The organism is Laceyella sacchari (assembly GCF_004343255.1).
In the GTDB taxonomy this organism is placed as follows: Bacteria; Bacillota; Bacilli; order Thermoactinomycetales; family Thermoactinomycetaceae; genus Laceyella; species Laceyella sacchari.
Map to the genome: position 1 here is coordinate 1,062,627 of NZ_SMDD01000001.1, position 230,686 is coordinate 1,293,312.

At 45.9% G+C, this 230,686-nt stretch carries 217 protein-coding genes, 6 pseudogenes, 1 CRISPR repeat array, 1 riboswitch and 1 other annotated feature (2 of these 226 only partly in view); of the genes and pseudogenes, 124 read left to right on the top strand and 99 right to left on the bottom strand.

Annotation, left to right across the window (positions count from 1 at the left end; all coding sequences use genetic code 11):
- From cobI to EDC32_RS05190, 7 genes are all read left to right on the top strand, one after another.
- Window positions 1-211 carry the end of a precorrin-2 C(20)-methyltransferase gene (gene cobI, locus EDC32_RS05160; RefSeq protein WP_132220244.1) on the top strand. It extends 509 nt beyond the left edge of the window, so the window shows 211 of its 720 coding nt (coding positions 510-720); its start codon lies off the left edge, out of view; it ends in the stop codon at window positions 209-211.
- The gene (gene cobM, locus EDC32_RS05165; protein WP_132220245.1) at window positions 208-1,005 is read left to right on the top strand and encodes a precorrin-4 C(11)-methyltransferase; all 798 of its coding nucleotides are present in this window, start codon (window positions 208-210) and stop codon (window positions 1,003-1,005) included. The genes cobI and cobM overlap by 4 nt, the downstream gene beginning before the upstream one ends.
- Window positions 1,002-2,114 (top strand): cobalt-precorrin 5A hydrolase, encoded by a 1,113-nt coding sequence (locus EDC32_RS05170; RefSeq protein WP_132220246.1) that lies wholly within the window; start codon window positions 1,002-1,004, stop codon window positions 2,112-2,114. Before cobM ends, EDC32_RS05170 begins: the two co-directional genes overlap by 4 nt.
- The gene (locus EDC32_RS05175; RefSeq protein WP_132220247.1) at window positions 2,111-3,517 is read left to right on the top strand and encodes a cobyrinic acid a,c-diamide synthase CobB; all 1,407 of its coding nucleotides are present in this window, start codon (window positions 2,111-2,113) and stop codon (window positions 3,515-3,517) included. Before EDC32_RS05170 ends, EDC32_RS05175 begins: the two co-directional genes overlap by 4 nt.
- Window positions 3,510-4,064, top strand: a complete 555-nt coding sequence (gene cobO / locus EDC32_RS05180) for a cob(I)yrinic acid a,c-diamide adenosyltransferase (RefSeq protein WP_132220248.1) — start codon at window positions 3,510-3,512, stop codon at window positions 4,062-4,064. Before EDC32_RS05175 ends, cobO begins: the two co-directional genes overlap by 8 nt.
- A 163-nt stretch (window positions 4,065-4,227) precedes the next feature.
- Window positions 4,228-5,025, top strand: a complete 798-nt coding sequence (locus EDC32_RS05185; protein ID WP_132220249.1) for a HoxN/HupN/NixA family nickel/cobalt transporter — start codon at window positions 4,228-4,230, stop codon at window positions 5,023-5,025.
- 232 nt (window positions 5,026-5,257) lie between these two features.
- Entirely contained in the window at window positions 5,258-6,109 is an 852-nt protein-coding gene (locus tag EDC32_RS05190; RefSeq protein ID WP_132220250.1) for a DUF2935 domain-containing protein, read from the top strand.
- On the opposite strand, the gene EDC32_RS05195 is transcribed toward EDC32_RS05190, so the two are convergent.
- Genes EDC32_RS05195 through EDC32_RS05205 form a run of 3 tightly spaced genes read right to left on the bottom strand, consistent with a single transcriptional unit; the run spans window position 6,099 to window position 9,828 of the window.
- Entirely contained in the window at window positions 6,099-7,217 is a 1,119-nt protein-coding gene (locus EDC32_RS05195; protein WP_158283238.1) for a Ger(x)C family spore germination protein, read from the bottom strand. The genes EDC32_RS05190 and EDC32_RS05195 overlap by 11 nt on opposite strands.
- Entirely contained in the window at window positions 7,214-8,311 is a 1,098-nt protein-coding gene (locus tag EDC32_RS05200; RefSeq protein WP_132220252.1) for a GerAB/ArcD/ProY family transporter, read from the bottom strand. Before EDC32_RS05200 ends, EDC32_RS05195 begins: the two co-directional genes overlap by 4 nt.
- Complete coding sequence (locus EDC32_RS05205; protein WP_132220253.1) at window positions 8,311-9,828, bottom strand: spore germination protein; 1,518 nt, start codon at window positions 9,826-9,828, stop codon at window positions 8,311-8,313. Before EDC32_RS05205 ends, EDC32_RS05200 begins: the two co-directional genes overlap by 1 nt.
- A 33-nt stretch (window positions 9,829-9,861) precedes the next feature.
- Between EDC32_RS05205 and EDC32_RS05210 the strand changes: the two genes are divergently transcribed.
- A complete protein-coding gene (locus EDC32_RS05210) occupies window positions 9,862-10,254 on the top strand; it encodes a hypothetical protein (protein WP_132220254.1) in 393 nt (130 codons plus the stop codon).
- A gap of 397 nt (window positions 10,255-10,651) precedes the next feature.
- Window positions 10,652-11,539, top strand: a complete 888-nt coding sequence (locus EDC32_RS05215) for an alpha/beta hydrolase (RefSeq protein ID WP_246026848.1) — start codon at window positions 10,652-10,654, stop codon at window positions 11,537-11,539.
- A 62-nt stretch (window positions 11,540-11,601) separates the two neighbouring features.
- Here EDC32_RS05215 and EDC32_RS05220 read toward each other — a convergent pair whose 3' ends face one another.
- On the bottom strand, window positions 11,602-12,972 hold the full coding sequence (locus tag EDC32_RS05220) for an amino acid permease (protein ID WP_132220256.1): 1,371 nt from the start codon (window positions 12,970-12,972) through the stop codon (window positions 11,602-11,604).
- 200 nt (window positions 12,973-13,172) lie between these two features.
- Window positions 13,173-13,423: a binding site (T-box leader), on the bottom strand.
- Window positions 13,424-14,020: 597 nt separating this feature from the next.
- Here EDC32_RS05220 and EDC32_RS05225 point away from each other — a divergent pair.
- Window positions 14,021-15,178 carry a C39 family peptidase gene (locus tag EDC32_RS05225; protein WP_132220257.1) on the top strand — a complete coding sequence of 386 codons (1,158 nt, stop codon included), beginning with the start codon at window positions 14,021-14,023 and terminating at the stop codon, window positions 15,176-15,178.
- 495 nt (window positions 15,179-15,673) lie between these two features.
- Window positions 15,674-16,912: a glycosyl hydrolase family 18 protein gene (locus EDC32_RS05230; RefSeq protein WP_246026849.1), complete on the top strand. Its 1,239-nt coding sequence runs from the start codon at window positions 15,674-15,676 to the stop codon at window positions 16,910-16,912.
- A 75-nt stretch (window positions 16,913-16,987) separates the two neighbouring features.
- Here EDC32_RS05230 and EDC32_RS16275 read toward each other — a convergent pair whose 3' ends face one another.
- Entirely contained in the window at window positions 16,988-17,149 is a 162-nt protein-coding gene (locus EDC32_RS16275) for a hypothetical protein (protein WP_158283240.1), read from the bottom strand.
- 62 nt (window positions 17,150-17,211) lie between these two features.
- The gene (locus EDC32_RS16700; RefSeq protein ID WP_022738097.1) at window positions 17,212-17,340 is read right to left on the bottom strand and encodes a hypothetical protein; all 129 of its coding nucleotides are present in this window, start codon (window positions 17,338-17,340) and stop codon (window positions 17,212-17,214) included.
- 211 nt (window positions 17,341-17,551) lie between these two features.
- Here EDC32_RS16700 and EDC32_RS05235 point away from each other — a divergent pair, with 211 nt between their 5' ends.
- The 3 genes from EDC32_RS05235 to EDC32_RS05245 all read left to right on the top strand — a co-directional run bounded on the left by EDC32_RS05235 (window position 17,552) and on the right by EDC32_RS05245 (window position 21,924).
- Window positions 17,552-18,604, top strand: a complete 1,053-nt coding sequence (locus EDC32_RS05235) for a coiled-coil domain-containing protein (protein ID WP_132220258.1) — start codon at window positions 17,552-17,554, stop codon at window positions 18,602-18,604.
- Window positions 18,605-19,124: 520 nt separating this feature from the next.
- A complete protein-coding gene (locus EDC32_RS05240; protein ID WP_132220259.1) occupies window positions 19,125-21,104 on the top strand; it encodes an acetate--CoA ligase in 1,980 nt (659 codons plus the stop codon).
- 238 nt (window positions 21,105-21,342) lie between these two features.
- Entirely contained in the window at window positions 21,343-21,924 is a 582-nt protein-coding gene (locus EDC32_RS05245; protein WP_158283241.1) for a thermonuclease family protein, read from the top strand.
- A gap of 76 nt (window positions 21,925-22,000) precedes the next feature.
- Here the strand turns inward: EDC32_RS05245 and EDC32_RS05250 are convergent, their stop codons facing one another.
- The 3 genes from EDC32_RS05250 to EDC32_RS05260 form a co-directional block, all read right to left on the bottom strand.
- Window positions 22,001-24,673 carry a phosphoenolpyruvate synthase gene (locus tag EDC32_RS05250; RefSeq protein WP_132220261.1) on the bottom strand — a complete coding sequence of 891 codons (2,673 nt, stop codon included), beginning with the start codon at window positions 24,671-24,673 and terminating at the stop codon, window positions 22,001-22,003.
- A gap of 495 nt (window positions 24,674-25,168) precedes the next feature.
- Window positions 25,169-26,422 carry a GNAT family N-acetyltransferase gene (locus EDC32_RS05255; RefSeq protein WP_158283242.1) on the bottom strand — a complete coding sequence of 418 codons (1,254 nt, stop codon included), beginning with the start codon at window positions 26,420-26,422 and terminating at the stop codon, window positions 25,169-25,171.
- Between the two features lie 524 nt (window positions 26,423-26,946).
- On the bottom strand, window positions 26,947-27,357 hold the full coding sequence (locus tag EDC32_RS05260) for a hypothetical protein (protein WP_132220263.1): 411 nt from the start codon (window positions 27,355-27,357) through the stop codon (window positions 26,947-26,949).
- 350 nt (window positions 27,358-27,707) lie between these two features.
- Here EDC32_RS05260 and EDC32_RS05265 point away from each other — a divergent pair, with 350 nt between their 5' ends.
- Together EDC32_RS05265 and EDC32_RS05270 are read left to right on the top strand one after the other, a co-directional pair.
- Window positions 27,708-28,115 (top strand): VOC family protein, encoded by a 408-nt coding sequence (locus tag EDC32_RS05265; RefSeq protein WP_132220970.1) that lies wholly within the window; start codon window positions 27,708-27,710, stop codon window positions 28,113-28,115.
- Window positions 28,116-28,284: 169 nt separating this feature from the next.
- The gene (locus EDC32_RS05270) at window positions 28,285-28,830 is read left to right on the top strand and encodes a DUF6022 family protein (protein WP_132220264.1); all 546 of its coding nucleotides are present in this window, start codon (window positions 28,285-28,287) and stop codon (window positions 28,828-28,830) included.
- Window positions 28,831-28,949: 119 nt separating this feature from the next.
- Here EDC32_RS05270 and EDC32_RS05275 read toward each other — a convergent pair whose 3' ends face one another.
- Complete coding sequence (locus tag EDC32_RS05275; protein WP_132220265.1) at window positions 28,950-29,372, bottom strand: VOC family protein; 423 nt, start codon at window positions 29,370-29,372, stop codon at window positions 28,950-28,952.
- 141 nt (window positions 29,373-29,513) lie between these two features.
- Between EDC32_RS05275 and EDC32_RS05280 the strand changes: the two genes are divergently transcribed.
- From EDC32_RS05280 to EDC32_RS05305, 6 genes are all read left to right on the top strand, one after another.
- On the top strand, window positions 29,514-30,521 hold the full coding sequence (locus EDC32_RS05280; protein ID WP_132220266.1) for a helix-turn-helix transcriptional regulator: 1,008 nt from the start codon (window positions 29,514-29,516) through the stop codon (window positions 30,519-30,521).
- Window positions 30,502-31,470, top strand: a complete 969-nt coding sequence (locus EDC32_RS05285; RefSeq protein WP_132220267.1) for a phosphotransferase — start codon at window positions 30,502-30,504, stop codon at window positions 31,468-31,470. The genes EDC32_RS05280 and EDC32_RS05285 overlap by 20 nt, the downstream gene beginning before the upstream one ends.
- A gap of 261 nt (window positions 31,471-31,731) precedes the next feature.
- Window positions 31,732-32,745, top strand: a complete 1,014-nt coding sequence (locus EDC32_RS05290; RefSeq protein WP_132220268.1) for a S66 family peptidase — start codon at window positions 31,732-31,734, stop codon at window positions 32,743-32,745.
- A gap of 441 nt (window positions 32,746-33,186) precedes the next feature.
- Window positions 33,187-34,089 (top strand): macrolide 2'-phosphotransferase, encoded by a 903-nt coding sequence (locus EDC32_RS05295; RefSeq protein ID WP_132220269.1) that lies wholly within the window; start codon window positions 33,187-33,189, stop codon window positions 34,087-34,089.
- A 135-nt stretch (window positions 34,090-34,224) separates the two neighbouring features.
- Window positions 34,225-34,407, top strand: coding sequence for a YggL 50S ribosome-binding family protein (locus EDC32_RS05300; protein WP_022738072.1), 183 nt, complete (start codon window positions 34,225-34,227; stop codon window positions 34,405-34,407).
- 483 nt (window positions 34,408-34,890) lie between these two features.
- Window positions 34,891-36,183, top strand: coding sequence for an erythromycin esterase family protein (locus EDC32_RS05305; protein WP_132220270.1), 1,293 nt, complete (start codon window positions 34,891-34,893; stop codon window positions 36,181-36,183).
- Between the two features lie 84 nt (window positions 36,184-36,267).
- Here EDC32_RS05305 and EDC32_RS05310 read toward each other — a convergent pair whose 3' ends face one another.
- The gene (locus tag EDC32_RS05310) at window positions 36,268-37,197 is read right to left on the bottom strand and encodes a sporulation protein (RefSeq protein WP_132220271.1); all 930 of its coding nucleotides are present in this window, start codon (window positions 37,195-37,197) and stop codon (window positions 36,268-36,270) included.
- A gap of 383 nt (window positions 37,198-37,580) precedes the next feature.
- On the opposite strand from EDC32_RS05310, the gene EDC32_RS05315 reads away from it, so the two are divergent.
- Complete coding sequence (locus EDC32_RS05315) at window positions 37,581-38,900, top strand: hemolysin family protein (RefSeq protein ID WP_246026850.1); 1,320 nt, start codon at window positions 37,581-37,583, stop codon at window positions 38,898-38,900.
- Between the two features lie 219 nt (window positions 38,901-39,119).
- On the opposite strand, the gene EDC32_RS05320 is transcribed toward EDC32_RS05315, so the two are convergent.
- Window positions 39,120-39,809, bottom strand: a complete 690-nt coding sequence (locus tag EDC32_RS05320; RefSeq protein WP_022738067.1) for an aspartate/glutamate racemase family protein — start codon at window positions 39,807-39,809, stop codon at window positions 39,120-39,122.
- 181 nt (window positions 39,810-39,990) lie between these two features.
- Between EDC32_RS05320 and EDC32_RS05325 the strand changes: the two genes are divergently transcribed.
- The 9 genes from EDC32_RS05325 (at window position 39,991) to ahpF (ending at window position 51,952) form a co-directional block, all read left to right on the top strand.
- Window positions 39,991-40,437 (top strand): MarR family winged helix-turn-helix transcriptional regulator, encoded by a 447-nt coding sequence (locus tag EDC32_RS05325; protein ID WP_022738065.1) that lies wholly within the window; start codon window positions 39,991-39,993, stop codon window positions 40,435-40,437.
- A gap of 86 nt (window positions 40,438-40,523) precedes the next feature.
- On the top strand, window positions 40,524-41,774 hold the full coding sequence (locus tag EDC32_RS05330; RefSeq protein ID WP_132220273.1) for a multidrug effflux MFS transporter: 1,251 nt from the start codon (window positions 40,524-40,526) through the stop codon (window positions 41,772-41,774).
- 744 nt (window positions 41,775-42,518) lie between these two features.
- Window positions 42,519-43,250, top strand: coding sequence for a GntR family transcriptional regulator (locus EDC32_RS05335; protein ID WP_022738062.1), 732 nt, complete (start codon window positions 42,519-42,521; stop codon window positions 43,248-43,250).
- Window positions 43,243-44,784 carry a gluconokinase gene (gntK, locus tag EDC32_RS05340; RefSeq protein ID WP_132220274.1) on the top strand — a complete coding sequence of 514 codons (1,542 nt, stop codon included), beginning with the start codon at window positions 43,243-43,245 and terminating at the stop codon, window positions 44,782-44,784. The genes EDC32_RS05335 and gntK overlap by 8 nt, the downstream gene beginning before the upstream one ends.
- A 13-nt stretch (window positions 44,785-44,797) precedes the next feature.
- Window positions 44,798-46,144, top strand: coding sequence for a GntP family permease (locus tag EDC32_RS05345; RefSeq protein WP_132220275.1), 1,347 nt, complete (start codon window positions 44,798-44,800; stop codon window positions 46,142-46,144).
- A gap of 71 nt (window positions 46,145-46,215) precedes the next feature.
- Complete coding sequence (gene gnd / locus EDC32_RS05350; RefSeq protein ID WP_132220276.1) at window positions 46,216-47,622, top strand: decarboxylating NADP(+)-dependent phosphogluconate dehydrogenase; 1,407 nt, start codon at window positions 46,216-46,218, stop codon at window positions 47,620-47,622.
- A gap of 295 nt (window positions 47,623-47,917) precedes the next feature.
- Window positions 47,918-49,606, top strand: a complete 1,689-nt coding sequence (locus tag EDC32_RS05355) for a glycoside hydrolase family 13 protein (protein ID WP_132220277.1) — start codon at window positions 47,918-47,920, stop codon at window positions 49,604-49,606.
- Between the two features lie 234 nt (window positions 49,607-49,840).
- On the top strand, window positions 49,841-50,410 hold the full coding sequence (gene ahpC, locus EDC32_RS05360; RefSeq protein ID WP_132220278.1) for an alkyl hydroperoxide reductase subunit C: 570 nt from the start codon (window positions 49,841-49,843) through the stop codon (window positions 50,408-50,410).
- A 12-nt stretch (window positions 50,411-50,422) separates the two neighbouring features.
- The gene (ahpF, locus tag EDC32_RS05365; protein ID WP_132220280.1) at window positions 50,423-51,952 is read left to right on the top strand and encodes an alkyl hydroperoxide reductase subunit F; all 1,530 of its coding nucleotides are present in this window, start codon (window positions 50,423-50,425) and stop codon (window positions 51,950-51,952) included.
- An 86-nt stretch (window positions 51,953-52,038) separates the two neighbouring features.
- Here ahpF and EDC32_RS05370 read toward each other — a convergent pair whose 3' ends face one another.
- Entirely contained in the window at window positions 52,039-52,413 is a 375-nt protein-coding gene (locus EDC32_RS05370) for a winged helix-turn-helix transcriptional regulator (RefSeq protein WP_132220282.1), read from the bottom strand.
- 201 nt (window positions 52,414-52,614) lie between these two features.
- On the opposite strand from EDC32_RS05370, the gene EDC32_RS05375 reads away from it, so the two are divergent.
- The 3 genes and pseudogenes from EDC32_RS05375 (at window position 52,615) to EDC32_RS05385 (ending at window position 55,710) form a co-directional block, all read left to right on the top strand.
- Window positions 52,615-53,826: an MFS transporter gene (locus EDC32_RS05375; RefSeq protein WP_132220284.1), complete on the top strand. Its 1,212-nt coding sequence runs from the start codon at window positions 52,615-52,617 to the stop codon at window positions 53,824-53,826.
- Between the two features lie 104 nt (window positions 53,827-53,930).
- Window positions 53,931-54,776 (top strand): aldo/keto reductase, encoded by an 846-nt coding sequence (locus EDC32_RS05380; protein WP_132220286.1) that lies wholly within the window; start codon window positions 53,931-53,933, stop codon window positions 54,774-54,776.
- A gap of 141 nt (window positions 54,777-54,917) precedes the next feature.
- Window positions 54,918-55,710: pseudogene (locus EDC32_RS05385) on the top strand (SDR family NAD(P)-dependent oxidoreductase).
- Between the two features lie 158 nt (window positions 55,711-55,868).
- Here the strand turns inward: EDC32_RS05385 and EDC32_RS05390 are convergent.
- Window positions 55,869-56,417: an NUDIX hydrolase gene (locus EDC32_RS05390; RefSeq protein ID WP_132220288.1), complete on the bottom strand. Its 549-nt coding sequence runs from the start codon at window positions 56,415-56,417 to the stop codon at window positions 55,869-55,871.
- Window positions 56,418-56,420: 3 nt separating this feature from the next.
- A complete protein-coding gene (locus EDC32_RS05395) occupies window positions 56,421-57,263 on the bottom strand; it encodes a helix-turn-helix domain-containing protein (protein ID WP_022738931.1) in 843 nt (280 codons plus the stop codon).
- Window positions 57,264-57,436: 173 nt separating this feature from the next.
- On the opposite strand from EDC32_RS05395, the gene EDC32_RS05400 reads away from it, so the two are divergent.
- The 5 genes from EDC32_RS05400 to cdiI all read left to right on the top strand — a co-directional run bounded on the left by EDC32_RS05400 (window position 57,437) and on the right by cdiI (window position 62,347).
- Window positions 57,437-57,742, top strand: coding sequence for a hypothetical protein (locus tag EDC32_RS05400; protein WP_022738932.1), 306 nt, complete (start codon window positions 57,437-57,439; stop codon window positions 57,740-57,742).
- A gap of 1,051 nt (window positions 57,743-58,793) precedes the next feature.
- A complete protein-coding gene (locus tag EDC32_RS05405) occupies window positions 58,794-59,021 on the top strand; it encodes a DeoR family transcriptional regulator (RefSeq protein WP_132220290.1) in 228 nt (75 codons plus the stop codon).
- Between the two features lie 106 nt (window positions 59,022-59,127).
- The gene (gene cas6, locus EDC32_RS05410) at window positions 59,128-59,838 is read left to right on the top strand and encodes a CRISPR system precrRNA processing endoribonuclease RAMP protein Cas6 (protein ID WP_158283243.1); all 711 of its coding nucleotides are present in this window, start codon (window positions 59,128-59,130) and stop codon (window positions 59,836-59,838) included.
- Between the two features lie 932 nt (window positions 59,839-60,770).
- Window positions 60,771-61,874 (top strand): CdiA family toxin C-terminal domain-containing protein, encoded by a 1,104-nt coding sequence (locus EDC32_RS05415; RefSeq protein WP_132220294.1) that lies wholly within the window; start codon window positions 60,771-60,773, stop codon window positions 61,872-61,874.
- A gap of 71 nt (window positions 61,875-61,945) precedes the next feature.
- Window positions 61,946-62,347 carry a ribonuclease toxin immunity protein CdiI gene (gene cdiI / locus EDC32_RS05420; protein WP_054096193.1) on the top strand — a complete coding sequence of 134 codons (402 nt, stop codon included), beginning with the start codon at window positions 61,946-61,948 and terminating at the stop codon, window positions 62,345-62,347.
- Between the two features lie 613 nt (window positions 62,348-62,960).
- Here cdiI and EDC32_RS05425 read toward each other — a convergent pair.
- Window positions 62,961-63,815, bottom strand: coding sequence for a hypothetical protein (locus EDC32_RS05425; RefSeq protein WP_132220296.1), 855 nt, complete (start codon window positions 63,813-63,815; stop codon window positions 62,961-62,963).
- A gap of 1,105 nt (window positions 63,816-64,920) precedes the next feature.
- Here EDC32_RS05425 and EDC32_RS05430 point away from each other — a divergent pair.
- The 4 genes from EDC32_RS05430 to EDC32_RS05445 are packed head-to-tail and all read left to right on the top strand — an operon-like array spanning window position 64,921 to window position 70,123.
- A complete protein-coding gene (locus EDC32_RS05430; RefSeq protein ID WP_132220298.1) occupies window positions 64,921-66,357 on the top strand; it encodes a PTS mannitol transporter subunit IIBC in 1,437 nt (478 codons plus the stop codon).
- Between the two features lie 55 nt (window positions 66,358-66,412).
- On the top strand, window positions 66,413-68,509 hold the full coding sequence (locus tag EDC32_RS05435; protein WP_022739004.1) for a BglG family transcription antiterminator: 2,097 nt from the start codon (window positions 66,413-66,415) through the stop codon (window positions 68,507-68,509).
- Window positions 68,510-68,514: 5 nt separating this feature from the next.
- Window positions 68,515-68,946, top strand: a complete 432-nt coding sequence (locus EDC32_RS05440) for a PTS mannitol transporter subunit IIA (protein ID WP_022739006.1) — start codon at window positions 68,515-68,517, stop codon at window positions 68,944-68,946.
- Between the two features lies 1 nt (window position 68,947).
- Window positions 68,948-70,123 carry a mannitol-1-phosphate 5-dehydrogenase gene (locus EDC32_RS05445; protein WP_132220300.1) on the top strand — a complete coding sequence of 392 codons (1,176 nt, stop codon included), beginning with the start codon at window positions 68,948-68,950 and terminating at the stop codon, window positions 70,121-70,123.
- Window positions 70,124-70,195: 72 nt separating this feature from the next.
- On the opposite strand, the gene EDC32_RS05450 is transcribed toward EDC32_RS05445, so the two are convergent.
- Complete coding sequence (locus EDC32_RS05450; protein WP_132220302.1) at window positions 70,196-71,533, bottom strand: aminotransferase-like domain-containing protein; 1,338 nt, start codon at window positions 71,531-71,533, stop codon at window positions 70,196-70,198.
- Window positions 71,534-71,717: 184 nt separating this feature from the next.
- On the opposite strand from EDC32_RS05450, the gene EDC32_RS05455 reads away from it, so the two are divergent.
- The gene (locus EDC32_RS05455) at window positions 71,718-72,635 is read left to right on the top strand and encodes a DMT family transporter (RefSeq protein WP_132220304.1); all 918 of its coding nucleotides are present in this window, start codon (window positions 71,718-71,720) and stop codon (window positions 72,633-72,635) included.
- A gap of 183 nt (window positions 72,636-72,818) precedes the next feature.
- Here the strand turns inward: EDC32_RS05455 and htpG are convergent, their stop codons facing one another.
- Window positions 72,819-74,693, bottom strand: a complete 1,875-nt coding sequence (gene htpG, locus EDC32_RS05460) for a molecular chaperone HtpG (RefSeq protein WP_132220306.1) — start codon at window positions 74,691-74,693, stop codon at window positions 72,819-72,821.
- 285 nt (window positions 74,694-74,978) lie between these two features.
- Here htpG and EDC32_RS05465 point away from each other — a divergent pair, with 285 nt between their 5' ends.
- From EDC32_RS05465 to EDC32_RS05475, 3 genes are all read left to right on the top strand, one after another.
- Window positions 74,979-75,503, top strand: coding sequence for an endonuclease domain-containing protein (locus tag EDC32_RS05465; RefSeq protein ID WP_211341887.1), 525 nt, complete (start codon window positions 74,979-74,981; stop codon window positions 75,501-75,503).
- Between the two features lie 137 nt (window positions 75,504-75,640).
- Complete coding sequence (locus EDC32_RS05470) at window positions 75,641-76,153, top strand: DUF6843 domain-containing protein (RefSeq protein WP_132220308.1); 513 nt, start codon at window positions 75,641-75,643, stop codon at window positions 76,151-76,153.
- Between the two features lie 38 nt (window positions 76,154-76,191).
- A complete protein-coding gene (locus tag EDC32_RS05475) occupies window positions 76,192-76,845 on the top strand; it encodes a DUF4272 domain-containing protein (RefSeq protein WP_158283244.1) in 654 nt (217 codons plus the stop codon).
- Between the two features lie 396 nt (window positions 76,846-77,241).
- Window positions 77,242-77,650: direct repeats of the CRISPR family, unit length 38 nt; unit sequence CGTATCAATGAAATACATCTCAGTTAGAGAATTGAAAC.
- 128 nt (window positions 77,651-77,778) lie between these two features.
- Here EDC32_RS05475 and EDC32_RS05480 read toward each other — a convergent pair.
- Window positions 77,779-79,257, bottom strand: coding sequence for a M1 family metallopeptidase (locus tag EDC32_RS05480; RefSeq protein ID WP_132220312.1), 1,479 nt, complete (start codon window positions 79,255-79,257; stop codon window positions 77,779-77,781).
- Between the two features lie 215 nt (window positions 79,258-79,472).
- Between EDC32_RS05480 and EDC32_RS05485 the strand changes: the two genes are divergently transcribed.
- Complete coding sequence (locus EDC32_RS05485) at window positions 79,473-80,963, top strand: cobyric acid synthase (protein ID WP_246026852.1); 1,491 nt, start codon at window positions 79,473-79,475, stop codon at window positions 80,961-80,963.
- A gap of 106 nt (window positions 80,964-81,069) precedes the next feature.
- Here the strand turns inward: EDC32_RS05485 and EDC32_RS05490 are convergent, their stop codons facing one another.
- The 5 genes from EDC32_RS05490 to EDC32_RS05510 all read right to left on the bottom strand — a co-directional run bounded on the left by EDC32_RS05490 (window position 81,070) and on the right by EDC32_RS05510 (window position 85,303).
- On the bottom strand, window positions 81,070-81,558 hold the full coding sequence (locus EDC32_RS05490; protein ID WP_132220314.1) for a hypothetical protein: 489 nt from the start codon (window positions 81,556-81,558) through the stop codon (window positions 81,070-81,072).
- 54 nt (window positions 81,559-81,612) lie between these two features.
- Window positions 81,613-82,149, bottom strand: a complete 537-nt coding sequence (locus EDC32_RS05495; protein ID WP_170176047.1) for an NAD(P)H-dependent oxidoreductase — start codon at window positions 82,147-82,149, stop codon at window positions 81,613-81,615.
- A gap of 65 nt (window positions 82,150-82,214) precedes the next feature.
- The gene (locus EDC32_RS05500; protein WP_132220316.1) at window positions 82,215-82,646 is read right to left on the bottom strand and encodes a MarR family winged helix-turn-helix transcriptional regulator; all 432 of its coding nucleotides are present in this window, start codon (window positions 82,644-82,646) and stop codon (window positions 82,215-82,217) included.
- 399 nt (window positions 82,647-83,045) lie between these two features.
- The gene (locus EDC32_RS05505; protein ID WP_132220318.1) at window positions 83,046-84,404 is read right to left on the bottom strand and encodes an amino acid permease; all 1,359 of its coding nucleotides are present in this window, start codon (window positions 84,402-84,404) and stop codon (window positions 83,046-83,048) included.
- Window positions 84,405-84,559: 155 nt separating this feature from the next.
- Window positions 84,560-85,303: a pseudouridine synthase gene (locus tag EDC32_RS05510; protein WP_170176048.1), complete on the bottom strand. Its 744-nt coding sequence runs from the start codon at window positions 85,301-85,303 to the stop codon at window positions 84,560-84,562.
- A gap of 197 nt (window positions 85,304-85,500) precedes the next feature.
- Here EDC32_RS05510 and EDC32_RS05515 point away from each other — a divergent pair, with 197 nt between their 5' ends.
- Together EDC32_RS05515 and trxB are read left to right on the top strand one after the other, a co-directional pair.
- On the top strand, window positions 85,501-86,136 hold the full coding sequence (locus EDC32_RS05515; RefSeq protein ID WP_132220322.1) for a DsbA family oxidoreductase: 636 nt from the start codon (window positions 85,501-85,503) through the stop codon (window positions 86,134-86,136).
- A gap of 225 nt (window positions 86,137-86,361) precedes the next feature.
- Window positions 86,362-87,306: a thioredoxin-disulfide reductase gene (gene trxB / locus EDC32_RS05520; RefSeq protein WP_022739031.1), complete on the top strand. Its 945-nt coding sequence runs from the start codon at window positions 86,362-86,364 to the stop codon at window positions 87,304-87,306.
- Between the two features lie 227 nt (window positions 87,307-87,533).
- Here the strand turns inward: trxB and EDC32_RS05525 are convergent, their stop codons facing one another.
- The gene (locus EDC32_RS05525; RefSeq protein ID WP_132220324.1) at window positions 87,534-87,863 is read right to left on the bottom strand and encodes a DMT family transporter; all 330 of its coding nucleotides are present in this window, start codon (window positions 87,861-87,863) and stop codon (window positions 87,534-87,536) included.
- 139 nt (window positions 87,864-88,002) lie between these two features.
- Complete coding sequence (locus EDC32_RS05530) at window positions 88,003-89,328, bottom strand: VWA domain-containing protein (protein ID WP_132220326.1); 1,326 nt, start codon at window positions 89,326-89,328, stop codon at window positions 88,003-88,005.
- Window positions 89,329-89,639: 311 nt separating this feature from the next.
- On the opposite strand from EDC32_RS05530, the gene EDC32_RS05535 reads away from it, so the two are divergent.
- Window positions 89,640-91,850 carry a ribonucleoside-diphosphate reductase subunit alpha gene (locus EDC32_RS05535; RefSeq protein WP_132220328.1) on the top strand — a complete coding sequence of 737 codons (2,211 nt, stop codon included), beginning with the start codon at window positions 89,640-89,642 and terminating at the stop codon, window positions 91,848-91,850.
- Between the two features lie 26 nt (window positions 91,851-91,876).
- A complete protein-coding gene (locus EDC32_RS05540) occupies window positions 91,877-92,908 on the top strand; it encodes a ribonucleotide-diphosphate reductase subunit beta (protein WP_132220330.1) in 1,032 nt (343 codons plus the stop codon).
- A 33-nt stretch (window positions 92,909-92,941) separates the two neighbouring features.
- On the opposite strand, the gene EDC32_RS16280 is transcribed toward EDC32_RS05540, so the two are convergent.
- Complete coding sequence (locus EDC32_RS16280) at window positions 92,942-93,106, bottom strand: hypothetical protein (protein ID WP_157053463.1); 165 nt, start codon at window positions 93,104-93,106, stop codon at window positions 92,942-92,944.
- Window positions 93,107-93,176: 70 nt separating this feature from the next.
- On the opposite strand from EDC32_RS16280, the gene EDC32_RS05545 reads away from it, so the two are divergent.
- From EDC32_RS05545 to EDC32_RS05595, 11 genes are all read left to right on the top strand, one after another.
- Window positions 93,177-93,587, top strand: coding sequence for a pyrophosphohydrolase domain-containing protein (locus EDC32_RS05545; protein ID WP_246026853.1), 411 nt, complete (start codon window positions 93,177-93,179; stop codon window positions 93,585-93,587).
- Between the two features lie 370 nt (window positions 93,588-93,957).
- Window positions 93,958-95,145 (top strand): N-acetylglucosamine-6-phosphate deacetylase, encoded by a 1,188-nt coding sequence (gene nagA / locus EDC32_RS05550; RefSeq protein ID WP_132220332.1) that lies wholly within the window; start codon window positions 93,958-93,960, stop codon window positions 95,143-95,145.
- Window positions 95,146-95,150: 5 nt separating this feature from the next.
- Entirely contained in the window at window positions 95,151-95,873 is a 723-nt protein-coding gene (gene nagB, locus EDC32_RS05555; protein WP_132220334.1) for a glucosamine-6-phosphate deaminase, read from the top strand.
- A 15-nt stretch (window positions 95,874-95,888) separates the two neighbouring features.
- Window positions 95,889-96,623, top strand: coding sequence for an SIS domain-containing protein (locus EDC32_RS05560; protein ID WP_132220336.1), 735 nt, complete (start codon window positions 95,889-95,891; stop codon window positions 96,621-96,623).
- Window positions 96,624-96,833: 210 nt separating this feature from the next.
- The gene (locus EDC32_RS05565; protein WP_132220338.1) at window positions 96,834-98,102 is read left to right on the top strand and encodes an ABC transporter substrate-binding protein; all 1,269 of its coding nucleotides are present in this window, start codon (window positions 96,834-96,836) and stop codon (window positions 98,100-98,102) included.
- Window positions 98,103-98,173: 71 nt separating this feature from the next.
- A complete protein-coding gene (locus EDC32_RS05570; protein ID WP_132220340.1) occupies window positions 98,174-99,040 on the top strand; it encodes a carbohydrate ABC transporter permease in 867 nt (288 codons plus the stop codon).
- An 18-nt stretch (window positions 99,041-99,058) separates the two neighbouring features.
- Window positions 99,059-99,934 (top strand): carbohydrate ABC transporter permease, encoded by an 876-nt coding sequence (locus EDC32_RS05575; protein WP_246026854.1) that lies wholly within the window; start codon window positions 99,059-99,061, stop codon window positions 99,932-99,934.
- A 12-nt stretch (window positions 99,935-99,946) separates the two neighbouring features.
- On the top strand, window positions 99,947-101,527 hold the full coding sequence (locus EDC32_RS05580) for a glycoside hydrolase family 3 protein (protein WP_132220342.1): 1,581 nt from the start codon (window positions 99,947-99,949) through the stop codon (window positions 101,525-101,527).
- The gene (locus tag EDC32_RS05585) at window positions 101,488-102,297 is read left to right on the top strand and encodes a GntR family transcriptional regulator (RefSeq protein ID WP_211341889.1); all 810 of its coding nucleotides are present in this window, start codon (window positions 101,488-101,490) and stop codon (window positions 102,295-102,297) included. Before EDC32_RS05580 ends, EDC32_RS05585 begins: the two co-directional genes overlap by 40 nt.
- Before the next feature lie 186 nt (window positions 102,298-102,483).
- Window positions 102,484-103,713, top strand: coding sequence for an MFS transporter (locus EDC32_RS05590; RefSeq protein ID WP_132220343.1), 1,230 nt, complete (start codon window positions 102,484-102,486; stop codon window positions 103,711-103,713).
- A 68-nt stretch (window positions 103,714-103,781) separates the two neighbouring features.
- Window positions 103,782-104,264: a glutathione peroxidase gene (locus EDC32_RS05595; protein WP_132220345.1), complete on the top strand. Its 483-nt coding sequence runs from the start codon at window positions 103,782-103,784 to the stop codon at window positions 104,262-104,264.
- A 163-nt stretch (window positions 104,265-104,427) separates the two neighbouring features.
- On the opposite strand, the gene EDC32_RS16840 is transcribed toward EDC32_RS05595, so the two are convergent.
- The 4 genes and pseudogenes from EDC32_RS16840 to EDC32_RS05615 all read right to left on the bottom strand — a co-directional run bounded on the left by EDC32_RS16840 (window position 104,428) and on the right by EDC32_RS05615 (window position 107,584).
- The gene (locus EDC32_RS16840) at window positions 104,428-104,637 is read right to left on the bottom strand and encodes a CAP domain-containing protein (protein WP_425460156.1); all 210 of its coding nucleotides are present in this window, start codon (window positions 104,635-104,637) and stop codon (window positions 104,428-104,430) included.
- A gap of 1 nt (window position 104,638) precedes the next feature.
- Entirely contained in the window at window positions 104,639-105,745 is a 1,107-nt protein-coding gene (locus EDC32_RS05605; protein ID WP_425460157.1) for a M12 family metallo-peptidase, read from the bottom strand.
- 338 nt (window positions 105,746-106,083) lie between these two features.
- Window positions 106,084-106,722 (bottom strand): annotated as a pseudogene (locus EDC32_RS05610) (O-methyltransferase).
- Between the two features lie 109 nt (window positions 106,723-106,831).
- On the bottom strand, window positions 106,832-107,584 hold the full coding sequence (locus tag EDC32_RS05615) for a TrmB family transcriptional regulator (protein ID WP_132220347.1): 753 nt from the start codon (window positions 107,582-107,584) through the stop codon (window positions 106,832-106,834).
- A gap of 201 nt (window positions 107,585-107,785) precedes the next feature.
- Here EDC32_RS05615 and EDC32_RS05620 point away from each other — a divergent pair, with 201 nt between their 5' ends.
- From EDC32_RS05620 to EDC32_RS05645, 6 genes are all read left to right on the top strand, one after another.
- The gene (locus EDC32_RS05620) at window positions 107,786-108,742 is read left to right on the top strand and encodes an ATP-dependent DNA ligase (RefSeq protein ID WP_132220991.1); all 957 of its coding nucleotides are present in this window, start codon (window positions 107,786-107,788) and stop codon (window positions 108,740-108,742) included.
- Window positions 108,743-108,784: 42 nt separating this feature from the next.
- Entirely contained in the window at window positions 108,785-109,675 is an 891-nt protein-coding gene (ligD, locus tag EDC32_RS05625; RefSeq protein WP_132220349.1) for a non-homologous end-joining DNA ligase, read from the top strand.
- A 54-nt stretch (window positions 109,676-109,729) separates the two neighbouring features.
- The gene (locus EDC32_RS05630; RefSeq protein ID WP_132220351.1) at window positions 109,730-111,037 is read left to right on the top strand and encodes an amidohydrolase; all 1,308 of its coding nucleotides are present in this window, start codon (window positions 109,730-109,732) and stop codon (window positions 111,035-111,037) included.
- Window positions 111,038-111,569: 532 nt separating this feature from the next.
- The gene (locus EDC32_RS05635) at window positions 111,570-112,214 is read left to right on the top strand and encodes a hypothetical protein (RefSeq protein WP_132220353.1); all 645 of its coding nucleotides are present in this window, start codon (window positions 111,570-111,572) and stop codon (window positions 112,212-112,214) included.
- 118 nt (window positions 112,215-112,332) lie between these two features.
- Entirely contained in the window at window positions 112,333-112,854 is a 522-nt protein-coding gene (locus tag EDC32_RS05640) for a hypothetical protein (protein ID WP_132220355.1), read from the top strand.
- A 21-nt stretch (window positions 112,855-112,875) separates the two neighbouring features.
- A complete protein-coding gene (locus EDC32_RS05645) occupies window positions 112,876-114,369 on the top strand; it encodes an AAA family ATPase (protein WP_132220357.1) in 1,494 nt (497 codons plus the stop codon).
- A 17-nt stretch (window positions 114,370-114,386) separates the two neighbouring features.
- On the opposite strand, the gene EDC32_RS05650 is transcribed toward EDC32_RS05645, so the two are convergent.
- Window positions 114,387-115,046 (bottom strand): queuosine precursor transporter, encoded by a 660-nt coding sequence (locus EDC32_RS05650; RefSeq protein WP_132220359.1) that lies wholly within the window; start codon window positions 115,044-115,046, stop codon window positions 114,387-114,389.
- Between the two features lie 380 nt (window positions 115,047-115,426).
- Here EDC32_RS05650 and EDC32_RS05655 point away from each other — a divergent pair.
- The 3 genes and pseudogenes from EDC32_RS05655 to EDC32_RS05665 all read left to right on the top strand — a co-directional run.
- Window positions 115,427-116,320: pseudogene (locus tag EDC32_RS05655) on the top strand (3-hydroxyacyl-CoA dehydrogenase family protein); the annotation flags it as partial.
- Entirely contained in the window at window positions 116,317-117,510 is a 1,194-nt protein-coding gene (locus tag EDC32_RS05660) for an acetate/propionate family kinase (protein ID WP_132220361.1), read from the top strand. The pseudogene EDC32_RS05655 and the gene EDC32_RS05660, both read left to right, overlap by 4 nt.
- Before the next feature lie 63 nt (window positions 117,511-117,573).
- Window positions 117,574-118,758, top strand: a complete 1,185-nt coding sequence (locus EDC32_RS05665) for a pyridoxal phosphate-dependent aminotransferase (protein WP_022739070.1) — start codon at window positions 117,574-117,576, stop codon at window positions 118,756-118,758.
- Window positions 118,759-118,813: 55 nt separating this feature from the next.
- On the opposite strand, the gene lexA is transcribed toward EDC32_RS05665, so the two are convergent.
- Together lexA and EDC32_RS05675 are read right to left on the bottom strand one after the other, a co-directional pair.
- Entirely contained in the window at window positions 118,814-119,437 is a 624-nt protein-coding gene (lexA, locus tag EDC32_RS05670; protein WP_102992415.1) for a transcriptional repressor LexA, read from the bottom strand.
- Window positions 119,438-119,575: 138 nt separating this feature from the next.
- Complete coding sequence (locus EDC32_RS05675; RefSeq protein ID WP_022739073.1) at window positions 119,576-120,652, bottom strand: tyrosine-type recombinase/integrase; 1,077 nt, start codon at window positions 120,650-120,652, stop codon at window positions 119,576-119,578.
- A gap of 211 nt (window positions 120,653-120,863) precedes the next feature.
- On the opposite strand from EDC32_RS05675, the gene EDC32_RS05680 reads away from it, so the two are divergent.
- Window positions 120,864-121,643: a hypothetical protein gene (locus EDC32_RS05680; protein WP_132220363.1), complete on the top strand. Its 780-nt coding sequence runs from the start codon at window positions 120,864-120,866 to the stop codon at window positions 121,641-121,643.
- 66 nt (window positions 121,644-121,709) lie between these two features.
- Here EDC32_RS05680 and EDC32_RS05685 read toward each other — a convergent pair whose 3' ends face one another.
- A complete protein-coding gene (locus EDC32_RS05685) occupies window positions 121,710-122,213 on the bottom strand; it encodes a GNAT family N-acetyltransferase (RefSeq protein ID WP_158283245.1) in 504 nt (167 codons plus the stop codon).
- Between the two features lie 250 nt (window positions 122,214-122,463).
- On the opposite strand from EDC32_RS05685, the gene EDC32_RS05690 reads away from it, so the two are divergent.
- Window positions 122,464-124,203: an AAA family ATPase gene (locus EDC32_RS05690; protein WP_132220367.1), complete on the top strand. Its 1,740-nt coding sequence runs from the start codon at window positions 122,464-122,466 to the stop codon at window positions 124,201-124,203.
- Window positions 124,200-125,393 carry an McrC family protein gene (locus EDC32_RS05695; protein WP_132220369.1) on the top strand — a complete coding sequence of 398 codons (1,194 nt, stop codon included), beginning with the start codon at window positions 124,200-124,202 and terminating at the stop codon, window positions 125,391-125,393. Before EDC32_RS05690 ends, EDC32_RS05695 begins: the two co-directional genes overlap by 4 nt.
- Window positions 125,394-125,451: 58 nt before the next feature.
- Here the strand turns inward: EDC32_RS05695 and trhO are convergent, their stop codons facing one another.
- Window positions 125,452-126,354, bottom strand: coding sequence for an oxygen-dependent tRNA uridine(34) hydroxylase TrhO (gene trhO / locus EDC32_RS05700; RefSeq protein WP_132220371.1), 903 nt, complete (start codon window positions 126,352-126,354; stop codon window positions 125,452-125,454).
- Between the two features lie 217 nt (window positions 126,355-126,571).
- On the opposite strand from trhO, the gene EDC32_RS05705 reads away from it, so the two are divergent.
- The 3 genes and pseudogenes from EDC32_RS05705 (at window position 126,572) to EDC32_RS05715 (ending at window position 128,579) form a co-directional block, all read left to right on the top strand.
- On the top strand, window positions 126,572-126,880 hold the full coding sequence (locus tag EDC32_RS05705; protein ID WP_132220373.1) for a hypothetical protein: 309 nt from the start codon (window positions 126,572-126,574) through the stop codon (window positions 126,878-126,880).
- A gap of 141 nt (window positions 126,881-127,021) precedes the next feature.
- Window positions 127,022-128,167, top strand: a complete 1,146-nt coding sequence (locus EDC32_RS05710; RefSeq protein ID WP_132220375.1) for a serine hydrolase — start codon at window positions 127,022-127,024, stop codon at window positions 128,165-128,167.
- A gap of 82 nt (window positions 128,168-128,249) precedes the next feature.
- Window positions 128,250-128,579: pseudogene (locus EDC32_RS05715) on the top strand (antibiotic biosynthesis monooxygenase family protein).
- 89 nt (window positions 128,580-128,668) lie between these two features.
- Here EDC32_RS05715 and EDC32_RS05720 read toward each other — a convergent pair.
- Window positions 128,669-129,595, bottom strand: coding sequence for a DMT family transporter (locus EDC32_RS05720; RefSeq protein WP_211341890.1), 927 nt, complete (start codon window positions 129,593-129,595; stop codon window positions 128,669-128,671).
- A gap of 197 nt (window positions 129,596-129,792) precedes the next feature.
- Between EDC32_RS05720 and EDC32_RS05725 the strand changes: the two genes are divergently transcribed.
- Window positions 129,793-130,563: a 4'-phosphopantetheinyl transferase family protein gene (locus EDC32_RS05725; RefSeq protein ID WP_132220379.1), complete on the top strand. Its 771-nt coding sequence runs from the start codon at window positions 129,793-129,795 to the stop codon at window positions 130,561-130,563.
- Window positions 130,564-130,627: 64 nt separating this feature from the next.
- On the opposite strand, the gene EDC32_RS05730 is transcribed toward EDC32_RS05725, so the two are convergent.
- Window positions 130,628-131,182, bottom strand: a complete 555-nt coding sequence (locus EDC32_RS05730; protein ID WP_132220381.1) for a thioredoxin family protein — start codon at window positions 131,180-131,182, stop codon at window positions 130,628-130,630.
- Window positions 131,183-131,259: 77 nt separating this feature from the next.
- A complete protein-coding gene (locus EDC32_RS05735; protein WP_157053458.1) occupies window positions 131,260-131,667 on the bottom strand; it encodes a helix-turn-helix domain-containing protein in 408 nt (135 codons plus the stop codon).
- A gap of 193 nt (window positions 131,668-131,860) precedes the next feature.
- Here EDC32_RS05735 and EDC32_RS05740 point away from each other — a divergent pair, with 193 nt between their 5' ends.
- The 6 genes and pseudogenes from EDC32_RS05740 to EDC32_RS05760 form a co-directional block, all read left to right on the top strand.
- On the top strand, window positions 131,861-132,358 hold the full coding sequence (locus tag EDC32_RS05740; RefSeq protein WP_246026855.1) for an NUDIX hydrolase: 498 nt from the start codon (window positions 131,861-131,863) through the stop codon (window positions 132,356-132,358).
- A gap of 100 nt (window positions 132,359-132,458) precedes the next feature.
- Window positions 132,459-133,286, top strand: coding sequence for a putative beta-lysine N-acetyltransferase (gene ablB / locus EDC32_RS05745; RefSeq protein WP_246026883.1), 828 nt, complete (start codon window positions 132,459-132,461; stop codon window positions 133,284-133,286).
- A 177-nt stretch (window positions 133,287-133,463) separates the two neighbouring features.
- Window positions 133,464-134,372, top strand: a complete 909-nt coding sequence (locus EDC32_RS05750) for a GNAT family N-acetyltransferase (protein WP_132220385.1) — start codon at window positions 133,464-133,466, stop codon at window positions 134,370-134,372.
- 479 nt (window positions 134,373-134,851) lie between these two features.
- On the top strand, window positions 134,852-136,642 hold the full coding sequence (locus EDC32_RS05755; protein ID WP_132220387.1) for a M3 family oligoendopeptidase: 1,791 nt from the start codon (window positions 134,852-134,854) through the stop codon (window positions 136,640-136,642).
- Window positions 136,643-136,920: 278 nt separating this feature from the next.
- Entirely contained in the window at window positions 136,921-137,085 is a 165-nt protein-coding gene (locus tag EDC32_RS16285) for a hypothetical protein (RefSeq protein ID WP_158283246.1), read from the top strand.
- 287 nt (window positions 137,086-137,372) lie between these two features.
- A pseudogene (locus EDC32_RS05760) lies at window positions 137,373-138,734 on the top strand (alpha-amylase family glycosyl hydrolase); the annotation flags it as partial.
- Between the two features lie 77 nt (window positions 138,735-138,811).
- Here the strand turns inward: EDC32_RS05760 and EDC32_RS05765 are convergent.
- Both EDC32_RS05765 and EDC32_RS05770 read right to left on the bottom strand, forming a co-directional pair.
- Entirely contained in the window at window positions 138,812-139,513 is a 702-nt protein-coding gene (locus tag EDC32_RS05765) for a hypothetical protein (RefSeq protein WP_132220389.1), read from the bottom strand.
- A 13-nt stretch (window positions 139,514-139,526) separates the two neighbouring features.
- Complete coding sequence (locus EDC32_RS05770; RefSeq protein ID WP_132220391.1) at window positions 139,527-140,036, bottom strand: matrixin family metalloprotease; 510 nt, start codon at window positions 140,034-140,036, stop codon at window positions 139,527-139,529.
- 295 nt (window positions 140,037-140,331) lie between these two features.
- Here EDC32_RS05770 and EDC32_RS05775 point away from each other — a divergent pair, with 295 nt between their 5' ends.
- Complete coding sequence (locus tag EDC32_RS05775; protein ID WP_158283247.1) at window positions 140,332-140,820, top strand: NUDIX hydrolase; 489 nt, start codon at window positions 140,332-140,334, stop codon at window positions 140,818-140,820.
- Window positions 140,821-141,006: 186 nt separating this feature from the next.
- Here the strand turns inward: EDC32_RS05775 and EDC32_RS05780 are convergent, their stop codons facing one another.
- Both EDC32_RS05780 and EDC32_RS05785 read right to left on the bottom strand, forming a co-directional pair.
- Window positions 141,007-142,296: a nucleobase:cation symporter-2 family protein gene (locus EDC32_RS05780; protein ID WP_132220395.1), complete on the bottom strand. Its 1,290-nt coding sequence runs from the start codon at window positions 142,294-142,296 to the stop codon at window positions 141,007-141,009.
- Window positions 142,297-142,522: 226 nt separating this feature from the next.
- On the bottom strand, window positions 142,523-143,377 hold the full coding sequence (locus EDC32_RS05785) for a type II CAAX endopeptidase family protein (protein ID WP_132220397.1): 855 nt from the start codon (window positions 143,375-143,377) through the stop codon (window positions 142,523-142,525).
- A gap of 417 nt (window positions 143,378-143,794) precedes the next feature.
- On the opposite strand from EDC32_RS05785, the gene EDC32_RS05790 reads away from it, so the two are divergent.
- The 3 genes from EDC32_RS05790 to EDC32_RS05800 all read left to right on the top strand — a co-directional run bounded on the left by EDC32_RS05790 (window position 143,795) and on the right by EDC32_RS05800 (window position 147,566).
- Window positions 143,795-144,313 carry a hypothetical protein gene (locus EDC32_RS05790; protein ID WP_132220398.1) on the top strand — a complete coding sequence of 173 codons (519 nt, stop codon included), beginning with the start codon at window positions 143,795-143,797 and terminating at the stop codon, window positions 144,311-144,313.
- Between the two features lie 37 nt (window positions 144,314-144,350).
- On the top strand, window positions 144,351-145,670 hold the full coding sequence (locus EDC32_RS05795; RefSeq protein WP_132220400.1) for a VWA domain-containing protein: 1,320 nt from the start codon (window positions 144,351-144,353) through the stop codon (window positions 145,668-145,670).
- Between the two features lie 627 nt (window positions 145,671-146,297).
- Window positions 146,298-147,566 (top strand): MFS transporter, encoded by a 1,269-nt coding sequence (locus tag EDC32_RS05800; protein ID WP_132220402.1) that lies wholly within the window; start codon window positions 146,298-146,300, stop codon window positions 147,564-147,566.
- Window positions 147,567-147,617: 51 nt separating this feature from the next.
- Here EDC32_RS05800 and EDC32_RS05805 read toward each other — a convergent pair whose 3' ends face one another.
- Together EDC32_RS05805 and EDC32_RS05810 are read right to left on the bottom strand one after the other, a co-directional pair.
- Window positions 147,618-147,881, bottom strand: coding sequence for a YciI family protein (locus EDC32_RS05805; protein WP_132220404.1), 264 nt, complete (start codon window positions 147,879-147,881; stop codon window positions 147,618-147,620).
- Window positions 147,882-147,968: 87 nt separating this feature from the next.
- Window positions 147,969-148,394 (bottom strand): SRPBCC family protein, encoded by a 426-nt coding sequence (locus EDC32_RS05810; RefSeq protein WP_132220406.1) that lies wholly within the window; start codon window positions 148,392-148,394, stop codon window positions 147,969-147,971.
- Window positions 148,395-148,577: 183 nt separating this feature from the next.
- Here EDC32_RS05810 and EDC32_RS05815 point away from each other — a divergent pair, with 183 nt between their 5' ends.
- On the top strand, window positions 148,578-149,597 hold the full coding sequence (locus tag EDC32_RS05815) for a DUF2332 domain-containing protein (protein WP_132220408.1): 1,020 nt from the start codon (window positions 148,578-148,580) through the stop codon (window positions 149,595-149,597).
- Window positions 149,598-149,601: 4 nt separating this feature from the next.
- Here EDC32_RS05815 and EDC32_RS05820 read toward each other — a convergent pair whose 3' ends face one another.
- A complete protein-coding gene (locus tag EDC32_RS05820; protein ID WP_132220410.1) occupies window positions 149,602-150,534 on the bottom strand; it encodes a phosphotransferase family protein in 933 nt (310 codons plus the stop codon).
- A gap of 177 nt (window positions 150,535-150,711) precedes the next feature.
- On the opposite strand from EDC32_RS05820, the gene EDC32_RS05825 reads away from it, so the two are divergent.
- From EDC32_RS05825 to EDC32_RS05845, 5 genes are all read left to right on the top strand, one after another.
- Window positions 150,712-151,119, top strand: coding sequence for a VOC family protein (locus tag EDC32_RS05825; RefSeq protein WP_132220412.1), 408 nt, complete (start codon window positions 150,712-150,714; stop codon window positions 151,117-151,119).
- A gap of 170 nt (window positions 151,120-151,289) precedes the next feature.
- The gene (locus EDC32_RS05830; protein ID WP_132220414.1) at window positions 151,290-152,621 is read left to right on the top strand and encodes an MFS transporter; all 1,332 of its coding nucleotides are present in this window, start codon (window positions 151,290-151,292) and stop codon (window positions 152,619-152,621) included.
- A 161-nt stretch (window positions 152,622-152,782) separates the two neighbouring features.
- Window positions 152,783-153,379 (top strand): TetR/AcrR family transcriptional regulator, encoded by a 597-nt coding sequence (locus EDC32_RS05835; protein ID WP_132220416.1) that lies wholly within the window; start codon window positions 152,783-152,785, stop codon window positions 153,377-153,379.
- Between the two features lie 806 nt (window positions 153,380-154,185).
- Entirely contained in the window at window positions 154,186-155,181 is a 996-nt protein-coding gene (locus EDC32_RS05840; protein ID WP_132220418.1) for a phosphotransferase enzyme family protein, read from the top strand.
- A gap of 92 nt (window positions 155,182-155,273) precedes the next feature.
- On the top strand, window positions 155,274-155,876 hold the full coding sequence (locus EDC32_RS05845) for a hypothetical protein (protein WP_132220420.1): 603 nt from the start codon (window positions 155,274-155,276) through the stop codon (window positions 155,874-155,876).
- Between the two features lie 155 nt (window positions 155,877-156,031).
- Here the strand turns inward: EDC32_RS05845 and EDC32_RS05850 are convergent, their stop codons facing one another.
- From EDC32_RS05850 to EDC32_RS05860, 3 genes are all read right to left on the bottom strand, one after another.
- Window positions 156,032-156,724, bottom strand: coding sequence for an endonuclease V (locus EDC32_RS05850; RefSeq protein ID WP_132220422.1), 693 nt, complete (start codon window positions 156,722-156,724; stop codon window positions 156,032-156,034).
- 37 nt (window positions 156,725-156,761) lie between these two features.
- Window positions 156,762-157,112 carry a helix-turn-helix domain-containing protein gene (locus EDC32_RS16540; protein WP_158283248.1) on the bottom strand — a complete coding sequence of 117 codons (351 nt, stop codon included), beginning with the start codon at window positions 157,110-157,112 and terminating at the stop codon, window positions 156,762-156,764.
- A gap of 261 nt (window positions 157,113-157,373) precedes the next feature.
- Complete coding sequence (locus tag EDC32_RS05860; protein WP_132220426.1) at window positions 157,374-158,621, bottom strand: MFS transporter; 1,248 nt, start codon at window positions 158,619-158,621, stop codon at window positions 157,374-157,376.
- Between the two features lie 367 nt (window positions 158,622-158,988).
- Here EDC32_RS05860 and EDC32_RS16610 point away from each other — a divergent pair, with 367 nt between their 5' ends.
- The gene (locus EDC32_RS16610) at window positions 158,989-159,861 is read left to right on the top strand and encodes an aKG-HExxH-type peptide beta-hydroxylase (protein ID WP_246026856.1); all 873 of its coding nucleotides are present in this window, start codon (window positions 158,989-158,991) and stop codon (window positions 159,859-159,861) included.
- Window positions 159,862-159,926: 65 nt separating this feature from the next.
- Here EDC32_RS16610 and EDC32_RS05870 read toward each other — a convergent pair whose 3' ends face one another.
- The 3 genes from EDC32_RS05870 to EDC32_RS05885 form a co-directional block, all read right to left on the bottom strand.
- Window positions 159,927-160,673 (bottom strand): tyrosine-type recombinase/integrase, encoded by a 747-nt coding sequence (locus EDC32_RS05870; protein ID WP_246026857.1) that lies wholly within the window; start codon window positions 160,671-160,673, stop codon window positions 159,927-159,929.
- Window positions 160,645-163,602, bottom strand: coding sequence for a Tn3 family transposase (locus tag EDC32_RS05875; RefSeq protein WP_132220428.1), 2,958 nt, complete (start codon window positions 163,600-163,602; stop codon window positions 160,645-160,647). Before EDC32_RS05875 ends, EDC32_RS05870 begins: the two co-directional genes overlap by 29 nt.
- A gap of 1,433 nt (window positions 163,603-165,035) precedes the next feature.
- Window positions 165,036-165,365, bottom strand: coding sequence for a hypothetical protein (locus tag EDC32_RS05885; protein ID WP_132220432.1), 330 nt, complete (start codon window positions 165,363-165,365; stop codon window positions 165,036-165,038).
- Between the two features lie 289 nt (window positions 165,366-165,654).
- Between EDC32_RS05885 and EDC32_RS05890 the strand changes: the two genes are divergently transcribed.
- Complete coding sequence (locus EDC32_RS05890) at window positions 165,655-165,861, top strand: hypothetical protein (protein ID WP_132220434.1); 207 nt, start codon at window positions 165,655-165,657, stop codon at window positions 165,859-165,861.
- A gap of 647 nt (window positions 165,862-166,508) precedes the next feature.
- Here EDC32_RS05890 and EDC32_RS05895 read toward each other — a convergent pair.
- The 16 genes from EDC32_RS05895 to EDC32_RS05965 form a co-directional block, all read right to left on the bottom strand.
- On the bottom strand, window positions 166,509-167,297 hold the full coding sequence (locus EDC32_RS05895; protein WP_132220436.1) for a replication-relaxation family protein: 789 nt from the start codon (window positions 167,295-167,297) through the stop codon (window positions 166,509-166,511).
- Between the two features lie 12 nt (window positions 167,298-167,309).
- Window positions 167,310-169,928, bottom strand: coding sequence for an ATP-binding protein (locus tag EDC32_RS05900; RefSeq protein ID WP_132220438.1), 2,619 nt, complete (start codon window positions 169,926-169,928; stop codon window positions 167,310-167,312).
- 12 nt (window positions 169,929-169,940) lie between these two features.
- Window positions 169,941-171,011 (bottom strand): peptidoglycan DD-metalloendopeptidase family protein, encoded by a 1,071-nt coding sequence (locus EDC32_RS05905; RefSeq protein WP_132220440.1) that lies wholly within the window; start codon window positions 171,009-171,011, stop codon window positions 169,941-169,943.
- Window positions 170,995-171,525 (bottom strand): hypothetical protein, encoded by a 531-nt coding sequence (locus EDC32_RS05910; protein ID WP_132220442.1) that lies wholly within the window; start codon window positions 171,523-171,525, stop codon window positions 170,995-170,997. Before EDC32_RS05910 ends, EDC32_RS05905 begins: the two co-directional genes overlap by 17 nt.
- A complete protein-coding gene (locus EDC32_RS05915; RefSeq protein ID WP_132220444.1) occupies window positions 171,518-173,407 on the bottom strand; it encodes a CD3337/EF1877 family mobilome membrane protein in 1,890 nt (629 codons plus the stop codon). Before EDC32_RS05915 ends, EDC32_RS05910 begins: the two co-directional genes overlap by 8 nt.
- Window positions 173,404-173,886 carry a hypothetical protein gene (locus EDC32_RS05920; RefSeq protein WP_132220446.1) on the bottom strand — a complete coding sequence of 161 codons (483 nt, stop codon included), beginning with the start codon at window positions 173,884-173,886 and terminating at the stop codon, window positions 173,404-173,406. The genes EDC32_RS05915 and EDC32_RS05920 overlap by 4 nt, the downstream gene beginning before the upstream one ends.
- Window positions 173,883-176,381 carry an ATP-binding protein gene (locus EDC32_RS05925; protein ID WP_132220448.1) on the bottom strand — a complete coding sequence of 833 codons (2,499 nt, stop codon included), beginning with the start codon at window positions 176,379-176,381 and terminating at the stop codon, window positions 173,883-173,885. The genes EDC32_RS05920 and EDC32_RS05925 overlap by 4 nt, the downstream gene beginning before the upstream one ends.
- On the bottom strand, window positions 176,381-176,785 hold the full coding sequence (locus EDC32_RS05930) for a TcpE family conjugal transfer membrane protein (RefSeq protein ID WP_132220450.1): 405 nt from the start codon (window positions 176,783-176,785) through the stop codon (window positions 176,381-176,383). The genes EDC32_RS05925 and EDC32_RS05930 overlap by 1 nt, the downstream gene beginning before the upstream one ends.
- Window positions 176,769-177,029 carry a hypothetical protein gene (locus EDC32_RS05935; RefSeq protein WP_132220452.1) on the bottom strand — a complete coding sequence of 87 codons (261 nt, stop codon included), beginning with the start codon at window positions 177,027-177,029 and terminating at the stop codon, window positions 176,769-176,771. The genes EDC32_RS05930 and EDC32_RS05935 overlap by 17 nt, the downstream gene beginning before the upstream one ends.
- Before the next feature lie 14 nt (window positions 177,030-177,043).
- Entirely contained in the window at window positions 177,044-177,946 is a 903-nt protein-coding gene (locus EDC32_RS05940) for a conjugal transfer protein (RefSeq protein WP_132220454.1), read from the bottom strand.
- Between the two features lie 118 nt (window positions 177,947-178,064).
- Window positions 178,065-178,508: a hypothetical protein gene (locus tag EDC32_RS05945; protein WP_132220456.1), complete on the bottom strand. Its 444-nt coding sequence runs from the start codon at window positions 178,506-178,508 to the stop codon at window positions 178,065-178,067.
- 170 nt (window positions 178,509-178,678) lie between these two features.
- Window positions 178,679-178,816 carry a hypothetical protein gene (locus EDC32_RS16295; RefSeq protein WP_158283249.1) on the bottom strand — a complete coding sequence of 46 codons (138 nt, stop codon included), beginning with the start codon at window positions 178,814-178,816 and terminating at the stop codon, window positions 178,679-178,681.
- A gap of 95 nt (window positions 178,817-178,911) precedes the next feature.
- Window positions 178,912-180,366 (bottom strand): hypothetical protein, encoded by a 1,455-nt coding sequence (locus tag EDC32_RS05950; RefSeq protein WP_132220458.1) that lies wholly within the window; start codon window positions 180,364-180,366, stop codon window positions 178,912-178,914.
- A 162-nt stretch (window positions 180,367-180,528) separates the two neighbouring features.
- Window positions 180,529-180,750, bottom strand: a complete 222-nt coding sequence (locus tag EDC32_RS16615; RefSeq protein ID WP_132220997.1) for a helix-turn-helix domain-containing protein — start codon at window positions 180,748-180,750, stop codon at window positions 180,529-180,531.
- Window positions 180,751-180,920: 170 nt separating this feature from the next.
- Window positions 180,921-181,541: a hypothetical protein gene (locus tag EDC32_RS05960; RefSeq protein ID WP_132220460.1), complete on the bottom strand. Its 621-nt coding sequence runs from the start codon at window positions 181,539-181,541 to the stop codon at window positions 180,921-180,923.
- Window positions 181,519-182,298 carry a ParA family protein gene (locus tag EDC32_RS05965; protein WP_132220462.1) on the bottom strand — a complete coding sequence of 260 codons (780 nt, stop codon included), beginning with the start codon at window positions 182,296-182,298 and terminating at the stop codon, window positions 181,519-181,521. Before EDC32_RS05965 ends, EDC32_RS05960 begins: the two co-directional genes overlap by 23 nt.
- Window positions 182,299-182,601: 303 nt before the next feature.
- Here EDC32_RS05965 and EDC32_RS05970 point away from each other — a divergent pair, with 303 nt between their 5' ends.
- Entirely contained in the window at window positions 182,602-183,189 is a 588-nt protein-coding gene (locus EDC32_RS05970; RefSeq protein WP_132220464.1) for a competence protein CoiA family protein, read from the top strand.
- Window positions 183,190-183,290: 101 nt separating this feature from the next.
- Here the strand turns inward: EDC32_RS05970 and dnaB are convergent, their stop codons facing one another.
- From dnaB to EDC32_RS05990, 3 genes are all read right to left on the bottom strand, one after another.
- Entirely contained in the window at window positions 183,291-184,619 is a 1,329-nt protein-coding gene (dnaB, locus tag EDC32_RS05975; protein ID WP_132220466.1) for a replicative DNA helicase, read from the bottom strand.
- A 16-nt stretch (window positions 184,620-184,635) separates the two neighbouring features.
- Window positions 184,636-185,484 (bottom strand): proline-rich domain-containing protein, encoded by an 849-nt coding sequence (locus tag EDC32_RS16300; RefSeq protein ID WP_158283250.1) that lies wholly within the window; start codon window positions 185,482-185,484, stop codon window positions 184,636-184,638.
- A gap of 586 nt (window positions 185,485-186,070) precedes the next feature.
- Window positions 186,071-186,277, bottom strand: a complete 207-nt coding sequence (locus tag EDC32_RS05990; protein ID WP_132220470.1) for a helix-turn-helix transcriptional regulator — start codon at window positions 186,275-186,277, stop codon at window positions 186,071-186,073.
- A 223-nt stretch (window positions 186,278-186,500) separates the two neighbouring features.
- Here EDC32_RS05990 and EDC32_RS05995 point away from each other — a divergent pair, with 223 nt between their 5' ends.
- The 9 genes from EDC32_RS05995 (at window position 186,501) to EDC32_RS06030 (ending at window position 191,824) form a co-directional block, all read left to right on the top strand.
- On the top strand, window positions 186,501-186,803 hold the full coding sequence (locus EDC32_RS05995; protein ID WP_132220472.1) for a hypothetical protein: 303 nt from the start codon (window positions 186,501-186,503) through the stop codon (window positions 186,801-186,803).
- A gap of 160 nt (window positions 186,804-186,963) precedes the next feature.
- Window positions 186,964-187,110: a hypothetical protein gene (locus EDC32_RS16305; RefSeq protein WP_158283251.1), complete on the top strand. Its 147-nt coding sequence runs from the start codon at window positions 186,964-186,966 to the stop codon at window positions 187,108-187,110.
- Window positions 187,111-187,168: 58 nt separating this feature from the next.
- Window positions 187,169-187,672, top strand: coding sequence for an NUMOD4 domain-containing protein (locus EDC32_RS06000; RefSeq protein WP_132220474.1), 504 nt, complete (start codon window positions 187,169-187,171; stop codon window positions 187,670-187,672).
- 12 nt (window positions 187,673-187,684) lie between these two features.
- Window positions 187,685-188,302 carry a hypothetical protein gene (locus tag EDC32_RS06005; RefSeq protein ID WP_132220476.1) on the top strand — a complete coding sequence of 206 codons (618 nt, stop codon included), beginning with the start codon at window positions 187,685-187,687 and terminating at the stop codon, window positions 188,300-188,302.
- Window positions 188,303-188,325: 23 nt separating this feature from the next.
- Window positions 188,326-188,724: a hypothetical protein gene (locus tag EDC32_RS06010; protein WP_132220478.1), complete on the top strand. Its 399-nt coding sequence runs from the start codon at window positions 188,326-188,328 to the stop codon at window positions 188,722-188,724.
- A gap of 265 nt (window positions 188,725-188,989) precedes the next feature.
- Window positions 188,990-189,316, top strand: a complete 327-nt coding sequence (locus EDC32_RS06015) for a hypothetical protein (RefSeq protein ID WP_132220480.1) — start codon at window positions 188,990-188,992, stop codon at window positions 189,314-189,316.
- 228 nt (window positions 189,317-189,544) lie between these two features.
- Window positions 189,545-190,420, top strand: a complete 876-nt coding sequence (locus EDC32_RS06020; RefSeq protein ID WP_132220482.1) for a hypothetical protein — start codon at window positions 189,545-189,547, stop codon at window positions 190,418-190,420.
- Window positions 190,407-190,958 (top strand): HIRAN domain-containing protein, encoded by a 552-nt coding sequence (locus EDC32_RS06025; protein ID WP_158283252.1) that lies wholly within the window; start codon window positions 190,407-190,409, stop codon window positions 190,956-190,958. The genes EDC32_RS06020 and EDC32_RS06025 overlap by 14 nt, the downstream gene beginning before the upstream one ends.
- Window positions 190,959-191,050: 92 nt before the next feature.
- Window positions 191,051-191,824, top strand: a complete 774-nt coding sequence (locus tag EDC32_RS06030) for a hypothetical protein (RefSeq protein WP_132220486.1) — start codon at window positions 191,051-191,053, stop codon at window positions 191,822-191,824.
- A 142-nt stretch (window positions 191,825-191,966) separates the two neighbouring features.
- Here the strand turns inward: EDC32_RS06030 and EDC32_RS06035 are convergent, their stop codons facing one another.
- The 4 genes from EDC32_RS06035 to EDC32_RS06050 form a co-directional block, all read right to left on the bottom strand.
- Window positions 191,967-192,185: a hypothetical protein gene (locus EDC32_RS06035; protein ID WP_132220488.1), complete on the bottom strand. Its 219-nt coding sequence runs from the start codon at window positions 192,183-192,185 to the stop codon at window positions 191,967-191,969.
- A gap of 416 nt (window positions 192,186-192,601) precedes the next feature.
- Window positions 192,602-193,102 carry a GIY-YIG nuclease family protein gene (locus EDC32_RS06040; protein WP_132220490.1) on the bottom strand — a complete coding sequence of 167 codons (501 nt, stop codon included), beginning with the start codon at window positions 193,100-193,102 and terminating at the stop codon, window positions 192,602-192,604.
- Between the two features lie 7 nt (window positions 193,103-193,109).
- Window positions 193,110-193,325: a hypothetical protein gene (locus EDC32_RS06045; protein ID WP_132220492.1), complete on the bottom strand. Its 216-nt coding sequence runs from the start codon at window positions 193,323-193,325 to the stop codon at window positions 193,110-193,112.
- 312 nt (window positions 193,326-193,637) lie between these two features.
- Window positions 193,638-194,228 (bottom strand): recombinase family protein, encoded by a 591-nt coding sequence (locus EDC32_RS06050; RefSeq protein WP_132220494.1) that lies wholly within the window; start codon window positions 194,226-194,228, stop codon window positions 193,638-193,640.
- Between the two features lie 155 nt (window positions 194,229-194,383).
- Here EDC32_RS06050 and EDC32_RS06055 point away from each other — a divergent pair, with 155 nt between their 5' ends.
- Window positions 194,384-194,488 carry a type II toxin-antitoxin system RelE/ParE family toxin gene (locus EDC32_RS06055; protein WP_132220999.1) on the top strand — a complete coding sequence of 35 codons (105 nt, stop codon included), beginning with the start codon at window positions 194,384-194,386 and terminating at the stop codon, window positions 194,486-194,488.
- 402 nt (window positions 194,489-194,890) lie between these two features.
- Here the strand turns inward: EDC32_RS06055 and EDC32_RS06060 are convergent, their stop codons facing one another.
- Window positions 194,891-195,301 (bottom strand): PBECR3 domain-containing polyvalent protein, encoded by a 411-nt coding sequence (locus tag EDC32_RS06060; RefSeq protein WP_132220496.1) that lies wholly within the window; start codon window positions 195,299-195,301, stop codon window positions 194,891-194,893.
- A 278-nt stretch (window positions 195,302-195,579) separates the two neighbouring features.
- Window positions 195,580-196,137, bottom strand: a complete 558-nt coding sequence (locus tag EDC32_RS06065) for a GNAT family N-acetyltransferase (RefSeq protein ID WP_132220498.1) — start codon at window positions 196,135-196,137, stop codon at window positions 195,580-195,582.
- Window positions 196,138-196,468: 331 nt separating this feature from the next.
- Here EDC32_RS06065 and EDC32_RS06070 point away from each other — a divergent pair, with 331 nt between their 5' ends.
- On the top strand, window positions 196,469-198,742 hold the full coding sequence (locus tag EDC32_RS06070) for an ATP-binding cassette domain-containing protein (protein ID WP_132220500.1): 2,274 nt from the start codon (window positions 196,469-196,471) through the stop codon (window positions 198,740-198,742).
- Window positions 198,743-198,800: 58 nt separating this feature from the next.
- On the opposite strand, the gene EDC32_RS06075 is transcribed toward EDC32_RS06070, so the two are convergent.
- On the bottom strand, window positions 198,801-199,010 hold the full coding sequence (locus EDC32_RS06075; RefSeq protein ID WP_425460161.1) for a luciferase domain-containing protein: 210 nt from the start codon (window positions 199,008-199,010) through the stop codon (window positions 198,801-198,803).
- A 259-nt stretch (window positions 199,011-199,269) separates the two neighbouring features.
- The gene (gene lysA, locus EDC32_RS06080) at window positions 199,270-200,592 is read right to left on the bottom strand and encodes a diaminopimelate decarboxylase (protein WP_132220502.1); all 1,323 of its coding nucleotides are present in this window, start codon (window positions 200,590-200,592) and stop codon (window positions 199,270-199,272) included.
- A 112-nt stretch (window positions 200,593-200,704) separates the two neighbouring features.
- Window positions 200,705-200,894: riboswitch (Lysine riboswitch) on the bottom strand.
- Window positions 200,895-201,112: 218 nt separating this feature from the next.
- On the opposite strand from lysA, the gene EDC32_RS06085 reads away from it, so the two are divergent.
- Window positions 201,113-202,201, top strand: a complete 1,089-nt coding sequence (locus EDC32_RS06085) for an NAD(P)H-dependent flavin oxidoreductase (RefSeq protein WP_132220504.1) — start codon at window positions 201,113-201,115, stop codon at window positions 202,199-202,201.
- Window positions 202,202-202,301: 100 nt separating this feature from the next.
- Here the strand turns inward: EDC32_RS06085 and EDC32_RS06090 are convergent, their stop codons facing one another.
- The 3 genes from EDC32_RS06090 to EDC32_RS16625 form a co-directional block, all read right to left on the bottom strand.
- Window positions 202,302-203,345: a tyrosine-type recombinase/integrase gene (locus EDC32_RS06090; RefSeq protein WP_132220506.1), complete on the bottom strand. Its 1,044-nt coding sequence runs from the start codon at window positions 203,343-203,345 to the stop codon at window positions 202,302-202,304.
- 561 nt (window positions 203,346-203,906) lie between these two features.
- Window positions 203,907-204,143 carry a GNAT family N-acetyltransferase gene (locus EDC32_RS16620; protein ID WP_246026858.1) on the bottom strand — a complete coding sequence of 79 codons (237 nt, stop codon included), beginning with the start codon at window positions 204,141-204,143 and terminating at the stop codon, window positions 203,907-203,909.
- 58 nt (window positions 204,144-204,201) lie between these two features.
- On the bottom strand, window positions 204,202-204,411 hold the full coding sequence (locus EDC32_RS16625; protein WP_246026859.1) for a hypothetical protein: 210 nt from the start codon (window positions 204,409-204,411) through the stop codon (window positions 204,202-204,204).
- Between the two features lie 100 nt (window positions 204,412-204,511).
- On the opposite strand from EDC32_RS16625, the gene EDC32_RS06100 reads away from it, so the two are divergent.
- The 4 genes from EDC32_RS06100 (at window position 204,512) to EDC32_RS06115 (ending at window position 207,101) form a co-directional block, all read left to right on the top strand.
- Window positions 204,512-205,126, top strand: a complete 615-nt coding sequence (locus EDC32_RS06100; protein ID WP_132220508.1) for a hypothetical protein — start codon at window positions 204,512-204,514, stop codon at window positions 205,124-205,126.
- A 231-nt stretch (window positions 205,127-205,357) separates the two neighbouring features.
- A complete protein-coding gene (locus EDC32_RS06105) occupies window positions 205,358-205,903 on the top strand; it encodes a S1 RNA-binding domain-containing protein (protein ID WP_022738270.1) in 546 nt (181 codons plus the stop codon).
- Between the two features lie 52 nt (window positions 205,904-205,955).
- Window positions 205,956-206,144 carry a hypothetical protein gene (locus EDC32_RS06110; RefSeq protein WP_022738269.1) on the top strand — a complete coding sequence of 63 codons (189 nt, stop codon included), beginning with the start codon at window positions 205,956-205,958 and terminating at the stop codon, window positions 206,142-206,144.
- A gap of 96 nt (window positions 206,145-206,240) precedes the next feature.
- Window positions 206,241-207,101 carry an AraC family transcriptional regulator gene (locus tag EDC32_RS06115; protein ID WP_132220510.1) on the top strand — a complete coding sequence of 287 codons (861 nt, stop codon included), beginning with the start codon at window positions 206,241-206,243 and terminating at the stop codon, window positions 207,099-207,101.
- Between the two features lie 67 nt (window positions 207,102-207,168).
- On the opposite strand, the gene EDC32_RS16705 is transcribed toward EDC32_RS06115, so the two are convergent.
- Both EDC32_RS16705 and EDC32_RS06125 read right to left on the bottom strand, forming a co-directional pair.
- Entirely contained in the window at window positions 207,169-208,536 is a 1,368-nt protein-coding gene (locus EDC32_RS16705; protein WP_132220512.1) for a M28 family peptidase, read from the bottom strand.
- Between the two features lie 146 nt (window positions 208,537-208,682).
- Window positions 208,683-208,982, bottom strand: coding sequence for a hypothetical protein (locus tag EDC32_RS06125; RefSeq protein ID WP_022738264.1), 300 nt, complete (start codon window positions 208,980-208,982; stop codon window positions 208,683-208,685).
- A gap of 156 nt (window positions 208,983-209,138) precedes the next feature.
- Between EDC32_RS06125 and EDC32_RS06130 the strand changes: the two genes are divergently transcribed.
- From EDC32_RS06130 to EDC32_RS06135, 3 genes and pseudogenes are all read left to right on the top strand, one after another.
- Window positions 209,139-210,998, top strand: a complete 1,860-nt coding sequence (locus tag EDC32_RS06130; protein WP_132220514.1) for a Xaa-Pro dipeptidyl-peptidase — start codon at window positions 209,139-209,141, stop codon at window positions 210,996-210,998.
- A 70-nt stretch (window positions 210,999-211,068) separates the two neighbouring features.
- Window positions 211,069-211,224 carry a hypothetical protein gene (locus EDC32_RS16515; RefSeq protein ID WP_170176049.1) on the top strand — a complete coding sequence of 52 codons (156 nt, stop codon included), beginning with the start codon at window positions 211,069-211,071 and terminating at the stop codon, window positions 211,222-211,224.
- 112 nt (window positions 211,225-211,336) lie between these two features.
- A pseudogene (locus EDC32_RS06135) lies at window positions 211,337-211,600 on the top strand (DUF2087 domain-containing protein); the annotation flags it as partial.
- Between the two features lie 59 nt (window positions 211,601-211,659).
- Here the strand turns inward: EDC32_RS06135 and EDC32_RS16310 are convergent.
- The 4 genes from EDC32_RS16310 to gltC form a co-directional block, all read right to left on the bottom strand.
- Window positions 211,660-211,836, bottom strand: a complete 177-nt coding sequence (locus EDC32_RS16310; protein WP_022738237.1) for a hypothetical protein — start codon at window positions 211,834-211,836, stop codon at window positions 211,660-211,662.
- A gap of 103 nt (window positions 211,837-211,939) precedes the next feature.
- Window positions 211,940-212,476 (bottom strand): DinB family protein, encoded by a 537-nt coding sequence (locus EDC32_RS06140; RefSeq protein WP_132220518.1) that lies wholly within the window; start codon window positions 212,474-212,476, stop codon window positions 211,940-211,942.
- A gap of 107 nt (window positions 212,477-212,583) precedes the next feature.
- Window positions 212,584-213,729 (bottom strand): nucleotide disphospho-sugar-binding domain-containing protein, encoded by a 1,146-nt coding sequence (locus tag EDC32_RS06145; RefSeq protein ID WP_132220520.1) that lies wholly within the window; start codon window positions 213,727-213,729, stop codon window positions 212,584-212,586.
- A 174-nt stretch (window positions 213,730-213,903) separates the two neighbouring features.
- Window positions 213,904-214,809 carry a glutamate biosynthesis transcriptional regulator GltC gene (gltC, locus tag EDC32_RS06150; RefSeq protein ID WP_132220522.1) on the bottom strand — a complete coding sequence of 302 codons (906 nt, stop codon included), beginning with the start codon at window positions 214,807-214,809 and terminating at the stop codon, window positions 213,904-213,906.
- Between the two features lie 162 nt (window positions 214,810-214,971).
- Here gltC and gltB point away from each other — a divergent pair, with 162 nt between their 5' ends.
- Window positions 214,972-219,564 (top strand): glutamate synthase large subunit, encoded by a 4,593-nt coding sequence (gene gltB / locus EDC32_RS06155; protein ID WP_132220524.1) that lies wholly within the window; start codon window positions 214,972-214,974, stop codon window positions 219,562-219,564.
- A 10-nt stretch (window positions 219,565-219,574) separates the two neighbouring features.
- Complete coding sequence (locus EDC32_RS06160) at window positions 219,575-221,065, top strand: glutamate synthase subunit beta (protein ID WP_132220526.1); 1,491 nt, start codon at window positions 219,575-219,577, stop codon at window positions 221,063-221,065.
- A gap of 429 nt (window positions 221,066-221,494) precedes the next feature.
- Here EDC32_RS06160 and EDC32_RS06165 read toward each other — a convergent pair whose 3' ends face one another.
- From EDC32_RS06165 to EDC32_RS06175, 3 genes are read right to left on the bottom strand one after another with little or no spacing between them, the layout of a single operon-like run.
- A complete protein-coding gene (locus tag EDC32_RS06165) occupies window positions 221,495-221,974 on the bottom strand; it encodes a DedA family protein (RefSeq protein ID WP_158283253.1) in 480 nt (159 codons plus the stop codon).
- Window positions 221,975-221,993: 19 nt separating this feature from the next.
- Window positions 221,994-222,908, bottom strand: a complete 915-nt coding sequence (locus EDC32_RS06170) for a lysophospholipid acyltransferase family protein (RefSeq protein WP_132220530.1) — start codon at window positions 222,906-222,908, stop codon at window positions 221,994-221,996.
- Between the two features lie 2 nt (window positions 222,909-222,910).
- Window positions 222,911-223,660, bottom strand: coding sequence for a GNAT family N-acetyltransferase (locus EDC32_RS06175; protein ID WP_132220532.1), 750 nt, complete (start codon window positions 223,658-223,660; stop codon window positions 222,911-222,913).
- A gap of 439 nt (window positions 223,661-224,099) precedes the next feature.
- Here EDC32_RS06175 and EDC32_RS06180 point away from each other — a divergent pair, with 439 nt between their 5' ends.
- Entirely contained in the window at window positions 224,100-224,354 is a 255-nt protein-coding gene (locus EDC32_RS06180) for a hypothetical protein (RefSeq protein ID WP_132220534.1), read from the top strand.
- 27 nt (window positions 224,355-224,381) lie between these two features.
- On the opposite strand, the gene EDC32_RS06185 is transcribed toward EDC32_RS06180, so the two are convergent.
- Window positions 224,382-224,858 carry a DsrE/DsrF/DrsH-like family protein gene (locus EDC32_RS06185; protein WP_132220536.1) on the bottom strand — a complete coding sequence of 159 codons (477 nt, stop codon included), beginning with the start codon at window positions 224,856-224,858 and terminating at the stop codon, window positions 224,382-224,384.
- A gap of 3 nt (window positions 224,859-224,861) precedes the next feature.
- Window positions 224,862-225,101, bottom strand: a complete 240-nt coding sequence (locus tag EDC32_RS06190; RefSeq protein WP_132220538.1) for a sulfurtransferase TusA family protein — start codon at window positions 225,099-225,101, stop codon at window positions 224,862-224,864.
- Between the two features lie 288 nt (window positions 225,102-225,389).
- On the opposite strand from EDC32_RS06190, the gene EDC32_RS06195 reads away from it, so the two are divergent.
- Window positions 225,390-225,692, top strand: coding sequence for a DUF3817 domain-containing protein (locus tag EDC32_RS06195; protein WP_132220540.1), 303 nt, complete (start codon window positions 225,390-225,392; stop codon window positions 225,690-225,692).
- A 41-nt stretch (window positions 225,693-225,733) separates the two neighbouring features.
- Here EDC32_RS06195 and EDC32_RS06200 read toward each other — a convergent pair whose 3' ends face one another.
- Both EDC32_RS06200 and EDC32_RS06205 read right to left on the bottom strand, forming a co-directional pair.
- A complete protein-coding gene (locus EDC32_RS06200) occupies window positions 225,734-225,919 on the bottom strand; it encodes a hypothetical protein (RefSeq protein WP_022738218.1) in 186 nt (61 codons plus the stop codon).
- On the bottom strand, window positions 225,891-226,871 hold the full coding sequence (locus EDC32_RS06205; protein WP_022738216.1) for a GAF domain-containing protein: 981 nt from the start codon (window positions 226,869-226,871) through the stop codon (window positions 225,891-225,893). Before EDC32_RS06205 ends, EDC32_RS06200 begins: the two co-directional genes overlap by 29 nt.
- 137 nt (window positions 226,872-227,008) lie before the next feature.
- On the opposite strand from EDC32_RS06205, the gene EDC32_RS06210 reads away from it, so the two are divergent.
- Entirely contained in the window at window positions 227,009-227,824 is an 816-nt protein-coding gene (locus tag EDC32_RS06210) for a serine hydrolase (protein ID WP_132220544.1), read from the top strand.
- A gap of 186 nt (window positions 227,825-228,010) precedes the next feature.
- Here EDC32_RS06210 and EDC32_RS06215 read toward each other — a convergent pair whose 3' ends face one another.
- From EDC32_RS06215 to EDC32_RS06225, 3 genes are all read right to left on the bottom strand, one after another.
- A complete protein-coding gene (locus EDC32_RS06215; RefSeq protein WP_132220546.1) occupies window positions 228,011-228,268 on the bottom strand; it encodes a hypothetical protein in 258 nt (85 codons plus the stop codon).
- Entirely contained in the window at window positions 228,255-228,806 is a 552-nt protein-coding gene (locus tag EDC32_RS06220; protein ID WP_132220548.1) for a S1 RNA-binding domain-containing protein, read from the bottom strand. Before EDC32_RS06220 ends, EDC32_RS06215 begins: the two co-directional genes overlap by 14 nt.
- A gap of 222 nt (window positions 228,807-229,028) precedes the next feature.
- Window positions 229,029-229,703 carry a deoxynucleoside kinase gene (locus EDC32_RS06225; RefSeq protein WP_132220550.1) on the bottom strand — a complete coding sequence of 225 codons (675 nt, stop codon included), beginning with the start codon at window positions 229,701-229,703 and terminating at the stop codon, window positions 229,029-229,031.
- A gap of 335 nt (window positions 229,704-230,038) precedes the next feature.
- On the opposite strand from EDC32_RS06225, the gene EDC32_RS06230 reads away from it, so the two are divergent.
- On the top strand, window positions 230,039-230,395 hold the full coding sequence (locus EDC32_RS06230) for a helix-turn-helix domain-containing protein (protein ID WP_022738210.1): 357 nt from the start codon (window positions 230,039-230,041) through the stop codon (window positions 230,393-230,395).
- A 121-nt stretch (window positions 230,396-230,516) separates the two neighbouring features.
- Here the strand turns inward: EDC32_RS06230 and EDC32_RS06235 are convergent, their stop codons facing one another.
- Window positions 230,517-230,686 carry the final stretch of a TetR/AcrR family transcriptional regulator gene (locus tag EDC32_RS06235; RefSeq protein WP_022738209.1) on the bottom strand. 442 nt of this gene lie beyond the right edge of the window, so only the last 170 of its 612 coding nucleotides appear in the window; its start codon lies off the right edge, out of view; it ends in the stop codon at window positions 230,517-230,519.

Genomic DNA, 230,686 nt, shown 5'->3' on the forward strand with positions numbered 1-230,686 from the left:
ACAGGTGCTACAAACGCATGACGCCGTGGTGTTTTTAAAAGTGGCCAAAGTGCTTGACTTGTTGCTCGACATTCTGGACGAACTGGATCTGCATGACCGGGCGGCGGTGGTGAGCAAAGTGAGCTCGCCCGAGGAGCAGATCTGGTGGGATGTGCGGGAGTTAAGAGGGAAGAAGTTGGGATATCTTTCATTGATGGTGGTGAGGAAATGACAGCGTTGGCGGCTAAAGTGTATATCGTGGGAGCGGGCCCCGGCGATCCTGAGTTGATCACGGTGAAAGGCATGCGGATCATTGAGACAGCCGATGTGGTATTGTACACTGATTCACTGGTGAATGAAGCCTTGATCGCCAGAGCCAAACCAGAAGCGACCGTTGTGCCAAGTTCAGGGATGGAGTTGGGGCAATTGGTTGATTGCATGGTGGATTATGTGCGTCAAGGGCGTAGCGTGGCCCGGGTACATACCGGTGACCCCGCCGTATTCGGCGCAATTTTTGAGCAGATGGTGGAGTTGAAGAAGCAAGGGGTTGAAGTGGAGATCATTCCAGGTGTCAGCTCCGTGTTTGCCGCAGCGGCCGTTTTGGGGGCGGAATTGACGATCCCCGAATTGACGCAAACGGTCATCCTGACCCGCGCAGAAGGGCGGACACCCGTGCCGGAGCGTGAGAAGTTATCAACGCTTGCCGCCCATCACGCCACACTGGCTCTGTTTTTAAGCGCCACCTTGACTAAGAAAGTGGTGCGCGAACTGCGGGAAGCCGGCTGGGCGGATGAAACCCCTGTCGCAGTGGTGCAACGGGCTACTTGGCCAGATCAACGCATTCTCCGCACCACGCTCGGTAACTTAGACGAGGAGATGCGCCGAGCAGGCATTCGCAGTCATGCCATGATTTTGGCTGGGTGGGCTTTGGACCCAACCCGGTTGGCGGATGAGGGCGCGTTTCGCTCTCGCCTGTACGATAAGACGTTTACGCATGGGTTTCGAAAAGGGGTGGACGGTGCATGAAACGACCCCTTGCTTTCGTGGCCATCACCAAACACGGAGTGCATATGGTGCGCCGGTTGCAAGAACAGTTGGAACAGGCTGATGTCTACTATATGGACAAGTTTGCGCGTGGAGATGAGGCGACGCGGTCGATTGTGCTGTTTCAAGGCTCAGTCAAACATATTCTTCCGGATTTGTTCCGCCGGTATGACGGCATTGTCCTGTTCATCTCTTTAGGTGCGGTAGTGCGCATGATTGCCCCGATCTTGCAAGACAAAAAGACAGATCCCGCCGTCGTGGTGGTGGACGACAAAGGGAAATTTGCCATCAGTGTGTTGTCGGGCCATCTGGGTGGCGCCAACGAACTGGCGAAGCGCGTGGCCGCCCAAGTAGGGGCAACGCCGGTCATCACTACGGCTTCCGATGTTCAGCAAACGATTGCTGTCGATTTGTTTGGCCGTTCTTTCGGTTGGGAGATTGAATGCTTCGCCAAGGCTACTCCAGTGAGCGCAGCGGTGGTGAATGAAGAGCGGGTTGCAGTGATCCAGGAATCGGGGGAACCGTACTGGTGGGATTATGACCGCCCGTTGCCTGATCATATTCGCGTGGTTGATTCATGCGCAGAAGCCGACCAAGCGCCATTTGACGCGGCGTTGGTGGTGACGCACCGCCTCTTGGACGAACAAGAAGAACAGCGCTATTTGCATAACGGGGTGCTCTACCGACCCAAGGTGTTGGTGCTGGGCATCGGGTGCAACAAGGGGACGTCGGCGGAAGAGATTGAGCATGTGATCGTGCAAACGCTGAACGAACAGCGTTTTTCTCTGCGCAGTGTCCGCAATGTGGCGACGATTGACTTGAAAAAAGAAGAGCCGGGTTTGTTGTCTGTCTGCCGAAAATATGGTTGGCGCTTGGACACGTACACCCCGGATGAACTCAACACGGTCACCTTGCCTGACCCTTCCCCCACCGTTTACCGTTACACTGGCGCTTACGGTGTCAGTGAGCCTGCCGCTCTTTTGTCGGCGGGAGCGACAGAATGGTTACTCACTAAAAAGAAGGCGGGCAATGTGACGATATCGATTGCCCAAGTTCCTTTTCCCTCAGTGAAGGAAGTGATAAGACGATGATGAAACGGCCAAGATTGCTGATTGCCGGGACAGGCAGTGGCGTAGGAAAGACGACGATCACCTTGGGCGTCATGGCGGCTTTCCGGCGCCGAGGACTGAAAGTGCAGGGGTTCAAGTGCGGTCCCGACTATATTGATCCTACTTACCACACGGCGGTGACAGGTAGGGTGTCGCGCAATGTGGACACCTGGATGTTAACCGAGGAGAACATGCGCGAATGTTTCATCCGCGGCAGTGACGGAGCTGATTTGTCCGTGGTCGAAGGAGTAATGGGGTTGTACGACGGCAAAGATCCGCTCAGCGACCAAGGCAGTAGCGCTTCGATTGCCATGGCGCTCGACTGCCCAGTCATCCTCGTGGTGAATGTACACAGCATGGCCCGCAGTGCGGCGGCGGTTGTGTTAGGATACCAGCGGTTAAATCCCCAGGTGGCGATTAGGGGAGTGATTGCCAACCGGGCGGGAAGCGAAGGGCATTACCGGTTGGTGAAAGCGGCGATTGAGCAAGAATGCGGCATTCCGGTATTGGGTTGGTTAGCCCGGGATGAGTCGATGACGTTGCCGGAACGCCACTTGGGACTGGTGCCTGCGGTTGAACGTGGGGAATGCGAGGAATTGTTTGCCCAATTGGCTGACAAGGTCGAACAAGGTGTGGATATGGAGCGTTTGCTCGCGATTGCGCAAGATACCCCTCCTCTATCGATGCCATCATCCTCATATCTGGATGCGGTGCCTGTTGTGCCGGGAGCGCCGGTGGTGGCGGTGGCGAAAGATTCTGCTTTTCATTTTTATTATCCAGAAAACCTGGAGTTATTGGAGCGATTGGGGGCGAAGTTGGTGTATTTTAGCCCGTTGGCTGACGAAGCCGTGCCGGAAGAAGCGGATGGCCTGTTGATCGGCGGAGGCTTCCCCGAAGAGTTTGCGGAACGCTTATCCCGCAATGAACGGGCCAAACAGTCCATCCGTCGTTTCATCCAGCACGGGAAGCCCGTGTTTGCAGAGTGTGGTGGATATATGTATTTGGCGCGATCCATTGAAACCACTTCGGGGCAAGTATATCCCATGGTCGGCTTCATCCCCGGTCGTGTGCGGATGCAACACCGCTTAAGTGCATTGGGATATCGGGAAGTGCGGGCCACGGACGACAACTTGTTATTTGCCAAGGGCGAGTCGGTTCGTGGGCATGAATTCCATTACTCTTCGCTGGAGCCTGAGGCCGGATCGACCTGGCCGTTTGCTTACACAAGTGAGGGACGGCGAGGGGAGATGAAGGAAGGGTATGCCCAAGCCAACGTGTTGGCCGGGTACACACACCTCCACTTTGTTTCCAATCCGCGCATAGCCGCTCGCTTTTTGCAACAATGCACAAAAGCCCGGCAACAAAGGAGTGGGGAATATGCCTGAGCGAGCTGAAGCCGGCCGGCAAGGATTGACACTGGTTTATACTGGGGACGGCAAAGGAAAAACGACGGCGGCGCTGGGACTCGCCTTGCGAGCGGTGGGCCGGGGGCAACGGGTGGGGATTTGGCAATTCATCAAATCGCCGCAACGCACCTACGGTGAACAATTGGCGCTGAAAAAACTGGGCGTGGAGGTGCGACCACTGGGCGTCGGCTTCACTTGGACCAAAACACCGGAAGAGCATCGCACCGCATTGGCAGAGGCTTGGATGGTGGTAAAAGAGCGGGTCATGAGCGGAGAGTATGATGTCGCTATTCTCGATGAAATCAACAATGCATTGGCGATCACTTCGTTCTCCATCGACGATGTTTTGCCGCGGGCGGAAGTGCTGTCCTTGATCGAACAGCGGCCGAAGCATACGCATTTGGTGCTGACGGGGCGCAACGCCTTGCCGGAAGTGGTGGAACGTGCTGATCTGGTGTCGCGGATCGAACCGGTGAAACATTATTATGATGCCGGTGTGTCCGCTGTCAAGGGGATTGAATTCTAGAGTGTGTCTGGCAAATCAAGTTAGTGGGAAAGAAGTGGCGGAAAAACCTTTTCTCGAGGAGCGCCGATGCACAAGTGAAGCGAATGAGAAAATGGTTTTGGAGCCGCTGGCCTATTCATCAGACACGCCCTAGTTGAATACCATGCGAGGGGGAGATTGACTGATGGGAGAATGGTCGTTGTTTGCATTGGTGTTCGCGTTGGGGCTGAAGCATGGGTTGGATGCGGATCATCTGGCCTGCATCGATGGATTGACGCGATATAATTGGCATAAACGGAATGCCAGGGCTCGTTGGGTAGGTACCTTTTTTTCATTGGGGCATGGATTGGTTGTCACTGGCGTTGCTGTCATCATTGGGGTCGTCAGTCAGATGTTCACCTTTCCGGATTATTTTGATGAAGTGGCTACCTGGATGTCCATTATCACTTTGTTAACGATTGGTACTCTCAATATATTTAATCTGCTGAAATGGACGAATAAGCAGAAGCCGTTTCAACCGCAAGGAGTGAAAGGGAAATGGATTCCTCGTTCTTTGCGAGAAACCAGCAATCCCTTTCTGATCGTCCTGATCGGCGGGGTGTTGGCTCTGGCTGCTGATACGGTGAGCCAAACATCTGTCTGGGCATTGGCCGCAGGCAATAATTCCGAGTGGATGCCCCTCATGCTGGGCGTGACGTTTACAGTGGGTATGGTGATCACGGATACACTTGATTCCGTCATCATCTACCGTTCCCTCAAAGGAAGTGATCAAACAAGCAAATGGGTATCACTTACCATGGGATGGTTGATTGTGCTGCTTGCTTACGGCATCGGTTTTTATGAGCTGTTCATCTATTTCAAACCGCAGGCGGAATTGGAGTTAGAATGGCTTGGCGTCGCTTTGTTCACTGTTTTCCTACTCTTCTTTCTCTTCATCGATTGGCAAAAAAAGGACGATGTGCGACGGGACGAAACGGCTTGATTAGACAACGCTTTCTTTCAAACCAACCGGCGATATAGTGGATGAAAGAAAACAGGATCGACACGGGAGTAAGTCGATCCTGTTATTTATGCCCAAAAGGGTTTGTCAGCTATTTAGGGTTGTTTCAGCGTCACGCATGTATGCAGCTGCCGGAGGAAGCGACAAGTATGTTTTCATATTCACGGTCATGCTTCCATATGTTAGTTAAAAAGGTTATGAGTGGGGGAACGATATGTCCTTAACCGTGTGGCAAGAACATCGTTTTTGGCTACAAATTCTATACGAACACGCGCTGTTTGTGTATGAGAATTTGTCACCAGGAGAAACGGAAGCGGTCACCCAAGCCTGCGCTTTTATGCATGAGTTTTGCGAGCTGCTGTCGGAGCTTTCTGGCATGGATCCCCATGCTCCAGTCCATGCGCCCACGAATGTGGGGTTTGCACAACGGGCGTATGCGGTGGCTAGTCGTTATTGCCAGTTTGAGGAAGGATTGCAAAAGAGGCGAATCAACAACGAGGTGGTGCTTTCGCTGTCACCCAGTTATTTTAACGGAACCTTGCTAGAAGCGAAGGAATACATTCGTTTGCTCTCGTACTATGTGAAAGGGATACAGCCCCCTCATTTGCCATTGTTGTCGCTGTTAAACACGTGGTTGATCGATCAGTTAGGGCATTCCATTCTGTTGATCAACATGCTTGATCCGTTGGAAACGATTGTGGCCACCCGATCCGAGCGATTCAGAAATCTTTTCAGATCCCTTTTGTCGCAAGCCCAGTCCATGGCTATGTTCCCTTATTCTGAATCCGAAATATACCCTCGCCTCGCTTTGTTGGGCCATGAAACGGCAGATGTGGTAAAGCGGTTTTACCGGTATGTGGAGACGGTTACCCGTTTATATCGCAAACGGCAAGTGTTGAATAAAACGACGTTAAGGTTTTTGGAGCATCATTTTAGTGAAACAAATTATTTCCTGATCAAGCTGAGTTACTATTTCCCAGACATCCAGCCATTGCCGGATGGTGGAAGGCTGTATCAATCGGAAGATGACGAAGGAAGACCCCATTCCAGAGACGCTAAAAAGTGATGCCATAGCTTTTGATCGTGACATGGGGGGTTACGCGGATATTGGCCTTGGCCAATGTTTCCGGCCAATTGTTTTGTACCTGTTTCCAAATGGAATAATGATACGCCTGCGCTACCCGGCCCAAGCCCATCGGGTCCAGTCGGTGATGTTGGATTTTGGTTATCAAGCGCTCAAGTTTTTGCTGCAATTGCTTTTCAATGGCCTGTTCCAATTTTCTTCTCTCGGTTTTCATGTCGAACGGGAAGGTGCGCTCAGAGAGATTGGCGGTTAAATCCACTTGAAACTCAAATAGAAACCTTCCTTTCGCATAAGCGGAGCTGATTTTGTGCCGGTTGACTGTCAGGCTCACATTCATCTGGGATATCGTTGGATTGTTTGGTGCCATGTTGGGCGGAGCCGTAAACGACAGCTGCAAGGGGTATTCCGTTCGGTGCTGAAGCAGGAGTAAAAGCGAGCTTTCGTTTTGGTTGAGGGAAGTGGCGTATTTCCCGTCATTGTTCAGCAGAGCGGTGCCCGTAATTGCGTAATCTTGTCCCCGGATGCGCATTTCCGTGAGATAAGGTGTCACCCGGTTGTCCAACATTTGACCGCGAAAATCAATCACGCGGGTAAGCACGGTCGAACTGATTTGATGGGCCGCATCGATTGTGTCGCGGATGGCGATGCCCAAGCGGCCCTTGTCTTGAATCGCGATGTTTTGCAGATCTTCAAGCGAACCGTCCACGACGATCGTTCTGGCGTTGATTTCACTTTTGGGATCGCGAAAAATCACGTCCAGAATAGGAAAGACATTGATTCGTTTCAACATCTGCTTACTGATGATCAGGTTTTGGATTTTGCCGGAGATGACGTTTCCTTGGCTTTGTGAATTGAGCAGTTTTCTGTTTTGCCGAAACGACAAGGCGGTGGATTGCTCGAAATGCGTTTTTTTATTCGCCTCTTCGCGAAATACGGGTGCAGAAGTGACAACGATAATCTTTCCCTCTTCATCCATATCCAACGCGACACTGAGCGGAATATCAGCGTCTTCCAAATAAAGCTGGTCACCGCAACCTGTAAGGGTCAACAGCGACAGGCAGACGAGAATAGCGTGACCCCAACGTTTCACATCGCTCTCCTCCTTTGGATCAGATGCCGCAATTGGCTGACCGCCCACAAAAACGCGATAAAACCGAACATAATTAATCCTGCATGGGAAAGCCAATCCTGAAATTGTTCGATCCTTTCATTGGTCATGTCCAAAAAAAGGGAACTAATCGCGATGGCCGCCACCATGAAGAGTAACAGAGGATGGTACGTCGACTTGCGTGTCAGTTGCGTCAAGCCGCGCAATGCCAAATATAGATATGGAATGACGGTCATCAACTGAATGATCGTATAAAAAGAGAGGAATAAGATTTCCAATCTCTCCAAAAAGGCGAACTGGATCGGTTTGAGCAAGGCCAGAGTTGGCCAGATCCACGTTTGTATTTCTCTGTCGCTGAAGATGATATTTGCCAAGATGATTACAAGCAAGTACACCAACATCGACATGGTACAGGCGATCAAAATGCCTTTCGTGGCCTTTTTTTTCTCTTGCAAGTAAGGATACAAGACGAAAGCCATCTCAAATCCGAGAAAGGGGGTAAGCGTCGATTGGACTCCGGTGATAATCGGAAGCCACCCTTCTACGGCAATGGGCAAGAGATTGAGCCAGTACGCATGATGAACTGAAAATAGAAGCAGCATCGGCATCCACGAGCAGATCAAATAAACAAAGTCCGAGTAGTGGCCGATAGCGATGATGCCGTGCCGGCACAACATGTACACAGGGATCAAAAAAAGCACAAACAACAAAAAGGTGGAGGTGTTTGGCAAGATCCACACCTGGATCAGGAACAGGGTGGCGTATAATGTAGAGAAAGCAGCGTACAAGCCATACACCGCCCACAAGAAGGTGAAGGCGCCTCCCAACCATTTCCCGAAATAGATGGGCAAGATGTCAAATAAGGTTTTGTCGGGATGTTTTTTCATTATGTTAATGATCAACAGGCTGAAGACCATGGTAATGAGCCAACCGATGAGGATGGAAATCCAGCTGTCCCTTCCTGCGAATTTCCCCACCTCGCGTGGAATTGACAATACGGCGATCCCGATTTGCGTTTTATAGATGGTGAATGTAAATTGGCTTAGTGACAATTGTCCCTTTTCCGGCATCTGCATCAGTTCTTCCCACTCTTTCCACTGTGGCTTTGTCTTTTTCTTTGCCGGGGATCGGCTGAGATCGGGCGCTTATCCATTTTCCACAAGGGCACCCGGTACCAAGTATCTTTCCAATCGGGGAGACGGATGGGAGCGATCGGGCTACCATAAGGGTATCCCAACGAAGTGGTCGTCACGATGTGGATAGAAAGAATCATCAACCCAATGGCAATACCCACCATCCCGAACATCGAAGCGATGATCATCAGTGGGAAGCGAATCAGGCGGATTGCCGAGGCCATGTCGTAGTTGGGGATGATGTAGGAAGAGATCGCTGTCAATGCCACGACGATCACCATGATGTTGCTCACAATACCGGCTTGAACCGCCGCCTGCCCGATGACGATCCCCCCGACCACCCCGATAGTTTGTCCGATTGGTGATGGAAGTCGCACACCAGCCTCCCGAATCATTTCAATGGTTACTTCCATGATGAATGCTTCCAACAAAGGAGGAAAAGGAACCCTTTCCCTGGATATGCCGATGGAGATCAACAAGTCGATTGGCAAGATTTCATAGTTAAAAGAGATGGTAGCGATATAAAACGCTGGCAAACTGATGGCGATGAGGAAAGCGAAAAAACGCAAGAAACGTAAGAAGGAAGCCAGAATCCAGCGTGCGCTGTAATCATCCACGTTTTGGAAGAAAGAGGTGAAGTTCATCGGACCCACCAGCGCTACGGGGGAGTGATCGGCGATGATGACGATCCGCCCTTGCAGCAACTGAGAGACAATCGTGTCTGGCCGCTCTGTCTGCATAAACTGGGGAAAAACGGTAAACCAATGATCCTCCAGATAATCCTCCAGTTCCCCGGCGTTGATCAGCGCATCAATTTTGATGCGATTGATCCGGTTTTCCAATTCCTTTACCAGTTCCGGTTGGCAAATGTCACGCAAATAGAGGAGGAACACGGTGGTTTGGCTCCGCTCCCCGACAAGAGTCTTTGTCAACATTAACTCTCGGTGGGGCAAGTAACGCCGGATCATGGCGATATTCATCCCCACAGTTTCTACCAAGCCTTGGTGTCCACCTTTGAGCGTCGATTCTACTTGGGGTTCTTTGATGGACCGTTGCGGCCATCCTTGCGTGTTAAATATGATCGCCCACGATTTCCCATCCACCAACAACACGCTTTTCCCTATAAAGATGGATGATTCGATTTGGTCCATATCGCGTGTAGTTGATGTTTGGTGAATAGGGATGCTGTCTGGGTCAAATGCTGTATTTTCGATCATCAAGGGGCGTAAGATTTGATCATTGATCGCCGTTTTGTCGACCAGATTTTCCAAGTATATTAGAACAGCTTTTTGTCCAGAGGCGTTTCGCATCTCCTTGATGATCAAATCGGGGGAAGAAGCAAACCGCTGTTTCAAGGCGTCCACATTTTCGGCCAGTTTGGTGGAGACAGAAGCTTCACTTGTCTGGGTGTCCCGTTTTTGTCTGCGATTTATTTTTCCGAATCGAAAAAACACCCTCATTCACCTCTATCCGCCCACGCGTGAAATGTTCCTATGAAGCATAGTCTTTGTTATTGTCAGGTTTATTATGAATGTCTTGCTAGATACAATGGGCATGATGAAAAAGCCACCTCACTCGAGCCAGTGAGGTGGCTGTCTGACGAAACCGGCTTAATAGCCGTAGTGATGATAGTAGTGGTGCTTTTTGTGATGGTCGTGTTTTTTGTGATGGTCGTGTTTTTTGTGGTGATGTTTTTTGTGATGATGTTTTTTCTTGCCTTTTTTGTGGAGATCGATGTCGATGTCAATGTAGATGTTGTTTTTATTGGAGTTTTTGTTGGAGTTTTTGTTCACATTGACACCCTTCTTGCTGGAATGCTTCTTTTTGTGGTGATGGTCTTCCCAGCAGAAAAAGTAAGCGTTGTACATGCGAATCTCTCCTTTTGAAAATGATATTTAGTAGACTTGACCGGTCGGCTTCGATCAAATCTACCATTGATATATAGATATGTTTTTAGAAGAAAAAGGAGAGGGCGCATGCCGCAGCAAATATGTCCAATTTGTACGCAAAATAAAGAAGATTTCAAGGGTTTCTCGGCAAAGGTTCTACACAACTTTTCGAATACTTGCTATGTTAAAAGAGTAATAACTAATACTACATGTTATTGCGAAAGCCATTTGCTATGGAACAGGGAGCCAATCAAATAGACATAGAATTCCCTTCCTGATCTTTTTCTAGCAGATGGCTTTTGAAATAACCGCAAAGAAAGGTTCTGAGAAGATGAAGTCGGTTTCTTTTACATTTCCTTCGTCAGATGGTGTAAAGATTCATGTAAACAGATGGGTGAGTCGATCCAAGGCGAAAGGAATTGTCCAGATCGCCCATGGGATGGCGGAGCATTCAGGGCGATATGCCGACTTTGCTGCGGCATTGACCGAGGCTGGATATCATGTTTATGCCAATGATCACCGCGGTCTAGGGAAATCGGCAGGGAATTGCGAAGTCTTGGGGCATTTTGCCGATGAGAATGGCTGGGAGCTTGCAGTTGACGACATGTACCGTTTAACCAAGTTAATCAAGGACGAAGTTCCCAATCTCCCTCTATTTTTATTTGGCCACAGTATGGGCTCATTTCTTTCGCGAACCTACATCCACCAACATGGGGAGGAACTGGCTGGGCTGATCTTGTCCGGCACAGGGGCAGGTCGGAAGGTGATGAGTTCGTTGGGCATTCTCATCGCCAAAATCGAATCTCGGCTCAGGGGGAAAAGGGCTAGAAGTGTGCTGATGAACACGCTTTCTTTCAGCAATTTCAATAAGCCGTTTCAACCTGCTCGCACACCGTTTGATTGGTTGAGCCGTGACCCGCAGGAAGTGGATAAGTATGTGCAAGATCCGCTGTGCGGGGAGGTTCCCACCACCAATTTCTTTTGCGATTTGCTGACAGGGATCAAACAAATGGATGAAACGGAGGGATTGGCACGCATTCCCAAAGAACTGCCCATATTGCTGCTGTCGGGAGGCAAGGACCCAGTTGGGCAAAATGGAAAAGGGGTGCGCAAAACCTATCAGCTATTCAAGCAGATCGGCATCAAAGACGTGGTGCTGAAATTGTATCCGGACGGGCGGCATGAGATGTTAAACGAAACGAACAAAGAAGAAGTGTACCGGGATATCCTCGCTTGGTTGGACACCCGGGTTACACGTTCATCTGGGCATAGCGAAATGTGAAAAATCTGCGAGTGAAAACCTCCGCTAATTGGCAGATCGTCAAGCGGAGGTTTTTGGTGCTTTTATGAGGTTGTGGCTGGCTTTTCCCGCTTTGTCGCGATATGTTGCCGCACGTGGTAGCTAACATATACCAATAGATACCAAACGGGGGCCACGATGAGAGCGATCGCTGTCGAATCAACATAAGCCATCAGGATGACCACAATCCCCAGAAAAGCTAATGCGAAATACGAAGAATAAGGATAAAGTGGCATGTGGAATGCTTCTGTACGGCTCATTTTGCGAAAGCGCAAGTGGGCGAGCAAGATTAATGCCCAGCTGGTGATCACGGCAACCGTCGCCACGGATGAGATATACAGAAAGACTTTTTCCGGAACAAGGTAGTTCAGTACCACTGCAACGGATAAGAGCAGGGAAGAAAATAGGATGCCCCGTTGCGGTGCATGGGCTTTGTTTAACTTGGTGAATATGCGAGGGGCTTGGCCTTCCAATCCCAAGTGGTATAACATCCGACCAGTGCTAAACAAGCCGCTATTAAAAGCCGACAAAGCGGCGGTAATGACGACGATATTGAGGATGGTGGCAGTGGCAGGTATGCCGATTTGATCAAAAATCATGACGAATGGGCTGCCTTTGGTGCCGATTTCATTCCAGGGATAGAGCATCAACATGATTGTCAGGGCGCCGACGTAAAAAATCAAGATGCGCCAGATCACTTTATTCACTGCGGCAGGAATGCTTTTGCGCGGATTTTTCGCTTCGCCGGCTGTCATGCCCACCAGTTCGACTCCGCCGAACGAGAAGAACACCAACACCATGGAGAGCAGGAAGCCTTTCCAACCGTGCGGCATGAAACCGCCATGGGCAAACAGATTGTCTACTCCAGTTGAAGTGGGCCCATGCTCGATCGGTCCGAAAATAAGGAACAATCCTCCTCCCATCATGGCCAGAATGGCAAACACCTTGATGGAAGCGAACCAAAATTCAAACTCCCCAAACGCTTTGACATGTAACAAGTTGACCAGCGTCATTAGCACCAGAGCAACGAGTGCGGGCACCCATTGTGGCACGCTGGGAAACCAATACTGGAAATAGGTGCCGATCGCTGTCAGTTCGGCCATGCCGACAATAATCCACATAAACCAATAAGTCCATCCTGCCAAGAATCCAGCGAACGGTCCGATATATCGTCCAGCGTAATGGCTAATAGAGCCAGAGACGGGTTCTGCCAAAGTCATTTCACCCAAGGCGCGCATGATGAAGAAAATGACGACTCCGCCGATGAGATAGGCTAAGGTGATCGCCGGTCCTGTCATTTGGATGGTGGTGGCAGAACCGTAAAACAAACCTGTGCCGATCGCTCCGCCCAAAGCGATCATATGCATGTGTCGCTCATCCAACCCTCTGCGCAATTGATTGTTATGGCTGTCCATCGATTTCAACCCTCCTGTTTTCATGTAAAATGGAAACCCCCGCCCGGCAACCAGGCGCAATTCGCCTGATTGCTGAGGCGGGGGGACCGCGGTACCACTCAGCTCTTCCACTTCCTCACGGAAAATGGACTCACTCGTCTCACAGCACCGCCAAACGCAAAAACGCCTCAACGATCAAGGGAATGGGATTTCCCTATGATCGCTGAGGCGACAGGTTCGCGGTACCACTCAGCTTCTCCGTCTACCTCACGGCAGGCGGACTCAACTAGTCTGAAGAGACTCAGCCTGATAACGATGGCCATTCGTCGCATTCTACTGGGGATAAGCTCCCGTTCAAACGCGAAGCTCCGAGGCGAAATTTCAACAAAACGATCGTACTGCCCTTTCAGCCATGGGGCCGTTCTCTGTTGACGATGTTGTTTTGTCTACTTAACCTCTTCATTGCATGTGAAAATGAAATGCTATTTTGATTTTTAATTTAGATAGAATTATATGAGAGAGGATGGTGTCTGTCAATAAAAAATTTTGATCGCATGGTGAAGATGTTTTTTAAGAGAAGATTACTTCTTCAAACACACCTGTTTTATCAAATCCAAGTTTTTGGTACCAGCGAATGGCCGTATGCTTTGCTGTTTTTACAGTGGATGGGTCGCGAAGCTGCCGATGGACACGACATGGGATTGATTTGACTGCGCAATGAGACATTAGCCATGCTGATGATGGTGCCAAATGACAGAATGTTTTCTCATATGACAGCCAAGCGAGTGAAATGTGTGGTTTTAGTGGTGCGTAGAATACACCGGCTTGCAGATCAAATCAGAGCATATTTAGTAGCGAATCGTCAGAAAGGAATGGATGAAATGCGGATTACATTTAAGAGATTGGGGCGTTGATTAGTCCTTGTCTTTCATCGCAGTAGGGATATGGCATTTTTTTATACAGCAAATTAACTTAATGATTTTATATTGCTTTATTTTATCTATTATTATAATTATATAGAAATAGAATATAATAATTAAGTGTTTGAAAATACATAAAGGAGGGATCGATGATGAAAAAAATTATGTTTGTTGTTTTTGCATTATCTCTTATTGTTGCTCAATCTATGTTCATTAATCAAGGATATGCTGAAACCAATATTGTAAAAGAAATCAGTAGAAAAGATGCTCTGAAAGCCAGTGGGAACTTTTTAAAAATGAGAAATGAATGGCAAAGAGCAAAATTAGAGATCTTGACAGATTTGTACGACTTTGAAGGAAATCGTGTAGCCTATTATATAGTAGCTGAACAAAATGGGAAAGAATTGGGTAATATGGTTGTAGCCGATTCTACTGATCGTGGTCCGGTTATTGAATTTGGGAATGATCCTTCCTATACAACGGATATCAAAAAAATGCTTGATGAAGGGAAAAACGTATATTATGTTGGGCCTTTTCAATTCATGGGTGCTATAGATACAGAGGATTTGCAAAGACAATCAAATGAAAAGAAAAATATGATTTTAAAAAGGGTTAAACAGAAAATAAAAGGAAATTCCCAAGTTATTGAGGAAATAGAAAGAGAACACAAATTTAAGAAAATACCTACGAGTTACAAAGAAAGCAGTGTTGAATGGAATAGCCTTTTAACAGATGAGAGTAATATTAAGCCATTGGCTATTACTGCAAAAAAAATGGATATTCCAAGAATTAGTCAATATATCAGTGGCGTTTCGCATCCCAATTCTTCATGTGGTCCTACAGCTGCTGCGATGATTACGAATTACTATGACAGCCGTGGTTATAATGTAAGGGGCACCGCTTACTATGGTACTCATGCCTCTTTAATCAATCATTTATATAGCGAATTTGGTAGTACGATCATAGGAACAACGGCTGGAGATTTTGCAAATGGATTTGATAAACATTTAGAACATGATACACCTGGAAAATGGACTGTTTCTAGACCTGCTGCGGAAGGAAACTTCGGTACGTATAAAGCGCATATTGATGGAAATGCTCCTGTAGCTGTTTTATCAGGTAAAATCTACAGCCCATTAATTGATGAAGAATGGCATTGGTTGGTCGGTTCTGGATATGACAATACTAATGGCTCATATGCTTGGTTAATTGATCCAAGCCGTCCGACTAGTTCATATGATCGATATGTGAAATGGGTTGATCATGATCAGGATTGGACGCTTGTATTTTCAGGTTATAACTGGTAAATGAAAATCCCCCCTCTTGGTTGAGGGGGGATGATGAGAGGATGAAAAAATGATTCTATCTTCAAAGTCGCTTCTATTTATTTCTTATGTGTTGGTGGTTTTAATCACCTTATTCATGATCTATTTTGCAAGTAAAGGTAAAAAGCCATGGTTGGTGGTGATTCCATACTTAGCTACGATTGTGGTTGAGTATATCTTTGTAGAGAAACCCATTACCTCGCCAAGTGGTATAATCATATTAATATTTTTAAATATCTTAGTGGGAATAACACACCTTGTGACTTATTTTATTTTTAGAAAAGATAAATAATGTAGTTACATGACTTTTATATTCGCGAATACAAAGGCTCGCTCCATGAAGGAACGGGTTTTTTTGTTTCTCGTAATTGGCAAATGCGCAACCATAATGGTATAGACAACTATACTAATATACGTTAAACTAATAATATACAGAATATTTGATTGTTTTTGTGGATTGAAAAAGGAGAGATGGAAATGAACATCAAGAATAGGGGGAAACGGGGCGCGGTTATCACTCTTCTCATCGTGGCAATGATTTTTAGTTTGTCGCCGGCAACGTTTACACCCTTGCATGCCTCTGCATCCGGTGATGAAGTGAAGGCACCGCTGAAGAAGGAAAGCGCCAATGAGCCGGCCCGCAGGTATGTGGCTTATGCCAGCACATGGAACACAAGCATTTACGATTTAACGCCCGCTAATATCCCCAATTACATCACCAATGTGAATCTTTCCTTTGCCAGACCAGATACCGCTTATCGAAAAGGTTCATATGAATTCGATCAGGCCGTCGCCGGCTTTGAATTCGTCGAAGGGGCGACCACTTACAACGGACAGAAGAAATTCACTCCCCAACAGGCACGTGACTTGCGTGACAACATCGCGGCCTTAAAAGCGCGCGGCACAGAGGTTTGGGTGTCGGTTGGTGGCTGGGCATATAGCCAAGGTAGCCAATGGGCCAACTTCAGCGCATCGCGTGTGGTTGACCTGGCGCTTGATTTGGGTGCGTCAGGCGTCGACATTGACTGGGAATCCAGTGGCAGTCTTTGCAACAAGCTGGAAGCAGAGCGGTTCAGCTGTACCAAGGATGGTGAGATTGCCTGGATCATCACCAGCCTCTACAATGAAATCCAAGCACGTGGTGCCGATCTGAAGATTTCGATCGCTGGTTGGTCGACCGGAGCTTATTATGTCAAGGGCACGCCGTTTGAAGAAGGGAAAGTGCAGTGGGGTTCGCCGTTTGGCGGAACCATGTATCGCGTGGTAAAGGACCATGGTGACAAGATCGACTTCATCAACCTGATGTCCTATGATGCCGGTGATTATTATGATCCGCGTGAAGGGTACGAATCGTATCGGGCCATCTATGACGGTCCCATCAATATCGGCATGGAAATCGCCCCCGAAGGCTCCGGCGGAGCAGTACTTGAAGTGGAGGCGCCGCCTGGTACCGTCTACGATGCGGAAATGCTCACAGGCCAGAACAATATCGCTACCCGATACTACAACGTCGAAACGATGGTCAAGTACATTAAGTATAAAGGTAAAGCCAATGACGGCTTTATGCTCTGGCAGCTCTGGAAACAACGCGTCCATCAACCGGCACCGAGTGGGGCGGCCACCGAAAATAGTGCAGGCCAATACGTTTGCCGCAATCTTCCGTTGGCGGGGGACTGCAATCAAACCATCCCTGACCTGCCAAAGCTAATTCCTTAACAACGATCGAAAATGATGACAAAGGCGAGTTTATGCTCGCCTTTGTTTCGTTTGGAGCAAGGATGTGCGTGTCTGTCAAGGTAGATCGAGCGGAGGTGGTTCCTCTGGTGGAGTGAGCAGGTTGGGAGGGATTGGTTCTATAGGTGTGGGAGCGCTGTCTGGCAGGCGTTTAAGCGGGTCAGGCAACTCCGTTTCCCTGTTGTCGGTTAGCGGTTCGTTTTGGTTCGCCCGTTTCATTTATTCAACCTCCTTTAACAGTCAAAGACAAGCGTTCAAGCATAGTTGATTGCATACCTCGTTCATTTCATGCGGGTAATGAGCCATCCGGCCACAATGAAGAACAGAGGAATTCCCACCAAGTTTAGCAGGAAGGCATAGATCGTGGCTGACGGCACTTGCGTTGCATCAAAAAAATAGGACAGGTCCATTTGGATCACCTTTCTGCCTGGGGGCAAAAACTGGTTTATAGTATATTATTGGCCAATCAAGGTTGTTTTTAGTGATGGACGGGAGGCCAATTCAATTTGTATGAGACGCTTTACAAACATATGTTCGTATGGTAGAATACAAATATAAGCGCGAGACATCAAAGCTCTTGCGGCGGATGAATTTCACTTCTGAGCAAAAAGGAGAATCCAGATGCGTAAAGTCACCGAGAAAGACACCAAAGCGACGATCCTGAAGGCTCTCCGTGAAGCGGAGAAGAAAATTGCTGAGTTGGAGAAAGGAAAGCTAGATCCGGTTGCGGAAACGACGGCGAAAAAAACGGCGGAAACGATCACCAAAGCCAACAATATCGTGGAAGGGAACATTGAAGAGAAAATCTCCGATCTGTCAAAATCGGTCACTAGCTTGCTTAGCAAAATCAGTGATGACATCAAGACGCAAACGGCCAATCTCCAGACCGTCAAAGAAGCGATCGCCATCAAAGAGGCGGAGCTTAAGGAATTGTTCGGAATTGAAAAGCAAGCTCATACCCTCGCCGGGCTGGTCAACGCCCATCAAGAGTTGAAGCTGGAACAAGAAAAAGAATTGGTTGAGGCCAAAGAGAAAGCAACGGCCGAACTAAACGAGATCACGAACAAAATTAAGTCGGCGCGTGAAGAATACGAGGCGCTCATCAAAGAGCAAAAAGAGAAACTGGCTCAAAGTCAGAAGCGTGAACAAGAAGAATTCAAATACGACTTTGAAAGACATAAGAAACAAGCGTATGACCAACTAGAGGATGAGTTAGCGAGCAAACGCAAAGCATTTAACTTGGAACTCGAACAGAAAAACGCTGAGTTGAGTACATACAAAAAATCGCTGGACGAGCGTGAAAGCGAAATCGCAAAACGGGAGCAGAAGATGGATCAGCTTGAAGCTGAAGTGGCTGCCATTCCCGACAAAATCGCAGAGGTCAAGAAAGAAGCGTCAGCAAAAGCCGACGCCGAAATCAAAAAAGTTCTGGCTATCCGCGAAAATGTTCTCAAAAAGGAAGTGGAAGCCGACAGACGCATTCTGGAAACAGAGCGCGACAATTTGAAAGCACAGCTTGATACGGCGAATGAAACCATTTTGAATTTGCAAACGAAATTGGATGAAGCGTATAAGCGGATTCAAGAAATGGGTATTCAAATGGTGTCAAGCTCAAATGAATCCAAAGCGTTTGATAAGATTGCTGCATTGGTTTCCGATAAAAACAACAAGTGATGTAATATGAAACAACGCTTTCCCATAAGATGGTTTTATATGAATCCTCTCTCAGTATTCGGCCGGAGGCACCTATCATGCACCCGGCCTCTTTTTTTGCCGGCTGTTTGCGCCAGCAATAAAGTGTCTCTAGATGGAGGAAAGGCACGATGTCAGGATGGCTCTTCGGGTTCCAATTGTAATAAAATAAGGTTGTGGAACCTAAAGTGATCATGAATGATAAGGTTCTCTCGATGTAAGTCAACCAGGTTTGAATAAGCTTGATGTTTGTTCATTAGACCACACGACATGGAAGGTGTCAGTTTTGAGGCTTGTTGCGTACCCTATCCTCTTTCGGTGAGCAGGAATCACTTGGCAGTAGAAATCTGAAGGTTCTATCAATTATCGCTCCAGTGGCACCGGATGGATGCCCGGTTGAGAAAGTACGGGCTTTGATGTAAGGGTTTTCAAGGCGGCTTTCCCCGGTCATCGGATAGGGCGGCAATCTCAAAAGAATCAATGCATTCATTGGAGGGATAAAATGGTGAATCGTGACATCAAAGGTATGCGGGATGTTGTGCAAAATAGCCGTTTAGTTCAACCCAACCCGGAAAAAGTGCGAGCGACACAGCTGGGAAGTATGGACGCTTTCCGCGAGCTGTTGGAGAGTTCATGGGAGAATCCCGCCGCTTTTTGGGATCAAGTGGCACGTGAATTGCATTGGTTTGAGCCGTGGACTGACACCATGTCAGGAGACTTTGCCGATTTTCGTTTTTTTACCGGTGGCGTCAGCAATCCCTGTTACAACTTATTGGACAGGCATGTTCAAGCGGGAGCCGGAAATAGGACAGCCTTGATTTGGGAAGGGGAAGATGGACCGGTTCGTTTTTATACTTATCAGATGCTTTTGGCCGAAGTAAACCGTTTTGCCAATGTGCTGAAGGAGTTTGGTGTGAAAAAAGGGGATCCGGTGGCCATTTATCTGCCTAACCTGCCGGAAGCCGTGATTGCTGTGTTAGCCTGTTTCCGTTTGGGGGCAGTGTATAACGCCGTTTTTTCCGGATTTTCTACTGAGTCGCTCAAAGACCGGCTCATCCATTTTGAACCGAAGTTGATCATTACCGCTGACGCTTCTTTGCGCAGGGGAAAACGCATTCCGTTGAAAGACAAGGTGGATCGTGTGATTCCCGCGGTCAACGGCGTTCAGACGGTGATTGTCGTCAATCGGCTGAACCAACCCGTGCACATGCAAGCAGGACGGGATTACTGGTGGCACGAGCTGGTGAAAGGAGCAAGCAATCAATGTGAACCGACAGGGGTCGAAGCCAATGAGCCGGGCATTGTCTTTTACACCAGCGGGACGACGGGAAACCCCAAAGGGGTGGTTCACGCTGGCATGGCCTTTGTAGTGCAAAATTACATTTACGCCAAATATCATATGGATCATCGCCAAGATGATGTTTTCTGGTGTACTGCCGACATCGGCTGGTTGACGATGCACATTTGGGGAATTGTCGGCGCGTTGGCCAATGGGGTTACAACGGTGGTGTATGAAGGGGCACCCAACTATCCCGAAGCGGACCGTTTTTATCAGATTATCGATCGCTATCGCATCAACAAGCTGTTCACTGCGCCGACGGCATTGCGTATGTTAAAAAGCCTTGGAAACGAAGCGTTGGCGCCTTATGACTTGTCATGTCTCGATGTCATCGCGTTGGTCGGGGAGCCGTTCGATCCGGAGACATGGCATTGGACGCGCGAAGTTTTGGGGAAAAACAACGTTTATGTTAATAACACATGGGGACAGACCGAAGTGGCCGGATGCCCTATCGCCGGGGCCGCTTGGTTGACTCCCATGAAGCCGGGTTCGGCTGGAATTCAATTTTTGGGCGCAGATATGGACGTGGTTGATGACAACGGCCAGCCGGTGCCTGCAGGGGTGCTGGGAAACTTAGTTATGCGTCGGCCGATGCCCATGCTGTGCCGGACGCTTTGGAAACAGCCAGAGCGCTACAAAGAGGCTTATTTTAGCCAAGTGCAAGGCTGTTATTTCGCCAGCGACATCGCGTTAAAAGACGAGGACGGTCATTTCTGGGTGGTGGGCCGCTCTGATGATGCCTTTAATGTCGCTGGCCACCGCCTCAGCACCATGGAAATGGAGAGCGCAGTATTGGCTTGCGCGGATGTTTCCGAGGCAGCTGTCATCGGGGTACCCGATCAAATCAAAGGGGAGATACCGATTGTGTTTGCCAAAGCAAACCAGGACATCTCTGCGGAGGAAGACCGATTGAGACAGGAAATAACCCAACGGATCATTGATAAAATCGGGGAGATCGCCAAGCCCGGTAAGGTGGTGTTCCTCGAAGAAATGCCAAAAACCGTCAGCGGTAAAATTATGCGTCGCCTGTTGAAAGAGGTGTGGGTTCATGGCGAAGTGGCCGGAGATGTGACTGGTTTGGAAGATCCGCAAGTGTTGGATGGGGTGAAGGCGAGCATCGCCAAGATCAAAACAGGTAGCTAACCTTGGTGCCTTCTCCCAGTGGTACACTGTGGGAGCGGGACCGCTGGCCTTGATGGAGCTGGCGGTCTTCTTTGCGAATCAGGGAGACGGTCATAAATGGGATTGAAACATATGGCAGAGTGATGGAAACTTCTTCCCAAAGGTTATAGATTTTTATTTGTTATTAATAGTAGAATAATCAATGAGAACTTATAAGTTTCTGTTTAAAGAGATAATTTACATCAAGGGTGAAGACATAGTGTTTTTTAAAAAAAAGAAACGAAAACGATTGCCGAATAAGAAGAGTATGTACAGTGTCGGCGAGATTGACGCTGTACAAGTTGTGAAAGTGTATGATGGGGATACCATTCGGGTACGGTTTAAGAACAACAAAGAGGAACGGGTGAGATTTTTATTGGTGGACACCCCCGAGACGAGTCATCCGCGCAAAGGGGTTGAACCTTATGGGGAAGAGGCTAAGTTGTTCACCAGATATATGATTAATCAGAGCCGCGTCGTTGAACTGGGATATGATGCGGAAAAAAGGGACCATTATGGCCGATTGCTAGCTTATGTCTATGTCGATCGCAAGCTGTTGCAGGAAGAGTTGGCCAAAAAGGGCTTGGCCCGGGTGAGCTACACCAGAAACCGCAATCCTGACATGGTGAGAAAGATGAAAGAGGCAGAACAGATGGCCAAGTCCAAGGGCAAGGGGATCTGGTCCAATAAAACGTATGTCGGTCGTTCCGGTTATCATCCTGAGAAGATGAATTGGATTGAGCGGACATACAAGCTGTTAAGAGGCAAGTTGTTGCGTGTCGTTTTAGATTCTTTCGTTTAATGCGCAAAATCGGGAATCGGCAGGAACCAGAGGAGAAAGGCAGACACTGGTAATGTGCCTGCCTTTTTGCGTTGGTTTAATCGGCGGGGTCTGCCAAAATTTCCACATAGCCGTTTGTTCCGTCCACGCGGATGTATTGCCCATCTTTCAAGCGCGTGGTGGCCTTTTCCACGCCGACCACAGCAGGGATGCCGTATTCTCTGGCTACGACGGAGCCGTGGGTCATCAAGCCGCCGACCTCTGTCACAAGCGCTTTGGCTGAGTGGAATAATGGTGTCCATCCAGGGTCCGTGTGAGGAGCGACCAAAATATCCCCTTTGTTCAATCGACCTTCTTCCAGGGTGCGGACGACTTTGACAAATCCTTCGACAATTCCTGCTGATGCGGGAATGCCGATCAATGCACCGAGAGGTGCTTTATCGTTGCGTCGGGCGGCGGTAAATATTTCACCATCGCTGGTCATAACGAGCGGGGGTGAAAGTTTGCTGTAGTGCGCTTCATGCAACTTGCGGGAGTCGATCAGCGATTGAGCGTCAGGTAAGCGGTGTTCCACCAAAGCGACCAATTCATCCAACGTGAAATAAAAGACATCTTCCTTTTGTTTCAACACACCTTGCTGGCATAGTAGTTCTGCTTCTTCCAAGATCGCTTCCCTGAAGAGGGCAAAATGCCGGATGATGATGTACTTGGGCAGTTCGCGGATGCCTACGTTATGGCGGTAAATGGAGATTAACCGCGCCAACCGTTTGGCTTTTCTCGCTCCGCCCCGTGTTTTTCTGATCCGGGACAGCAAAGATTGAATCGCTTCATGGGCTTCCTTTTCCCCGCGACTGAAATTTTCGCGATGCTCATTCACTTGATTGCTTCGGATATGGCTTAGAATGGACGGAACGAGCAATGTCGGTTTCTCACGGTATCGAACCCGCGTAATATCAATCTCTCCGGGAGCGCGCATGCCGTATTTTTCCATAAATGCAGAAAGTTTAGCTTGAAAGGCTTCCCCGCCTTCAATGTTGCGCAATCCCTCATAAAACGTTTCGTCTTGCGCTGTTTCGAGATATTGGAGCAATGCAGGGCAGTCTCTTGCCGCATCTGCCAAATCGCCGATCATCAAGCCCATTTCACTTGTGACATTACCTGGCGGAGATTTGTGCAGGGCGGGAGGCACTTCTTCTCCCAACCATTTCTTAACACACCGCTCCAAGATGACTCCTGCCATCAAACCTGCCAAGGTGCAAGCCAATGAATCTGCCAACGCCTTCAATACGTCTCGCGCCACACTTTCCTGTAGCGCCTTTATCCGTTCGGAGCCGGACAGGCCTATGAGCTTTAGTTTGCAACGAGCTAAATGTTGTTCATAGGTGATGTGCGCCTGTTTGGCTGCCTTCTGGGGGTCGCTGAAATAGAACAGTTTGACCCACCGGGGGATGACTCGGCCATAGACGGTAAAAAAACGTTTGAAGGTGTGGAAAAATTGACGTCTCACCCCTCGACGGGGAAGGCTTTGCTGAAACTCTTCCATCTGGATAGCCTTGGACAGAGCCAGGAGATCATCATCCAGCTCGGCATTTGCGCAAATTTTGTTTCGTATGGATGTGAGGTGCAAGGCAGGCGTGCAATCTAAGTACAATCTGCCGCCAGCTTCAACCATGCTGTGGCTTTCAGAATGGTCGGACTGTTTGTTGATTGGGACGAGGGTGCGTAAAACCGAAATCCCAAGCGGCTTCATATAGTCGGTCATCATCTGTTTGTGGCCGAATGAAAGATAGATTCGGAGAGAAGTATCTTTCGCGGGAGGGAGTGGGTATAGGGAGGTGATAGGCCGGCTTTGCAAAATGAAAAACCGGTCTCCTTCCAGACACCACTCGATGTCTTGCTCCGTGCCATAATGCTTTTTTATGCGTCGTCCAAGCTTGGCTAGTTCCAAGATTTTCTCGTCTGACAATGCTTGTTTTTGTCGATGTTCGGGAGGGAGATCTCTCGTTTCCGTACCACCCTGCGGCATGGCAAAGATGCCTTTTTCTTTTGTGGCGATTTGCTTGTCGCTGATTCGGTTACCGCGCACCTTATACAAATCAGCGGTGACCAATCCGGAAACAAAAGCTTCACCCAAGCCGAATCCGGCATCGATAGATACTGTGTTCCGGTGCCCGGTGATAGGGTCAGCAGTAAACATGATCCCTGAGACATCCGGAATTACCATCTGTTGCACGACGACCGATAAGCGGACGGAACGGTGGTCAAATCCGTTTTTGATGCGATAGACAATCGCGCGGTCAGTAAACAGGGAAGCCCAACACTTTTTAACCGCTTCTAAGAGAGAGTCAAACCCTTTTACGTTCAGATAAGTTTCCTGTTGCCCGGCAAAGGAAGCGGTAGGCAAGTCTTCAGCTGTCGCGCTAGAACGAACAGCATAAGCCCGTTCTGTCCCTTCCTTTTTCCATGCGTCGAACAGGGCAGATGTGAATGGTTCAGAAGGGGATAGGGAGAGCAGATGAGTGCGAATCCGTTGTCCCCATAAGCTAATCTGATCCAGCTGTTCCGGTTTAAACTTCGCAAGCTCGTTCAACCACTCATCAAACTCGTCGCTGGCACCAACAAAATCACGGTAAGCAGATGTTGTGATGCAAAAACCGGGGGGTACAGGAAATCCGGCTTTGCATAACTCACCGAGGTTGGCACCTTTGCCGCCGACTTCGCTCACATGCGTCTGATCAATCTCATGGAAATGCATAACATAAGTTTCCATGTCTCTACTCCTTAAACGCGAAGGGTATTGACCATACGGTCAATATCATCTTATCGCTCTTTGACCATATGGTCAATATGGGGATGCAATGGGGATGGGTCTGCAAAAAATATGGATTCATAGACTAGTTGCGCTTGGCTAGAAACGATTTGACCAAATAAGCGAGAAGCGGTAGAGAGAGAATGAAGAGCGCGGGGGCTTGTTCAGACAACACGTTGACAACTTCTTGCCATATCACGGTGTGTATCCCCTTCCTGGCGGATTTGCGCTTTATTATATGCAAACTTGGCCAAGGATAACACCATGGAAAGAGCGACCGCCATGCTGAATAGCCCAGCTGGTGTTGGTGCACCTTATGCAGTTCTTATGTGGATGATGCTGTCAGACTGATTGAAAAATAGATTGAATTTTCGGAATCAAGACGGCTTGTCTTTAATGATGATTTGCGATGTGATCAAAAACCCATCCCCCGGCAAAATGAGGGGGATGGGTTTTTTAAAAGAAGGTGTCGCAAACAGGGAAGTCTGTTTTGGGAAACAAGGCACGCAATGTTTGCGTCCATTGTGCATCCGAAAGGGTCGCTTTGCCGTAGTTGAGCAAGGTGTTGAGGGAGACTGCTCCGTACAGAAGCGCAGACAAATCGCTGATGTCCATACGAACGACGGGTGCTTCGTCGACAAAGTCGCGCAACGCGGGCTTCCCATTTGTGAACGTAATGGTGAAGCGCTGTTCGTTTTCCGCCAAAAAAGTGTCTCTGATCTCGAAGGTGAAGGTGGCGTTCACATTGCCAAAGGGATAGATGGTTGATGTCGAGAGGGCTCGTTTGGCATCCAGGATACGAACCATGAGGCCGATTCCCGTCGTGCGAACCTCGTGCGACAACGGAGGGATCATATTGTATGTGTCATTACGTGGATCATCGAACAAATGATGAAATTCAGGATCCTGCACATAGAACACAATCCGCTGGAATTGGTCGGATTGGCTACGTAAAAAGGCGAAAAAAGCTTGATGTGCAGCCGGATCTTCCGCAATCCATTGGTTGACGTGCAAGTCGTTATGGAAATCGTTTTTGGAATGATTGTTGCGGTACTGGAACCCCATATATCCTTGAAGTCTATGTCTGTTGACATACCCGACTATGCGGTTTTGTTTCACGCTGAATAAGCGCTTAAGATCTTGGTCTGTTGCGGCAATCATCCCATGCGTTCGTTCTGTCACCCGACGATGCAAAGCCAACATGTCCGGAATGTCTGCTTCTGTCAAAAAAGTGAGCCGCTCTTTGCCTTGGCCGTTGGGGAGGGTGCTGGGGGTTATGCGGTATTCGTGCCACTCGGTGCCGAAGCCGAAGCCCATGCGTTTGTAAAAATCTGGGCGGAACGAATAGAGGAAGGCAATGTGAGCGCCTTGATTGCGATAGTGCCGCAGGAAGTAAGTGACCAATTCTTTGGCGATTTTCTCCTTTTTGTGAAGCAAGTCCACCGCTATGCTGCCTACGCCTCCGGCTATTAGGTTGGAACCGTGCCAATGAACGGTATAGTCGTACAAACGCATAATCCCCAACATTTGTTCATCGCGGTAATAGCCGTAAAAATGGGAGTTTCCCGGCTCTTTGATGGTGGCGGCAACTTGTTCCCTGAACGGTTGCACAACTTCTTCCCTTGTCGCTTCAAAAGATGGATAAGCATTGGCAACCAAAGTGATCAATCGGTCGATTTCGTTTTGTTTAATGGCGCGGATCACGCCCATTATGTTCATCCTCTCTTAAGTCCGTCGTACAGGCGGATTTTAAAAGTAAAGACACATGTGTTGGGGAGTTTGTCTGTCGCACCAACATAAAAAATGAAAGAAATGCATGCTAAAGTAAAATTATATATATTTATAAAATTAAAATACAGGTGTTTTATAGAAAGAGGTCGAAATTGCTTGCTTTATATTAGTGGGTTGTGCCCATGAAGAAAGTGAGCAACCTAAGTTACGTTCTGCTACTATTCGTGTTCTGGATCAAGAAGGGAAAACCGTTTCTGGAGTAGTAGTCGGCATTACAGTGGTTATTATTGATAAGCCGATCGTCGTTGACTTGCGAAGTAAAGGATACGGATTGGTCTGATTGCGCAAAAAAGCGGAAATAGCCAGCTACGCATCTGGCTCTTCCCGCTAAATAAATATTTTCGGCCCAATTCTATTGCGACAATTTGTTTCCTGAACGGTTGCATCGTTTCCATTATTGTGGCGTCAAGAGATGGAAAAAGCGCAGGTCACTTTGAGGGAGATCATTTAAACACAACATCTAACTGCCCGGACACATGTGCATTGGGGAGTTCGTCCTTCACATCAATATAAAAGTGTCCGACTTGCACATTGTCAAACAGCGCTTTGCCGCTAGCCAGGTTGTAATAGGTGGTGCAGGCACGGGTGTTGGCTTCGCAAAGGCGTACCCACAGTTTGGACGTGTCCTTAAGCTTCACGGTTTTGCCGTTAGTGTATTTGGCGTATAAAGGTTGGACAAGGACGATTTCTACATCCCCCACTACTTCGGGATTATAGACATGGCCGTCCCACTTTCCATCTTCCGTTTCAAAAGCATATCGCGGAACACTTGCAAAAACCGGGTTTGCGGTGAACGGGAGCAGTGCGGCTGCGGTGATGGTCGCCGCACACAAAATAGCGAAGGTTTTTTTCATTGGACTGATCCTTTCTTTCGATTTGTAAAGGGGTTAAAAAATGAGCTATGTTGCCAACTGGAGCGTGTCTGACAGGCCAGCGGCTCCAAAACCCTTTTCCCATTCGCTTTACTTGTGCATCGGCGCTCCTCGAGAAAAGGTTTTTCCCCCACTTCTTCCCTAACAACTTGATTTGCCAGACACCTCACTGGCGAAACATCGCTTTCATAGACTATTATATTCCAATTTTGATCATTCCGTCATCTTGATGACCATGTGAAGAATGGGAAGAGAATGGGGATGGGTGCTTTTGTCGACAATGGAAGAAAGAGCGTTTTATCCTTTCTGATCAAAGGGGTTGATTGCCAATGATGGAGAATGAAAATCAAAAAATCACGACCTTTTTAATGTTTGAAGGCAACGCCGAAGAAGCGATGAATTTTTATGTTTCTTTGTTCAAGCAGTCAGAAATCCTTACCTTGTCCCGTCATGAAGACGATGGGAGCGAGGCGAGTGGAAAAGTGGCGCAAGCGGTTTTCTCACTCAATGGACAACGGTTCATGTGCATAGACAGTCCTATCAAACATGAATTTAGCTTTACACCCGCGATTTCATTGTTTGTCACATGTGAGACAGAAAGTGAAGTTGACGAGTTGTTTGAGAAACTGTCCCAAGGCGGAGAAGTGCTTATGCCGTTAGATTCATATCCATTCAGTAAAAAATTCGCTTGGGTTGCTGATCGATTCGGTGTTTCTTGGCAATTAAGCTGGAATGGTTGAGCGGGAGTTTAGCCTTCCAGCTTGGAAGTAAGCGGATGAGATGGACTGGCGATGAATAGTTTTAAAAAAATTAAGGAATGTTATTGGAGTTCATTTGCTATGTTGTATAATGAAATAGGAAAAAGCCTTTTGTTGCTATTGGAAATTGGCATGTCGAAAGGGGCTAAAAATGAGCACAATGAAGCCACTTCCGCAAATCCTCGCCGAAAGCGAAGGAAATCGCATCGATGTCATTGCCCAGTATATCAATGAGCATATCACTGAAAACTGGAAAGCGATATTTGAAGAAAAGTACGAGCAATTGATGGATGCGTATAAAAAAGTAGGTGACCCTGCTTACGGAACATATTTGAACTTCTTGTTTTCACCAATTCACGAGCAATTGAAAGAGAGTGGGCTGAAACCGCTCCCCCGTCTGCCTGGTGATTTAAATATTTCCCGTGAATGGGGTAACACCAACGATTTCACTGACCAAGAGCGGTGGATGTGGAGTGTTATTGAAGAAGTAAATGGCGTCGCGGTAGGGACCATTGTTACGAAAGTTTATCATGATCATACACAACTGCGTGTTCCACGTCCTCCAGAGGTGTTCGCCTTGGCAGAAACTGATCAGGCTGATATCGTTGCTGCCCTGTCGCATCGGTCCGCTTCGTTTAGAGATGCGCGCGAGTTTAGAATAGAAGCTGAGAAATATATGAAAAACCGGGACGCTTGACCAGAAGTCAAGATCGGCCCGGCATGAATCATCGCTAAAGAGCGATGATTTTTTTGTGACTCTCCCGCAGTAACGCGAACACGGGCCAGCCATCAAAGGGAGTAAATGAGAATACGGCGTTATTTTCTTCTGGTGAAGATCTGAAAGGTGATGCCGAATCGGTCTGTCACCAAGGCATAGGCGGGGCTGAAGTACGTTTCTTCTAGCGGGATGCTCACATGACCGTTTTGCTTTAACACATCGTAAAGCTGTTGCGCTTTCCCTGTCGTGTTGACGGTGATGCAGATATTAACTTGATTTCCTTCGTGCAGGGTTTGCCCGGGAAAGGCGTCGCCGATCATCAACTCCGTGTCGCCCACTTTTAACACAGCGTGCGCGATTTTTTCTTTCATTTCTGCAGGAAGAGGATGATCCGGATTTTCCGGCCCTTCCCCCAGGGTCTGGCAGAAAAGAATCTCCGCATCAAGCACCTCTTCATAAAAGCATATTGCTTCTCGCGCATTTCCATCAAAAAAAACATAAGGGGTCAACTGCATTGTCATGGTATACCCACTCCTCACATTCAATGGATTGATGCCAAGCCCGCTCACTGATAAAGAAGCGAGCAAGGTTCGGCTTGGTGCCCATTGTAGCTTATAATGGTGACAGCTATTGTCATAAAATCGATCGAATGGAGGATCGTGATGCCCAAAGCGAAACGGTTGCTGGAATTGATGATGACAGTCAACCGCAAACGGAAGTTTACAGCCAAGGAATTGGCGGAGGAATTCGGTGTCTCAACGAGAACCATATTGCGGGATTTACAGGAGTTAAGTGAGTTGGGGGTGCCCTTGTATTCTGAAGTGGGACCGCACGGAGGTTATCACGTGTTGAATGAAAGAAGCCTCCCTCCCATCTCGTTTACCGAAGAAGAGGCAATTGCCATCTTTTTTTCCGTTTATGCGTTGCGCCATTATCTGTCCATTCCTTTTGAAGCGGAAATCTCATCTGCGTTGAATAAATTCACTTCTTACATGACTAATGACATACGTGACCGAATTGAACAAATGAAGAATCGCGTCGATTTCATCACACCGATGAGGCAGGGGGAAAGTCCTCATTTATCCAGATTGCTCGAAGGAGCCATTCACCAGCAAGTGCTTTTGATTGAGTATGAGGCGAAGGAAGGGAAAGTTAGCCGGCACATCCAACCGATTGGCATTTATGCGCGAGATGGCATATGGTATTGCCCCGCCCATTGTTTTTGGCGTGGTGGTTATCGCGTGTTCCGATGTGATCGGATCAAGTCGGTTGCACAGGCATCTTCAAATGTGAAACCACGGGACATACAACACGTTCACCTCGGCAATGTCCAACCTGTGACCCAAGCGGAGCCGATGGTTCACGTGCGAGTGGAATTGAATGAAGAGGGCGTGCGAAAGTGTGAGACCGAATGGTGGCTGGCAAATCATTTGCATCATCAAGAGGATGGTGGAGGGTGGGTGGACGGTCATTTTCCCAAAAGAGATCTTCCCTTTCTGGCCAAATTTTTTATGGGGTTGGGAGAAGATGCGACAGTGCGGCAACCGCTGGAATTGGTGCATGGTATGAAGGAAATTCTTTCCCGGCTCATGAACAAATACGCTGTGGTGCCGGCTGGCGAAGGGAGCAAGACTGGTGAGGGGGCAAGTGATGAGCCAAGTGATCCGTAAAGATATTTTTGAGCGGGTAGAAACACTTTTTTCAAAAAGAATTGTAGATAGTGAACCCATTCACCGTGGGTTGCTTAATTTGAAGTGGATTGTGCGCTTTGCTGATGGTGTGTCCGTTTTTGTCAAGCAATACAACCAACGCCGGCATGGGAAAAAACTTCCCTTTATCAACAAGGCCTTGTTTATCCAAGAGTCGGTACGGAAGCAAGGAATTCGATGCCCAATGGTTTATTCGTTTGGCGGGAAGCGGTTGCTGACAACAAGCAATGGGGAAGTGTTTGCAGTACAGGAGAAAATGGATGGGGAGGTCGTGGCTCCGGGGCAAGCAACGGTGGAACAGATGCATTCCCTTGGGAAGGAGTTGGGGAAATTGCATCAGGCGTTGAAACAGATTCCACCGGCCGAGCTCGCTTGGAAGCCGGATCGCTCGCGCTTGTTGCAAAAATGGAATAAACAGATGGCTCTTGCGCAAATTTGCCAACCATCCGAGCGTGTGATGCAGCTACTCCACAGACAAAAGCAAATTTTGGACACGCTGGACTTTTCCCGATTTGACCGATGTCGCCTAGGATGGACCCATTGGGATTGCCATTTTGACAACTTTTTGTTTGCAAATGAGCGGATTGCCGCTATTTTGGACTATGACCGCATGCGTTATGTCTACCCCGACCTCGATGTTGCGAGAGCCTTGTTGTCAGGTAGTGTAGACGGCCAGCGAGGAATGGTGCGAGCGAAAGCGTTGGCCTTCCTCAGCGGATATCGGGAAGTTGTGCCCGGGTACTCGGCGGAGAGGGTTGTGCAGGCGTTGCGTCTTTTGTGGACAAAAGAATCAGGCTGGTGGATCACCGCGGACATTGAGGAGCGAAGCGCCAATCCGCGGCGGTTCATGGTGGAGATCGAGTGGTTGCAGCAACATTGGCATGAGTTGGATGACTTCTTGGGTGAATGAGCGTTGCCATCTGCCAAGTTTCTTACTGTTTCATGTGTTGCATATGGGGAACCATTAAATAAAATTCATACGCAAAGGACCATAGGCTATGCCCATAGCCTTTTTCTGCCTGGACAGGTTGTGACTGACCGTGCGGTGGGGAGTTGACCAATCATTGTGTGATGAGCTGACTTGTGCCGGACAAGGGGAAGACAAATAGAAAAGGATTGTTCAATTAATAGAGTTTTGATACAATTTTTAGAAAAGACCGGGAGGCAGTGCATGATTAACTATCCATCTTTTAAAACAGGTATGACCATTGGGATTACCGCCCCTTCCTCCGGGGTGCCGACAGAACTGCATGCGGTGCTGGACAGCTCGATCAGGCGACTGGAGGAGAGGGGCTTTCATATTGTTTGCGGAGAAACCGCCTTTACGCAAGAAAAAGCGAAGTCAGCATCAGCGAAGAAACGCGCAGCTGAATTTAATCGCATGATGAGCGATGATCAGATTCAGGTGATCATTCCCCCTTGGGGCGGCGAACTCCTCATCGAGATCTTGGAGCATGTCGATTTTGAAAAAATGAAGAACAAGTGGGTGTTGGGTTATTCCGATACCAGTGTGCTGTTGCTGGCTATTACGTTGACAACGGGGATCGCTACGGCACATGGCCCTAATCTCGTTGATCTTCGCGGGGAATACTGGGATGAGACTACCGGCGCTTGGCTCGATGTCTTGTCCACCGAGCGGGGTGCCTCCATCCTTCAGTACTCCTCCACCAAATATCAAGAAAAATGGCAACATGACAATCCAACCCCTTGTCTCTTTCATTTGACAGAACCAACACACTGGAAAGTGATATCCCATAGCAAAGCGAAGGTACAAGGGCGGTTGCTCGGCGGATGCGTTGATGTGATCAGGCACTTGATTGGCACACCGTATGGCGACGTGGGGAAATTCAGAAAGGCTTTTATTGATGGGGAACCCATACTTTGGTTTTTTGAGAATTGCGAACTGGTGACTGCCGATTTGCGCAGATCATTGGTGCAAATGAAGTTGGCCGGGTGGTTTGAAGGGTGTTCAGGCATCCTGTTTGGCCGTAGCTCCGCCAATCAACCCGTGCAAGGTTATACGGTGGAAGATGTTTATCAGGAACTGGCGGATGAGCTTCAAGTACCTGTCATATACGATATGGATTGTGGACATGTTCCGCCGCAAATCACGTTTATCAATGGCGCCTATGCCGAAGTGGAAGTGGCTCAAGGAAAGGGGTTCGTCAAGCAGTATTTTAGATGATCTCCTTTCTGCTCATCATGAAAAAGGACATGTTTAATTTACACTGAACGGAGGGTCACTTATGGCATTCTCATTCCGATTCGACCCTTTGCAATCATAAATAATATTGTGTTCAAAGGTTCTGCTTGTGGGCAGGGAATCGGAATGGGTTGGCCTGTTTGTAAGGTAATCCGCTATACTATACAGCGATATTACGCCTGCAAACCCTCAACTGGCGGGGGAAGGGATGTGTTACGGCCACCCTGATCAGGATGGGGAAGGCCTTCACTTTTTGGGCCATTGTAGACGAGTATGTACGGAATTTTAACCATTTTCCGATTGCCTAACCACAGGCAGACAACCTGTGGGTTTTTTAGTTGCCCTCTTTCACAGGGGACAACCAAGGCCCGGACAATGCGACCCGGAAAGATGACCACGTACAAGAAAAGGAAGGGAAAAACGATGACGTTGAGCGATAAACAAGTGGTGGAAGTGGCCCGGCGGCATGGCCTGATGGTGAGAGAAGACGCATTGACACGGAATGAGTCCGGCCTTGACTTTTCCGTCGTGTTTGCCGTGGACGAGCAAGGAGAACAATGGGTTTTGCGTCTGCCGAGGCGCCCTGATGTGGTTCCGACCGCCAGGAAAGAAAAGGCGATTCTCGATTTCTTGGATGGGAAGATTCCGGTGCAAACGCCACAATGGACAGTTTTTTCCGATGAATTGATCGCTTACAAGCGTCTCGCAGGCGTACCTGCCGCAACGATTGATCCAGAAGCAAAAGCGTATGTGTGGGAGATCGATGAGCATAATGTGCCAGACATCTTTTATGAAACCTTGGGCCGGGCCATGGCTGCCTTGCATCGCACCAATCCTGACCAGGCCAGACAAGCTGGCTTGACCGTGCATGCTGCAGGGGAACTGCGAGAGGCGATGCGACAGAGGATGGAGAAAGTCAAGGTGCATTTCGGTGTAAGCCAACCCCTTTGGGACCGTTGGCAGAAATGGTTGGCCAATGATGTGCTTTGGCCGAAACAGACTGAATTGATCCATGGCGATTTGCATGTCGGACACATTTTAGTTGACAGAGAAGCCCGTGTTACGGGAATCATCGATTGGACGGAAGCGCGCGTTGACGATCCGGCCAATGATTTTGTCGTCCATCTTTCACTCTTTGGAGAGGGTGGGCTACAAAAATTGATTGATGCGTATCAAAAAAACGGTGGAGTGGTTTGGCCAACGATGGTTGAGCATATTATCGAATTGCAAGCAGCCTATCCTGTCGCTATTGCTGAATTCGCAATGAAATCCGGGTTGGCAGAGTATGAAACCATGGCTAAGCAAACACTCGGCGTGGAAACATAGAGGCTCGTGTGTTGTGTGAATGAAGGTTTGGGTACTTACTGCCCAAGCCTTCGCAAAATAAAATGATGATGCAAAATGGCAAAACTCAAAACGAAAATAAATTAGTGTGCTTTGATCTTACATAGGGGGTAGAACATGGAGATGAAAAAACGGCTTGGTATACATATTGAGGGTTGTATTTATGCTGTAGATGAACATGTTGACATTGATCATGATGAATTTTTGGATAAGTTTATTGACTTTGTAGAGGCAAATGGGTGGATGTTTGGTGGAGGAACATATCAAGTCGATGAGGAAGGGGAGGCAGTAGATAATTAGATAGATGTTATGTAGAGGAGGGAAGAAAAGCTCTCCTTTCTTTTATCTGTAAATTGGATTTTTCAGTCAAGTTGCACACTTGGTTCCTCTCATTCAGGTATAATAAAAAAGACCAAGGGAGCCAATTTAAACATAGTTGATTCTCTGCATTCATGAAATATCCAGCTGTAATAAAGTTATCTAAATTTGGGAGGTGTATATATGAGCAAAACGGGAACACATGGTGCAGCTTCCTTCGGTTTGGCTTGTTTTGATTGAGGATTCTTTTCTAATCACTCACAGTAGCTGTTTTCTTTTTACACTCCTCAGCTTCATTTATTTCTTTTATATCCTTTTATGTTTAAGTGAAACCAGGTTGTCGCTTTCTTTTCATGGACATGGCAACTCATATAAAATAAAAATGATCGCAGTTGATATAAAATTCTGTTGATTCCTTCTCGGTCGTTTGTGTCAAAGTTGCTAACAGCCAAAGGAGTTGTGGCGATGAAGAATGAACAAAGCTTGTACGAGCATTGGGAAACGTGGCTGAGAGCCCATGCACACCCTATAAAACAATTAGAGACAAGTCACGATGATGACTATCGGGATCTTACTTTTTTGAAAGATGTTTTAAAAGGGAAACGGATAGTCATGCTGGGGGAAAGTTCGCATGGAGCCAGTGAATTTATTTCTTCCAGAGTGAGACTGGTTCAATATTTGTATGAAGAACTGGGCTATGAAGTAATCGCCTTTGAATCAGGCTTGGGGGAAACCCATGTCGCCAACCTGCAAGCCAGTGAGCGCCTTCCTGAAGATACCATGAGAAGTGCTGTGATCAGCGTCTGGCATACGCAAGAGATGATTCCCTTGTTTGAATTTGTGCGGCAGTCTAAACAGAACAAGGTTCCGCTGAGATTGTCCGGCATGGACATGCAACCTACGGGGAGTTATCACCATTTCATACGACGTTGGTTTGAGCAGGTGAAACCAATCGTAGCGGAACAAGCGGAGCAGTTGGAACAGCAATTTGCCGCAAGCTTCTACCTAAAGGATATCGAAGCATACCAGAAGGAGAAAGTCCAAATGCGTGCCGGATATGAAGCCTTGATTCAGTTTGTAGAAGCGAATCGGTCGGCACTAGCTAACATATATCCAGAAGATCCAAATTTGATTTCTGTCACGTTGCACGTGTTAAACGGCCGCATCCAAACCGTTGAGCATTTTTTGGAAAAAGCGGTGCTCGGCAATAAATACGCAGCGGAAAACAACCATAATCAGGCTCAAAAATACTATGATGAAATTACCGCCATGCGCGACCAGCGAATGGCTGAAGAGCTTGTATGGGTTGCTGAAACATTGTATCCCGATAAAAAAATCATCGTTTGGTCACATAATTATCATATACGGAAAGAAAATGAGGCCGTTAAAAATGCGCGTTCGCCATTGCCGACAATGGGTGGGTTATTGCCTAACTCCTTAAAACAAACTAGTTATGTTATCGGTCTATATATGAATCGCGGTGTATCCGCGTTTGTTGATCATCAACCTGCTCCGGTGCGCTATCCGCACCCGGAAGGCAGTATGGAATGGATTTTGGGCAAAGCGGGAGCAGCAAACATATTTGTCGATCTGGCTGGCCAAAAGTGCGATCGTGTAACTTCTTGGATGTTCATGGAACGTCAAGCATTGGATTGGGGGACTTGGGAAGAACGATTCATCCCCCGTTCGCAGTATGATGGCATTTTGTTCATTGATGAAGTGCATATGCCAGATTATCTTGATGAGAAGGATGGATAACTTTTCCGCTTTCAAGCGATAGGATCGGCTGGCATATGAACAAAGGCTTGGGCGCCGATACGACGCTCAAGCCTTCTTGATTGTTTAATCCTCTTCTTCGTCGCCAAAGAAATCTAATAAGCTGTCCTCATCATCGTCGTCATCATCGTCATCATCATCTTCAAAGAAGTCCTCGACGATATCCTCAACAGCTTCTTCCAGCAATTCCATAGCGATAAGCCCAATCGCGAAGGCGCCGATCGCACCCGGCAAGCCCGAGATCTTGTGGCGGAATTGGGCTTTATCAGCGTGGTATAGACTCGGATTATTCACCATTTCAAGCAGAACTTGTTGCAGATAGTCAATCAAGGCGTTTTGGTCATCGAGCAGTTGATTGTCCAACCAAAGTTCTCGTTTAACCTCTTTTTCTCCAAAGAACGTGCGCAAGTCCACCTCTAAGAGCAGATGAATACCTGTCTCTGCTATCGCGGCCACAAATTCCACTTCTTCTACTTCTTTAACGAGCATCGAGGTGGGAGCCAGTTCAAACTCCTGCATGTGCCCGTCAAACGAACGAGAGTCGTGTTTTTCGCGGAAGCCAAGACGATCGAACGCATACAGGATGTTTTGCAAGCGATCGGGAGGCAAGATGTCAATCGGATCACGGTCGGTCGAATCCACTCCGGCCGCGATGTCTAAATGCGTGATGAAATAATAAGATACTGAATTGCAGGACAGCAACAGATTTTGCGGCAATTGATAAGAAAATGAATAGGTTTTTTTCTCTGATGGCTGGATTTTAAACGATTCAGGGAACGGAAACCGGTTGATTAACACGGTTTGTATATGTTCTCCCGCGCGCACACTCATCATGAAATCGACATCGATTTTGTTGATTTCTTGTTCAACCGTGCCGCCTGTAATGACTAATTGACCATTGATTTGCTCTCCTAGTTTGTACTGGTGTTGATCAAGGATGAGATCGACTTGGGCGGAACCTTTGCCCAACTTAGCCATAAATTTTTTAAATACCATTTACTGAAAAAGCCTCCTTAAGCATCATGTACTTTCAAGTATATTATAAGGATAAACTGGATGGCAAATATGTCCAAAATGTAAAAGTAGGATCATATCTTTGTGAAAGTGAGTGGCATATCAGATCCGTTGCGATGTGTGAAGCAACCATATTCGGTAAACAAAAATGAATGAAATGAGGTTCTAGCACAAGTAAACACATGGTTATATCCCTATTATGAATGATTATTTATGGTTTTTGCTCTTTGAGACGCCGACTTTTATTTGATAAAGTAAAGAAAGTCATCTTTGCTAGGAGAGAGGCGTTTCCTGTGAGATGAAAGGTTTTTCCGTTTTTTGATATATTGAAATAACCTAATTTGAGTTAACAGGAGGAATCTGTGTTGGAAGGCGTCATAGGTCATGCCTTTAACATTTTGCTTGTGATCTTTTTGGTCTTATTGAACGGTTTTTTTGTCGCCGCGGAATTTGCAATTGTGAAAGTAAGGGCGACACGGATCGCACAGATTGAAGGGCGCAGAGGGAAAGCCGCCCGAAAGGTGCTGGGAGAGCTGGATGCTTACTTGTCTGCGACACAATTGGGAATCACCTTGGCATCACTTGGACTGGGGTGGGTAGGGGAGCCGGCTATCGCCAAAATGATTGAACCGGTGCTCGTTTATTTCGGTTTGCCCCAGTGGGCGATCCATACTATCGCATTTGCCATCGGCTTTTCAGTGATTACCTTTTTGCACATCGTCTTGGGGGAGATGGCTCCTAAATCGTTGGCCATTCGGAAGGCGGAAGAAACGACTCTATGGACCGCCGCGCCCCTCAACTGGTTTTATGTCTTGTTTCGGCCGTTTATTTATGTGCTGAATGGTGCGGCTAATCTCACTTTGAAGCTTTTCGGGGTAGAATTGAATGAATCGCAACAGGCCCACACAGAGGAAGAGATCCGCATGCTCATCGCTCAAAGCCATAAGAGCGGCATGATCGACCAAGTGGAATTGACTCTGTTCGACAATGTGTTTGATTTTACAGAACGGGTAGCGCGGGAAGTGATGGTACCCCGAGTAAAAATGACTTGTCTGTATGAAGGTCGACCGTTTGAAGAGAATTTCCACATCATCAAAAACACCAATCACACCCGGTTTCCGCTGTGTGGACGTGATAAGGATGACATCAAAGGGATCATCCACATTCGGGACGTCTACCAAGTGATGACTGAAGGGGGCACGCCTGATTTGTCGAGCATGGTCAGACCCTTCATTGTCGTACCGGAATCGATGGAAGTGAAAGATATCCTGAAAAACCTGCAAAAAAGAAAAATGGAGATGGCGATTGTCGTCGATGAATTCGGCGGAACGTCTGGTTTGGTGACCACCGAAGACATCATTGAAGAGATTTTCGGCGAAATTCAAGATGAGTTTGATGACGAGAAACCAGCGATCCAAGAAGAGGCCGAAGGGACATCGATTGACTCGGGATTGTTGATTGAAGATGTCAATGACCATTTCGCTTTGAACATCGATGACGAAGACAACGACACGATCGGCGGCTGGCTTTTTTCCCAATTGCAAAAAGTGCCACAAATCGGTGATCAAGTAACCTTTGGCGACTGGGAGTTTACCGTGCTTGAGATGGATGAGTTGAGAATTTCGCGCATTCTCGTGAAGAAAAAGGAGTCATTGCCATTGCCGGCGACAGAACTAGATGATTAATCTAACAACCGGGAGCTTTATAGCTTCCGGTTTTTCTTATGGGTTAAATTGAGGAAGATACATGTTACGTGATGCAATAGATCGAGACGAGTCAAGCGGATTAAATGAAATCACTATTATTCCTTCTTCCATATTTTTAATATCACAAAAAGTCGTTAAATGACAGTCAACGTGAACAACCAACTCTCTTAACAAGAGTTGGTTGTTTGAGATGTGATTCTAATTTAATGCTTTATCTAAAGTTGCTTGCGCAAGAATGAGAGAAGAATCCAACAAGGGAAGGGGGCTGTTTTCTGAGTTGATGAGCATCGGAATTTCGGTGCAACCCAAAATGACGGCTTCGGCGCCTTTTTCTTTAAGTTCATGGATTAGTTTCAGATAGGCTGTTTTTGATTCTTCCTTAATGATTCCTTTAAACAGTTCATTCTCCAACACCTGATGAACCATTTCTTTTTGAGGCTCATCAGGAACAATACATTCAATCTGATAGTTAGACAAGCGGTCAGGGTAAAAGCTTGCGTTCATCGTTGCCAGCGTTCCAAGCAAAGAAACTTTCTTATATCCTTTTGCCTGCGCTGCTTCAGCTACCGTATCCGCGATGTGAATGAGAGGCAAGGAGACTCTTTTGACGATATCATCGAATAAGACATGCGGCATGTTTGCTGAAATCACGGCAAAATCGGCCCCGGCTTTTTCCAATTGGTTGATTCCGGAGGCGAGATATTGGGCGCAATATTCCCAATCCCCTTGTTTAAAGGCGTTGAAGAAATGCTGAAATCTTACACTGAATATGACTATCTCGGGATACCCGTTATCGCCGTGTTGAGCAATGTATAGCCTGGTTAACGAATTGTAAAATAATGTAGTCGATTCGGCAGTAAGTCCTCCTAATATTCCAATTCGTTTCATGTCTCGTGCCCTCCTTTGTAAGAAAATTAATATTAGTATACCAAATGGGTATGCGCGAAGGTAGCTAACATGCACTGTGTACGGGGAGTTGTATTTATAAAAAGAATGGATGATTGACACCGATAGGTACATATCATAGAATCACAAATGATTAGTCGTCTAATTAATAGGAGGCTACACAATGGATTTCAATTATTCCGACGCTTTGACCCATTTGATGGGGCATGTGATAAAGCTTCACCGACAAAGCGTCGATCTGCTGATCCAAGAACATGATGTGTATCCTGGCCAACCTCCACTTTTGTTGAGACTGGCGGAACAGGATGGGCAGTCGCAAAAGGAACTGGCGAACAAATTGCAAGTAACGCCGGCGACGCTGACGGTGATGGTAAACCGCATGCAACGAACGGGGTTGGTGATACGAAAGCCTGATCCTGTCGATCAAAGGGTGTCCCGGGTTTTTCTCACCGCTAAGGGACACCAGGCGATTGATGCGGTGAAAGAGGCGCTCCAACGAATTGAGTGTAAATGCTTGGAGAATTTCAGTTTGGAAGAGAAATTGTTGTTCCGGCGATTGTTGTGGCAAATGCATGAGAACTTGCAAGCGTTCAAGCGCGAAAATACTTAGTCGACTTATCGAATGGGCGGGTGATCGTCCACATCCATGCTCATCTGATGATCGATTACTCATTTGAAGAAAGGATGGAAGCGGTAATGAACAAACTCAGCCATGGATTAGATTTAGATTCTACGCCACAGCGACAAGAACGGTCGCGCATATTATGGATGGCTCTCATTCTGGGTTCGTTGTCCGCGTTTGGTCCCTTGTCGTTAGACATGTATTTGCCAGCATTGCCAGCACTGTCTGCTGACTTGCATACCAGTGCGTCGATGGGCCAACTCAGTCTGACAGCTTGCCTCTTGGGGCTTTCATTGGGCCAGCTGTTGGCAGGGCCGCTCAGTGACATACGAGGACGCCGATTGCCCCTCCTTGCCGGATTGATTACTTATGCGATCGCTTCGTTATTATGCGCAGTGGCCCCCTCCATAGAAGCACTTATTCTATTGCGATTTGTTCAAGGCTTGGCGGGGGCTTTCGGTATCGTTATCTCCCGAGCTATCGTTAAGGATCTGTACTCGGGATCAGAATTGACTAAGTTTTACTCCCTTTTGATGTTGGTCAATGGGGTAGCCCCGATCATGGCTCCCATTTTTGGTGGACAGTTGATGCGGGTGACCTCATGGCCGGGAGTGTTCATTGCCCTTAGTTTGATCGGAGCGATCATGTTGGTCGCAGTCTTGGCCGGGCTACCTGAAACGCTACCAACCGAGCGTCGTTCCAAAGGCGGGATCCGAAACACCCTGTCCACTTTTCATCATCTCATCAAAGACCGGTCGTTTATTGGATATGCGCTGGCCCAAGGACTGGTGGTTGCAGCCATGTTTGCTTATATTTCCGGTTCGCCGTTTGTTCTACAAGGCATTTACGGTGTTTCTCCGCAAATGTTTAGTTTGTTTTTCGCCATCAATGGTCTGGGGATTATTATCGCCAGCCAGGTTACCGGCAGATTGGCGGGTCGGATTGCTGAAGGCAAACTGTTTGTCAGCGGCCTCATCCTCGCCGCGATGGGCGGGATCACCCTGTTGCTTATGATTTTGATGAAAGCCGGACTGTACGCCATTTTGCCGCCCTTGTTTATCGTCGTATCCAGCGTGGGGATCGTCACCACCACCGGCTTTGCCCTCGCCATGCAAAACCAAGGGCAAGCAGCGGGAAGTGCCTCAGCATTGCTTGGGGTGTTGTCTTTCATCTCCGGCGGCCTCGTGGCTCCTCTGGTCGGTCTCGGTGGGGGAGATTCTGCCATCCCGATGGGGGTGGTTATCGCAGTAGCGGACATCGGTTCCGTCCTATGCTATTTCTTTCTCATCCGCCGCAATCGTTCATCGATATCCAATGAAAAATAGAATGGGAGTATCAGCTGGTTCTTTCCCTCTGTCTCCGAATACCATGGGGAAGGAGGGAAGCATCAGGCATAGACAAAGACCATCCATAAAGAAATATTTTCCCCTCCAGCAAATAGAAGACGCCATCCCTGCCAGGCCAAAAATGGATAAATCCCTTGATCTTGCGGGCTGGTGGATTTAGACCAGCACTATACATTTATAAAATACTAATATAAACTTGTTTGTTGCACAAACATCCTGAAAGTCGTTTTCTCCCTTGGTACAAGGAAAAGCAACCAAGGGGGTTTTTTGATGATCAACTGAAGGAAACTGTTCAGTAGAAAATTCCTTGAAGATTGACTTGTTGTTTTGTTTACTTCAGAGTGAAACAATAACCGGTTGGCAAATTCCGTATTCATTTATGTCATTTGTCCCATACATGTCCTGTTTTGGTTGAATGTGATGGTTGGCGTGTGTTCATAAGGAGGCTAATAAAAACGATGAGGATTTTTATGATTTTCCTCATTGTGCCAAAATCTGTTTTTTGACCTGCAGCGGTGATGGGGTGTCACCGCTGTTTTCATGGGCGCGAATCGGTCACGTTTCGCCGGATTTCTGTCGATATTTTGTTGTCAGATCGAACAAATAATGGAAAATATACAAATTAAATTCTGTCTGATTCAAATTAAAGCGCTTGCATAGACGGTCATTTCGTTTATAATACTTGTATACAAGTACACTTGTATCCTTTGAGAGGGTGATTTCATGCACATGCCTAATGGGCTTCTCTATCCAGAAAAATGGCTTTCCAAAGCTTCAACTGGAGATCGTGTAGCCTGTGAGCTTAGAATGCGCATTATCTCGGGCATGATCAAAAGGGGAACGGTTCTGTCGGAAAATAAATTGGCCGCAGATTTTGCTGTGAGCCGATCACCCATTCGCGAAGCGCTCAGAACGCTATCAGCTGAAAATATTATCCGCTTGGAACGGATGGGAGCTGTTGTCATTGGTTTAACAGAAAAAGAAATAGAAGAGATCTATGATGTCCGTCTATTAATCGAATCGTTTGTGTTTGAGCGCCTCGTAAAAATGGACACAGATGCATTAGTGATGGAACTTAGCAAAATACTGGAGATGATGAAAGTTGCGGTGAAATATCGTGATGCCGATGAATTTTCTTATCAAGATGTCTTGTTCCACGAGACTATCATTCGGTCCATCGGTCATTCTTACGTCTTGATGATCTGGAATAATTTAAAGCCCGTGATGGAGAGTTTTATTCTGCTGTCAATGCGGGTACGCTTCCAGGAAAAATATGAAGACTTTGCACGGATTATTAAAAATCATGAGCTGTATGTTGAGGCTATAAAAACAAAAGATAGAAACCTCATGCTTAAGTCTTTGCACCTAAATTTTGATGATGTGCAAGGAGGCGTAGAAGACTTATGGAGGTCGCAACAAATGTTAGCTAAAGGAGTAGGGCAACAGAATGAGTAGCTATATGTTAGGGGTTGACATTGGCACCACCAGTACAAAAGCCGTGTTATTCAGTGAACAAGGCGAAGTGATCCAGCAGGAAAATATCGGGTATCCGCTGTACACGCCGGATATCTTTACGGCTGAACAAGATCCGGACCAGATTTTTCAGGCTGTGGTGCAAGCCATGACGAATGTTTTGAAACCGCATTCTGACAAGAAGCTGTCGTTTGTATCATTCAGTAGCGCCATGCACAGCGTGATTGCCATGGATGAAGATGACCAACCGCTTACGCCCTTAATCACATGGGCAGACAATCGCAGTGAAACATGGGCGCAAAAAATAAAAAATGAGCTGAACGGACATGAAGTGTATAAGCGAACGGGAACACCGATTCACCCTATGTCGCCATTGAGCAAAATCGCATGGCTTGTGCATGAACATCCTGAAATCGCTACCAAAACAAAAAAATATATTGGAATCAAAGAATATATCTTTAAAAAATTCTTTGATTGCTATGTTGTCGACTATTCATTGGCTTCATGCATGGGAATGATGAATCTTCACACATTGGACTGGGACGAGGAAGCATTAGCCATTGCCGGGATCACCCGCTCGCAACTATCAGAGATCGTACCCACAACCAAGATTTTTCGTGATTGCCATCCTCAATTGGCGAAGCAAATTGGGATTGATCCACAGACGCCTTTTATCATCGGTGCCAGCGATGGCGTGCTGTCAAATCTGGGCGTAAATGCGATCAGGCAGGGCGAGATTGCCGTTACTATTGGGACAAGCGGCGCCATTCGCACCATTATCGATAAGCCGCAAACAGATAGCAAAGGAAGAATCTTTTGCTATGCCTTGACAGATAAACATTGGGTGATTGGTGGTCCGGTAAATAACGGCGGAATGGTTCTGCGTTGGATTCGGGATGAGTTTGCCTCGTCGGAGATCGAAACAGCCAAAAGATTGGGGATCGACCCTTACGATGTTTTGACAAAAATTGCAGAGCGTGTAAGACCGGGGTCTGATGGTTTGCTGTTTCATCCCTACTTGGCGGGTGAACGCGCTCCACTCTGGAATCCAGATGTGCGTGGCTCATTTTTTGGCTTAACGATGTCACATAAGAAGGAACATATGATTCGGGCTGCATTGGAAGGAGTCATTTATAATTTGTACACCGTGTTCTTGGCCTTGATCGAATGTATGGAAGGCCCGGTGACCCGCATTCAAGCCACAGGCGGTTTCGCTAGATCAGAGATTTGGCGGCAAATGATGGCTGACATCTTTGAATCGGAAGTGGTGGTACCGGAAAATCATGAGAGCTCATGCCTCGGTGCGTGCATTTTAGGATTGTATGCCACTGGAAAGAGCGATACGTTTGAGGTCGTTTCTGAAATGGTGGGGGACACCTATAAGCACACACCAAAAGCAGAGGCTGTCCAAGAATATAGAAAATTATTGCCGATATTCATTGATATATCTCGGAAATTAGAAGAAGAATATGTATCGATTGCAAAGTACCAACAAAGCTTAATCAACCGTAAATGAGGGGGAAACGAGGATGCCATTGGTTATTGTTGGGATAGGGATCATAGCCTTATTGATTTTAATCATGGGCTTTAAATTGAACACATTTGTATCATTGATCATTGTTTCATTTGGCGTTGCTCTCTTGCTTGGCATCCCAGTTGGTGATATTGTCAAAACCATTGAGACCGGGTTGGGCGGTACACTGGGCCACTTGGCGTTAATATTTGGGCTTGGTGCCATGCTTGGTAAGTTAATCGCTGATGCGGGCGGCGCCCAGCGCATTGCGATGACATTGGTCAATAAATTTGGCGAAAAGAATATTCAATGGGCTGTTGTTGTGGCATCATTTATTATCGGTGTTGCATTATTTTTTGAAGTGGGTCTGGTGTTGCTCATACCGATCGTATTTGCTATATCCAGAGAATTGAAGGTGTCGATTCTGCACCTTGGCATTCCGATGACCGCAGCGCTGTCTGTGACGCACGGCTTCCTGCCACCTCATCCAGGGCCTACAGTGATCGCAGGTGAGTTGGGCGCAAACATAGGCGAAGTATTGCTTTATGGTTTTATCATCGCGATTCCAACCGTTATTTTGGCTGGGCCAGTATTTGCGAAAATCGCTAAAAAGATCGTGCCAGAATCATTTACCAAAACCGGCAGCATTGCCTCTTTAGGTGAACAAAAAACGTTTAAGCTCGAAGAGACTCCCAGTTTTGGAATTAGCGTGTTTACGGCATTATTACCTGTCATTTTAATGTCTATAGCCACCATCATTTCTTTGCTACAAAAAACCATGGGAGTTGCAGACAACCAATTGCTAGCCGCAATCCGTTTTATCGGCGATGCCGGCACTTCGATGTTGATCTCCTTGTTGGTTGCCGTCTATACTATGGGATTGGCTAGAAAAATTCCAATCAAGGATGTAATGGAATCTTGCTCAACAGCGATTTCACATATTGGCATGATGCTGTTGATTATTGGTGGAGGCGGTGCCTTCAAACAAGTGTTGATTGATGGTGGAGTTGGCGACTATGTAGCTGCCATGTTCAAAGGAACCACCTTATCTCCCATCTTACTTGCTTGGATCATTGCCGCCATCTTGCGCATCTCATTGGGGTCGGCAACGGTGGCCGCGTTGACAACGACAGGGTTAGTTATGCCGATGTTAGGGCAAACTGACGTGAATCTGGCATTAGTGGTACTGGCAACAGGTGCAGGTAGCTTAATTGCCTCCCATGTGAACGATGCGGGTTTCTGGATGTTTAAAGAATACTTTGGATTAAGCATGAAAGAAACCTTTGCCACATGGACTTTACTCGAAACATTGATTTCTGTGTTTGGGTTAGGATTCATTTTATTGCTCAACTTATTTGTATAATCCATTCCCAGCAGTAAAGCCCCGCTTCGGTGAGGGCTTACTGCCATTTAGTCAAGAAAGGGGCAGACAATATGTTAAATACAATCGGTGTTTATGGTTTGGGAGTGATGGGCAGCAATATCGCGTTAAACATGGCCAGCAAAGGCGAGCGAGTTGCTGTATATAATTACACACGAGATTTGACAGATAAACTGGTACAAAGACTGGAAGGGCAAACAATTACACCGTACTACGATCTGGAAGCTTTTGTTCAATCCTTAGCCAAGCCGAGAAAAATTTTTATTATGGTTACAGCAGGCAAAGCCATTGATTCTGTCATTCACTCTTTGCTTCCTTTGCTTGAGGAAGGGGATTTGCTCATGGACGGCGGCAACTCCCATTATAAAGATACGGAACGCAGATACGATGAACTGAAAGCGAAAGGAATCGGCTACTTGGGGATTGGTATCTCAGGCGGTGAAATCGGCGCTTTAACAGGGCCTTCCATCATGCCTGGCGGAGACCCGGATGTCTATGAACGCGTTGCTCCCATTCTTACCAAAATTGCGGCGCAAGTGGAAGGCGACCCTTGCTGTGTTTACATTGGCCCCAAAGGCGCAGGTCACTTTGTGAAGATGGTGCATAACGGGATTGAATATGCCGATATGCAATTAATCGCTGAAGCCTATACGTTTCTAAGAAAAAAGTTAGGATTGTCGGTCGATGAAATTGCGGACATCTTTGACGAGTGGAATCAAGGAGAGTTAAAAAGTTATTTAATTGAAATCACGGCAGAGATTTTAAGGAAACGAGATGACATCACCGGATTGCCGCTGATCGACGTGATTTTGGACAAAGCAGGACAAAAAGGAACAGGCAAATGGACAAGTATACAAGCCATCGATAATGGAATCCCGACATCCATCATCACAGAGGCTTTGTTTGCTCGGTATATTTCTTCATTAAAAGAAGAGCGGATGGCGGCAGAAACCATTTTGGCAGGGCCTGATGAAGCTCAGCAAAGCTTAGATAAACAAGTATGGGTTGAGTATGTCAGACAAGCATTGTACATGGGCAAAGTTTGTGCCTACGCCCAAGGGTTTACACAATATAAAATGACGTCAGAGCTGTATGACTGGAAGTTGCCGTTAAAAGATATTGCGCTGATCTTCCGGGGTGGCTGCATCATTCGCGCCAACTTTTTAAATGTCATCAGCGAAGCTTATCAAGAGCAACCCAATTTGGCAAACTTATTAATCTCTCCATATTTTGCGGAAAAGGTGAAAGTCTATCAAACTGGATTGCGAAAAGTCGTTTGCGAGGGAATTCAATCAGGGATCTCTTTCCCATGTTTAAGTGCATCCCTTACATACTACGACAGTTATCGGACTGGAACATCCAATGCCAATTTGCTACAAGCACAACGTGATTATTTTGGTGCGCATACCTATGAACGGAATGACTTAGAAGGCGTCTTTCATACAAACTGGCAAGCATAAAAAGTGACAAAAAATCTTGATCGAAGCAAGCTGAGATATACATGGCATATGTATGTTTCAGCTTCTTTTTCTTCGCCTTATAAATGGCTTTTGTCCTGTGTCCAAACGTTCTTTGTAATCGCAACCTCTTGTCCAGCTTGAAAAAACAAAAAAACAGGTTTTCCATTTGGGTAAAAGCGGAAGATGTATGCATCTTGTGATATAGTAATAAGTATACGAAAAATTTAGTCATGCGGGATTTGATGCGCGACACGCCAACTGCAACTGTGATGAGATTTCAAAGGAGTCAGATACGATGGCGAGAAAATGGTGGAAGGAAAGCGTTGTGTACCAAATCTACCCCCGCAGTTTCATGGACAGCAATGGAGATGGGATCGGCGACCTGCGCGGGATTATCTCAAAATTGGATTACTTAAAAGAGTTGGGGGTCGATGTGATTTGGCTTTCACCCGTTTATCGGTCGCCCAATGACGACAACGGGTATGATATCAGTGATTATCAAGCGATCATGGATGAATTCGGCACGATGCAAGATTGGGAAGAATTGCTCGCAGAAGTTCATCAGCGCGGAATGAAATTAATCATGGACTTGGTTGTCAACCACAGCTCCGATGAACATTCGTGGTTTGTGGAAGCGCGTCGGTCGAAAGATAACCCTTATCGCGATTTTTATATTTGGCGTCCAGGGAAGGACGGCGCAGAACCAAATAACTGGGAATCGTGTTTCAGCGGATCAGCATGGGAGTACGATGAGACGACGGGAGAATATTATCTTCACTTATTCTCAAAAAAACAACCCGATTTAAACTGGGAAAACCCGAAACTCCGTCGGGCAGTGTATGACATGATGACTTGGTGGTTGGATAAGGGGATTGATGGGTTTCGAATGGACGTTATCAATTTCATTTCCAAGGACCCTGATTTGCCGGACGTGCCTAATCCAGAAGGGAAAAGATATGTTTTTGGCGGTCAATATTTCATGAACGGCCCCCGCATTCATGAATTTCTGCAAGAGATGCACAACGAGGTTCTCTCAAAGTACGATGTGATGACCGTAGGCGAGATGCCGGGTGTCACACCCGAAGAAGCGATCTTGTACACTGCTGAAGACCGCGGTGAGTTAAACATGGTGTTCCAGTTTGAGCATATGGAGCTGGACTCCGGCCCTGGCGGAAAATGGGATGTGAAGCCTTGGCAACTCAAAGATCTGAAAACGGTTATGACAAAATGGCAAAAGGCATTGGAGAACAAGGGTTGGAACAGCCTATATTTGAACAATCACGATCAGCCCCGAATGGTTTCTCGCTTTGGTGACGATACTAAATATCGGGAAGAGTCGGCGAAAATGTTGGCCACCTTTCTCCATCTGATGCAGGGAACCCCCTTCATTTATCAGGGGGAAGAGATCGGCATGACGAATGTCCGCTTTGCTTCCATCGAAGAATACAAAGACATCGAAACCTTAAACATGGTGCGAGAGAAAGCGGTGGAAAACGGAGAGGACATGCAAAAAGTGATGCGTGCCATCCATATGAAAGGCAGGGATAACGCACGAACGCCTGTTCAATGGGATGATTCCAAGCATGCAGGGTTTACTACGGGAACCCCTTGGATCTCCGTCAATCCAAATTACAAAGAAGTAAATGTCAAGCAGGCCTTAATAAATCCAAACTCGGTCTTCCATTATTACAAGAATTTGATCCAATTGCGGAGAAAGCATGAGATCATCGTTTATGGAACGTATGATTTGATATTGGAGAATCATGAGCAAATTTATGCATATACGCGAACATTAGGCGATGAGAAGTTGGTGGTCATTTGCAACTTTTTTAATGGCACCCCTCGTTTTGAGTTGCCTACCTACCTCCGGTCATATAAAAAATGTGAGTTGATGGTAGCCAATTATGAAGGCGATGGGTCGGGTGACATCGAAAACATGGTATTAAGACCATATGAAGCGAGGGTTTATCGGTTGGTTTATTAAAGGTGTGAGTGAACCATACTGCCTGTGTTTCAAGGGTTATCTCAAGATGCGTTGGCGCCATGGCGGTCTGCTTTACTGGCAATGCATACATTGAAAATGATAATTAATCTCTGCGAATTTGCCATTTGCTATTGACAAAGGAATATTTCCTAAGTAATAATTATACCTAGATTATAATTATTGTAGTTAGATAAAGGTTATAAACTGCTAACTACTAACAAGGAGGATTTTGACATGTCTTTAATCGGTAAAGAAGTAAAACCATTCAAAGCACAAGCTTACGACCCAAAAAACAACAAGTTTATCGAGGTGACCGAGGCTGATCTGAAAGGCAAGTGGAGCGTAGTTTGCTTCTATCCAGCAGACTTCACTTTCGTTTGCCCAACGGAATTGGAAGACCTGCAAAACCAATACGCCACTCTGAAAGAGCTGGGTGTTGAAGTGTACTCGGTTTCCACGGATACCCATTTTACACATAAGGCATGGCATGACCACTCTGAAGCAATCAGCAAAATTGAATACATTATGATCGGCGATCCTTCTCAACAGCTCTCTCGCAACTTTGAAGTGCTGAACGAAGAAGCTGGTTTGGCTGATCGCGGTACGTTCATCATCGATCCGGATGGCGTAGTGCAAGCTGTTGAAATCAACGCAGAAGGCATTGGCCGTGATGCAAGCACCGTTGTAAACAAAATCAAAGCAGCTCAGTATGTTCGCAACAACCCAGGTGAAGTGTGCCCAGCTAAATGGCAAGAAGGTGGCAAAACCCTCAAACCAAGCCTTGATCTTGTAGGCAAAATTTAAGAGGTATGACCAATGATGCTGGATGCAGATATTAAAGCACAACTTGCCCAATATCTTCAATTGATGGAAGGCGATGTGCTTCTGAAAGTAAGCGCGGGATCGGATGACGTATCCCGCGACATGCTTGCTTTAGTGGATGAATTGGCCGCCATGTCTTCCCATATTAAGGTGGAGAAGACATCATTAGAGAGAACGCCGAGCTTTAGTGTGAACCGAATGGATGAAGACACTGGAATTACTTTTGCCGGCATTCCTCTGGGGCACGAATTTACTTCATTGGTATTGGCTTTGTTGCAAGTAAGCGGAAGAGCTCCGAAGGTTGATCAGCAGGTCATCGATCAAATTAAAAATATCAAGGGCGAATACCACTTTGAATCCTATATTAGCTTGAGTTGCCACAACTGTCCGGATGTCGTGCAAGCTCTGAATGTGATGAGTGTTCTCAATCCTGGTATCTCGCACACCATGATTGACGGTGCGGCATTTAAGGATGAGGTTGAAAGCAAAGAAATCATGGCTGTGCCAACCGTTTTCCTAAACGGTGAGTTTTTTGGCAGCGGCCGCATGACTCTTGAGGAAATCCTCGCCAAGCTGGGGAGCGGCCCAGATGCATCGGAGCTTTCTAATAAAGACCCATTTGATGTGCTTGTTATCGGTGGCGGTCCGTCTGGAGCGAGTGCGGCAATCTATGCGGCGCGCAAAGGCATCCGCACAGGCATCGTTGCTGAACGCTTTGGCGGTCAAGTGATGGACACGTTGGGGATTGAGAACTTTATCAGTGTGAAATACACAGAAGGTCCCAAACTTGTGGCCAGCCTTGAAGAACATGTCAAAGAGTATGGCATTGATGTGATGACTCCGCAGCGTGCTAAGCGCCTGGAAAAGAAAGACCTGATCGAGGTTGAACTTGAAAATGGCGCCGTATTAAAGAGCAAAGCCGTGATCATTTCAACAGGGGCGCGCTGGCGCAATCTGGGTGTGCCAGGTGAAGCTGAGTTTAAAAACAAAGGCGTAGCCTATTGCCCTCATTGTGACGGTCCTTTGTTTGAAGGGAAGCATGTAGCGGTGATCGGCGGCGGCAATTCAGGGGTTGAGGCGGCGATCGATCTGGCAGGCATTGTGAAGCACGTCACGGTGCTTGAATTTATGCCTGAGTTGAAAGCTGATGCCGTTTTGCAGGAACGTCTTTACAGTCTCCCTAACGTTACCGTTCTAAAGAACGTGCAAACGAAAGAAATCACCGGCACTGACAAAGTGAACGGGATTACTTATATTGATCGGGCGACTGAGGAAGAGCACCACATTGAACTGCAGGGCGTTTTTGTTCAGATCGGCCTCGTGCCAAATACCGACTGGTTGCGTGATACAGTCGAATGCAATCGCTTCGGAGAAATTATCGTGGATAAGCATGGTGCCACGAGCGTTCCTGGCGTATTTGCAGCTGGGGATTGCACCGACAGTGCTTACAAGCAGATTATTATTTCGATGGGATCAGGCGCTACAGCTGGTTTGGGTGCCTTTGATTACCTCATTCGAAATTAGTAAAGCAAAAAGGCTGGGTGTTTTCCCCAGCCTTTTTGTATTTGAATCCTGAAGAAGTTGGTTGCTTTAAGAAGCTGAGATTTCGTCTAATCCTTCAGTTTTTCATTTAATATGTTCTCCTCCAATACAGCAAATTTATCGCCGTATACTCTGGTGATATGTTTTTCCCCCCACGCACACAAGGCGTCTAAAATCCCTTTCAAACTCCATCCATATTCGCTCAGCTCATATTCCACTTTGGGCGGTACTTGATTATGGACAATGCGATTGATAACCCCATCTTTCTCTAACTCGCGTAACTGTTGGGTTAACATTTTTTGCGTGATGTTGGGGATCAAACGTTTTAGTTCACTTGTGCGTTTTTTGCCGTGTGTCAGATGGCAAAGGATAACGCATTTCCATTTTCCCCCTATGACTTCCAATGTAGCTTCAACCGAAATATTGTACTTCTTTTTCTGCATATGCTTCCTCCCATTCATAGGAACCAAAAAGTACCTACGAAACTTCTAAGTATCTATCGAACTTATAAGTGCGTACTTCTCATTATGATTCATATATCTCATAATAACATTCGCCGGCTGATATTAACCATGCTTTTCTTTATATCGTCTGCTAGAAGATGAACCAACCATGCAATCAGACCAGTGTCAGGAGGACAGAAAATGACTTTAGATAAAAAACGAAGTACATTGGCACTGCTGGCATTGGCAGTCAGTGCATTTGCGATTGGCACCACAGAATTCATCAGTGTGGGGTTATTACCGCTTATCGCTCAAGATTTGCAAATTTCTGTAACAACCGCTGGGTTAACCGTTTCTCTATATGCATTAGGGGTCACATTTGGAGCGCCCATTCTAACATCGGTCACATCGAGTATGTCGCGCAAATCGTTATTGCTTTCTATTATGGCTGTTTTTATTGCTGGTAATACGATTGCTGCTAGTGCGACAAGTATTGGCATATTACTTGTTGCGCGTGTCCTGTCTGCGTTTTCACATGGTGTATTTATGTCGATCGGCTCGACGATCGCAGCGAATTTAGTGCGGGAAGATCGTAGAGCTAGTGCGATTTCCATTATGTTTTCCGGACTCACTGTGGCAACAGTTACCGGCGTACCTTTTGGTACATTTCTTGGACAGCAATTTGGCTGGAGATTCGCCTTTATTGCGATTGTAGCAGTTGGTGTGATTTCCTTTATAGCCAACAGTACCCTTGTTCCATCTGACTTGCCAAAAGGCACGCGCACAACATTCCGCGATCAGTTCAAACTGGTTACCAATGGTCGCTTATTACTCTCATTTGTCATTACGGCTTTAGGGTATGGAGGGACGTTTGTAGTATTTACCTATTTATCTCCATTGCTTCAAAATATTACAGGATTCGAAGAAGGAACCGTTGCCGCCATTTTGCTTGTGTATGGCGTTGCTATTGCCATCGGCAACATCATTGGCGGGAAAGTGGCCAATCAGAAGCCCATTACCGCGTTATTCTATATGTTTACTATGCAAGCAATTGTGCTTTTCATCTTAACCTTTACTGCGCCATATAAGGTTGCTGGATTGATCACGATCATCTTGATGGGGATTTTTGCTTTTATGAATGTGCCAGGACTGCAAGTGTATGTCGTGATGCTGGCTGAACGCTTTGTACCAAGTGCGGTAGATGTGGCTTCTGCCATCAATATTGCCGCATTTAACGCCGGAATCGCCATCGGCTCTTACTTGGGCGGCGTTATCACGGATTCTGTTGGGTTGATTCATACGGCCTGGATCGGGGCAGTGATGGTTTTAGGTGCTGTGATCCTGACAGGGTGGAGTCGCGCCTTGGAGCAAAAAGATCAAACCCGGGTAGGTAAACATGTTTTTTCAGAATAAAAAGGGAGAATGGTACCCTGTATCAACGGGGGTTTGAAAGGAGGTGATGGACACTGCATTGATAATTAGACAGAACAATCAATTTACCAACGGGAGGAAAATATATGACAGCGAAAAACTTACAAGATACCACCACTTTGCATAACGGTGTGAAAATGCCCTGGTTTGGCATCGGGGTATTTAAAGTGGAAGAAGGACTTGAGTTGGTTCATGCCATAAAAACAGCGATTCAATATGGTTATCGCAGCATTGATACGGCGGCCATTTATGAAAATGAAGCCGGAGTCGGACAAGGAATTCGTGAAGGGTTGAAGGAAACCGGCATTTCTAGAGAAGAGTTGTTTGTGACATCGAAAGTTTGGAATGCCGATTTAGGGTATGAATCCACCATAAAAGCTTATGAAACGAGCTTAAATAAACTTGGCTTAGAGTATCTGGATTTATACCTTATTCATTGGCCGGTAGAAGGCAAATATAAAGAGGCATGGAGAGCGTTGGAGACGCTTTACAAAGAAGGGCGAGTCAAAGCGATTGGGGTAAGCAATTTTCACATCCATCACCTCGAAGACTTGATGAAAGATGCTGAGATTAAACCGATGGTGAACCAGGTGGAATACCATCCGCGTTTGACTCAAAAAGAACTAAAGGCGTTTTGCCGTGAACACGGGATTCAGCTGGAAGCTTGGTCTCCATTGATGCAAGGCCAATTGCTGGATCATCAAGTTTTAAAAGATATCGCAAACAAATATGGCAAGTCACCTGCGCAAGTCATTTTGCGTTGGGACTTGCAAAACGGCGTCGTGACCATTCCCAAATCGACGAAAGCACATCGAATTGCTGAAAATGCCCAAGTGTTTGATTTTGCGTTGACGGACGAAGAGATGGAGCGAATTGATGGCTTGAATCAGAATAAACGAGTGGGTCCAGATCCGGATAACTTCGACTTCTAATAAGATGCAAAAGGATATAGGCGTCTGTGTTTTGTCTATATCCTTTTGCGATATGAATCACTCCTCATACCATATGTTTAAAAAGGGGTGATTCAGGTTCATAACGTAATGGCCTAAAACATGAAATCGGGAGGGCTCTGCATGCATCTGTATTTGGAAGGAAAAACGGCACTGGTTACTGGTTCTACAGCAGGTATTGGAAAGGCAATTGCGATGTCGTTGGCAGCAGAAGGCGCCATTGTGCTAATCAATGGACGACGTGAAGAAAAAGTGGATCAAACGATCAAAGAAATTCAAGCAAAGTATCCTGACGCCACTCTTCAGTCAGTAGTTGCTGATCTTGGAACCGAACAAGGATGCCAACAGGTGATTGAAAAGCACTCGGAAGTAGATATTATTATAAACAACCTGGGAATCTTTGAGCCTGTAGAATATTTTGATATCCCTGATGAGGATTGGTTTAAACTGTTTGAAGTCAACATCATGAGCGGGATTCGACTCTCTCGCTGGTACCTAAAACAAATGATTCAAAAAAAAGAAGGCAGAGTCATTTTTATCGCTAGCGAAGCAGCGATCATGCCTTCTCAAGAAATGGCTCACTATAGTGCGACCAAAACGATGCAGCTCTCTCTCCCGCAGTTTGGCTGAACTGACGAAAGGAACAAATGTGACGGTTAATACGGTGATGCCGGGTTCCACGTTAACAGAAGGGGTAGAAACGATGTTAAATACCCTTTATCCTGATGAGAACTTGACGATAGAAGAAGCAGAAAAGCGATTTATGAAAGAGAATCGCCCAACATCCCTTATTCAAAGGCTTATTCGACCAGAAGAAATTGCACATTTCGTCACCTTTTTAAGCAGTCCTCTTTCCTCAGCTATTAATGGGTCTGCATTGCGAATAGATGGGGGATTAGTGCGTAGTGTGTTTTAATAGGGGGAGCATCAAAGACAGGAAGCGTTTTCAGAGTGAAAGTCAATTATTGGTTCTCCCGGAACGAAATACTGCAGTGTAGATGATCGAAAAGGGCTCTCGGTATCAAACTGAAGGCCCTTTTAACCTTTTTGAAGGTGAATAAGCTATTGGCCGTATTATCCGTACTTTTCTGTATATAAGCGCAAAAGCTTTTCGGTTGAGGGAAAAGCGAGCTGATTCCAAGGAATTTCATCAAAGCGGAAAAAATAACCTTTTTTGCTTTCGATGTTTACAATCACTTCTTCATGATAGGCAATCGCTTCGTAGGTTAATTGGACTAAACCTTCTTCGGCCGAAGAACAGGTGTTGATGATTCCATCAATTTTTACAGTAAGACCCGTTTCTTCTTTTACCTCATTTCCTAATGCTTCAAACAGATCTTGTCCTCGCTCCACATGCCCTCCAGGAAATGCCCATAAGCCTTTACCCGGTTCTTCATTTCTTTGAAGAAGCAATACTTTATTTCTTTCTTTGTTTAATACGACTGCCACCACTACTAGCTTTGGATCTAAATAGAAGACGAATTGACAATGATGACAAAGGAGTTGAGGTTGGTTGGGAATGTGTAGATCTTCCAGGGAAAAACGGTTGCCACATCGAGGACAAAACTTTAAGTCCTCTTTTTTATATCTCCACTGATACTTAAAGTAAAGCTCTTTGTTCATTGCTTAAATCTCCTTGCTAATAGATTGGTTATTCCAAATGGAAAAAAATTTATTCTTCACCTGCTCGAATAATGTGTGCTTGCCTTTAAGTTTATGCAGTGTAAACCGTGGTCGTTTTTTTTCAGGAATATAATCTGTTATCTCAAAGACCAGTTTTCCGGTTTCACCATCGTCGAATCCTGTGACAATGTATGGGAAAACGGTGCTATAAGTTTTAATCTTTAGGCGAGAATTGAGATCCTGGGGTAATGATTTGCGAAGTTGATGGAGTTTGCGAATGGAATTGCGGATTTCGTGGTGGAATTCTTGTCTGTATTCATCATCTTCTATGAAAGTGAGGATAGAAGCATTTCTTTCGATCCAATCGGGATTCAGGATTAGCAAGTAAATATTGCCGGTCGCCAGTTTCGCTTGCAAGATATCACTTGAATCATCGGTTAAGTGGATCATCGAAGTTCCTGAGATAAAGCAATCTCCTTTTGCTTCAACAAGACAATTTTTATAGTCCAATATACGGTCAAACGGCGAGTCCGTCAGTTTAACTATGCCGTTGTTTTCATTATGATTGACGTTCTCCTGATTACTATCCGGATGTTTTGTACTTGGATTGAATGGATCGTAATCAGAAAGCCCCATTTTCCAGAGTGGAATTTGCAATATACGACATAAGCGGCGAAGTGTTTGGGGATCAGAGATATGTTTTATGCCTCGCTCCACATCAGATACATAATTTACACTCACACCAGTTCCGCCACCCGCTTGCGGCCATTTTTCAGCCAGCTGTGTCTGTGTCATTTTTAATTTCTCTCTACCTTCACGAATCGTTAATCCGTAATGGTATTTCATAATCTTACAACCCTCTCATTCAAACCAGATAGTGTGAGTACCACGCTAAAATACAACTATTCAGTTTGTTCTAATATTCCGAAATCTAAATCATACTATTACTAGGTTCATCGTGCATATTAAAACTTCTTGTCCAAATAGTCAAGTGATTTAGATAAAGGGTGGTGGAGATTTTGCTAAAAGTTCAAATTAAAGGGAAAGCAAATCAAGTTACGTCGTTTATTAATAAATTACAACAACGTCCTGAAATAGAAGTCGATTGCCATGAAAAACAGTGGAAGGGGATGTACGGGAGTAAAGATGTTGAAGTGACATGCTATGTGCGTCTTTTTCCAGAGACCTATGTGCAAAGGGTTTCCTTATTGGCAGCCAATGGCAAGGAAATCGTCATTCCCTTGTGGGATGTGCTTGAACTGGAGCTTGATGATGGAAAAAAGATCATTGCTGGAAAAAGTTTTGATATTTTTGGTGTGAGATAGATCATGTATTCTAGCAAGGGATTGTTAGGCGGCTTACTGGTATAAATCGAATGGTCGTTTGAATGTACAGAAAAGGGTATGTTGTCCAGAGTGATACGTATTAGTTACTCCATAGATATAGTAAATGTGTTACTTTAAGCTCCATGCTTTCTTCATTTGTGAGAAAACTTCAGACCATTCCTGGTAGAAGGTAAACGTGCCCCCGGCTCTTATTGATCCGCGCCCCTCAGGCTTCCCATTACGCCCCATAGCGTAGCAACAAAGGAAGATACCCGTCTACTTCATAACTGATTTCCCATTCGCGCAATAATAATGCTTTTTTGCTATATCATGCCCTCCTGAAATAAAAGAGGTTTGCTTACCACGTGATCTTGCTAGTGTCATTCCTCGTTTTAAGAAGAGCCAAACATATATTTATGGTCTGTATCAGGGGCGTCTGAAATGGAAGTGTTGGTGGCAGCTTTTTGAAAGAGGGCGTTTTTAGCCCTCTTCATACAATTCTCGAGGAGCGCCGATGCACAAGTGCAACAAATGAAAAAATGGCTTTGGAGCTGCTGGCTTATTCATCTTACAAGCTCAAATATAAATCTGGCGTTTTATTATTTTGAAATGTAATTTCACCAAATGGAGGAAATATCATGAAACGAGTGATTAATTATGCTATTATAAATGAAGGGTGTAATCAGATTTTTGCGAACACCCCATGCTTCGAAAAAAAGCCAGGGAGTCGTCGGAAATCCTTAATGCCTTATGAATAAAGGGGTCTGGGGATTTTGAGTCGTATTTTATCGGACATATTAGGGGCATTTATATTCTTTTTTAGGGAGGCGTTCGCAAAAGGGGATAACCATGGCTGCAGGACAAGCGCTTTGGCGAATGCCGAATCAAAGAAATACATCTCATCAAGAGAATTGAAACTACCGTATCCTAGCGTGAAGAGGTAGGGCGTTCCGATCAGGGAATCAAAGAAATACATCTCATCGAGAGAATGGAAACGTAACGGGATCTCTCACAAGAGAGATTTTTTGTTTTAGTTGAGGTGAATGATCAATTGAAAAAACATGTGAAATATCGAGAGCGGTTATTTGCCATGCTTGCAGAATTATTGCTTGATCCGGGGCCATATAAAATTAAGGAGACGGCATTGCGTTATGGAGTCAGCGATAAACAAGTCCGCAACGATATCGACTATTTGAGAGAAAAACTAAATACACCAAATCAAAGGGAGTATATTACCAGATATCATGGGAAATACGAAGGTAACTTTTCAAGAGGCTAAACTTGAATCAAGATTATATCTTGTAAGGAGATAGAGCATGTATCGGTTGCGCATCTTTTTGAAGCCATATGGAAAGAAATTGGATCGAGGTGTTTGGGGGCGAAGATTGCATGGCTATATATTAAAAGCGATTCAAAACACCGATCCGGTGCTTTCCCAGATGATTCATGATCGGAAAGAACGTCAAATATTCTCTGCTCATCTATTGATTGAGAATGATGAATTGCATATTCAAAGCCCAAGTAAAGCATTTATTCAATGTATGCAACAGCATTTTTTGGTTCAAAAAGAGATTGATTTGATCGATTGGAAAGGTGTGGTTCAAGAGGTTCAGTTGATCAGTTATTCGGATGAAGACATCATGCGAAGGTTTGCGACGAAATTTACGTTGCATTTTATTTCTCCAACCACTTTTTACCAATCCGGCAATTACTACCCTCTGCCAGATCCAACCCTTCTGTTTCTAAGCGCTTTAAAAATTACGCATACAGGCAACATTGATTTTCCATACTCCATGATTCGGACCATCAAAATTAATTATGCTTCTTTCAAAACCGTGGTCGTCGACTTTGAAAAATTTCAAGCCATCGGTTTTTTGGGGAAAATGACTTTAAATACAAATAAATTGCCTCTTGAGGATCAGAAGTGGCTTTGGAAGTTAGCATGCTATGGCTCGATCATGGGGTTTGGTTATAAAACAGCCTGGGGGATGGGGCAAGTCAAATTAATTCCGCATAATCAATCCAAATTGCGAACACCGTATGCTTCGGAAAAAAGCCAGGAGGTCGTCGGAAATCCCTTAATACCTTATAAATAAAGGGTTTTGGGGATTTAGAGATGGATTGATACGACAGGTGAATGGGGGCATTCTTTCCTTTGTTAGGGAGGTGTTCGTAAAAAGGGGGGGGGATACATGCTTGAAGACAAGTGATTCGACGTACGCCGAATCAAAGAAATACATCTCATCTTTCACAAGTTTAATTGCGCTATCAGTAACGACGGCTGAAGGGTAAATAATTGATGTCATTTTAATAAAAAAGGGCTCTTGGTATCAGACCATAAGCCCTTTTAAATTTTTAAAATTTATTTAGGTAGGATAGCGAGAGCATCTAACTCTCATATAGTGTTGTAAATGATTGGTGCGTATGTACGGTTTAGCAATTAAGTACATGTTTATGCAACTTGCCAAGATAAATACAATGATAACTGAAAGATAGTTAAATATGGCTACTCATTATTTATTTGGAAGAGGGGATTAGTATGTGGAATAATTGCAATCTTCAGTAATGAAGGGGGTATATATAAGTGATAGAAGTTTTGCATTTTTAATTCAGGAGGATATGGTAGATGAGGTTCAATAATGAGGGTATATATCATTGTAATTGCCTGTGGATTGGCTTGTGCCATCTTGTTGAACCAATAAAAGTTTTTTCTGGAAGTAAAGGTGGTTTAAGATGAAGGAGGAATATTATTGACTATTGGTAAGTGGAAGATACCTACTATTTTATTAATACTATTAATTATACATATAAATATCCCCCACCTAGCATTAGCGCAGCCTCTTACAAGGTTGGACACAAAAACAGAGAAGATATTGCTTGCAGAAGGCATTGAAATACCAACAATTCCGAGTAATGACCCGATAGAGATACCGAAAGTGGAGATACCGATGACCCGATCGAAATACCGAAAGTGAAGATACCGGAAAATAAGATTGAGGTACCGAAGGCGGAGCTTCCCAAAGCCCCAGTGCAAGAATCGACCGGCTTTATTGATCAGTTGCTAAAATGGCTACAACAGCAATTATCCTTGATTTTGGCGCTGTTGTGTATGGGGTTGGGTCTGTTTTTTCTAAGCACCAACCCCCTTGTGGGTATTTCGATCGTGATGGGAATGGCGGTTGGCGGATTTGGCGCTTGGATGGCTGATAAGGATGTTTCCGGTATTGCGCAAGAGGCGATAATTGGTGCAATAGCTGGTTTGATCGGATTGGGTGCCGGAGCGCTCGCATTTCGATTAATCGGGGGGAGGATGGCAACACTGGCTCCTCCGTGGTTAGGAAAATGGCTTTCGTCCGTTGGCTCAGGTGGTGTAGCAGGAGTGGCGGACAGTGTCTCTTTTGATTATATGCGTGATGGGAAGGTGGATTGGAAAAAAGCAGGACTTGTTGGATTATTAGGTGTCGCGATCGGTTTTGCTTGTATGGGGGTTGCTCAATATGGAGGCAAACTCGTTGCTCCTACCATTGTGTCCAAAATTAATGATATTCCGTTAACGGCCGTTTCTGTGTTTAAGGACGGGAGGACTTTTCCAAAGACTGTTGGGGATACACCGTTTGGTGTTTGGTTACAGAAGTTTGCTTCGAATGGTAACAATAATACAGTAAAATTTAAAAGCGGATTTGATACTCACTTTACCGTTGGAGAAGGAATAGGGAAAGGGAAAAAAGGGGTTGTCGGGGGACATAATATGCATGACTTCTATAAAACATTGGAAACAACAGGTATGGATTCGAGCAATTTAATAATTAGTAAAAAGCAACATCCAACTTTTCCTGGTTTGTATCAGATTGAATACAAGCTTCCGGCCCTAACCTACGGGAAAGATGGAAAATTGATTCCCTCTGGTCAATGTAAATTAATACCAGTACCTAAAACTGTGTATGACCCAACCGTTTATTCTGATGCTCAAATGATTCAATGGGGAAAAGAGGCTATGGAGGAAGGCATTAAAATGAATAGGATTGAAGGAAGGGAAGTAATAGGATTTAGTAAAAATGGAATGAAATTTAGGGGTTTTATTAACAATCAAAGGGAAGTTACAAATTTTTTTCTGCGTTTTAAAAGTAATTAAACACATTCTTGCGTTGGAGTATAAATACTATTAATTATAATATTAGGATGTTATTTCAGGGGGTAAACTCTATGTTCAGTTATGAAGATGACGGTTACCAAAAAAAATTAAAAACTACAGAAGAGAAGCGGAAGTTTATAGAATATTATTTTTGGCACATAGAAGATGAAAATTTCGTTAGGTCATTGAATAGATTTAAAGAAAAAAAAGGGTTTGGAACAGAGTACGTCAGAATTCTATTTCATGCAGATTTTGATGGATGGGAAGAATATATGTGCAATGAAGGTGAAGTGGCTTTTATCATGGATTATCCTGCAGCAGAAGAAGATACGATAGGTTATTTGGGATTTGAACAATTTTATATATTTCTTTTGGAATATAGTGAGAAATATATCGAAAAATATCCAGAACAAGAAGTAGAGGTTAGTAAATTATTAAGAGAAATTAAGGATAGTTTTAATATAGGCATGTGACGTTCATTTAACATCATATTAATCCCCCGGATAGGGGAGAATTGTAACACTGACTCATCCATAGCTAGGCAAATGGTTTCCTTTCGCTTGCCCAAGCGATGTGGCAAGAGTTGATGACAGTGTATCCCTAGCTAATAGTATTAATTAAAGAATAATAACTTGATTATTATCGGGGAGCAACTGAATTTCTCTCAATGGTGATGATTAATTGACCTCCATCGAATGAATCAGAGGAGGTTGTTCTGCCCATGTGAATCTAAAAATCACTTTTCGCAGGATGGTTCAATATACATCAATGATACAAACAAAATCTTTAACGAAAAAGAATCTATTCTTGATGCTTTTATTTCCAGCATGTTCTTCCTTATGGAAAGCCACCGGAGATGCAGGAAAATGCATCCTTGCCAATAATCCATAGCACAAAAAACTCCTCCGAAAAATCGAAGGAGTTTTTTGTATTATAAGTTGGGCATGTAGCTTATGCCGTTCATCAGGTCTCTTTTACATATCTATTAATTTGAACAAGGCAGGGACACTTCACTTCTGAAGATGGGGAAAATTTTCATTAAAATCCTTATTATTCTTTGCCCCAGAGTATACGTAGCTAATCCTTTTAGTTAAGCACTTGGTAATAATCTTTTTTCATTTTTTTGATTACGTTGCAAAGGTAATAATCAAAAATTTGATCTGACGTGAAGTCTTTCCATATAATCCGTTGCCAAAACACTAATATAGATCTTCTTCTTATAATATCAATTATTGTCACCTTCTTCTGTATATTTAGACCATCGAGTAAAAGCAACAAGGCCCTATGCACACGCCGACTAATTATAAACTCAGATACATGATTAGTTATATAGGCGTTTAGGTCAAGCACAAAGCAACTTAAATGCTCTGGGTCGTTTAAAGAAGGCAAACTGGCTTTTCGTTTTTTTAGTTCGTTTATTATTTCTTGATAATGAACAATTTGTTTTTCTACAATGGATCCATAAGCTCCAAAACGCTGTGATTTTGAGTTACTGATATTTGTAAAAGTAAAAGCCATAATAGTTACGATAGAGGTAATCACAGCTGCATAGAAGTCTCCACTATTTATGCTTTCGTTAAATTGTTTCCAATCTTGTGGAAGAGCCGATTTAAACGCTAATCCAATCATTTTCCATGTCGTTTCCTGATTGTTTTCAGAAGCTTTTTTTACCTGTTCATCAATTGCTTCAATAATTTCTCTCTTTTCGATATCATCAATTAACCCAAATACATCTAACAAATAGGCACCTAATTTTCCTATCAGTTCTTTATCACTAGAAAAAATTAAGATTATGCCACCGACAAATATTCCGGTAAAAACCGTCATATATTCCTTGTTCATCCATGCTTTTGTAGTTATTAAAATTAATACAACAAATATAACAACCTCTACTTGATCAAGTATAAATTGTGCACCACCAGCCATAATCTCTTCCTTCAAATGAACTCCCCCCTTATTATTTTCTAGATAGTGAAAGAGCGAAGCTTAGGAAAATTATGTAGCAGATTGGCGAAATTCTCGTGGCGACAGATATCCGAGCGCAGAGTGAGGTCTTTCATTATTGTAAAAGCCTCTAATGACCAATGTCCAGTTCAGCCTCCAGTTCAATGGAGCCAAACCGTTTTCTAAAGATGGAGAAAATGTCCAAGATGAGAAAAAAGGAATACGGTAGTATCTCAGCTATGTAGCCGACAAATGTTATATCAGGATAATTGGTGTGGTTCTCATCACCGTCGAAGGCGTCAACAACTTCTCACGGTTTGCAAAAGGAGAGCACATAAAGTCTGTGAACCTCCCGGGGTTTTTGCATCATTATCGGTTCACAGATTATTTTGGTTTTTGTTATAATGAAAATGCTTGAAATGACTGATGTTCACATACGGGGTTTAGTTGTAACCATAGTGGTATTGAAAGCCGCTTCGCTTTCGACCGCTACCTTTTCAACCGTGGTTTAGTTGTAACCATAGTGGTATTGAAAGACGTCATTTTCAAGTTTACGGATCACTTCTCGCTCGAGGTTTAGTTGTAACCATAGTGGTATTGAAAGATTGTATGTCATCGGGAAGCTGGCTTTCCCGATGCGGTTAAGTTGTAATCATAGTGATATTGGGAAAGAGATTTTGGTTTTGGGTGATGCAAAGTTCCGCACTTATACATTTACCGGATTTTAACAATCTCGCTCCTTTGCAACACCATCCGATACCCCTTTTTACATAACGATGGATCTAAATAAATACATAACACAAATTAGCACCCTCGGAAATTTAAGTGCCGAGGGTGTTGCTTTTGTAAATGTGATTAGTTCTATTGGCAAATGTGCCTGTTGATACAAGGGGACAGTGAACGATTTCATCGTACTTCCTAACTCCGAATTAAGTATTCTCTCTTAGGGTGGATAGATTAAGAATGAGCAACATTTTATTTTTGTCAACATTGGGGATGACGAAGTTATGTTTTCATTTTGTTGAAGTAGGCATGGAACCGCTTTACTATATGGACGAGGGAATAATTATTTTATCATTTAAAGTTAGAAAGGAGCTAGGTTATGGGTGAATCTGTGAAACAGGCTGAAAACAACACAAACATTCGTGTCAGCATACAAAAATTTGGTAGGTTTTTAAGCGGAATGGTAATGCCTAACATTGGGGCATTTATCGCATGGGGACTGATTACTGCGTTATTTATTCCAACGGGATGGATTCCCAATGAAAAATTGGCCGAGCTGGTTGGGCCGACCATCAAATATTTGTTGCCGCTGCTCATCGGTTACACGGGCGGAAAAATGGTTTACGACGTTCGTGGCGGTGTAATGGGGGCCCTAGCTACGATGGGGATTATCATCGGTACGGATATTCCGATGTTTTTGGGCGCAATGATCATGGGCCCTCTGGGTGGCGTCGTGATCAAGCTGGTTGATGGGTTGTTCAAAGGAAAAATTCCCGCAGGTTTTGAAATGCTGGTCAATAACTTTGTGGCAGGAATTATCGGTGCGATATTAACCATTCTGGGTTATGTTGCTATCGGGCCTGTAGTGGCTACTTCAACCCAATTGCTGGGGGCTGGTGTGGAATGGATCGTCCATGCTGGGTTGCTGCCTTTGGCCAGTATTTTTATCGAACCAGCAAAAGTATTGTTCCTCAATAACGCGATTAACCATGGCGTACTGAGTCCTTTGGGGCTAAAAGAGGCGTCAGAAATTGGCAAGTCCATCTTTTTCTTGCTTGAACCGAATCCAGGGCCTGGATTGGGGATTCTGCTGGCCTACTGGTTATTCGGTAAAGGCTCTGTGAAACAATCGGCTCCAGGAGCTGCCATCATTCACTTCTTGGGTGGTATTCACGAGATTTATTTTCCATATATCCTGATGAACCCTCGTTTAATCTTGTCGGTAATCGCCGGTGGTATGAGTGGTGTGTTCATTTTCCAACTGTTGGATGCGGGTCTGGTTGCGGTACCATCTCCCGGAAGTATCTTTGCCTTGATCGCGCTGGCTCCTAAAGGCGGTCTCCTCGCGGTATTGGCTGGTATTGCTGTGAGCACGGTTGTTTCCTTCCTTGTCGCCGCTGTGTTCCTGAAATCCAAGTCGGGTGCTGATGAAGAGGACTTTGCTAAAGCCTCTGAAAAGATGCAAGAACTGAAAGGCAAGAAAAGTGAAGTTGTGGAACAGAATGCGGTGAAACAGAAAGAAAGTGCTTCAGTTAAAAAAGTTGTGTTTGCTTGTGATGCGGGAATGGGCTCGAGTGCGATGGGAGCTTCTATTCTGCGAAAAAAATTCAAGGACGCCAATGTCTCTGTGGAAGTGACGAATACTGCTATTAATGATATTCCGGAAGATGCCGATATTGTCGTTACCCAAGCGACGTTAACTGATCGCGCCAAAGCCAAAGCTCCACATGCTGAGCACATCTCGGTCGACAATTTCTTAAATAACCCGAAGTATGATGAATTGACCAAACGGCTTAGTGAGCAAAATAAAGGATAAAACACTTGCACCATGCCAGTCATTTATCTCTTTGTGCAAATCGGGGTAAGGGATTATGAATATTTCCTCTAGACAGCGCCATATTCTTGAAATCTTGCTAAGAGAGCTTGATGGTGTGACGATCGGGAAAATCGCGGAAGAAGTGCAAGTCAGTTCCCGTACGGTTCACCGGGAACTGGATGAGCTGGACAAGCTGATAACAAGTCATGGATTAAAACTGAAGAAAAAGGCCGGAACAGGGCTGATCATTCAAGGGAATAAAGAGAAGTTGAATGAGCTGAAGCAAGCTTTGTCCGAGATTACTCCCATAGAATACACGCCGGCGGAAAGAAAAACCGTTATTTTATGCACCCTATTAGAAGCCAAAGAACCGGTGAAAATCATATCGCTGGCTTACGATTTAAAAGTGACGCCCGCCACAATTAGCCATGATCTCGATCATCTCAATGATTGGATTAAGCAGTTCAACCTTGAGTTGGTCAGAAGGCGGGGATATGGGATTGAAATCACTGGTGCTGAAGCATCAAAAAGAAAAGCGATCAGCGCGTTAATCTTTGAGAATCTAAACGAGTCGCAACTCATGGAGCTATTGAAAGAAAACATTCAAAATAAGCCCGTTTCAACAACGGATACCGCATCAGAAAGATTGCTCAACCTGATTCCCAAAGAAAAGCTGATCGCTATCGAAAACACATTGCGCAACATCAGCGAACTTCTTTCATATCCCTTGGCCGACAGCGCTTTTATTGGACTTGTCATCCATCTTTCTTTGGTGATTGAACGGATAACCAAAGGAGAGAAAATCAAAATCGACCCCGATTATTTGAAAGAACTTGAAGGCACACCTGAATATCAAGTTGCTAAACAGATTGTGGCGCAACTAGAATCTTCTTTTGGCCTTCCCATTCCTGTGGATGAAATCGGCTTTGTCACCATGCATTTAAGAGGGGCCAAATTAAGGCTTTCGCAAATTGGATCGCCGGAGGATGCCAACGCCGAATTAATTGCGATTGCCAAGAATCTCATTCATTTTTGTGAAGAAAAGGTGGGAGTAAATCTAAGTGAGGATCGTTCATTACTTCATGATCTTATCACCCACCTGGAACCGGCAATTCACAGAATGAAGAGAAATATGAAGATTCGTAATCCGATGCTCGATATCATCAAAAAGGATTACCCTGATTTATTCCAAATCGTTAAGCAAGCAGCGAAAGAAATTTTCCCTCGATTGCAGGTGCCAGATGAAGAAATCGGATATTTGGTTATGCATATCGGCTCCTCTTTGGAAAGAGCATCGCGGGCCAAAAAGCGTTTTCGTGTACTGATCGTATGTGCAAGTGGGATTGGTTCTTCGAAAATGTTGGCCAGCCGTCTGGCAAACTCCATTCCCGAGATTCAAGTGCGACGGAATGTATCGGTGTTTGAGCTGAACAACATCGATGAGAGTGAATACGACTTTATCGTATCCACGATTCCCATTCCATCCAAAAAACCTGAGGAATATATCAGAGTGAGCCCTATGCTGACAGATAAAGAGATTGAAAAGATCTATTCGTTTTTAAGGGAGTATGAGCCTGTCACGAGCGGGAAAATCCAGCAAACATCCCAGCGGCCAAACAGCTTGCACCAACTTGAATCATTACACTCTTTACTTGGCTATGCCATTGATTTGATGAAGAACTTTTGTTTATTACAAATAGAGAATCAAAGCCTGAGCAAAAGAGAAATTCTTTCTAAAGCATGTGAAAAACTGGTGAGCAAAGGTGTCATTATTCAAAGTGAACCAGTTGTTCACCAGCTGCTTGAAAGAGAGAAACAAGGGGGTCTTGGGGTCCCTGACGCCAAACTGGGGCTGTTTCACTGTCGAAGTGATCAGGTGACCCAACCCTCTTTTACCATGCATGTCCTGAGTGAGCCGATTCTAATCAAATCGATGGATGAAGGAACGATTGAGATCGATAAGATTCTTCTATTGTTGAGTCCGGTGTCGATCCCGAATGAGGTGATAGCCGTTTTAAGTGAAATCAGCGCATTGTTAATTGAAGCGGAAACCAACCGGGTTCTTGAATCCCATGATGAGTCTCAAATCAGGCAATATTTTGTGCAACACCTGTATCGATTTTGCTCAGAAAAAATGAACATCAAGGAGTGAGTTTAATGGGGATCTTATCTAAAGATAAAATCATTTTAAACCAAAAAGTGGAGACGAAACGAGAAGCGATTGAGTTAGCTGGAAAATTGTTGGTTAAAGAAAATCATGTTTCTGAAGAATATATCGGCAAAATGATTGAGCGGGAAGAAGATTTGACAACCTATATTGGAAATGGTGTAGCCATTCCTCATGGGACAAACGATGCCAAGCAATGGATTCGTTCCACTGGCATCTCGATTGTGCAAATTCCCGACGGAGTCGATTTCGGAAATGGCAATACAGCTTATCTGGTGATCGGCATCGCTGCGGTGGGTGATGAGCATCTGGAGATACTATCCAATCTCGCTATCATCTGCGCTGACGAAGAAAACGTGAAGAAATTAATTCAAGCCAAATCTGCCGAAGAATTGATTGCCCTTTTGGAAGGAGGAATGTAAGGTGAAGGCACTCCATTTCGGGGCAGGAAATATCGGCAGAGGATTTATCGGCGCCTTATTGAGCCGTTCAGGATATGAAGTTTGCTTTGTTGATGTGGTTTCGGAGTTGGTGGATGAAATCAACCGGAGACAAGAATATACGGTAGAAATTGCTGATGCCGGGAATAAACAAATCCATGTGAGCGGAGTTAGAGCCATCAACGGGCAAGATGTAAACGCCGTAGTAGCAGAAATGATGGACGCAAATCTGGTGACAACGGCGGTCGGTCCCAATGTGTTAAAATTAATTGCCCCAACCATCGCAAAAGGACTGGCTGAACGAGTCAATAAAAATGTACAACCGCTTAACATCATTGCTTGCGAAAATGCGATTGGCGGAAGTTCTATGCTAAAAGAATACGTCTATCAGCATTTAAGTGAAGCCGATCAAAGAAAAGTGGATGAACTCGTTGGTTTTCCGAATGCGGCGGTAGACCGAATCGTCCCCTTGCAAAAGCATGAAGACAAACTTCGTGTTGCCGTTGAGCCTTTCTATGAATGGGTGGTTGAACGGGCCAACATGGTAGGAGAAGTCCCCCAGATTGAGGGAGTCGACTATGTCCCGAACCTGGAGCCATATATCGAGCGCAAACTATACACAGTAAACACCGGTCACGCAACAGCTGCTTATCTTGGATATTATTTTGGATATAAGGCGATTGCTGCGGCCCTGCGAGATGAATTTATCCAAAACACAACCAAGCAAGCGCTTATGGAAACCAGCCGCTTGCTAACAACGAAATATCACTTTAGCTCAGAAGAACAAGAAAGATATATCGAGAAGATTATGAACCGCTTTTCTAATCCCTATCTTTCTGATGTAGTGACGAGAATTGGCCGGTCACCGATAAGAAAGCTGGGACCCAACGACCGTTTAGTCGGCCCTGCTGTTCAACTGTTAAAACTGGGTGTAACTCCTGAGCATTTGTGCATTGGCATTGCTGCGGCATTCCAGTTTAATTATGAATACGATGAGGAAGCTGTCCAAATTCAGAAAGACATCAAAGAAAAAGGGCTGGCTGAAACCATTCCTCTTTATACAGGGATTGGATCAGACTCTCCATTGTTTCCATTAATCATGGAAAAAGTAAAGATGTTAAATGCGTTAAGGGCAGATCGAAGTAAATACATGAAGTAAAAACCACAAGAGCAAGGGGCAATGACTCCTTGCTCTTTGATCTATTTAAGGGTCCTGACAGATGCATAGGCTTTACCAGTTTTCCCGCCTCACTTCCTCAATGATTGCTTTGACCCCTTCATCGATTTTCTCCGGTTGCACCCGAGAAATGCTGATCCGCAAAAACTTCTCTCGCTCCAAGTAATCCGACAAATAAAATTCTTTGCTGGATACCACTTTGATCTTCCGTGCAGCAAGCCGTTGTGTCAGACGTTCGAGATTGACCGTTTTTGGTAGTTTAAATTGTACATAGACCCCGTATCTGACATCCGACACTTCAATCAATCCCGCATCATTGTGCCGCCGCACCGCTTCATTCAGCAACTGAATTCGCGTCGCATATTGCTTGGAAATTTTGTGCTTATGTCGTTCGTACATGCCGCTTTTGATGTATACTTCTAGCGCTGCTTGGGATAAAAGCGAGGTATCGGTGTAGTTTTTGTAAGTGTAGAACATATCTAACAATTGCTTCGGAATCACAGCCGCTCCCAATCGTAAACCTGGGAAAATGATTTTTGAAAAGCTTTTCAAATAAACGACGCGCGATGTTTGGCTGTAAGCGTAGATTGGGTCGAAACTCCGTTCTTGGCCCAAGTCAGCCATGTAATCGTCCTCTACAACGAATACGTTGTATTTGTCGGCCAAACTGGCGATGGCTTTTCTTTCCTCCGTGCTATATGAGGTACCTAGTGGATTGTGAAATCTCGACATGGTGTAGAAAAATTTGATGTTGCCGCTTTTGAATTTCTCCTCTAATTCCCACAAATCTATCCCTGTCGCAGTGCGCCGTATTCCGCAAACGGGTATGCCCTCTGCCTCTAGGAAATGAAGATAAAGATTGTAACTTGGCTGTTCGACCAAGATGACCGAATTCCCGTTAGGAAACGGCATCTTCGCCAAAATTTCCAACGCCTGCTGGATGCCCGAAGTGATGGAGATATTTTCCGCTTTAGCGAACACTTGGCTGTCTGCCAAATGGGAGACAAGCGTATGGCGTAGCTTTTCCAGCCCTTTTGAATTGCCGTATGTAAACAGGTGGTATTTGTAAATGTCGATCGCTTTATTTAAGCAATGCTGGAAATCGAGATACGGAAACACAGTTAAATCAGGTGACGCCGAAGCGAAATCAATCAGGTCGCTCGCGGTGTCGCTTGAAACATCGGACTGTCCGACTACATAAAAACCGCTTTGCGCGATGGAATAAATCGCGTGCCGTTTTTCTAGTTCTTCGTATGCCCGGGTGATTGTACTGATGCTGCATCCGTATGACTTCGCCGCCTTGCGGACAGATGGTAGCTTTTGGCCCGGCCGGTATTCTCCTTCCATGATTTTTTGCTCTATATCGGAAAGAATAGATAAATATTTTTTCACAATGCTCCCTCCGGAGTTGGCAGATTTTGCTTTCCACTGATTATTATATCTTGACCGAATCAACTGTATCGATACAGTTTTGCCAAAATGACATTGTTCGGAATTGCTATTTGCCATACTTTTTATTTAACGGATGATCCATTTTCAAAATGATTCCGCCGACCTGTAGAAGGGAGAAGCAACGATGAAAAACGAAAGCGGATTGAAACTGGCTTATTTATGTGCCGTATTGAATGCGGTGATCATCGGTTTTTCGTTTTTGTTCACCAAAGTGGCGCTTGAACACGCCAACCCGGTTGACACGTTGACGCACCGGTTTGCTGTTTCGTTTGTGGTGATGTCAATCCCAGTTGCTTTTGGTTGGGTGAAATTTAAGTTCCGCGGTAAGCTTTTAAATTTGTTGTTGCTGGCGACCATGTACCCAGTTGGATTCTTCCTCTTTCAAGCGTTTGGATTACAACACGCTTCTTCAGCCGAAGGAGGCATCTTGTACGCCTTTACACCGATCGTAACCATGGTACTGGCCTCCGTGTTTTTGAAGGAAGTGACAACCCTCTTTCAGAAGGTGTCGATCTTCATGTCGGTATCTGGCGTTGTGTTGATCTTTGTAATGAAGGGAACAGACTTCGATTTCTCGAATTTCACCGGGATTTTCTTATTGGTCATGTCGAGCTTGGCTTTTGCCGGTTACAGCGTATTAGTCCGGTCGCTTTTGCGGGTTTACAGCCCGACGGAAATCAGTTATGTGATGCTGGGAATCGGATTCGTCTCTTTTTCGGCGGTTTCAATCACCACTCATGTGGCCGACGGCACGCTTGACCTCCTTTTAGCTCCGCTTACCAGTGGTTCCTTTGTTGTTTCCATTCTCTACTTGGGTGTATTGTCCTCACTTGTCACAGCGCTGACTGCAAACTACGCCTTGTCAAAAATAGAAGCTTCAAGAATGAGTGTTTTCGCCAATCTAGGGACCGTCGTCTCCATTATCGCTGGAGCCATATTTCTGGGAGAAGAAATCACGGTGCACCATCTCATCGGTTCGGCACTGATTATCGCCGGAGTGATCGGGGCGAATCGTTTGGGGAGAAAAAAGGTGACGGCGTGAATGCATTCCGGCTGACTGTTGGAAGAAAGACAGAACGGACTGGAAACCATGCGTGGAGGGTGGATGGCTTTACGGATGGAGATTTAAGCAATGCGGAAAGTAAGAATGGGCAGAAATCTGTGATAGCAAAATGAAGCTCCCCGTTATCAGATGGGGAGCTTTATGTGCTACGAAGTTAGTTTATTAAACCATGATTTTGCATATGTCGTTCGTAAATTGGACAGGGTCATCAATCGGCAACCCTTCGATTAGGAGCGCTTGATTGTAAAGCAGGTTTGTATACAGGTTTAGCTTATCCTTATCCTTTTCAAACGCATCCTTTAGCGTTTGGAAAACCTCGTGGTGGATGTTAATCTCCAGGACCTTATTTGCTTTTACATTCGGGTTGTTAGGCTGGGCGTTTAATATTTTCTCCATCTCGATGGTGACTTCGCCTTCCGAAGACAGACATACGGGGTGGTTTTTAAGTCGTTTGGAAGCTTTTACATTCGTCACTTTACCCGATAATTGGTTTTTCATGTATTCAAATAGCTCCTGGTTTTCCTGCTTTTCTTGATCGCTCTCTTGTTCTTCGGCTTCGATTCCCAGATCGCCACTTGATACATTCTTGAATGGCTTGTCCTTGTAACTCATCATCATTTTAATAGCAAACTCGTCGATATCATCGGTAAAGTATAGGATTTCATAGCCTTTGTCAGCGACGAGCTCAGTTTGCGGAAGCTTTTCAATTCGTTCGATGGATTCACCGGTGGCGTAATAAATGTATTTCTGATCTTCTGGCATTCTTGATACATATTCATCCAGCGTGACGAGTTTCTTTTCTTTGGAGGAGTAGAACAGCAACAAATCCTGCAGCGTTTCTTTGTTGGCGCCAAAATCGCTGTAAACGCCATATTTCAATTGTCTGCCAAAGGACTTATAAAACTGCTCATACTTTTCTCTTTCATCCTTTAGCATGCTTTGCAATTGACTCTTGATTTTACGCGCAATATTTTTGGCGATCAGCTTTAACTGCCGGTCATGCTGTAGTATCTCGCGAGAGATATTCAGCGATAAGCTGTCGGAATCGACCATCCCTTTGACAAAGCTGAAGTGGTCAGGAAGCAGGTCAGCACATTTATTCATGATTAATACACCGTTGGAATACAGTTCCAGTCCTTTTTCGTATTCCTTTGTATAATAGTTAAAGGGGATGGTTTCAGGGATAAACAGGATTGCCTGATATGTCACTGTACCCTCGACGTTGAGATGTACATACTTGATGGGTTTATCAAAACCGTAATGCTTCTCCTTATAAAACTGTTCATAATCCTCAGGAGTCAGTTCGTTTTTATTCTTACGCCAAATCGGTACCATACTGTTGATGGTCTGTTCTTCCTGAACATCTACTAATTCGTTTTCGCTGCCTTCCTTGAGCTTTTTGACAGTCACGTCCATTTTGATGGGGTAACGGATAAAATCCGAGTACTTTTTGATGATTTCTTGTAATCGGTACGTCTCTAAGAATGCATCATAGTTCTCTTCTTCGGTGTTTTCCTTTATCTTGAGAATAATATCCGTGCCGACCTCAGCTTTTTCACAGGGCGTAATTGTGTATCCATCTGTCCCCGTAGATTCCCACTTAAAGGCATGATCGCTGCCAAGAGCCCGGCTAATCACGGTCACCTTGTCTGCCACCATAAAAGCAGAATAAAATCCAACGCCAAACTGGCCGATTAATTCATGTCCATCTTGGGATGCGTATTCTTTCTTAAATGCCAAAGAACCGCTCTTCGCGATGACGCCAAGGTTATTCTCCAGTTCGTCCTCGGTCATGCCAATCCCAGTGTCGCGAATGGTCAGTGTACGGTTTTCTTTATCGGCAATCACTTTGATATAATAATCCTCTTTATTGAAGACCAACTTAGGGTCGGTTAACGCTTTGTAATAAATCTTATCGATGGCATCACTGGCATTGGAAATTAATTCCCTTAAGAAGATTTCTTTCTGCGAATAAATCGAACTGATCATCATTTCCAGCAGTCTTTTTGATTCAGCTTGAAACTGCTTCTTTTCCATGCCCATTCTCTCCTTTGAATCTAGAAAATTAGCAGGTGAGAAAGATTTGTTAGCACTTGAGGGTGACGAGTGCTAAGTATCTATTTTTATAACATTCAATTTTTTTGATGTCAATATTGCACAGAATGAGGCAACGACAAATGGCACAGGCTGTAAGTAACAGTTGGATATGCCTTTATATGGATGAATATGTTGAAGGGATGTTTAGCTAGCTGAATGTTTTTGTAATGAAATGTAATCCCTCCTTATTTTCATAGTATTATGAAAAGAGGAGGGGTTTTTATAATGTATAAACAGCTAAGTGTTTTTAATCGTGTAAACTCATGGTGGATGTCAGTTAAGAAAACTTATCGCAGAGTCAGACGGAAATACATTGTGACCAAACGATCAGCAAAACAAATGGTACGCTGGATACTTTCCCCGTTTCTGGCGATACAGTTTATCTTTGAGCAGATCGCGTGGGGGCATTTTCCGGTGCTGGATAAAAACATGTTCATGACGGATAGCATCTTGGAACGGTGGATGTATTATGACATCCGGTCAACCTACAAAGGACAGATTTTTTCGCAATATCCGATAGGTCCCTACTGGGCAGATTTTGCCTTGCCGAAATATAAATTGGTGATCGAATTAGATGGGAGAAAGTATCATAAGGGACGAGAAGATCATGACCGTCGACGTGATGCTTTTATGCGAAAAAAAGGGTGGAAGGTTATGCGGTTTACTTATCATGATGTAAAGAAGCGTAGAGCCAAATCAGTTGATAAGATTTTGAACTATACGCGGAAACTTGATAATAAAACCAAATAGCGCTCTGAAACTGTGCCTTAAATAACGATAATGCAACGAATAATCATATAGTACCCCGGAGCTTTTTTGGCCAACTACATAGAAGTGGTTGGCTTTTTTTAATCCATGGTGCAAGTCTGTCACAGGAGTGAATCAACATGAAATATGTATTTGTATTCATCATGAGCTCGATCCTAACTATTTTGTCTGTAGGGTGTACAAAAGAAGATCATTTTGATCTTGTGTTTCTCATTCCTAAAGGCTTTACAGGATGGGTTTATGCTGTCGGGGATATTCCAGGAAAAAAAGCGCTTGTTAAAGAGGATGGAAAGTGGTTGGTACCGATTTCCCATGATGGTCAATTGCGGACGTGTACATCTTTGGATGGGGAAGGAGGGGTTGAATTTTACTTTGTAGACGAAAAAGGAAAACGGACAAAGGCACATATGGAATATGAAACCATTGATTGGGTTCCGAAAAAAGGTGTGATCTATGTACAAGGGTTTCATTCTGTCGGACGTGAGGATGAAAAAGGAGAATATCCGACTATGCAACAGTTCTTTGTTGGCACGGCTCAACAGTACGAAGAATCCTTGTATAGGAATCAGCATGAACAGTATCCTGATGATATTCCTCCGCTCAATTCATCGAAACAAAATGCTTGTAAGTAGATTTGATAAAATCCAAATAGAAAGGAAAGTGTATGTACATGACTCATTCCGAGACAAGTAAACAAATCTCATTGGATTCGGATACCGGACGTGTTCTTATGGTGTATAACTTCCCAGTGTACCCCGAAACAAATGAAGTCCGTTTACGTTCAGCAGAAGATATAGCGAAGCGTGCTTTGGCTCTTCATTTACTATTAGGGGTAATATTTTATCATGAGCCGGAGAAAGTGGTAGAGTGGGCAAGGGAAGAAGGATTATGGGATTCGCTGAGCCCGCAAGAGCAAAATGTCTTTTCTGTACCGATCTCTGATCTCAGCCCGGCAGAGAAAAGTTGGAATCAGCGAGCGATGCAATCGAACCTACTTACTTGGCGAATTGAAGGCTTGCTTGCATTATTATGGAGCTTGAATTTAGTTGAAGAGCTTGATTTACCAATTGAACGGTGCGATGGCGGTTTCATTCGTGAGGTGTTGCCAGGGCTGGGTGAGCCACTTGAACCATTTATCGCTAAAGCGGAATGCCGTCCGATTGAAGAGATCGTACATATGCTTGACAAGCATTTTGAAATTTATAATCAACAGGTGGAAGCTTTCAATCACGATGAAACGCTTGAGTATGATATGCTGATTACGTATGAACGCATTCATGCATTAAACTGGGTATGTGGTTTGATAAGTAAATGGGATGACTGAGATAGAAACATTGTACCCAGAAAATGAAAAGGACACCTCAAAATTATAGAGGTGTCCTTAGGAGAAAATTCAATTCAAAGCATCCCCAACGTGAAATATCTGACCTTAACCTTTGGGCATGCGTCATAGTGTGATGGGTTTGATGGTTTTATTTTCTGAATCATTTAGATATAATGAGTAGAGGGTGTAGGTTGTTGGCTTAATAATGCGAACACCCATTGCTTCGGAAAAAAGCCAGGGGGTCGTCGGAAATGCCCAATCCCTTATGAATCAAGGGGTTTGCCATTTGATGCATGTATGATAAAACGGTTTTCTGGTGATAAAAACTTAATTTTTGGAGGAGTGTTCGGAAAAGGGACAGCTAGACATTGATTTTTTACAGGTTTTCGCGAACGCCGTATCAATGAAATACATCTCAGTTAGAGAATTGAAACTGAGAGTATCCTAGATGACGAAACAGCTACTTTTGCGTATCAATGAAATACATCTCAGTTAGAGAATTGAAACAACCTTGGCATATTCTTTTGATATTTTCCGCTTCGCCGTATCAATGAAATACATCTCAGTTAGAGAATTGAAACCGTCCCTAATTCCCTCAACTCTTGGAACAAGGACAAGTATCAATGAAATACATCTCAGTTAGAGAATTGAAACTCGCCTTCGTTCATCACAGCCCGCTTCACGTATTCGCGTATCAATGAAATACATCTCAGTTAGAGAATTGAAACTAGCCAGACGCTGTTGATACGGATTCCCAGTTTTTAAGAAGTATCAATAAAATACATCTCAGTTAGAGAATTGAAACGGGGTTCCATACCAGTTGCCATTTTTCATGATTTTGAACTATATCAATAAAACACAGAATGCAAACCGCCAGGGAATCTATAAACAAAAACCGGCCGGAGAAGTCTTTCTCCAGCCGGTTTTATTTTTTTATTCCTGATCAGATACAAACACATAATGCTCTGCAAAGAACTTGTCCAAATCTCGCCCGCTGGTTTGTTCCATGATGCGGATGAAGTCTTTGGTGGTGGTGATGTCGAATTTCTTTTGTTTGTAGTAGGCTTGCATCGAGGCATAAAATTGCTTGTCTCCCAACAGCTTGCGCAAGTCGTTCAAGGTGCGGGCGCCGTAATCGTAGACCGTGTCGTAGTAGGCGTTGATGCCTTCTTGGCCGTAGGCGGTGAAATAGGAGATCGGATGGGAGAGATGGAATCCGGGAATCGGTTCGGCGGTGAGTTGGTCGAGTTCGTTGTCATATAGAGCGGCGGCGAAAGTGGCGAAGGATTCATCTAACCAAGCCTCGTCATATTCGTTGTTGCCAATGATGCCGTAGAACCATTGGTGTCCGATTTCGTGGGCATTGACGCTACGTACCCAGGCCGGGGTGGCGTTGTCACGGAGGGAGATCATGACCAGCTGCGGATATTCCATGCCACCAAACCAGCCTTTCATGCTGACTACATCCAGTTCTGGCCAAGGATAAGCGCCGAATTTTTCACTGAAGAGCTTAATGCTGTCCACGCCGCTTTGCAGGAGGTCTTGGGTGAACTTGGCGTGCTCTTCCGCGTAGTAGACATTCACTTTCACTTTGTTGACGGTGGTGGAGATGATTTTGTAGTTGGGGTTCATCTCCATGGCGAAGTCACGCACCTGTTTGGCGATATAACGATGGGTGGCGAGGTTTCCTTTGAGCTTGGGCTTCCCGATTTCGGTTCCGGTTGCGGCGATGACTTGCTTTTTGTCGGTGGTGACGGTGACGTCGAAGTTGCCGGTCAGGGAGTAAAAGCTTTCACCGTATGGAAAATAAGGGTCGACGTTCCAGCCTTCATCATCATAGACGGCCAAAATGGGGAACCAATTGCCCAAGGAAACGGTGTCACCATCCCAACCGAACCGGTCCTGCCCCTTTGGCACATGGACGGTGAAGTCCATGGAAACAGTGGACTTGCGGTTTTTGGGCAAGGTGGCGTCAATGTGCAAGGCGGTTTCTTGAAGGTGATGGTTGGCTGTTTTCCCATTCACTTTCACGTTTTTTACATCCATGCCACCCCCGTTTGTACGGAAATTGGCGGCGTTGCCCCAGAGGTTGAAGTATACCTCGTTCAAGCGAACCCCGGTGTTGTTGGTGAAGGTGACAGATAGTTTTCCGTTAATGATATGGTTTTGGCTATCATAGGTGACATGTATTTTATAATCAGGATGAATTGGGCCGCGTGTGACATGCTGGTTTCTCGTTTGTTTGTTGAATGGATCAGGCACTTTTCCAGCTGTGATTGCATACTTGGGTTGCGGAGGAAGATAGGCTCCAGCGGGTGCGTCGACAGGCGATTGTGCGAAGCTGACACCCGGTGCGAGCATGGTTCCCAATGCGAGAGTGCTGGCGAAGATGCTTTTCCAAGTGGTCCACATGATGCTTTCCTCCTTGTAAATTGAAATAATCAAATATTTCTACATTTATAAATAAAATCCTTTATTATTGAATTGCTTAGCATGACAACACCGTTTCTCGAGTCCATACACAAGGCTAGCCAGCGCTTGCACATGATGGTCTTCTGGGCTAAGATAAGCGAGATGTACGAAGGTCATGCTGATGATTCCACTTGATATCCAAAGGGGAGGATATATTGAAGACGATCATGATCCAAGGCACTGCATCTGATGTGGGAAAAAGCGTGATTTGTACGGCGCTATGCCGGCATTTTTATGAACGGGGTTATCGGGTGGCGCCTTTTAAATCGCAAAACATGTCTTTAAACTCTTATGTGACGCGTTCAGGTCATGAAATTGGCCGGGCACAAGGAGCCCAAGCGGAGGCGGCAGGGATTGAAGCGACATACGACATGAATCCCATTCTCCTCAAACCGAAAGGGGAGATGGTGTCGGAAGTGATCGTGCATGGGAAGCGATGGGCGGATATGCCAGCAATGACGTACCGTGCTCGGACGTTGGAGGAGATGTTGGAACCGGTGCGGGCATCGCTTGCGCGTTTGGCGGAACAAGTGGAGGTATTGGTGATTGAAGGGGCGGGTAGCCCAGCTGAAATTAATTTGAAAGATCGTGATATTGCCAATATGCGAGTTGCCGAGCTGGTGGATGCTCCCGTCTTGTTGGTGGCGGATATCGAGCGGGGTGGGATGTTTGCGTCTTGTGTAGGAACCTATGAACTATTGACGGAAGAGGAGCGAAAACGGGTTAAAGGATGGATCGTCAATAAGTTTCGAGGAAGCAAAGAATTGTTGGAATCCGGCCTGGCTTGGCTGGAAGAGAGGACTGGTGTTCCAGTTCTGGGGGTTCTGCCGACCATCCGGATGGAAGTAGATCCAGAAGATTCTCTCGCTTTGCAAAACATGCGCGGCGATCAACAAGCGGAAGGGGACAAGCTGGATGTGGCAATTGTATGCCTGCCCTATATTTCCAACTTCACTGATTTTGTGCCGTTGTCCCGTCAGTCGGCATGCGCTGTTCGTTACGTGCAGTCTGTGGATCAGTTGGGTGCGCCGGATGTGATCATCCTTCCAGGCACCAAAAACACCATACATGATTTGCAGTGGCTGAAAGCGAATGGCTGGATGGAAGCGATCCTACAAGCTTATGAACGCGGGTCGTTTGTCGTTGGCATTTGCGGTGGATATCAGATGTTGGGTCGTGTGCTGCGGGATGAAGGGCAGATCGAGGGTGCTGGCGGGGTGGAGTCAGGGTTAGGTTTGCTAGCGGTGGAGACCGATTTTGTGCCGGTCAAAGAAACAAGGCAACAAACAGGGTGCCTGCTAGCGGAGTGGGCTGATCAAGTGGAAGTGTCCGGTTATGAGATACATCTGGGGCGCACCACCAGGGGAAAGGGTGTCATGCCGTTGTTGCGTTGGGTCGATGGAAGAGAAGACGGAGCGATATCTGCCGATGGACGGGTCATGGGGACGTATTTGCACGGGTTGTTTGACAATGGACGCTTTGTGCAAAAGTGGTTGCAGTTTATTGGAGACGAGAAGGGGTTGACGCTCGCCTCAGACCCTGCCGTCGACCGCCAACAAGTGTATGCCGATTTGGCAGTGTGGTTGCGCCAGCATGTGGATGTGGAGCGAATCGAAAGAATCATGGGCATACACACAGACAGATGATAAAAGTCTTGAATGAAAAATTGGTCAAGCCTTTGATTTGACGCATACGTACCCAAATCAAAGGCTTGTTTTTCTTCAAGAGGGTTCTTGCTCGCGGCCAGCCGATTCACTCGAGGGGAATGGCACTGGTAGCGATTTTTACTAGCTGTTCTTTGGAAAGTTTGTATTGTTTTTGCTTGGAGTGGTCTACTGTTGACAAAAGGTAATGAACATGGTTTTTTTTATCATTCCAATATAAGATGCCTTTTTCCTCATAAAATGCGTCGATTTCACTGGTTAGCTTTATTTTTTCCAGGTTGTTGAAAGTGGATGTACTCTCCGTGATGGTGAAATAAACCACATGTTCAGTGTTTTGTACATAATCTTGTTGGTAGCTATGTTTGTGTAATGATGAATAATGAGCCTCCATGTTTGTCGGGTTAAACGGAAGGTGTGTGGGTAAGCGCAGCTTTTTTTTGAAATGATCAGGGATGGTGTGGAGAACTTGTTTAACCTTTTCATTGGTTAACGGTTCTTTCGCTGGTGGGTCATTCTGACAAGACACCAAGAAAAGCATCATCGAAGCGAGTATGGCGATCCATGCCATTCTGATCAAATAAACCACCTTGTTTTATCCGATGTTTTAAAACAGAGGGGGATACTCCCCCTCTTAGCTCTTCGCGGTTGTCAGTGCAGGATTGAGAATATGGGCAACGTATTGTTCGGCGCCGGCTTCGATTTGTTCGTCGGTGGCGGTGTTGGCTCCATAGAAGTGGAAGGGTTCAAGATAAGTCATGCCGGTGAAATGGTTCATGGCTTTGAGAGGGAGCGTGAGCAGGTCGACTGAATAACCCATCGCTTTGTAGTTTTCCATGGGAGCGCCGATGGATACGGCTGCCACAAACTCTTTGCCATGGAGTTTGGTTCCTTCTTTGCCATAGGCCCAACCATAAGCCAACACGTCATCCTGCCATTGTTTTAACAGCGCCGGGGTGCTGTACCAATAAAAGGGGAACTGAAAGACGATTCTGTCATGTTCCATCACCAGCGCTTGTTCTTTCGCCACGTCGATGTTTCCGTCGGGGTAAGTTGCATATAAGTCATGAACGGTCACTTGTTCAGGATATTCGCGTAATTTGGCCACCCAACGTTTGTTGATGCGGGATTGGTCCAGATTAGGGTGGGCCACAATCACCAGTGTTTTCATGTGTGTCGACCTCCTGCATGGTGAGCTTATAAAAGTGTGTACAAAACAAATGATGGAGCAAAGGGTTAGTTATTTTCTTGTTCCAGTTTAGCGTTGGCGATCATCAGCCGTTTCGCCAATTGGCAACCTTCATCTACCCCGATCAAGGTTGAATAGCGTGTGTACAAGTTCTTCCAGCATTCGCGGATGGGTTCGACCAAAGCGTATCCTTTCTCGGTGGGGTACATCAAAGCGAGTTTACCCACCGCTTTCCTCTCAACCAATCCTTTGGCGATCAATTTGTCAATAAACCGGGTACCTGTCGAGGGGGCGATATGTAATTTTTCGCAACACTCCTTGAGCGAAAGACCCGGCTTTTCCGCTATGATCATCAGCAGGAAAGCGTAAGTGGGAGACAAATGGATAGAGGCAAACTCTTCTTCGGCCATTTTGGTGATGGTTCGTGAAAAGCGGCTAACGGCAATGAAAAGACAATGGCTCATTTGTTCTTCGATCATTGTAAATCGCACCCATTTCTTTGTTTGTACATACAAATGATATCGTGCCGATGCCATCGTGTCAAGTAAGTTGAGAAGGATTGCAAGAAGACCCCTTGGTTGTCTGATGTCGACGGGCGATGTTCGCCAATCGGTGGCAGGTGGGACCGTGAGGAATCGGTTCGGCCATCGCTGCGAATGTTACCTTGGTGGTGAAAAATTCAGACAATACCAAAGATCGACGCGTTGGGATGCTTATGCAAGGGTTGAGTCAATAAAGTTCAGGTTGGCTACTTTCTGTTTCAGAGTGATATCCGTTTGAGGGTGCCGACATACACTTGGTGAGTGCCACCCTTTGAACGATGTGTTTGTATTAGATAAGAAAAGGTCTCCCCAAGAATAGGGGAGACGGATATGACATTATGCGTCGTTTTTATTGTATTTGCGTACCAATTGGTAACTCAAGGCGAGAATGCCGAACCAAATGGGTGCCACATACAGGGCGATGCGGGTGCTTTCTTCCAAAGACAATAGCGCCCCCACACCGATCAAAAAGATGATGCCAATCCAGTTGGTCCAAGGTGTGCCCGGCATTTTAAACGAAGTGGGCTGGTGTTTTTGTCTGAACTTGATATGGGCGTACAAGATAATGCCCCAGACCCACAATGCACCGAAAGTTGCAACGCTGGTGATGTAAGTAAACGCTTTCTCAGGAATGAAATAATTAAGCACCACGCCAAACAACAAGACAATGGCGGACACCGTGATTCCTCGGGATGGAACTTGGCGTCTGCTCACATAGTGAAGTGCTTGTGGTGCATGATTTTGTCCCGCCAGTGTGAATAGCATGCGACCGGTACTGAAGATGCCGCTGTTACAGGAAGACAAGGCGGCAGTCAGGATGACGAAATTGATGATGCTGGCCGCGGCGGGAATGCCGATCTTGGCAAAGGTCAGTACAAATGGACTCGTCTTGCCGTCCAGTTGGTTCCATGGATAGAGCGAGAGGATCACAATCAACGCTCCGATGTAAAAAATGAGAATGCGCCAGATGATTTTATTCACTGCCGAAGGGATTGTTTTCTCCGGATTTTGAGCTTCCCCGGCGGCAATCCCCACCATCTCAACGCCCAAGAAAGCGAACATGACCATTTGCAAAGCGAACAATACTCCCGTAATTCCTTTGGGCATGAAACCGCCATGCTCCCACAGGTTGGAGAATCCGACAGCTTCTCCGTTGTTGCCCCAGCCGGTTGTGATCATGACGAGACCGACTACGATCAATACCAAGATGGTGGCTACTTTGATCAGGGCAAACCAGAACTCCACCTCACCAAACGCCTTGACGGCGATGAGGTTGACCAAATACACCGCAACGAGGGCGATGAGTGCGGGAATCCACTGCGGTATGTCTGGGAACCATGTGTTCACATAGATGCCCACAGCTGTAATTTCGGCCATCCCTGTGACGACCCACATAAACCAATACGTCCAGCCGGTGATGAATCCTGCCCATGGCCCGATCATTTCAGCTGCGTATGTACTGAAGGAGCCCGAGACAGGTTTGTAGAGGATCAGCTCTCCTAATGCACGCATGATAAAAAAGATGATAATCCCGCCGATGGCGTAAGAGAGCACCAGTGCGGGCCCTGCTGCTTGGATGGCGGAAGCTGAACCCAAAAATAATCCTACGCCGATTGCGCCCCCAATCGCGATCAGCTGGATATGCCGGTCGCTTAATCCTCGTGCCAATGACTCATTCTGCGTTTGCTTGTTCATAGACTGCCCCCTTGAATTCATTTTTGTTGGTGCATTGTTATTTTTACCATTGGGGAAGAAATTGCATCATGATTTTAACTTAGAATAAAAATCCATTCAAGTCGGGCTTGCAGGCCCCCCCCTGCGAATGGTTTACAAATGAGGGGGGGGGGATACTAGTTGCCGTTGTTTTCTCCTTTGAGCAGGGCGAGTTCTTCCGGTGTCAATTCCCGGTATTCGCCTGGTTCCAATTCGGGGTCCAAAGTAAGCGGTCCCATGGCGATCCGCTTGAGAAACACCACTTTTTTTCCGACGGCTTCAAACATGCGTTTGACCTGATGGTATTTGCCTTCGTAGATGGTTAACTCGATTTCGGATCGTGGGCCGGACGAGAGAATGGTGAGTTCGCCAGGCATCGTTACGTAGCCATCATCCAAGGTCACCCCGTGTTTAAAGGCGAGTGCGTCTTCTTCCGTAACTACACCATCTACCTCAGCGTAATAAGTTTTGGGTACGTGTTTTTTGGGAGAAAGCAACTGGTGTGACAATTTTCCGTCGCTAGTGAGCAACAGCAGACCTTCGGTATCCTTATCCAACCGTCCGACGGGAAATGGTTCAAATACGCGGTGTTCTTGTTCCAACAGGTCAGTGACGACTTCTTCATTGCGGTCTTCGGTTGCTGATATGACGCCTTGCGGTTTGTTCATCATCAAATAGATGTGCTCGCGGTAATCGATGGTGATGCCGTCGACGGTGATATCGTCCGTTTCGGGCATGACGTGCACACTCGGGTCATTCACCGCGGACCCGTTCACTTTGATCCGGCCTGCTTTGGTCAGTTTCCTAATTTCTTTGCGCGTGCCAACGCCCATGTGCACTAACACTTTATCTAAACGTTGACTTTTTCTAGTGGCCACCATGCGCCCCCTCCTGCAATCAAGATGTGTGTAAAAATGTAAGTATAATAAAAAAATCGCGGATCAATTGCCATCATAGCATATTGTGGAAGAAATGACAGGGGTTTTATCCATGTAATCGCAAATTAAGGATAGTCAGTCAGCCCTCACAATGAGTATAATAGAAAAATACCAACTTTAAAAAAGTAAGGAGCATAGGAATGATTATCGATATTTTTCATGATATTGTCTGTCCGTGGTGCCGGATCGGCAAGAAATACCTTTTCACGGCATTGGCTGAGTGGAAGCGGGAGCATGATGAAGAAGTGACTATCCGCTACCGATCCTTTTTGCTGGAACCGGATATGCCCAAAGAAGGACGCTCTTTCCAAGAGCACATGGCAGAGAAAATGGGCGGCCGGGAGCGGATGATGCAAGTGTTTGCGCAAGTGACCCGGGCCGGGGCAGACATCGGTCTCCACTTTGATTTCACGAAAGTCGAGCGGATGCCCAATACATGGTTGGCACACACTTTGCTCAAGTGTACCCCGCCAGCGCTAGTGGATGGGATGTTGGATGTCTTGCATGTGGCTGAGTTTGAGGAAGGCAAAGATGTGGGGTCATTGGAGGTCTTGCTGGAGCTGGCTGCCCGTGTGGGATTGGATTTGGATGAGGTGCGGACGGCGTTGACAGAAGATGCGAAACGGGAGGAGATTGAAGCGGATTTGGCATTGGCACGGCAAATCGGAATTCAAGGAGTTCCTTTTGTCATTATTGACGAAAAGCTGGCTTTGTCGGGAGCCCATTCGCCAGCCAACTTTTTAAAAGCATTTGCTGAAGCGAAAAAAGTAGATTAGAATGATTCTAAAAAGCAGTTTGGCACCTGCGGATGCAGGGAAATATAAGGCATGCCATGCAGGTGACGGATGGCATGCCTACAGGGATATGAATCTCGGGTGTCATATGGCTCAGCCTTGTATGAAAAACATCTTGCTGGATGCCGGGGCTGGGTTAAAATAAATGTTGGTTGATGCATTTTCAAGATACATATCGCATCAACCAGGCAGTAGGAGGCGGAAAAGATGAATAAAGTGATTGTTCTAGGCACGGGGCCAGCTGGTTTGACGGCGGCTATTTATTTGGCACGCGCCAACATGGAGCCGTTGGTGATTGAGGGGCCAGAACCGGGTGGGCAATTGACCACGACAACCGAAGTGGAGAATTTCCCGGGTTTTCCTGATGGCATCATGGGGCCGGAGCTGATGGATAACATGCGCAAACAAGCCGAACGTTTCGGTGCTCGGTTTAAGCGGGGATGGGTGCAGAAAGTCGATTTGTCGAAACGTCCGTTCACGTTGTACATGGGGGAAGAGCGCATTGAGACGGAAGCCTTGATCATTTCCACAGGAGCTTCGGCCAAATTGCTTGGTATTCCGGGTGAGAAGGAAAACATCGGGCAAGGGGTAAGCACATGTGCCACTTGTGATGGGTTCTTTTTCAGAGGCAAGAAAATTATCGTGGTCGGCGGCGGCGATTCGGCGATGGAAGAAGCTAATTTCCTTACCCGCTTTGCCACAGAAGTGACGTTGGTGCATCGTCGCAACGAGCTTCGCGCGTCTAAAATCATGCAAGATCGGGCCCGTAAAAACGAAAAGATCAAATGGAGTTTGAACCGCACGCCAGTCGAAGTGATCCGCGGCGAGCAAGGTGTGACGGGACTGAAAGTGAAAAACAACGAAACCGGTGAAGAGGAGATCATTCACACCGACGGCATTTTTGTGGCCATCGGACACAAACCAAACACCGATTTCTTGGAAGGCCAACTGGAGATGGATGAGGCGGGTTACCTCAAAGTGGAACCGGGAACAACCAAAACCAATGTGCCAGGCGTATTTGCCTGCGGTGACGTGCAGGATCATGTGTACCGGCAAGCGATCACTGCTGCTGGCTCGGGGTGTATGGCGGCGTTGGATTGCGAACGCTTCCTTGAAGGTGATGCCGTGCACGATTGGAGCAAGTCCTTATAATCTGTCGTAGACGATCATGAACAGGGGGATGTCCGACCATCACCCTGTTTTTTCTTATCTATATGATAAACAAGTTTGTTGAACAAACTAAATGCATGACCATGCCAGTCAGCGACACTGGAAGAAGGATAAAGACTTTGACATCGTCTAAAAACGGCGAAATATCTACCGTAAATAATCAATCAAATGAGCAGGCCAATTTTTATGGTTGGCCTGCTCATTTGATTTCAAGTAGAAGGTTGGTTAAAGAGATTCACCATCACACTGCCGACAATGATCAGTACGATGCCGGCCATCTGGACCAGTTGTAATTTCTCGTTCCACAGTAAATTGGCGACAAGAATGGTACCGGCCGTTCCCAATCCGGACCAGACGGCATAGGCGATCCCCAAGGGAATTTGTTCTAAACTGATGGTGAACAGATAAAAAGCGATTCCGTAGCCGATGATCACGATCAAGGTCGGGAGCAATCGGGTGAAGCCGGCAGACTCTTTGAGCGCACAGGTTGCGATAACTTCGCTGATGATTGCGATCAAGAGCAATAACACGGATTTCATTATCCCACCCCAAATTGGAGATGCACACGAATGGAGACAAACGAGCAAAAAACTTGGATATATATTCTAATTATACAATAAATTACATTAAAAGTGAACGGAAATTTTAGAATAGAACATAAACGTTGGTGTCGTGATGTTAGTTTTCCATCGCTTTTCTCATTTGGCGAGCCCCTTCATCCCAAATGTTGCTCCATGCCTCCCAACCGCTTTTTTGGATGGCTGCTTGCAAAGAGCGGCGGGTTTCCGTGCGATAGGCGTCAAATTGGTCGCTTCGCTCCTGGATGAGCTGTTTCAATTTATCTCGCTGTACGGGGGGATAGCCAGTTTGTTCCAAATAGCGCAATGCCAATTTCATCCGGTTTATTTCTCGGTCCGCGGTTGATTTCCAACGCATCAATAAACGATCCAGCTCGCTTATTTTTTGCTGGCGCATCCGGAGCGCCTCGCTTCCGTTTTTCCGGCCCCAATGCAACCATTCACGCATGAGCCGCTGGTGTTCGGCATCCAAAAAACGGTCCAACTCTTCACCGCTGTCTACATAAGTGAAGGTGCCCATACCGGCTTCGGCCATCTGTTTTAAAGCTTTTTGTCCTGCATCGTTGATGCGAAATCCGATCACATGGACGTGAGGGCGTATCGCGCTTTGGCGAAGTTGAGACATGAGTTGAACCGGATTTCCGCCGCACGTTTCCTCACCGTCGCTGATTAGATATAGATGGACTTCTTCAGCTTGAGGTGGAACATCTTTTTGTACTGCGGCCAAGCTGGCGGCGATGGGTGTCCAACCGCTAGGGCTTATGGCGTCGAGCGCTTGGGAAAATCGGGTGGCGTTGTAAGTGGATGCGGGAAAGATGGCTTCTGTGCTTCGGCATGAGAGCGCTTTGTCCCTAGCTTGGTTTGTGCCCTTGTGGCCGTATACTCGTAGGGAAATGGTAGCCGCCGGGGGCAATTTGCTGACAAACGTAGCGATTGCTTTTTTGGCGCTTTGCATTTTTGTGCTGGCATTCACTTTTTCAGCCATGCTTCCGCTGGCATCAAGCAGGATGGCGAAGTGTGTCGGCTTTTCTAAAATGATGGTATTTGCTGGTTGTTGTGTTGTGGGATTGATATCCGTAGAAAAATTGGCAGTTTCCATGACCAAGCGCCGATAATCTTCGTGGAACCATTGTAGCAATTGGCTGAAAGTAGCGTCTGCCGATTGGGTTCGCTTCACGGTGGCTAACCGCGCCTGAAGTTTATTTTCTGTAAACTGAGAGCCGTGCAGATCGCCTGGTTTGCGCATGAGGGTTTGTTCAAAATCGGTGAGTTGCCGTTTGAGTATGGGTTGCGGTGCGGTTGCCCGCAGGGAGATGGCTGACGCTCGCTTGGACGCGGATGGAGTGGAGAGCTCAGCTGGTGCACATGCGGTCAAGCACAAGGCTATGATGATGGCTAACATGAAAGAGCGTTGACTGTGAAGCAAGTGGATCGCCTCCTAAAAGTCAAAAAATTTTTTGGAGATTAAACTACGCCAAAGTATGTTATTATGTTGCTTTGTTGAGTCTTACTATTTTTTGATAATGAAACGTGTTGATCTGGTTTTATTAATATATTTCAAGTGTTAGTCAAACCTGAGAGAGAGGAGTTTAAAAGAGAAAAAAGACAAAAACAGATGGTTATGTCTTAATGGTTCCTCGTATTTCTTTTTTCCTCCTTTTTTTCGATTTGGCACAATATCTTGTATTAGCTATACTACTAAAGCGACTATATATAGTAGAACGGACGTGATGATCCATGATCGATATTTCTGTTGATAAGCTGACGCGCTACCGTGGCTTAATCGATGATGCGTGTGCGCGTTTTCCTCATTTAAACAAAGAACAATTGATTGAAGATGCGGCGATGCAGTTGCGAGACAACATGAGCGACAAAGAAGTGTTGCAAATCGTCATCCAAGCTGCTGTTGAAAAAACGAGCGTCGAAGAGCCGGACTGGCAATTTGTCGCTGCCCATCTGCTCGCCCATGGCTTGTATGAGGAAGCGGCCCAAAACCGGGGATATAAAGCGCAGGATAAATACGGCAATCTGCATGCTCTGGTACATAGCTTGACGGAAAAGGGCTTGTACGGAAAATATTTGTTGGAGCGTTACACGAAAGCAGAGCTGGATGAGCTGGAGAAGTACATTAAGCCTGAGCGGGACTATCTATTCAATTATATCGGATTAAAAGTGCTGGCGGACCGGTATATCGTGCGTGACTATGATGGGAAAGTGATGGAACTGCCTCAAGAGCGTTTCATGGTGATCGCTATGCATCTGGCGCAAAACGAAGTCGACCGTGTCGGTTGGGCCAAGCAGTTTTATGATGTGCTGTCCAAGCTGGAGATGACAGTGGCCACCCCGACGCTCAGCAATGCGGGTAAACCGCTACACCAGCTGTCTTCATGTTTTATCGACACTGTGGATGATTCCCTGTGGTCGATTTACAATACCAACTCCGCGACGGCGCAAGTGTCCAAACACGGCGGCGGAGTGGGGATTTACTTGGGTAAAGTGCGTTCCAAAGGATCAAAAATCCGCGGTCACAAAGGGGCTTCCGGCGGTGTGATTCCATGGATCCGCAACTACAATAACACGGCCGTGGCTGTGGATCAGTTGGGTGTGCGCCGAGGAGCATTCGCCATTTACTTGGATGTGTGGCATGCTGACATCCTCGATTTCCTCAATTTGAAGACGAACAACGGGGATGATCGCCTCAAAGCTCATGACATTTTCCCTGGTGTATGCATTCCCGATGTGTTTATGGAACGGGTGAAAGCGCGGGAGAACTGGTATCTGTTTGATCCCCATGAAGTGCGCGAAGTGATGGGCTATTCCATCGAAGATTATTGGGGAGAGGAGTTCACTCGCCGCTATGAAGAATGCGTAGCCAACCCGAACCTGCACAAGACCGAGATTCCGGCCATCGAGATCATGAAGCGGATTATGGTGAGCGCATTTGAGACCGGAACGCCGTTTATTTTCTTCCGTGATACGGTGAACCGAGCTAATCCCAACAAGCACAAAGGGGTTATTTATTCTTCAAACCTCTGCACCGAAATCTGCCAAAACATGTCACCGACTGAATTAATCTCTGAAGAACTGGAAGACGGCGTGATCGTCACCAAACAAAAGCCAGGTGACTTCGTCGTGTGCAACCTGTCTTCGATCAACTTGGGCCGGGTGAAAAGCAAAGATGACATTGCCCGTATCGTATCTGTACAAATGCGGATGTTGGACAATGTAATCGACCTCAACATCTATCCCGTAAAGCAAGCGGAATTGACCAATAAGAAGTATCGGGCAGTGGGATTGGGCACCAGCGGCTACCACCAATACTTGGCACAACGGAAAATCATGTGGGAATCAGAAGAGCATGTGAACGAGGCGGATGAGCTGTTTGAAGAGTTGGCGTACCATGCGATTCGCAGCTCAATGGAAATCGCTAAAGAAAAAGGGCATTATCCGTTGTTTGAAGGAAGCGAATGGCAGACCGGAGAGTATTTTAAACAGCGTGGTTATACCGATGAGCGTTGGCAGAAACTACAGGCAGAAGTGGCTAAGCACGGTATGCGCAATGCGTGGGTATTTGCCGTAGCTCCAACCGGGTCCACATCGCTGATCGCAGGCTCAACTGCGGGCATTGATCCAGTGTACGCCAAGTATTTCGTTGAAGAAAAACGCGGTGCGGTCATTCCGCAAACAGCTCCCAACCTGAGCCCTGAAACAACATGGTATTACAAAGAAGCGCATGCAATCGACCAACATTGGAGCATTCGGGCGGCTGGAAGACGGCAACGTCATATCGACCAATCGCAATCCTTCAACTTGTATATCACACCAAACACCACCGCGCGCGAATTCTTGGATCTGTACATGGATGCGTGGAGCAACGGCTTGAAAACGATCTACTATGTGCGTAACCAATCATTGGAAGTGGAAGATTGCGTGAGCTGTTCTTCCTAACAGAAGCAGTAGAAAGGTGATAGGGCATGAAATTAGAACGCAAAAAGATATTTAACGAACACGGGCAACGGGGAACCCAACGTATGATCAACGGCAACACCACCAATCTGCGCGAGTGGAACCGGATCAAATATGACTGGGCGCACAAGCTGTATCGAGCCATGCTGAACAACTTCTGGATTCCCGAAGAGATCCCGCTGGCGAGTGACGCAAAACAATTCATGGAATTGTCGCCAGCGGAAAGACGAGCATTTGACAAGACGATCTCCTTTTTGAACTTCCTGGATTCGATTCAAGGGGAGAATTTGCCCAACATCAATGAGTATGTGACGGCGCCAGAAGTAAGCTCCCTGTTGAACATTCAAGCGTTTCAAGAGGAGATTCACGCTCAATCTTACAGCTATATCTTGGATAGCGTCTGTTCGCCGGAGACGCGCGAAAACATTTATGACGAGTGGCGTAACGACGAACACCTTTTGCGCCGGAATCGGTTTATCGCCGATTTGTACCAGCAGTTCGTTGATGACACAAACGACAAAAACTTTGTTCGCACATGTATGGCTAACTTCTTGTTGGAGTCTTTGTACTTCTACAGCGGATTTTCCTTTTTCTATGCGTTAGCACGCCAAGGGAAGATGACCGCTACGGCGACGATCATCAAGTATATCCAACGGGATGAACTCACCCATGTCGTTTTGTTCCAAAACATGATCAAAGAGTTGCGTAGCGAAAATCCGGACTTGATCACTCCGGAGTTTGTTGAAGAGTTGCGTGAGATGACACGGACGGCAGTGGAGCATGAGATCGCTTGGGGCCAATACATCACCAACAATGAAATTCAGGGGCTTAACAATGACGTGTTGGAACGCTACATTAAGTATTTGGCGAATGAGCGGTTAAGCCGATTGGGCTTTGAGATCCTGTATCCGGAGATTACTTCTCATCCTATGAAATGGGTGGAAAGCTTCTCTAACTTGAATGCGACCAAAACAGACTTCTTTGAACAGAAAGTAACCAACTATTCTAAGGCAAGTTCACTTGATTTCGGCGATCTGTGAATATGAAAGCACCTCCCTGCCAGGGAGGTGCTTTCATATGGGGATCGGATTGAACAACAAGGTAAGCGCGGCAGCACACAAAGAGAGGCGATAAACGAAATCAAACCAATTCTGCACTCGGAACAGCTGATAGGCGTTCAAGAGGGAATGAATGGTGATAAATACTAGAGCGATTTGAAATAAGAGCAACCACATCAAATCCTCACCTCCTGGTAACGAAATTATTCAATGTGGGCTAGGACTATGCAAATGAATGGAGGCCATCTTTATGAATAAAGCATGGAAAGATGTGAAGGCGTTTCATGAAGCGTTTAATGTCCCTGTACAAGAAAAGCCGTGTAAATTGGAACAGGATCGCGTGCACAAGCGGGCTGATTGGATGATGGAGGAGATCCGAGAGTTTCTGGAGGCAAAAACGCTAACTGAGCAAGCGGATGCCATGATTGATGTCATGTATCTGGCGCTGGGAACACTCGTCGAAATGGGTGTGCGGCCGGAAGAGCTCTTCCGCATCGTGCACGAAGCCAACATGTCTAAATTGTGGGAGGATGGCAAGCCACGCTACCGGGAGTCAGATGGGAAAGTGATCAAGCCTCCGACATGGCAAGATCCCGAGCCATTGCTAAGGATGGAGATTGCGCGACAACAATCAGAATGCGATGATAAGCAGGAAAAATAGAAGAGCAAATGATCTTGATCTTAAGCGGCCGGGAACACCACCTCGGCCGTTTTTGCATAGGGAATTTACAGGCAGGGGATAGTATGGTGGGAAATTTGATACGGGTGGGCCTAGGATGTGTCTGGCAAGTCTGGTTGGTGGGGAAGAAACGGAAAAACCACCTTTTCTCTAGGAGTGCAGATGCACAAGTGAAGCGAACGAGAAAATGGTTTTGAAGCCGCTGCCCAATTCATCAGACACGCCCTAGACTAAGCCATTTGTTCCCGATGTCGCGGACAGGTGATCTGGCGAAAGGGGACAAGTGGTATAGACAACTATACATGATGGTGATACACTTAAATTGTAACGAAAGGAAAAAGGAGATAATCATATGAATCCGGTTTCCCCACTTATCATAAGCAATGTAACGATTTTTACGGAGAATGGAAAAATCACACCTGGATATATTGAACTAGTCAATGGCAAAATCAAAAATTTCGGACCGATGGATCACATGCCAGATTTTACAGACGCACAAGTGATCCAATTATCAACGGAACACCAAGTTCTGCCTGGCATGATTGATGTCCACATCCACGGAGCCGCTGGTGCGGATACCATGGATGCGACATTGGAAGCGCTTGACACGATGGCCTCACACTTGCCAAAAGAAGGCACAACCTGTTTTCTGGCGACGACGATTACACAAACGCACGAGAATATCGAGGCTGCGCTGATCAATGCGGCTGACTTCATTGAACGGCATCAGGTGCCGGGGAAGGCGGAATGCGCAGGGATTCACTTGGAAGGGCCGTTCATAAACAAGAAGCGCGCCGGCGCGCAACCCCCAGAGTATATTGTCCATCCCGACCGGGAACAATTCGCCAAATGGCAGTCCATGGCCCGAGGGCACATTCGATTGGTCACTTTGGCTCCGGAAGAGCCGGGTGGGCTTGAATTGACACGTTATCTCAAAGAAACAGGGGTTATTGCGTCCGTGGGCCATTCAGACGCCTGTTACCAACAGATCAGCGAGGCGATTGACGCAGGCTTAAGCCACGTCACTCATCTGTTTAACGGCATGAGAGGGTTTCACCATCGTGAACCGGGTGTCGCTGGTGCAGCGCTGGTGCGCGACGAATTGATGGTCGAGATGATTGTTGACGGAATTCACATCGAACCAAACAGTGTAAATGTCGCGTATAAGGCCATTACTCCAGAACGAATCATCCTTATCACCGATTCCATGCGGGCCAAATGCCTAAAGAGCGGGACATATGATCTCGGCGGGCAGGAGGTCACGGTATCGGATCGTGATGCCCGGTTGGCTGATGGGACCTTGGCCGGTAGCATTTTGAAAATGAAAGATGCGCTGAAGAATATGCATCAATTTGTTGACTGCACCATGGAACAATTGATTCAAATGACGGCGACTAACGCTGCCAAAGAATTGAACTTATATGATCGCAAAGGAAGCATTGCAGTGGGAAAAGACGCAGATCTTGTGATCCTTGATGAACAAATGGATGTATTCATGACGATTTGCCGCGGGGCAATCGCTTATCAAGCAAAGGAGTAGTAGTAATGGAGATCATCAGAGCAACAGATTATGACGACCTATGCGAAAAAGCGGCGGCGATGCTCATCTCCCAAGTCCAGCAGAAGCCGAATGCGGTGTTGGGTTTGGCGACGGGGGCGACACCGACCGGGATATATCAGAAAATGGTTTCCGACCATCAAGAGCGGGGAACATCGTATGCTGGCGTGCGTACATTTAACTTGGATGAGTATGTCGGTTTAGCGCCGGAACATCCCAGCAGTTTTGCCTGTTATATGCGGAAGCAATTGTTTGACCGGATCGATATCCCAGAATCACAGACACATATTCCCTCTGGCGTAGCGGCTGATTTAGAGCAGGAATGTCGCCAATATGAAGAGGCCATACTGGCAGCCGGAGGCATTGATATGCAGATTCTGGGGATTGGTATGAATGGGCATATCGGGTTTAATGAACCCGGCACTCCTTTTCAATCGGTTACACATGTAGTGACGTTGACAGAGTCGACGAAACAGGCGAATCGCCAGTATTTCGATGACGAGGAGACCATGCCTTCACACGCGATCACCATGGGTTTGGCGACGATCATGCGAAGCAAACGCATTGTGTTGTTGGTGTCCGGCAAACATAAGGCGCCTATTTTACACCGTTTGTTAAATGAACCTGTATCGGAGGATTTGCCAGCATCCATCTTGAAACAACATTCCCATGTCACCGTGATTGCGGATGCGGACGCTTGGGATCAGTAGAGAGGGGACATCTTGATGATTTTAGCGTTCATGGAGTCGATCGAGCGAAAATTGGGGGAGATCAAGCGGGAAGAATTGGCCCAAATGCAACAAGCGGGCCGTTGGATTGCAGAAGCTGTTGCACAGGGTGGGGTGGTCCATTTGTTTGGATGCGGGCATTCCCACTTGTTGGCAGAAGATGTGTTTTATCGTGCAGGGGGGTTGGCTCCCATTCATCCGATTTTGGTTGAAAAGTTGATGTTGCACGAGGGGGCGGCGCGCTCTTCAGAATTGGAGCGACAACATGGGCTGGCTGAGACGTTCATGGAGGAGCAAGCGATTCAGCCAGGGGATGTGGTGATTGTGATCTCTACCTCCGGCATCAATCCGGTGCCGATCGAAGTGGCACTGTTGGCTAAGGAAAAAGGGGCGAAGGTGATCGGATTGACGTCACTCGCTTATGCCAGTGGGGTTCCGTCGCGGCACCAATCGGGCAGGCATTTGTCAGAAGTGGTTGATATGGTGTTGAACAATCATGTTGACCAAGGGGACGCTCTGCTTTCGCATGAGCGGGTGCCGGCCAAGTTCGGTCCGAGTTCGACCATCTTGGGCTCACTCATTCTGCAATCGGTGCTGGTGGAGGCAGTCGGGCTGATGGCGGACGCAGGTGTGGAAGTGCCTGTATTCCGCAGTGGCAATATTCCGGGAGCTGATGATTACAACAAAGCGCTCGTGGAAAAATACGCCTCCAAAATACCTACGCTAAAATAAATCATGATGTCCACGGGATGGGGGAGTGGAAGCGGTTGTAACGCAATGCCACTTCCCCATTCGTTTTAAGATAGGCACGGGAGCTGGTAAAACAAGTTGATATACACTCGGTGTAATAAGAATAAATATATTTTTTATTGACATATTTTTGTGAATTAAATAAAATTGGTATAGTCAATATTACAAATAATCATGAGGTTGGTGAATGGCATGCGCAAATGGTGGCCAAGCTTGTTGGCTGTTGTCCTGATTTTGGTGGCTGCGTTGACCGGTTGTTCGCAAAGTGCTGACAACGGCAAGATTAAATTGCGGGTTGTGACGATGTTCGGTGGTACAGATCCGGCCAAGAAAGCATATGAGCAAGCATTAAAAGATTTTATGAAAGCGCATCCAGATGTCGAAATTGTCGATGAATCGATGACGGCCACAGGAGATGATTTTCGAACGAAAGTAAAAACCGATTTCGCTTCAGGCAATGAACCTGATGTGACGTTTTTCTTCACCGGAGCGGAAGCCGAACCAATCATCCAATCCGGTGCGGTGGTGCCATATGAGGAAATCTTCGCCAAAGATAAAGCCTGGAGTGATGCCTTTTCCGACAACGTTAAACAACAAGTGAAAGCGAAAGACGGCAAAATCTACGCTGTTCCGATTACCGGTTTTTATGAAGGATTGTTTGTCAACAAAAGTTTATTTAAAAAATACGGACTGGAGCTACCGACGGATTGGGAGAAATTCACCAAAGCCGTCGAAACATTCTCTGAAAACGGAATCATTCCAATCGCTGGTTCATTGGAAGAGTCATATTACTTGATTGAACATTTCATTCTCTCCGCAGGTGGTCCGGCGGGTCACAACAGCAAATTTGACCATGGTATCCAGCCCTCTTGGGCTCAAGGGTTGGAAAAAATTAAAGAAGTGTATGACATGGGCGGTTTTCCAAAAGATGCGCTGACCATCAAAGATGCGCAAGCGCAAGAGCTGTTCAAGAACAAGCAAGCGGCCATGATCGTCAATGGGTCTTGGATTTTGGGGGGATTGACGGATAAAGAAGATGTTGAGGTGATCCCGTTCCCGGTAATGCCGGGGGGTAAAGCGAATCCGAAGGACTTGGTGGCGGGATATACGTCAGGCTTTTATCTAAGCAAGAAGTCCTATGAAGACAAAGACAAAAAAGGATTGGCGTTGGAATTGATCAAGTATCTCACTTCCAAAGAGATGGTGAAGAAATTCGCTGAGGCTAATGGGGGTGTGCCGGCGGTAGACGTCAAGGTAGAGGGTTTGCCGACTGTTTTCCAACAAGGTCACCAGATGGTGCAGGAAGCTCATTCCCTCTCACTGCCCATCGACGCGCAAATCTCAGCTGAAGCGTTTAACGAAATAAGAAAAGGCGTCCCCCACATCGTGCAAGGAAAGAAAACGGCTCAGGAAGTGTTGCAGGCCGCTCAGAAAATAGAGCAAGAAAAAATGCCAAAGTAATATTCATGGACGAAAGCGGCTGTTTTGCATGATGCAAGGCTGCCGCTTTTGCCAAAGAAAGGAGTTGTCCCATGCATAAGGGTGATCGTGGAGTCATCTTTTTTTTCCTTCTTCCCGCTGTCTTGTTGACGGGCGTGTTTTTGTACTATCCGTTCATTCACAGTATCATTAAGAGTTTTTATTATTCAGATGGCATGTTTATCAACCGCTTTGTGGGCATAGAAAACTATATTCGCTTGGCACAGGATGAAGTCGTGAAGATCGCCACACTCAACACATTGGAAATAATGTTGTACGCGGTGATTTTTCAGGTGGGGTTAGGGATTGTGCTGGCCCTTTTAGTAGACTCGATTCGATTTGGCAAGAATTTTTTTCGGTCGGTCTTCTTTTTTCCTGTCGCCATCTCGGCAACAGCGATCGGATTGATGTTTACCCTCTTCTATAATTATGACAATGGTATGTTGAATCAATTGCTTGTGCGCTTCGGTTTTGAAAAGGTAGTCTGGATGACTGAAGAAACTTCTTTGGTGGCGGTGGCTGTGCCCGTCATTTGGCAGTATGTAGGGTTTTACTTTGTCATTATACTGACGGCGATTTCCAAAATCCCTGATGATTTTTATGAGGCTGCGCAGTTGGAGGGGATCACCGGATTTCAAAAGACGATTCACATCACTCTCCCCCTGATTTGGGGTGATGTAAAAACATCCATCCTGCTCGCAATCACGGGAGCGTTGAAAGTGTTTGAACTGGTGTATGTCATCAGTTCCGGCGGCCCGGCGAACTCTTCTGAGGTGTTGGGCACCTATATGTACCAAAAAACGTTTACGGGCCAAGCTTTTGGTTATGGAGCGACGATCGCTGTCTGGATTGTGATATTGGGTCTTTTGTTTTCCGTTATCGCCAATCGCCTACTTAAGAAAGAGGAGATCACTTATTGAGATCGGGAAGGAAATGAGGTGGGAAAGTTGAAACAACTTACCATATATGAAAAAATGACGCTTGCTTTGTTCCGGGGAAAAATCACCAAGATGGTAACATTCATTTGTTTGGGGCTTTGGTCATTGACCACGATTTATCCGCTGTTCTGGGTGGTCAACAACTCTTTGAAGCCCTCGCACCAAGTGATCAATAACTCGTTTTCTGTCGCTACAAATCCTACCTTTGCCAATTATTTAAATGCCTTTGAACAGGTGGATATCGGTCGAAGTTATCTGAACAGTTTTATTATGTCCGGGGGGACAGTGCTTTTGACGCTGTTGGTCGGCGGGTTGGCGGCATATGTTTTGGCGCGCTTCCGCTTTCGTTTGCGGGGACTGCTGCAAACCGTATTGGTGGCTAGTTTGCTTATTCCAGCGTTCGCCACTGTGGTGCCGGTGTTTGGGATGTTGAAAGACTTGCAGTTGCTCAATACGTATTGGGCCTTGATCATCCCACATACCGCCGGATTTTTGCCATTTACCATTTTGGTTTTGTCTTCATATATGGCAACGATCCCGAAGGATTTGGAAGAAGCGGCTATCATGGATGGATGCAGCCGTTTTGCTATTTTTTGGCGCATCATGCTACCTGTGTCACGACCAGCGTTCATCACCGCGAGCATTTTTGTGTTCCTGTGGTCGTATAATGATTTGTTTTCAGCTTTGATTTTCGTTCCGCAGGAAGATGTGCGTCCCATCAACGTGCTCTTGACGACGGTCAGTTCGCAATATGGGACCGATTACGGATTGTTGGCAGCGGCGGTGACCTTGACTTTGATTCCGGTCATCATCCTGTACAGCGTAGCCCAGAAATATGTAATCAAAGGTTTGACCTCAGGGGCTGTGAAAGGATAAGGGGGAGTTTGCATGCTCAGTCAAATGGAAGAGCGATTGACATCACTGAGTTTGGAACAAAAAATCGGCCAGTTGTTGGTCGGGCAAGCGGAGGGGACCGCCTTGAGCGAGTCCTTCCGCCGTTTCATTGAGAGGGTTCCACTCGCGGGTTATCGCATTAACGGGCCGAATATCGAACATCCGGCTCAGGTGAAGAAGTTGACGAGTGACATACAGCAAGCTTATACAGCCTCTGGATTAGATTTGCCTGTGATCTTTGCATGCGACCAAGAAGGTGGCGTTTTGAGTGTGTTTGGTGATTGTGTTACCGAATTTCCCGGGAGCATGGCTTTGGGTGCGACTGGTTCGATAGAACTGACTGAACTTCAGGCTCAACAAGTCGGTTGGGAGTTGGCGGATATGGGAATAAATCACTTGTTGGCACCGGTTGCCGACCTCAATCTGGAGAAAACCAATCCAGTCATAGGGGTGAGGGCGTTTGGGGATGATCCTGCACAGGTTGCCAGCCATTGCTTTCATTTTAGCCTCGGAGCCAATCGCGGTGGAGTGGCGGTCTGCGCCAAGCATTTTCCGGGACATGGCAACACGGTGACCGATACGCACGTTGGATTGGCGGTCAACCACGCCGCTGAAGAGGTGTTGAGACAAACAGAATACGTGCCATTTAAGAAGTTGGTGGACGGTGGGATCGATTCTGTGATGGTGTCACATGTGGTTTGTTCTGCCTGCAGTTCCTTGCCGGCCAGTCTGTCTGAAGAAGTAATCAGTGGATTGTTGCGCCAAGAGATGGGCTATGATGGATTGGTTATCTCTGACGACTTGGCCATGGGTGCGGTGCGCAATTTGTATTCTGCGGGTGAGGCTGTTTTGCGTTTTATTTTGGCGGGCGGCGATATCGCTTTCATTCATGACAGCCGTGACTCGGTTGAGGAAGCTTTTTACCGATTGATGCAAGCGGTTGAGCAAGGTGAATTGACGGAAGAGCGCATTAATACCTCCTTGAAACGGATTTTGCGGTTCAAGCAAAAAATCGCCGCCTACCAACAGAGCAGAAAGTTGCCGCCGATCAGCGGCGAGGAGTTGGCCCGCCAGATCGCTGAGCATTCAATCACGCTTGTGCGCGACCCGCGCCGCCTTCTGCCCCTGTCTCCTGACATGAAGCTGTTGGTAATCTCCCCCCGGTTAAGCAATTTGTCGGAAGCGGATACATCCAGCCAGCAGGAATTGAAGTTGGCCGCTTATGTCAAGCAGGCTTTTCCACACACCGTCTGTGTAGAATTGGCGCCGGATGAAGCGGAACAGGCGTTGGCTGAATTGAGGCTCCAAGCGGCCAAAGCAGACGTCATCTTGCAAGGGACGGTCAATGCTTACCGCTTCCCTGAGCAGATCGCAGTGATGAAAGAACTTGCGAAGATGCGTCCCCTTATTGCAATCATGTTGCGTGACCCTTATGATAGTGAGTTGATACCGCATGATGTGACGACCTTGGCCACTTACGCCGCAACCAAGCAACAGCTGGCCACATTGGTTCGTCAGCTCTTGGGGGAAGTTGCATGCATGGGGGGCGTGCCGGTGCGGTTGGCCCGACCATGATAAAGAAGGAAGGAAGAATGGTGAAGAATCAGAGGATGCGCAAGGTGTTGAAAAACAGTCCGGTGCCTTTGTATTACCAGCTGAAAGAAATCATTCAGGAAATGATAGATAATGATCAGCTGAAGCCAGGCGACGCAATTCCCCCTGAACGGGAATTGTGCGAAATCCATCAAATCAGCCGCATGACGGCTCGCAAAGCCATTATCGCCTTGGTTAACGAAGGGGTGTTGTACAGGGAGCAGGGGAAAGGAACCTTTGTGGCCGAGCCGAAGCCGAAACATTTGATTACGCGTCTGAAAGGTTTTACCGAAGAGATGGAAGAACAGGGCTTGTCGGTAGAAACGCGGATGCTTAACTTCTCTGTCATGGATGCGACGCTCAATTTGAAACGAAATTTACGGATGCCTCCGGACCGTGAGCAGGTCGTGGAAGTGAAGCGATTGAGAATCGTTGACGGAGAGCCTTTGGCGTTGGAAACAGTCTGGCTTGATGAGCAAAAAGTGCCTGGATTGAGCCAAGAGATGTTAGAAGGGCAATCATTGTATACGGTGTTGAGGGATCATTATCAGTATCAACCGATGTACGCTAGACAGACGATTGAACCTGTGCTGACAGATGAATATGAGAGCCAGCTACTGGGGTTACCAAACAACTCGTTGGCGATTTTGTTTCAGCGCACAACGTACATGGGGCAAGACCAAGTGATGGAGTATACGCGGTGTATTTATCGGACTGACCGTTATAAGTATGAGATTTTCCTGCAACCATAATGACAGGGAAGAAGGGTGATCGAACGGATCACTCTTCTTTTTTTATGGGATGCTGTCAAAGTATTTATTTCAATAGGTTGAATGTTTATGTTAAAATATGAGTGAACATTTGTAATTTTAAACCTTTTACATAACGAAAGTATATGTTTGTATCTCGATTTGGAATGCAGAAAGTGGTGAAAAATCATGAAACAAAATCGCTCTTTTCATTGCCTTTGGGTTGGGCAGTCCATGGCCAACTTGGGGGACTCATTTTTTATTTTAGCGATGGTGACGTTGATTTATCAAATGACCGGTTTGACGTTGGTCGCTGCTTTGTTTCCTCTGTTCAGGGTGATTGCTGTTTCGATGAGTGGCACGGTCGCACCGCTATTGTTTGGACGGTTTCATTTGCAGCGCATTTTGTTTATTTCTCAAGCCTCCCAGACGGTGTTGTTGGCGGTGGTAGTCGCCCTTGTTTTTGTGGGCGGCAAGATTGAAGGTATGGTTCCTCTTTTGTTGGTGTTAACGTTTGTCATCTCTTTTTTGGATGGCTGGACGACTCCGACGCGAAATGCACTGGTGCCCAGACTGGTGGAGGATGGGGAGTTGGTGGAAGCCAACAGTTTGCTCAGCACGATGGATCAGATCGCCCTTTTGACGGGGTGGTCGGTTGGTGGTGGGATTTTATCGGTGATGAGCGAGGCGGAGTTGTTGTCATTAACTTGGATTTTGTTTGCAGTCTCTACGGTTTCCACGTTGTTCATCAAGGATCGCTCCAAAGTTGAGCCCAAACGTTCAAGCGGACGCTGGAATCAGATCAAAAGCGGGTGGGTAAATATTTGGAATAGTCCCGCTGTTAGAATTGTTACTGCGATTGACTTGCTAATCGTGTTGGGGGCGGGGATCTGGACGGGTGCGGTCATCTTGGTCTTTGTCAATCAAGTTCTTCACAAAGGGGCATTCTGGTGGGGGATTATCAACACCGGTTACTTTGCTGGAACGATGGTCGCCGGCTTTGTGATTCTTTCCATATCAAAGTGGGTGTCGAAGCATATTGTCGCCAGTATGGCCATTGGTTTGACGGGAATGGTTTTGTTCACCTTTAGTTTTTCATTTACAACTTTGCCATGGTTAGCGCTTACACTTATCACGCTGTTAGGGCCTATGTTTCAAATTCGGCGCGTCGCCCAGCAAACCATCTTGCAACGCAACACAACCAATGAAACTTATCCTGAAATTGCATCTGCCCATTATACCATGCTAAACATTTTATATGCCGTTTCGGTCTTGCTGATGGGGTATGTCACAGATGTGTTGGGGGTGCGTTATGTATATTGGATCACAACCGTCTTTTATATCTTGTGCTTGATTCTTATTCCCCAATTGCACCGGCTGATTAAAGCTCAACCACAAAGTAGCAAAGAGAGTAGGTAAATGCCGTCAAAGGTGGTATGATGAATAGGGAGAAATCTATCTATAGGTATATTAAAGGGGGCAGACTTGTGACAGTATATCAATTTGAAGCGAAGTTAGCCAACGGTGAAGTGAAACAGTTGGACGCATACAAAGGGAAAGTATTGTTGATTGTCAACACTGCGAGCAAATGTGGCTTTACACCACAGTACAAAGAATTGCAAGAACTGTACGAGCGATATAAAGACGCGGGGCTGGAGGTTTTGGCCTTCCCCTGCAATCAGTTCATGGAACAAGAGCCAGGGACGGATGAAGAAATTGTCGAGTTTTGTTCCCTTAATTACGGAGTGACGTTTCCCGTGTTTTCCAAAGTGGATGTGAACGGGGAACAGGCGCATCCGCTGTTCAAGTATCTTTGCAAAGAAGCGCCAGGCCTCATGGGTAGCAAAGCAGTCAAATGGAATTTCACCAAGTTTCTCGTCAATCGCCGGGGTGAGGTGGTTGAACGGTACGCGCCCAACACCAAACCGAGCGAATTGACTGATCGCATCGTTTCGCTGTTGGAAGAGTAAGTTGCAATGAGAACAGCCAGCCTAAGTGCTGGCTGTTTGTTATCAGAAATTGGTTAGTGAATAGATTCACTCCGAATCTTCAGGAAGATCAGGTAGAATCCACGGAATCTTAGCCAGGCCCATTCTGTCTAGAATGGGCCTGATTAAATAAGATGGATTTGGTTTATCTTCTGATGAATTGTTGTGTCCAGTAAGTTCCATAAGCGCCGCCTTTGGCAAAACCAACGCCGATGGTCGTGTAATTGGGATTCAAGATGTTGCTACGATGTCCGGGGCTGTTCATCCAAGAATTCATCACATCTTGCGGGGTTTGTTGTCCAGCAGCGATGTTTTCACCTGCATAGGTGTATTGGATACCAAACTTTCTCATCATGTCAAACGGTTTGGTGAGAGAAATAGTTGTTGTCTCTCATATCTTCTGATTTCAATCTGGCAACCTGAGACAATTTGGCATCCATCTGCAAAGGTTTATATCCTCTCCGTGTCCGTTCCTGGTTAACCAATTGAACGACTTGTGTTTCAAAGGAGGAAGGGTCAGAGGTTGGTACATCTGGTTTATTTGGTTTATTGTTGTTGTTATTTTGATCGTTTTGATTATTTTGGTTATTTTGTCTATTTCCGTACCAGTATTTGTTGCGTTCGATGATTTGGTTGTGTTTTTGGTCCCAAATGTCCACCTGTGTCGTGTAATAATAGTTCATGATGCATCTTTCATATTGAGGGCCGTGTAAGTCATGTGGCACACCGAAGTTATGGGACAGTTCGTGTTGAACAACATGCCAAATGGCATTGGGATGCATGTCCGCCGTTACGCTGACGGCACTTCCACCTGGGCCACCTGTGGGTTGCATATAAGCAATTCCACCATAATTGAAGTTAGGGTCTTTGGTAAATCCGATGACAAAATCATAAACCCCTCTGTTTTTGTCACGGTCCAAATCTTGCAGAATTTGTTCCCCGTTGTACCCATCTGATTTCCACTCGAGATATCCTGAGATCTTAAAATCGACTTGATGATCGCGGATAAACGCATTGTCCGCTTTTTCCACAATCTCTTTCGTTCTGTTTTGCCAATCAGGGTAGGCTCTGCGGTATTCTTCATCCGCCGCGATGACCGCGGTGACCACCCGGTTTTTGGATTTTACAGTTAAATTTGGTGTTTTAGCAATGTGTTTTTGCCCCACCACTTTTCCTTTTTCGTTAATCACTTTGGCAGTGGTGTCCTGTTCGATGACAGTAGGTTCATTGGTTGCTTTGGGAGTGTTTTTTGGTAGTGGGTCAGATACGATCTTTACCTTACTACCAAGGGATACCACTTTTTCTGGTTGTGATACAGGTTTTGAGCCAAACCAACCCAAGATATGGTCAATCCATGACGTATCCTTGGCAGGATTGACTCCGTCGGCATAAGCGGTGCCCATACTACCAAATAACAGGACAACGAGCATGATGATAGACAATATGCGAAGCTTTTTGGTCACAAGACCACCCCCTGTGAAATAGTTTGGAATGGTAAGAAAAGAATCTCATTTGATACGTTTTGAATTATATAACACGGAATTGAAGTCTTCAATTATATGCTTGGATTTATAATTTTTTATCATTTGTTTGTTATCTTGTTGTTATTATTTCCGGTTTATTGTTGGAGATTATAGGTGTAATTGGCATGGGGTTGATCTGTAATTCGTTAATAAATTTAATTTTATTTTTAATATACCAAGATCGAGGGGGTTGGGGGCGAGATTATTATGCTAAAAAGAGCCTGCTCATTTGAGAGCAGGCTCATTGGTGCGCAAAAAGAGTGATTTCTTAACTTACATCAGACACTTTTCACTTTGGCAATCCCCAATCCGTCGCTGATCGGCAACAGCATGGACTCGAGGCGAGGATCTTGTGCCAAGGTTTGATTAACTTCTCGAAGCTTGGCCAATATGGGGTGATCATTGGTTTCATCCACGACGCTGTCGCCAAAATAAAGTCAGTTATCCATGGCAATTACCGCATTTGGCGCAGCCAAGGAAATTGCTTTCTCCAGATAATGGTCGAAGTTGGGCTTGTCTGCGTCGATAAAGAAGAAATCAAAGCGTTCCCCCGACTGAGCTAGTTTTTCCAATTGTTCTGAAGCGTCGCCCACGATAACCGTCACTTGCTCGTCCAGGTTGGCGCGGGAGATATTTTCTTTGGCAAAGCGGGCGTGTTCAGCGTTTAATTCAATGGTGAAGCACTTTCCGGTAGATGGCAAGGCCCGTGCCAAACAAATGGTACTGTATCCGCCCAGGGTTCCCAGTTCCAAAATTCTGGTGGCTCCGCTGATTTTAGCCAGAAGATACAATGTTCGGCCCACTTCGGGTGGGATGGATATCTGTGGCATTCCCCTTTCCGCCAATCCGTTCGGAATCGACTGTAGTACCTCATCTTCCTTGCTAAACAGCTCTCTGATGTATGTTAAATCACGCATGTTGAAAGCCTCCTGATCTCATTGGATTTAATATATGACCGAACTCCCGACTTGGACGACGCTAAAAATCCCATCCCTTTTCCCTAATGTAATAGTCAATAATATTCTCTTAATTTTTGCCATATCGGCTTGTCAGCTCAGCGCCGAAATCTTCCTCAATGCGCATCATGACAACATCGTGGTAGAATGCATTTTTAAGTAGTTCGGTGATAGCCGGATGATCCGTTTCCAATGCGGTCAACTTTACATCTCCGCCAAAACCACCCAACAAGGCGGCTTGCCCGTCGATCAGGATGGAAAATTTCCTCGTTTCCATTTTTGGCCAAGCCTGTTCCAAGTCATCAGCTTTATGGATAAACACATTTTTCAGGGTAGTTTGACATTCTCCAAGAACAATCAGGACAACCGTAACGCCCCGCTCTTCAGCGTCAAGTAATGCTTCTTCCACCCAATGCACATCTTCTGCCCAAATGTCGACAAGGATATTCTTTTTTGCATTGGCGATCATTCTGCGTACCGCGGTGTCTAAATGTTTGTTTCCTTGCCAATTATAAAAAGAGGGTTTGGAACGAGGAGGGGATTTCAGTTCATTCACCAGTCCTTTTGCGGTTTGTTCAAACTTGACCCGCATGTAACGAATCAACTGATCGATAGGTACAGCGTCATAATGAACCGGATCGCCCTCGATAATTCGACAAATGCCTTTGTCGGTGAGTGAACGTAAAGCAGCATAAACATTGGTGCGCGAGGTGGATACTCGTTTGGCTACTTCGTAACCGGATAAATGAGGCTCCTCATGGAGTGTGAGGTAACAACGCGCTTCAAGTTCAGACAGGCCAAGCTCTTTCAATCGTTGAATCAGATGAACTCTTCCTTTCTTCAGTGATGTTGGTGGATAATAGTAGTATTTTGATGTAATACTAGTGTGCTTAAATACTACTATTTTGACTTAGTCATGTCAAGCCTGATTCGGCATCGGCATAAGGGTGGATGCTTCTATGTATAGTTGCAGTGTTTTTTTCTCATTCTAAGAGATATATTTGTGAAAAAAGGAACGAGTTCCGTGGAATTGAAACCAATCATCCCTTTTGAACCCGTCATGACGGATGCGCCACCTTCGGGAGAACACTGGATTGCTCAAGTCAAATGGGACGGGGTGCGGGTGTTAACGTATGTTGAAAATGGTCAAGTGAAATTGTTCAATCGGAAAAAAAATGAGCGTACTCATCACTATCCTGAATTGGCGAAGGCTAGCGATTATTGCACGGCTTCGTCGGTCATTTTGGATGGGGAGATCATTGCTTGGCGGGAAGGGAAGCCCTCTTTTTACGAGGTGATGAAACGGGATGGCTTACGCCAAATGAACAAAGTGTCGCAAGCAATGAAGCGAGTGCCGATTACGTACATGGTTTTTGATTTGCTTTATCTGGATGGCAAATGGATGACAGAACGACCATTGGCTGAACGACAAGAGCAATTAAACCAAATCATCCGGCCGGTGGATCATGTGCGGTTGGTGCCCAACTACACTGATGTGGATGGCCTGTATGAGGCTGTGCGCCAGCAAGGGTTGGAAGGCATCGTCGTGAAAGATTTGACCAGTGCTTATGTCATTGGTGGAAAAGATGGGCGTTGGCGCAAACGAAAAGTGACGCATGACCTGATTGCCGTGGTAGGAGGGGTGACATTCAGGGGAAAGGTGGTCAACTCGCTTTTACTGGGGTTGTACGATGCTTGGGATCGGCTTCACTACATCGGGCATGCCGGCACGGGGAAACTGACCCAAGCGGATTGGCGGGATATCACTGAACGCGTCACTTCGTTGGTTCAAACTGAGATGCCTTTTTACAATCAGCCGGAGCGAATCAGCGGCGCAATTTGGGTCACTCCTTTAATCACAGTTAAAGTCCATTATCTGGAATGGGTGGATGGGCATTCTTTGCGACAACCGATCATTCAGGGGATCGTCGATGCCGATCCGCTTTCATGTCGTGGTTTTATTTCATCTGGTAGGTCTTGATTTGCCAGATCCGCTCCAGTCCGGCACAGAGGAGGGAGAAGGGTGGAGCACCGATTGGTTCATGTGGACGGAAAGGAATTAAAGATATCCAATCCCGATAAACGTTTGTTTCCTCAGTTGAGCAAGTGGGAGTTCATACTAGCGTATTATCGGCTGGCTCCGTATTTACTTCCTTATTGCCGGAACAGGGCGTTAACCACGATCCGTTTTCCAGATGGGGTGGAGGGGAAGTCGTTTTATCAGAAGAACGCCCCTTCCCATCGGCCGGATTGGATAGAAACGGTCAACGATGGGGATATTGAATATGTTATGCTCAATAATGCACCCACCTTGGTTTGGTTGGCCAATTTGGCGTGCGTGGAATTACATGTGTCGTTCAATACGGTTCATGAACCAATGAAACCGACGGAGCTGGTGTTTGATTTGGACCCTAGTGTCCCCGGATTTCCACGCGTGGTGGAAGCGGCGCTGATGATCCGGGAGTTGCTGCTGCAATTGGGATTGGACGGAATTGTAAAGACATCAGGGGCCAGCGGATTGCAGATCTACCTGCCATTAGAGCCGCGATACACATATGATGAGACACGCAAAGTCGGAAAATTCATCGCCCATTATTTCGCCAAGCGGCAACCCGCGTTGATCACCGTGGAGCGCTCGGTCAACAAGCGCGGGGATAAAATCTACTTTGACTATCTCCAGCATTGGCGTAATAAAACTTTGATCGCGCCCTATTCAATCCGGGCAGTGCCGGAAGCGACCGTTTCTACGCCTCTTTCATGGGAGGAATTGACTCCCGCGTTATCCCCTAAGCAATTCACTTGCGCCAACATTTTTGACCGGCTGGAACAGAAAGGGGATTTGTTTGCGGAGGCGTTGCGAAAAAAGGTGCGGTTGGATGAGATCCTGCAATTTATTGATCGGAACAGGCTATGAAATTCTTTTCTCTTCGTGTACAGTAAGAAAGACACATCAATATAAAGCGAGGAGATGTCAGTGAAGCGGTTATTTATCAACGCGACTGTCGTGACCATGAAAGATGGCGCCGAAGTGCTGAGACGAGGCGCTTTGGGTGTGGAGGATGACAAGATTACATATGTGGGGGAAGTCCCGGAGCCGCAAGTACAAGAGCAGTTTGATGAGATCATCGATTGTAGCGGCAAGGTCATCCTGCCTGGATTGGTCAACACACACGGTCATGCGGCCATGACTTTGTTGCGTGGGTATGCCGATGATTTGCCGTTGCAAACGTGGTTGGAAGAGCATATGTGGCCGTTGGAAGCGAAGTTTACCCATGTCCAAGTGCAGGCAGGAACAGCGTTGGCGGCGGTGGAAATGATCCGCTCCGGAACCACTTGTTTTATGGATATGTACGATCATATGGACGCTGTTGCCCGCGTGGTGGAAGAATCCGGCATGCGCGCCCGCTTGACTCGCGGGGTGATTGGATTATGCAGTGAGGAAATGCAAAATAAAAAGTTTGAAGAGGCGGTTCGTTTTGCTACTGAGTGGCATGGTCAAGCCGATGGCCGAATCACTACCATGTTGGCACCTCATGCGCCCTACACGTGCCCGCCGGAATATATCAAGCGGTTTGTAGAAAAAGCGGGGGAATTGAAGTTACCACTTCATACGCATATGTCTGAAACAGTGAAAGAAGTGGAGCAAAATGTGCGGGATTATGGAATTCGGCCCGTTGAGCATTTGCGTCGACTCGGCTTCTTTGATCTTCCTGCGCTGGTTGCTCATGCGGTGCATGTGACAGAAGAAGAAATCGACATATTGGCGCAACATGACGTAAAGGTGGCACACAACCCGGGCAGCAATCTCAAATTGGGTAGCGGAATTGCCCCGGTGACGAGCATGCTGCGAAAAGGCATGCGCCCGGGATTGGCTACTGACGGGGCAGCCAGCAACAACAATTTGGATCTCATCGAGGAAATCCAGCTTGCCGCGTTGATCCACAAGGGTGCTAACCTTGACCCGGAAGCGGTGCCGGCGCTGACGGCGTTAAAAATGGGGACCAGCTATGGGGCAGAATGCTTATTCCTCGATCACGAAATCGGCACGTTGGAAGCAGGCAAAAAAGCCGACTTCATCACTTTGGATTTGACTGGTGCTCATATGCAACCGTTGCATGATGTGGTGTCCCACATCGTATATTCTGCGTCTCGCGGTGATGTGGTGGACATGTATGTAAATGGTCAGCCGCTGATGGTCAACCGCGAATTGCTGACACTGGATGAAGAGAAAATCCGTCATGAAGCAACACGTGCATTCCAAGCATTGTTGCAATAAAAAAAGAACTGCCATCAATTGGCAGTGAATAGAATGAGGCGGAAGGTATAGGCAGGAAGGTCTATGTCATACTAACAACAGGCTATTCTTTAATGTCTATATCTAGATGAAAACGAAGAGGGATATCAGGAACGGGGTTATTCCATAAGCGTCGGTGCGCTGAAGGGGATATCCAGGTTTCTGTGTGGAGAAAAGATGAGATTTTCTCCAGTTCTTCTTGGGACAAGTGGGTTTGTAACAACTCGGGCATCCACTCGGGATAAAGGGAAGGATGCGGCAAAGGAATCACCTCCCTTGTTGATGTTAGTATCACCGTAGCGGAAGGCAATATGACTAACACATTTTGCCCCTTCGACCAAGATGTTGGCTCTGCTTCCAACGTATAAGTGAACCAGGCACGAAAAGCGCTTTGTCAGCGTCAAGCTGATGAAGCGCTTTTCTCATGCATGTTCACATCCAAGGTTTGGCCAACGCGCGTAGTCTAAATGCACAGGTTTTTTCGTAGGTATTAGAAGAGAAGGGGGAGGGCAAAATGAGAAAAATGGCCGGATGTCTGGTTTGCGCCTTGATGCTGATGGGTTGTCAAACGGACTTCGTCGCCGATCAGCCCACAGTTAAAGAAAAGAAGGTGTTGGCGCAGGAGAAGCTGGCGCAGACGGCGAGACAGGTGATTCAAGGGTGGTTGAAGAAAAAAGAATATTCGTTTCAGCTGGAACTCATGTCTGGTAAACGTCGCTTTACTGGGAAGCAAGTGGCGGATAACTGGAGCTTGAAGGATGCAGCATCACAGAAATTAGTGATGCGACGCAACGGTGAGCATATTTACGCTTACCATGACAGCGGGACGGAAATGATGACTGTCAAACAAGCAGGTCTGGTGTCACCCCGCGACCATCTGTCCTTCGTCTTGAGCGTGGCCGGGAAATTTCGGCAAGGAACTGCCGAATGGGTGAATGGCCGACGCGTTGATGTGATCGAGGTGGATATTGACAATGGGAAGCTGTTGGACAAATTGAAGCAGGCCTTATTTAGCAATGAGACAGTCCGGTTGCCGGTAAATATGGCTGTTACCTACAAACTAGCTGTTCAAGACGCCCGGCAATTGACGAAGGTCACCTTGATTATTCGTGAACCCGACCGAGGACAAGTGCAACAGCTAACATATCAATTGATGTGAGCAGTGCTGGGAAGCGCTGTTTTTTTATTTCCAACCTTTGGCGCTCGGTTCGATATATCAGATTATGATATACTTTTCAGGGAAGAATTATTATACAAATAGTATAGGGGGCGGGCCGATGAGACAAGCCAAAGTGCTGGTAGGCAGCTTGTTGGTCACGCTGGTGGTCTTGATGGGCGGTTTTTTCGCCAGTCAGTGGTGGTTCGTGACAAAACCCATTCACCAGACTCTCGACCAGCAGTCAGGCCTGCATCAGGCAAAGATTAACGTGATGCCGACGGAAGTCCGGCTTCATTTGCATATAGATCCTACGTATGACTTTATACAACGTTATCCTCGTTTGTTGGACAATTTGGAACAGATCGCAGGTCATCGTAAGCTGACTGTGGTGTTGGACAATCCGCACCATCCGGAATTGGAACAAGCGTGGTCCGACTTGCAATTCGCTTTGCGCGAAGCAGTGGCGACCAAGCGCTACACCTTAATTCCGGACGCCGTCAAGCAGGTGGCGCAGGAACATAGGTTGACTTATAAAGTGCGGATCGATGAACGTTTTATCTATGTGGAGTTGCAACAGGCCAATCGAGCTTGGAGGCAAGTGGTGCCGTTGCAAACCGATCAGGCGGCGTTGCCATCGTAAAGAAAGGGGAGGTGAATCGGGATGTTCCTGTATCTGATGACAGGTGTTGGCTTGGCAGTGGCTCTTTTTCTCATGTTTCTCGGGATAAATCCGTTTCCACTTGTGGTGTTGCTAGCTATGGTTTGGCTGGTGACGTCCTTGCAAGGCGGGCGGATATCGCAGGGTTCATTTGGTGCAAAGAAAGCGGCCAACAATAAGGGAAGTTCCAAGATTCCCACTACCCGCTTTGAAGAAATTGGCGGTCAGGAACACGCCAAAACGGAATTGAAAGAAGCCCTTGATTTCTTGTTGCATCACGAGCGGATGGAGGCATACGGCATCCGGCCGATCAAAGGAATTTTGTTGGCTGGGCCGCCTGGAACGGGGAAAACGCTGATGGCCAAAGCAGCAGCTCATTACACGGATTCGGTGTTCATCAGCGCGTCAGGCAGTGAGTTCGTGGAGAAGTATGTTGGCGTCGGGGCGCAGCGGATTCGCCGCTTGTTTCAGGATGCCCGAAAAGCGGCTAAAAAAAATCGCAAGAAAAGCGCCATTATTTTCATTGACGAAATCGATGTGATTGGCGGTAAGCGGGAAGGCGGCCAACAACGTGAATATGACCAGACTTTGAACCAATTGTTGACAGAGATGGACGGCATTCATGTGGATGGGGATGTGCGCGTGCTCATCATGGCCGCGACCAACCGCAAGGAAATGCTTGACCCCGCTTTGCTCCGCCCGGGCCGGTTTGACCGTCATATCCTGGTGGATTTGCCGGACAAACAAGCTCGTTTGCAAATCCTTACCCTGCATGCGCGAAACAAACCATTGTCACCGGATGTCTCGTTGGACAAAGTGGCACAGGACACCTTTGGCTTTTCCGGCGCGCAATTGGAAAGTTTGACCAATGAAGCGGCCATATATGCGCTGCGCCAAGGAAGTGAGCAGCTGGAGCCGGCTCATTTTCAGGCGGCTATCGATAAAGTAATGATGGGGGAAAAAACGGATCGAGAAGCCGCCCATGATGAAAAATTGCGGGTGGCGATTCACGAGTTGGGCCATGCCATCATGGCAGAGTTGGTGCAACCGGGCTCCGTCTCCTCTGTTGCCCTGTCTCCGCGCGGGCAGGCGCTCGGCTACGTGCGGCAACATCCGGGGCAGGATCGCTATCTTTACACCAAAGAAGAACTGGAAGGCCGGATTCAGGTGTGTCTGGCGGGTGCCGCCGCAGAACAATTGGTGCTCAGATCGAAGAGTACCGGAGCGCAAAACGATTATGAGCAAGCGAATCGGTATGCTCGGGGATTGGTGCAAAGTGGCCTATCTGAGCGTGGGATTATCGATGCCGAATTGATTGCAAAAAGTGAGTTGCATGAGACAACAACCAAGATTTTGAATGAATTGCAAACCCGTACGGAACAGCAATTGGCTTCATACTTGCCGTTGTTTGAGGAGTGCACCGCGATTCTGATGCGCGAAGAAGTGTTGAACGGGGATGAATTTAGACAATTGTTACGTGAAAAAGCGTCCGCATGAGTCAAGCGGACGCTTTTTTAGTGCGATTCTTCCAGCTGGCGTTTCGCGATGCGCAGGTAAAAGAGAGGCAACAGGATGAATGAAAAGACATATTTGAGCAAAATATTGGACCATGTGACGCTGATGAGTGTGGCGTTGTCGATGAGTCCATAAAATGCGATGGTGCTCATGATGGCTGTGTCAAATGGAATAGAGACGGCATTGGACAGCACGACGCGCAAGTACCGCCGTTTTTCTCCAAACCGCCGTTGCACCGCTTGATAGATCAAGCCATCCAACAATTCGGCAGTGACCCCGGCGATGACCGATCCTAAGATAATCCGGATGGAGGGGAGCAATACTTGGCCAAATGCCGTTTGCGGGCCCACAGCAGGGTCAGCGGGCAACACCGACACGACATAGATGATGCCGAACATCAGAAAGTTGCTTAATCCGGCGTACACGACCACGCGGTTTGTCAGTGTGAGATTTGTTTTTTGATGGAGCATGTCCCGCAGTACAAAAGTCAATGGATAGAACAGTGAGCCAGCATCCATCGATAAAGTGAACACCTTGATGATTCGGAGTGAACTGAGATTGGATAACATGGACAGCACGACATACAGGACGGACAGGAGAACAACTCCGGCCCAGTAAGTGGTGCCAATCCCGTCGATTGATCGTTTGTATGGATTCATCTTTGCTTCCTTTCCCCGTTTCTGCTATAATCATGTCCATTGCAGTATCCTATCACATTTTAGTGTGCCTGAAAAATTCAGGACTGATCAAACACACCCCCGGCGGAGCGATCACAGTCGGCCGGCGCATACCTTTGTTGATGAGGTGTCTTGATAAATCGTTATCAAGGCTTTTTTGCATTGTCCATGAATCCTTTCCGCAGGGGCATATATTTTGGATAAGGATGGAGCAACCTAGAGGGAGAGATAGAGAGAAGGGATGTAATTATATACATATAACAGGAAAAAGTGCTCTTTTAAGATAGTTTTTCGGAAATTGTTAACGATATGACGGCGAGAACCTGCTACAATAGACAAGGTTATTTAAGCGAAAGGAGCAAGAACTCGTGGCAAATATTCAGCACATCGCCGTGATCGGCGGCGGAACCATGGGACAAGGCATCGCCGAGCTCTTGGCATCCAAGGGAATAGAAACAACGGTGATTGAGAGAAATGATGAATTGGCGAAAGACGCTTATCATCATATTGAAATGAGTTTGGATAAAAAATTGGAAAAATGGGGCATTACGCCAGCCGAGAAGAAGATGACGCTGTCCCGGATTCATGCGACGGCAGATACGGAAGCTCTTAAACAGGTTGATTTCGTTATCGAATCGGTGGTGGAAGACCTCGACGCCAAATTGGAATTGTTTGCTCTGTGCGACCGGTTGTGCCGACCAGAAGTGATCTTGGCCAGCAACACATCGACCCTCAGTTTGACCGAGATTGCTGCGGCAACGCAACGTCCGGATAAAGTGATCGGTCTGCATTTTGTGCATCCTGTTCCAAAGACCCCGTTGGTGGAAGTTGTGCGGGGATTGAAAACTTCCCAAGTGACGGTACAAACGGTGGTCGACTTGTTGGCGCAAATGGAAATGACCGGGATCGAGGTGTATGAATCACCCGGTTTTGTGACGACGCGCTTGATCTGTCTGTTGATCAATGAGGCAGTGTACACATTGATGGAAGGGGTGGCTAGCGCTTACGACATCGACCGAGCGATGAAAGCGTACCAATTCCAGTACGGCCCGTTGGAGATGGTGGATCGCTTCGGATTGGATTCTGTGCTGGCGGCGCTGGAACGCCTATACCGTGAATTTGGTGATACCAAATATCGCCCGGCTCCGCTGTTGAAAAAAATGGTGCGCGCTGGCCATTTGGGCGTGAAAACAGGTGAAGGATTCTTCAAATACAGCGAAGACGGCGAACGGATCATGAAGGAGGGCCAGGCATGAAGATATTGGTGATCAACTGCGGAAGTTCCTCGATTAAATACCAATTGTTTGATATGACTGATGAGTCCGTATTGGCGTCGGGATTGGTTGAGAAGATCGGTACTGAATCAGCGATGATCAAACATGAAGTTACCGGTGCGGAAGAAAAGGTGCTAATCAGCGAGATCCTCGACCATCGCGTGGGCATGAAAAAAGTGTTGGACTTGTTGATGGACAAAGAGGAAGGCGTCATTCAAAGTGCGGATGAAGTGGCAGCCGTGGGCCATCGCGTTGTGCACGGTGGGGAGTTCTTTTCCAGTTCCGTTGTAATCGACAGCCAAGTGCGGCAAGCGATCCGCAAGACGATTGATCTGGCTCCACTTCACAATCCCCCCAACTTATTGGGAATCGACGCGGCACAAGCGCAACTGCCCCATGCAACCCATGTGGCGGTGTTTGATACGGCATTCCATCAGACGATGCCTGATTATGCCTATATGTATGCTTTGCCTCGGATTTTGTATCAAAAATACAAAGTGCGCCGATACGGTTTCCATGGCACTTCGCACAAATACGTATCGCAACGGGCGGCAGAATTTCTTGGCAAGCCACTGGCCGATCTTAAGATCATTTCTTGCCACATCGGCAACGGCGCGAGCATCACTGCCGTTCAAGGCGGGAAATCAGTGGATACCAGCATGGGCATGACCCCGCTTGAAGGCTTGATGATGGGCACTCGCTCAGGGGATATCGACCCGGCCATCGTACCGTTTGTGATCGCTAAAGAAGAATTGACCATCGGTGAAGTAAGTTCGATGATGAACAAGCACAGTGGCCTGTTGGGCGTGTCAGGCATCTCTTCGGACATGCGCGAAGTGACGGAAGCGATGTTTGACGGCAACAGCCAAGCCAAGCTGGCGATTGATATGTACATCTATAAGATCAAAAAAGTGATCGGCTCTTATGTGGCTGCCATGGATGGACTGGATGTGTTGCTGTTCACCGCAGGCGTAGGGGAAAACGCTTCGTTGATTCGCGAACGGGTATGTGAAGGGCTGAGCTTCTTCGGCATTGAGATTGACAAAGAAGAAAACGCGATCCGCAAAAAAGAGGAACGCCGTATCAGCACTCCGTCTTCCAAAGTGGAAGTGTTGGTGATACCGACCAACGAAGAACTGATGATCGCCCGCGAGACAAAAGAACTGGTCTAAGCCTGTTCAACCATGATAAGATGATGTGGATGGGATCTTGTTTTGAAGAGGGAGGTTCTCACGTTGAAATTATCCAAACGCGTTCAACAATTGGCCCCATCCCCAACACTCGCCATCACTGCCAAAGCCAAAGCATTGAAACAAGCTGGCCATGATGTGATCGGATTGGGTGCGGGTGAGCCTGACTTCAACACACCCGTACATATCCTGCAGGCGGCCGAGGAAGCGATGCACAAAGGTTTGACGAAATACACGCCTTCCAGTGGTGTGGTTGAGCTGAAGCAGGCGATTATCGAGAAATTTAAACGAGATAATGGTCTGACCTATGAGCCGAATCAAATCATCGTGACAGTCGGTGCGAAGCATGCCTTGTACAACTTGTTCCAAGCTTTGTTGGATGAAGGGGATGAAGTGATCGTTCCTGCCCCATACTGGGTGAGCTACCTTGAACAGGTGAAGCTGGCCGGAGGGGTGCCGGTGGTTGTTGAAGGCAAAGAAGAAAATCAGTTTAAAATCACTCCAGCTCAATTGGAAGCGGCTGTTACTGATCGTACCAAGGCGTTGTTGCTTAACAGCCCATCCAATCCAACCGGCATGTTGTACACCGCAGAGGAATTGCGCGCGATCGGGGAAGTGTGCGTAAAACATGATATTCTCGTGGTGTCGGACGAAATTTATGAGCATTTGATTTACGGCGATGAAAAGCATGTGAGCATAGCTAGTTTGAGCGATGAGCTGTATCAACGTACCGTGATCATCAACGGGGTGTCAAAAACGTATTCGATGACTGGCTGGCGGATTGGCTATGCGGCGGGACCGGCAGAGCTGATTAAAGCGATGTCCGGCCTGTCGGATCACAGCACCTCCAACCCGACATCCATCGCGCAATATGCCGCTATTGCCGCGCTCCAAGGTACACATGAACCGGTGGCGGAAATGAAGCGGGCATTCAAAGAGCGCCGCGATTATGTGGTGCGTCGCGTCAATGAGATCCCTGGATTCCATTGCCAAATGCCGGCGGGGGCGTTTTACGCTTTTATCAACATCCGCGAGGCATTGAACCAATCCGGCAAGTATGCAAACCCTGACGAGTGGTCTGCTGCGTTGTTGGAAAAAGCATTGGTTGCCGTGGTTCCAGGCTCCGGTTTCGGCTCGAATGACCATATTCGGATCTCCTACGCGACTTCCATGGAGCAGTTGGAGCAAGCGCTTGACCGCATCGAAAAGTTTGTAAAAGATCAGGCGTAAAGCAAAAAAGCACTGGTGATCAATTGAACACCAGTGCTTTTCTTATAGTCAAGGTTTACATTACTTCGCGGATCAAGCTGATGACTTTGCCTAAAATGGTGACTTCTGGCAAGCGAATCGGTTCAAGCTGGTCGTTTTCCGGTTGCAGGCGAATGTGATCGGGTTCCCGGAAGAAGCGCTTGACGGTCGCTTCCCCGTCTGGGGTCATAGCGACAACGATATCGCCGTTGTTGGCCGTCGGTTGCTGGCGTACGACTACGTGGTCTCCATCAAGGATACCGGCGTTAATCATGCTTTCGCCCCGCACGGATAACAGGAAAACGGTCTGTTCATCACCGACCAGGCGGCGAGGCAAGGGATAATAGTCTTCAATATTTTCAATCGCGGTGATCGGTTCACCCGCGGTTACTTTGCCGACGATAGGGACAAAAACGGTGTCCACTTGGGCTTTAGTAGGTAACTCAGCCCGTTTAAGCAATTCGATAGCGCGTGGTTTTGTTGGGTCGCGCCGAATATAACCTTTTTTTTCTAACCGCGCCAGATGACCGTGGACGGTGGAGCTGGAAGCGAGGCCAACTGCTTCGCCAATTTCGCGCACTGAAGGCGGATATCCTTTTTCGAGTACGTTTTTTTGTATGTAGTTAAGAATGGCCTGCTGGCGTGGAGAAAGTTTGCTCATGTTTTTCATCTCCCCTGATTGTAAGCGTTCACGAGCCTTTTTTATCTTATTCTTAGTATACATGAAGAAAGAAAAAAGAACAAACATTTGGTAGAATGTTTGTTCTTGAACCGGTATAAAAACGCCTGAAACCACTGATCACAGCATTCGATCCAACCGATCCAGTGCGTCATCTTTTTCGGTATTGATGACGTGGGTATAGATTTGGGTGGTCTGGATGCTAGAATGGCCCAAGATCTCCTGCACCACACGCAAATTTTCGCCGTTGGAGAGGAGCAGAGTAGCTAGCGTGTGGCGCAATTTGTGAGGAGAGATATTGGCGGCTTTGGGTGGTAGATTGGCTTCGCGTACGTATTTCTTGATGATTTCGGAAATGCCTTTGCGGCTGATCCGTTGGTAATTTTTATTGAGGAACAAGGCGTATTGGTGTTCTGGCGGAACCGGATCTTTGGGGCGCCGTTCCAAGTAGGCTTTGAGGGCGTCCATAGCGTTGCCGTTTAATTTCAACATGCGTTCTTTGCCGCCTTTGCCGATGATAATGATGCGGTACACTTGTCCATCCGTTTGAATGCTATTCAGATTGAGGTTAATCAACTCGGAAACGCGCATACCTGTGTTTAAAAACATCAGGATGATGGCGAGATCCCGCGTTTCAATCCAATTGGGGCTTTTGGTGTTTTTCTTTTGGTGGTAGAGATGAACTGCTTGGATGAGCCTGAGTGCTTCCTCTTTGGTCAGAAATACTGGCACTTTGGAGCGGGCGCGTGATTTGAGCGTCGCATCCTCATATTCTTCCATCGGGTCGCGGTCGAGAACATGGGATTTCACCAGAAACCGGAACAGCGAGCGGAGGGATGCGCGTTTGCGCTGTTTGCCGCTGCGCGAGTTTTCGCGGAAATGAGTGCGTTCAACCCAGACTTCTTTCATTTCTCCCGTGGTGGGATCTTTTTTCTTCATTTTAATATGTACGGTGCGCTCATACCCGTTTTCAATATGACGGAAAAACCGTTTAAGGGTCATGGCGTCAACTTGGTAGATGGTTTTGCCGCGCGTCGTTAAAAAATCAAAGAAAAGCGCAAAGTCATAAGCATAATTGGCTATCGTTTGTTTAGAGCGGTCGGCACTGATCATCTCCAAGAAGAAATCTTGCACTTCTTCTGGAAATTGGCCTACGATTCGATTAATGCTTTCTGGTAGTTTGCGCGACACAATCATGGTGGTTCACCCCCTGGCAAGTACATATGTTGGCGATCAGGCTAGCATGACGGAAACAACAAGTCCGCAAGCCGAATATGGCGTGAAAGGGCGATCAACCATTCCCATTTTACCATGTTTTTCATCAGCGGGAGGGGCAAAGGGTGGGTTTTTCTCCCTGTTCATGTTATGATGCAAGATGTCAGCAATCCTTGTGAAAGGGGTGCCTTTCTTGCTCATAAAACGATGGGCGTTGTTGTCATTGGCGGTAGCGGTAGTGGGCTTGACTGGTTGCAGTTCGTTTTCGTTTGGGGACGGAACGACCATTGCTCCGGGACAAGCGACGAAACAGATTGTCGAGATTGTGGAAAAAGCGGAGCGGGTTTTGCAAGAAAATCCGCAAAATACATACCGCTTGGAGGGAAACGGGTTTTATGCGACAGCAGCGGCTGATTTCGCTCAAAACAAGATGCATATTTCCGGTTTAGATGAAGGCATGCAAATTCCCTTGGAAGGGTATGTCAGCGGAAATGATGTTTATGAGAAAGTGATGGTGACATCGGAAGCGAAATGGTATTCTTATGCGGCCATGGACTTGCCTTACATCGTACAAATCTATCCGCTTCCCGGTTATCTTCCGCATCTGCCCCGATACTTGGCTTATACCAAAAAATATTCAGGCGATATCGAATTGACGGATGATGGGAATGTCTTCCGCTTGGAGTGGAAAGCACCGGAAACTGAACGGCTAGCCTTGCAAGAGCGCTTGCGGAAACTGGAGGCGTACAGTCTATTTCCCAATGAGGAAAATCCGGCTCCAACCGATATTGAATTGATGGAGATGCGCCAAAAGTTGACAATAGACAAGAAGACATATCAAGTGAAAGAAATTTGGATGGAAACTTATTATCCCGAGAATAAAATCGACATGAAGATGACATGGAAAAAAGCAGGTGCGAACCAAGTAGACGTGCCGGACAACGTCAAGAATGAGGCCAAACAAATCAAATAGGATATATTACAAAGGCTCTAACTTTTAGGTAAGAGCCTTTGTCATAAAACCAGCAGACAAACAACCTTAACAAGCCACAAAGCCCAATTTGGTGTTGATTGCGAGCATGGGCTTGTTCATATGGGCGACTCGGGTTTCCACCCGTTGCACGCCTTTGGCCAAGCAGATGTGAAGCAAATGCTGTTTTAAGATCGTAGCCATTCCAGTGCCCCGGTATGCTTTGGACACGACCGTCAGCCCTGTGCGGGCGAGCGTCCCATCAATGGCCAGCGTGCTTAGCGCGATCCACTTTTGGCCATGTGAGATGAGCAAAGTCGTTTCCCTGTGTAGCCAGTAAGAGGTTGGATAAATGCGTGTGACAAAGTCTTCGTACCTCTCAAACTCCTCGCTACAACATCCAGGGTCATCCAACACTCCTTCACGCACTAATGGATAGAGGGAGCGTCTGGTTATTTCGTTGTCTCCCGCCTGCGCGAGCGTGAAGAGATGGTACGGCGGTTCAAGCGGCTTTGGAGTGATTACTGTAGGATCAATAGTGGTCAGATCGAGGGGAAGATGAATGAACGACATGACTAGCCTCCTGTGACAAGATGTTTCATGCCTGGTGATCAAATGGTTGATATTCCACCGATCGTTCAGTTTGATTTTATTGGCTTTAATTGGTTGTGACAAGGAAATTTGCATTTGTTGGCATGGTATACCCCACCAGATGTTTCAAAAACGGATGGTTCTTTGTTTGAGCAAGGAGTTGTTTTAATTTAAAATGTTCTTGCTAACTCATTTGAGATACTTGAGAAACGGATGGGAGAGTTGAGGCAGGATGAGTGCACAGCATCGTGGACGGAACGTGGGAGCGGAGGGCAAGTCGCGAATGAATCCGCTTCCGTCAGAAGAGTTGAGGCAGGTGTGGTTGATGGAGTCGTCCACTTTTGCAGAGGAGCCCGTTGAAAGAAAAATCAGCCGCTTGTCCATTGCGAAACCTGGATTCGACCCGATAATCCAACAGATCCAATCCGGTGATCTGCTCGTGTGCCACACCTGCGGCACAAAGCATCAAATCAAGGAAGTGTTGTTATTGGTAGACGAGGCCCCCAAAAGCGGCCGTCCGGTGACAGTGTACATAAAACAGTTTGAAGAGCATCCACCCGTGTTGTTGGATGCATTGATTGCCGCTTGTGTGGAATGCACTGATCCTCCGCCTGGCGGCACGTATCTCATCCCCGCTGATGTTTTACACAGGATTCGCACCGTACAACCAGAGGTGAGCATGCTATTTGCGCGCCCTCGCCACTGGGTATTTCAATGCAATCCTCGCTTTTATGATTTGAAACAAGCGGTACGGCGAAATCATTTGAAGACGTGGAAAGTGACAGCTCATAAGCAACGCATCAAAAAGGGCGACAAGGTGATCTTGTGGATGACAGGGAGTGAAGCGGGATGTTACGCCCTGGCGACGGTGCAGTCAGAGGTGTTTAAAGGATGGGAGGAGATGGTGGAAGCGGAATATTTTCATGTGGATGACTCACCGGAAGCGCAGGACCGATGTGAAATAGAGATTGACTTAGATTTGACCGCAACCCCCATTTTACGGAAGACGACGGAAGCAGATCCGGTATTGGCGGGGTTAAAAGTCGGCATGCAAGGGACTAATTTCCAGGCGACCCTTGCACAATACCAACAACTCTTGCGGTTGGCCTTGTCCGAGCGGAGAGGGATGAAGGCAAAGGTCGCCCCACGTTACAGCTTGGCCGATTTTTGTGCGGACACTGGCTATGCTGAAGAAGAAGTAAAACATTGGCTTCGTGCCATCCATCGCAAAGGCCAAGTAATTTTTGGAGGGCCTCCGGGCACGGGCAAAACGTATGTCGCTGAACGCTTGGCCCGTTTGCTTACGAGCGAGGGGAATGGCTTTTATGAGATGGTGCAGTTTCATCCCAACTATGCATATGAAGATTTCATCCAAGGGATTCGCCCGGCGGTGGCGGAAGACGGCAAGCAAAAGGTGGAGCTGGTTCCGGGGCGCTTTTTGGAATTTTGTGAGCGGGCCCGGCGTTGTGGTGGTACATGTGTGATGGTCATTGATGAAATTAATCGTGCTCATCTGCCCCGGGTGCTAGGGGAGCTTATGCTCACTTTGGAATATAGGGAAACCGAAATTCCGTTGGCTGGTGGAAATCGATTTTCCATTCCGAAAGGTGTGCGGCTGATCGGCACGATGAATACGGCTGACCGTTCCATCGCACTGTTGGATGTAGCCTTGCGCCGACGGTTCGCTTTTATTCGATTGTCACCACAGTATGAACAGCTGCGCCAGTTCCACCATCCCCGGGGCAATGAGGTTGAAAGGCTGATTCCATTGTTACAGGAAATCAATGAGCGGGTGGGCGAGCCTTCCTTCGCACTGGGAATTTCTTATTTTATGGTGGAGAATCTTGCTGAGGAATTGGAAGAGATATGGAGATGGGAAGTTGAACCCTACTTGGAGGACGTGTTGTTTGATCAACCGGATACAGTCGCATCGTACTCTTGGGAACGGGTGAAAGGACGCCTCCTTCCATGAGCAACGTGAAATGGCTGGAGCTGGAGGAGGAAACGGTTTGTGAATGTGGACATGAGGAGTTGCCGCCGGAAGTGGGGGAGGAGATCTGCCTACGGTACTCTCCGTGGTTGGATGTCGAATTTCCATCACCTAAAACAAACAATCGCTGGCGAATCCGAGCGAAAGGATGGGTCGGCTATATGCCGCTTGCGGGGGGAAGGGGCATATATGTGCAGCCCAAGGTTCCGGTAACCAATTTGTTTCAAATGCTGGAGGTGGCCTATGGTCTGAATAGCTTGCGCCTCTTTGAAGGGCGAGCCGAGGTAGCTTCTTTGTCTGGCTTTTATGAGCGAGTGGTGGAGTCACTGGCTGTCCGAGTGTTGCATCGGGCGCGACAGGGGTTTTATCAGGTATATGTGGCCAGAGAAGAAGTTTTGCCATACATCAGGGGGCGTTGGCGAGCGGGGGACTACCCGCGTCATCAAGCTAGGCCGGGGTTCGCATGTGCGTTTGAAGAAATGGTTGTAGACAACGAGGAGAATCAAATCATTCTGTGGACGTTGCATCACGTGATAAAGAGTGGCTATTGTCAACGGCCTGAGGTATTATCTGCTGTGCGCAAAGCTTATCAAGCTATGGAGGCAGGCGTTTCTTTGAGGCGGTATACGGCAGCGGATTGCGTGAACCGACATTATCACCGGCTAAATTGGGATTACGCGCCGATGCATACATTATGCCAGTTTTTGTTGGATACATCAGGCCCATCGCATATGCGTGGTGATCGTATTGTTACTCCTTTTGTGCTTAACATGCCTCGTTTATACGAACGGTTTGTCACGAAGTGGTTGAAACGGAATCTACCTGAGCAGTTTCAATTGGTCGCGCAAGAGGCGGCATCCATTTCTTCCAAGCGGGCATGGGTGATGGATGCGCTTATTTATCGACGCGAACCGTGGACTGTCCATTGGTTGATTGATCTTAAATACAAACGGGATCGTGAACCAAAGAATGCCGACTTGTTTCAATTGACGGCCTATGCCGCTGCCAAAGGGTGCAAAGAAGCGGTGCTCGTCTATCCGGGCGGGGCGCGGACGGCCAAGCTGACTGTGGGAGTGAGCGGCATTCAGGTCAGCGTGTTGAATTTCCCGCTAGATGGCGACTTAGATCAAGCCGGCAACCAATTTATGCGAGCGCTGATTGAAAAAAGCTGAGCGTGTATATAAAAATGGCCTCTTCCCATATAGAGAAGAGGCCGTTTTGTATACTGGATTACGCTTCGTATTTGATCATGTCTTGTTCCACACATTCTTTGGAGCAGTATCCTTGATGAATTTCTTCACATGCATCACAACAAAGGTGTTGTTTGTGGCACATGTCGTATTCGCAGTTGATGTAACGGTCTGTCGGATTGCCGCAGTGATAGCATTTCCCGACAATAGTTTCTTCCACTTGGTTGATTGGCACCGAAATCCGTTCGTCAAAGACATAGCACTTGCCATCCCACAGTTGCCCTTTGACTTCGGGGTCTTTGCCGTAGGTGACAATGCCTCCATCCAATTGGTAGACATCTTTAAAGCCTTCTTCCAACATAAAGGCTGTCAATTTTTCACAGCGAATGCCGCCCGTGCAGTAAGTGATGATGGTTTTATCTTTGTAATCTTTTAAGTTGTTACGAATCCATTCTGGGAATTCACGGGTGGTGTTCACGTCAGGGCGGATCGCACCGCGGAAGTGTCCCAAGTCGTATTCATAATTATTGCGCCCATCTATGACAATCACATCGTCACGCTGCAACATGTTGTAGAATTCTTTCGGTGTCAAGCGTTTGCCTGTTTTTTGGTAAGGTTTCACGTCTTTTTTCAGCCGCCAGGTTACCAATTCTTTCTTCGGGCGTACAAACAGCTTTTTAAAGGCATGTTTATGATATTCGTCCACTTTAAACGGCATATCATTGAACAGTGGATGGGCGTGCATATACTCCATGTACCGTTTTGTTTGCTCGACAGTGCCGGACAGTGTGCCGTTGATCCCTTCTGATGCGATAAGGATGCGACCTTTTACTCCCAACTCTTGGCAAAAGGCCCGATGTTCATCTGCGAAAGCGATGGGATCCTTGATTTCAACATATTTATAATATAAGAGAATGCGATAATCGTTTTGTGGTGTGGTCATGTTTGATCCACCTGCTTCCTTTCCATGATTCCTGAGAAAACAACCTGCCTAATAGTATACAACAGAATGTCAAGATCGCCAAACTTGCCAAGCAAGCACACATACAGGTTTGCGCTTGCTGTTAAAAAGGAAAATAGTACTATGCTCAGTTTGTTAAGGTCTATGGCAGCGTGGCAGGCTTGCAGAGTTGGATACCCTAAGAGAGGGGCATAGTGCAATGGAACTCATAGAAATTATGTTTAACTCCTTTTTTTTGATATGGTTTGGTATCATCGGATTGATTATCTGGATGAATGTGAAGAAAAAGAAAAAGCGAAAAAGGCAACGTGGTGGCCGCGCCTATTACTCTTCTGCATCGAGTCCGACGCCTTTTTTCCTGTTTGATACTGATGATCAAGATGACAAAAACGATCACCACCATGATGGCCATTCCGGCAGTGATTACAGTGATGGTGGGAGTAATTGCAGTAGTAGCAGTTGCAGTAGCAGCAGCTGCGGCGGTAGCAGTTGCAGCAGTGGCATTTGAGGTTGCCTCGAAACAAGGATTTTCCGCCGTTTCTTCCCCACTCACTTAATTTGTCAGACACATCCTGGTTACCAGAGGGGGAGCTTTTCCCCCTTTTCTCTGCGAGATAAAATTACGATATATTGCGAATGGAGTGAAACAATGTTGAGAAAGGTTTGGCATCTGTGTTTAACCGCTTCTTTGCTTGTCACCGTGGCGTTTGCAAACATAGCTCAAGCGGCGAGCCCTGCGATCAAGGAAGAGGATGGCGCTCGCCAAATCTTGCAATTCATCAAAAAGAATCCGCACAAATCTTCGTTGGCAGTTACATATAATGGAAAAGATGTGGTCAAGTACCGTTCATCCAAGCTGATGCCTTTGGCCAGCACCGTTAAAATCATTGTTGCCGTTACATACGCTAAACAAGCTGCAAAAGGCAAAATCAATCCCAATGAGCGGATTCCTTTAACCGAATTGGACAAGTATGCGATCCCAGGTTTAGATGGCGGCGCTCAAGCACAATGGTTGCAACATTTGAAAGATAACAATTTAATTATCAACGGAAAGGTTCCGTTGGAAGAAGTGGCCAAAGGCATGATTAGTTTCAGCACGAATGCCAATACCGAATATCTGATGGAACGGCTGTCAATTAATCAAATTAACCAAACGTTAAGAGAGTTGGGATTAAACAAGCATCAACCCATTTATCCGTTCTATTCATCTCTTTTGATTCCGTATGAAATATGGAAAACGGATTATTCAGGTCAATCGATCCAAGACGCCATGCCTAAAATCAAAAAGAAGATGCGTAGAATGTCATTGCAAGAGCATCGCCGTTGGGCTGAGAAGGTCTTTACCCAACTCATGCATGATCGGGATCAACGGTATATAAAAGAAGCGGATATCGCTTCTTGGTATGATATCGAGTTGGACCGTATGTATTCAGACCGATTTATTTCATCTACTACAAGTGAATATGTTTCGGTGATGAAAAAGCTTAACAACCGCTCATATTATCCGAAGAAAACATACAAGCATTTGATTCCGGTGATGGAGCAGATAATGGAAATCCCGGGAAACAAAGAATGGCTCTCACACGCTGGATTAAAAGGCGGATCCACGTTGTACATTTTGACACAGGCTTTTTACGCCACTGATAGACAAGGAAACAAAACTGAGTTAGCGATCTTTTTCAACAACTTGACTCCAGAGGAAAACAGTCAATTGCAAGCTCATCTGAATGAATTTGACTTGAGGGTGATGACAGACCCTCAGTTTAGAAAAGAGTTGAATATGCTCAAACCGTAGTACGGGTGGCAGAGCATGTGTAAAGCTTGAATAAGAATATTGACATGGTTCATCATACTCCATGGAGAAAGGTAGTAGCAGGATGACTCATTCGTCAAATCGACCAACTCCCCCAAATTATGCTGTAATCTTCACCTCAGTCCGTACGGAAGGAGAAGATCAGGGTTATGGGAAAATGGTTGAGCAAATGGTGGAACTTGCCAAACAGCAACCCGGTTTTCTAGGGGTTGAAAGTGTCCGGATTGCTAATGGATTTGGCATTACGGTGTCTTATTGGGAATCGGAAGAGGCGATGCGTGCATGGAAAGGTCATGCAGCACATCAGATTGCATAAGAGCAAGGCAAGGCGGAGTGGTATGCGAACTATACTGTTCGCGTGGCCAAAGTGGAGCGAGAGTATGGGATGGAGTAGAACGGAAGTGAAGTAAAGGTTAATGAGGTTGCAGCCACATCAAAAATATAAACTGGTTTGCTTTGCAGAGTGAATCGAAAAAAGAAACATCAGAGCTGTTCCCCGATGTTTCTTTTTTCAAATGAGAGGATAAATACCGTTGCCACGATGCAACAGGTACCCAGCCATTCAACCCAGCCAAACGGGACATGAAGCCAGATGACTGCCAGCACGACGGCTGTCAGCGGTTCTGCACTGGCGAGAATGCTCGTTTCAGTCGGCCGGATGTATTTTAAGCTTTCTAAATAACAAGTGAATGCGATCAATGTACCGAAAATGATAATAAATGCGATAGAGAGAAGTGCTGAAACGGTGATCTGCCCCTCGATGTCCCACGGTGCGTGGACGAAGGAAAAGCCCACGCCGCCGATTACCATACCCCAGCCAATGATGAGGGGAGTTCCCCACTGGGCGAGTAAAGATGCAGGTTGGATCGTGTAAAAGGCTAACGCGATTGCAGAGCCAACTCCCCAAAACAGTGCGGCTTGCGAAATGGAAAGTTGTCCAAGATCGCCGCCCGTGACCAAAAGTAGCGTGCCTGTGAACGAGAGGATCACCGCAACCAATTCCGCGAAACCGGGCCGTTTTTTGCTTCGCACCGCAAGAAAAAGAACCACTAGGGTGGGAGCCAAGTATTGAAGCACAGTGGCGGTAGCGGCGTTGGAGGCATGAATAGCCGCAAAATAGGTATATTGTACGCCCAATAAGCCAGCAAGGCCAAACAAAAGCAACCGCAGGCGATCGTGGCGTTGTTTCCAAATTGACCAAATGCGAACCTCTGGCTTATTGATTGCCAGTAAAGAAAGAAGTAAAACACCCGAGATCAGAAGGCGGATCACTACCAACCACTCAGGAGAGACGCGGGCCGACTCGAACAAATTTTGCGCCACGGCACCTGAGATACCCCACAAGCTGGCGGCGATCAAAACCAAGCCGTAACCTTTGACCCGTTGATAACGGTTGCGTGTTTTCATCATGTTGTCACCTCGGCTTATCGCCATATGGAGAAGATATGTCATCATTGCCCCGTGATAGAGCAGAATGGTGAAATGTTCATATTTTTATATTATAATTCAAAATGAAATTGGTTGAAATGCAAAATCAGAGGGCTGCATTTTAATAAGAATGCATTGCAATATGAAGTAAAATTGGCAAAGGTGGCAAAATATCGCAAATGAGCTCTTTAAAACTGGATTCCCGTTTTATTCACCTGTGGAAAGTGCCAATCACAGAAGCACCTTTGTTCCTGGAAAAGGTCATGAGCGAACGGGAAGTAAATAGATATCGGTCGTTTCGTAAGCAGGAGGATCGGGCTCGCGCACTTTTTTCCTATGGGTTGCTGCGGTTGTTGTTGGCGGAGCTGTTGGACACCAACCCCTCAGATGTGTCAGTGACGCGGGCCTGTCCAAGTTGCGGGGAGGAACACGGCAAGCCGAGGGTGGTACGTCCAGATGAGCAACCAATTGAGCTGAGTGTTTCCCATTCAGGGAAATGGGTGGTACTGGGTATTTCGCTTCTGTACCCCTTTGGTGTAGATATTGAAAGGATCAATCGGGAATCGGATCTTGACGGCATGGCGAGAATGTCTTTGTCCGAAGCAGAACAGGCCGCGTGGGCTACCTTGCCTCCAGACCAGCGGATTCGTGGGTTTTACCGCTATTGGACGCGAAAAGAGGCCATTGTCAAAGCGACCGGCGATGGCTTGACTGTCTCTTTGAAACAGGTGCAAGTGAGTCCGGCCGATCAAGCACCCAAGTTGTTGGCTTGGCAGGATCGACCGGAAATGGTGGGGGAAATCACTTGCTATCCACTCGCTTTGGATGAACATACAGAAGGGTGTGTGGCTGTGATCGGCCAAGTGGATGGCGTGCGGTTGTATGATGGAAGGGAAGTGTTGGTTCGCTGGCAGGATAAGCTGACCGAAAAAGGATTGCGCGGTGTTTGATTTTATTCGTTCAAGTAATGTGAAAGAGGTCACCTTGGTGGGGTGACCTCTTTTGTTGTGAAGATCATTTCCATTTGATGTTGCAACCAATGCTGGGTTTTTGTTGCACCTGGATCGGTTCGTTGTTCAAGATGCTGTCCAACGCAGCGCGGATATAGGAACCGGTAACCGGCAAACCATTTCCCGGCCGGGAATCATCCAGTTGCCCGCGATATACACATGATAGTTTCCCGTCGAAAATGTAGAAGTCTGGTGTGCAAGCGGCTTGATAAGCTTTGGCCACTTGTTGTGATTCATCGTAAAGATAGGGGAAGGGGTATTGAAACTCCTCTGCCACCTTTTTCATGTTGTCTGGGCCGTCTTCGGGATATTGTACGGCGTCATTCGAGCTGATCGCGATAAAGGCGACTCCTTTGGGCAAATAATCGTTGGCCAATTGCACCAATTGTTTTTGAACATGCTTGACATATGGACAATGGTTGCAGATGAACATGATCACGGTGGCCACATCGGATTTCAGCGCTTCGAGAGACACCTCTTGATTGGAAACGACATCAGGCAAAGTGAAAGATGGCGCTGTCGCCCCCAGCGGAAACATATTGGATTCAGTTAATGCCAAAGTGAATCCTCCTTCCTGTCACTGTGAACCTGTGCATCATTATACCATACATATAGCGGTGCAATTTATGTATCTACCTACTTTGCATCGTCGTATTTGGTCAAACCCAGCATTTTGATTTTGACTTGGATGGCGTCTTCACTCAAGCCTTTTTCGCGCAACTCATTGATCTTCTTCTCTTTGCGGCGAATCGTGTCTTCGCGCTCTTTGGTTTCAAATTCGTCGATGAGAGCGAGTTGCTCTTCTTCTGTGGGTGGGACGAATTCATACAATTCTTCAGGGCGCACATTCAGGAGGTGAGCCATGTGGAAAATGGCTTCGGGCCGTGGGATCGCCGCGCCTCTGGCCCACAAGGAGACCTGTTGTTTCCTGGCGCCCAGCGCCCGCGCGAGAGAGGTTTGATTGGGAACTTGCCCATAGATTTTGTAGCCTTCCTCACGTCGTTTACTTAATATACTATTAATTCGGGGGATCAACCTCATCATCCACCCTCCTTGCATGAAAGTTTTCAATTTTTATATTATCATATTTATAGTCACATAGATAATTATAAATATGAAATAAAGGTTCTTTTTATATTTTTAATTATGAAACAAATAATTGCGGTAAGAGGGAAGCGCTTTGAAGTGTAGAAGTTTCTGTGACGGTTAAAATCATTTGTTTATGGGGGGATGTGGCGTGTTGGACGTGGAATGCCGTTATACGATGTGCTTCATTAAGAAAAATGATGAAATTTTACTATTGAATCGTGAAAAACCGGCATGGATGGGCCGGTGGAATGGGTTGGGTGGGAAAATTGAACCCGGCGAAACACCGCATGAAAGCGCGTTGCGCGAAGTGAAGGAAGAAGCAGGTTTGCACCTTAAAAAGATGGACTGCCGCGGACGGCTGATCTGGATATTGGAAGATGGAAAGCGAGGAGGGATGTATTTGTACTGGGCGGAACTTCCCGCTGATCAGACATGCCCTACTCCAACGAAGACGGATGAAGGGATCTTGGATTGGAAACGGATCGCATGGATTTTGCACCCTGAGAATAAGGGGATGTCTGTGAATGTGGTGAAGTGTCTGCCAATTTTGTTGGCAGATGAAAAGCAACATTTGTTTCAACTGTATTGGCGCGGAGAGGAATTAATCGCATTTGACCATGCTGAGCTATCTGATGATGAAGGCTGATAGGTCCCCATTTTCATATGCGAGCAAAAACATGTTATTTTTTGTTCGTTTAGGGTACGTTAATTAATGAGTATCCAAGGGGAGGTTTGATCTTTTGACAATGGTTGATTATTCGCGCAAGAGTACGGTGCTTGAAATGGATGAACGCAACAGCCGGATGAAATTGTTGCACTACAGATCCGAAGATATCGAAGCATTGGCGAAGCATTTGGAGGAGTTGGCGGAGGAGAAAGATATCGGAAAAGTGTTGATTTATGCTGATCCCGACGATACTAAGGCGTTTGAAGAGATGGGTTTTGAGAAGGAAGGCGAGATCAGTGTCTTTTTCAACGGGGAGCCGGCTGTGATTTTATCGCAGTTTATAGATGACCGGCGCTCGGTGGAAAAAGATGCGGAAAAGAAGGATGAGATCGTCGAACTTGCCGAGAAAACAGAAACGATCTCGGAACCCCCGGAATTGGGGCCATCCTTCAGACTGCGCCGGGCGACAGAAGCGGATGCGGAGGAGCTGGCGGCGCTATACGCCAAAGTGTTTGAAACCTATCCGACGCCTGTGCATGATCCCGACTTCATTAGAAAATGCATGCGCAACGATGTCTATTTCTCCGTCGTTACCGACCATGGCAAGATTGTGAGTGCTGCTTCAGCTGATGTGTTTACCCGTTACAATTGCGCGGAAATCACTGATTGCGCAACCGATCCCGCCTATCGGGGCCAAGGGTTACTCAGCGCAATCATTTTTGATTTGGAAAAGCAAATGCGGGCGCGGGGCGTGCCCAACCTGTTTTCTCTTACACGTGCGGTATCAGTGGGGATGAATATTGTGATATCGCGGCATGGGTTTGAGTATAAGGGGCGCCTTATTCAAAACAGCCATATTGCCGGCCGTTTTGAAGATATGAATATCTGGGTAAAGAAATTGGATTAATTGTTGATTGACGGCTTGCTTCATGCGGGCGTACAGGAATGCCGATGGTTGTAAGGAGGCGGCGTTGGCCTCTTCGCAACCGTCGGCTTTCTTTTTATATGGTCAGACTATACCATCCCGCATAAAACTTATTTATCGTAAGATAGAGATGAGTGCCAAGAAAAGGAGAGAAAACAGATGATACAAATTCAACCACTCAGCCGGTGTACATGGGAAGAGTCGCTAGCTTTGTGGAACGAAGCGTTTTCTGGTTATTTTGTGGATGTGTCGATGACGATGGAGGCGTTTGTGAGAAAATGGTCGCGTGAATCGCTCTCACCTGACCATTCTCTGGTGGCGGTTGCTGAGGGGAAGTTGGTCGGATTGGTATGTTCTGGTATCCGTACCGTAAATGGCAAGAAAATGGCTTGGAACGGGGGAACGGCGGTCGTCCCCGCTTGGCGTGGCAAAGGGGTGGGGCGGAAGCTGATGGAAGAAACGATGGCTTTGTATGAGCGTGAAGGAGTTGAGCTTGCCACCCTTGAAGCGATCGCTGGAAATCAGGCGGCCATTCGCCTTTATGAACGGTTGGGTTATCGGATTGTCGATCGCTTATCTTATTACCAGTCGACTGAGCCATTGCGAATGATTGAGGCGGAGCCGTCTATGCATCGCATTGAGCGAGTTGTGCCAGGGCAGATAGCAACGTTACCATTTTATTCTGCTGAAGTGCCATGGCAGGGACAGTGGTTTTGTTTGCGGGACGGAGAAGCATGGGTGCTTGCTGACGGCCGGGGAGGTGTCTTGGGGTACGCGCTGGGGCGGCGGGAATTTGATGAGCGAGGGCGGTTATGCAAAACGGTCCTTTATCAAGTCGAGACCGCGCCAGGCCTAATCAATGAGCAGGCATGCTTTCTTTCTCTGTTGGAAGCAGCATGGGGTCCCGCGTTGGATATGTGTGAACGCATCGTTGCAAACTGGCCGTCAGCTAAGCACATGGGGGCGGAGATTTTTAATCGCTTGGGAATGAAGACGACGATTGAACAGGTATGGATGATGAATGAATTGGGTGCTAAAAAGCGATCTGTATCCGGGGGAAATTTCTAGTTGTGGGGTATTTTAGGAGGGGGATGAGGTGTGAATTCATGCAACGTTACAAAAGAAGACTTTTGTAACGGTATAAAGCCGTGTTGAACCGCGAAATTGGTTGGATTTGTAAAAAAATAAGTGAATGAAAGTGATACCGGCAGGTTGATTCGCATATTACCGCCCGACGAGGGGGTGTCTGGCAAATCAAGTTGGCGGGGAAGAAGTGTTAGAACCCTCTTTTCTTGAGGAGCGCCGATGCACAAGTGAACAGAATGGCAAATTCATAGTTATACAATTAAATCAAAATAGAGTGAATATCATTCTATTCTTACTAAAAGATTGTAAACAAATATGATACTCAAACAAGTTTGCTGAGCAAACAAAATAATAAAGAAATATGAACACATCCAAGTGATTTTGCTTGAAGTGATTGAACATTCCAGCATACAATTTATTTGAAAGCATCCCCAAAGGGGAAATATTGAAAACAAGGGTGAATGCAATTGTCAGCAACTTATTCGCAGACGTGGGATTTAGATAGCATTTTCAGTGGTGGAAGCGAGTCCTCCGCTTTGGTGAAACATCTGGAAAAGCTTGAGCATGAGCTCCCTTTATTAAAGAAATACATAGAGACGCTGGAACCAACCGCCTCTTTGGCTTCGTGGATTGATGCTATTCAACCGTTGCAGGAATTGGGCAGTGGCCTTGTGGAAGCACGATCGTTTCTTGATTGTCTCGAGGCGCAAGATGTTAAAGATGAAAAAGCCAAGGTTTTGTCCGGCAAATTGACGCAAATCGGTGCAACTTATGAAGCGGTGATCATCGCTCTGGAAAGCAAAGTGGCACAAGTGCCGGAAACCGATTGGCAACAACTGATGAAATCTCCTGAGCTGAACCAAGTATCTTTCTCGCTGAACGAAATGCGTAAACGCTCGTTGGAAAAGCTGCCGCCAGAACAGGAAGAGTTGGCTGGTGATTTGAGTGTGGACGGGTATCATGCTTGGTCAGAAATGTATGGCACCATTGTGGGACGCATGCAAGTGCCATTTGAAGAAGGCGGAGAGACCAAGCTACTATCCGTTGGACAGTTGGCAAACAAGCTGACCAGTCCCGACCGGGAGGTACGCCAGAGGGTGTTTGAAAAGTGGGAAGAGGCTTGGCGGAACGAAGCGGACCTTTGTGCTGTCACCATCAACCATCTGGCTGGTTATCGTTTGCATCTGTATAAACGCCGCCAATGGGAGAATGTGCTGAAAGAGCCGCTTGATCTCAACCGGATGGAGGAGCGGACACTGCAAACGATGTGGGATGTGGTCGCCAAAAACAAACATCGTTTGCTTCCATATATGAAGCGCAAGGCGGAAATGCTGGGAGTGGATCAGCTCAGTTGGCACGATGTGCAAGCACCGTTGCCAGGAAATAAGCAAGCGCTTTCATATAATGAAGCGGCGAAGTTTATCATTGAGCAATTTGAGCGATTCAGCCCTGATATGGCCTCGCTTGCGCGAATGGCGTTTGAAAAAAGATGGATTGAAGCCGAGGATCGCCCCGGAAAACGACCTGGCGGGTTTATGACGGATTTCCCCATAAGCGGCGAATCACGCATTTTCATGACATTTAGCGGAACGCCTAGTTGCGTCTCCACATTGGCCCATGAGTTGGGGCACGCTTACCACACGTATGTGATGAAAGACTTGCCTTTCTTGGCACAACAATATGCTATGAATGTCGCTGAAACCGCCTCCACGTTTGCCGAAGTGATCGTAATTGATGCAGCGATCAAACAAGCTTCTTCCAAAGAGGAGAAGATAGCACTTTTAGCTGATAAAATCCAATCCACGATTGCGTTTTTGATGGATATCCATTCTCGCTTCCTCTTTGAAACGCGTTTTTATGAAAAGCGCAAACAAGGCCCGCTTACACGCGATGAGTTGTGCGAATTGATGGTGGAAGCCCAGAAAGAAGCCTTCGCTAACATGTTGGCTGAATACCACCCGCATTTTTGGGCTTCAAAACTTCATTTTTACGCAACGGATATGCCTTTCTACAATTTCCCATACACGTTTGGGTATTTGTTCAGTGTCTGTATTTACGCCCGCGCGTTGCAGGAAGGGGCAGGCTTTGCGACCAAATATGTCGATTTGCTTCGTGACACAGCCAGCATGACGGTGGAGGAGCTGGGCAAACGGCATCTCGGGGTTGACTTGACGCAACCGGACTTCTGGCAGGATGCGATGGATTTGTTGATGGCTGATGTGGATGAGTTTTTGGCATTGACAGAAGCGTGAGCGTAATCGCCCGGGAGGGTTTAAACCCTCCCGGGCTTTTTCGATTTGGAGGGATAGATGAATGATACGTCATAACCATGGTTCCGCTGTTGCAGTGGTCGTGTTGCATGAAATTTTGGGTTTTGTCTCAATTGGCCACGATTGGAGTACGATGTAGTGGCCCTCGATTTGTTGTCGGGCCACCTATATGCATATCAATAAGAAAGAGTAAGCATATCGAGCCTTCATGGAAGGAGTGGGATTTGCCAAGGCGACTGGGGATGTGTGAGTGTTGCTGGATGAATTACGAACAACCCACACCCAAGTGTTTGGCCGGATATTATGGATCGCGTATTCGAGATTATATCGATGTGCCTCCCCTCTCTGGCCAGTACGTAATTTTGAGCGCCGAAGAGGCGGATGGGCTTAGCATCTCTTTTATACAGGACTTTCAACAGGGATAGTAAATTCGCAGGGAGTTCTTCCCTGCGATTATTCATTAATTTAATAAACCTGACCGACTGTTGAATTAGATTGTGGTGAGGAGTAAACTGATAGTAAATAGTGCAAACGTTTTCGCAAGTTATATAAAGGGATGAGCGCCAACTTTTATGCAATTCTTTGAAAGCGTTTGCGCAATTTGGGAATGAAAGGGAGAGGATGCATGAAAAAGGGAGCTTTGCTCAGTGGGTTGGTGTGTTTATTGTCGGCTGTGCTGATGTTTGCTTCTACCGCACCCACAGCCGTGGCGCTTTCTCCTGCGGATTGGCAAGAGAAAAGCATCTATTTTATTATGACCGACCGGTTTGACAATGGTGACCCCAGCAATGACAATTATGGCGGTTTTAACGCTGACAAAAGCGATCCGCGCAAGTATCATGGTGGGGATTTTCAAGGGATTATCAATCGCTTGGACTACATCAAGAATATGGGGTTCACGGCCATTTGGATTACTCCCGTCACGATGCAAAAGAGCGCTAATGCATATCATGGTTATTGGACCTATGATTTTTACAGCGTAGACGGTCATCTGGGCTCCATGGCTAAGCTGCAAGAATTGGTGCGGGCGGCGCATGCGAAAGGGATATCGGTGATGCTGGATGTAGTCGCCAATCATACAGGGGATTTCCAACCTTCGAGCTTCGCCAAAGCTCCGTTTGACAAGGCAGATTGGTACCATCATTATGGCGACACTCAAGACTGGAACGATCAATGGTGGGTGGAGAATGGAGATATTGCCGGCTTGGATGATTTAAACCAAGATAATCCGGCAGTGGCAACGGAATTGAAGAATTGGATCGCATGGCTTGTGCAAACGACCGGAGTGGATGGGTTGCGCGTTGATACGGTGAAACACGTTCCAAAGTGGTTCTGGCGCGAATTTGACGGGGCAGCCAATACCTTTACCCTTGGCGAAGTGTTTCATGGGGACCCCGCATATGTAGGCGATTACACCAATTATTTGGATGCGGTGCTCGATTTCCCGATGTACTACACCATCAAAAATGTGTTTGGCCAAGACCAGTCGATGAGACAGATTGCGGATCGTTACGCGCAAGACTATCGATATAAAAATCCGATGACTAACGGCTTGTTTATAGACAACCATGACGTGCCGCGCTTTTTGAATGAAGCTTCAGGCAAGCCTGGCGCTTCCTGGGACAAGTGGCCGCAATTAAAAGCAGCATTGGGCTTCATGTTTACTACCCGTGGGATCCCGATTCTGTATCAAGGCACAGAGCAGGGATTTAGCGGGGGCGCTGATCCTTACAACCGGGAAGATATGGTGTTTAACGACAAGCATGAGCTCTACGGTTATATCGCCAAGCTAAATTATATTCGTAACACTCATGTTGCTTTGCGCAAAGGAACACAGGCTGAAAAGTGGGTGGATGACACATTTTACGCTTTTCAGCGTTCGTATAACGGCGATGAGGTGGTGGTGATGATCAATAATTCTTGGAACAGCCAGACGCGCACAGTGCCCAACATCGATCGAGTCGCCAATGGCGAAACCCTGTACAATCGGATGGGGACGGACAAAGTAACAGTGAACAATGGTTCGATTACTGCCACACTCGGCCCCAAAGAAGTAAAGATATTTACCAAATGAAGAGATATACCGACAGTGTTTAAAGAGAAATGGACAAAAAAAGCAAAGGGTTCAAAAAAAGCCCTTTGCTTTTTTATTTATTCTGATGGTGATCCACCCAGTGCACTGAGCACCTCGGATAGCTTCCGGCCACTGATTTGATCGGGATAGGAGGCGGCGAAGTTTTCGAAATGAACCAAGACATCTTCGCTTTTTCCTTCCTCTGCGGACTGAATCGTGCTTCGTTGGCTCAGCAGAGAGGGATGCGGCTTGACGAGGGAGACCGTTTGGTTGTTGTGAATCTCCAGGATGTATGGGAAAAATGGGATTCCATAGTAGTCAGTGTTTTTAATCGGTGTTAAAAATAACATATATGATTTCCCGAATTCTGGTTTGATATAGTTGGGATCGGTCACTGACAATATATCTTGGGAGTCCAGATTGGCAAGCTCCTTGGTTTTGGGTATGTTAACACGGATGATGGGCTCTTTGCCAATTTCTCCTTTGATGACTTGATCGGCTTTGAATTGATATAATTCCCCTTCATGATAGACCGTGTTGGATGCCAAGCCGGGATTGTTGAGATCACGAGCAGAATTGATCTTGCGTTCCATTTTCACAAATTTCCCCACCACGATGACCTCGGATTGGCTTTTCATTTCTTCCAGGTTATAGGCTGCATGGAGTGAGCCATCGACGCGGATCACTCGGGGAGCGGTGTCGAAGAATTGGATGCCGATGAAGAAAGCGGCAACAGCGATAGATATGAATGCGGCTATATTCAGCCAGGTTTTACGCATGGTTTCCCCTCCGTCAGTAGATATAGTTGATGCCTTTGATATCGTCTTCTTGTGGGACGGAAACGTTGGGAGTGTATTTGTACATCAGTGTGGTAGTATAGTTGTTGTCATCCAGACCCAATACATGTCCCAACTCATGGCCAGCGATCTTGACTGACTTTTCGTATGTAGTTGTATATTCATGATTCAACTTAGTTACCCAATAATCGATGCAACTGTCATCACCTGCTGAATAGCCGGTGTAGCCATTCCAGCCATCAGCCTCGCGGTAAGAATCGATTACACCGCTAGCGCTATTGTTGCCGACAAAGTTCCGGTAAGATTGGGCTGCGGCCCAGTTTTTCATCGCTTGGGTGGCACCCGTTTGATGATTGTAAGAGATGGAGCCGCCCCACCGGAAATAGACAGGGTTGGTGCACTGCTTTTTGCCGGTGACTGAAAATGCGAACACGTGTGAACTATATAGTGCGGCAGTGGTTAAGCCTGTACAAATCGCAAGGAGAATGCCCAAAAATTTATTCATGGTCGTGACTCCCTTCCACGTGGTCTTATGAAAGCGTATATTATTAATAATATAGAAGATTGGTAGTTAAAGTCTATGATTTGGTTTTAAATATTTACATATTTTTAAATGTAATTGTTATAAAAGATGGAACTTCTATGATGTGTAGAATCTCTCGCCGATAGGAAAAAGATAATCGTCCCGTTTTTTTGTTTTGGTATGAGGGAGCTTTCATGAGGCGGAGGGGGTGTTTATGCTGTATTTTTTATTGATATAGTTTGTTATGGATAAATTCGGTATAAGGGGTGAAAATCGCATGATTATACGCGAGGCGGCCAGAATTGTGCTGTTGAATCAGCAGAATCGCTTGTTGCTATTCAAAATGGAAGACCGACTTATCAAAAGTGAAGAGAATCCGGATGGCAGACCGGTTTGGTTTACTGTAGGGGGCGGATTGGAGGAAGGCGAGACATTTGCCGCAGCCGCTGAACGGGAATTGTGGGAAGAAACCGGTTTGGTAAATGTGGAGTGGGGGCCGTTTATCTGGATCAGAGAAGTAGACTTGGAGTTCAAGGGCGTGCCCACTCGATTTGTTGAGCATTATCGCCTCGCTTACGCAAAAGAAGCGCAAATTCGACTGGATCACTTGACAGAGGAGGAGCAATTGGGTTACCTGACCCATCATTGGTGGAGTGTTGATGAATTGAAGCAGACAGAGGAATTGGTGTTTCCAAGGCGGTTGGGGGAATTGCTGGAGCCGATTTTGAACGGGAACATCCCTTCAACCCCGATCCAGATTGAATGATCTGGCAACCTTTTATTATAAACTGGTTTGCAATGCATACCTTTAACAGAAGAAAAATAATAGCTCATCCTTCAACGAAGTAAATCCTTCCAAGTTGTCGCATTTGGCGCGTAGGCATAACAAAGCCTCTGTCTTGTGTCAAGAGAACACAAGGCAGAGGCTTTGTTTTATTAGCGAGTAAGTATTTTATACCACTTCGGCGGCTGAGGGTTTTGCCTGTTTGTTGAAGATGATGTTCAACACGATGGCGGTTAAGCTGCCCAAGACAATGCCATTTTCGACGACAACGCGGATCATGTCAGGGAGATCTTTGAAGATGGCTGGAACCACGGAAGTTCCCAATCCCATGCCAACCGAACACGCCACAATCAGAAGATTTTGGGTTTGTTTAAAGTCGATGGTAGCCAGGGCCCGAATGCCGGAAACGATGACCATACCAAACATGGGGATCATCGCTCCGCCGAGAACAGCGTTAGGGATGATAGTGGTTACTGCTGCTACTTTTGGCAATAACCCCAACACGATGAGGATAATGCCGGCCGCGATGACCACGGCGCGCGATTTCACTTTGCTCAGAGCTACCAGCCCCACGTTTTGCGAAAAACTGGTATAAGGGAACGAGTTGAACAGCCCGCCGATCATGATGGCCAAGCCTTCAGCGCGCAGTCCTTTTTTCACTCGTTCTCCTTCCAATTTTTCGTCACATATGTCGGCCAAGGCCATGAAAACCCCAGTCGATTCAATCATGCTGACGATCGCGACCAAAGACATGGTAATGATAGAAGACACATGGAATTCGGGTACACCGAAATAAAAAGGTTGCACGATTCGGAACCAGCTCGCGTCCGCAACATGGCTCAAATCCACCAAACCCATGAACCAAGCGGTAATCGTACCGATGACCATGGCGAGCAGGACGGAAATGGATTGAATGAATCCTTTGCCAAACCGATTGAGCAAGATGACGGAGAGAAGCGTCAGCAGTCCCAGGAACAGGTTTTCCCATTGCCCGAAAGTGGGGGAGCCTTGCCCTCCGGCCATATTGTTCATGGCGACAGGAATCAGGGATACACCGATCGTGGTAATGACTGATCCGATCACCACAGGAGGAAACAAACGCATAATATGATTAAAAAATTGCGCGATCAGGGTAACGATCAAGCCAGACGCGATGATCGATCCATAAATGGCGGGCAAGCCTTCCAATTGCCCGATAGTGATCATTGGCGGCACGGCGGTAAAGGTGCAGCCCAAGATGACGGGAAGTTTGACACCGAAATAACGGCCGCCAATCACTTGCAAGAGTGAGGCGATACCGCAAGTGAATAAATCGATCGAGATCAAATAAGCCAATTGTTCGGGATTCATCTTTAGCGCCCCGCCAACAATCAAGGGCACAACCACCGCCCCGGCATACATGGCTAAGACGTGTTGAAATCCCAGAAAGGAAATCTTCCATCCATTTAATTTACCCATGAGGAACCTCCATTGATCATTTCCGAATAATATAGTCTATATAATAGCATATCGTTCAGTTTTTGTGGATAGGAAATAAATATTGGAAAGATTGAATGATTGGGCAGAAGAATGGCTGTAGGGATGTCCGGCAGGGAAGTGCGCTTGTACCTGATATATTGAAATATATGGATAAAACCTGGCGTATTGAGACGCCAGGTTTTTGTTTGGCGAAGAAATGGAAAAATTACGCGTCGCGGTATGCCCTGCTGCTTTTATCGGACTTTATGAAATGCCAGCCAATGGCCATAGCCATGAGTAATGACAAAACCAGTCCCATGATTCCTTCTCCATTTTGGAAAAAAATATCTCCAGTGATAATGCCTTGCTTATTGGTATAAATGTTGCCGAGAAACGCTGGATTCAACATATTCCAAACCCAATGCAGTAACACGACAGGGAGCAAGGCCCCAGATAGGTAATAAGCATGTGAAAATGCGAATGAAAAGAAGAACGCGGTAACAGCTTGCACTAGGCTCACCGCCATTGGATTGCCGATCCCGGTGGATTTGGCGAGCAGGAACACCAGGGGAATGTGATAAAGCGCCCATACAAGCCCTACAAGAATCGTTGCTTTAAATTTTCCCATAGATGAGGTGAAATGCTTTAACAAGAAGCCTCTCCAACCATATTCCTCTCCCCAGAAAACAGGGAAATCCAACAAAAAATAAAGTGGGAACATATACAGGGATTGCATAAATGATGAAAACGAGGTCGGACTCACCGATCCGATTCCGCAAAATAAGGAAATAATGGACAGAGCGCCAATAAAGAGTAAGGGATAAAAAATTGCGAACAAGATCGCTTTGGCATTGCAATTTTTAACGATGGACAACACCTCGCCCCACAGGGATTTTTTATACGCCCATATTTGAAAGCAGAGGGCGATCACCGCGGGGGTGATCATCACGTAAATGATATTTTCCACGGTGCTTTGGTACCCACCCGTATAATAAGACATGCCTTCAATCGCCCACGAAACCAGTAAAACGACCGCAATATAAAGATAAACAAAGCTGATTCGCATATTGGAGCGATTCACGGTTATTCCTCCTCCCAGACAGTCTAGTTGAGACAACTTTACTTTATTTTTAAAGTTGACTATTGATTTTGTTGCTCTATAGTGATAAGTTTACTTTTTATTTTTATTATACTAAATATAAAAAATAATATTTGTTTATGTAATATATTGAATGTTGTCTTCATAACGACTAAGGGATGATTTCTGTTTCGTTTGACAGTATAACGGGAAGTAAAACGTGAAAAATAAAATGATTTAACTATATAAGAGAAAAAGAGTTTGAATGAAGTGATTAAAGAATTTGATTTAGATTACGTATCATGGGAATAATGAATAAATTGTGAGTTTAATAGGAAATTTGTGGACGCACTGACGGGTTTTGATTAAAATTGAATTTGCTTATAAAATTACATATTCATTGAATAGGAGGTTTTGTTTTTGAAACGTTTTCTCACTCTAATACTTGTACTTACTGTTTCATTATTGTCTGGATGCGGAAGTAAAGAGAATGAGAACAATGCAGAAACGAGCCAAGTAAAGGAAGAGCAAAAATCGGAAGAGACAGCAAGTACAGCAGATGCTGTAGAACCTAATCAAGCTCATAAAGAGATTGAATTCAAAAGTATCAACTGGATAATGGGAGCGCCTGATCCTGAGCCCACCGCAGGAATTTGGGTCTACAACAAAGATAAGCATCCCTCCAGTTTGGACAACCAGGATTGGGATCATGAAGATATGCTTTATGTACAAGCGAGCAAGAAATATAAACATCAACAGATTACAATTAAAAAGCTTCAGGTTATTGAGAATGATGTAATTAAAATTATTGTTTCTTGGGAAAAGGATATTGGTAGGGAATTGCCACCACGGGATTATGTCACGGTTGAAACTGGTGCACTAGATGGAAAGAAGTTCATTGTTGAAGACATGGATGGACAAAAAGTGGATATTAAATAAAACGCCCTAGGAGAAGTCTTTAAAGTTGGAGGGAACTATGAGTAATAAGCTATTTCTCTGCTTGCTAATTGTGGGCCTTCTTATAAGTGGTTGTTCCCATTCAAATAGCACACAACCTACTGAAAAAAAACAAGTGAACAATGAATCCAAAGACAAAGAAACTGTGAAGATTCCCGAAGAATTAAAGGGAGTTCCCTTACCTCCGGCCGGTAAATATTCAGGTGAGAAATATAATTGGGCCAAAGTTAAACAAGAACTGGATAAAATCCCCAAGAACGCTGATGGAAAGACGATTCTTAACAAGTTTTATGAGCTGGCAGCGGAGGATTACACACCTTACTTTAAGTATTTTCAAGAATTTGATACATCTATCATCAAAGTTGATAAAGGCCCCGGCGGAATGAAAAGCTTGAAACTACCTGAAGAAAAGCCAGTGAATATTGTAATTTTGGTTGATTCAAGCGGCTCTATGGCTGCAAAAGTATCCGGTGGTCAAAAGATGGATTTAGCGAAACAAGCAGTTGAATCATTCGCCAAACAAATGCCCGACGGAGCTAATGTTTCACTTACTGTCTATGGCCACAAAGGTAGTAATAACGAGAAAGATAAGGCCGTTTCCTGCAATAGTATTGAAGAGGTTTACCCGCTTGGAGCTTACGATGAAAGTAAATTCAACAATGCTTTAAACAAATTTCAACCAACCGGTTATACTCCGTTGGCAGGAGCTATGAAACTGGCCAAGCAAAAGCTGGCCAACCAGAGCAAGGCCGAAAATATTATTTATGTAGTGAGCGATGGAATAGAAACTTGCGGCGGGGATCCTGTTCAAGTGGCAAAGGAGCTCCACACATCCAATATTAAAGCTGTAGTAAATATTATCGGCTTTGATATTGATGATGCTGGACAAAAAGCGCTTGAAGAGGCAGCTCGGGCTGGTGGTGGCAAGTATAGTTCGGTAAATTCCAAAGTGGATCTGGAAGACTATTTTGCAAAAGAGCGGGGTCGACTTTATGATGCATGGTCTCGCTGGGCTGGAGAGCATTATGACAAGGCGTCAGATGTATCAAATAAAAAATACAAAGAGTTAGAAAAGAAGTCTGCCGAGATGTATAAAATAACAGAGAGAGAAACAATTCGTTTCTATCATATGGAAGAGTATTTGGAGAAAGAACGTGGGTTTGAATTCCGACTTCTCTATGATCATGTTGACCAAAAGTTTCGAGAGCGCGCTAACCACATTCATGACTACAACTTATATATAGCGAATGAACTTCAGAAAAAGGTTTTGGAGGAAGCCAATAAGATACAAAAAGAGGTGTTGAACAAAGCAAACGAAGAACAGGATAAGCTTTATTAAAAGATATACAGTCAACTGAAGTTAATATCATGCTTTCCCCTGAACCCGATCTCATAGGTATATGAGGGGAGAGCATTTTTTTCTACAGTCACATCACTTTTCAGCAAGCGCCTTTTAATAGTTAACAATTTCGCATTGAAATCAATTGGCATGGATAAATTCTCCATCAGATGAATAAATGGATACCTGCGCCCATGATCGTACTTTGCAAAATGAAAAAAACAATAAAATGATGGTTTGACAGCAGGATTATCCCCATGATATGATCCAAGAGTAACCAATTGGAGAAAGGTGGTATTAATCTCAAACATGGGCACTTTGTTTGTATTCTAAGCTCTCTTCATGCAAAGAGATGATTTGAATGCAGACCCTGCTTGCCGTGCATCAAGCAGGCGAAGTATGGAAGGTGACGAAGGTTCGTTCATTTTCCCATGCTTTGTTAAAGTGTGCCCAAAAGAGAGGTTAATCAACAGGTCAGATCTGCCTTTCTCAATTCGGCAATAGATCTGATTATAACCGTGGGTGCAGACTGCATTCACGGCTTTTTGCATTTAGAAACATTGTAGGTATTTCAGCGTTTTGGGCAAGGAGACATGATTCATTTTAATAGAAAGGCAGGGAAAAGGAATGCAAGCGCAAGAGAAGATGAATGCTACGCCCACGATATCCGCTTTGCTTAAAAATCGGTTTGTTCAAATCATCCTCTTATCGGGATTATTTTTGCAGATCGGTATTTGGGTACGCAATTTTGCAATCTTGTTGTTTGTCATGGAGAAAACGAATGGAGATGCAACCGCTATATCCATGATTTCGGTCGCTGAATTCGCCCCGATTTTCATCTTTTCATTTATCGGTGGAACCTTTGCCGACCGATGGCGTCCCAAAAGGACGATGATCTGGTGTGATTTTTTGAGCGCTTTATCCATTTTTGCCGTTCTGTTGACACTGATGTTCGGCACCTGGAAAGCTGTCTTTTTCGCCACATTGGTTTCGGCGATCTTGTCTCAGTTTTCCCAGCCTTCAGGCATGAAGCTGTTTAAGTTGCACGTGCCGGAAGCGTTAATTCAGATGGGGATGTCGATTTACCAAACGATGTTCGCCGTGTTTATGATTTTGGGGCCTGTGCTCGGGACGTTCGTCTATCAGCATTTCGGGATCGAAATGGCTATTGGTATAATGGGTATCGCCTTTTTGCTGTCTGCCTTGGTGCTGTTGTTTTTGCCCGAAGATCGGGTGTTGGAAGAAGATAAGGCGCCGTCGTCCGTGTGGCAGGAAATGAAGGATGGCATTCGCTATGTCATGTCCAAGCGGGTGCTGACCCTATTGGGTGGATGTTTTTTAACGGTAGGTTTGGCACTGGGTTTGATTCAGCCATTGGGAATTTTTCTGGTGACCGAACACCTGGGTCTGGCGAAAGAGCAATTGCAATGGCTGATGATGGCCAATGGGTTGGGGATGATTTTGGGTGGCGGTATCGCTATGGCCTTCTCCAAAAACGTCCCACCGCAAAGGCTGCTGATGATGGGTGTTTTCTTCAATGCGGTTGGGATTGCCCTTTGTGGTTTGTCTACTGTCTTATGGCTGACACTTCTGATCGAATTCCTGGCAGGTCTGGTACTGCCTATGATCCATATCGGGATCAATACGCTGATTTTGCAACATACGGAAACGGAGTTTGTGGGTCGGGTGAACGGAATTTTAAGCCCGCTATTTACGGGGGCCATGGTGGTGACCATGAGTGTTGCCGGTTCGTTCAAAAACCTGTTATCTGTTGTGTGGATGTTTGAAATCTCAGCGTTTGTAATGTTCTTGGGTGCACTGATTATCCTTCCCATGTATCGTATGCCGGGAAATCAAACGTTTGAAGGGTCATCCTCGACGGAAGCGCAACAATAATGACATAAAGAAAAAGACCTTGGCTGATTGGGCCAAGGTCTTTTTTATTTTTTACACGAGCGCCATTTTCCACTCATGTAATTCCAATCGGCGAACCCCTTCTTTGACGTAAGGGTCTTGTTCGGCCAATTTTCTTGCTTCCTCCAACGAATCGGCAATGTATATCACCATGCCGCCGGAGCCATCAGCGAAGGGGCCTTTGGCGAAAACTTTCCCTTGTTGTTCCATTTCTTCTAAATAAGCTAAGTGCTGTGGGCGGAAAGCCAGATTTTTTTCTGCGTCTGCCATATGCAGGATTGCGGCGTAATATGCCATTGTAAACTCAGTCTCCTTTGGTGTCTGATTTTTAACAAAGACTGTATTGATTGTAGCATGAAATGTGGAGACCGCCGAGCGCCTGTTTTATTTTTCAACATGCGATGCGAGTGATTGAAGCAACCCCGCCCAACCTTGATCCATGCGATTGCGTACCACTTGATGGCTTTCACCGAACTCGGTGGTTGTATCGGTTTTCCAGCCGGAATGGATCAAAGTAAACGCAGTGGTGTCATCTAACTCTTGTAATTCAAATGTGATGGTCCAATCTTTGCCCCATCGGAAAGAAAGGTGATGAGGAGGGTTGATTTCGGTCACTGTGCAGGGAGACAAGCCAAAGCCGCCGGCATTCAAGTGGAAGGCATGTCCTTGCTTTGGTTGAAAATCGTTGGGCATAAACCAAGCGGCAAGGCCTTCTGAAGTAGCGACTGCTTCCCACACTTTCAGAATGGGTGCCTTCAACACCAAATTGTGCCGGATATCCGGTAATTGAATTGAAGGATTTTCACTCATCAACATGCACTCCAGTCTGTGTTGATAGTGGACCGAACGCTTCCATATCAACATTTTTCATTATTGTTTGCAGGGATTGAGCGGTTATGCTTAGACCTTCTCAGGTGTGTTTCAGTCAGATTTATTTAGGGTATAGGAGGTGAGTGGAGATGTCTAAGCATAAAAGCCAGAGGAGGCAACGGAATGAGAAGGGGAAATTTGTCTGCAATTTTTTTAAATTTCGCAAACCGAGAATGCAGGGGGTCGAGTGATTTATACGAGCATTTGGCCTTAAGGACAGCAGAAGATGGAGAACTGCTCGATCTCGCATCACATGCACGGCCAGGACAGCCTGTGCCCAATCTGTTTCTGGGAGCGGTGCATTTTTTGTTATTGCAAGGAAAGGAACATCCATTGGCGCAATATTATCCCAGTGTGGTGGCCGAGCCCAAAGATCCCAGCCAGGCATTTGCTCATTTTCGGGACTTTTGCTTCACGTTCAAGGATGAAATTATCACAATACTCAAAGAAAAACGGGTTCAGACGAATGAAGTGAGGCGATGTGCCTATTTGTACCCTAGTTTCTGTATGATCCATCACTTGACCGAAAAACCTTTGTCTTTGATTGAAATAGGAGCCAGTGCGGGTTTACAGCTGTTATGGGATAAGTACGCGTATTCATACGGTGATGTACAAACTTATGGGGACGCCTCATCGCCGGTTCTGATCAGCACAGAGATAAGGGGAGAAAACCGGCCATTTTTGTTGCCGACCAGCCCTCCCGTCGCCACCCGGTGCGGAGTCGACTTGCATGTGAGTGAGTTGACTGACAGCGAAAATGTACTGTGGATGAGAGCTTTAATCTGGCCGGAACATACAGATCGGGTTCAACTCTTTGAGAAAGCAGCTGAACATTTCCTCAATGAGTCAGTTGAGCTGATCGAAGGGGATGGGGTTGCCCTGTTGCCGGAATTGGCGTCAAAGATTCCCGAAGAAACGGTAATCTGTATTTTTCACACACATGTGGCGAATCAATTGTCGGAAAGCGACAAACAGAAATTGATTCATCATGTCACTGCATTGGCCGAGTCAAGAGAGGTATTTCACTTATACAACAATTTGCAGGATCGCTATCTGCACTTGGATCGCTTCATCGATGGTGAGTGGCGCACGGTAATGATTGCTGAAACCGATGGGCATGCCCGGTGGGTCCGTTGGATGTAATAAATCATATACTTCCGCCTATGGTTTTATCTAGTTGGTTATAAGCAAGTTCGATAAATTTGGTTAGTTTGGCCCGCATGGATTCTTCCGTCCGCGCATCCAATCCCCACTGAGCCATGCTAAGTACCGGACGCAGTGCCGCGCAAAGATCCCAGTAAGGAAGAAGGGTAAAGTCGACAGCAGGCATCAGCGCTCGGTATTGCTGAGTGAAGTGGTTCATCGCATCGTGCCCGAACGCCCAAAACAATTCCAGCCGACTGTTGGCAACATCGGACAACGGATCTCCCACCGCTGCATCTTCCCAGTCGATGACGGCCACTAGTTGTTGATCATGCCATAATATATTGCCCGGCCAAAAATCTCCATGCAATAGGACAGGCTCATTCTGTTGGGGTAAAGGCCAATTAGATGTCAGCGTATCCCAGATAAGCCGTTCAACTTTAGATTCGGATGGTTGGCGGCAAAGTGTTTGCCGATATATCGCTGATTGATCAGGAAGAAAAGTGATACCCTGTCGTGCATAATCAACGCGATGGATTTGAGCGAGAGCGGCCGTAAATTGATTGAGGTAATTCGTTAAATCAGCGGGGGAGAGCTCGGTTCGCCCTTCAATGTATTCCATCGCAATGCAGGGGGTTGGGAAAAACATGCTGGATTCCTCGATGTGCAAGGGGGTTGGTACGGGCAGTCCCAGGGCATGGAGTACTTGCAAGAGTTGAAATTCATCTCGCGCCGCATGGGGATTTTGGGCTAAATCCGCCTCGCCGTGGCGACGGACGACGATTTTCCGCTTTTGACCATCAGTACCCACCATCTCAAGGGCTGTCACCTGTGCCGAAACGCCTCCTTTCAATTCCCATGCACGTACCCATTTGCCATGAGGGTCGATGTGCTTAATCAACTGTTCCCATTGTTCATTGGTTGTAACTGGAACCATGGATTGATGCTCCTTTTCTGGGGGAATGCCGTTTTCTCTTTTGTTTCACGCTTTGTTCGAGGATAGTTTAACTGATTCCTTCCCAGATGTGAAGGATTGGGATGAATCTCTGCGAAAGTGAGCAACATAGGGAGGCGAAAAACAATAGAAGGATGACCCAGAAAGGATGCAGGAGCCATGAGTAATGTGAAAATAAGCCCTTACTTATATCTACCTGGAAATAGTGAAGAGGCGCTGAATTTTTACAAAAACGTGTTCAATGGGAAAATCGAGCGGTTGCAACGCTTCAGCGATGTGCCTGACATTTCCGTCAGTGAGGAACACAAGGATAAAATCTTGCATGCCCACCTGACGTTTGGGGAACAAGAGATCTTTTTTTCAGATATGATTGAACATCATGTCTATGGGAATCAAGTAAGCCTAGCTTTGAAGTTTACGCAAGTGGAAGAGATTGAAAGAGTGTTTCGGGCATTATCTGAGGGTGGGGAAGTATTAATGCCTCTCCAAGACACATTCTGGGGAGCCAAGTACGGGAAGTTAATTGATCGTTATAGGGTGAATTGGGATTTGAACTGCCAATTGTAATGAAGTTCACCAGAAGTTCCAGCTCAACAGGGCTAGGAACTTCTGGTTGTTTAAGTGTCGGTTAAATTCTGTTATTTCATCATACAAAGGTAATAAAACCATCTCCCCTTTCAGGGTAATTCCATATGACAGGAATTTGACAAAGTTTAGATCAAAGAGGAGGCGTTTTTTTGAACAGCAGGTTGCCAGTATTGGTGAGCATGGTGTTGTCTATGTTGGTTGCTGCCATGGATTCGACCATTATGAATACAACCATGCCAGTTATTGCGAAAAGTTTGGGTGGATTTGACCTTTATGCATGGGTGTTTGCTGCCTATATGATTGCGACAACCGTACTTGCTCCGGTGGCTGGTCGGTTATCTGATTTGTTTGGCAGAAAGCGTGTTTTTGCTTTGGGAATTTTCCTGTTTTTAATCGGTTCAACCCTTTGTGGAGTGGCACAGAGCATGGTTCAACTCGTGATTTTCCGCGGAGTTCAAGGAATTGGTGCTGGCTTCATGATCCCGTTTCCGGCTATTATTACTGGCGATTTGTTTTCTGTGGAGCAACGTGGCAAGATTCAGGCGCTTGGTACAGGGATGTGGGGATTGTCAGCGATCATGGCTCCCATGTTGGGTTCATTTTTTGTTGAGTATTTAACTTGGCGATGGATTTTCTTTATTAATATCCCTATCTGTATCCTTGCGTTGTTGACTTTGTTACCTTTTCAGGAGAAGTACACTGCAAAGCCAGCGCGAGTGGATTATGTTGGCGCGCTTTTATTCTCCGCAGGGGTGACATTATTGCTCATGGTCACGGTGGTGGATGAATATCGATTCCTATATGGACTGCTTGGCGCATTGTTCATCTTGGGCTTTTATTTGTTCGAGACAAAACAAGCGTCGCCGCTCGTTCCCTTTTCCATGTTTGATGATAAAAATATTCGCTGGATGAATATCCATGGCTTTTTCGGCTGGGCGGCATTGTTTGGAACAGCGAGTTTTATTCCATTATTCCTGCAAAAAATGGCACATCTATCTATATTGATGAGCGGAGTTGCGTTGCTTGGGTCTGCAGTTGGGTGGATGAGCGCAGCGGTTCCGGCAGGGAAGTGGATATTGAAATATGGCTATAGACCCTTATTTATTATTGGGAGTTTGTCGCTTACAGTGTCGGGCGTGCTTTTGGTATTGTTACAAGCGGAACATGGATTTTGGTATGCATTCTTTGTGATGGTCGTACAAGGATTTGCTTTCGGATTGTTGTCTACAACCGGTGTGATTGGAGCTCAACAGCTGGTTCAAGCGCATCAAAAAGGGGTTTCTACATCTTTTCTAATGTTTACTCGCAATATTGGCACTGCGGTGGGTGTGACCATCATGGGGATGTTTTTGACGGAAGCGACAGATTTTATGAGCGGCATTCACCGTATGTTTCTATATGGCTTGATTGGAAGCATCATCGCTTTGATCAGCGCATTTTTTATTAGTGATGGGAACAGGGAAAGGGCATTGATCAGATGAGCTGAAGTAGCACCGCGTGTTCAAGTCGGCCATTAGGACGAATCGATGCAGTTGTTGAAATGGTTTATTTTATTCCCTCTATTCTCCGTTTTTGTATTGAGTGTATGATCATTCAATAATGAGCTGGTGTTACGGAGTACTAAATTTGGAGGAAAAAAGTGATGCCACGCACGAAAGAAGAAAACGAACGTATTCGGCGGATGACCAAAGAGAAAATTCGGATCGCGGCAATGGAATTGTTCATGAAACAAGGGTATCACGCCACGTCAGTTGATGATGTGGCCAAACACGCTGGCATATCCAAAGGCCTTCTTTACAACTACTACAAAGGGAAAGAGGAGCTTCTGGCGACGATGGTCGAGGACAGAATCAGTGAATTGGTTCAGGTGATGGAAGAAGCCAAGGCCATTGAGACGCCTGCCGGACAGCTCAAGCATATTGTCGAGGGCGTGATAGATAATGTCTATCGAAAACCCGAAGTGTTCCGTTTCTATCTCCATCTGCAAACGCAACCAGAATCTGACGAAGTGGTGGCAAAATACAGTAAGCGCTTGGTTGAGGAAATCACCAGACAATTTGAACATCAGTGTGATATGTTTGAAAGGCTGGGAGTCAAGGAACCAAGGATGCGTTCGTTATACTTTTCATCCGTGCTTCAAGGAACCATGTTCATGCTGTCCACTTACCCGGAACGGTTTCCTGTAAAAGAAGTAAAGGAGCAAATTATTCAGGAGTTTTTGGATATGTCTGATGATTAGAGAGAATCTCAGCCGACAGGGGAGTCGGCTGTTTATTTTATGGGAGCATATCTGGTGAATATTCTTTCTCATTGCTAGAATAAGATTAAGATTGTTCGGCATTCGCAGCAGTGAAACACGTCGCTTTTGCTTCTACCCAATTCTTTAACTAGCAATGAAATCTGGAAAAAATGGATCTGATAAATGCCGGACAGGCAATCGTCAACTGTCCGCCATCGCTTATGAAGAAAAAATATATATCATCGCTATCCTTTTTTTAATGTGCGTGCTATTTACAACATGCAGGGTACCAGGTATTTACGGCAGGTGGTCATTGCGTTTGATGGGCGCAAACTCATATTCAGGCAAGATAAAGTGTGTGATATAAGATCCGGGCAGAATATGAATAGCCGCAACGAAAAAATGGGGTGCAGATATAAATCGGAGTCTGAATTTTTAACTTTCTGACGGGACTGTGTACAGAGATACTCAAAATATTGGCCGCTATCGGACCCATTTGATCTATTTGGCCGGAGGCAAAAACATATTCGACGATATACAAAAAGAGCTAGAAGATCTGTCTGCCAACGGTTTATCGTAAGGCCTCTTTCCACAGCCGCTGAGGAGGTACGCGTACAGCTGGCACTGAAGATTCTCGCCAAAGGAATGTATCAGGCCATATTAAGATGCGGATAAACAGTACGTTTGCAAAGAATTGAAAATTCAGGTATCACAAACTAAATTTAAACCCAAACAAGTTTGCAAAGCAAACAAAAGCTAAATAAAAAACAATCAGAAAGTATAACACATGATAAGGAGAATACAATATGAATCAACAGATTCCTGATGTATCAGATCAAACCTTATCCCATATCGCCAAGAAATACAACCTCAATCCAGCCCGATTGACAATGCTTGCTGGCAATGTGAATAAGGTATATGAACACGAGAACCCGGAACATCCCACCATTCTTCGGTTAACTCCTGTGCAGCGCCGAACATTGGATGAAGTGCTGGCCGAAGCTGATTTTGTACATTATCTCGCCCAGAAGGGAGGGCCAGTCGCCGATGTCATTCCAACCAGTGACGGCAATCTGGTAGCAAGCACAGAACAGGGATGGCACGCCGTTTTGTTCGTGAAAGCCCAAGGGCGTTTGCCAAGGCAAGAGGATTGGAATGAACAGTTTTATTATATGTGGGGGAAGTTAACGGGCTGGTTGCACGCCCAAGCGAGTGTATATACTCCGGCGGTTCCAGCTCGCAGGCGCCAGTGGTGGGAAGATGACTTGTTAAAGATTGAAGAAAGCATACCACAATCTGAAACGCAAGTATTGCTAAGAGCGAGAGAGTTGATGGATCAATTGCATTCGTTTTCCAAAGACTCCAACAGTTACGGTTTGATTCATCATGATCTGCATATGCGTAACTTTTTCATTGATGATAACCGTATCATGGTATTTGATTTCGACGATTGTTGTTATCATTGGTTCATCAATGATATTGCAGTCATTCTTTATCACGCGTTGGCAAGATTCGGCAAACCGCCGGGCCGATGGGATGGAGAAAAGGCATTCGCCGCCCATTTCTTGACGCACTTTAAACGCGGATATGAGACCGAACATCAGCTGGATACCTTTTGGTGGTTGCAGTTACCTGTTTTCATGAAACTGCGTCGGGTTGCCATCTATGTTTTTTATCATCAAGCGCTGGACTTTAAGCAGTTGTCAGAGGAATGGGTTGATGTGATCCACCGCACTCGCCGGGACATCGAACAAGACTTTCCGGTGACTCAATTGGATTTGGCAGATTGGCTTTCGTCTTAGGGGTAAATGGATAGAAATTTCAAACATTCATTACACGATATAGGAGAATCTAATATTAGACTCTCCTATTTTCTTAAGAAAGGATATGAATAATGGTTTACTCAGGCGTATTTGAACGCTTTTTCCTTTTAGGAATCAAGAAAGTGATCTTTTCTTCTGCTCAATGGTCGAAGTTTGACTTGCTCAAACGAAACTACCCTTGCATAGACAAAACCTTGTTTCCTGCTCTTCCTTCTGATGAAGAAGGAGAGGAACATTTATTTTTCTACGATGAAGAATTAAAAGAGGAAATCTACCTAAAATACATCAAAGGCAATGAACATATTAAGCCATATACAGAAGTATACCATCGCTTACTGGGAACCATTTTAGGATTTCCGCCAAAGGCAGTTGACTTCTTTTCGTCGGGTGAACATGAGAAACAGCCACATAAAAAGGTTTTCCTTCAATTTGGTGGTGTCCAATGTGTTGCAAGCATTGATAATCTGGTGGAAGATGTTGAGTGGTTATGGGAGAAATATCCCTATCCTGAAAGCGATATTCTAATAGCTAAGTATAAATACGATTACGTCGATTTTACTTATGGAGATATTAAAGCAGTGAAAGAAGCGCAGCAACATGGTCTAGCATACATAGAGAAGCAGTTAGAAAAAGAGGCAAAAAAGATAGGAAAAGGTTTCAGCCTTAATGACTAAGCGTAACATTTGTCTTCAAGGGGCATGCAGTTGTGCCAAGAATGGAGTTCTTTGCCCAAGGGTATATACCCACAGATCAGCGTCACATTCCATCCTCTCACTCAATTAATCATAATTTAATATAGCCGCCCATCTAGGACGGCTTAATTGTTTCTTCAAGCTTCTTCAGCCAAAGCTTGTTTACGAAGCTGTTTCGTTAACAAATCGGCTTGTCTTACGATTTCGGGAATGCGGCTTTCCTTGCCGACGAAGTGCTGAGTCAGTCTGAGCACTGAAGGTAAATCGATGTAATTGCCTACAGACACATAGATGGGTTTGACGCCATCTTGGGTCCGGAGGACTGCTCCCACTACATCTCCCTGATCTTTGATCCACTCCACACTTCCTTGAGTTTTTTGAGGTTCGGGATATTCTCCAATGAAGTGCGTTTTGGCAATGCCGATGGTCGGTTTGCCAATGAAGAAAGAAGCATGGGTTGCCAAGCCGACGCGTTCGGGATGCAACATGCCATTCCCATCAAAGAAAACCAAATCTGGCTCATAATGAAGCTTTTCCCAAGCCTTGAGAAAGAGGGGAAGTTCACGAAAAGCCAAGAATCCGGGTACATACTCTTGAACCACTTCATCAATATGGTAGACGGTTTCTTTTATCTGCTGAGTGGCATAATCCATGATAACAATGACGGCGACAGCTCGGCGGTCATCTGGAAAGTAAGCTAAGTCTACACCGGCCACATCTTTGGGTTGCCCCGGATAGGGAGTGATCTGAATCTGTTGCCGGAGTGATTGCTGAATGGCCTTCATCTCATCCAGTGACAAATCAAAAGAATGAATTACATTGATGTTCATAACTACCTCCGAAGATGCTAGACCTTGGGGACCTTGTCTATGTTATCTTAACACAAGGTGTATGAACATTCTTAACGTGATGCATGATTGGTTCAGGCGGCAGAATCCGTGTAAAAGATTCTTGGCAGAAAAAGCCAAACGCCACCGCAATTTCCAATATGCGCTTATCACTGCTGACAAGTTCCTCCGCCGCTTTGGACAGCCGCCGTTCGCGAATGTAATTGGCAGCCGTTTTGCCTACGATGCGATGAAAAACGCGGTGAAAGTGGTAAGGGGAATAAGCCGATTGTTCAGCCAATGTAGACAGATTCAGATTGGAGTCGAGATGTTGATCGATGTAGCGCAAGGTCTTCTCGATCGTATCAGCCAAGGATTTGTCCTGATCCAAGTCCATCCTCCTTCCCGCTGATTTCACTATACTAGACGGCGCTAATACGTGTTTGATCATTCTTGCTATGTTCGACATGGGGCGAGTTATGGGATGGCAACACCTCAGCCAAAAGCGACGAAAATAACCAATAAAGCGAGCCAAATATTTGGCTCGCTTTATTGGGGTAGAGGGAGCGAAGACCAATTTTGGTGCCATCTCCCTATAAAATGGAAAATGACTTGAGAAACCATTTAGGTAACTCAAGTCATTTGATATATTCTACTTGGTCATTATTTTACTCTGTACATGTTCTTCTTTGGTAGCATTAAGACGCCTAGTTTTGATAAATAGTGACAGAACCGTGGTAAGGGTGAATAGTAAGGCAGTGATCATGTAAACCGTTCTAACCCCCAAGAAGTCTGCAATTGCTCCCATGATTAGAACTGAAAAACCAAATGTAACGAACATAATGGTTGTTACCGCTGCAAAAACCTTTGGCAACATATCCTCACGAGTTTGAGCTTGAATAAATGTTCTTTGAGCAATACTTCGTAACTGGTTGGGAAGACCCATTGCAAAGGATAGGAAGAGCGCCAACCAAGGATTCGAATTAATCGCAAAACAGAAAGTGGCAGCACTCAGTATTGCACATCCCCATAAAATGCTCTGTTTCACTCTTTCCTCGATGATCCGTGACAAACTCCAGACAATCAGCCCACCTAAAATCGTGCCCACAAAGTAGCCAGAATTGATGAATCCCCACCAGATTTCCCCTTTGTTTAATGCTTCTTTGACAAAAACGAGTAGAATGGAACCGGTCCAGATGGCGCCGCCAAAATTAGATACCAGTTCCATAAATGAAATGATCCTCAGATCGAGATCTTTCCAGATATACTGCCATCCATCGATGATTTGTTTCCATTTTCCAGAGTTCTTCGTTGATAAGGACTCTTCATTGGAGGAGTCTGTCACAAATAAAAGGCAGAGTGTTGATAAAACCATGAGCCCAGTGGTGATCAACATCACCGATGTTGTACCGAGGTGATAAACCAATACCCCTCCAAGCGACCACCCTACAAGCAAAACGAATTGATCCGAAGTTGTCAGTAAGCTATTCGCTTTCATTAAGTAATCTGCCGAAACCAAACGAGGAGTTAGTGCATTCCTTGCAGGTAGAGCACATCCGTGGATTACAGAAATCCAAAAGACTAAGAAAAGCAGGGTCATTGTCAGCCAGGTGGAATGCCCATCTAGATCCAACAAAGCCATAACTGCAAATAACAAGGTTTGCCCCACTTGAGAAATCCAAATTAAGTGAAGCAATTTCATTCGATCCATCACCAACGGTACCAAGATCGTACTGATTGCCTGAGCAATCACGCGAAGTAAAGGAAAGAGCCCTGAGATAAACGCCGAGCCGGTAATTTTGTAGATCACTGTAACGATTGACAGAATGTATAACGAATCTCCCAAATTGGATAGGGATTGACTCAACCAAAGCATTTGAAAAGAGATATTTTTTTTCATGGAAGCACCTCTTTTTTCAAATGATAAAAGTGATCAATCGACGAAACACCTATTAATCACATTGGGTTAACCTCACTTCGTCTGATTATTTTAGAAAAAAATTAAATATTAACTATTTTCCATATTTTAATGATATAATATAGATGACTTCGGTATCCGAAGTTTTTGTTCTCAATAAATTTTTTAGGAGGTGCTGGCAAAAGCAAAAGAAAGGATTTTGCTTTATTCCAAAAATCATTACGAAAGCAAAAGCCCCGCTTTGCTGGTAATGATGATCCACGACGAAAACAAGAAGAAGTAAGCCACCTAATCAGTTAAGTGCAGGGAACTGGCCCTTCCCTGCACTTCTTAAAAAGGAGGTTTCTGTATGTCGTGTGTCCAGCCAAAGCAGGGCAAACAAACATGTTTTCCTTTTCTGCACTCTAAAAACATTATACAAAACATTGAAACAATTATCACGGTTTTTAATCCGGAAACCCCAATCTCAGAAGAAAATCGTAAAAGGTTATTCTTTGACGTGATCAATACCTTACAATCCTCTTCTATTCCGAACAAGCCTAATGGTATCCATATGCAATTCGACAACGAAGCCCTTACTAACCTGATTGTAAAATCCACCATGTTGTCTCCAGAAGACGTGGCGGATGGCAAGCATTTGTTCAATGATGAGGAACGAGAAATGATCCAATACAAAATGGAGAAAGCATTGGACCTTATCAAAATCTTGCATCCGAATCTGCATTATCTTATGACTCAATTGATTGGTACATTGTACTTCATTAAGAAGGAAGGTAATGGCGGTGGTTCCGTTTCCAGTCTAATCGGGTTGATTTGGCTCAATCCTCAGCCTGATTGGACCGTTATCGATTATGCCGAGTGCATGTACCATGAGTTTATCCATAACTCTCTGTTTCTCGATGATATGGTCAACACCATTTTTCCAGATACAGAAGTGTTGGGTACGGAAGACGCGTTGGTTACCTCATCTATCTTGAAATGGAAAAGACCATTGGATCGTTCGTTCCACTCTGCTGCTGTGGCGATTGCTCTTTCCCATTTCTACACGATGCTTGGGGATACAAAAAAAGCTCAGAGTTACTTGCCTTCTGTTGAGCAAACTGTGGAGGAGCTTAACAGTAAAACGAAGTATTTGGGTGAACAGGGTGTATTAACTCTTAATCAAATGAACCACTTCCTAAAAGCAAGAGATTACGAAAGCCTTTCCAAATTTCTCTTTTGAGAAATTTATTATATAAAAACCGATCCTCAATAAAGGATCGGTTTTGCGCTTTATAAGAGGCTCTGTTATATGGGAAACTCATGAATAACCCGCTCATATTCTTCCTGTGCATCAGTAATGGCCAACTTAGAATACACTTCAAGCGATTTACGGCTTGCATGTCCAGAATAAGGTTGGATTAGTGCATCGTCAATACCTTGTTTCTTGAGCCATGTTAACAAGAAGTGGCGTAACTTATGCGGCGAAATGGATTGAACCATGCCGGCTTGATCGGAATACTTCTTGAGGATTTTTCGAATGCCGCGGTCGCTGTATTTTTTCTTCCAGGACGATTCAAAAAGGTAGACAGCACCCTTTTTCGCTACGCGATCGGCATGCATGGCCAACAACTCTTTGAAGGCGGTCGGGAACGGCACGATCCGGTCCTTCTTGCATTTCCCTTGGTTCACCCGGATCTGGCAGCGCTGGAAATCAATATCGGTCAGCTTGATGTTAATGAGTTCGCTCACACGAACGCCCGTATACAGTAGGGTCTTTATAATCATCATGTCTTGAAAATTCTTCGCCTTCCAGACGGCTTCATAATAGCGTTTAATCTCGTCTTCTGTGGGCACGTAAGGTAATTTTTTATTTGCCTTTGGCACATCGACTTCCAACTCGGCACGCAGGTGCCGGAATACGCTTTTTAGGTAATCATAATCTGGCCGTTCTTCACGAAGGTATTTGGCCAGCTCCCGGGCCTTCTTTTTTGGCGGGGTTCGGTGTTTAATGGCACTTCGCCTCCTATATTGGTAATCGCCTATCCAAATCAACGTTAAATTTGCCATATGGAGTGATATGGTTGTAAATCAGAGGACTGAGTGCGCGCAAATCTTCTGTTGTAAGCTTGTTCAGCCATCCTTGCTCCTTGATGATATTCTGAATTTTGATGGTGTTGATATAGACCAGACAGTTTTGAAGCAAGTTCAGGCTCAATATGGCGATCTCTTGCTCATCCACTTGGTTCTTTTGGATTTCCCCGTTACGTCCAAAGAAGATAAAGCTGTTGGCGGAGTTCCAGTTTTCAACGACATTCAGCCCTTCATGGATCTCACGCCGGATTTCCTCGTGCTGTAGGTATTCACACAGAAAAATCGTTTTGATCACGCGGCCCAACTCACTTAAGGCTTTATAAACGGGATGGGTCCGGTTTTGGCTGAATCGCTTGAGAATGGCTTCGGTTTCTGCGGTGTTGAATCTCAGGGCCGCAGCATATTTCACCATTTGGTCGTATTGCTGCCGGATCAGATCCCAGTTGATTGGATTTTTGGCCAGAACCGGTTGCAGGTTCGGATATGCATCGGCCATGCCATGATCGGGTTTATAGAGCTTCTGTGAGCCGATATTTTTGAATCGGGGCATCAACTTAAAACCAAGTAGATGACAGAAGGCGAAACCAACTTCGCTTTGACCATGCGTGTCCACGTAATTCCGATCAACTTTTTTTTCGGTGGCATGTTGGAGCAATCCTTTGATCATTGCAGCCACTTCCGAAGATGTGCAGGTCTTTAATTGCGAGTGGATACAGACGGACTTATTTTCAACATGCCAATAGATCATCACACCAGGTCCGCGGTAGCGGGGATGCCATTCTGTCATCAGGTTTTGATCCCAAGAACCGACTTTTTTGGAGTCAGAAGCGCAAGATGTAGTGGCTTCGCCCCACACTTCGGCTAGGCGTTCCTTCAAAATGGCATTGACGACTTTGACATTGGCTGCCTTCAAATTTTCTGGATGAATAAACTTCCGTTTGATGTACAGAAGGTTTTCGTAAGTCACATCAGTGTTACCGGTGGCCATTCTTTTTAGACCCATGTTGGTACCGAGTCCATAAAGGCAGAGCAACAGACGCTTTTGGATTTCTTCACGACTTAACTGCTCACGAATCCCAAGTGACTGAAAAGCATCTGTGAAACCTACACGCAAATCGGCTTCCTTGAAAATATCGATTAACTCAATCATCCACCAACGTTTTGTAATTTCCTTTTTGAGCTGAACCAAGCGTTCGGGCTCTGGTTGTGGATCCAATGGTGTAACCGAAATCCATCCACCCTTGTGATTCGTAATTCGGACTTTCGGATTTTGTGGAATGGTTTGATTTAGTTGATCCAACGCACGATGTAACGACTGTTTGAGATCGTTGATCACAGCGCCCACATCCATTTGCAGACCAAGGGATTCATAATACTCTTCCCGCCGTTTCTCAAAGTCGTCTGGCAAATCCTCGTCAGGATTTCGGTAGCGATTGGCCCCAATCACCCAAATCTCCTTGCATTTCAGCTTCTCCCGCAGGGAGTAGAGAACGGAAATCTCATAGTTCATACGGTTGACGCGCAAATCACCGTTCTTATCTGTCTCAAGTACCACTTTCTTAAACTTAGGCGGGATCACATCTTCAATTGGCACGTCATCGGCGACAGCAAAAAATTTTTGCTTGGTGCCAATATGTTTCTTAATCAGATCCAGTGCTTCAATGATGGGTTGATACCTTGAGTTATTTGAACGGAATTCAAGTGTATTGATCAGTTCCCCTATCGCCGTGCGGTACGTGTTACTATAAGAGCTGCGCATTTTGTAATAAACCTTTTCACGGTATACCTCTTTATTGTGGGTTAATTCCTTTAGTAAATCGCGCAACGTCTCTTCCTCAACAACGGAGAAAATCACATCTTGAACGACATGATCCTTTTTTTCCAATAGGGCTTCCAACAAGGAAGCCAAGATATTGTTTTTCCCACGAACCTTCTTAATTTCCTGCAATATTTCGCGGTCTACTTTGCGTTCAGCCTGGGCATTAATGTTATGGATAATGGTAATCAGCATTTCAACTAAGCTGTCGGTGATCTCTTGTTGTCGAGACCAAAAGAACGCCGACAACAGGGTATAGCGCAATTCTGGTGGATGGCGGCGGATCTCCACCAACTTCTCCGAAACCACACGTAACCGGTACTTCCTTAAGATTTTGGGGGGCACGTTCTTAAACAGATCGTGCGGCAACTCCAACATGCGTAATTCCTTGAGCTTTTTGATTTCCTCCTCTAAGTTCTTTCTGCTGGCGCGGCCTGGGCCCATATTGATCTTACGGAAAGTCATTCGTTCCGATTCCTCGGCCCCTTGTTCTTCAGAAACCTCATCCTCGGCATCTGCCCAATCATCAATCATCGCGTCCATTCGGGAGATAGAGGCAGATGAAAGGCGTTGAAACGTTTGAGCAAAGAATTTCTGCTCATAATTATGTAAAGCGGATCGTACCAACGTTTCAACAGTATTGTCCACGGGCGGCTCGATCTTCCGCTGCCGGAGTGTAGCGTAAACTCGCTCTTTCAAGACAGGGATATCATGAATATGGGTCAACACTTTGTCAGACAGCCATTGGGAAATTGCTTGGAGGTCATTCGCTGTATGTTCGCGAAAACCAAATAACTTCCGTATCTCAACACGATGACGTTTAATAGTTCTCCCGGTCCAATCATACTGCTCAAAGTGCTCCATGTTAACTCGTAGATGCTTGGCCAAAAAATCAACCACCGGGATAGGAACATCTTCCGGACCGTCAGGAAAACGAGCGTCATGTTGAAAGTATTTAAACAAAACAGCAAATCCCAACCGTGTCTCAAAGTTCTTAGTTTCAATCAGTTGCCTTTCTGGAGGCAATAAAGTAAAGTGTTCAATGAGTTCTTCCTTCGTCCATTGCTGTTTCAACTCCGATGTCAATCCTTTCTAAAGTTCCTAGAATGCATAGAGTCGGTACTTTTCCGCTGATCTGAGTATACGGAGCCTTGATTTTTTGGGCAAGGACAAAGGTTAAAATACAGGAAGTTCCAATACCAAAACAAAATTCGGAACAATAAAAAATGACTTGGAGTTCCCATTTGGACTCAAGTCATTTTCCATTTACTGGAGAGATGGCACCAAAATCGGTCTTCGCTCCCTCTACCCCTTAAAGGATCTGTTTGTGTCATTGAAACCAAATAATCGACAGTAATTGGCGAATGAAAAAGTAGAAACAAAAAACGGCCTAATATAAGCCGTTTTAAGCCCTTTGTTTTTTTAGGGTCGATATATTGACCTTGAAACGGATATGCCTCTCAGAGCTAAAATTTCGCCTTCTGAGCGACGATAGCCAAAACCGTTGATATTACTGGAGTTTGAGCGATGGTTAGGAACTGTTTTTTGATGAGTCATTTGATTTTGATTTCTTTTTTGGCGTTAAATACAATCATTAATCCGATCTACACACACTCGATAGCCTCCCCTTACCATATACTCTCTTTGCGATACAAGATCGTGGCCACATACTTTGTCCCTTTATTGGTTTCACAAACGGCTGTATTGATTGTGATAACATCATTTGACAATTCTGCTAATCTTACATTTAGCTCAGATTGAAACTCCTTGTGATTGCCAATGACTTCAACGACTTTTGAGTGTAGCTTGGCCAACAGAACCTCATCCTTTCACTATATAAAGTAAATATCATAATCATATGAATTATCATATATCACGGAAGGTACTTGTAAAAGCTCTTTGGAAATTGGGCTATAAAAAAAAGCCGCATCAGCAGCCAATGTGTTCCTGGGGAAACAAATGTAGAAGAGTGTGTCAATCGTGATCGAATGCTCATTTGGGGTTCCCTTGGAAGGGCTTTTAGCTATTATGTTGAACAGGAGGAGATGGAAATACTCCCTGAAAGGATGAGAAAAGTGGCGATACCCCTAGACGAAATGAGTAGTCTGCTGAGTCCCCCATTCCGCAACGATTTAACGCGGATCATGAACAGCCTAACGAAAAGACGTATTATTAGGAATTGGCCAAAAGACAAACAACGCATCCTACGACAGCTGTACAAACATGATGTGGATAATGATGACGAGTTTATGCTCCATCTAGCCGCTTATTTCAATGAGATTAAGCCTCTTCTTCTACAATCCTATCAAGAAGAGTACCCAGGTGAACGTCCAACTCCATCCCAATTAATCAACTGGATGAGGGATTGCATGATTGTCTCAAGGCTTCTTGGAAGAAAAAAAGAACTGAAGATATGGCTCGAGATCATCAAAATGTGCGAATGGCTACAAGAAGATAACTTAATGAAAATTTAAAAAAGGCTGAGGTTTATCCCTCAGCCCTTGTTTTCACCAGCCGAATCCACCTGATCCAAATCCACTACTTCCGCCGCCACCTCCGCCATTGTCATCGTCATCATCATCGTCATCATCCCACCAAGTTTTGCCTCCAACATTCCTGACAGCCTCTCTTAACTTGCGCTGATACTCGCGTTCTTCCTCCTCTTCACGTTTTCTTCTCTCCTCCTCTTCCTCTCTCTCCCGCTTTCTTTGCAACTGGCGTTGAAACTCGGCCTCAAGCTCTTCCCCCTCTAATTGCGACCCAGCGAAGTCGGACATTTTACCATATTCAGATCTATTCTGACGTCTTTTTCTATCTCCACGAAAGAAAAACGGCATAATAATCAACCTCCATTTTGTTTTTGTTGTGGTTTACGCTTTCTTCAAAGTGGTATAATATCTTGAATCGTTTTTTCTAAGAGCCCCTCCCCCGGCACGGGTAGGGGCGTTTTCATTTAACTCCAAGGTGGGTCTGCGATGAATCGCATATTGATCACCTCCCTTATTTCTATTTACCGCCATGGTACCATGTCACCATGGTGACAGTCAATGTTTATTTTTTGAATATTTATTTCGTTGGTTTTTATGGTATCATGGTACCAAGGTGACAGAAGAAAGGAGAAAGATCATGGCAGCAGATCCGCGATTATTTTGCCGAGTTGATGCAGAAACAAAAAAACAGTTTGACTTGTACACAACAAAAAAGGACACGTCTGTTCAAAAGGTTCTGGAAGGATATGTCCACGTGCTGTTGGAACTGGAGGACAAGATAACACCAGATGAAGCGTTAGACGCAATCCGGGAAAGAGCAAAACAAAAGCCAGGGGATGAGTGACACCCTGGCTTTACATATGTGAACAACATTATTCTTTTGTTTCCTCATTTTGACCAATTGGCGGCAAAATCGGCGTTCGTGCTACCTCTACCCCTAAAAAACGGTTTACACTTTTTTTTCAGCGAGTCTTCGGAAAAACCTTAACAAATTCACTAACAATCCACTCACTTCATTCATCATATAATTATACTTTGACATCTTTTTAGATGACCATTTTTGACATCTTTTTAGATGTCAAAAATGGGGTCAGGTAGCTAAATATGGGGTGAATATTTTCCAACTTACCCCATTTGCAACTGTATATTTTACACGTATCTCGGACTTACCCCTTATAGTCATCTATTCCGATGACTTCTACCGGGTGTTATAGTCATCTTTTTCGATGACTTTATAGGAGGAAGGAAGGGGATTTCTCCCCGTTTTGGAGGTGCTTGTTTTGCAGTTTTTGTTGTAGATGGATACAGGGGGTTAGATAGGAAATGGAATCATTGATTGAAAGGGTGAAATTTGACGCTGATCTGTAGGCATAATAAATTGGATTTTTCCACAGAGGGCGAATCCATTTAAAATCAAGGGATTCGCCATTTTGCGCCATTTTATATAGCAGGTACTATAGCAGGTGCAATGGGAGAGATTCAAGCGGGTGCTTAATTAGAGGATGTAGCAGGTGATGAGCATAAAAAGTCTACTTCTTCTCCTTGGACAAAGAACTCCATTCTCGGCACAACTGCATGTCCCTTGGAAGTATAGCCCCAGACAAATTGGAGGTCGGCTTTTCTCCAAGCATCTTTCACCACCCAGACAACGGGGGCGGTTTCTTTGAGATCATTCATCACCCGGATATATCCTTCCATCCGCTCTTCTAACTGACTAGATGATTCCGTGCTGTTATCAAATTCCATCCAGAACATCTTTCCATTGATCACCACCAACGCATCTGGGTGAATCAAATTCTTCTTCGTTTCCCTCTCTAATTTCGGTTCTTTCTTCCACTCTTCCGCCTTTTGAAGTTTATAACTACGGAAGAGGTATTCTGTGGCTTCTTGTGTGGTACGCCATACCACCTGATTAGCAGACTCCATCACCCGAAGATAGATGTTGTAGAGGCCTTCATAATGCTCCCATTGTCCATGTGCAACGGGTTTCTTTTTTGCCTGATTTAGCGCCTTCACACAATACGCCAACCCTTTTTCACCGAGATAATACAGGTTCATTTTGGAGCGATGAGGCGGAACATAATATTGAATCCATTGGTTCTTCTCTTCCGCTGTTTTCCCGCGTTCTGATCGAATCTTATTAATCCGCCATTTAACGGTGGCATCTGTCCAACCAAGCACGACTGAGAGATGGCGACGGTTCGCCATCCCTAGTTTGTAGAGTGCTAATAAAAGGCGATCATCTGATAGATATTGATTTCCTTTCAACGTTTCTAACATGGTTTCTCCCTCCTAAATCAGTGGACGTATCGGTTCCTCTTGCTCGCCATGGCTTTCTTCAATCGTTTTTGGTTCATGCACTTCTTTGGGTGGTTTCATATACTGTTCAATCCATGCGTCAACGGTATCTACATGCTCGACTTCTTTTTGTTCAGCCATGATGGCTTTTCCCCAAGATAACCCCCATTCGCTGGCATAGGCCAAGGCTTTCTTATTGTGGAAAGGGGCAATCTCACCATCAGGTAAATAGGTTACGGGCGGTTCATTTTCCACCATACAAGTGGTAATATGACTGCGACCATCCCGTTTCGAGCGGGTAAAGATAGCGCAGTTCCGCTCTGGCAGTTGACGGATAAACGATTCGGTGAATACCCCATCAGTCATATCCTCTATTTTCGATGCCCCATCCCCTTGTGCACAACTCATGATGGTTCCAACCAATCGGAATGCGACAATCAACTCCTTGTTCTTGATCTGATCAAGGTCTTGGGTTATAAAGCCAATCCCTAAGCCTCGTTTCCGCGTCTCAGCGATACTTTTTGCGATTACTCCGCCTACCTCATCGAGCAAATGTGCTTCATCGACCATCAACATATGGAGTTTGGAACTAGGTGGTCGTTGTTTGGCAGTGTAGTAGTATTGATTAACGAGATGGTTTCCCACAATCCGAACTTGGTTTTTGGTCATGTTGTTGATGTTGATGAGTACCAGACAACCATCATCCATGTATTTTCGGATGTCTAGATTCATTTTCGGTTGGCAGAACAACCGACGCATGGTCTGGTCACTCAAGAGTGGGTCTAATCGATTTAGAATCGCTCCAATATGAGTTCCTAAGTCCTCATCGTCGGGTACAGCATCCCATTGTCGCTTGACGTAAGGGTCTTTCACATTCATGAGTACCTTTGCCCGAAATGCTGGATTTCTGAACATCTCCTCAATACCTAAGATGGTGTGGGGTTGTTCATCTTCTAGTAGCGCCTGTAATGCCATTTGTAGTAGACGTTTGGATTGCGTCAGGCTTGAACTACTACCGGTTGTTCCCAGAATGACTTCCGCTGCGTTTTGTGCTACTTGACTCGTACTCACCCCTTTGGGTTTATGCAGAAGGTTCATTGCCACACTATGAGTCGTTTCTGGGGTCAAATCAAAGTGCCGGATTTTATGACGCGGGATGGTGATTCCCTTAACCTGTTCATAGTAGCGTAAACGATTCTCAATCGTGGCAATCCCCTCTTCTGCCGGGTCAATGAAGGTAAAGCCTGGGTGATTGTCTGGGTCTTCTAACCAACCTTGAATCCAGTGATCCATCATCTCTACTAACAAGGATGATTTCCCCATACCCGGTGCTCCGGTTAAGACAAAGTGCTTGCTAAACTGCTCAAAATCAATCCGAACTTCCCGTTTCATAATGGGATGTTTTAGTTGGCCAATAAAGGCACCTTTACTTAATTCCCAATCATCAAGTGTCTTCTGATTAGCTTCTAGTGCAGGGAGATACCCTCGTTCTCCCTTTTTGGGTTCGGTGTAAATCTCATGATTCCCCGGTGGAAGATGAAAGAGATTCGCAAGTTCGTCCCCAGTCCATGTCATCAAGGTATACGGAACGTTGAATGGAACCGGACACCGTTCTTTCATCATCTGCCAGATATGCTGATAGAAGAGTAATTCCCCATCATGTTTTAGCTCCGCTTTAATGGCGTTGCTGGTTGAGTGAATCACTGAACCGGCTTGCGGGGAGTTAGACCATAGTGAAAGCCGTACAGTAAAGGAGTTCTCCCGCCCCGTCAATCGTTTCGTAATGCTCAGTTTCCGTGCCTTTTCCCGGCTAGACAGGTCATTCACTTTCTTATGTTTCAGTTTGTCTACGGTGTCATCTACGCGGTCTTCCAGTTCTCCCCATCCAGAAGGAGAGAATTGCAGTTCCAGAAATGAGCCTGGACGGAACGTGGTAAGAATATTCCCGATAGACGAATGCTTCTTATCCTTGATCGAAGACAGAGGCAAGGCACTTTTCCCTTTAAAAATGAAGTGTCCACCCTTTCCGTGTTGGTTTGGGAAAGGAACTTCTGCTTTACGTATGGGGAAAATCTCAGCATGCGGATAAGTGGTTCGGATGGCATCCATCACGCTGTTTTCCTTCTCTGCGGGATAGCCCAAGTAAATGCCAATCTCTTTGCTACCAAAGGGTTGAGCCAAACGTAGTCGAAACCATACATCCCCTTTGAACCAGCGATACCGTCTTCGCCCCATTTGGCCAAACAGATTAATCAGGTTCTGAATCTTCCCTTTATCGAAGGAAGTGGCACGAGAAGGAAGAATCCGGATCCATTCTAACTGTCTCTCTGCCTTCTTCCGTAAGCGCCAAGCGTTTCCCCAGTGAATGATTAGGGCGAGTGAAACAAGCCCAACCCCCATCCAACATACATCTGCTAGGGTGTCTAATCCAAAAGGGAGATAGGCTTGTATCGTTTTTGTGAGATTTGAAGCTGTTGGGGTCACGTTGTCGATTAGTTGATCCAAGGTGATTTCACCTTGGAAAAACTGAACCAGTTGACTCATCGGTTTATAGAAAAAGATGAGGAGAAGCAAAGCGGGTCCAGCAACCCGCCAAAGTCGATCATCCTTCACAGTCTGTCCTCCTTATCGTTTAATAAAAGGCATCGGGTCAATCGGGGCACCGTTACGATGGATTTCAAAGTGGAGATGTGGCCCGGTACTTCTCCCGTTACTCCCCATTAACGCGATCACATGACCACGACTAACCTGATTCCCTACACGAACTTTTACATCTTCCTTATACATGTGGGCATAAAGTGTGCGAAGCCCATTGGCATGCTGGATGACGATCATCCATCCATAACCACTGGCCGCTCGGTTTTCGACAACCACTCCATCATCCGCAGCCATGATAGGAACGCCCCTCCCTTTTCCGATGTCCACCCCTTCATGCATCCGGTGAACACCTGTAACCGGGTTTACCCGCATTCCATAGGGGGAAGTGATCTTTCCGCCAACTACAGGGAACAGAAACCCGTCTCCCGGAATACTCGTATTGGCTGTTGTGGCAACCACAAACTGTTCTGCATAACGCTTGACCTTCAATACATAGTTTTGGTAGTCATGATTGTAGTCGTAAACAGGGCCATTTGGCGCAAACCAGTCCTCCCCTTTACTATGATTGGCCGCCAGATACTTAGCCGTAGCATGAATGGCATCAACCGGGTCATAGGGATTCGCCTTGCCATCCCCGTTTGCATCAACACCCATGCCACCATATTTAGCAATCAGTTTGGGGTTGGTGATATCCACGGAATCGGGCAAGTCCCCAAGCCGCGTTCCACCTGGATAAGACCAACCAACCCATGTTTTATCCATGAATTGGGTATGACCACTGGCTCCCACCGAACTCACGCTTAAATCACGCCCAAAGTCGGTTTCTACCTTATGAATAGCCGCTAATATCTCCCAAGGCACACCATATTTTCGCCCTGCTTCTTGATAGAGACTCAGATACTTTCTCGCCTCTTGAGGAAATGCGCTGGATACTTCGCTTTCCGTTGATATGGAGGTGTCCTCTTCTCTGCCCATGAACAAGGATAGAAAGAAAAGGATACACACAATTCCTAAGAAGATGGCACCGAGTATCGGAAGTACCAACCATAGCCAATGGAAGTCCTTTCTTATTTCTTGCTGTCTAATCAACCATTCCACGCACGTTCACCTCCTGTACACGCCAGTTGTCGGTTTTCCCTAACATGAGATCGTATGTCCATTCTTCAAGGTGTCGATCTCCTTTTCGGTCTATGATCTCGCTAATCGCAACCACGGAGCATTCAATGAGCGGTTCTTGTTTCATACATTCATTGGACGAGATCTGATGTAGTCGAGTCGATTGAATTTCCACGGTAGGTCGTGGTGGTGCTTGTATCTGCTGATTGAACCAAGACTCGGTCACATAAGGTCGCGTTGGTTCAATATATTCGGTTGGTTGGTTGCCATCGTAATGAAGATAAACGGTAAGAAATCGCTCTACTGTCTGTTTGGCTTGGTTAAGGTCTTGTGGGGTGATGTTAGTTAATACGGGTTCTTCTTGCAAAGAAGGTGCAGCCGTTTTGGACTGCACCCCCTTTTTCTGTTCATGATCTGCTAGAAACCACCAGAACCCAAAAGCCACAATCCATACCGCAGGCAACCAAAGGAGAAATCGTTTCTTCTGCTTATTCACTCTTTTTCACCTCTGCAAGAAGAGGAAGCGGTTCGTTCTCATCCTCTTGCTCTTCTTTCAATGGTTTTAAAAAGGGTGGAATCTCCACTTCTTCTAATTCGGTTTTCGTGTGTGCTTCGGGCGGCAATAGTTCATAGGTTGGCTCTAATTCTCTTTCCTCCTCTTCAACTGGTAGCAAGGTTGCTTCGGGACTCGTTAATACCGGTTCGGATTCCTCCTCCTCCTGCTCTGGTTGGTTCTCAGTTGACAACAGAACCACTTCGGGTGTGGTAAGTTGTGGAGCAGGTTCAGGTTCGCCCTCAACGGGTTCATCTGGACCCGATGTCAACTTCTCCTGCTTCTTCCCGGCTTCTAACTCATTATCCGGGTAAATCAATTCAAACTCGGTCTCATTGAACGGTTCCGGCTTAATCATCTCGGCTTCGTATTGTGGAATCGGTTCAGGTTGCGGTTCTGGTGAGGTAGGAGTTGGTTGCTTCTTCGGTTTCTTTATATTTGGGAGTTTGATGGGTTTCAGTAGTTGATCGGCTTGACGCAACCCTTTTCGGAGTACCTGATCAAGCATTTGTGTACCCGTCGGATTTCCAAAGAAAGACGTTGCCGGAATGGTAACCATTTGATAAATGTCCTTTCGCTTCCAAATCATCAGGGCTAACAGGATATATTGCATTAGCATGGTCATGAGATACCCTTTTTCCTCTGTAAAAGAATAGAGCGCCCCACTGAAAGCGAAGTATAGCGACATCAGCACACCAAGCGCTAATTTCATGAGGAGTGACCCTAAAGCATGTCCAGCCCATTGATAAAGGCTGTTTCGCCATGGCGGCATGACTGCCCAAGTGAGCGCGATTGGCGAAAGCATCAGGACAAACAAGAAGTAGAGTGAGAAAAAGGGAATGCCCACACTAATCATTAGCACGACACAAGCAATTACCAGGTTGAGGATGACGACCATGATCGTGAAGCCTAATCGGGTTCCTGAATTCTTGGTGGTCATGTTTAAGTTCTTGAGGGTCTTCACTTCATTTTGGATAACGGCACTACGATTCTCCGGTGCCGTCTTTAACACCTTATCCATTCGTTTTTGGTCAACATCCGTTGTGCCAAACTGAAGCAATTGATAAGGTTTGATCACCATGATCTCCCATAGTTTGTTTCCTGCTTCGACGGTGGCTTCATTGGCACTCAGGGTAGGTTCATTTGGTTGCGTGATGTTACTCGTGAGTGCCATGGTACCTTTGGTGATCTCACTGGAAAATTGATTGGCTCCCGCTGCAATGTCCGATGCGAAGTAAAAGAAGATATAGGAACCGAAAATGACCACAAGTGAAGAGATAATCCCACGTGCGGCACCATGGTCATCATCCGTCACCATCGTTTTCCAACCAATCCAACCGCCCAGAAGCGTTACCATCAAGGGGAGAAAAATCCCATAGAATCCCTTGTCTTGGAAGCCGCCGTTATAGCCGGCAAGGGTTCGGATACCCTCCCCGATACTCTCTCCCACTTCTTTCACAACATCGAGGGTTAGGCTCTCCTCCATCACCCAAGTGAGGATGCGTGCGATTTCTACGTTGCCTTGCCAGAACATGTTGGTGAACGAATGGAGGAAGTAGTGGCCACTATCAGAAAGTTGATCATCCAGTTCCCAAAACGATCGTTCCTCTAGGAAAAGGTCGAGTCGGTAGTGTTCAAGCGGAACCTGATTATATTTCACTTCAACCTGACCCACTTTGGTTTTCTTTGACTCCTGTGGAATCAGGCTATCCCATAGGCTCATCGAGGTAGTCTGTGTCTTCGTTTCCTCCGCATAAAGCATAATCGGGTAAAGGGTGGCAAAGAAGATAGCAAGGAGGGTAGAGAAGATCACCCATTTCTTCAATGGTCTGTCCCCTTTAGAATGCGTGGGGTTAACCCTTGAATCATTAAGTCAAATTCATTCCCCGGCAGGTAATTGATTTGCCACTTGTCATTCTTCTTCTCTACCCGATAGTGACCGCCTACGTTCACCTTCAACTCATTTACCCATTTGATGTGATAGACGTAAAGGTTCTCGTTCACTCGATATTCTTCCGCTACCCAATTATCCGGGAGCGTTTCATTGTTCTGCTTCCCTTGGTTAAGCGAGAGATTGTTAAGATCAGCCAGCAACTTCGCATAATCCGGTGTGGCCAACTCCTTGATTTTGACCCCATCCTTTTGGATCTGGGCATTCTCAAACTGGATGACCACCTGATCAGGTGTGATGTCGTTCTTATCGGCTTTGTTATCCGGTAGCCAGAAGGGAAGCGTCCCCAACGATGCGGCAACAATCACCGTTGGGATCCACACTTTCGGTTTCTTTATCCATTCGGCTTTCATCCAACCACCCTTTCCTGTTCTAATGGGGGTGTGGTATCAAAGGCTTTGGCGAGGTTTCCGAACAGGCAGTCCAGGTACACCCGACCCACCCGACCATAGATGTCACGCATGAAGCATTCCCCTTCCTTCAACCCTTGCACGGCTTGTCGGTTTGCCTCGTTGTTCTCAATTTGAAGGATTTCAAGTGCTTGGGTGACTTCATCTTCATCCACGGTTTTAAAGACCAATTTGACCCCGATATTATTGATGAGTTGGTCCGGTACATCCGATGGGTTTTGCGTGACAAGGAGGGTACCTGCGTTCCAATACCGACCCATGCGAATGCCTTCATCCACAGCCCGTTGTCCCAAATCACTGGCTAGCGGAATCCATGCTTCTTCCCACCATATTTGTTTAAACCGGTGGCGATCCCGTTTAACGAGTTGATTTACAAATCCGGTGATTGGAAGCATGAGCGCCTTAGACAAAATCTCCAACTCGTCATATTGTTTGGGGTCTTTTGTCCGATCTGGAATCCGAAGTTCATCAATCTGGATGATGTTGAGAGCTTTATCTAGGCTAAGTTGATGCTCCGATGGGTTTCCATCCCCAAAGATCAATTGGGAAAAGGGGAAACTTTCGTATAACGCTAAAGACCGATAGAGACGTTCATCCTTCTGTTTGATAAGGTTCAAAACCCCAGACATAGACGGGCGGTCGGACATCTTGACTTCTTGAATCGCTTCTTGAATGAGATGATGCCAGTCATGGGTGCGATCTACTTGCACCAGTTGCATCAAAAAGTCTTTTGCAAAAAGCGGTGCTTCCTCTCTCGGAAAGATCATAAAGGGGTCAAGCATGCCACGGTATCTAGGGTCAGAACCCAACCGAATCAATGCCACCTGCCCCTTACAACCGGGTAAATCCTCAACCCAGTTTCCGCGTTCCCCTTTACTGTCAATAAGAAGTACCTTCGCTCCCAAATGATGCATGGCCTGATAGGAAAGAAGAGCGGCACCAAACGATTTCCCAAACCCAGTCCGACCAACAATCAAGGTGGAAAGAGACTTGGTATCCAAGGTTTCGCCACCTTGTGCGGCCAACGCCTGATGGAGAAAAACGGGACGGTCAAGGTATTTGGCGGGCATCTCTGCAGGCCCGGTATACCCGATAAACATTCCCCGTGCATCCCCTAGATGCTGAGACCCGTTGATCATCGCAGTAGCAACCATTTCTGGTTTCAGTTTCTGGTTGAAGTCTTTGACAAATTGCGTACCACCCGGCAGGAACTCATGGAACGCTAAGAACTGGTCACCGGGGGATACAAGCAGTTTCATATCGTGATTCCGGTTCTCATAGTGTCGGATAAGGGTTTGGGTTCGCTCCATCATCTTTCTTTCTGAGTCAGCATACACACAGAAGCAGGCGGTCATTTGCAAAATCGGTTCTTTGGTTTGCTTTAGGTTTTTCTCCTGCTCAACGGCTTCGAGGTAGGTTTCCTCCAGGTCTAAGTCTTGTTGCTGGCCATCTTCCCGAGTGTGCGTAATGTGATGGGATAGCCGTCTTTTCTGCCGACCAAGTAGTTCCGTTGCTTGCTGATGCGGAATCACCTTAATCCGAATACTCAGATCAACCGGGAATGGTAGGGATTGAAGCCAATATGCCCATTCCTCACCGGGAAAAATGAGATCATCCGGCATATAGGAGAGATACAGAAACTGCATCCATCCTTCTTTGATCTCTCCCTCATGGAACTGCTTTACTTTCACATGATGGGAAGAAACTTCATACTCCCCATTCATGAGAAGTTCAATGTCCTTCTGATTAGGACGGATGACTTCATGTCCATTCATTTCAAAGGCTTCGGCTCGTGGCTTCCATGAGTTAGAACCGCGCGGTTCCCCAATCCCCCGGAATGCGCTATGTTGAATCAGGACTTGGAGGTCATGGACGGTGACGCGTTGAACGGGAAGGCATCCGTACAAGTCTTGATAAATCTGAATCTCTCTATCCTGATAGGCCGTCAACTCTTCATCTAAAATGTCATAGGGTTCAATACCGGCCGTATAGTATATTAATCGACGCAAGTCTTTAAACTGAAAGCGAAGTTGTTTCTTTAGTTGTCTGCGTGTGGAATGGGCTTTTGTCCGGTTTAATCTCAATCCAATGAAGATTCGTTGATCTGTGGGGCGCTTCTGTTTCTTAACCAGCACTTTTGTCATCTCGTCGATATAATGGATGCCTTGTTTGGTCATCGCCCCTTCAGGCACGTCTTTTTTTAACTTCTCTTGATGCGCTTCGATGTCAAAGAATCTCGGAATCATCAACAGGTGCATGTCATTCTCGAACTTGCGGAGCACATGCATCCAAGATTGACGAAGCTGTTTCTTTTCGCTTGGTGATCGGTACGTATAGTTGACCTTCGGGACTTCATAGTATGCCCACACTTGGTCGTTGTTCGTAAACACAAGGTTTCCCTCGATATGCCGAACAGGGAAAATAACCGACTTTCTCATTACGCTTCCTCCTTTCTTCGTTCTTCTAATCGGATGGTATAGGTGGTTCCAAACTCATAGATGGTGGGTTCCTCAATCTCCTGATACGGTGAAACGCGTTTGGGACGGAACCAATGGGAAAGCATGGTCAAGGCATAGCTTTCTGGTGTCTTCCCGTGAGTCTTCAAGTTTTGCAGTACAGCAGTGAGAACAGTGGGAAGAATGAGATACGTTATACACCATCCATTCTCAATTTGATCGATTAACCAAACCGGAGAAAATGGGATCTGTCCAATACCAATTAGGATTGTTTCAATTGCTAAAAAGTAAAAAGGGGTTCTCTTGGATACCCCCCTTGGGATGGTGATTGGCCCGATCTTATACCATTTGTCTTCCCGATCAAGGATTTTACTGAGATTCTTCATTGGTGACACCTGACTTTTTATCAGTCAAGATTTCGTTGTTGGCTGTATCTTTGATCTTGTTAACAACTTGATAACCGCTAAAGATGAAAATGGCTGCAATCACGGTCCAAAAGATCTTTTTCCCCATCCCAGCTTCATTATCGGAAGCGTAGAGCGAAAGGAATTTCACAGCGATAATGGCTACAAAGATGGAACCGACAATAGCGATGACTAACTCGGTGCCATTATTAACAACATCCTTCATGCGTGTTCCCTCCCTTAATGGTTTAGTGTGGTTACGAACCAACGCCCTTTCTCTTCGATTAATTCCACGGTATAGGGATATGTTACTTCCATGTCCGTATCCGTTTCTTTCATCCGAACCAAGACGTTTGCCATGTAGGAGGTGTTCCCTTGACTCACCACTTCTACTTGTTCCAGTTCAACAAATCGCATGGAACCGTTGTAGCCATGGAGGGTTTTTTCCATTCTGGTGAGATACTGAATCTCACTATCTTTCCCTTCGGCAAACACTTTAAAGAAGCTATCCAGTGCGGTTTCGATCTGATCACGCACCTCAGAAGGAACCGATTGCCCTGGCATTGATTCTCTCTTCCATGCATCCTTGGGCTTGGTCGGTTCTGGCACAAGATATGGCGTGTCAATCACTACGAACTGACTCGCGCTTTGCGCCTTAATGGGAACCGCAAGGATTTGACGTTTATAAAAGTCCTTTTTCTCATCTTTGGGGTTGTAGTAGTTCACTATCGCGTGAACATAGATAATGCTTCGATGTCCCCCTAGAGAAATGGCATTGCCGGCATGTTCCACTTCTGGTCTTGCGGTATGCGTAAGGGACGAGAATGATATCCCTGCTTGCGGATCCATTCCCGCTGCTAAATAGGGTTCCAACCGTTTCGCCCGTTGCTCTTCTTTGCCTATCGTCCATTTAAAGTAATCATGGGCAAAGGAAGCGGCAAACGCTTTTGCATTCCCCGACACTTCCCACTCTTCCGTCTTTTCAGCAGAAACCATGGACTGTGCAGAGGAAATATTAAACTCGCCGGTTGCCCATAACCCAATAGCGGCCGTACTCGTTACCGTGCTGGTTACTAGTAGTCCCCAGATAGCCATTTTCTTAAATTGAAGCGGCTTAGTTGATGGGGGAAAAGGTTTCTTCAATGGTTAATCCTCCCTTCTAAACCAACTGAAATCAGTCGAAAACCCATTATTTAAGCGTATTCATATAGATTCTAACCCAGAAGACGTAGCTTAATCAATAGATGGATATTAAAAAACATCAATGTTTTTTCCTCTTTTTTCTTCGTCTAAGATCAGGATCGTCAAAAATTTTAAACCATTCTTCCACTGGGGCGAGCCACTGGCCATTCTCCATTCTTGGCCAAGCGTATTGGTTCTGGATGGCACGTCTTCCTAACTCCAGTGCCCAAGCATGTGAAATGCCTTTTAACCGTGCGGCCTTGGTACAAGCGATACACTCTTTTGTAGTTGCTGTTTCTTTTGCAGGAGCGACGCCAACCCGTTTTCTTTTCTTCCTTAATCGTTTTCCTGGCGGGTTAAAGATGATTCGCCACTCTTCCCATGTCGCTTCCCAGGGTTGCCCGCGTTTCACCGGAAACGGATTCCCTGATTGAACGCTTTTTCTCGCAAGTTCAGCAGCATAACTTGGTTCTAACCCAAACGCTTTGGCCGCCTTCTGCAAAGGTATGTACTTTTGACTCACTGGTGCACCTCCTTACTCAAAATCACTATAAGTTTCCATCAACTTCATACTGTTTGTCCACTGATAGAGAAACAATAAAGAGGCTTGTAGCAAGCCTCAAAATGACCATCTGATTAAGTTTTTTCCATGAAGTTTATTATTAGCCTGTTCGTGCCGATTTCATTATTCATCTAACCATTTAAAGGACTTTCCTGCTTGATCTGCCAAGGATAATTTGCACGTTTGGCCAAACGTGCTAATCGGCAAACATAAGAGTTTGTCTTCCCGATCCTTTTCGCAAACTCTTTTGCCGGAATCAAATCATCCACCGCGACACCTCCTTCTAAATAGATAAAAATAGTGTCCAATATTTTTTGGCGCTTTGCAAATGAAAAAGGCCCCAGTGGGGCCTAACTTAACTTGTTCACGGTTGACTAGCAATTGGTGCACTGGTGTTTTCATCTACTGGCGATTCCTCTGGTGAATCTTTCGCTGGAGAAATTTCCTCTTGGCTGGTGACTGCGCTTTCTTCACCAGCGACTGGAGCTGGTGATTTTACATCATCAACTGGAGAAATTTCATCGCTGGTGGCTGGAGGTATTTTTTCTCCAGTGGCTGGAGCTGGAGATTTTTCATCAACTGGAGAAATCTCCTCTCCACCCGGTGCTGGGGTTGGAGATTTATTTTCACCAGCTTGTTCTGGTGACGCTGGTGATTTGTTTTCACCAGCAGGTGATAGGCCATCCTCCAGCAGACCTTCTTTTATCAATTGATCGATTTTCTCCAAAGCACACTTTGCATGATTTTCTCTACAATCAGCTTCCTTCATGAGACGTCCACGTCCGCAATTAGCTCTCCCTTCAGTTCTGACAATCTTCTTAGCAACCTCAATAATGCGCGCAATTTCAGCATCCCGATCCTTCATGGATACCACCTTTTCGCTAGCGTTGGTGTTCTTCCGACTGGTGGTTTTCTTTTTACCAGTGGTGCTGGAGCCTTTGCTGGTGATTTTCTTTTTGCTGGTGGCCGTACTGGTGATATTGCCGCTGGTGACTTTATCGCTGGTGGTGCTGGTGGCGATTTTTACGCTGGAGTTTTTATTGCTGGCGATCTGGTGGCTGGTGGTTTCTTCAGGTGGAATTGGTGTTTTTTCTCCAGGCATTTCGTTGGAACTGGTGACTGATTGACTGGTGGAAATACCACCAGCAGATGCTGGTGTTGGTGATTGATTTTCACCAGACGGTTCGCTGGAGCTGGTGACATCTTTTTCCCGCCAGAAGCACAACCGATCCCACCATGGAACTTTTTTCCCACGCCGATCTTCCTTCTTAGCTCGTCGGTCTTCCTTTTTGAACTGATACGCCAACACGCCCTTCATCACAAGAAGGAGACATGGCATACTGACTCCGATCGCTTTTGCAAGTTTCGTGTCAGCCATTCCCGTGTAGTTTGAAGTGACCACAAAAGCGAACCCTGCGAGAAACCCGAGCCACGGCATGACCCCTTGTTTTTTTCCGTTTTTATAAGCACTTTGGATGACCTGTGAGCAATACACGAACAGCAACTCAAACACTCCCACAGCAACCCATGCGTCAATACCATAGTATCCAACTCTCACACAAAGTTTGTATGAGTGATGAACGGACAGGTAGATGATACCAGCCATCAGCAACAGATTTACCAAGATCATGATCGACTGGCCGATCCGTTTCCATGTCGCCATCGCAGTTCGTCCAATCCATGTAAAAAGCGTACGGTACATTGGAACGAAGTCACCAATCAAGTCAAAGAACGAGTAAAGCTTCAAGACAACCTTGTTCGGCTTCCGCTTATGCCCCCATCTAACCCACCGTTCTTGTTGCAAGTCAGCTGTTGTCATGCTGCATCACCACCTAAGTTGTTTTGCCAATAAACCAGCGCGTCGAGTCTTCTATTCGGTTGTTGGATGTGGTACACTTTGATCTGAATCCTTTCTTCATGGGATTTTTGGCTCTCTGGTGACGTGTCCAAACAGCTTCGCCAGGGAGCCGTTTATTTTTTATTACGGAAGCTTCCGTCCTGTTAGCCTTTCCATTCCAGCTTTCGTAACTAACCATATCTTCCCGCTTTTCCTAAACTCATTGGGAAGAAATTTTTTACCCGTATATGTAGGATCGCTGGAACGATTACACCATTGGGTTACTGTATTTTCGGAAAGCCCCCACTTTTCTGCTGCCTCCCTTGATGTATAAACTTCAGAAAGTGGGGATACTACTCCCCCAATCGATCTTTAAATTCCATTTCAGCACACCTCCTTTGTATTGTTTTCATTACATTATTATACGGTACGATTGTATTATTTGCAATACAATTTTCTAAAAAATATAACTATACCTATGCAAACAACCTCCCCTAATTAATTAGAGGAGGTCCTATGTTTAAATTTGATACGAGTTATCTCTTCTTGTTTTTCATAGCAATCTTGCTTGGATCTGGAATTCCCAACTCATCCAAATGCTTTGTGACTGCTTCTAAGACAATTTCCCTTTCGTACTGATCCGTAAGGGCGGCAGCAACTTTGAGCCTTTTTGCCACGGAAGACGGGAAATCGAACGTCTTCTTTTCTACAGATTCCCTTATTCCTGTATTTGCATTTTTCTGTGGAGCTGGGTTGTTGGTTTTACGTATACCTGTATTTCTGGGTTTGCTCTGTTCCTTCTTCACAGGTTCCTGTGTTACTGTAATTACAGGTTCTTGGGAATCTAGTAATACATTTTCCTGTATTCCTGTATTTACAGGAGCCTGTAATTTTGTATTTATGTCTTCCTGTATTTCTATATTTACATCTTTCTGCGAATCTTTATCCCTGTTTTTCTGGTTTTCAGTAAATACAGGAATATTATTTCCCTCATTTACAGGAATCTGTGTTTTTGTATTTACTTCTTTATGGTTTTGTTCTTTTGCATATTCCTGTATACCTGTATTTACAGGTTCCTGTATTGCTGTTTTTTCGGGTTTCCGGGATTTTTTGGGGATGCCTTCCAACAGGTCTTCAAATAGTTTCTTTTTGGACACGTTCAATCATCTCCTTAACTAAGGCGATATAAGGTTTAAGAGTTATCCTGTCCGCTGCTGTGTTCTTTTTTAAACCTGTGATACTATACTCTTTGATTTTCACCCGACGTTTGATCACAGCATCAAACAATAGATTAGGATATTGTCGCTTTGCCTTCTGATAAATTGTTTCGTCTAGGGTTGCAACCGAATCCATCATAGAAGTGATGATACCAAGGAATTTCATATTGGGGTTTACTTCTTCTTGTACTAGTTCAATTGTTTCTTCGTAGCGAAGTAACCCATCAAAGCAGAAAGGTTCGGGCTGGAAGATCGCCAAAGCAAAGTCACTGGCTGCTAATCCATTAAGTGTGTGATCCCCTAAGTTTGGGGGCAAATCGATAATGATGTAATCATATGAGTCTTTGATCGGATTAAGCGTTTTTGAGAGTAAAAGGAACGGGTGGCCCTCGTAGTCCCGGTATAGGAATTTGCTCAACAATGCTAAGTAATCATCAGACGGAATGATGTGAAAATTTTTCGTGATTTCGTGTATATATGGCCCCGGATCACCTTGCTTCATTGCTTCCAATATGGTTCGGTCTTCAAAGTCAAATAGGCTTTGGCGGGTTGTCATTTGAGTCAGATTTCCCTGGCTATCGAAATCAACTCCAAGAACTTTATAACCCCTTTCCGACAAAAGATCACAGATGACTGCACATGTTGTCGTTTTTCCTACGCCTCCTTTACCCATTCCAATGGAAATTACATGACCCATGTTTACACATCCCCTTATTTCTGTAGATTCGTATTCCTGTATTTCTGTAAAACTGCTTTAAACCCTGTTCACATTTTGTAAAATGGTCTGTAAAACAAACAAATCTATGATTCCAATCATGAAAACGAAGTCATGCAGGTTCAACCTCCCTCCTCTAATGTATGGTTTGTTGCGTCTTCCGCATCAGAGGAGAGATTTGGTACACATCTTCTTTGAAGGGGAGAGAGGGTTATTTCTTTACTCTACAAAAGGAGATATAATAATTTGAAAATAGTGTGAAAATACAAGAAAGGGGATTGAAAAATGATCAGATCAAAATATCGGCAACGGTATCGGATGATCCCATATGGGTTGGGACCCAATGGAGAAATTGTCACACCACAAGAAGCACAGCCTGGTAAATCACATCATTGTCCAGAGTGCAAAAAAAGACTCGTTTTGCGCACCAGCAAGCTAAAAAACCCATTCTTTGCCCACCTGCGAAAAGACAAAAAATGCAAGCTTACCAAGTCGCCTGTTGTCCTAGCCAAACATGTTCTCCTAGTCACTTTGCGCGAATGGATGAAGGGAGCCGGCGATCCAGTCCAGCTTCAACCTTTTTGCAATGAGCGAACCGAACTTCCTCGAAATGAAATCCATCAAATCAAAGTAAACCACCGCATCCGCATCAACCAGCGCTCTCTCGTTTCGCATCTCTCCTTGCTTGATCGCTATGGCCTTCCAATCCTACACATTGAAATCCGAGATCGACCCCGGCCACAACACATCAAACACCCCTCTTGGCTAGAAGTCTCCGCAGAAGAAATCCTATCCAATCCCTATCTGCTTTCACCACTGAACCCCGACACAGATTTTTTGCCACCAACTCCAGTCCAGCTAAGCTTGTTTTAATGTAATACTTTCACTCATTGCGTCCAAAAACTCAGCTGGCCAATACACCTTGCCGAATTTTTGGACGCAATAAAAAAGACCGCCCGCAGGCAGTCTGATGTTTACCTTTGTATCTCCAGAGGCAAAAACTTGCTATAGTTTTTCAAGAAAAGGTATTCGATTTTTCCGACCGGCCCTGATCGTTGTTTCGCGATGATCAGTTCAGCTATATTTTTCTTCTCGGATTCCTCGTTGTAGTAATCATCGCGATACAAGAACATGACCACATCCGCGTCTTGCTCAATAGATCCGGAATCCCTCAAATCGGAAAGCATGGGGCGTTTGTCTTGCCGTTGTTCAACGGAACGGGAAAGCTGTGACAGCGCGATTACAGGAACTTCTAGTTCAAGTGCCATGACTTTTAATGCCCGGCAAATCCGACTCACTTCTTCATTTCGAGTAGAATTGTACCCGTCGCTGGAAATTAGTTGAAGATAGTCCACAACTACTAAATCAAGTCCGCTTTCTCGTTTAATCCTACGGCACTCCGCCTTGATCTCAGGCACTGTAATACCCGGATTTGAATTGACCATCAGCTTTTTATCAGATAGAGTTGCCATCGCCCCTGAATACTTCTCATAATCCTCAGGGGTAAAGCGCCCGGAATAGTAAGCGCCTGAATCAAGATTCCCTTCACTACAAATCAACCTGTTTCCAAGTTCATCTTCATTCATTTCCAGATTGAAAAAAGTCACTGATCCATTCCCTCGTACAGCCACATTCGCCGCTATATTCAACGCCAACACTGATTTTCCCATTGCTGGCCGGGCCGCTAAGACAATCAATTGACCCGGTTTGAAACCGAGAAGCCGTTTATCCAAACAAGGGAATCCGCTTGATAACCCTTGAATTTTGCCGGGGTTTTCGATCCGTTCCGTCAACCTATCATTGCACTGAGAAAGGATGGAGTTGATTCCCTTTGTCTTTGTTTTGCTTTCAAAAGCCCGATTTGTGACATTCAACAGCATCTCTTCCGCTCGACTCAATACATTGTAAGGATTTTCTGCAGAATAACCGGTTGCAGATATTTGTTCTGCTGTCTGGATCAGTCGCCGCAACATAGCTTTCTCTTCTACTATCTTGGCGTAGTGTTCTGCATTAGCCGCAGTAGGCACAGTACTTGCCAGCTCGTTTAGATAAATTACGCCACCAGCTTCATCTAGCCGTTTCCGTCCTTGTAACTCTGCTGTCAAGGTGACTAAATCAACGGGCCGCCCTGTATCTGAAATATCTCGTATTGTTTGAAAGATAATGTGGTGGGCCCGGACATAAAAGTCATCCGGGCTTAATGCGACATCATGAATACAATCAGGATTTAGCAAGATCGACCCCAAGACGGCCTGTTCCGCTTCCATGCTGTGTGGTGGCAATTTGTCCATCATCATGTTCATCTCTCCCTTTTTTTTGTTATAGCGCACCAGCGTAGGTGTCCGGATCGATTCCGGCCATGATCATAGCCTTTCTTGCCAAATCTTTTGTTTCCTGATGGCGTTTTTCTCTTTCTGTCGCTTCTGCTTCTGCCACTTTTTTCGCTTCTTCTGCCGCGATATGATTTCCAATCACAATTTGAATTACACTGACAGGTGAAGTAGCTTGCTTATGACGCTGATATGCTTCTTTAAGCCCATTCATCAGAATTTCATGGCCGATCCCTTTCCCACGTGCATCCAAGTATCTTTTTTTTGTTGCTTGAGCTGACTGAACGTTCATTTTGTTTTGTAAAGCATAATTTAAAAATTCGGTTGCTTCTTGTTCAACTTTTTTATCAAACAAACAATCCCCGTTTGTTTGTTTGTTTTTAAATTTGTTTTTAGAGTTTGTTTTTAGAGATTGCGAATCCCGTTGGCCCTCTTGATTTGCGACCTTGTCAACCTCTCCCGTTTCGGGAGGGGGTACCTCTCCCGTTTCGGGAGGGGGTACCTCTCCCGTTTCGGGAGGGGGGAACATTTGTTCCTCTCCCGTTTCGGGAGGGGGGAACATTTGTTCCTCTCCCGTTTCGGGAGGGGTGGGCAAGAGTTTATGTTTTTCAAGGAGTTTGTTGATGCCGGCAAGATTCAAATATTCGAGATCGGTGATGGCAAAGCATCCTTTTTTCAATCCTTGAACGATGCATTGGTTCAGTGGATCGTTTAAAAATATGTAACGTTCCTGTTTACCGTTTTCGCCTTGCTCGAAGGTGAGAACCCATCCGTTTTTTTCGCATCCATTGATTGTTTCGGTTACACGTGTGTTAGAGATGCCTGCTTTTTTGATCAAAGTGCTACGAGAAACCGCTGCCCACTTTGCCTCTCTGTTGTATCCGATCGTTTGTCTGATAAGATAACCGACCAGTCGAATTTGGTTCGCTGTTCCTTCTTTCACGATTATGTCGAAGAATACGTTTGGCGTGCGTGTGAAGCGGTCCCTGTAACTCGGAAAAAACGCCATATAAAAAATCCCCTTCCCATTTTGCGATCCCGCAACCACAAACAAGAAAGAGGATTTTGCCCGAGAACTCCTGTAATGCGCCTATAATCGACACGATTGGTTTATTGACCAACGTGACCAAAATAGGTACACTGAAGGTGTTGATAGTATTTCTCGAGCGACCTATCTTGCTTGGCGGCGGGTAGGTCGCTTTTTGTTTTTTATTTTTACTTTCAATTAATTCGATGTATTTGGATATTAGCTTACCATAGATTTGGACAAGATGTACGTCAACTTTTGACTAACATTTGCTTTAAATTTGCTTCTTCAATTATGCATCAAAAATGCTCCAAAAAGGTCCGTATTTTGTCCGCAATTAGTCCGCCTTTTAAATCAACTCCATTCAAGGCCATGTGGGGAAATCCTACATGGTTTTTTATTTGTCTTCAAACAGACTTTCGATTGAAGGAAGTTCTAAGGCTTCTTTTATTGCGAAAAGGTAGTCAACGCTATAAGTGGAGGCATCACGGCAATATCTCGATATAACGCTTTGTGAAACCCCTGATTCCTCTGCCAATTTCATTTGGGACCAGTTTCTTTCTTTAAGAATTCGGGCCAATATGCATTTCTTTTTCTTAACCACTTTGACTTCCTCCTATTAGGTGTCAGACTTAGTATAACTCACCAAAGATAATTAATCAATACGTATTGACTACCCGTTAATGGGTAAGTTATAATGACTATAAATGAATGAAAGGAGCTGATCACTTGAATAAAAAGGCTGAATCAACTGAAAAACCGCGCAACAAAGACCTGTTGCCAACCATCGACCACAAGGATGAGAAAGATCAACAGGAGGTAACGAAATGAAAAAACAGCTTTGGTATGTGGAGACGACGTTGTATGACGCTTCTGGAGAGATGATTTGTGAGCCTGGTTGTGTAGTAGTTGAGGCTTCTAACCTGAAGGAAGCTACCAAAAAGGCGAAGCGACTTTCTCTTGAGAATTACAAGCAGGCCGCGGACGCTGAGTGGGGCACTGCTGAAGAGGTTGGAACGCCGGAGATTGAAGCACTGAAGGAAATCTTGGGGGATGAGCTGATTTTTGAAGAGGGTTTGTTTGTGGATGAGGAAGGAGGTGATTGTGGTGAAGCGATTCGCAAAGGATGATGACCGGATCATCATGGAGATCGATATGGATGACTGGACCAGTCCTCAGGGACAGCCGAAGCCAAAAAAGTAAAAGGCCCCTCTGATCTTGCACATCAGAGAAGGCCGTTGTGAAAAGTCATTTCAGCGACATTGTATCACAAAATCAGGAGGTTTGACCATGTGGGGCAACGACGATCGTGAAGATGTGAAGTCCCTCGATGGCAAGCGTAAAGAAAAAGAACTTGGCGAAGCCATTGTGGGCTTTTTCTCAGGTGATACATCAAAAGATGAGTTGGAAGAACGGTACCCAGGATTGTTTTGTTGATTACAGAAAGGGCTTCGGTCATTTGGCGGGAGCCCGTTTGCTTTTGAGGTGAGGCAAGATGCAGGAGGCATGGAAGTGGATTCAAGGTTATGAAGGCTTTTATAAAGTCAGTAATCTTGGCCAGGTAAACTCGGTTCATCGTGTCTTCCGTGATCGCCGTGGGATTCGCCGAGTGAACCAAGAGCGGATCCTCAAACCATTTTTTCGCGGCGGCCGGCTGATCGTAACTTTGAGGAAGGGCGGCTATGTGAATACCTATCCGGTGAAGCACCTGGTTGCCCGGGCCTTCCTGATCAATCCGTGGGGATATGAGTGTGTCCAGCATAAAGATGGGAACCCCCTCAATTGCGCAGCGGCCAATCTTGAGTGGGTGGCAAGGGAAGACACTTACCCAGTCTCGGTGGTTGTAAAGCGGGAGCTGGCAACCCTCACGCCACAGGATATCACCGACATTCGGTTGATGTACAGGAAGGGTAGCCAAGAGTATGGCATTAAGGGGTTGGCGCAGCTGTTTGGTGTTTCAAAACAGACCATTAAGAAGATCGTTTCTTTTGAGATATAGGTGGTGATGTTCATGAATTTACTTAAAGGAATTGCCAAAGGTGTTGTCAGAGTGGGACGTGATCTCTTCGTTGATCCAGACGTTCAAGACAGTTATGACGAAGAGTATGATGACTATGATGAGTACGCAGAAGAAGAGGATTTTAAAAATGATATTGTCCGAGATGATGGAGTGGTTCTGTCAATAGATATGGAGAAATTGAACCAGAAAACCGAGCATGATCTTTTCCTTTCTGATGAAATAGATTGTCCGAAGTGTAGTAGCTGTGGAAAGACAGTTCCTTTGCCGGTCTATATTTGGCATGATCGCATGTATTGCCGGCGATGTGTATCTCAGCGGGAGATCATGCTTTCTGAGTTAGATCCATCTATTCGAAAAAACATAGAGCAGATCGGGATCATTGTCCTCAAAGATGGAACAAAGATTTTTGTCTTATGGGATGAAGAGGATGTGGTCAAAAAGTTGGAGAGATATCGCAAGAAGAGAAGGTATTGTCCGTTCGAGGATGTGGAAGTGGGTAAGGTTTATGTATATCCAGAGGATGTGAAAAAAGTGCTTCAACCGATGCAGCTTTATCACCAGAAATGGACCGGCCCGGTTCGTCCAGAAAGGGAAAATGATGATGATTGATTCCCATCATAGGAGGGGTTCGTATGGAAATTGGCATTTATGGCGGCGCGATGTATGCCACGGTTGCAGTGGATCAGATCGAGAGAAAAGAGATTCAACTGGGAGATGGCATCTTGGTGCCTAGCGAGTTCGTGAAACAGTTGGGAGAAAAGAAACGTTCCAGTTTCGAGATGCAGGATGGGTTCTATCTGAGGTTCGAGGGAATTGCTCATGACGAATATGGGAATGAGGTTTTGCTGTTTGGCGTGAATCGGTTCAGCAACTGCAACTGGTACTACGCTTTCCACTATATCGATAACGAGACACTATTGGTGGCCAGTGGCGGTGGAGTTTGGGATGTGCGTGTAAAGCGATTGGTCAAGTTTAGCGAATTGCCGGCCGATGCAGTTGAAGAAATGGCTGAGCAATTAAGTTTCTTTTAGTGGCCGTTTTATAAGTCAGACTTAAAATTCTTTATCAAGGAGAGAGGAGAAGAACATGCTTTAACCTCTCTCCTTTTCAAAGAAAATGTGTGCCAAATCCCACTTCTGACGTGGAGAAGGCGACAGGGCATACATGAGAGGAGGGAGGCTGAACTCGCAAAACTCGCAAAATCCCCTACTTTCTCCCTACTTTCATACAACCGGTTATTGATATTATGATTTAATGAACACATTTATTTATAAAATAGCCAGGTGATAAATCACAATGAAATATTATGAAGGGCCTTGGAAAGTTTATGATGTTAGTGAGGCATATAAGTCATTTGGAGTTTTTGAAGTAAGGGCATATTCCGATTGGGAAGACGGCGAGAAGGAAATTGCTACTGTGTGGATTAACGATTATGATTTAAATGAAATGCTGGCCAGCCTTCACGCTATATCTAAAGTACCAGAAATGCTATCCCTCTTAGATGCCGCAAAAAGCAGGCTTCAACAGCTAGGAGATCAGGATGTTGTCAAAGAAATCGAAGGTTTGCTAACACTGCTTGAGTGCAATAACAAAATGGATATACATAGGGATGATTCAGAGTGAAGATAAGACAGCGACTTAATGGTCGCTGTTTCTTTGCAGTTTTATTCATCTTTGTTTCAACCCTAAAGATGCAAAGAAAATTTTTTTCGATGAAAAATACCCAATAAAATCAAGGGTTCTTGCTCATCATCCATATACCGAAAATAAAAAATGTTTTGACATTAGATTTTGTTTCATGCTAATTTTCTAATCGCAAACAATTTTTCCAAATGGAAGGAGCAATGAAGAATGCCTTGGACATTAAAAAATGGGCAGACTCGATACACAGCGGAGGAGGTGAAAGAATCTGGTAAACCTTATGTTGGAGTGTACAAACATTACAATGGATATCAACGAATTGATGGTTATGTCACATGGGATGAATGTGAGCGTTATGGCTTTCGATTGCCAACGGAGCAAGAAGAGCCTGTTCAGTTCCGGTTCATAGGAAACCGCCGGAACTATTACTGTGGTGAGTACGATCGGCGGGAAGAGATGGCTACTTATCTTTTGTCAAAAGAAGAAAAGGAGTTTTGGGGAAAGGTCATCAAACCAATGAAGTGGCGAGAGGAAGTCAAGTTCAAATCGTATGCTTCCGAGCCGTGGGAGTGGACCAATCTTCTCCTGTCACCGGACGACTTGATTACTGTGACGTTTAGGGATGTTCAAGAAGAGGATGAGAACGAGTACATTCAAGCCATTTGCCGGTTTCCCGAGTATGATCGTCATGAAAGCAACTGGAGATGGGGAGAGGCAAAACTGGTTTTGGCCAAGAAAAAATCTGTCCGAAAACTATGGACTCGTTTGCTGGATTGCGAGCATTATCAGGAAGTGATCAACCAGTTAGATAAAGAAAGCCCGGTACAGTTGCATGTGGCGACTGACAATCAGATCTATGTCCAAGCCAACTTGGAGTTACCGGTAACAATTGGTCGTTTGCATCCGGCCATTAGCAAAAGGCTAATTTCATTGATACAAGCAGGTAGGAAAGTGGTAGCAAAGATTACTGAGCTTATAGATGAATGGGAAGGGAAACGGGAACTTGGAAGAGACAGCGTGGTTCGATGGACAGGCATTAAGATCATTATCTTCTTTGAGGAGAGTGGACAAAATGAAAATGCATAACCGGTATCAAGTGACGATTGAGGGAAAAACGGAGTTGGTTGAAGAGTTTGCCCGGCTGCACCAAGAGCGATTGGCCAAGTTGTATCCAGAACAAGTCTTGGACTGTCAGCCAGGCAAAATCGAAATTCAGATGGTCAAAGGGAAAACATTGCAGGAAGAGGATACCCGGGTGGCCGGCGTGCCGTATGAAAATCGGCAGGAGCTCGTTGCCAAGATGACAACCGAGACTCCGTTGCGGCTAGTCCGCGAACCTGATAACATCTATGATGAAAACGCAATTGCCGTTCATGCACTGATTGAAGATCAATGGTGTCAGATTGGCTACCTTCACCGCTGGCAAGCTTTCAGATTGGCCCCATTATTGGATAGGGGAGAACAGATTGACATCAAAATCCGAAGCATTGAAAAAGAGTCTGTCGAAGATTGGAACGGGGATGTGCTGCATGAATGGATGGGCGTGAAGATCAAACTCTCATATCTGTGGGACATCTCATTGTATGATGTGTTAAAGGGCGAAAACGAAGGCCAAGCGGGATAAGGTCCCGCGTGTCACCAGCTTATCTGGTGGCACAACGGCGTGACATCAGAACCTAACTTTGTTGATATTATAATCAAAGAGGAGATTATATTATGAATCGTGATTTGCGAAAGCCGGTTGCAATCATAAAAAAAGCGATGCAAGCTGGCGATAACCAAGGGGATTTAAAATATGTGATTGCCGAAAGCTTAAAGGATTTGCTTGAAGATCAGCAGTGGTTGCACGGATCCGATGTAAGGATTTTTGAAGAGTTTTGCCAGGCGTATTTGGGTTGTCGTGTAAAGGATCTGTTGCAAATCTGCCGGCATGATACATATGTGGTCAGCTTGATCAATGAAGCGTTGAAGATCAACCATCAGGGAATTCGCCGTGTAAAAGCCAAGGAGTTTGTTGATCGGCCATCCGGTACGTCCAAAGAGCAAGCGTTGCGCCGGCTGAAAAAGGATAGGCCGGAGCTATATGAAAAAGTGGTCAAAGGACAGTTGAGTGCGCATGAGGCGATGGTAAAAGCGGGCTTTCGGAAACCCTACAAATCAGTCCGACCAGAAGTCAATCATGTGGCCATTTTTCTTCATGAGCACTTTAACGATGATCAATTGAGAGAAATCATCCATCAGGTGTTTGCGTTGCGGCAAGGGCATACATCAGTTAAGGCATTGCGTGAAGGCGAAAAGATCAATCTGTTTGCAGAAGTAGACAAATCATCCATGGAAAGCGAGATTCGGATCATGGCAGAAAAGTCAGTGACCAAAGAACTGGGCCCGTTTCTACAAATGGTACTACAGCTATATCAGAAACATGAGAAACCATATAAAAATCGCGGCAATCACGACAACAGACAACGTTTCTATTATCGTTTGCTGTAAGCCAGGTGCAATTGCACGTGGTTTTTTTGTTGTTATTTTTTCATCCATCTTTGTTGATATTATCATCAATGAGAGATGAGCAATTAAAGTGCAAATAAAATCCTCCCGACCCTGGATGATCGAGAGGAACGAAATTGCGCGCTTAGTTATTTTTTCGATAAATGATACACTCAATGCCGCGTCCAGACGGAATAAAATGTACTTCCCCATCTGTTAGTTCCACTATCACACTACCACCAACACCGCGCTTGACTTGTTGCCCCTTTTTTTCCTCTTCAGCTGCGATCCGATTGAGCTCACTTGGGATAGTAACAACATCGAAAATCCGGCGGAACAAGTATTCTTCGATTTTTGTCATCATATTTGCTCTTCCTCCCACTCTTTTTTTAGTGCGGCGCAGATATTTTTTATGATTTGAAAAAGAGTGACTTTTGTTGTCATCTTTGCTCTTCTCCTCTCAGCAAGTATAATTAGGAGATAGTACGTTTTCTCAAACTCTGTTTGACTTTGCCCCCGGTTGCCTGCCGGGGGTTCTTTCGTTCGGCTCTAACCAGGTTGTCTGCAGACTATATTTGATCATTCTGATCTATTCCAACCATCTTTTCAATTTCTTTTCTAATTTCTGCTGATAGACGAGATAATTGATCATAGAGATTTCGATATTCATCTAATAGTGGAATAATTTTTTCAAGTGATTCAAGATGAATTGGAGAGTGATACCCTTCTATTCTAAGCTGTTTGTGAATCAGTTCAACTTCTTTTGAAAATTTTTTGCTATTAAGCGGGGAAAATCCGCGTTTTGACGGCGGAACCCCTATTAGGTGGTTCGAGTATTTCAACAAAGAATTTTCTCAAGTTTACTGGGCTCGCAGGGTTTCCTGACCTTACATAGTTGTCTGTATAAACTTTAAACCTCATTCGATTTTTTTCTTCTTCAGAAATAGGATTGAATTTACGGTAATAACTTTCGTAGCTCTTCATACGCCAATAATCCGTGTTGTATCCCTTTTCTGAGTCAAATACATCGAATAGGTAAGCATAGTATCCTTCTCGATCATCCAACTGGTCTACTGTGCATTCTTCCAGGACTTCATAAGCAAAGCTTTCTTTTCCGTGTTTCTCCAAGTCCTCTTTCATTTTTTTGTAGGTATCTGAATATGTGTGCTTGGAACGTATATTTGTGAAGTGTTGTTTAATTCTTTCCTCAATGTTCTTACTCTGCCCCACATAACTTCTGCCAGTTACTTTGTTGTAAAAACGATAGATGCCCACTGTCATTGATGCCTTACTCCCTCGTTTTTCCTTTCTCTTCCTCCAATCGTTTCTTCAGTTGCTCTTTACCTAATGCGAGCAATAGCGAAAAAAATTCACTTTGGCTCATGCCTTGGCGTCGTGCAACAGTAAATTCCTCGATGAAATGATCGATTTCATCCCATTCGGATGGAGTTAGATCAATAAAGCTACGCTCTTTATTGCCACGCCGTTGGCGCTTACGTTCCACAAATTCACCCCCTTTAATTACATCATATCTTAATTATGGTATACCATGGATACCATGTCAACCTTTTTTTCAGAAGAGTTAAAAAGAAAATAAAGAGACACCCCACAACGGGGGCCAGCGGTTTATGTAATCAAACGTATAACTGCTCTATAAACTCCTCTTGAGATATAATCAAATCATATTGTTTATGTCCTAATTTATCAAAAGCCTTTATAAGATAATTTACATATCGGGAGACTTTCCTTACAAACGGCACATTGAATTATCGTTTTGTCTTTGTTGAATTGGGAAGGCTTGATGATTGTGACGAAATCAGTTTTCTCCATTTTTTCTGTTCTCCTTTTGGAGTTCACGATATAGAGCGGCGCGGCTAACTTTGGTGATTTCGCAGATCTCCCGGATCGTGAGGCCGTTCTGGTCGCGTTCTTTGGCCAATTTGAGGGCGTGCTGCATCCCCTTGTGCTTGTCGGTGTAAGTCCGTGGACGACCTTTGTATACTCCACGCTTTTTGGCCAGTTCGATCCCGGCGCGTTGTCGCTCTTTCAGGCGTTTGACTTCAAATTCAGCAACAGCGGCGAAAATCCGGAAGATCAATTCACCGGCAGGGGTGGAGGTGTCGACGTTCATGTCCAACATGACCACATCGACCTGCTTGGCTTTGAGCTCTTCCATCAGCTTCAGGGCATCTAGAAGGTTGCGGGCGAAACGGTCAAGCTTGGTAAAAACAATTTTGTCACCAGGTTGGGCGTCATCGATCAACTGGCGAAGAACTTTCCGCTCATCCAATTTGGTGCCTGTCACCTTTTCCTGATAGATCTTGTCAACACCGTATCGCTGCAACTCCAGGATCTGAGCTTCGAGCTCTTGGTCTACCGTGGAGACGCGAGCGTATCCATAGATCACGCAAAACCACCTCCTATTTTGGGATATGTATTTGGGACACTCTCAACACTGATTGTACCGCGTTTTAAAAAGTGTCTCAAGTGGGTCTACCCAATTGAGATAAAAAACAATTTGACGTTCCTGCTGAACAATCTGTAAAAGCAGATCGTTTCGATATTAAATTACATCATCCTTACGTTGGGGAAGCGAAAACAGGTGATCTTGCTGGTGTCTATGGTTACGACATCAAATATAAAGGGATTAGTTATGAGCTGGCCTAACTTTTATAATGAGTTGAAACGATTTATCAAAACGTCAAAATTGATCTAAATGACGGTTTATGTGGATGATGGAAGTCCCTGTCTTGTTCAATTAATAGACATGAAAACAGGAACCTGATGAGGTGGCATAAGTATATGACCAGCTCATAATATAAAAAACTCCTCCGATAAAATCGAAGGAGTTTTTTGTGTTATGGATTATTGGCAGGGCGGCGTATCCTGCATCTCTGGTGACTTGCCATAAGGATCAACGTGCTGGCAAGCGCGTGGGGAACCTTTCCCACCTCAATAATCCATATTATAGATTACGCCGAAACGGCATTTTATAGTCCGTTTAGGAAACATTAAACAAGTTGTTCCCTTTGTACTCCGTAATCCCATTATAGGGTAAAAAGCAGATTGTTACAACTGGTTAAACGGAATTAGTCGGCCTGACTTTAAACGTTTTTGCACTTTGATCATACCGTTGTTCAAATCATAAAGGGTAGAAACATACAGATAACCGGATGGATCCAATTTTACAGCCAATAATAAATGTTCCGAAACTAATTTGATTAATTCAACCGATGTTGAAGGTTCTCTTGGGTTTTGTCCTACATAATCAGGAGACTCAATGATGTCTGGGATTAGCTCATAGTATTGTTCAAAGATTCCAGGATGTCGCTTTTTTATGTGTTTAATTGCACCAGGGAAAATTTTTACTTCGGCCGATGGACATTGAATATTAAAGTGATCCAATATTTTTTGCGGGAGTATTCCGATGATTTGTGTTTTTTTAGAGTTGGGATTTACGGTAAATTTAGATGTAGACATGTTTACCGCTCTTTTCTTTATTTAGATGTAATTAGTATAACATGGAGTTATTGGAAGTGGGCAAAAATAAGAAAGTATCAATAAATTTCGTTAAAGCTGATCTGAGTATACGGAGCCTTGATTTTTTGGGCAAGGACAAAGGTTAAAATACAGGAAGTTCCAATACCAAAACAAAATTCGGAACAATAAAAAATGACTTGGAGTTCCCATTTGGACTCAAGTCATTTTCCATTTACTGGAGAGATGGCACCAAAATCGGTCTTCGCTCCCTCTACCCCTTATTGGTTGACATAGCGTTCACGGTATTCATGCTCCAGTATGCTCATGATGATAGAATCGTGATATTGATGATTGTAAAATAACGCCTCGCGTTGCACCCCTTCTTTTTTGAATCCCAATTTCTCATACAAGTGAATGGCCCGTGCATTGAACGCAAAGACATTTAATTCAATCCGATGCAAATTCAGGACACCAAAAGCATAGTCCAACATAAGTTTCATTGCTTCCGTGCCATACCCTTTTCCTTGATGTGTGTGGTTTTGGATGGCGATGCGGATATAACAACTACGGTTGATCGGACAGATCTCTAACAACTGGATGTCCCCAATCACCTCATCACTTTCAGTTAGGGCAATCAACAGAAGCACCCCGGATGAGTCTTGATTCTTGGCTTCGATATATTGTCGTACTTGTTCCAAGGTAAAGCTTTTTTGCGTGCCGGTGAGCCGCCTTGTTTCTGAATCAAACAAAAAGCGATGGTACAACTCGGCATCTTCAACACTGACCGGACGCAGATAGACTTGCTTTCCTTCCAGAAAACGGATAGGTATGTGCATGGGAATCTTCCTCCTTTAACGATATTCACTATACAGAATCATCATCTTTTTGGAAATGTTTTCGTTGTAAATGGAAGCGTAGGCATTGTGATAGATGACTTCAAAGCTTCTTAGAAGGCGCTTCCTTTTCACAAGCGACAAGGATAGAATAGTCATTTGTTTATCGCCATTGCCTTATTTTCATGTGGAAATTGAGGAAGTATAGCAAATAGAGAAATCCTAAACGGTGATTTGCGTTTTTTGATACAATCTTACTTGCACTATAAGATTTGAATCAACAAAATCTATCGATCCCGGTCTCGCTTTTATCATGATCGAAAGGATGTAAAGTATGAGCGAATCTCATCAGGAGTATATCGTCATCTCGGGTGCCAGGGAAAACAATCTCAAAAACGTATCCTTGCGCATTCCTAAGCGAAAAATCACTATTTTTACCGGTGTGTCCGGTTCCGGCAAATCGTCCATTGTTTTTGATACCATCGCCGCTGAATCCCAACGCCTGCTGAACGAAAACTTCAGTATGTTCGTCCGTACCTTTCTGCCGCGGGTTCCGCAACCGGATGCAGACGCAATCGAGAATCTGAGCATGGCTGTGATTGTGGATCAGAAGCGGCTGGGTGGCGGTTCTCATTCCACTGTTGGTACGATTACGGATATTTCTCCCATTCTCCGTCTGCTTTTCTCCCGAGTGGGACAACCTTATATTGGACAACCGCACATGTTCTCGTTTAACGATCCTCAAGGCATGTGTCCCGAGTGCAATGGGATCGGTCGCAAACTGAGCGTTGATATGAGTAAAGCGCTGGACATGTCAAAATCACTGAATGAAGGGGCGATTTTGCTACCGGACTATTCAGTGAACAGCTGGGAATGGAATATCATCGCACAGACGGGAGAATTTGATCTCGACAAGAAGCTGAGCGATTATTCGGATGAAGAATTGGAGCGCTTGCTATACGCCAAAGCAAGAAAAGTAAAAATGGATTTTGCAGGCAAGGCGACTAATATTACAGTGGAAGGTGTCATTGAAAAGTTCACCAACAAATACATTAAGCAAGATGTGAAAACCAAATCCGAGCGTACACAAAAAGCTGTGGCGCCTTTTATTACTGAGGGGATCTGTCCCAGTTGCCATGGCGCGAGACTCAGTCAAGCCGCTCTCAGTTGCAAGATCAACGGTCTCAACATTGCGGATTTGTCCGCCATGGAAGTGGGACAGCTCATCCATACCATCCGGGAAATCGACGATCCGGTTGCCGCTCCTATTGTCAAGTCGCTGACGGAACGGTTGCAACATCTGGTGGATATCGGGCTTGACTACTTGACGCTGGATCGCGAGACGGATACATTGTCCGGCGGTGAGTCGCAACGTGTGAAGATGGTGAAACACTTAAGCGGCAGTCTGGTGGATGTCACTTACATTTTTGATGAACCCAGTGTCGGTTTGCACCCCCGTGATGTGCATCGATTAAATGGGTTACTTCAGAAGTTGCGTGACAAGGGCAATACGGTGATTGTTGTTGAGCACGATCCCGATGTGATTAAGGTAGCGGATCATATCGTCGACGTCGGGCCTCATGCCGGTAGTCGCGGTGGCACCATCGTGTATGAAGGGAGTTTCCAAGGTCTGCTGGAGTCCGGCACACTGACAGGAACCTATATGAAACGGCCATTTCAGCTGAAGCACGATTGCAGGCAACCATCCGGTAAGCTGTCCATCAAGGATGCCACACTTCACAACCTGCGGAAGGTGAGTGTAAATATTCCGACCGGAGTGCTGACAGTAGTTACAGGGGTCGCCGGATCAGGCAAGAGCACACTGATTAACAAGGTATTTCTCAGCCAGCATCCGGATGCGATCGTCATCGACCAATCGGCGGTAGGCGTATCGACACGCTCAAACCCCGCAACCTATACAGGCATTATGGATGATGTGCGCAAGGCGTTTGCTTCTGCGAACAAGGTCAGCCCAGGCTTGTTTAGCTTTAACTCTAAGGGAGCTTGTGAGAACTGCAAAGGGTTGGGAGTTGTATATACCGACCTTGCATTCCTCGACAGTGTGAAGTTACCATGCGAAAAATGCGGAGGCAAACGATTTAAGGATGAGGTACTCGCATACAAATTCAACGGCAAATCCATCGCTGAAGTGCTAGAGATGACTGTAGAGCAGGCATTGGAATTCTTTCACCTCAAAGAGGTTGTGCGTAAGCTCCAGACGTTGAGCGATGTGGGGCTGAACTATATTACACTCGGACAACCACTCAGTACGCTCTCGGGTGGGGAATGTCAGCGCATCAAGCTGGCAAGCGAATTGCATAAAAAGGGCAACATCTATGTGATGGACGAGCCGACGACCGGCCTGCACATGTCAGATATCGGTCATCTGTTGGGGATCATGAACCGTCTCGTGGATGCCGGTAATACGGTGATTGTTATCGAACACAACCTCGATGTAATCAGCCAAGCGGACTGGATTATCGATATGGGACCAGACGGAGGCAGCAAAGGGGGACAGGTGGTGTTTGAGGGCACCCCTTCGCAGATAATTCATGCGGAACAGTCGATCACTGGAAAATACTTAAGCAATGCATTAAGTTCATTTTAAGAAAAACAGATGAAAGAGAAGGCAACCTGTGATGAATGGTTGCCTTCCCTCGGATGATTCAGTTTTTGTTGTTCTTCCAAGCCAATCGGTCATATTGCATTCTGAACAGTTTGATAAGTTGAGGGAGATCTTGTTCTCCTTTAATCCAAAAACTCACACCCGAATCAGGAACGACATGCGGTTCAGCCACCCCGGAAGCAACGAGCTCGTTGCGAATCGATTTGGGAAACAGGAAATCAGCGTGTTTTTCACCGTGCAGATGACCCAACTCTTTGTTCTGATAACAAAATTCTACGCCTCCAAACCGGTGGACATGTTCGGTACACCATCCCAGCTGAGCAATTCACGTCTCAACGCTTCGAGTATCATGAGTAGCCCCCCTCCTTGAAGGAATGAATAACTTGCTTAGTAAATCCATTCCCTTTCACAAAATTTACTAAACTTAATATACGAAAAAATATATTAATCATTGCATGGAGTTACCCAAAAAAATAGAACCCGATGATGAACGGGTTCTTGCTAAGACGTTAGATGATGTTGGACAAAACCGATCTTTTGCGATCATGGCGGACCAGGTCTTCATATGTTTCCCGTTCCACCACCAAGTCGGCGATACCATCCCGAACAAAGACGACGGCGGGGCGGCGGAGGCGATTATAGTTGCTGGCCATGGAATAGCCATAGGCTCCAGTGGAGAGAACCGCAAGGATGTCTCCGCTTGTTACTTGTGGCAGATCGATATCCCAAATAAGCATATCTCCGCTTTCGCAACATTTGCCCGCGATCGAGACGGTTTCAGTTGCCTCCATCGACGCTTTATTGGCCAGTAGCGCTTCGTACTTCGCTTGGTAAAGGGCGGGTCGGATGTTATCGGTCATGCCTCCGTCCACCGCCACATATGTGCGAATCCCCGGAATCTGCTTAATTGAGCCTACGGAGTATAGAGTTGTGCCAGCATTCCCCACAATACCGCGCCCCGGTTCAATCCAAATTTCCGGGTTTGGCAAGTTGCGTTTGGACCAGGCAGCTGCCACCTCTTGCGTGATTGTTTCCACGAAGGTTTCGATTTCCACCGGATCATCTTCATCGGTATACCGAATGCCAAACCCTCCGCCCAAATTAAGCACCTTCACCTCATAACCGGTTTCTTGCCGCACGCTGTCCAAAAATTCCCGAATGACCTTGATCGCTTCAACAAATCCTGTAGTATCAAAAATTTGTGATCCAATGTGGACATGAATACCCAATAGATTGAAATGCGTTTTCGCTAATGCCTGCCGGATCGCAAGCATCGCCTGACCATCAGTCACACCAAAACCGAATTTCGAATCTTCTTGGCCGGTAGCGATGTATTCATGGGTGTGCACTTCAATCCCTGGCGTGAGGCGAAGCATCACATTGACTTGTATGCCGGATGCGGAAGCCAAATCATGGAGTAAAGCCATCTCATAAAAGTTGTCTACAACATAACAGCCTACGCCTGCTTCAAGCGCCATCCGCAATTCTTCTTCCGACTTGTTGTTACCATGAAAATGTATGCGCTCGGCGGGAAATCCAGCTTGGAGGGCAGTGTACAATTCTCCGCTTGAGACCACATCCAAAGAGAGATTCTCTTCGGCTGCCAGTTGCGCCATCGCGATGCAACTGAATGCTTTGCTGGCGTAAGCGACTTGAAAAGTAAATCCGCTTTGTTCGAATGATTTGACAAAACGGCGACTGTTTTCCCTGATCAATGCTTCGTCATAAACATAGAGTGGGGTTCCAAAGGTTTTAGCCAATTCCACCGTATCGCATCCGCCAATGGTGAGATGGCCTTGACTGCCAATGTGACTCGTGCCGGTTAAGCGCATAAAAAAACCTCCTAATCAGCAATTGATATTAGGAGAGTATAGTCGGGCAATTAAAAAATACCATCTGACTATAGACGGCATCCCTTATCAAAACCGCACCATAACCATATCTCCTGAAGATAGCACACCACGCATATTAAATGAATATGCGTGACAGTTCTGCCCCTGTTCGGGTACAGACCCAGCATCCCTGCCCAGAGAATGCAGGGAAACTTCGGCGACTTTTCCTTTCCATGGCCGTCACCGATCTTCTCTGGATCTCAGGTCATGTACTAATAAAAGTCGCAACCTCTACCTCATCAAAGCCATGATGAGGTTTTGTTTTATGCAGTTGTCATTTAATGTGTCTTAGTATAGCATGCTATGGCGACGGTGTGAAGAGGAAAACGGATTCTTTACAATCCTTTTAATGCTTACTCACTGTAATAGCAGAGCATGGCTGGGTGGGATTGAAAAATCGAAATAGCAATGGTCTGTTACAATATGGTTGGAATGAGCAAAGAAAGGGGCATGATCGATCATGCATCAATGCAAAACGCTGTTGTCTGCCATCTCCATTCAGTATCCGATTATCCAAGCACCAATGGCCGGAGGAGTGACGACTCCCGAATTGGTGGCAGCCGTGTCAAATGCCGGTGGGCTCGGCTCATTGGGCGCCGGATATTTGTCCCCATCGAAACTGCGAGCGGAGATCAAGCAGATCCGCAGGCTGACATCCAAGCCCTTCGCCGTCAACCTCTTTATTCCTGAACAACCAACGCATGTAGATGAAAAAAGCTTAACGGATCTCATCGGGCAGCTCAAGCCAATTTGTGATGAATTGGGGATAGATGCGGAACAACTGACGATCGATTATCAGGACCAATTTGACGAGCAATTTGCCGTCGTCGTGGAAGAGCGGGTTCCTGTCTTCAGTTTCACTTTTGGCCTATTGCCTTCCGAAAAGATGGAACAATGCAAAAAAGCAGGCATCTTTGTCATGGGCACTGCTACTACGGTACATGAAGCCATGCAATTGGAACGGCTCGGCGTCAACGCCGTTGTGGCACAGGGGAGTGAAGCCGGTGGGCACCGAGGTACATTTGCCCACGCTTATCACGAGGCCATGATTGGCACCATGGCATTGGTTCCACAGGTGGCCGATCACGTCAGGGTGCCAGTTATTGCCGCTGGTGGGATTATGGATGCCAGAGGAATCGCTGCCAGCTTTGCTTTGGGGGCTTCTGCAGTGCAGATGGGAACGGCGTTTATCCCATGCGAAGAGAGCGGGGCCCATCCATTATATAAACAAGCGCTTATCGTGGCTTCCGAAGAACTGGTTGCCGTGACTTCGTCAATTACCGGAAAAGCAGTGCGCGGCTTGCGCAACAGGCTAATGGATTTAGCCGAACAGTTGCCTGAGACGTTGCCGTATCCATTACAGCATGTTTTGACACAACACATCCGCAAAGCAGCAGCAGAGCAATTACGGCCAGAGTGGATGTCAATGTGGGCAGGGCAAGGTATCCGATTGGCGAGACAACAGAGCGCCCAGGAACTGGTAAATCGATTAGCCCAGGAAACAGACATTATTATCAGAATGTTGAAACTACAGGGAATTGACAAATGAAATAAACAAAAATAACAAACTGCAATCTATTTCAGATTGGTTTGCATTATAAACATGGAGGGATTGCAATAGGACGTCTCTGTACAGAGACATCCCTTAGTTACATCAATTCATCCAGGCGATCCAACTCTTCATCCTTTTGATCATTGACAACGTGTGTATAAATCTGCGTTGTGTTGATGGAGGAATGGCCCAAAATTTCTTGCACTACGCGGATATTGGCGCCGTTGGAGAGCAAGAGGGTAGCCAGTGTATGACGCAATTTATGTGGCGAAATGTTTTTTGCTTTGGGAGGCAAATCCGCTTCTTTCACATATTTGTTGATGATTTTATTGATAGAGACGCGACTGATCCGACCGCCGTTCCGATTTAAAAACAATGCTGATTCATGTCCTGGTGCCGGGGTAGGCCGTACCGCCATATAATCCTTGAGAGCGGTGGTGGCGGTGTTGTTCAGCTTTAGCATCCGCTCTTTGTTCCCCTTACCCAAAACAACGATACGAACGGTCCCTTTCTGTTCTTGAATGCTGGTTGTATCGAGGCGCACTAACTCAGAAACGCGCAATCCGGTATTAAGAAAAATGAGGAGGATGGCCAGATCCCGATACCGCAGCCAGCTCAAGCGTTTGTAGTTTCTCATATCGAAGAAGTCATGGACACTGTGAACCAAACGCAAGGCTTCATCATGCGTTAAAAAAACGGGAACGCGTTGTTTGTTGCGGGCGCGTAATGTCACATCCTCAAACTCAGTCATGGGGTTGCGATCCAGCGCTCCGCATTTAACCAAATACCGAAACAGGGATTGGAGCGAAGCCCGTTTGCGATTTTTGCCCGCATGCGAATTCTCCCGCACCTGTACTGTTTCAACAACTCTTCCATTGATCTTTCTGGTTACTTTGCGCTCATACCCATGTTCGATATATCGAAAAAAGCGCTTGATCGTGCGACCGGTCACATCTTCAAGTTCGTGCCCATGTTCTTCCAAATAATCAAAAAACAGTTTAAAGTCGTATACATACGCCGCGACTGTTTCGATGGAACGGTCGGCACTGATCATCTCCAATATGTACTCTTGGACATCTTCAGGAAGTTCCATGGCTAAGCGATTGATATTTTCTGGTAATTTGCGTGATAAGTATTTCATCGTTGCTTCACTCCGGTGTGAATTATGATAAAAAACAGGTTAGTATGTTTGGAAAAGAAGTCAAAAATGAAAAATTGGGGAGACCTATGGGATTCAGACGAAAAATAAAAGGCCTTTTCGGTCGCTATTGGTTTACAAAATCATATAATCCGCCAAAAGTCTTGGTATTCCTGGACTTTCGGCTTTCCGCCGATTAATTTTTCGTATGGTTTTGCAACGTAATGGGGGGGTAACGAGAGAACCTCATAAAAAACATCGCTCCTCCATTCTTATTATCAAGTTGCTGACCTTGTAGCTACGACAGAGACCGGGTGGATACAATCCATTTTTTCACTCCGCAAGGGAAACCGACTTGCAATGACGATGCCACAACAGGATTAGTAGCCCTGGCAGATGCTAAAGAGCCTATTTTTTCGCCGTATTGGTTAACGAAACGATTCTTTCGTTAACCAACTATTATTATAGTAAAATCGAAACTGAAGGTCATTGTTTTTCTTGTTGAATTCACAATAAATATATAAAACGAATCATCTGTTAATATCTTGTAGATCAGAGAGAAAATTACAACCGTTGCAATTTGGAAACCAATCGGTACCCCAAAGATTCGTACAGGCGAATGGCGGGGACATTGTCATCAAACACATACAAGTACACATCTGAAGAGTATTCTCTCGCTCGGCGGGTCAACTCCGTTGTAATGATCCGCCCCCAACCTTGCCTTCTTCGGCTCACCGTTGTCCCGATATTGCCAAGTTCGACATAGACAGGATCATAAAAAGGTACTCCCGACGTCTCCATCGGGAAGATTTAATTCTTCCTTGAGATAAGTCAGCAGGGAGCGGATACAAACCTCTTCCTAAAATAATGCATACGAAAAAGCATGAAACGGCAATCCATACAGATAGGCTAGCACACCCAGTAAGCGGCCATCTGATGAGAATTGTCCGTAATGGACTGTTTGTTGCCGTCTGACCGTGAGATAGGTGAAGTAAAGCAGATTACTTTCTTTACCGATCTTCGCCAATAATTCATCCAGCTCATTCGGTTGTAATCGTCTATGATACATACACTCACTCTCCTTTCAGCATGATTATGACACAGATTGTCGAAATCGCAATCATCGCTTACGATAAAGAGGCAGTTCTCTTAATTAGGAGGTTGGACAGTTGCTATTAAAATTCAGGATTTGGCACATTCCGTTGCACATACTTCTCTTTGCCGGATTGTTTTATGGAATGCACCGATGGCAGGAAACGAGGCAATATGAAAAAGGGGCTTTGTATTTCTCTGGAGATGTAATCGGCTATATCTTTTTATTTGCGCTCGCTAGTGTGGCATTGTTATTTTCTCTCTATTGGAACCGACGTGCCCGGATGTTTTGGCTGATTGTCGGCATCCCCGTATTGTTGTTTGCGGGCTTCAAGTATTATCAAAATTTCGATTATGGCATACGGGTGGATCACCAAAAAATCACTGTGAACGACCAAGTTTACGCATGGTCGGACATTAAGTCGGCGACTGCGGATTGGATCGGCAAAGCCTCCGCGAGAAACCTTTATTTTGAATACACTCTCACCTTCAAAGATGGATCGTCGATCGATCTGTTGAGCGAGGAGTTCGATGCTGCGAAAATCAACATGATTCACGAAAAAGTCCTCCAATCTAAGATTCCGTTCATTGTACGAACTCCACTCAATGAGAAGGTGATCAAGCGAATTGAACGGTCTTACAGTAAGGAAGAGGTTGCTTTGCTTAAACGTCTTTTTACCGTTGACAAATGAAGCGGTGCAGGATACAATGCAAACACAAAAGATCAAGGCATGCCTTGATCTTTTTTTAAAACAATCGAATCGAATGGTAGAAAAGTCTCGTAGTTGCCAATTTCTGAAACATCATTCTTTTATTCATATTCAAATAGAAAGTGTCGTATGTAATATTTTCTATTAGACTGATACAGATTAAACAACATGATATAATCGTTTAAATAACTACTATCGGAGTGAACAATATTCATGAGTATTGATCAGAACATCTTGAATCATCTGTATAAGTCTCAAAAAAAGGAACTCCCGTATCAACCCGGGGACAGAGTGCAGGTTCGTATAACTAAGTTGGTTGATTACGGCGCATTTGCAGTGACAAAAGACGAGCATATGGCCTCAGGCTTGATTCATATCTCACAAATTCCTGAACATGTGGAACTACATACCCAGCAAATCATTGAAGCGGAAATCCGCCAAGTCAAAGAAGATAATAAGCTGGAACTCAGTCTGGCGTATCATGACAAAAAGGAAAACCCCTTTCAAGTTTTGGCCAGTATCAAAGCTCCCTTACCCGAGCAACAACCACCTGCGGATGAGATTCAGGAAATCATCCAGTATCTTTCCAAAGAATTCGGGTTAGTTTCGGAAGAGTCCAAACAAAAAGTGGAAGCGATGGTGCGGAAGATGGGCGTGTTTCATTTTACCATGGCCATGATGAAGGCCTTGCCCACTTTTAAGCGGGACCTGGTCCATCATTTCCTTAAGGAGATGGAGCAAAGGGGGAATCATCTTTGACCCGGTTCGTTTCCACTTCACCCGCCATCTGCGGGAACGGGTAGAGGAAAGATTGAGGAAAAAGCTTTCTGGCCATGACATCCACCAATTGATTCGAGAGAGCCAGGTCATATTGCAGACAGCAGACCATCTGTACCTTTATCATCCGGGCGAGAACATCCGTTTTCCGTGCATCAAAGACGGCGACCAGTGGGTAATCAAATCCGTCATGATCCATGGAATGTGGATGGAAGCAAAATAAATGATCAAAGCAATCAAAAGCCGTGCATTCTCGTGCAATGAATGCACGGCTTTTGATTTGTTGTACGCTTATACTTGCTTTCAAAGGGGGATAAAAATGGATTGGGTTAATAAGATGAACGATGCGATTACTTATATTGAAGAACACATCACAGAAGATATTTCTTACTCAGAAGCAGCCAGAGTTGCCTGTTGTTCCACTTATCACTTCCAACGCATGTTTTCATACATCACGGATGTGCCCCTGTCAGAGTACATACGTCGCCGACGCTTGACCTTGGCGGCATTTGAATTGCAGAACAGTCGTATCAAAGTGATCGATTTGGCGCTTAAATACAACTATGATTCGCCGGAAGCGTTTACCCGCGCATTTCATGCCCTACATGGCCTAACTCCAACTGAGGCGAGAAAAGCCGGAACGAAATTGAAAGCATACCCCCGCATTTCCTTCCAACTGACCATCAAAGGAGTGACTGAGTTAAATTACAGGATCGAAACGTTAAGCGAATTTTCAATCGTAGGAATTCGCGAGCGTATCCGTACCCAAGACGCATTTCACACTGTGCCTCAGATATGGGCTGGTGCAACAGAGCAAGGGCTTTTGACAAAACTGTGGGAAATGCGTATGAACAATCATGCATTGCAAGGGATATTGGGCGTTTGCGCTGATGGTGACTTTGGCGCGAATGAAGAGTTTGACTATATTATGGCTGTCGTCTCTGACCAAACGCCGCCGAAAGGGATGACCTCCTTGGATTTTCCGCCAACCATGTGGGCTGTCTTTGACATAGACGGGCCACCGGAAAGATTGCAAGAAATCTGGAAGCGGTTGTACACTGAATGGGTTCCGACTTCAGCATATGAACTGGCTCATTTGCCGGCAATCGAATGCTATCTTCCAAGAGAGGCACATCGCAATGAGCTTTGGGTTCCTATCATGAAGAAAGGGGATCAATGATCGTATTCATACTCATTGAAGAACGCAAAAAAGGCTTCTGTCCTCCAATTGGACAGAAGCCTTTTCATCACTTCGCTGCGGGAAATTCATGTTTCAATCCACGAATTTCCTTCATACCATGGGCCGGCTTGCCTACCGGTTGTTTTGGTTTGCCGGCGATCTCTTTGATGAGATTGACCACGAGCGTGCCAGATTTCTTCAGCATATCTTTTTGGATTTTGTCCAATGTATCCTCATCGCTGTGATAATAGGGATCTTCAGATACATGAACGAAAGCGACGGGAATGCCGGCATCTTCAAAAGGAGCATGGTCACTTCTGGTTGAATATCCGCGTTCATACGGCAAGTTGAGTTCATCCGCCAGTTTTGCGGCGTGATCAGCTACAAAGGATTTGGCATCAGGGGAAGCCGTGAGAATGTTAAAGGTGTCTCCAACACCAACCATATCCATGTTGATCATGCCGACAATGTTTGCTTTGTCTTTGTCTTGCAGAGATTGAACATAATACTCCGAACCAACCAACCCGGCTTCTTCCGCACCAAACGCAATGAATTTCACATTCATGTTAAGCTTTTTATGAGAAAGAGCACGGGCCACTTCCAACATGGTGCTGGTGCCGGAGGCGTTATCGTTTGCAGCTGGAGTGTCCACCCCGTCATAATGGGCTCCCAGAATCAATGTTTTTTTGGTGGAAGCCTTTTTGGAGGCTTTCAGCGTGCCGATCACATTTTGTGAGTAGGTATCCAAGATTTCTGTTTTCACTTTCATGGTGACAGACACACGCTTCCCGGCAGCGATCAACTCTAGCAATTGTTTTCCGTCCACATCTGACAGCCCGATAGCAGGAATATCTGTTTCTTGACCGAGTGTACCGTTTAAAGCACCAGATACATTGTTATACAAGATTGCGCCAATCGCTCCGGCTTTTGCAGCATTTTGTACTTTCTCGTAGAAGGTTAAGTCTCCGCGTTGAATCAAAGCGATTTTCCCTTTGACATCAACTCCGGCAAAATCTTCCGGCTTGCCTAAACCAGCGTAAGCTACTTCAGCGCTAAGACCTTGTTCAGGCGTACTCGGGGAGTAAGTGAAAGTTTTGGCTTCGATGGCTTTATTTTCAGGGGAAAGCAAGGTCAATTCTTGCCCATGGCTAATAAACGTTTTGAACGGGAATTTTTGTATTTTCACATCTAATCCCAATTCGCGAAAACGTTTGGCAATTGCTGCCGCAGTTCGATGTTCCCCTTCCGTTCCGGCGACGCGGGCATTGTCACGGTTGGACATCCACGCGATGTCGCGATATATGCGATCTCCAGATATATTTTGTTGTTTAGCCTTGGCAGGAACAGAAGCTTGTGGAAGGGTGAAAGCAGTCCCAAATACAACCACAGAGGAAAGCAAGAGGGACATACCTACTTTGAATGTTTTCCTTTTCATTCAATATCACCTTTTATTTTTTTATTAACTATATTCTATCAATATTTATAAAACCCTCTCTTGATTATATATTTTAAAATATTATGAATAAAAATAAAAGCGAACGCACAACAGATGTTTGCGCTCGCTTTCCAGTTAGTGAACCATCAACCCACAATCGTCACATCGCGCGCGGAGACGACCATGCGCTGGGGCGCATTGCCGCGACAGGAAATCAACGTAGCATCTCCATAAGGATTCACATCAGCCACATAGACGCGGAGAGGAGTGACCGACACTCCACGAATAACAACATTCACAATTTGACCAACGTACATGCGCAATGTTTCCGGGGCGACTCGAAAGGGGGAGCGGGGAGGAAATTGTTCAACATACCCATCATCGTCTGCATAGACGAATTCATCATCGACTTCCGAGTAATACGGATCATAATCATCATAGTACATCGTTGGGACTCACTCCTTTTATCCATGAACCTAGTTCATGATATTCAACACCCCAACCATTTGCGCAATGTTGATTGCCCATAATGACAAGGATGGGTGTTTGTCTATGCAGAACTGTTTATGATGAAATAAATTTATTTGCAAAGGGAGAGTGTTATGTTTTTAAAAACAGGCCGAATCATTGCGCTCGTCAGTTGTATCGTGGTCTGCACTGTCTTTTCCAGCTCTGTTCCCACTCAGGCGTCAGAGACTGACATGCTGGTTCGCGATGGAGCGACCCGGCCCATTTATTCCTATGAAGACGCCATCCGTGAAAAAGGGTATGTGGAAGCTCCGATGGACAGCGACCACGACGGTGAACCTGACCGCATAGCAATTCAAATCATGCGGCCTAACACAAACAAAAAAGTACCCGTCATTTATGAAATCAGCCCCTATCGGTCGAGACTTAATGATGTTCCCAACCACAATGTCGATGTTGAATTGCGCCCTGTAAAAGGCAAGCCCATGGCTGAGCCGGATCAAACGCAGCCGTTTTCTGGTTATTATGATAACTATTTCGTGCCGCGCGGTTATGCCGTCATTTTAGCAGAAAGTGCCGGAACGGGCCTGTCGGGAGGCTGCCCGACATCCGGGGCGCACAACGAGACCATCGGCGCCAAAGCAGTGATCGATTGGCTAAATGGACGAGCCAAAGCGTTTGACGAAAGTGGAAAACCAATGGTTGCTGACTGGACCACCGGCAATGTCGGGATGATTGGCGTTTCATATAATGGAACCTTGCCTAATGCCGTTGCCGCCACCGGTGTGAAAGGACTAAAAACCATTGTTCCCATCGCCGCCATTAGCAGTTGGTATGATTATTACCGGGCCAACGGAGCCGTGGTAGCACCAGGCGGTTATCAAGGTGAAGACGCCGATGTGTTGGCAAAAGCCGTCTTGACCAGGAAAAACCCCTCCGTCTGCCAGGAAATCATTTCATCTTTGGAGCGATTGCAAGATCGGGTGACCGGTGATATGAATGCTTTTTGGCATGAACGGGATTATGTTAAACATGCCAGTAGAGTGAAGGCCAGTGTATTTGTGGTGCATGGCTTGAACGACTGGAACGTAAAAACCAAACAATTTGCCAGATGGTGGAATGCTTTGGCCAAGCACAAAGTTCCGCGAAAAATTTGGTTGCATCAAGGTGGGCACCTCAATCCGTTCAGTTTTCAACAACAAGCGTGGTTATCTGCCTTGCATCGTTGGTTTGATTATTGGTTGTATGAGATTCCCAATGGAATCATGAAGGAGCCAATGGTCAGGATCGAACGCGCTCCGGGCAGTTGGGAACAACATGCCACTTGGCCTGACAAAAAAGCCGAAAAGGTGCGGATGCCGCTTGATGCGGGAGGAAAATTGGGGAAGCAAAGCCAAGGCCAACCCAAGCGCTTGGAAACCTTGATCGATGATCCCAATCGCACAGCTGAACAACTGGCCTCCAATCCGGAATCACCATCCCCCAACCGCTTAGCTTATTTGGGAGATCCTTTACAAAAAGACCTCCGTATCAGCGGAACACCGAAAATCCGGATTCGCGCCAGCATTGATCGGCCTGTCGCCAATCTTACCGCGTTGTTGGTGGATTATGGGACGGACACCCGGGTAGACTACCAAAAAGGATTAGCACGGACGGATCAGCGCATCTGCTACGGCCAAGGGATTCCGGGTGATGATGGATGCGCTTACCTATACCAGCATCAGACCCATGTCTCTTCTTTTGAAATTGTAACCCGCGGCTGGTTAGATCCACAGAACCGCATCTCTGACAGCAAAGCCAAACCAGTAATTCCCGGAAAAGAATACACCTTTGAGTGGGATTTGCAAGCTGATGATTATGTGTTCAAAAAAGGTCACCGCATTGGCGTCGTGTTGATGTCAAGTGATCATGACTTTACCATTCGACCTACGGGCGGGACGAAGATCACGATTAACCCCGCAAAAAGCCAACTCATTCTGCCTGTGGTGAAGTGAAGGAGCGGTTCCCGCGGATATAGCGAAAACACACCGGGCATCCTACCTCCAAAAAGGAGGGATGGCAACCATGTCCAAAAAGCAAGCGAAAGACAACAATGGGCAACGGAAAGTAAAAGTGAGCGGTGGCGAAGGGCGTAATGGCCGGTTGAGCCAGTTTAAAAATCATACACAACCAGGTGATCCTTACGCTCGCGATTATATGTCCCGTTCGGATGAGACCTGAAACCAAACAAAAACAGGCCAGCAATTCCAATGGCCTGTTTTTGTTTGCGAACCGCGAAGTAGGATTAGTCTTTGAAAGAAGGCAGAGAGGGGAATTGGAGCAAAACCGATGGGAAGTCATTCGGACTTTCTTCACTGCTAATGGGAAGCTGATATATCTCCCGGCAAAACATAAGAAAAAGCTGATGGTGTTGGAATATCTCGTCAAAGACTTGAAAGTCGGTGTAAAATATCCAGAAAATGAACTGAATGAATACATTAAAAAGTTTCACGATGATTATGCGACGATTCGGCGTGAATTAATCATCAACCATTTCATGTATCGGGAAAACGGTATCTACGAATTGAATCCGCCTGACATGTGGAGAACGTTTTAGATGGGACTGATTGGGTCTTATGATTCTCTCGGGTCGGCATTACTCACAAAGAATCCGGATTATTCATCCGGATTCTCCAGTTCTTCAATCAGCTCTTCAAAATCAGCGATGAGGTTGCTCAAGGTGTATGATTTATCATGATTCATGGCATCCAACCGATCGGCTGCACGGTGGAGGATCTGATTCGCTTGCTTCAAGTCCTGAATGGACAGATCCAAATGATAACGTTTGTCCACGGGAAAACACCTCCTATGCATAGTGTTTGAAAAGAGTCCATGTATCAATATACCATAACTTTCCTAAACAAAACCCCCAAGACTTTATGGCCATGATAAAAATCTATTTGCTCTGAAGAATGCCCAGATATGCTTTCCAAGGCCCTACCTCATCATGATAATGCTTGGCCATCACCCTGACAATTTGCTGGACGTGACTAAGGTCGTGGACAGCCCAAGTTGCCAGCAATTCCCGCAGGGTGACAACGCCAAGCTCAGGATGTTTACCAGTGCGATTCAAATCATGCTCCGTTAGAACCATCGTTTTTAAGGTTCGCACATTTTTGTTCCGGACGGCTTCGAATTCATCGAGAAGGGTTTCGAGTGACTTATGCCGGTTTACATGAAGATGGGCAGTGCGGTCAAAGGGGACAAACGTTTTTTCATCCCCATCACCGACTATAATCTGAATGCGTTGGATCCAGTCCGTTTTTTCACCATGGATTAGGTGACCCAACACTTCAAAAGGCGACCATGTTCCTTCCCCTTCATTGCAGTGAATCCAGGCATCTGGCAATCCTTCCAACATCTGACGCAATACTTTTGGTGTTCTGGCAAGAATATTTGTAACATCATCCAATTGAAAGCTTGCGCGTTCCATGAACAAAGCCCCTTTCACTGTTCCTTGCAGCTATCATATCAGATAACGAGCCAAAGTCCATCTGTCGACAAACAACCCCCATGACTTTATGGCCATGGGGGTTTTGTTTATCTATAAGATTTGACATACTCTTGCAGGAGAGTGACTGCTCGTGCTGGTCCACCTGCCACCAATAATTCTTTTTTCATTTGGGCCAAGTTTTGTTTGATCGAAGACTCTGTGCGTGCGACATCGACAGCTTCCCGCAGCGTTTCCACTGACACGTCAGAAGGTGAGAGCGTTGTACCCAGTCCCAGCTTTTTGATGCGTTCGGCTACTAAAGGTTGATCGGAGCTTTGTGGAATCACAATAGGAGGTACCTCATACCATAATGACTCCATGGTGGAATTCATGCCACCGTGTGTAATAAACACTTGGGCCTGTTTTAGTACTTCTAATTGCGGGACAAAGTTGCGGATGATGAAGTTATTAGGTGTTGGTTCCAATGACTCAATGTTCGTTCCCGGACCGACGTTCATGATCACTTGCCATTCGGTATCAGCAAATGCTTCCATGCATGTGAGATAAAATGAGGTATTGGAAAGAATGGAACCTAAAGAGATGTACATGATGGGGCGATCAGGATCTAACGTGGTGCCTAAGTCAGGTTGGGTTGGCCGCTCGGTGATCTGTGGACCGACAAAGGCGAAGTGATTGCCAAGAGACTCAGAATTCGGTTGGAATATTTTAGGGATCATGACAAGATTAAGACCATCATTGGCACAAAAAAACTCGCGTATTTTTGCCATGACTGCCTCATCGTTTACGATGCGGGCTCTCTGTTTCATGAACACCGAGTCTTCTGTCATTGCAAAGCTGCTGAAATAAGCGACCGAGGGAATTTGGAGAGATTTCAGCAGTTCTTTGGCCCAAACGCACATATGGTCATACACGATCAGGTCTGTGTCTACTCTGACGAGAGGCTCAAGCAGTTCGTGTGCCTGCTCTTTCTGTGATTGAAGAATCTGCAAGGATAACTTCATAAACTTGTCCGGATCATTAAGCATGGAGATACCATGTTCCTTGACAACATGCCCCAGGCTGAATTTTTCAGGAATCGGTTGATATTCCGCACCGACCGCTTCCACGGCATTCCGGAATTCGGGTATTGTAAAAAAAATCGCGCGCTCACCGCGACGCACCAACTCTTTGGCTATAGCAAGACTAGGATTCATATGTCCATGGGCAGATTGGATTAAAAAAAGTACTTTCATCCGACACACCTTCTTATCAGTGAAATTTGACACTAAAAAGTTAATATTTACCTTTGCCCTACACGATTAGATTATATGACCCGGTTGGTGGGTTCAATGAATATCTACTGAACATTCCGTATCCAAAAAGTAAACACCCCGCATTCTCCGCTCGCCCGAAGAATGCGGGTTCATCTAAAGACTAAACTGGTTTAACATGCTGAAGAACTCACCGATAAAGTCATAAAACAATTGTTCGGAAGGAGGCAATTTACGCTTTTTGGGAATAATTACGCCCACAGTCCGGGCTAATTCCGGTTCGCTGATGGGAATTTTGACGGTATCGCGCGGAGTGCTGTCGATCAAAGTGACTTCTGGCAACAACGTCACCCCGAGACCGGTAGCGACCAAACCTTTGATGGCATCAATGTCTTCCCCCTCGAAAGCCACTTTGGGCTGGAACCCCATTTGATGGCAAGCGTTGGCCACCAATTGGTACAGCACAAAACCTTTGGGAAACAAGACAAACGACTCATCTTTGAGCTGGCTCAGTCGTAGAGCAGGATAGTCGGCAAGCGGATGGTGAGATGGCAACAACGCAACGATCTTGTCAGAAAAAAAGATATGGCCTTCCACTTCTTTTACATCCGTGGGCACTGGGGCGATAAAGGCGATATCTACTTCGCCGTTGATAACGGAGTCGATGAGATGATGATACGCGCCTTGCTTGAGTTGAAACCCGATGTTGGGATATTTTGCCCGAAAAGCGGAAATAACCGTGGGCAGGATATAGGCGGCCAAGCTACTCGGAAACCCCAGGCGGATAGAACCTTTGGCCGGATCGAGATATTCTTCGATTTCTTGTTTGGCTTTTTCTATCTCTCGCAAAGCCTTTTGCGCATGGGTGAGGAATATCTTGCCCAAAGGCGTCAATTTCACATTTCGACCTTCCCGAGTGAAGAGGGCAACCCCCAATTCCGACTCCAGATTGGCGATTTGCCGGCTGACCGCTGACTGCGCTACATGAAGGGCGTGTGCAGCCTCAGTCACATGCTCGCGCTTGGCGACTTCAATGAAATATTGAATTTGTCTTAACTCCATCCCAGCCCCTCCCCCTTTTTTATCCATCTCAATATGCGATTAATTTAATCGGAAATATATATTGTTAATATAATTATACAAATATAAAATGACAATACATCTTAACGTGATATTTCCTGACAAGGGCGCCAAAACCAAATCTTCACAAGGGAGTGAAGAATGATGAGTCATAATCATACAGAGTTGCCAAGAAAACAAGGGCTTTATGACCCCGCATTCGAACATGACGCTTGCGGCATCGGATTTGTGGCCAATCTGAAGGCAAAAGCCTCCCATGACATCGTTGAAAAAGGATTGCATATCTTGTGCCAGCTGACCCACCGCGGCGGGGAAAATCACGCAACGGGAGACGGATCGGGTATCATGGTGCAAATCCCGCACCAATTCTTAAAGAACCAGTGCGCTAAGATCGGCATCTCGTTACCGGAGGCAGGGCAATATGGAGTTGGCATGTTGTTTTTGCCGCATGAGCCGTCACTTCGCACCGCGTATGAAGAGAAATTGGAGCGAATCGCGACGGAGGAAGGGCAAACCTTGCTAGGGTGGAGAACGGTACCGGTGAATCATCAGAACATTGGAGAAACGGCTCGAAAAACACAACCGGTGATACGCCAAGTCTTCATTGCAAACAGCCAAGGATTGGACCCATTGGCTTTTGAACGGAAACTTTATGTGATTCGCAAGCGAATGGAGCGGGAAGCAGGAGAAGATTTTTATGCAGCTACGCTGTCCAGCCGCACCCTCGTATATAAAGGATTGTTGACTCCCTCGCAGTTGGGTGAATTTTACCCCGATTTGCAGGACTCACTATTTGCATCCGCCTTCTCGATGGTACACAACCGCTTCAGCACCAACACCTTTCCGAGTTGGAAGCGGGCACACCCCAACCGATACTTGTTGCACAATGGCGAAATCAATACATTGCGCGGGAATGTGAATTGGATGCTCGCCAGGGAAAAGATGTTTCAATCGGATGTCTTCGGGCAGGATTTGGACAAGATTTTCCCTGTATTGGACATGGAGGGTACCGATTCGTCGATTTTGGACAATTGCTTTGAATTCATGACCTTATCCGGGCGATCTTTAGCTCACACCGCAATGATGATGATCCCCGAACCTTGGGAACATGATGGGCAAATGAGTGAAGCGCGGCGTTCCTTTTACGCTTATCACAGTTGCCTGATGGAGCAGTGGGACGGCCCTACCGCCATCGCTTTCACGGATGGTACCCAGATCGGCGCCTTATTGGATCGCAATGGCCTCCGTCCGGCGAGATATTACGTCACTTCTGATGATCTGGTGATTTTCTCCTCTGAAGTCGGTGTAGTGGACGTGCCTGAAGAGAAAGTGGTGCGCAAAGCCCGTTTGCAACCGGGGCGCATGTTGTTGGTGAGTTTGGATGAGGGGCGCATCATTGATGATGAAGAATTGAAAGAGCGAATTGCAGCGGAAGCGCCATATGGTGAGTGGTTGCGTCAGCATATGGTCAAGTTGAACGACCTGCCGGGGCCATCGGAAGTCAAAGAGCTTGCTACAGATGAACTTGTGCGTTTACAAAAAGCTTTTGGTTATACCTATGAGGAGATAACTAAAAATCTGGCGCCCATGGTGACAGAAGGAAAAGACCCTGTCGGCGCAATGGGGAGCGATACTCCGCTTGCCGTCCTGTCTGATCGACCACAACTATTGTACAACTATTTCAAACAATCTTTCGCCCAAGTCACCAATCCGCCCATCGATGCTATTCGTGAACAATGTGTTACCTCCACGACAACGCTACTTGGTGCGGAAGGCAATCTGTTGAAGCCTTCGCCGACTCATTGTCGCCGTATCCGACTGTCTACCCCCATCCTTGCCGATGAAGAGTTAGGCAGACTGGCCGGCAACACCCATCCGGCATTTAAAACAGCTTCCCTGTCAATGTTGTTTCCCGTGTCCAGACAGCATGAGTTGGCGGAGGTATTGGATGAATTATTTAACCATGCGGATGCAGCGATCGATGAAGGGGCTACCTTGCTAATCCTCACAGATCGAGGAGTAAATGAAGAACATGCGGCTATTCCGGCATTGCTTGCCGTCAGCGGTTTGCATCATCATTTGGTGCGCAGAGGAACGAGAACCAAAGTGAGCTTGCTTGTTGAATCAGCAGAACCGCGTGATGTGCATCAGTTGGCTATGTTGCTTGGATATGGAGCAGATGCGATCAATCCGTACCTTGCCATCGCCACTTACAAACAGATGATCCAGGATGGTGCATTGCCTGGGATCACCTATGCAGAAGCAGTGCGTCGCTATATTACGACTGCGACGGAAGGCATAGTAAAAGTGATGTCCAAAATGGGTATTTCCACCATCCAAAGTTATCGCGGGGCACAGATTTTTGAGGCGATCGGCATTGGCAAAAAGGTAATTGACACTTACTTCACCCGTACTTCTTCACAAATCGGCGGAATTCAACTGGATGTGATCGCGCAAGAAACCGTGATGCGCCATGCCCAAGCATTCGATCCGCATGGTGAATCATCGTTGGAAGCAGGAAGCGATCTACAATGGCGTCGCAACGGGGAACCCCATGCCTATAATCCGCTGACGATCCACACCCTGCAACAAGCGTGCCGCCGCAATGACTATGCGTTGTTTAAGAAATTCACGCAAATGGCCAACGATGAACATTTACTCTTCCTACGGAGTTTATTTGCATTCAAATCAAACCAGCCATCTATTCCGATTGAAGAAGTAGAACCGGTCGAATCGATTGTGCGTCGCTTCAAGACCGGGGCCATGTCATACGGCGCTTTGAGCCAAGAGGCACATGAGGCGTTGGCGATCGCGATGAATCGTCTCGGAGGCAAAAGCAACAGCGGGGAAGGTGGCGAAGACCCTCGCCGGTATCAAGTGGATGCCAATGGCGATTCACGACGCAGCGCAATCAAACAGGTGGCCTCAGGGCGGTTTGGTGTCAACAGCCATTATTTGGTCAACGCAGATGAGATACAAATCAAGATGGCGCAAGGGGCCAAACCGGGCGAAGGCGGACAATTGCCGGGCAACAAGGTGTACCCATGGATCGCGGAAGTGCGCGGTTCCACTGTAGGAGTAGGGCTGATTTCACCCCCACCACATCATGACATTTACTCTATCGAGGACCTGGCGCAATTGATTCATGATCTTAAAAACGCCAACCCTCAAGCACGGATCAGCGTTAAATTGGTTTCCAAAGCGGGGGTGGGAACCATCGCCGCAGGGGTAGCCAAAGGACTGGCAGATGTGATTGTAATTAGTGGGCACGACGGAGGAACAGGCGCTTCTCCCCGCACCAGCATCAAACACGCGGGGATGCCATGGGAGTTGGGTTTGGCGGAAGCACACCAAACGTTGCAATTGAACCAACTGCGTGATCGTGTTGTGCTGGAAACGGATGGTAAGATGCTGACAGGACGAGATGTGGTGATGGCCGCTCTTTTGGGAGCCGAAGAATACGGTTTCGCTACAGCTCCCCTCGTGGTTCTCGGTTGCGTGATGATGAGAGTATGCCACTTGGATACTTGTCCGGTAGGGGTTGCGACACAGAATCCGGAGTTGCGCCGGAAATTCATGGGCGATCCTGAACATGTGGTAAACTACCTGCGCTTTGTTGCGCAAGAAGTGAGAGAGATCATGGCGGAGTTGGGCTTCCGTACAGTAGAAGAAATGGTTGGGCGCACGGATGTATTGACGGTGAGCGACCGGGCCAAATCACATTGGAAAGCCAAACACTTGGATTTGTCGCCAATCTTTTATCAACCACAGCCCGCAACGGAGAGCAACACGGAAGGAGCGACCTCAGCCGTACAAGATCATCATTTGGAAAAAACACTTGATTGCCAGCAACTGCTTCCTTTATGCCAACCTGCATTGGAACATGGGACGCCAGTGAAGGGAGAATTTACGGTTAACAACAATCACCGGGTAATAGGCACCATTTTGGGCAGTGAAGTGACTAAGCGTTATGGTGAACAAGGGTTGCCTGAAGACACGATCCACCTGTCATTCAAGGGGTCGGCAGGACAGAGCTTTGGCGCGTTTCTCCCCAAAGGGATTACCCTGAATATTAAAGGCGATGCCAACGATTATGTCGGCAAAGGGTTGTCTGGTGGCAAAATTATCGTGAAAACACCATCCTTATCTCCATTTAACGCGCATGAGAACATTATCATTGGTAACGTCGCTTTCTACGGCGCCTCCTCTGGTGAAGCATATATCAACGGGATGGCGGGCGAACGTTTCTGCGTACGCAACAGTGGAGTGAATGCTGTTGTCGAAGGCATTGGAGATCATGGTTGTGAATACATGACCGGGGGCCGGGTCGTTGTTTTGGGATCGGTCGGGAAAAACTTTGCCGCGGGTATGTCTGGTGGAATCGCTTATGTCCTCGCCGAAGATACGGAACGGTTCTACGCCCATTGCAACCAAGAAATGGTCTTGTTGGAACGTTTGGTTGACAAGGAAGAGATCGAGCAAGTGCGGGTCATGATTGCCAAGCATGTGCGATACACTCATAGCCGCCGTGGTCAATCCGTCCTGGCGGAGTGGGAAAAACACGTGCCGAAGTTTATCAAAGTGATCCCCCGCGATTACAAGGCGATGAAGGAAGCCATCGAAACATTGAAACAAACTGGTTTATCTTTGTCCGAGGCGAAAGTGGCAGCGTTTAACCAGCTGAAGAAACAGCGCGATCAACAAGCGAAAAACCATGTGCTGGTCACGACAGGATAGGAGGGAGATTATGGGCAAACCAACGGGATTCATTGAATACAAAAGGGAAGAGCCACAAGAGCGGAGTCCGCTTGCACGTTTGAACGATTGGGAGGAATATCAACTTCCTTTTCCTGAAGAAAAGTTGCAAATCCAAGGTGCTCGTTGCATGGATTGTGGCACGCCGTTCTGCCACGCCGGCTTTGAATTAAACGGTTCAGCGTCGGGTTGTCCTGTGCACAACCTCATACCGGAATGGAACGATCTTGTCTACCGCGGGCGTTGGAAAGAAGCACTAGACCGCCTGTTAAAAACCAATAACTTTCCCGAATTCACTGGACGCGTGTGCCCGGCTCCCTGCGAAGGGGCTTGTACGGTGGCTATTCATGATCCTGCCGTGACCATTAAAAATATCGAACTGGCCATCATTGAAAAAGGGTTTGCCGAGGGATGGATCGTTCCTCGGCCACCCCGATTGCGAACGGGGAAAAAAGTGGCCGTGGTCGGATCCGGCCCCGCGGGATTAGCCAGCGCCGATCAATTGAATAAAGCAGGTCATACAGTTACCGTGTTTGAACGGGCCGACCGCATTGGCGGCTTGTTGATGTACGGCATTCCCAACATGAAATTGGAGAAGCGAGTAGTTGAGCGCCGGGTGCGGCTCATGGAGCAGGAAGGGATCACCTTTGTCACCAACACCGAAGTCGGCAAAGATATCACGATGGATCAATTGCGATCAGAGTATGATGCAGTGATCCTGTGCGCTGGAGCGCAACAACAGCGTGACCTGGCGATAGAGGGGAGAGAGTCCGCAGGCGTAGAGTATGCGATGGATTATTTGACTGCGGCCACTAAGCAATTGCTCAATCCGCAAACAGGCGAATCAAACTTATCAGCGGAAGGTAAAGATGTGATCGTCATTGGCGGTGGAGACACAGGTGCCGACTGCGTGGCGACCGCCTTGCGCCAACGATGCCGGAGTGTTGTACAATTCGGCAAGCATCCCCGACTACCTGATAAACGCCGTCCGGATAATCCTTGGCCAGAGTATCCTCATGTTTTCACACTGGATTATGCATATAAGGAAGCTGAAGCGAAATTTGGTCGCGACCCGCGCCGATACTCGATTGCCACACGTAAAATCGTCAGTGATGCACAAGGCCGCGTGAAAGCATTGCACACTGTAGATATGGAGAAAATTTATGCACCGGATGGGAGCTATACATTTAAAGAGATACCTGGCAGTGAGCGGATCTGGCCGGCCCAGCTGGTATTGATCGCCATCGGTTTCGCGGGAACGGAAGAAAAACTTCTCTCTCACGCGGGTCTTGCGCACACCAATTTCAAAGTCAATGCCGCTTATGGCGATTACCGCACCAATCTTGAAGGGGTTTTTGTCGCCGGTGATATGCGGAGGGGACAAAGTCTGATCGTATGGGCCATCCACGAAGGTCGGGAAGCAGCCCGCGCTTGCGATCAATATTTGATGGCAACCACACAAGGTGCTGAGAAAGCGATATAGAGATACATGCATATGACAAAGTGGGAAGTCATTTTCTCACTTTGTCATTTTTTATGAGCATCGTCGGTTTGGATTACGAGAAGCATACGACTCAACATACAGAAAACACCTGGTAAACAGCGGGAATTTACCAAATAAAAGGGGGATAGATGCCGGATAAATGGCTTGTTTTCACCAAAAATACCCCTACACAACGTTACAAAACAAATATTTTGTTACGTTGTGTAATGATTTATGCAAATCTGATGGTTTTATCCTACATATTTCTCATCCAACCCTTTCTATCTCATTAGAAAAAGTTAACTATAGTATTGAGAAATGAAATAAAAAAATTTCAATAGCATATTGCGCACTCTCCAGACCGTTGTTGTATCAAACAATCTCTCCCCGTGCATAAAAAAGGAGCCTTACGGCCCCTTCTGACTGACATTAGCTGATACCATATCCGGTTAACAAGTACACCCCGACCCATGCGACGGAACCACACAAGGATCCGATCAAATATTGAGAACGGTTTAATTTCAACAATCCAGCACCGTATGAGACACTTATGCGGACACCGGGAATGAAGTATGACACAGGAATTCCCCAGAATCCATATTTGCGCATAAATTCAAGTGAACGTTCTGATTTCCCGATCAAAAAGCGCCATTTGGGAAAGGCCGCAAACAATTTCTGCTTACCGAAAGCTGCCAGGAAATAGTTGATCAGTGATCCGAACAATACGGCAACAACTGATAAAAGAAAGGTGGGCAACAAAGAGAAAACACCTTTGGCGATCAGTGTCCCGGCATAAAATAGCACGGCTTCGTCCGGGATTGGTAACCCGATGATCCCGAGCAGCAAGATAATGAACAATATCGGATAGCCGTAGCAAGCCACCCAACCCAGAATTAACGCTTCCGTCAAACCGTATCGCTCCTTTATGTCAACTCGCTTCAGATGCGGCTTCTTCTTTTTCCCATCGTTCCTCTGCATTAAACCAATAAAACCACTGCCCTGGAGCGTTTTTTACCATCTTCTCCATCTCTCGGTTCAAAAAATTGATCGCTCCCCCCCACTCTTTGCGATCAAACATTTTGTACAGATGAATGGGCTCTCGAAACATAAGCCGATGGCGAAATCCTTGTTCTCGGAACCCCATAAAGGGAATAACCGGTATGTTTTGCTCCAGCGACATGACCGCCGCTCCTCCGGGAGTCCGTGTTTTTCTCCCGAAAAAGATCGATTCAGGAAATTGCGGTCGATAAAAATCGCCAAGCAAGAATACTACGCCGTTTTTCTTCAGATGCGCCTTGAGTGTTTTCATCATTAATAAAGGAGGTGTTTCGTCGTAATCTAGCCCATCGCACCCTAACCGTTGAAATAACAGATAGAAAGGACGAATGTCTTCGCTTTGGGCAGTCACGACCGTCAAGCATGGATACTTCATCGACAAGTACCAGTAATAGTAGAAAAAATTACCCATGTGTGGAGTGAGCAGAATCGCCCCTCTGCCTCGTTCCAATACCTGCTTAAGAATCTCTTCGCCTTCTGCCCGAAACCGCCAGTCGATTGAATCGCTCAGATTACCAGAATCGATCAAAATTTCATAAATTGAAACAAAGACAGATTGGAAGTACTCCCTCCCCATCCGAGATAAATCTCGGTCTGATTGTCTGGGCAGAAGTTGGCGCATGTTGTTCAACACATGGGCTCTCCCTTTTCCTGCCAGCAGATAAACCGCGTCGCCCAACAAACATAAAAACGGATAGCATAATGATCTCGGGAGTAAACTCCCCCAACGTTGTAGCCGTGTCAATCTATGCTCATCCATGGTGACTTTGGCAATCCATTCATACATGCTTACACGCCTCCCATAAAGCGGCGTTGGTATCTTTTGGTCATTTTGGCCGTCTCCAAAACAACAAAAAAGTCAGTAGAACGGAAGATGGGATCATAGATCGGTTCGCCAGCAATCTCTGCGCCTAGCCATTTGTACCCTTTCAACAACGGAGGCAGGTTACTGTAGACATCGCGCATATTAAACTCGGTCGCGTTTAAGCGTTTGAGGCCAGCAATGGCATGGCTCGGAAGCGGACGAATGCGATAACGGTCCGTCACGACCCCTTCATGGCACAACATGCTGTATAATTCGCTAATCTGCCGAGGTCCATGAATCGGTACGCTCACACAGCCAACCACATATTTGTGCCTGCTTTCTTTGATGTAATCGGCGATGCCTGACCATAACAACTGGATCACCCGCCCCGTCCGATAGTCACGATCAATACAACTGCGTCCCACTTCCAGGGTGGCCGCCTTATACGCAGCGAAGGAAGCTAAGTCAAATTCCGTTTCAGCGTAGAAGCCATTGCATTGTATTGCCTTTTCCCCTGGTAACATACGATAGGTGCCAACCACCTTGCCACGATCTGTATCGACAACAATCAAGTGGTCACAGAATGGGTCATATTCATCCATTTCCATTCTCTCTTCATTCTCAAGGGAAGCAAGCTTTCCTTCTTCAACAAACGTTTGGTAGCGCAAACGAAAAACTTGCTCAAGCTCTTCGGAGGTTTCCGCCAATTTGACAATCAATGCGCTTGGTTTCATATGGTTTCCCCTCTTTTCTTAAACAAAGCTCTCCTCTTTTGTACCAAATCAATATTGGTCGATTGTAAATATTTGTTATGAATTTTAGGGGATACTTAAAAGATGTGTTAACCTCTTGTAAAGAGAGTTGTCAAATGTTTAGGGCCATGCTGCTAACCTGCGGGCAATCCAACTTTGAATCCCTTGAATCAACAGAATTTTGAAAGAGTGTTATTAATTGAATTAATACACATTCAACATTTGCTATTGTTTCTATTAGTGAAATTCATTGTTTTGAAATATATAAATAAAATGAAAATTTATATGACAACACTTTCCTTCTGTTGCGCTCTTCCTCCGATCAAAATCAGATCATTTCTGCTGCAGAACATAAACAACCCCCATTCAGCGTAAGGATAAGCTAAATGGAGGTTTCATTTTAGATTGAGGAGGCGGCACGATGAATCATTCATTCAGTTTGCTCCCTGGTGAACAAGCGACGCTCTCTTGTGGCACTCCACCCTTTTTGTTTCGGATCGATATCCTCATCCGCCCGCATGAAACAATCCGCATCCTCCGGCATGTGAATGGCGCGCGGTTAGAGCGGATTTCGGAACAGTCGGAAAGTAACACCATCTCCATCCCCGACCGTTCTTTAGTGCATATAAGATGTTCTGCTGAGGAATGGGATTATTGCCTGGACTGCATCAATTGATCTGCCTACAGGTAACAGCTTGCATCTTTAGATAAATAAATTGATGTTACCATCATTGGCCTCTGATATATAGGTGGCCACCCCGGCAAATTCCATGCCGTCTATTAACTCTTCCTTTTGTATACCTAGCACATCCATCGACATGGTGCAGGCGATCAGCTTAATATCCAACTCCAATGCCATCTGGATTAACTCGTTCAACGTAGCAACATTTTTCTTTTGCATAACCCTTCGCATCATGATCGGTCCCAAGCCGGCGAAGTGAAGCTTGGACAACCCCAACTTCTCAGGGCCGCGTGGCAAAAGCCAGCCAAATGTCTTGTCCATCCAGGATTTTTTCACGTTGACCACTTGGTCTTTTCGCATGATATTAAGACCCCAAAAAGTAAAAAACATTGACACTTGATTTCCCATAGCTGCTGATCCAATAGCTATGATAAAGGCTGCCAAAGCCTTGTCCAAATCACCGCTAAACACAACCATCGTTGTTTTTTTGCCGTTCATGGGTCAATCCTCTCTTCGTCCTTTTTTGATCCAAAAGCGATACGTCGAGCCATCGGTTTGTTGTTTAACAATTGTATGCCCATTTGCTCGAGCCCACATCGGAATGTCTTGTAATGAACCGGGATCAGACGTATGCAACTCCAAAATTTCATTCACGGACAGTCGCTCGACCGCTCGCTTGGCTTGAATCAAGGGGACGGGACATTGCAAGCCTTTGCAATCAAGCACATGATTTGCTTCCATATCGCGCATCCTTTCTTTTAAAAATATCTCCATCAAAATATTGACAGAGCTCCTTGTTTGGTAAGATGAGGCAACGGATTGACCCATCCGCGTTCGGCTTAAACGGGATCGAATCGTTTTTTAATTTTTTTAAATAATACAGGTATTATCATCATAAATAAAATTCGGATTGTGTGTCAATCGAATTTTGACCATTCAGTTAGATTTGGTAAAAGGGACACAGTTTGTTAAGATTTTCACAATCAAGGCAGATACCTTTTATGGTTAACTTAATGCTGGGGTGATAGTATGCTCAAACAACCTTTGGGTCGATTGCGTGTCATTGGCTTTCTTGAAGGGATGTCCTATCTCATTTTATTATTTATCGCCATGCCTATGAAATATTTGGCTGACTATGCCGTGGCCGTCACCATTACCGGCGGATTGCACGGATTGCTGTTCGTCCTCTTCATAGTTGCAGTAGGCCATGTTGCCATTGTGAACCGCTGGTCTCTGAAACAAATCATCGGCGCGCTGATCGCTTCAGTCATTCCATTTGGCACCTTTGTGTTGGACAAGCGCTTAAAGGAAAGCCATTCGCGTGAAGGATAAAAAGATGGGTAGCTAATCACCCATCTTTTTATCTGCCATGATTAACTCCATTCATCCCGATGCAGCTTGATGAACTCCAGATATTTTCGCTTCATCTCGAGCCGTTCATGATCAAACAAACCATTTTTCATCAATTGCATGAACTGTTTTCTTGTGATGGAACCTTTTCGATAAAGGCGGTTTAACCGTCTGCGCTCTTCAACCGGAAGCTTCTGAATCTGGTTCATCACCTGTCTCCTTCCGTTTGTTCAAATCAATGTGGATCAGTGGATAAATCAGGCTAGCAAAAAGAATTGCTCTTTCGATTTCTATTTTCTCATATGCGTCAACGGGCGTTCCCGTGACTGATAACACCCCGATTGTTTTTCCATCCAGCGAACCAGCCTTGATAGGGACGCACAAAATGGTACGATACACCTTGCGAGATAACTCTTTGCGGTCGTATTCATACTCCAAATTCTCCACATCCGGGACATAATACAGTTCATTCGTGCGATACGCCTTCCCTGCCGAACTTCCGATAATCGGCGGGCGGTAAAATTTGACCCGATGTGAGTGTCCACTGGAATGGGCATAATGGATCAAGCAGTCCTCTTCGGGATGTTTGACATGGATGATACAACGTGGATTTTTCTCGCGGAAACCCTTAAACGTATTGACGAGATAATCCAGAAGATTCATGAAAATATCGTCGCGGTTTTGGCGAAAATGCTCTTCTTCCACGATTGCGGTAGCGATTTCATCCGCAGTGTACATGATTTGTGACATCGTGTAAGTCTCATCGTCGTACCGGTTATCCAATTCTTCATACAGTTGCCGGAGTGTATTGATTTCTTGAGTCAGTTTGTTCACCTGTCTTTTCCCTTTGGTTATCTCCAGCTCTTTTTCTTTAATCAATTCAAGCAACTCTTTCCTTTCTTGCTCCAGTAAAATAACTTTCTTTTCAAGCTCATCATTTTCCTCCTGGCATCGTTCCAACTGGATTAATGTTACTTGCCCCCCTTGATCTGTTTCTTCCAAGTTGCGTCCCATCCAATCATTTTTTCCGGTGGCATAGCGATAAAGATGAATGATAATCATGACAACCAATCCAGCGGCAACAATATATGCGAGGAAATTGAGAAACCATCCCGAACTGTCATTCAATATCTCCAATAATCTGATTAAATCTTCCGCCATATTATCTCCCCTTAGCATATGGCATCAAACTACAATCCAAATGATGACCTATAACAATTATATCGAATATTTTATTTTTTCAACAATAAAAATTTTCCTTTATTTATGTGATAATAGGTGGCAGAGGTGAAAATGGAATGATTGCAAACCGTTTAATCCAGAATTTGGAGCATTGGAAGAGCAATGCCGTTGGAAATTGGGGAGTTTGGATCGAAGATTTAACCAGCGGTACCACTTGGGTATGGAATGAAACCAAATCATTTTACGCAGCAAGCATCATAAAAGTTCCCATCATGGTCGCCGTTTATAAGCAGGCGTTTCTAGGTCGTTTGGCATTGGCTGATGAGATCATCTTGACGGCCGAAGATCAAGTGGGAGGAACAGGCGTTCTGCAACATCTGTCACCAGGGCTGCGCCTCTCGGTGCAAGACTTGACCACACTGATGATAATTCAAAGCGACAACACCGCCACCAATATCCTGATTGATCTGTTGGGGACGGAAACGATCCGTGAAACCATGGATGAACTTGGTATGCGAAAAAGTACCTTTTACAACAAGTTGATGATCGTACCAGCGGCGCCAGCTGGCCTGAACATGATTACCGCAGCGGATGTTGCCCAATGCTTTCGCCACATCGCGCTGGGTAAGGCAGTATCGCAATACGCCAGCAGACAAATGGTCGAAATCTTAAAAAAACAGCAACTCCGAGACTGTTTTCCGACGGGACTGCCAAGTCAGCACAGGGATATCATCGGCTGGTTACCGGAATGGGAGTTGGCCCACAAGACCGGGATGGTCACTCAAACGTTGCATGATGCTGGTATTTTATATACTAAGTCACGGGCGATGGTGATGGTTGCGCTGAGTGAGGAGTGTGAATACGAGCAAGCGCAACAACAAATGAAACAATTGGCCCGTTTGGTATATGAGGCATGCCTTGCATCCGATTAATCCCCCCCAATACAAATCGATGCGCCGCTCATTGCAATAAACGGCGCATCGAGTCCTGTATCAGCACCAATGGAAAGTAAGGTATCATCACCTCCTGACTACTTCTTGATTTAAAGTATTCACATTAACTTATAGTTCATTATGGATGATCTAGTTATTCAGACCATCTGTTACATGTCTCCCGGCCTAATCTTTTGCTTCCATCCACATGCCTTTCACCAAAACCGATTTGATCACCCACCGCTCTCCATCTTTGACGCATGGAAAACGAATATCCTCATCAGGGTGATAAAGGTACAAGTGCCGATCCGTCTGCAATAACACAATGCTTTCATGTATCAGTCGTTCGATCTCTTGGCCAGTTAAATTTTTTCCCAACCTCTCTTCCAAACGTTTACGCAGATGGCGCGAAAAATGAAAGAAACGTTGGTTAAAGACAATCACCTGCCTGTTCCACTTCTTTCAAAAAATGGTATACCAAGTCTCGCTTAAAACCCGGAAGCGCTTTCATCATGGTAATGGTAAAGTGGAAAACGCCCATTCGTTTAACCAATTCCTGAATTTTCTTCTTTGAATTATCTGACACTAATCCGAATTCTTTGGAAAAAAATTCGATGATGTCATCAATTTCCTCTTTAGGCAGTTCTTTTTCAGGCAATTTGCCTTTCATCTCTTTAAGCACGGCGAAGGGAGTCTCCTCTCTTTCCGCCAAATGGATCAATGACAATTCCAGTTTGTTGTCATCCTTGATCTGTTTCACTTGGGCCTCTAACAAGTCGTTCACTTCCAGATTAAAACCGGGGGGGATTTGCGATATATGAATCAAGCCTGGCACAAGATGTTGATCCTTAGTCACCACAAATGCACCATAATCAACCAACTTCGTGACGCGGACGGGTACCATTTCACCTTCTTCATAAGGGACGGCATGTTTACGGCTGGTTTTGTTTAAATATTGTGAAATCCTCTCGTCGATGCCCATTCTTCTCTCCTCCGTTTTTTGTGGTACTTATCATTATATAAGAAAGGACGACTTTCGTAACAGTGGGCAATTCTGTTTTTTTCAAACAAATCCAGGCCATCTGCGGTGATTACAAATACTACCTTCCGCGGTAAAAGGTTATTCAACAATTAATACAACGGCCAAGGCTTCTGCAAGGGGTAGCGATTGCAAAGACCTTGGCCGTATGCATGACTAATTAAATTAAACGATGATACCCATTTTGTTCAATCTCTTCTTCACTTCAGTAACGACAAATTCAGCATCCTGCTCATTGTTCACCACATCAATTTCGTCCATGTTCACCACCAACACCTCTGAAGCTTTGTAATGGTGATGAACCCAGTCATCATACCCGGACCACAGTGTGTGATAATAGTCCACCAAGCTGGGACCCTGTTCAAAATCACGTCCGCGCATGCCAATCCGAGTCAGTACCGTTTCAAAAGAAGCGCTCAGGTAAACCATCAGGTCAGGTGCCTTTTTGGGCATTCCTTCGATCTCCTCCAACATATTGTCCAACAGACGCTCATACGCATGGAATTCCAAATCATTGATACGGCCTAACTCGTTCAGGGTCTTCGCGAAGTACCAATCCTCATAAATGCTACGATCCAAAACGTTTTTCTTATCGGTTAAGGCTCGTTTGATGGCCTTAAAACGCGTATCCAAAAAATGCAATTGCAACAAAAACGGATAGCGCATGCGCTCACTTTCTTCCTCTGATGCAGTATACAACAAAGGAAGCAACGGATTATCGTCAACTGATTCATAAAACACTTTACTGTTCAAGGCCTCTCCCAACAATGTCGCAACACTGGTTTTCCCCAGCCCAATCATCCCGCCGACTACGATCACTAGTTCGTCACTCCCCACCATCTAGTTCACCTCTAAGCTAACTTGCTCATATCGGGTTGTATTGCTTATATCAGTTATTATCATAACGAATGAATCCAAGCAACTTATAGATCATACCATCAATGGAAGCAATGGCGCCAGGGGGAATTTTTTACGTGGCCGTCAGACTACTGCATCATTGCATCTTATCTCCAAACATGAAATATATATAAGATTTTTATTTTTATCAATTATCGCAGTAAAAAACGCGCAATTGTGCGCCAAATTAGGTACATTATGTTAATTTAATATTTTACAAATACTGACCGTAAGTTTATAATATGAAACGAAGACAAAAATCATAGAGGTGAAAAAACATGTTAAAATGTAATTTAGATTTAATCTTAGCTAAAAAGAAATACGAAGGATTTATGCTTGATTTAAATGGAAACAAAGTGAAGCCCACCAAAACAAATTTAGCCATCGCCTTGGGTGTAGTGAAACAGCAAGTAACCATGTGGACAAGCAATACTGCTTATCCCAGAATGGATACATTGTACAGAATGGCAAAAATTTTAGGTGTTTCTACTGATGAGTTGTATACATTTGAAGAGAGTGAAGAAGAAATTCAAAAACATAGAGAAGAAATAGCCAAACGACTTAAAGAAGAAGAGGAAAAATCTAAAAAACGAAAAAAAGAATATCAATTAGCGAAACAACAGAGAAAGGAATAAGTCTGAAGAAAGTTGCTTTATTTATTTAAAGAAGTAGTGTTAATTGACTGCTCGGTCTAACAACGGTTGAGAAAAAGAAAACCTAGCAAGAATCGAATTGCTAGGTTTTCTAGATGCCGTTTTATTCAGCGGATGGCTTGCTGACAAACAACCAGTCGTGGATCTTGAGAACCTCGGTCATATTGACCTGGGGTTTGAGCATGTAAAGGATCTCGTACCCCAACACAATTCCCATCAACAGGTTGGTGATGGTTTGAGTATCCATATCAGAACGGATTTGCCCCATCTCCT

What these genes read in the sequence shown, in the direction of transcription:
- EDC32_RS05630 (WP_132220351.1), top strand. Translation starts at nt 109,730, where the DNA reads ATGTCAGTGAAGCGGTTATTTATCAACGCGACTGTCGTGACCATGAAA.
- EDC32_RS05395 (WP_022738931.1), bottom strand. Translation starts at nt 57,263, where the DNA reads ATGAAATACCATTACGGATTAACGATTCGTGAAGGTAGAGAGAAATTA.
- EDC32_RS05895 (WP_132220436.1), bottom strand. Translation starts at nt 167,297, where the DNA reads ATGTTAGAAACGTTGAAAGGAAATCAATATCTATCAGATGATCGCCTT.
- EDC32_RS05275 (WP_132220265.1), bottom strand. Translation starts at nt 29,372, where the DNA reads ATGACAATGCAGTTGACCCCTTATGTTTTTTTTGATGGAAATGCGCGA.
- EDC32_RS06205 (WP_022738216.1), bottom strand. Translation starts at nt 226,871, where the DNA reads ATGGCGGAAGATTTAATCAGATTATTGGAGATATTGAATGACAGTTCG.
- EDC32_RS05805 (WP_132220404.1), bottom strand. Translation starts at nt 147,881, where the DNA reads ATGGCATATTACGCCGCAATCCTGCATATGGCAGACGCAGAAAAAAAT.
- EDC32_RS05210 (WP_132220254.1), top strand. Translation starts at nt 9,862, where the DNA reads ATGAAGCATAGTCTTTGTTATTGTCAGGTTTATTATGAATGTCTTGCT.
- EDC32_RS05280 (WP_132220266.1), top strand. Translation starts at nt 29,514, where the DNA reads ATGCCCAAAGCGAAACGGTTGCTGGAATTGATGATGACAGTCAACCGC.
- lexA (WP_102992415.1), bottom strand. Translation starts at nt 119,437, where the DNA reads ATGAGCAAACTTTCTCCACGCCAGCAGGCCATTCTTAACTACATACAA.
- EDC32_RS05635 (WP_132220353.1), top strand. Translation starts at nt 111,570, where the DNA reads ATGAGAAAAATGGCCGGATGTCTGGTTTGCGCCTTGATGCTGATGGGT.
- EDC32_RS05250 (WP_132220261.1), bottom strand. Translation starts at nt 24,673, where the DNA reads ATGGAAACTTATGTTATGCATTTCCATGAGATTGATCAGACGCATGTG.
- EDC32_RS05300 (WP_022738072.1), top strand. Translation starts at nt 34,225, where the DNA reads ATGGAGATGAAAAAACGGCTTGGTATACATATTGAGGGTTGTATTTAT.
- EDC32_RS05505 (WP_132220318.1), bottom strand. Translation starts at nt 84,404, where the DNA reads ATGAACAAGCAAACGCAGAATGAGTCATTGGCACGAGGATTAAGCGAC.
- EDC32_RS05380 (WP_132220286.1), top strand. Translation starts at nt 53,931, where the DNA reads ATGACAGCGAAAAACTTACAAGATACCACCACTTTGCATAACGGTGTG.
- EDC32_RS05475 (WP_158283244.1), top strand. Translation starts at nt 76,192, where the DNA reads ATGACTCATTCCGAGACAAGTAAACAAATCTCATTGGATTCGGATACC.
- EDC32_RS05770 (WP_132220391.1), bottom strand. Translation starts at nt 140,036, where the DNA reads ATGAATAAATTTTTGGGCATTCTCCTTGCGATTTGTACAGGCTTAACC.
- dnaB (WP_132220466.1), bottom strand. Translation starts at nt 184,619, where the DNA reads ATGAACATGATGATGGACAAATTGCCACCACACAGCATGGAAGCGGAA.
- EDC32_RS06030 (WP_132220486.1), top strand. Translation starts at nt 191,051, where the DNA reads ATGAATCGTGATTTGCGAAAGCCGGTTGCAATCATAAAAAAAGCGATG.
- EDC32_RS05270 (WP_132220264.1), top strand. Translation starts at nt 28,285, where the DNA reads ATGAGCACAATGAAGCCACTTCCGCAAATCCTCGCCGAAAGCGAAGGA.
- EDC32_RS05660 (WP_132220361.1), top strand. Translation starts at nt 116,317, where the DNA reads ATGAAGATATTGGTGATCAACTGCGGAAGTTCCTCGATTAAATACCAA.
- EDC32_RS05305 (WP_132220270.1), top strand. Translation starts at nt 34,891, where the DNA reads ATGAAGAATGAACAAAGCTTGTACGAGCATTGGGAAACGTGGCTGAGA.
- EDC32_RS16610 (WP_246026856.1), top strand. Translation starts at nt 158,989, where the DNA reads ATGTCGTGTGTCCAGCCAAAGCAGGGCAAACAAACATGTTTTCCTTTT.
- EDC32_RS06125 (WP_022738264.1), bottom strand. Translation starts at nt 208,982, where the DNA reads ATGTACTATGATGATTATGATCCGTATTACTCGGAAGTCGATGATGAA.
- EDC32_RS06175 (WP_132220532.1), bottom strand. Translation starts at nt 223,660, where the DNA reads ATGAAACCAAGCGCATTGATTGTCAAATTGGCGGAAACCTCCGAAGAG.
- EDC32_RS16840 (WP_425460156.1), bottom strand. Translation starts at nt 104,637, where the DNA reads ATGATGAGAAAGTTTGGTATCCAATACACCTATGCAGGTGAAAACATC.
- EDC32_RS05930 (WP_132220450.1), bottom strand. Translation starts at nt 176,785, where the DNA reads ATGAAGAATCTCAGTAAAATCCTTGATCGGGAAGACAAATGGTATAAG.
- EDC32_RS05355 (WP_132220277.1), top strand. Translation starts at nt 47,918, where the DNA reads ATGGCGAGAAAATGGTGGAAGGAAAGCGTTGTGTACCAAATCTACCCC.
- EDC32_RS05220 (WP_132220256.1), bottom strand. Translation starts at nt 12,972, where the DNA reads ATGGACAGCCATAACAATCAATTGCGCAGAGGGTTGGATGAGCGACAC.
- EDC32_RS16625 (WP_246026859.1), bottom strand. Translation starts at nt 204,411, where the DNA reads ATGTATCATAGACGATTACAACCGAATGAGCTGGATGAATTATTGGCG.
- EDC32_RS05675 (WP_022739073.1), bottom strand. Translation starts at nt 120,652, where the DNA reads ATGATTGTGTCGCGCAAACTACCAGAAAGCATTAATCGAATCGTAGGC.
- EDC32_RS05225 (WP_132220257.1), top strand. Translation starts at nt 14,021, where the DNA reads ATGATGAAAAAAATTATGTTTGTTGTTTTTGCATTATCTCTTATTGTT.
- EDC32_RS05835 (WP_132220416.1), top strand. Translation starts at nt 152,783, where the DNA reads ATGCCACGCACGAAAGAAGAAAACGAACGTATTCGGCGGATGACCAAA.
- EDC32_RS16705 (WP_132220512.1), bottom strand. Translation starts at nt 208,536, where the DNA reads ATGAAAAGGAAAACATTCAAAGTAGGTATGTCCCTCTTGCTTTCCTCT.
- EDC32_RS05185 (WP_132220249.1), top strand. Translation starts at nt 4,228, where the DNA reads ATGGGAGAATGGTCGTTGTTTGCATTGGTGTTCGCGTTGGGGCTGAAG.
- EDC32_RS05190 (WP_132220250.1), top strand. Translation starts at nt 5,258, where the DNA reads ATGTCCTTAACCGTGTGGCAAGAACATCGTTTTTGGCTACAAATTCTA.
- EDC32_RS05560 (WP_132220336.1), top strand. Translation starts at nt 95,889, where the DNA reads ATGATTTTAGCGTTCATGGAGTCGATCGAGCGAAAATTGGGGGAGATC.
- EDC32_RS05860 (WP_132220426.1), bottom strand. Translation starts at nt 158,621, where the DNA reads ATGAAAAAAAATATCTCTTTTCAAATGCTTTGGTTGAGTCAATCCCTA.
- EDC32_RS05970 (WP_132220464.1), top strand. Translation starts at nt 182,602, where the DNA reads ATGATCAGATCAAAATATCGGCAACGGTATCGGATGATCCCATATGGG.
- EDC32_RS05885 (WP_132220432.1), bottom strand. Translation starts at nt 165,365, where the DNA reads ATGCCGTTTTTCTTTCGTGGAGATAGAAAAAGACGTCAGAATAGATCT.
- EDC32_RS05200 (WP_132220252.1), bottom strand. Translation starts at nt 8,311, where the DNA reads ATGCAGATGCCGGAAAAGGGACAATTGTCACTAAGCCAATTTACATTC.
- EDC32_RS06035 (WP_132220488.1), bottom strand. Translation starts at nt 192,185, where the DNA reads ATGATGACAAAAATCGAAGAATACTTGTTCCGCCGGATTTTCGATGTT.
- EDC32_RS06085 (WP_132220504.1), top strand. Translation starts at nt 201,113, where the DNA reads ATGCATCAATGCAAAACGCTGTTGTCTGCCATCTCCATTCAGTATCCG.
- EDC32_RS05500 (WP_132220316.1), bottom strand. Translation starts at nt 82,646, where the DNA reads ATGATCGAAGAACAAATGAGCCATTGTCTTTTCATTGCCGTTAGCCGC.
- EDC32_RS05320 (WP_022738067.1), bottom strand. Translation starts at nt 39,809, where the DNA reads ATGAAACGAATTGGAATATTAGGAGGACTTACTGCCGAATCGACTACA.
- EDC32_RS05455 (WP_132220304.1), top strand. Translation starts at nt 71,718, where the DNA reads ATGAAAAACGAAAGCGGATTGAAACTGGCTTATTTATGTGCCGTATTG.
- gnd (WP_132220276.1), top strand. Translation starts at nt 46,216, where the DNA reads ATGTTAAATACAATCGGTGTTTATGGTTTGGGAGTGATGGGCAGCAAT.
- EDC32_RS05995 (WP_132220472.1), top strand. Translation starts at nt 186,501, where the DNA reads ATGAAAAAACAGCTTTGGTATGTGGAGACGACGTTGTATGACGCTTCT.
- EDC32_RS05825 (WP_132220412.1), top strand. Translation starts at nt 150,712, where the DNA reads ATGAGTAATGTGAAAATAAGCCCTTACTTATATCTACCTGGAAATAGT.
- EDC32_RS05720 (WP_211341890.1), bottom strand. Translation starts at nt 129,595, where the DNA reads ATGATGAAAACACGCAACCGTTATCAACGGGTCAAAGGTTACGGCTTG.
- EDC32_RS06170 (WP_132220530.1), bottom strand. Translation starts at nt 222,908, where the DNA reads ATGTATGAATGGATTGCCAAAGTCACCATGGATGAGCATAGATTGACA.
- EDC32_RS05890 (WP_132220434.1), top strand. Translation starts at nt 165,655, where the DNA reads ATGGCAGCAGATCCGCGATTATTTTGCCGAGTTGATGCAGAAACAAAA.
- EDC32_RS05440 (WP_022739006.1), top strand. Translation starts at nt 68,515, where the DNA reads ATGGGGATCTTATCTAAAGATAAAATCATTTTAAACCAAAAAGTGGAG.
- EDC32_RS05525 (WP_132220324.1), bottom strand. Translation starts at nt 87,863, where the DNA reads ATGAAATCCGTGTTATTGCTCTTGATCGCAATCATCAGCGAAGTTATC.
- EDC32_RS05690 (WP_132220367.1), top strand. Translation starts at nt 122,464, where the DNA reads ATGAGTGCACAGCATCGTGGACGGAACGTGGGAGCGGAGGGCAAGTCG.
- EDC32_RS05515 (WP_132220322.1), top strand. Translation starts at nt 85,501, where the DNA reads ATGATTATCGATATTTTTCATGATATTGTCTGTCCGTGGTGCCGGATC.
- EDC32_RS06185 (WP_132220536.1), bottom strand. Translation starts at nt 224,858, where the DNA reads ATGAACGGCAAAAAAACAACGATGGTTGTGTTTAGCGGTGATTTGGAC.
- EDC32_RS05510 (WP_170176048.1), bottom strand. Translation starts at nt 85,303, where the DNA reads ATGGTGGCCACTAGAAAAAGTCAACGTTTAGATAAAGTGTTAGTGCAC.
- EDC32_RS05750 (WP_132220385.1), top strand. Translation starts at nt 133,464, where the DNA reads ATGATACAAATTCAACCACTCAGCCGGTGTACATGGGAAGAGTCGCTA.
- EDC32_RS05840 (WP_132220418.1), top strand. Translation starts at nt 154,186, where the DNA reads ATGAATCAACAGATTCCTGATGTATCAGATCAAACCTTATCCCATATC.
- EDC32_RS06225 (WP_132220550.1), bottom strand. Translation starts at nt 229,703, where the DNA reads ATGGTGGGGAGTGACGAACTAGTGATCGTAGTCGGCGGGATGATTGGG.
- EDC32_RS05755 (WP_132220387.1), top strand. Translation starts at nt 134,852, where the DNA reads ATGCAATTGTCAGCAACTTATTCGCAGACGTGGGATTTAGATAGCATT.
- EDC32_RS05920 (WP_132220446.1), bottom strand. Translation starts at nt 173,886, where the DNA reads ATGAAAGCCGAATGGATAAAGAAACCGAAAGTGTGGATCCCAACGGTG.
- EDC32_RS06090 (WP_132220506.1), bottom strand. Translation starts at nt 203,345, where the DNA reads ATGAAATACTTATCACGCAAATTACCAGAAAATATCAATCGCTTAGCC.
- EDC32_RS05390 (WP_132220288.1), bottom strand. Translation starts at nt 56,417, where the DNA reads ATGAACAAAGAGCTTTACTTTAAGTATCAGTGGAGATATAAAAAAGAG.
- EDC32_RS05325 (WP_022738065.1), top strand. Translation starts at nt 39,991, where the DNA reads ATGGATTTCAATTATTCCGACGCTTTGACCCATTTGATGGGGCATGTG.
- EDC32_RS05170 (WP_132220246.1), top strand. Translation starts at nt 1,002, where the DNA reads ATGAAACGACCCCTTGCTTTCGTGGCCATCACCAAACACGGAGTGCAT.
- EDC32_RS05800 (WP_132220402.1), top strand. Translation starts at nt 146,298, where the DNA reads ATGCAAGCGCAAGAGAAGATGAATGCTACGCCCACGATATCCGCTTTG.
- EDC32_RS05580 (WP_132220342.1), top strand. Translation starts at nt 99,947, where the DNA reads ATGCTCAGTCAAATGGAAGAGCGATTGACATCACTGAGTTTGGAACAA.
- EDC32_RS06040 (WP_132220490.1), bottom strand. Translation starts at nt 193,102, where the DNA reads ATGACAGTGGGCATCTATCGTTTTTACAACAAAGTAACTGGCAGAAGT.
- EDC32_RS05230 (WP_246026849.1), top strand. Translation starts at nt 15,674, where the DNA reads ATGAACATCAAGAATAGGGGGAAACGGGGCGCGGTTATCACTCTTCTC.
- EDC32_RS06010 (WP_132220478.1), top strand. Translation starts at nt 188,326, where the DNA reads ATGGAAATTGGCATTTATGGCGGCGCGATGTATGCCACGGTTGCAGTG.
- EDC32_RS05695 (WP_132220369.1), top strand. Translation starts at nt 124,200, where the DNA reads ATGAGCAACGTGAAATGGCTGGAGCTGGAGGAGGAAACGGTTTGTGAA.
- EDC32_RS05705 (WP_132220373.1), top strand. Translation starts at nt 126,572, where the DNA reads ATGGAACTCATAGAAATTATGTTTAACTCCTTTTTTTTGATATGGTTT.
- trxB (WP_022739031.1), top strand. Translation starts at nt 86,362, where the DNA reads ATGAATAAAGTGATTGTTCTAGGCACGGGGCCAGCTGGTTTGACGGCG.
- EDC32_RS06195 (WP_132220540.1), top strand. Translation starts at nt 225,390, where the DNA reads ATGCTCAAACAACCTTTGGGTCGATTGCGTGTCATTGGCTTTCTTGAA.
- ahpC (WP_132220278.1), top strand. Translation starts at nt 49,841, where the DNA reads ATGTCTTTAATCGGTAAAGAAGTAAAACCATTCAAAGCACAAGCTTAC.
- EDC32_RS05435 (WP_022739004.1), top strand. Translation starts at nt 66,413, where the DNA reads ATGAATATTTCCTCTAGACAGCGCCATATTCTTGAAATCTTGCTAAGA.
- ablB (WP_246026883.1), top strand. Translation starts at nt 132,459, where the DNA reads ATGGTTGATTATTCGCGCAAGAGTACGGTGCTTGAAATGGATGAACGC.
- EDC32_RS05205 (WP_132220253.1), bottom strand. Translation starts at nt 9,828, where the DNA reads ATGAGGGTGTTTTTTCGATTCGGAAAAATAAATCGCAGACAAAAACGG.
- EDC32_RS05570 (WP_132220340.1), top strand. Translation starts at nt 98,174, where the DNA reads ATGCATAAGGGTGATCGTGGAGTCATCTTTTTTTTCCTTCTTCCCGCT.
- cobM (WP_132220245.1), top strand. Translation starts at nt 208, where the DNA reads ATGACAGCGTTGGCGGCTAAAGTGTATATCGTGGGAGCGGGCCCCGGC.
- EDC32_RS05430 (WP_132220298.1), top strand. Translation starts at nt 64,921, where the DNA reads ATGGGTGAATCTGTGAAACAGGCTGAAAACAACACAAACATTCGTGTC.
- EDC32_RS05850 (WP_132220422.1), bottom strand. Translation starts at nt 156,724, where the DNA reads ATGAACATCAATGTAATTCATTCTTTTGATTTGTCACTGGATGAGATG.
- EDC32_RS05710 (WP_132220375.1), top strand. Translation starts at nt 127,022, where the DNA reads ATGTTGAGAAAGGTTTGGCATCTGTGTTTAACCGCTTCTTTGCTTGTC.
- EDC32_RS05725 (WP_132220379.1), top strand. Translation starts at nt 129,793, where the DNA reads ATGAGCTCTTTAAAACTGGATTCCCGTTTTATTCACCTGTGGAAAGTG.
- EDC32_RS05590 (WP_132220343.1), top strand. Translation starts at nt 102,484, where the DNA reads ATGAAACAAAATCGCTCTTTTCATTGCCTTTGGGTTGGGCAGTCCATG.
- EDC32_RS06180 (WP_132220534.1), top strand. Translation starts at nt 224,100, where the DNA reads ATGAATCATTCATTCAGTTTGCTCCCTGGTGAACAAGCGACGCTCTCT.
- EDC32_RS06065 (WP_132220498.1), bottom strand. Translation starts at nt 196,137, where the DNA reads ATGCACATACCTATCCGTTTTCTGGAAGGAAAGCAAGTCTATCTGCGT.
- EDC32_RS06005 (WP_132220476.1), top strand. Translation starts at nt 187,685, where the DNA reads ATGAATTTACTTAAAGGAATTGCCAAAGGTGTTGTCAGAGTGGGACGT.
- EDC32_RS06130 (WP_132220514.1), top strand. Translation starts at nt 209,139, where the DNA reads ATGTTTTTAAAAACAGGCCGAATCATTGCGCTCGTCAGTTGTATCGTG.
- EDC32_RS05330 (WP_132220273.1), top strand. Translation starts at nt 40,524, where the DNA reads ATGAACAAACTCAGCCATGGATTAGATTTAGATTCTACGCCACAGCGA.
- EDC32_RS06210 (WP_132220544.1), top strand. Translation starts at nt 227,009, where the DNA reads ATGATTGCAAACCGTTTAATCCAGAATTTGGAGCATTGGAAGAGCAAT.
- EDC32_RS05265 (WP_132220970.1), top strand. Translation starts at nt 27,708, where the DNA reads ATGGAGAATGAAAATCAAAAAATCACGACCTTTTTAATGTTTGAAGGC.
- EDC32_RS06230 (WP_022738210.1), top strand. Translation starts at nt 230,039, where the DNA reads ATGTTAAAATGTAATTTAGATTTAATCTTAGCTAAAAAGAAATACGAA.
- EDC32_RS16515 (WP_170176049.1), top strand. Translation starts at nt 211,069, where the DNA reads ATGTCCAAAAAGCAAGCGAAAGACAACAATGGGCAACGGAAAGTAAAA.
- EDC32_RS06015 (WP_132220480.1), top strand. Translation starts at nt 188,990, where the DNA reads ATGAAATATTATGAAGGGCCTTGGAAAGTTTATGATGTTAGTGAGGCA.
- EDC32_RS05240 (WP_132220259.1), top strand. Translation starts at nt 19,125, where the DNA reads ATGGTGAATCGTGACATCAAAGGTATGCGGGATGTTGTGCAAAATAGC.
- EDC32_RS05795 (WP_132220400.1), top strand. Translation starts at nt 144,351, where the DNA reads ATGAGTAATAAGCTATTTCTCTGCTTGCTAATTGTGGGCCTTCTTATA.
- EDC32_RS05650 (WP_132220359.1), bottom strand. Translation starts at nt 115,046, where the DNA reads ATGAATCCATACAAACGATCAATCGACGGGATTGGCACCACTTACTGG.
- EDC32_RS05375 (WP_132220284.1), top strand. Translation starts at nt 52,615, where the DNA reads ATGACTTTAGATAAAAAACGAAGTACATTGGCACTGCTGGCATTGGCA.
- EDC32_RS06025 (WP_158283252.1), top strand. Translation starts at nt 190,407, where the DNA reads ATGAAAATGCATAACCGGTATCAAGTGACGATTGAGGGAAAAACGGAG.
- EDC32_RS06105 (WP_022738270.1), top strand. Translation starts at nt 205,358, where the DNA reads ATGAGTATTGATCAGAACATCTTGAATCATCTGTATAAGTCTCAAAAA.
- EDC32_RS06000 (WP_132220474.1), top strand. Translation starts at nt 187,169, where the DNA reads ATGCAGGAGGCATGGAAGTGGATTCAAGGTTATGAAGGCTTTTATAAA.
- EDC32_RS05845 (WP_132220420.1), top strand. Translation starts at nt 155,274, where the DNA reads ATGGTTTACTCAGGCGTATTTGAACGCTTTTTCCTTTTAGGAATCAAG.
- EDC32_RS05935 (WP_132220452.1), bottom strand. Translation starts at nt 177,029, where the DNA reads ATGAAGGATGTTGTTAATAATGGCACCGAGTTAGTCATCGCTATTGTC.
- EDC32_RS16305 (WP_158283251.1), top strand. Translation starts at nt 186,964, where the DNA reads ATGTGGGGCAACGACGATCGTGAAGATGTGAAGTCCCTCGATGGCAAG.
- EDC32_RS05765 (WP_132220389.1), bottom strand. Translation starts at nt 139,513, where the DNA reads ATGCGTAAAACCTGGCTGAATATAGCCGCATTCATATCTATCGCTGTT.
- trhO (WP_132220371.1), bottom strand. Translation starts at nt 126,354, where the DNA reads ATGACCACACCACAAAACGATTATCGCATTCTCTTATATTATAAATAT.
- EDC32_RS05470 (WP_132220308.1), top strand. Translation starts at nt 75,641, where the DNA reads ATGAAATATGTATTTGTATTCATCATGAGCTCGATCCTAACTATTTTG.
- EDC32_RS05345 (WP_132220275.1), top strand. Translation starts at nt 44,798, where the DNA reads ATGCCATTGGTTATTGTTGGGATAGGGATCATAGCCTTATTGATTTTA.
- EDC32_RS05310 (WP_132220271.1), bottom strand. Translation starts at nt 37,197, where the DNA reads ATGGTATTTAAAAAATTTATGGCTAAGTTGGGCAAAGGTTCCGCCCAA.
- EDC32_RS05585 (WP_211341889.1), top strand. Translation starts at nt 101,488, where the DNA reads ATGCATGGGGGGCGTGCCGGTGCGGTTGGCCCGACCATGATAAAGAAG.
- EDC32_RS06160 (WP_132220526.1), top strand. Translation starts at nt 219,575, where the DNA reads ATGGGCAAACCAACGGGATTCATTGAATACAAAAGGGAAGAGCCACAA.
- EDC32_RS16620 (WP_246026858.1), bottom strand. Translation starts at nt 204,143, where the DNA reads ATGGAGACGTCGGGAGTACCTTTTTATGATCCTGTCTATGTCGAACTT.
- EDC32_RS05465 (WP_211341887.1), top strand. Translation starts at nt 74,979, where the DNA reads ATGTATAAACAGCTAAGTGTTTTTAATCGTGTAAACTCATGGTGGATG.
- gltC (WP_132220522.1), bottom strand. Translation starts at nt 214,809, where the DNA reads ATGGAGTTAAGACAAATTCAATATTTCATTGAAGTCGCCAAGCGCGAG.
- EDC32_RS06070 (WP_132220500.1), top strand. Translation starts at nt 196,469, where the DNA reads ATGAGCGAATCTCATCAGGAGTATATCGTCATCTCGGGTGCCAGGGAA.
- EDC32_RS16700 (WP_022738097.1), bottom strand. Translation starts at nt 17,340, where the DNA reads ATGGACCTGTCCTATTTTTTTGATGCAACGCAAGTGCCGTCAGCCACG.
- EDC32_RS06140 (WP_132220518.1), bottom strand. Translation starts at nt 212,476, where the DNA reads ATGGAACGCGCAAGCTTTCAATTGGATGATGTTACAAATATTCTTGCC.
- gltB (WP_132220524.1), top strand. Translation starts at nt 214,972, where the DNA reads ATGAGTCATAATCATACAGAGTTGCCAAGAAAACAAGGGCTTTATGAC.
- EDC32_RS05370 (WP_132220282.1), bottom strand. Translation starts at nt 52,413, where the DNA reads ATGCAGAAAAAGAAGTACAATATTTCGGTTGAAGCTACATTGGAAGTC.
- gntK (WP_132220274.1), top strand. Translation starts at nt 43,243, where the DNA reads ATGAGTAGCTATATGTTAGGGGTTGACATTGGCACCACCAGTACAAAA.
- EDC32_RS05540 (WP_132220330.1), top strand. Translation starts at nt 91,877, where the DNA reads ATGAAATTAGAACGCAAAAAGATATTTAACGAACACGGGCAACGGGGA.
- lysA (WP_132220502.1), bottom strand. Translation starts at nt 200,592, where the DNA reads ATGCGCTTAACCGGCACGAGTCACATTGGCAGTCAAGGCCATCTCACC.
- EDC32_RS05295 (WP_132220269.1), top strand. Translation starts at nt 33,187, where the DNA reads ATGACGTTGAGCGATAAACAAGTGGTGGAAGTGGCCCGGCGGCATGGC.
- cobO (WP_132220248.1), top strand. Translation starts at nt 3,510, where the DNA reads ATGCCTGAGCGAGCTGAAGCCGGCCGGCAAGGATTGACACTGGTTTAT.
- cdiI (WP_054096193.1), top strand. Translation starts at nt 61,946, where the DNA reads ATGTTCAGTTATGAAGATGACGGTTACCAAAAAAAATTAAAAACTACA.
- EDC32_RS05495 (WP_170176047.1), bottom strand. Translation starts at nt 82,149, where the DNA reads ATGAAAACACTGGTGATTGTGGCCCACCCTAATCTGGACCAATCCCGC.
- EDC32_RS05545 (WP_246026853.1), top strand. Translation starts at nt 93,177, where the DNA reads ATGAATAAAGCATGGAAAGATGTGAAGGCGTTTCATGAAGCGTTTAAT.
- EDC32_RS16285 (WP_158283246.1), top strand. Translation starts at nt 136,921, where the DNA reads ATGAATTACGAACAACCCACACCCAAGTGTTTGGCCGGATATTATGGA.
- EDC32_RS05290 (WP_132220268.1), top strand. Translation starts at nt 31,732, where the DNA reads ATGATTAACTATCCATCTTTTAAAACAGGTATGACCATTGGGATTACC.
- EDC32_RS05780 (WP_132220395.1), bottom strand. Translation starts at nt 142,296, where the DNA reads ATGGGTAAATTAAATGGATGGAAGATTTCCTTTCTGGGATTTCAACAC.
- EDC32_RS05480 (WP_132220312.1), bottom strand. Translation starts at nt 79,257, where the DNA reads ATGTGGACCACTTGGAAAAGCATCTTCGCCAGCACTCTCGCATTGGGA.
- htpG (WP_132220306.1), bottom strand. Translation starts at nt 74,693, where the DNA reads ATGGAAAAGAAGCAGTTTCAAGCTGAATCAAAAAGACTGCTGGAAATG.
- EDC32_RS05815 (WP_132220408.1), top strand. Translation starts at nt 148,578, where the DNA reads ATGAGAAGGGGAAATTTGTCTGCAATTTTTTTAAATTTCGCAAACCGA.
- EDC32_RS05775 (WP_158283247.1), top strand. Translation starts at nt 140,332, where the DNA reads ATGATTATACGCGAGGCGGCCAGAATTGTGCTGTTGAATCAGCAGAAT.
- EDC32_RS05260 (WP_132220263.1), bottom strand. Translation starts at nt 27,357, where the DNA reads ATGAAAAAAACCTTCGCTATTTTGTGTGCGGCGACCATCACCGCAGCC.
- EDC32_RS06145 (WP_132220520.1), bottom strand. Translation starts at nt 213,729, where the DNA reads ATGAAAGTACTTTTTTTAATCCAATCTGCCCATGGACATATGAATCCT.
- EDC32_RS05965 (WP_132220462.1), bottom strand. Translation starts at nt 182,298, where the DNA reads ATGGGTCATGTAATTTCCATTGGAATGGGTAAAGGAGGCGTAGGAAAA.
- ahpF (WP_132220280.1), top strand. Translation starts at nt 50,423, where the DNA reads ATGATGCTGGATGCAGATATTAAAGCACAACTTGCCCAATATCTTCAA.
- EDC32_RS06220 (WP_132220548.1), bottom strand. Translation starts at nt 228,806, where the DNA reads ATGGGCATCGACGAGAGGATTTCACAATATTTAAACAAAACCAGCCGT.
- EDC32_RS05175 (WP_132220247.1), top strand. Translation starts at nt 2,111, where the DNA reads ATGATGAAACGGCCAAGATTGCTGATTGCCGGGACAGGCAGTGGCGTA.
- EDC32_RS05640 (WP_132220355.1), top strand. Translation starts at nt 112,333, where the DNA reads ATGAGACAAGCCAAAGTGCTGGTAGGCAGCTTGTTGGTCACGCTGGTG.
- EDC32_RS05810 (WP_132220406.1), bottom strand. Translation starts at nt 148,394, where the DNA reads ATGAGTGAAAATCCTTCAATTCAATTACCGGATATCCGGCACAATTTG.
- EDC32_RS16275 (WP_158283240.1), bottom strand. Translation starts at nt 17,149, where the DNA reads ATGAAACGGGCGAACCAAAACGAACCGCTAACCGACAACAGGGAAACG.
- EDC32_RS06060 (WP_132220496.1), bottom strand. Translation starts at nt 195,301, where the DNA reads ATGTCTACATCTAAATTTACCGTAAATCCCAACTCTAAAAAAACACAA.
- EDC32_RS05535 (WP_132220328.1), top strand. Translation starts at nt 89,640, where the DNA reads ATGATCGATATTTCTGTTGATAAGCTGACGCGCTACCGTGGCTTAATC.
- EDC32_RS05285 (WP_132220267.1), top strand. Translation starts at nt 30,502, where the DNA reads ATGAGCCAAGTGATCCGTAAAGATATTTTTGAGCGGGTAGAAACACTT.
- EDC32_RS05565 (WP_132220338.1), top strand. Translation starts at nt 96,834, where the DNA reads ATGCGCAAATGGTGGCCAAGCTTGTTGGCTGTTGTCCTGATTTTGGTG.
- EDC32_RS06200 (WP_022738218.1), bottom strand. Translation starts at nt 225,919, where the DNA reads ATGAACCAGATTCAGAAGCTTCCGGTTGAAGAGCGCAGACGGTTAAAC.
- EDC32_RS05335 (WP_022738062.1), top strand. Translation starts at nt 42,519, where the DNA reads ATGCACATGCCTAATGGGCTTCTCTATCCAGAAAAATGGCTTTCCAAA.
- EDC32_RS05645 (WP_132220357.1), top strand. Translation starts at nt 112,876, where the DNA reads ATGTTCCTGTATCTGATGACAGGTGTTGGCTTGGCAGTGGCTCTTTTT.
- EDC32_RS05950 (WP_132220458.1), bottom strand. Translation starts at nt 180,366, where the DNA reads ATGACAACAGCTGACTTGCAACAAGAACGGTGGGTTAGATGGGGGCAT.
- EDC32_RS05255 (WP_158283242.1), bottom strand. Translation starts at nt 26,422, where the DNA reads ATGGGCGTGATCCGCGCCATTAAACAAAACGAAATCGACCGATTGATC.
- EDC32_RS06190 (WP_132220538.1), bottom strand. Translation starts at nt 225,101, where the DNA reads ATGGAAGCAAATCATGTGCTTGATTGCAAAGGCTTGCAATGTCCCGTC.
- EDC32_RS05735 (WP_157053458.1), bottom strand. Translation starts at nt 131,667, where the DNA reads ATGATGAGGTTGATCCCCCGAATTAATAGTATATTAAGTAAACGACGT.
- EDC32_RS06115 (WP_132220510.1), top strand. Translation starts at nt 206,241, where the DNA reads ATGGATTGGGTTAATAAGATGAACGATGCGATTACTTATATTGAAGAA.
- EDC32_RS05235 (WP_132220258.1), top strand. Translation starts at nt 17,552, where the DNA reads ATGCGTAAAGTCACCGAGAAAGACACCAAAGCGACGATCCTGAAGGCT.
- EDC32_RS05820 (WP_132220410.1), bottom strand. Translation starts at nt 150,534, where the DNA reads ATGGTTCCAGTTACAACCAATGAACAATGGGAACAGTTGATTAAGCAC.
- nagB (WP_132220334.1), top strand. Translation starts at nt 95,151, where the DNA reads ATGGAGATCATCAGAGCAACAGATTATGACGACCTATGCGAAAAAGCG.
- EDC32_RS05685 (WP_158283245.1), bottom strand. Translation starts at nt 122,213, where the DNA reads ATGTCGTTCATTCATCTTCCCCTCGATCTGACCACTATTGATCCTACA.
- EDC32_RS06020 (WP_132220482.1), top strand. Translation starts at nt 189,545, where the DNA reads ATGCCTTGGACATTAAAAAATGGGCAGACTCGATACACAGCGGAGGAG.
- nagA (WP_132220332.1), top strand. Translation starts at nt 93,958, where the DNA reads ATGAATCCGGTTTCCCCACTTATCATAAGCAATGTAACGATTTTTACG.
- EDC32_RS05925 (WP_132220448.1), bottom strand. Translation starts at nt 176,381, where the DNA reads ATGAGAAAGTCGGTTATTTTCCCTGTTCGGCATATCGAGGGAAACCTT.